The organism is Microbacterium istanbulense, from assembly GCF_037204145.1.
In the GTDB taxonomy this organism is placed as follows: domain Bacteria; phylum Actinomycetota; class Actinomycetes; order Actinomycetales; family Microbacteriaceae; genus Microbacterium; species Microbacterium istanbulense.
In genome coordinates this window covers 1-183799 of the sequence record NZ_JBBDGN010000007.1, presented here as the reverse complement: position 1 = coordinate 183799, position 183799 = coordinate 1, and the positions used below count along the sequence as shown (strand labels likewise).

The following is a 183799-nucleotide window of genomic DNA, read 5'->3' as shown; positions in this document are numbered from 1 at the left end:
TCAAACCCGCCGGCAAACAGCACATGGCGACCCTGCGAGCAAGCCCGCTCAAGCGGATCGGCTACGGGCGACGCTCGAGCGCGCCCGACGTGAACCACTGCACCAACGGTACGGCGAGCATGACGGTAGCCTCTGCCTCGGGTTGTGTATTCGGCGCCCAGTCTGGTTGCCCCGCGTGACGCCCCTGTCCCGCCCACAACGTCTGGACCATGCCGAGCACGACACTTGAAGTGGGATAGTCCGTGTTTTGCTTCTTGATGACCAGACCCCAGTTGCCCTGGTCCTGCATCATCGGGGACCTCGCGCCGTCGACGTGGATGCCTCAACAGCGACAGGTCGGCATGCCGCCTCAACGCTTCGGGCTCGCCAGCGGAGGTCTCACAGTCGCCGTGGTCGGGCGAATGATCGCCTCCGAGCGCATCACGGAGACGACCACGCGCGTCCGTCGGCACGTCGAAACCAACCGGGACCACCAAACCGCGCAGCTGCGCGCGGGGCGCGAACGCACAACCGAGTCGGTTCTGCACGCAGCGCGTGAGCGGCTGACGATGCTTAGTGCTCTGGCGTAGCGACGTCCGAAAGCCGATGGGACGGAACCCCGGAAGTAGCCTCAGACGGACTGGCCGTCCCCACCGCCGTGATTTCGAGGGTTGAGATCGGAGATCTCCTGCGCGATGGAAAGCAAAGCCACCACCTTCGCAGCTTCAATCCGCTGGTCGATAGTCAGATGCTCGACTTCATTGATGTATCCAGCGCTCTTTCCTTTAGCCGCGCCGATCGCATTCGTGAGCGTATCCCATGCGGTTGCGTAGTCATTCGTCATGCGAGCCACGCTATACACTCAGACCGTTCACCGCACTCGTTATCGCCGCTACGCGACGCTTTCGCGCTCTTCCTCGATGCGCAACAGATCAGCAGCGAGCATGTACGTCCAATTGACACAAGACTCGGCCTCCGCTCGACGAATCCCTGCATGAACGCCCTTGCTCGCCAGGTCGTCGAGGGATTTGAAGCGAGTAGCGAGGGCCGAGATATTTGAAGCCAAGAGGTCCGCGTGCGTCGATCTTCCTCTGCTTGAGCGGACGTACTCGACTAGACGGTTTCTGTACCGTTCATCATCCAGGACACGTGTAGCTCCCTCGCTATCGGTCACAGAGGTTGACGGTGGGAAGAGTGCATCTGCAAGAGCCTTGATCGCTCTACGACAGGAAGTAGCGGCGTGGCTGAGGGATTCGTCATCGTCTTGGGCCAGGCGATCTTGGGCTGACAGCAACGCTGAGTGCGCGTCAGGAGCACGGACCGCAAGGGTTGCCTCGACGAAAGCGCGTCCTTGGGCGATTACGTCAGGAACCGACTGACCTCGCACCAGCTCCGCTTCAACACGCACAAGATAGCCGAAAGCGGCTTGTCTGACCCTCTGGATGATCGCACCCTGTTGCATCAGAATCGGCGTGGTCGTAGCTCGCATCTTTGTGCGATCGATGGACGCCAAGCCCGTATCAATCGGCGTCATTCCCGGAGTGATAGGGGTGTCGTGCAGTTCTTGGGTAGCTCTGTTCAAGGATTCGAGCTCACCGATACTTTGGCCTGAAACCGAGTTTTTGCCATCCATTGTGCGTCGAGCGATCAGAGACTCAATAGCCGCAGACACCTGCTCTTGCGCACGATCGGTTCCAACGAGCGCGGCCAAGCGGGAGTGACATTCGCTAATCTCCGGCGATTTACCTGATTCCTTCCGTATGCCCTCAAGCTCAATGCGTAGCCACGATTCAGCCAGCGGATCGTCTCGGAGAACCGCCACCCGGAGCGCCGTCTGCACGAGCTCTGTAGCAGACATGTTCGGGTGGGTGACCAGAGCGCCGTTCAGGATTTCCCTCAACTGGTCCTCGATAAGCATCGCCATGGCTCGACTATAACCGCGCTCTTCGTTCTATAACCGCGCTGTCCGTTCGCCCGACCTCGCGTAGCCTCGGACGTTCATCGCGGACGCGTACATGGGAATCCCACATATGACGCACTCGACAGTTCGCACGCATGGAGACTCAACGAAAAACCCCCGCCTAGGCGGGGGTTTTTCACTGCTGGGGTACCTGGACTCGAACCAAGAACAACTGAACCAGAATCAGCCGTGTTGCCAATTACACCATACCCCAAGGGCGAAACCTGGGCCTCGCACCGAGAGTCAAGCCTACCCGAGGCCCGCGACGATTACCAATCCGACCGCGCGGGCTGCTCCCCCGGGCGCGTCGCGCCCAGGGGAAGCGCCAGGCTCAACGACGCAGGTCGGCGAGCGTGCGCAGACGGCGCAGCGACTCGTCCTTGCCGAGCAGCTCCATCGACTCGAACAGCGGCGGCGACACCCGACGCCCCGTCAGCGCGACGCGCGGAGGACCGTAGGCCACGCGCGGCTTGAGCTCCATCTCGTCGACGAGCTTCGCCGAGAGCGCCTGCTGAATGGCATCCGGCGTGAAGTCCTCTACCGGCTCCAGCGCCGCGACACACGCGTCGAGCACCTCGGCGGCGTTCGCGGGCAGGCCCTTCAGGGCATCCGCCTCGTACGACACCTCGTCCGCGAACAGGAACCCGAGCATGCCGGGCGCCTCGCCCAGCAGCTGCATCCGCTCCTGCACCAGCGGCGCCGCACGGAAGGCCAGCACCAGCTGCTCATGCGTCGGCTCCCCACCGAACACGTCGGCGGCCGCCAGGTAGGGCACAAGACGCTCGGCGAAGTCCTTCGCCTCCAGCATCCGGATGTGGTCACCGTTGATCGACTCGGCCTTCTTCTGGTCGAAACGGGCCGGGTTCGGGTTGACGTTGACGATGTCGAACGCGTCAGTGAACTCCTGCAGCGAGAACACGTCACGGTCGGGACCGATCGACCACCCCAGCAGCGCCAGGTAGTTGAGCAGGCCCTCATGGATGAACCCGCGCTCACGGTGCAAGAAGAGGTCGGCCTGCGGGTCACGCTTGGACAGCTTCTTGTTGCCGGTCTCGCCGAGCACGAGAGGCATGTGCGCGAAGCGCGGCACGAACGTCGTCACTCCGGCGTCGATCAGCGCGCCGTACAGCGCGAGCTGACGCGCCGTCGACGGCATGAGATCTTCGCCACGCAGCACATGGGTGATACCCATCAGCGCGTCGTCGACGGGGTTCACGAAGGTGTACAGCGGGATGCCGTTGGGGCGCACCACCACGAAGTCGGGGAACGAGCCCGCCGGGAACGTCACCTCACCTCGGATGAGGTCGATGTAGGTGAGATCCTCGTCGGGCACCCGCAGACGCAGCGCCGGCTGACGCCCCTCGGCGCGGAACGCCTCACGCTGCTCATCGGTGAGGTCGCGGTCGAAGTTGTCATAGCCGAGCTGCTTCGCGCGACCGTTCGCCTCATTGCGGGCGTCGATCTCCTCGGCCGTCGAGTAGCTCTCGTACAGCGCCCCGGTCGCGAGCAGCTTCTCGATCACGCCACGGTAGATGTCGTGGCGCTCCGACTGCCGGTACGGCGCGTGCGGGCCGCCGACCTCGACGCCCTCATCCCAGTCGATCTTCAGCCATGTCAGCGCGTCGACGAGCTGGCGGAAGCTTTCCTCACTGTCACGCGCGGCGTCGGTGTCCTCGATGCGGAACACCATCTTGCCGCCGGTGTGCCGGGCGTAAGCCCAGTTGAACAGCGCGGTACGCACCATGCCGACATGCGGCAGGCCGGTCGGCGACGGGCAGAAACGGACGCGCACATCAGAGCCGGAAGCGGTCGTGGTGCGGGGATCAGGAGTAGCCATAGCCCTCCGATTCTACCGGGGCAGCGACGGGCGGCTCAGGCCGCCGGCGACCCGAGCTACGCTCATCGCCGCGAGTCGATCGCGATGGCCGCGGTGTGCGTCAGCTCCACCCTTCCCGAGGATGCCCGCTCGCCCACAATCTCATCGAACGCCGCCCGGAACCGCCGCTGCTCGCCCACCTCGAGTCCGCGGTAGAAGGCCCCTGCGCCGGCCACTCCCCCGTCCACGGAGCGCCACAGCGCCTCGGATGTCGGTCTCCAGGTCCACATGAGCTCCGAGACCTCGGGATGCCATCCGGCATCCGTGAGCATGCGACCGAACCCGGCAGAGGTGCGTTCGAAGTCCTTGTCGGCGGCCACCCCCTTCGCCGGGCGAGGGGCGAGCCCGGCCCACGCCGTGACGTCTGCCCAGAATGCCGACGGCGAGTGCGCCCAGGTGGTCGCGATCACCGCATCCGCCGCGACTCGGCGCAGGGCGCGGGCGCCCTCGCGCGGGTCGTCCAGATGGTTGAGCACGAAGTTTGCCACCACCACGTCGAACGCGCCGTCGGCGAACGGAAGGTCAGGGAGTGCGGCGTCGATGACCGAGAGAGACGGATGCTGGCGCGCAGCCGCCGCGCGCATGCTCAGTTCCGGCTCCGCGGCCGTGACGCGCCAGCCGGCATCCGCCCACTGCACTGCGAGCGTGCCCTCCCCCGCACCGACATCGAGCAGCGTGCGACCATGGGCTGCGCCGGCAAGCTCTCGCAACCGCACCCCGGTGCCTGCGCACAGCGATGCATACGATGCGGCGTAGGCGTCACCGACTCCGCGCCAGCTCACGCCTCGGCCGGATCCTTGCGGGAGCCGATCACGCCCAGCGGCGACAGTGCGACGATCGCGACGACGACAATTAGCGCCGTCGCCCCGAGCCCGCCGTAACCGAAGCTCGTCAGCACGACGCCGGCGCCTGCAGCCCCGACCGCCGCCGTAAGACTCATCAGGGAGTCGCTGATGCCCTGACGCCGTGGCCGGGCCGCGACGGTCGACGCTTCGGTGAGCAGCGCAGCACCCGCGACCGTCGCCGCGCTCCAACCGAGTCCGAGCAGGATGAGAGCAACCATGACGCCGGCAGGGAACTCGCCCGCGAAGATCGCGACACCGAGCGAGGCGGCCAGCATCGCCTGCCCGAGCAGGACCACGCGGATCCGCCCCCAGCGGTCGGCGAGGATGCCGAACAGCGGAGACAAGCCGTACATACCGGCGACGTGCAGAGCGATCGTGACACCGACGAGCAACGTCACGTCCGTGCCGGTCGCGGCCTCGCCATGGGCGCCGTGCGCCATGTGCGACAGGTGCACCGGCGTCATCGCCATGACCGACGCCATCACCGCATGCGAACCCGAGACCGCGAAGATCGCGAAGCGCGCCGCACGCGGATGATCCTCCCGCCCACCCAGCGCCGCGGATGCCGCCGGCGAGGCGGCCGCGACGCGCAGGGCCGTCAACAGCGGGTCGGGTCGGAGCGCCACGAGGTACAAGATGAGAGCCGCGACCTGGGCCACCAGCGAGAACAGGTACGAGCCGGTCAGCGGTGGCATCCCGACGATCTTGCCGAGGGCCTCACCCGGGGTGAGCAGCAGCGGGCCGGCGACACCGCCGATCGTGGTCGACCACACGACGATCGACAGATCCCGACCGCGATGGGCGGGTTCGGCAAGGTCGGTCGCAGCGAATCGCGACTGCAGATTGCCCGCGTTGCCCATGCCGATGAACACGACTCCCACCAGCAGCAGCGGGAACGACCGCACGGCCGCCGCCGTGATGACCGTCGCGACCCCGATGAGGGCGAGCAGGTTGCCGAGCGTGAGGGAGAGTCGTCGTCCGCGCCGGGCCGCGATGCGCGACAGCGGGATTGCGAAGGCCGCCGCGCCGAGCGTCACCGAGGCGGTGGCCAGCCCCGACAGCGCGTCGTCGCCGGACAGGTCGGCCGCGAGCAGGGCACCGAGCGAGACGGTCGCTCCGAACGCGATGCCGCCGAGCACCTGCCCGGCCGAGAGGATCGCGACCGTGCGCCGCTGGATCGCCCGGAGCTGCTCCGGCGCGATCGTCGTCACGGCGCGACCAGGGCGTCCCGCACGGTGTTGCGGAGCGTGCCGATCCCGCTGATCTCGACCTCGACGGTGTCACCGGCGTCGAAGGTTCCCACCCCTGCCGGGGTGCCCGTCAGGATCACGTCGCCCGGCAGCAGCGTGAACACCGCGGAGGCGTAGGCGATGATGTCGGCGACGGAGTGGATCATGTCGGTGAGCGGGGCCTGCTGACGCACCTCACCGTTGACGCGGGTCTCGATCGTGGCGGATGCCGAATCGAACTCGGTCTCGATCACCGGGCCGAGCGGGCAGAACGTGTCGAAGCCCTTGGCGCGCGACCACTGGCCGTCCTTGCGCTGCAGGTCGCGAGCGGTCACGTCGTTGGCGATCGTGTAGCCGAAGACGTAGTCGAGGGCGTCGTCAGCGCGCACGTTCTTCGCGATCCGTCCGATCACGACGGCCAGCTCGCCTTCGTATTCGGTCTGATCCGACAGCGTCGGGCGCACGATGACGTCGCCGGGGCCGATCACGGCGGTGTTCGGCTTGAGGAACAGCAGGGGCTCCTCCGGCGCGACGCCGCCCATCTCGGCCGCGTGGTCGTGGTAGTTCTTGCCCACGCACACGACCTTCGAGCGCGGGATCACCGGGGCGAGCACGGCGGCATCCGCCAGGGGGATGCGCTCCCCCGACGGCTCGAAGCCTGCGAACATCGGGTCGCCGTCGAGGGCGACGAGGTCACCGTCATCGACGATGCCGTAGCGGATGCTGTCGTTGTGGCTGAACCGTGCGATCTTCACCATTCCACCCTAACCAGCATCCGCGTGCCACAGTCCTCTTGCTTCGCCCCCCCTTCCACCTCCCTCCACCTTCGCCCCCCCACCTTCGCCGAGACCCCGGCTTCGCGTCGAGACCCCGTGATGTGGACGCCCAAAGCACGGGGTGTGGACGAAAACACGGGGTGTCGGCGCGGGTGAAGTGCGGGATCAGCCGGGCGGGTGGATGCCGAACGCATCGAGGCGTCGGCCGAAGGTGTCGACGGATCGGATGTCGGCAGCGCCCCAGCGCGCGATCCGCCAGCCGGTCACGCCGCGAATGTCGTCTTCTCGCCACTTCTCCGCCATGAGCGCACGCTCCGCCGTCGGCGCGCTGCGAAGCTCCGCATCAAGGTACTTCTCTTCGCCGTCGAACTCACCAAAACACCGCGTACGTGGAAATCCGAAATCGAGGTAGTACTGCCCTCCCATAGAGCCCGTGACCGGCACTTGCAGCTCGACGTCCCGAAAGCCCAGCGTGCGCAGATGTACACGGCTCACACTCTCGCCGGGCAATTGTGCGCGCCCATCCGCGAACTCGATGACGTCTCGCGCCTGCCGCACGCCGCGCAGACCCGGCCGTGCCAGGTCGAACAGTTCCTCCCGCCAACGCCCGGCGAGATCCGCGTCCTGAACGTGCTCGCGCACCGCCACTGATCGCAACGCGAAGTCCGCCGCAGCCACCGCCGTCGGTAGCGGTGCGGTGCGAGCGAGGTCGAAGACGGTGCGCGTGAGCGACGTGCACCTGAGCCCGCCCAGCTCGACGATGTCCTGCTCGTGAACGGCCATGTCATGGCGCATGACACCACTGACCGTCCGGGTGTGGCATCGACCATCGACGAGTGTGTGCACGACGTCCGGGCGGATGCCCCACAGCGGCAATCCCCAGATCACCGCGGCAGAGACGTGCGAGAACGCCGGTCCTGACCCCGGCGACGCCGCCGCGACCGCCAGCACCTGCAGCAGATGACGCCCTTCGGGCCAGAGCTCGCTCCACTCGGCCGAGGTTACGTACGAGCCCCGGTGCACGCGGCGCAGCCTGCCCGTCGCGACGCTGTCGCGGAGCTCACGCTCACGCACACCCGCCATCGTGAGCTGCGTGCGGGATCGCAGCAGCGCTCGCCCCTGGGAGAGGTTGATTCGTCGCATCCCTCATGATGCCTACGCACACAGCTCGGATCCCGCCTCTCCACAGCCCGCTGCGCACTTTCCGCCTTGTGGAGAACGAACCCCCACCCGCCGAGACCCCTAGTACGCGTCGACACCCCGTCCTACGGACGCCCATAACACGGGGTGTCGACGATAAGACGGGGTGTCGGCGAAAGAGAGGCGGGACGCGAGCGGAACGCGCGCGTGCGGATCCGTCACGCGCGTGCGGACGCGTCAGGCGTCGAGGCGCACGAGCCAGCCGTGCTTGTCCTCGCGGCGGCCGTACTGGATGTCGGTGAGCTCTTCGCGGAGCGACAGCGCCAGCTCGCCCTGCGGCTGCTCGTCTTCGAACTCCTCCGACACGAGCGCGCCGATCGGGGTGACCACAGCGGCCGTCCCACACGCGAACACCTCGACGATGTCGCCGGATGCGACGCCCTGACGCCATTCGCCGAGCGTGATCGAGCCGCGCTCGACCGTCAGCCCACGATCCTCGGCGAGCTGCAGCAGCGAGTCGCGCGTGATGCCCTCGAGGATGCTGTCGGACTGCGGGGTGAGGATGCGGCCGTCCTTGAAGACGAACACGACGTTCATGCCGCCGAGCTCTTCGACGTTGCGGTCCTGGTCGAGGAACACGACCTGGTCGCAGCCCTTGGCGTACGCCTCGGACTGGGGCAGCAGGCTCGAGGCGTAGTTGCCGCCGGTCTTGGCAGCACCCGTGCCGCCCTTGCCCGCGCGCGAGTAGTTCTCGCTCAGCCAGATGCGCACCGGCTTCACGCCGCCCGAGAAGTAGGCGCCGGCGGGGCTCGCGATCACGTAGTACGCGACCTTCTTCGCCGGGCGCACGCCGAGGAACGCCTCCTTGGCGAACATGAACGGACGGAAGTACAGGCTCTGGTCCGCACCGGACGGCACCCATGCCTCGTCGACCGCGATCAGCTCCCGCAACGACTGGATGAAGTACTCGGTCGGCAGCTCAGGAAGCGCAAGACGTCGGGCGCTGTTGCGCAGACGCGCGGCGTTGCGGTCGGGCCGGAACGTGTGCACCGAACCGTCGGCGTGACGGTACGCCTTGATGCCCTCGAAGATCTCCTGGCCGTAGTGCAGCACAGCGGCGGCCGGGTCGAGCGGGATCGGGCCGTAGGGCTGCACGCGCGGACGGTGCCACCCGCCGTTCTCCGACCAGCAGATGTCGACCATGTGGTCGGTGAAGTTGGTGCCGAAGCCCGGGTTGGCGAGGATCTCCTCGCGCTGGGCAGCCGTCTTGGCCGCCAGGTTCTTGGTCACGGCGAAGGTGAGCGGTGCGGTGTCGGTCATGTCTTGTCCTCGATCTGTGCGGCGGCGATGCGCGCGGGTTCCAGGTTACGCCTGCAGTCGGGCGATGATGGCGTCACCGGTCTCGGCCGTGGTGCGGCTTCCGGTGCGCGCGGCGACGTCGGCCTCGACGGCCTGCTGCACGGCGACGGCCTCGTCACGCAGACCGAGGTGGTCGAGCAGCAATGCCACCGAGAGGATCGCCGCCGTGGGGTCAGCCTTCTGCTGGCCGGCGATGTCGGGCGCCGAGCCGTGCACGGGCTCGAACATCGACGGGAAGGCGCCGTCGGGGTTGATGTTCCCTGAGGCGGCAAGGCCGATGCCGCCCGTGACGGCGCCGGCAAGGTCGGTGAGGATGTCACCGAAGAGGTTGTCCGTCACGATCACGTCGAAGCGCGACGGGTCGGTGACGAGGAAGATCGTCGCGGCGTCGACGTGCAGGTAGTCGACGGTGACGTCAGGATGCTCGGCCGCGACGTCGTCGACGATGCGCTTCCAGATGCCGCCGGCGTGCACGAGCACGTTGGTCTTGTGTACGAGGGTGAGCTTCTTGCGGCGACGCTCGGCGAGGTCGAACGCGAAACGCACGACGCGCTCGACACCGAACGCGGTGTTCACGCTGGTCTCGTTCGCCACCTCGTGCGGCGTGCCGCGGCGGATGCTGCCGCCGTTGCCGACGTACGGGCCCTCGGTGCCCTCACGCACGACGACGAAATCGATCTCGCCCGGGTTCGCCAGCGGGCCGGGCGCGCCCGGGTACAGCTTTGACGGGCGCAGGTTCACGTAGTGGTCGAGCTCGAAACGGAGCTTGAGCAGCAGGCCGCGCTCGATGTTGGCATCCTTCAGCCGGGGGTCACCCGGGGTCCCGCCGACCGCGCCGAGCAGGATGGCGTCGTGAGCGCGAATGGCGTCGAGGTCGGCATCCGTCAGCGTGTCACCGGTCTCGAGGTAGCGTGCGGCGCCGAGCGCGAACCGCGTCTTCTCGAACGTGACATCGCTGTTCGCGGTGACCGCGTCGAGCACGCGCTCCGCTTCAGCGATGACCTCGGGACCGATGCCATCTCCGGGGATGACGGCCAGCTTCACGACACGCGACATGACTCTCCTCATACCTGCTGCAGCTCACAGCGCCACAGCATTCCCAGCGTATCCCTCGCGGCGGCGGGTGCCCTGCGTGTGACACCCGCCGGCCGGGTCAGGAGTGCTGAGCGGGGCGCAGGGTGACCGCGGCGATCGTGCCGGCCGCGACAACGAGGGCCGCACCGATCAGCGATGTCACGAAGACGCCGGAGCCGAAGGCGGATGCCGCGGCATCCCACAGCTCTGCACCGAGCTGAGCCGGCAACTCCTGCGCCGCCGTGTAGGCGCCGGCCAGAGTCTCGCGGGCGTGCGCGGCGGCATCCGCGGGTACGCCGCTGGGGATCACCAAGGCGCCACGGTAGAACGCGGTGATGATGCCACCGAGCACGGCTGTGCCCAGCACTGCCCCCAGCTCGTATGCCGTCTCCGACACCGCGCTCGCGGCACCGGCCTTCGCCGGCGGCGCACTGGAGAGAATGAGCTCGTTCGAGATCGTCTCGGCCGCACCGATGCCGATGCCCAGCACGACAAAGGCGATCACCAGCGGCGCCACGCCATGATCACTCGTCGAGAACGCGACGAGCAGGTAGCCGGCCAGCGAGAACAGCAACGAAGCAGGCACCACGATGTGCGGCGACACCCGGCGTGAGATCGGCACGACGGCGAGACCGGCGACGATCATCATCACCATGCCGGGAACCAGGGCCACCCCGGCGATCATCGGCGACAGGCCGAGCACGAGCTGCAGGTGCTGCGAGACGAAGTAGAGGAACCCCACCAGCGCCACGACGCTGAGCAGGTTCACCAGGATGGCGCCGGAGAAGGTGCCCCGGGCGAAGAGCTTCATGTCGAGCATGGGCGTCTCCGCGCGCAGCTGGCGGCGCACGAACAGCACGCCCATCGCAACGCCGACCGCGGCGAAGGCGGCTGCCTTCAGCGTTGGCCCGTCGACCGCCAGCGACTTGATCGCGTACACCACCGGGATCATCGCCGCCATCGACAGCAGGATGCTGATCGGGTCGATCCGGCCGGGATGCGGATCCCTGCTCTCGGGCACCAGCAGCGGTGCTCCGATGAGCAGGGGGATGAGCACAGGCACGGCGATGAGGAACACGGAGCCCCAGGCGAAATGCTCGAGCAGGAAGCCACCGACGATCGGGCCCAGAGCAGAGCCGGCGGAGAACGCCGAGGCCCAGACCGCGATCGCGAAGCGGCGCTGATCACGATTGGTGAAGATGGAGCGCAGCAGGGACAGCGTCGACGGCATGAGCATGGCGCCGAAGAAGCCGAGCAGCGCGCGGGCGGCGATGAGCAGCCCCGCGGTCGGGGCGAACGCGGCCAGGGCCGACACCGCGGCGAAGCCGGTGGCGCCGATCAGCAGCATCCGACGGCGGCCGAAGCGGTCGCCCAGCGTGCCCATGGTGACCAGGAGTCCGGCGAGCACGAGGGGGTACACGTCGATGATCCACAGCTGCTCGGCCCCGGTCGGCGCAAGCGCCACCGAGATCTCAGGCAGCGCGAAGCTGAGCACCGTGTTGTCGACCGAGACGAGCAGCACGGGCAGCATGAGCACCGCGAGCGCGGCCCAGCCGCGCGCGCCGACGCGCGCTCCATCCGTGTCGATCACGTCGATCGATGCCGTGGCGGGCATGGGAACCTCCGAATAACTAAACCGTCCAGATGGTATAGTAACACTATGCCTCGCCCACCACTGGCACGCGAACGCGTGCTCGATGCCTTCGAGACGATCCTCATCGACGACGGAGAACGCGCCGCGACCCTCGATGCCGTCGCTCGCCGCGCCGAGGTCTCCAAAGGCGGCCTGCTCTACCACTTCGGATCGAAGGAGGAGCTCGAGGCAGGAATGATCGACCGGCTGCTGCGACTGCACGCCGACGACCTGCAGGTGATGGCGACGGCTCCCGAAGGCCCCGTGGCGTACTACATCCGCACCTCAGTGATGGAAGACGACGGGCTCGATCGCGCCCTCATCGCCACGTCACGGCTTGCCCAGGGCGGCTCAGCGGCGGCCGCTGCCGCGCTGCGCACGGTACGTCGCGAATGGGAAGAGGCGATCCGGCCGCACGTGCGCGACGAGATGAGCCTGCACCTGGTAATGCTCGTCAGTGACGGGCTCTACTTCAACAACTCCCTCGGTGTGAACGGTGATGAACCGGTCACCCCAACAGGAGACGCGCTGGCCCAGTTGGTTGAACTGGTCCAGCGCGCCGTCCGCTGAGGAAGGGGTCAGACCTCGGTGATCTCGATCTGACGGAACAGGTCGGCGTCGATCGCGTCACTGACGTCTTCGAGCAGCTCATCCGAGACCGGCGAGTCGAGGGTGAGCACGCTGAGCGCCTGCGCCCCTGCAGCCTCACGGGCGATCTGCATGCCGGCGATGTTGATGCCCGCGTCGCCGAACTTCTGGCCGTACACAGCCACGATGCCGGGACGGTCGGTGTACAGCATCACGACGTGGTGCTTCTCGATCGGCAGCTCGATCGCGTGGTCGTTGATGGCGACCAGCTTCTCGATCTGCTTCGGACCGGTGAGGGTTCCCGACACGGCCAGCTGGGTGCCGTCGGAGAGCGCACCGCGGAGCGTGATGATGTTGCGGTATTCCTCGCTGACCTCGTCCTGGATGAGGCGCACGGCTACACCGCGCTGCTCGGCCAGCAGCGGCGCGTTCACGTACGACACCGTCTCGCTGACGATGTTGGTGAACACGCCCTTGAGGGCGGCGAGCTTGAGCACGCTCACGTCGTAGTCGTTGAGCTCACCGTGCACCTCGACATCGAGGCTGGTCAGCGGCGCCTGGGCGAGCGCGGCGAAGATCTGACCGAGCTTCTCGACCAGCGGGATGCCGGGGCGCACGTACGGGTCGATGACGCCACCGGCGACGTTCACGGCATCCGGCACGAGGTCGCCGCCCAGCGCGAGGCGCACGGAACGCGCGACCGAGACGCCGGCCTTCTCCTGCGCCTCTTCGGTGCTGGCACCGAGGTGCGGGGTGACGACGACGTTGGGCAGGCCCAGCAGGGCGGCTGCCGACCCGCCCTCGGCGGGCGGCTCGGAGGTGAAGACGTCGAGGCCGGCTCCGGCGATCTCGCCGGCGACCAGGGCCTCGTGGAGCGCCTCTTCATCGATGAGACCACCACGGGCGACGTTGACGACGAAGGCGGTCGGCTTCATGGCCGCGAACTGCTCGGCGCCGATCATTCCGGTCGTCTCGGGTGTCTTGGGCATGTGGATGGTGAGGAAGTCGGACTCGGCGACGAGTTCGTCCAGCGAGAGCAGGGTCACGCCGAGCTGCTGCGCGCGGGCCGAGGTGACGTAGGGGTCGTAGGCGACGACGCGCATGTCGAAGGCCGCGAGCCGCGCAGCGACGAGCGCGCCGATACGACCGAGGCCGACGATGCCGACGGTCTTCTCGAACAGCTCCGCGCCGGTGAACGAGCTGCGCTTCCAGGCACCCGACGACAGCGACGCGTGCGCGGCGGGGATGCGGCGGGCAAGGCTCAGGATGTGACCGACGGTGAGTTCCGCAGCCGAGACGATGTTGGAGGTCGGAGCGTTCACGACCATGACACCCGCCGCCGTCGCGGCCTTGATGTCGACGTTGTCGAGCCCGACACCCGCGCGGGCGACGACCTTCAGCTTCGGGGCGTACGCGAGGGCCTCGGCGTCGATCCGGGTCGCAGAGCGCACGAGCACGGCATCCGCATCAGCGAGGGCCGCGAACAGCGCCTCGCGGTCGGTGCCGTCGACGTCACGCACGTCGAAGTCGGGGCCCAGAGCCTCGATTGTGGCGGGTGAGAGTACTTCGGCGATGAGCACGACAGGCTTCGACACAGAGAGGGTTCCTTCGGGGGCGACACGACACGGTGGATGGGCCGATGCGCCGCACGCCGTCGGGGGCGCTATCGCTCTCACTTTACCGCAGGGGCTCTGACCGCCCCGCGCATGTGACGGTGTCCTACCCCGCGACCAGCGAATCCATGTTCAGCACGCTGTACCCGATCAGGCTCAGCCAGAACACCGCGATCACCCCGAGACCGGTCAACATGACCAGCGAGAGCTCGCCGGCGTGACGACGACGTCCCACGGCCAGGGCCAGCACGAAGACCAGCGCGGGGAACACCACGCCGAAGCCGAGGGTCGCCCAGCCCATACCGGTGAGCCCGTCCTTCGCCATGGCGATGAGGTGCGCCACGGCGTTCCACACCGCGTACGCGTAGAAGAGGCCGCTGAGGCCGATGACGAGCAGAGACAACCAGCGCGGGGCGCCCGTCGTCGGTGCGTTCTCGATACTGCTCTCGCTCATGCGCCCAACGCTCCCATCATCACGAACGGCCAGGGCACGAGCAGAACCGCTCCCGCCAGCAGGATGAGCAGCCGCATCCACGTCGCCCTGCCTCGCGTCAGCACCCAGGTGGTCAGGAACCACAGGGCCGGCGCGGCGACGGCGAGCACGAACCACGGCACATACATCGCGTCGGAGACGATCAGGCGCGCCAGATCCTGCATCCGCAGCCCCCCGATCACCCAGCCGATCGTGTACAGCAGGTAGATGCCGCCCAGCGCACCGAGACCGAGCAGCGCACCTGTGCTGAGCCCGGTGTCGTGCTCCCCCGAGTCACTGTCTGCAGACGCGTCCGTCGGTGCGGCGGGCGCGTCGGTGGATGCTGTGCGGGACGCGCCATCGGTGGGCACGCCGGTGCTGCCCTTGCCGACGGCCTTCCAGCCGCGTGGCAGCGTGTGCGGGTCGCGATGCTCGTCGCCGTCCCAGCTCAGGCCGTCTTCATCGGGATCAGATGTCACCCCTCCAGCGTAGCCAGCCCACGCGCCGAACACCCGTCCACTAGGCTCAGGGCAGCTACCCGCACAGAAGGAGACCACGGTGGTCGAAGGCAAGAAGAAGGTCGTCCGCTCGACGGAGGCCCCCGCGCAGGACAACGCATCGGGCGCCCCCGCATGGACGCCGACCCCCGAGGCCAAGAAGCAGGCCACCACGTTCCGGTGGATCGCCGTGGGGCTGTGGGCGCTCGCGATCGCTGGTGAGGCGTTCGTTATCTTCTGGCTGCTGAAGCAGGTGCCCTTCACGACGGGTCATCTGATCGGCCTCATCGGCGGTTTCGTCGTGATCGGCGCGCTCGCGATCGGCGGCGGGCAGCTCTGGAAGAAGGCCAACCGCCTCGACCCGGCCTCGAAGAACGACAAGTTCCGTTTCTGGGTGCAGAACCAGCTGGGTCTGATCATCGCGATCATTGCCTTCCTCCCGATGATCATCCTCGTCTTCACGAACAAGAACATGGACGGCAAGCAGAAGGCGATCGCCGGCTCCATCGGCATCGTGATCGCGCTCGTCGTCGGCTTCTTCAACATCGACTGGAACCCCGTCTCCGTCGAGCAGTACTCGGCCGAGAGCAACATCGTCAAGGAACTCACCGGCGCGGACGAGGTGTACTGGACGCCTGCCGGCAGCGTGTTCCACGTGTGCCAGGAGGTGCCCGACGTCAACCGCGAATCCGCCGCCAACGAGATCCGCGTGGGCACCGTCGCCGACGCGCATGCCGAGGGCAAGGACCGCCTGACCAAGAAGTGGGAGACCGAGGCGACGAAGTACTGCGGCTACACGCAGGAGCAGGTGGAAGCCGTCAAGGCCGCCCTGCCCGAGGACGTCGCCGAGATCGAGGGCGCCGAGGCCGAGTGACCCGGGCGCTCAGCCCTCGTCGGTGAGCCGCAGCTCGATCACCGGCACCAGCACGTCGGGGCGGCGGATCGGCAGGTGCACCGTCAGGGTGCCCTCCGCCTCCCCCGCCGGTGTCATGTTCGACGCGGCCTGATCCGGGTCGATCACCGAGGTGCGCAGCCAGGAGCCGTCATTGAGCAGCCGCACGAAACGCACACGCCCGGCCAGCCCTGGCAGATGCACCGCACCCATCGGCCAGCGGAACAGATGCAAGTACAGCCGATCACCGCGACGCGTGTACACCCCCTCCCGCGGCGGCGTCAGAGCGGCGTGACCTGCGCCGACGATCGCGTCACTGTGCAGCAGCATCCACTCGCCGATCTCCGCCAGAGTGTGCTCGTCAGGAGGTGCGATCGCGCCGCGCCCGTCTGGGCCGATGTTCAGCAGCATGTTGCCGTCCATCGACACCGAGTCGGCGAGCATCTCCACAAGCATCGCCGCCGACTTCTGGTCGGTGTTATCGCGGTGATAGCCCCAGGAGCCGTTCATCGTCTGGCACGCCTCCCACACCTGCCGCTCCCCCGCACGCGTGAGGGGCGCCGTGGGCTGGTACTGCTCCGGGGTGACGAAATCGGCGGGGATGCCCAGACGATCGTTGACCAGCATCTCGGGCTGAAGTTCGCGACAGAGGGCGAGCAGCCCCTCGGCGTCCCAGTCGTCCGGACCCTTACCTGACCACCCGTCCTGCCCCTCAGGGTAGGTGAAATCGAAAAACAGGTAGTCGATCGTTCCGTAGGTGGTCAGCAGCTCGCGCACCTGGCCGTGCAGATACGCCCGGTAGCGGGCCATGTCACGACCCTCGTTCAACGCCTGCGCATCGGCGTCGTCCCGTCGGGGATGGTTCCAGTCGACGGTGAAGTCGGCGTGATGCCAATCGAGCAGCGAGTAGTAGAAGCCGACCCGCAGGCCCTCAGCGCGCAGCGCGTCGACGTACTCGCGCACGAGGTCCCGCCCGCACGCGGCAACGGAGGTGAAGTCGGTGAGCGCGGAGTCGAACAGGCAGAAGCCGTCGTGATGTTTGGTCGTCAGCACGACGTAGCCCATGCCGGTGGCCTTGGCTCGCCGGGCAAGTGCCGCGGCATCGAACCGGTCGGGTTCGAAGTTGTCGAAGTACTGCCGGTAGTCGGCATCCGTCAGCTTCTCGTAGTTCTGCACCCACTCGTGACGGGCGGCCACGCCGTAGATGCCGAAGTGCACGAACATGCCGAACCGGGCGTCATCGAACCACTGCTGTCGCATATCCCTCATCCTGGCATAGACATCGGATGTCTTACCCGCAGGCGCGAACGACGAAGGGCGCCCCGCCGAAGCGGGACGCCCTCAGTGACAACCGTCGATCAGCGCGCGGCGCTGCCCTCGACGTAGTCCTCGTCGGTCTGCTTCCAGGCGAAGAGCGAACGCAGCTCCTTGCCGGTGGCCTCGATCGGGTGACCCTGCTCCTTCTCGCGCAGCTCGAGGAACTCGGTGGCGCCGTTGTCCTGGTCCTCGATGAAGCGGGTCGCGAAGGCGCCCGACTGGATGTCGGCGAGCACAGCCTGCATGCTCTCCTTCACGCGCGAGTCGATCACGCGGGGGCCCGAGACGTAGTCGCCGAACTCGGCGGTGTCGGAGATCGACCAGCGCTGCTTGGCGATGCCGCCCTCCCACATGAGGTCGACGATGAGCTTGAGCTCGTGCAGCACCTCGAAGTACGCGATCTGCGGCTGGTAGCCCGCCTCGACGAGCGTCTCGAAGCCGGCCTGCACCAGGTGGCTCATGCCACCGCAGAGCACGGCCTGCTCGCCGAACAGGTCGGTCTCGGTCTCTTCGGTGAAGGTGGTCTTGATGACGCCGGCGCGGGTGCCACCGATGGCCTTCGCGTACGAGAGAGCGAGGTCCCAGGCGTGGCCGGAAGCGTCACGCTCGACGGCGATGATGTCCGGGATGCCACGGCCGGCGACGAACTCGCGGCGCACGGTGTGGCCGGGAGCCTTCGGGGCGACGAGGATCACGTCGACACCCTCGGGGGCGTCGATGTAACCGAAGCGGATGTTGAAGCCGTGCGCGAAGGCGAGGGCCTTGCCCGCGGACAGGTTCGGGGCGATCGACTCGCTGTAGATGGTGCGCTGGTGCTGGTCGGGCGCGAGGATCATGATGACGTCGGCCCAGGTGGTGGCGTCGGCGACGTTCATCACCGGGAAGCCGGCCTCTTCGGCCTTCGCTGCCGACTTCGAGCCGTCCTTGAGGGCGATGGCGACCTCGACACCCGAGTCGCGCAGGTTCATGGCGTGGGCGTGGCCCTGCGAGCCGTAGCCGACGATGGCGACCTTCTTGCCCTGGATGATCGAGAGGTCGGCGTCTGCGTCGTGGAAGATCTCGGTGCTCACTGTGTTTCTCCTTGCTTGTGGTTTCGGTCGGGCCCCAGCCATGCTCGGGACCCACGTTCAGTTGTGGTGGGCGATCAGCCGCGCAGGACGCGCTCGGTGATGCTCTTGCCGCCGCGGCCGATGGCGAGCAGGCCCGACTGGGCGAGCTCCTTGATGCCGAACGGCTCCAGCGCGCGCAGGAGTGCGTCGACCTTGCCCTTGTCGCCGGTGACCTCGACCACCAGCGCGTCCGGGGCGTAGTCGACGACCGACGCGCGGAAGAGGTTGATCACCTCGAGCACGTTGGAGCGGGTGTTGTTGTCGGTGCGCACCTTGATGAGCATGTGCTCGCGCTGCACCGAGTTCGAGAACTCCAGCTCGACGATCTTGATCACGTTGATCAGCTTGTTCAGCTGCTTGGTGACCTGCTCGAGGGGCAGGTCCTCGACATCGACGACGACCGTGATGCGCGAGATGCCGGGCACCTCGGTCACGCCCACCGCGAGTGAGTCGATGTTGAAGCCGCGACGGGCGAAGAGCCCGGCGACACGGGTCAGCAGGCCGGGGGTGTTCTCCACCAGGAGACTCAGCACGTGTGTGGACATGTCTCAGTCCTCCTCGTCGAAGGCGGGCGCGTGGTCGCGCGCGTACTGGACATAGCTGTTGCTGACTCCCTGCGGCACCATCGGCCACACCATCGAGTCGGCGCTCACCACGAAGTCGATCACCACGGGGCGGTCGTTGGTCTCCAAGGCCAGCTTGATGGCGTCATCGATCTGGTCCTCGGTCTCGACGCGCAACGCGAGGCACCCGTAGGCCTCGGCGAGCTTGACGAAGTCCGGAACGCGAATCGTGCCGTGGCCGGTGTTCAGGTCGGTGTTCGAGTGCCGACCGTCATAGAACAGCGTCTGCCACTGGCGCACCATGCCCAGCGACGAGTTGTTGATGATCGCGACCTTGATCGGGATGTTGTTGATGACGCAGGTGGCGAGCTCCTGGTTGGTCATCTGGAAGCATCCATCGCCGTCGATCGCCCACACCACACGGTCGGGCTCAGCGACCTTGGCACCCATCGCGGCGGGAACGGAGTAGCCCATGGTGCCGGCACCGCCGGAGTTCAGCCACGAGTTGGGGCGCTCATACTTGATGAACTGCGCGGCCCACATCTGGTGCTGGCCGACGCCTGCGGCGTAGACCGCCTCGGGACCGGTGAGCTCGCCGATCCGCTGGATCACGTGCTGCGGGGCGAGCAGGCCGTCGCTGGTCGGGGCGTAGCCGAGCGGGAACTCCGCGCGGAGGCCGTCGAGGTACGACCACCATTCCTCGGTGTCGGGGCCGTCGGTGCCCGCGACGACGCCACGGTAGGCGGTGTCGAGGTCGACGAGGACGTCACGCACGTCGCCCACGATCGGCACGTCCGCGGTGCGGATCTTCGAGATCTCGGCCGGGTCGATGTCGACGTGCACGACCTTGGCGTTCGGCGCGAACAGTGCCGCCTTGCCGGTGACGCGGTCGTCGAAACGCGCGCCGAGCGAGACGAGCAGGTCGGCCTCCTGCAGCGCGAGGACGGCAGGAACCGTGCCGTGCATGCCGGGCATGCCCAGGTGCTGGGGGTGCGAGTCGGGGAACGCTCCTCGGGCCATCAGCGTGGTCACCACCGGGGCTCCGGTGGACTCGGCGAGAACCTTGAGTTCGGCCGAGGCGCGACCGCGGATAACACCGCCACCGACGTACAGCACGGGCTTCTTTGCTTCGGCGAGCAGCGTGGCCGCGGCCTGGATCTGCTTGCCGTGCGCCTTGGTCACCGGGCGGTAACCGGGCAGGTCGTAGCGGGGCGGCCAGATGAACGGAACGATGTCCTGCTGGGCATCCTTCGTGATGTCCACGAGCACCGGACCCGGGCGGCCCGTCGATGCGATCTCGAACGCCGCCGCGATCGCGCCGGGGATCTCCTCGGCATTCTTCACCAGGAAGGAGTGCTTGGTGACCGGCATGGTGATGCCGACGATGTCAGCCTCCTGGAAGGCGTCCGTTCCCATCAGCGTCGAGAACACCTGACCGGTGATCGCGACCAGCGGCACCGAGTCCATGTAGGCATCGGCGATCGCCGTGACGAGGTTGGTCGCGCCAGGTCCCGATGTCGCAATGCAGACGCCCACCTTGCCGGATGCCGAGGCGTAGCCCTCGGCGGCATGGCCGGCGCCCTGCTCGTGACGCACGAGGATGTGGCGCAGGTCGGACGCGTCCATCAGCGGGTCGTAGACCGGGAGGATCGCTCCCCCGGGCAGACCGAAGACATCGGTCACGCCGAGCTTCTCAAGCGAGCGGACGACGGCCTCGGCTCCCGAGATCTCGGGGGCCGCAGCAGGGCGCGCTGGTGGCCGGGGAACGGCCGGGGCGGAATCAGCAGTCATGTCATTCCTCGGTGATCGATCGACGTCGCAGAGACAGGCGACGCCATTCAGCCGGTGGTCGCGCCCTCCGCAGCGGAGCGCACGAGACGGGAGTATTTGGCAAGGACGCCACGGGTATAGCGCGGGGGAAGCGGCTCCCAGCCAGAACGGCGGGAGGCGAGCTCGGACTCGTCGACGAGTAGGTCAAGAGAGCGAGCCGCGATATCGACCCGTATCAGATCACCATCGCGCACGAAGGCGATGGGACCAGCGTCCACCGCTTCGGGTGCTATGTGGCCGATGCACAGGCCGGTTGTGCCCCCTGAGAATCGTCCGTCCGTCAAGAGTAGTACATCTTTTCCGAGCCCCGCGCCCTTGATGGCCGCAGTGATGGCGAGCATCTCGCGCATGCCGGGGCCGCCCTTGGGGCCCTCGTAGCGGATAACGATCACGTCGCCGGCGCTGATCTTGCCCTCGGCGAGGGCATCCATCGCGGCACGCTCGCGCTCGAACACCCGGGCAGGGCCCTCGAACACATCGGCGTCGAAGCCGGCCGACTTCACGACCGCGCCTTCCGGCGCCATCGAGCCGTGCAGGATCGTGATGCCGCCAGAGGCGTGGATCGGGTTGTCGAACGAGTGGATGACCTCACCGTCGATGGGGTCGGGGTTCAGCTCGCGGAGGTTCTCGGCGACGGTCTTACCGGTGACGGTGAGCGCATCGCCGTGGATCAGGCCCTCGTCGAGCATCGCCTTCATGATCACCGGGATGCCGCCGTGGCGGTCGACGTCGTTCATGACGTACTTGCCGAAGGGCTTCATATCGGCCACGTGCGGGGTGCGGCTGCCGATGCGGTTGAAGTCGTGCAGCGTGAGGTCGATCTCGGCCTCACGTGCGATGGCCAGCAGGTGCAGCACGACGTTGGTCGAGCCGCCGAGTGCCATCGCCAGGGCGATCGCGTTCTCGAACGACTCCTTCGTGAGGATGTCCTTGGTGGTGATGCCCTGACGCAGCAGGTTCACCACGGCCTCACCCGAACGGTGTGCGTAGTAGTCGCGGCGACGGTCGGCCGAGGGCGGGGCTGCCGAGCCCGGCAGGCTGAGACCGAGCGCCTCGGCGACGGATGCCATGGTGTTGGCCGTGTACATGCCGCCGCAGGCGCCCTCACCGGGCGCGAAGGCGCACTCGATGCGCTTGAGGTCCTCTTCGGTCATCAGGCCGGCACGGCAGGCTCCGACACCCTCGAAGGAGTCGATGATGGTGATGTCCTTCTCGGTGCCGTCCGAGAGCTTGACCCAGCCCGGCGCGATCGAGCCCGCGTACAGGAACACGCTGGAGAGGCCGAGACGGGCGCTGGCCATGAGCATGCCCGGGATGGACTTGTCGCACCCGGCGAGGAGCACGGTGCCATCGAGGCGCTCCGCCTGGATGACGGTCTCCACCGAGTCGGCGATGACCTCACGCGAGACGAGCGAGAAGTGCATGCCCTCGTGGCCCATCGAGATGCCGTCGGAGACGGAGATCGTGCCGAACTGCAGCGGGTAGCCGCCGCCGGAGTGCACGCCCTCCTTCGCACCCTGGGCAAGTCGGTCCAGGCTCAGGTTGCAGGGGGTGATCTCGTTCCAGCTCGACGCGATGCCGATCTGCGGCTTCTCCCAGTCGGCATCGCCCATGCCGACGGCGCGGAGCATGCCACGCGAGGTCGTCGCCTCGATGCCGTCGGTGACGACGCGGCTGCGGGGCTTGATGTCGAATTCGGGGCTCGCGCCGGGCGCGGCAGAGGAGGGTAGCTGCGAGGACATGACGGAAGTCTATTCCTGTGCGGAGGCGCGTTCGTCCGCCAAGACGCTCAGGAGCACCCCGATCTCTTGTGGGGTTCGCACACGCACGCTCGCCACGGTCTCACCCGGTCCGACGCGCACGCCGAGGTCACCGGGCCCCAGCGCGCTCAGGGCATCCTCGTCGGTCACGTCGTCGCCGGCGAAGAGGATGCCCGTGGCATCGAACCGTTCGCGCAGCACACCGATGGCGGTGTCCTTGCCTTCCACCCGGGAGGAGAACTCCAGGATGTGGTTGCCGCGGCGCCGCCGCCACTGCGGCATGCGTTCGGACATGAAGGCGTCGATCTCGTCGAACGCCGCCGCCTCGGCTTCCGGCGTCGCGCGGCGGCCGTGCACTCCCAATCCGAACGACTTGCGCTCCAGCTCGACGCCGTCATGGCGGTCGATGATCGGTTGCACGGCATCCCACAGCTCGGCACGCACGTCGTCGTCGTCCTCTGCAGCGAGGATGTCGACCTCCCCCTCGCCGGGAAACCAGTACTGCGCTCCGTGAGAGCCTGCGAGCGTGACGGCGGAGTCGTCCCCGTGTTCGGCAATCTCGCGCAGATCAGGCAGGCTTCGGCCCGAGACGTACGCCACGGCGGTGTTCGGCAGGGCGACCAGCCGCTCGACCGCATCCCGCACCTCCGGCAGCGCGCGAGCCGCCATCGGGTCGTCGACCAGCGGTGAGGCGGTGCCGTCGAAGTCGAGGGCAATCAGGAGACGCGGCGTCGTCACGATGTCGCTCCAGGCCACACCGGTTTCGGCGGGGCTCCAGTCGTGCGTCATCGGGTCGCCTCCCGCTCGAGACGGGCTTCCTCGAGCGCGCGGAGAAACGATGACGACCAGGCGGTGACATCGTTCTCGAGCACCTTCTTGCGCAGCGCGCGCATGCGACGGCCCTGCTCACGGGGCGGCATCTCGATGGCCGTGACGATCGCTTCTTTGAGGCCTTCGATGTCGTGCGGGTTGACACGCACCGCCTGCCGCAGTTCGTCGGCGGCGCCGGTGAACTCGCTCAGCACGAGCACTCCCCTGTTGTCGTCGCGCGTGGCGATGTACTCCTTGGCGACGAGGTTCATGCCATCGCGGAGCGCGGTGACGAGCATGACGTCCGCGGCGAGGTAGAGCGCCACCATCTCCTCGCGGGGGAAGCCCTGATGCAGGTAGCGGATCGCCGTGTGCCCCATGGTGTCGTGGTCACCGTTGATGCGTCCGATCGCGAGCTCGATCTCGTCGCGCAGCTGCACGTACGCATCCACCCGCTCGCGGCTGGGGCTGGCGACCTGGACGAACGTGACGTCTTCGACCGAGATCGTGCCCTGGTCGAGCAGCTCTCCGAAGGCCTTGATCCGGTGCCGGATGCCCTTGGTGTAGTCCAGGCGGTCCACGCCCAGCAGGATCTTCTTGGGGTTGCCGAGACTCTCCCTGATCTCGGCCGCGCGCGCCTGGATGTCGGGCCGCTGCGCCATCTCGAGGTACGGGGCCGTGTCGATCGAGATCGGGAAGCCCTTCACCAGCGGGGTACGTCCGTCCGGGAGCGCGACCGTGGATCCCTTCACGTCGTAGCGCAGGCGTCGCTTCACCGCCGCGAGGAAGTAGGCGGCATCCTGCGCGCGCTGGAAGCCGATCACGTCGGCGCCGAGCAGGCCGCGCAGCACCTGGTCACGCCAGGGCAGCTGCGCATACAGACCGTGCGCGGGGAACGGGATGTGGTGGAAGTAGCCGATCACGACGTCGGGGCGCAGCTCGCGCACCATCTCCGGCACCAGCTGCAGCTGATAGTCGTGCACCCAGACCGTGCCACCGGGGGCGACGGCCGCGGCGGCCGCCTCGGCGAAACGGCGGTTCACCGTGACGTACGCTTCCCACCACTCTCGGTGATACTGCGGCGGGGCGATCACATCGTGGTAGAGCGGCCAGATGGTGTCGTTCGAGAAGCCTTCGTAGTACTCGGCGACCTCCTGTGCGCTGAGCGCGACGGGGATGAGGCGGATGCCGACGGCCTCGAACGGCTCGATCTCGAGGTCTGGCTGTCCGGCCCAACCGACCCAGGCACCGTCAACGGAGCGCATGACCGGCTCGAGGGCGGCGACGAGCCCACCCGGCGAGGTGCGCCAGATCTCCTCTCCGTCTCCGGTGACCAGGCGGTCGACCGGAAGACGATTGGCGACCACGACGAACTCTGCGGCTTCCATGGAGACCCCCTCTGCTCTTGGGGTTCCAGGCTACCGAGCCGCGCTCACCACCGGGGCGTCGGGGTCAGGAAACGGTTCGCGATGCCCGCGGCGAAGACGAGCAGCGCGGCGGCCAGCGGCATCCACAGCGCAGCGTTCGTGCCGACGCCCTCGGCGATCTCACCCGTCACGGCCGACGCAAGCGCCTGGCCGACGACGATGCCGGACCCGAGCATGGTCATGACGGTGGCCGAACGGCCGAGCGGGCTGCGCGCGGCACCGAAGCTGTAGAGGGTCACCAGCGTCGGCCCGACGCCGACGCCCAGCACCGCCAGCGCGAGGATCATCATCCCCTCGCTGCGGGTAAACACCACGAGGATGGCACCGAGGACGAGGATCGAGCTGAACGCGATCCATCGGGCGCGTAGCGAGAACCGCGGCGGCAGCCACGCCACACCCAGGGCGAGCAACGCCGAGCCGATGCCCATCACGCCGTAGAGCAGCCCCGCCGCCTCGGCGTCACCGCGATCGGCCATGAACGAGGTCAACGAGGTCAGGGTGGCACCGAAGAACAGGCCGACGCCGAAGATGCCCAGCACGACGACGAGCAGCGCCGGACGGAACAGTTCCGAGACCTTCGACGGGGCAGAGCCGTCGGCGTGGCGGGCGGCCGACACATGGCGTCCGGTGGGGTGCAGTGCGAAGGCGCCGACGAAGACGAGGATCAGCCCTGAGGCCAGCGCCAGCGGGGCCCACGGGGCGATGAGCGAGGCGAGGATGCCCACCAGGAACGGACCGAGGACGAACACCATCTCATCGGCGGCCGACTCATACGACATGGTCGCCGAGGTGGTCTTCGGGCGGCGCTCCGCCGGCATCCGATCATCGATGAGCGTCACCAGACGCGAACGCGACATCGGCGCGACCTGCGGTGCCGTCGCGCCGACCGCGAAGGCGCTGAGCAGCAGCAGGGACTCCCCCGCGTCGCTGTAGACGACGAAGACGAACAGTGCGAGCAGTGCGGCGTTGAGCACCGCGAGCCCGGTCAACACAGGACGCTGGCCGAACCGATCGGCCGCTGCACCCAGCAGCGGGCCGATGATCGCGGTGCCGAGTCCGACCGCGGCGGAGGTGAGCCCGCCCAGCGACAGCGAACCGCGGGCCGACACGACGACGGTGAGCACACCGACGACCATCATGGCGAAGGGAAGTCGCGCGATGAACGCGATCACGAAGTACGGAAGCCCGGCCAGGGAGAGGAGGCTCGGCGAAGCAGGAGAAGTGCTGGTCTGTGTCATGGCTCTCGCGCGCCCCAGGGACGCGGGGTCTGGTGCCGCCGCTGTCCGTCAGGGTGCCGACGGCCGGTAGATACACAGTGGAATCTGCTCTCAGTGTACCGGAGGGGCTACCGTGGAGTCATGCGTTACCTGTTCGGCACTGGACTCATCGGCGCGGTCATGGGCGGCGTCTCGCTGCTGCGGGGCTCACGCGAGACCCCGGTCACCTGGCGTGCGGTGCTCGCCTGGGTGAGCTGGGGCATCACCCTCGCCCTCGCGATCGGAGCGGCCGTCGACCTGCGGCGCGCCGAGAAGGGCATCGACGTCGACGTCGACTCTCCCGTCGCCGCCAAGCAGATCAAGCAGGCCAAGCGCGACGCCAAGCGCGAGGCCAAAGAGGAGAAGCGGGCTTCCCGCTGACATTCCGGCGAGAAGCCCGCTGCACCTGGGCGCGGGGATGATCCTCAGCGCGTGAGGATGAGCGCCTCACCCTGACCGCCGCCACCGCACAGCCCAACCGCGGCCGTGCCGCCACCGCGGCGCGCAAGCTCGTGCGCGAGGTGCACGACCAGTCGGGTGCCGCTCGCACCGATCGGATGCCCGATGGCGATGCCGCCGCCGTGCACGTTCACGATCTCGGGGTCAAGGCCCAGCTCCTGCTCAGAGCGAGCGACGACGGCACCGAACGCCTCGTTGATCTCGACGAGGTCGAGATCGGCCGCCGTGATGCCCTGCTTCTCCAGCGCACGCTCGATCGCCCGCGCCGGCTGAGCCTGCAGGGAGTTGTCGGGGCCGGCGGTCTGGCCGCTCGCTCCGATCACGGCGAGCACGGGCCAGCCCTGAGCCTCCGCGTTCTCCCGCGTGGTGACCACCACTGCAGAGGCGCCGTCAGAGATCTGCGAGGAGTTGCCCGCGGTGATCGAACCGCCCTCAGCGAACGCGGGACGCAGCCGCGCGAGGGTCTCCACGGTGGTGTCAGGGCGTACGCCCTCATCGGCGGTGACCAGAATCGGGTCGCCCTTGCGCTGCGGCACCTCGACGGTGACGATCTCGTCGGCGAACACGCCCGCCTCCTGAGCGGCGGCGGCGCGCTGGTGGGAGCGGGCGGCGACGGCATCCTGCAACTCGCGGGTCATCTCGTACCGCTCGTTGTGCCGCTCGGTCGAGGCACCCATGCTCTCTTTGTCATAGGCGTCGGTGAGGCCATCGAAGGCCATGTGGTCGAGCACCTCGACGCTGCCGTAGGTCCAGCCGTCGCGCGAGCCCATCAGCAGGTGCGGAGCGCGGGTCATCGACTCCATTCCGCCGGCGACGACCGTGGTGGCATCCCCGGTGCGGATCATGCGAGCGGCGTCGATGATGGCGGTGAGTCCCGACAAGCAGACCTTGTTGACCGAGCTGGCCGGCACGTCCCAGCCGATGCCGGCGCCGATCGCGGCCTGGCGCGCGGCATTCTGCCCGGATCCGGCCGCGAGCACCTGGCCCATGATGACCGCGTCGACGGCGCTCGGGTCGATCCCACCCTGCTCGAGGGCGCCACGGATCGCGAAGGCACCCAGCTGCGGCGCGGTGAACGAGGCCAACTGCCCCTTCAGCCGCCCCTGCGCGGTGCGGGCTGCGGCGACGATGACGATGTCACTCATGCGGTCTCCTTGAGGTCATCGCTCACGATGAGCGGGGGTTCGGTGGCGTCGATGACAGTCTGCACGCTCACCCCGGGAGCGGTTTCGACGAGCACCAGTCCGTCGTCGGTGACGTCGATCACGGCGAGGTCGGTGATGATGCGGTCGACCACGCCGCGGCCGGTGAGCGGCAACGAGCAGGCATCCACGATCTTCGCGGAGCCGTCCTTGGCGACGTGCTCCATGAGCACGATCACGCGCCCGGCGCCGTGCACGAGGTCCATGGCGCCGCCGGGCCCCTTCACCATCTTTCCGGGGATCATCCAGTTGGCCAGATCCCCTGCGGCGGAGACCTGCATGGCGCCGAGGATGGCCGCGTCGATCTTGCCGCCACGGATCATGCCGAAGCTCATGGCCGAGTCGAAGTAGGCGGCACCCGGCAGCACGGTGACGGTCTCTTTGCCGGCGTTGATGAGGTCGGGGTCGACGTGCTCATCGTGCGGGTAGGGCCCGACACCCAGGATGCCGTTCTCCGACTGGAGCACCACGGTCACGCCGTCGGGCACATGGTTGGGCACGAGCGTGGGCAGCCCGATGCCGAGGTTCACGTAGGAGCCGTCGGCGAGCTCCCGGGCCGCGCGGGCGGCCATCTCGTCGCGAGTGAGCGCCATGTCAGGCTCCTTCCGTGGCGCGGACGGTGCGCCGCTCGATGCGCTTCTCGATGTCGGGGCCGACCTCGATGATCCGGTGCACGTAGACGCCGGGCAGATGCACGTGGTCGGGGTCGATCTCGCCGGGTTCGACGAGCTTCTCGACCTGCGCGATGCAGACGCGGCCGGCCATCGCGGCCAGCGGGTTGAAGTTGCGGGCGGCCTTGTTGAACACGAGGTTGCCGTGCCGGTCGCCGAGTGCGGCGTGCACGAGCGCGAAGTCGGTGGTGATGGCCTCTTCGAGCACGAACTCGCGCTCGTCGCCGTGCACCGCAAACGTGCGCACATCCTTGGCGGGGGATGCCACCGCGATCGTGCCGTCGGCGTTGTAACGGCGTGGCAGGCCGCCTTCGGCCACCTGGGTGCCGACGCCGGTCTGGGTGAAGAAGGCCGCGATGCCGGCGCCGCCGGCGCGGAGCTTCTCGGCGAGGGTGCCCTGCGGGGTGAGTTCGAGTTCGAGGTCGCCCTCGAGGAACTGCCGTTCGAACTCCTTGTTCTCACCGACGTACGACGAGGTCATCTTGCGGATGCGCTGCGATCCGAGCAGGATGCCGAGCCCCCAGTCGTCGACGCCGCAGTTGTTGCTGACGACGCTGAGGTCGCGCGTGCCCTGTGCGTGCAGGGCCTCGATCAGCGACATCGGGTTTCCGGACAGTCCGAATCCGCCGACGGCGAGCGAGGCGCCATCCGGGATGTCGGCGACGGCGTCAGCCGCCGAGGACCATTGCTTGTCGATCACTCGTCACTCCTTCGTGCGGGGGTATTCCAGCATCCGCCTCTGCCGTCGCCGGCGCCAACCCTTCGCTTGCGATGTGGTCGCGCCGCCCGATAGCGTCCACATTATGGAATCGCAGTCGGCGAGGAAGACCAGCGTCCCCGGCGCGCAGGCGGTGGCGAGGGCGGCGACACTGCTGCGGCTGGTCACCGCGGCAGCGGACGGGGCGAGTCTGCAGTCCCTCGCGCGACAGGCGGATCTCAGCCGTTCGACCGCGCATCGGCTGCTCACGGCGCTGCGCGCCGAGGGGCTGGTCGATCAAGAGGAGGGAACGGCGCTGTGGATGCCAGGGCCGGAGCTTTATCTCATGGGAACCGTGGCCGCCGCGCGCTACGACGTGACGGAGCTCGCACGTGACATCGTGCGCTCGCTCGCCGTGAAGACCGAGGAGAGTGCGTTCCTGTCGGTGCGGCGGGCGGACGAGACGGTCTGCCTGCTGCGTGAAGAGGGGTCGTTCCCGATCCGGTCGTTCGTGCTGAGCGAAGGCGTGCGCTTTCCGCTGGGTGTGGCCAGTGCCGGCCTCGCGATCCTGGCATTCTTGCCCGACCACGATGTGGATGCCTATCTCGAGCGGCATCCGGAACTCGCCGAAAGCTGGGGGCGCGCGCATGGCGAGCGACCGCTACGCACCCGGCTGGCGGAGACGAAGGCGCGCGGCTACGCCGTGAACCCCGGGCTCATCGTCGAGGGGTCGTGGGGCATGGGCGCTGCGGTGTTCGACCGCGACGGGCGGGCGGAGTGGGCGCTGAGCCTGACGGGCGTGGAGTTCCGGTTCGGTCCAGAGAGACTCCCCCACCTCGGCCGCATCCTGCTGGCTCACGCCCACCAGCTCTCGTCCCGTCTCGCCAGCGCCCGCCGCTAGCGTCCGGCCGTCTCTCTTCGCCGTCTCTTCCGCCCCCTCCGCCATCCATGTCCCACTTTTCGCTGAGCATGTCCCACTTTTCGCAGAGCATGTCCCAAAATCTGCTGTCATAGCGCCCGTTTAACAGCAGAAATTGGGACATGGTCTGAGATGGCGGGAGGAGGGTGGACGCCCGGAACGGTGGATGCCGGTGGGGCGGATGCCGGGAGGCGGATGCCGGTGGGGCGGATGCCGGGTGGGGCGGATGCCGGTGGGGCGAGCTCAGGCGGAAGCCAGCTCGATCGCGCTCTCGATCACGGGCGCGAGCGCCTCAGCACCCCGCGCGCTCATCACCACCGTGTAGTGGTTGAGGTCATCGAGCGCAACGTGCTGCACCTGCGGGAACCTCGTGAGCAGCGCAGCGAGGTGCGCGGGCGGGTACAGGCCCGGCGTCTCGTTCTGCAGCCCGCGCGGAACGGTGACGAACGTGGTCGGCACGCGCAGCCGCGCCAGCGCCTCCGTGAGTGTGGATCCGAGATTCAGATCCACGGTGTCATCGACCGTCGTCTGATAACTCGTCGCCGGCCGGTAGGCATCGCCGTCGGCGACCAGGTCGTATGCGATGTACGCCTCGAGCTGCTCGCTCCAATCCCGCGCGAACGCCGGATGGCCGCGCCAGAAGCCCTCGGTGTACTCCTCGACGCTCGACCAGCGGCGCGAGAGCCGTTCCGCGGTCGGACCGAGGATCAGCTGCACCAGCTCGTCGGCATCGACACCCGCCGGCACATCCAGCGGCAACCCGCCGTCGATGAGCACCAGACGCGAGACCCGTGACGGATGCCGGTCGGCGAGCACCGCGGCGACGAAGGCACCCATGGAATGACCGACGACCGGAACGCGGTCGACCCCGAGCGCGTCGAGCACCGCGACGACATCATCGGCGTGCGCCGCCATGCCCGCAGGGCCCTGCACGTCGCGACTGCCGCCCCGGCCGCGCAAGTCGGGCGCGATCACCCGGACGCCGGGCAGGCGCTCCACGACGAAGGGCCATGCCAGATGCGACGACGTGACGCCATGGATGGCCAAGACGGTCGCTGTGGGCCCCTCCGTCGGCTCCCACACGCCCACGTGGAGCTCTCCCCCGGAGACGGGCACCTGCACGGTGCGGTACGTGTGCGACATCAGCGCGCGCTCCATCCACCGTCCATCGTGTACGAGGCGCCGGTGACCATCCCCGCATGAGGCGACGCCAGCCAGCCGGCCAGCGAGGCCACCTCGGCGGGCTCGACCAGTCGCTTGATCGCGCTCTCGGTGAGCATGACGGTCTCGACGACCTCGGACTCCGGGATGCCGTGCACCCGCGCCTGATCGGCGATCTGCTTCTCCACGAGCGGCGTGAGCACGTAGCCGGGGTTGATGCAGTTGCTGGTGACGCCGTAGGGCCCGCCCTCGAGCGCAGTCACCTTCGACAGCCCCTCCAGGCCGTGCTTGGCGGCCACGTACGCCGACTTGAACGGGCTCGCACGCAGACCATGCACGCTGGAGATGTTGATGATGCGCCCCCACTCGCGCTCGTACATGCCGGGCAGCAGTGCCCGAATGAGCAGGAACGGCGCCTCGAGCATGATGCGCTGGATGAGCCGGAAAGCCTCGGGGTCGTAGTCGACAATCGGGCTCACCCGCTGAATGCCGGCGTTGTTGACCAGGATGTCGGCCTGCAGGGTGACGCTCTCGAGTGCGGCGGTGTCTGACAGGTCGACGGTCCACGCCTCGCCGCCGACCCGCTCCGCCGCGGCCTCCGCTGCCGCGGCATCCACATCGGCGATCACCACGTGGGCACCGCGCGCGGCGAACTCCTCGGCGCAGGCGAGACCGATCCCACTCGCTCCCCCGGTGACGATCGCGCGGCGACCCTCCAGATCCTGCTCGACCATCTTCAGTCCTCCTTGCCTGCCGGGCGCAGTGCCCTGGCGATGAATGCGCTCATGCCGTCGAGAACGGCGGGGTCGATGTGCTGTGGCGGGCGGCCCGCGGCATCCCGCTCCCAGAGCAGGTACCGCATGCCGATCAGCTCGCCCGCGCCCATAAGGGCCCAGGCCGCGATTTCGACGTCGAGGTCGTCGGCGATCTCACCCTGCTGTTGGGCGGCGGCGAGGCCGGCACGGTAGCCGTCGACGATGCGCTCGTAATGCAGCCGCAGCGTCGCCGGCGAGACGAACTCCGCCTCCCGCACCACGCGGTACAGCGCGGGATGCGCGGCGGTGAACTCGAAGAACCCCTCGAAGCCGAGTCGCTCCGCCTCGATGCGGTCACGTGCACCCGCCATCGCCTCCGACATGGAGTGCCGCACGCGGCTGTTGAGGTCGATCACCAGGGCTTCGAAGATGGCCTGCTTGCTGTCGAAGTACAGGTAGAAGGTGCCCAGGGCAACGTGCGCCCGCTCGGTGATCTTCACGATGGACGCGTCGTGATAGCCGAGTTCAGCGAACACGTCCTCGGCGGCTTCGAGCAGGCGGCGCCTGGTGGCCTCGCCACGTTTGGTCAACGGGCGACCGGTCACCGTCGACAGCGAGACGGGCGCGGAATCAGCGGGCGTCGTCACGGTGGACCTCCTTGAGTGGATCGGGCTCGCTCACGAGCCGGGCGGCGATCTGACGCAGTCTGCCGCGTGCCACCTTCTCGATGGTCGACCGCGGCAGGTCATCGACGAAGACGACACGCACAGGCAATTTGAAAGTCGCGAGACGTTCGCCCGCGAAGGCGAGCAGTTCGTCCGCCGAGAGCATCCCCACACGCACCACGAACGCGACCCCGCGCTCTCCCCACACCGGGTCGGGTGCACCCACGACAGCACACGCCGTGACGAGCGGATGCGCCCCAAGCGCGGCCTCCACCTCGGCAGGAGCGATGTTCTCACCACCCGAGACGTAGATCTCTTTTATGCGGTCGATGACGCGGTGGATGCCCGCCGCATCGCGGTGCACGAGATCGCCGGTACGGAGCCAGCCGTCGTGCATCGTGCGCGCGGTCGCGGCCTCATCGTCGAGGTATCCGGCGAACACGCTCGGCCCGCGCACCCACAGCTCGCCCGTGGCGACGCCCTCCAGCGGCAGCAGCGACACGGGATCCGCCAGCCGCACCTCCACGCCGGGGTAGGGCACCCCGACCGCGCCCGGATGCTTCGCCACGGCGGCCGCGGGAAGGTGCAGCACGTTGGGGCCCGCCTCGGTGAGTCCGTACCCCTGGGTCAGCGCATGGCCGCGGTCGGCCCACGCCATGGCGAGATCAGTGGGGATGGTCGCCCCGCCGACGACGGCGCGGCGCAGCGAGGCGAGCTCGGCGTCCGACCAGGCCGGATGATCCAGCAGCATCCGATACTGGGTCGGCACGCCCATCATGGTGGTGACACGGCGTTCGGCGAGCAGGTGCAGCACCCGTCCGGGGTCGAAGGAGCGCTCCAACACCACCGTCGCACCGTGCCACCAGGCCAGTAACGGCTGCACGTTCCAGGCGGCGACGTGATACTGCGGCAGGATCGAGAGCACCACGTCGTCTGCGGTGATGGGCATCGCCTGCCCCAGGGCGAGGTTGTTCCAGAAGCAGTTCGCGTGCGTGAGCATGACGCCCTTGGGCGCCGCCTCACTGCCGGAGGTGTAGATGATCAGCAGCGGGTCGTCATCGTGCGGGGCGCGGCTCGGTGAGGCCGTGCGTGCCGCGGGCACCACCGCCTCGATCCCCGATGCACCCAGCAGTGCCCGCGGCGCATCCACGCCAGCGGCATCCACGGCGGCCCGGGCCAGCGCGTCATGCTCATCTTCGACGAGCAGCAGGGCCGGGTCGGTGCGGGCGATCAGCGACCCCAGCTCGACAGGGGTCAAGCGCCACGACAGCGGCACGAAGGCGATGCCGCTCAGAGCACAGGCGAAGAAGGCCACGACGTGGGCGGTCGAGTTCCCCGAGACCGTGGCGACACGATCCCCCGCCCCGTACCCGGCTGCGGCGAGCGCGTCGGCGAGATCAGCCGCCCTGGCGTACAAGGTGCGGTAGTCGGTGCGCACACCACGGTCGTCGATGGCGATCCGCTCACCGTCAGTGACGGCACGGTCGGCGAGCCACCGCCCGACGGTGTGCGGGCCGGCCGCGGCATCCGTCATCGCACACCCGCTGTCGCGGCGGGCTCGAGCTCGTCCAGCGCGACGTTCTCGCTCCCCCGCTCGCCACGGCGGCGACGACGCCAGGCATCGACGGTGCCGGCGATCCCCCCGGGCAGGAACATCACGACGAGGATGAACAGCACCCCGAGCAGGAACAGCGGCTCCGAGAGCGGCACGCGCAGCACGTCGGGCAGCTGCTGGATGCCGTCGGCGCGGGCCAGCACGGTGAGGCGCTGGTCGAGAATCGTGTAGAGCACGCCCCCAACGATGGCACCCCACCGGAACCCGACGCCACCGAGCACCACCATCACCAGCACCGTGATCGTCAGATCGGCCCCCACGGCGGTCGGTTGCGTGCCGGATTGCAGCAGCAGGTAGCCGATGCCGGCAAGTGCGGCGCACAGAGCCGCGATGACGAAGACGATGAGTTTGGCGCGCGCGGGCTGCAGCCCCAGCACCCGCACCCGCAGGTCGTTCTCGCGGGTGGCGGCTGCCAGGTGGCCCAGCTGTGAGCGGTCGACCCACAGCACTACCAGGTACACGATGACGACGATCGCGAGGGTCAGCCAGTAGAGGTTGCGGGTGTTGACGACGCCGACGAGCCAGTCGGGCACGTGCGCGGTGTTCAGGCTCAGACCCTCTTCACCGCCGGTGACCTTCTGGTTGCGTCGCACGAGCACGGATCCAGCCTGCGCGAAGGCGAGGGTCACCATCGCGAAGGGAATCCCGTTGACCCGCATGGCTACGGCACCGGTGACCAGAGCGATCACCATGCCGCCCAGCAGGGCGACGAAGATGCCGGGCACCAGCGGCATGTCGAGTGCGTCGAGCAGGATGCCAAGGCCATAGGCCCCGGCGCCGAAGTACAGTGCGTGACCGAACGACAGCATGCCGGCGGTGCCGAGCAGCAGGTTGTACGACAGGGCGAGCGCGGCGAACACCATGCACAGTGAGAGCAGAGCGAGCGAGCCCGGCGTGTAGGTGGCGCCGGGAAGGATGCCGGGAATCTGCACGTTCAGCAGGGGCAGCACTGCCATCACGATGACGAGCACGCCACCGATCGCGAAGGGCAGCCAGGTGCGGCCAGGACGGGTCATGCCTTCCTCCCCATGAGTCCGGTCGGGCGTACCAGCAGCACGACGGCGAGCAGCACGACCACGATGAAGTCGCCCGTGCCGCCGAGGTACGTGTTGGCGACCTGCTGCAGCACGGCGACGAGCACGGAGGCGATCGCGGCGCCGGTGATGGATCCGAGACCGCCGACGACGGTGACGATGAACGCGAAGATCAGCAGTGTCGAACCGAGATGGGCCGAGACGTAGGTCATCGCATGCATGGCGAGCACCCCGCCGATGCCGGCGGCCGCACCCCCGATCGCGAACACGAGCGTGAACGAGCGTCGCACGTCGATGCCGAGCGCCGTGACCATGGCCCGGTTCTCGACACCGGCGCGGATGATCGTGCCGTAGCGAGTCTTCTTGAGGAAGAGCACAAGGGCCGCCAGGACGAGGCCCGCCGCGATGATCAGCACCCAGTACTTGTTCGGGATGCTGGCGCCGAGCACGCTCGTGGTCTGCCCGAGCCACGAGGGCCCGGCGACCGTGACGGGGTCGGTGCCCCAGATTCCTTCGAACAGTGCGATGGCCGCGAACGAGAGCCCGACCGTGACGAGCACCTGTTCGATGTGGCGTTCGTAGAGGGGCCTGATCAGCACCAACTCCGTCGCCGCGGCAAAGGCAGCGCCGACGAGCGCACCGACGAGGATCGACAGCAGGAATCCGCCCCAGGTGTCCGCGCCGAGCGCCTGCGCGACGCCCCAGCCGACGAAGGCGCTGAGGGTGAGGAACGCCCCGTGCGCGAAATTCAGCACGTGCATGAGGCCGTAGATGAGGCTGAGGCCGCTCGCGACGAGGAAGTAGAGGGCGCCGAGTCCGACACCGATGACGAGGGTGAGGACGAGGGTGCTCATGCGTGGGCCTCCGCGCTGACGCCGAGGTAGCGCCGGGTGAGATCGGGGTCGTCGAGCAGTTCGGCGGCGGACCCGGTGTGCACGACGCGCCCCGAGGCGATCACCACCACCGTGTCGGCGAGTCGGCGCACCACCTCGAGGTTCTGCTCGACGAGCAGCATCGGCACCGTCCGGGCTGCCTCGGCGAGGGCATCCGCCACCTCGGTGACGATCTTCGGGGCGAGCCCCTTCGTGGGCTCGTCGACGAGCAGCAGACGGTTGTCGTTGAGCAGGGCGCGCGCGACCGACACCATCTGCTGCTGACCTCCCGAGAGCGTGCCTGCACGCTGCTCGCGGCGGGCGACGAGATCGGGGAAGAGCGCGTCGACGAACTCCCAGCGCGGCGTCCGCTGGCGGGCGGCGAGCGCCAGATTCTCGGCCACGGTGAGCCCCGCGAAGACCTCGCGGTCTTCGGGTACGTAGCCCACACCGCGCTGCACGATGCGGTGCGTGGGCAGCGCGTCGATCCGCTCGCCGTCCAGGCGCACCTCGCCGTGCCGGGTGATGAGACCGAGGATGCCGCGCAGCGTCGACGTCTTCCCGGCACCGTTGCGCCCCAGCACCGCAGTGATTCCCGTGGCTGCGACGTCGAACGAGACCTCCTCGACGACCTGCTGACCGGCGATCGAGGCCCGCAGGCCCCGCACCTCGAGGATGGGCCCGCTCATGCGGCTGACCCCAGGTAGGCGCTCTGCACGGTGGGGTTCTCCATGATCCGCTGCGGGGTGTCCAGGGCGATGATCGTGCCGAAGTACATCACCGCGACGAGGTCGACAAGGCCCATGGGCACTTCGATGTGGTGTTCCACCATGAGCACGGTGCAGCCGGTGTCGCGCTGAAGTGCGCGAATGTTCTCGACCAGCCCCGCGACATCGCCCGAGGCGACACCGGCCATGGGCTCGTCCAACAGCACGAGGCGCGACCGTGTGGCCAGCAGCACGGCAATCTCAAGCTTGCGCTTATCGCCGTGACTGATGTCGCCGGCGTAGGCGTCGCGGCGATGGACGAGCCCGACGGTGTCGAGCAGTTCGAGGGCGCGCTCGGTGGCGGCATCTGTGCGCCGCGGGAATCGCAGCAGCGAGTAGCTGCCGCCTTCCGCGGCCTGCGCGGCCAGGCGCACGTTCTCGAGCACGCTGAGCCGTGGGAACAGGCTCGACGTCTGGAATGTCCTCCCCAACCCCGCCCCGGCACGCTGGGCGATGCTGGCGCCGGTGATGTCGACGTCATCGAGCAGGATCCGCCCTGCGGTGGGCCGGACGACGCCGGACACCGCGTTGAACAGGGTGGTCTTGCCTGCGCCGTTCGGGCCGATCACGCCGACGAGAGATCCCGGCTCGACGGCGAGATCGACATCCTTCAGGATGGTCGCGCCGCCGATCTCCAGGCCGAGGCCTTCCACGCGCAGCGAGGCGCCGGCGGGCGGGGTCGAGGAGTTCATGAATGCACTGTCCTCCGGCTCAGGGTGCGACGTCGGCGCCGGGCACCGTCGTGACGAGTTCGGGGACGAAGGTGCCGTCGGCGGCGACGAGCTTGACCTGGTACATGTCCTGGATCAGCGCGTGGTCGTCGGCACGGACGGTGGTGGTGCCCTTGGGACCCTCGAACTCGAAGCCTTCGAGCGCGGCGATCATCGCGTCGACGTCACCCTTGCCCTCCTTCACCGCCTGCACGAGCATGATCGCCGCGTTGAAGCCGTCGGGGCTGAACAGGTCGGGCGTGGCTCCCTCGGCGTCGAGCGCCTCGACCATGGCGGTGTTGACGTCGTTGTCGGGGGCGCCGGCGAAGTAGTGGTTGAGGAAGTTGATCTTCTCGGATGCCTCACCGTAGGCCCCGAACGTCGCCTCGTCACCGAGACCGGTGACCACGGGCACCTCATCGAGCACGCCCTGCTGGCTCATGGCCTGCCACATCGCTCCGGAGGTCGCGCCGGCCCATGCGACGAACACGAGGTCGGGGCTGGCCGAGACCACTTGCTGCGCGAACGGGGTGAACTCCGTGACGTCTTCGGCGACGAGGATCGGCTCAACCGTGGCGCCCTGCGCGCCGAGGATCGCCTCGACGGCGGCGACGTTGCCCTGCCCGAACGCGTTGTTCTGCGCGAAGACGACGATCTTCTTGCCGTCGAGGTCGTCGAGGAAGCTTCCCGCGGTGGCCACATCCTGCGCCGACTGGCGGCCGGAGCGGAAGGTGTACTCGTTGATGCCGGTGATGGCATCGGCGGCGGCGGGCCCGGAGATGAAGAGCACCTTGTTCTGGGCGGCCTGTTCGGCCACGGCGAGCGCGACACCGGACGACGCGCTGCCGAGCAGGATGTTCACACCGTCACCCATGAGCTCCTTGGCCGCTGTCACCGCCGTGTCGGGGTCGCCGGCGTCGTCGCGGTATTCGATGACGATCTTCGTGCCGTCGACCTCACCCGTGCCGTCCGTGGCGTAGTCCAGGCCTGCCTTGAAGGCCTGCAGGTACTGCTCGCCGTAGCCGGCGAGCGGACCGGTCTCGCTGGTGATGACACCCGCGCGGATCTCGGCCGGGCCGTCCCCGCTCTCACCTCCACCCGTCTCTGCGGCCTGTGGCGCGCACGCGGCCATGACGAGGGCGGCGGTGGCGAGCACCGACCCGAGGAGCAACTTCTTCGTAACCCGCATACGGATGCCTTTCAGCGTTGGAAGGACACAAACCTGAAAGCTGATTCAGGTAGTAGCAGGCTAGGCATCGGAGAGGCGTTTCGTCAAGCGCGCCTCATTACATACCAGCAGGTATATACTTCTTGGCATGGAAAGAGCTGAGGTCGTCGCCTCCCTGATCCTCTCGGCGCACGCGCTCGCGCGCATCGCGGCGCAGGATGCCGGAAACGAGGCACCATCCGCGCAGTGGCGCGTGTTGAGCATCCTCGAGAACTCCGCTCCCGTGCGCATCGGCGACCTCGCCCGCGCCGCACGGACGACACAGCCCGGCACGACCCGCCTGGTCGGCGAGCTCGAACGCACGGGACTGGTGGTGCGGGCATCCGACCCGCAGGACTCGCGCGCGACCCTCGTCACGATCACGGCACAGGGCCGGCAGGCGCTGGAGGACTGGCGCGTCGAGTTGCGCACCACTCTCGCGCCGCGTTTCGCGGACGTGAGCGACGACGACTGGCTCGCCCTGGAGCGCGCGGCAGACCTGCTGCGCACCCACAGCACGGAACGACCGACGACAGGAGATAGCGAATGAGCGGCACGCCGCAGGGATCAGTCTGGAAACAGCCGGCGCAGGTGTGGGCGGTTGCCTTCGCGTGTGTCGTCGCCTTCATGGGCATCGGCCTCGTCGATCCGATCCTCCCCGCGATCGCCGACTCGCTGCAGGCGACCCCGGTCGAGACGGAGCTGCTGTTCACGAGCTATCTGCTGGTGACGGGACTCGCGATGCTCGTCACGAGCTGGATCTCCAGCCGGATCGGCGCGAAGGCAACGCTGCTCGTGGGTCTCGCCCTGATCGTCGTCTTCGCCCTGCTCTGCGCCCTCAGCGGCAGCGTGGATGCGGTTATCGGCTTCCGCGCCGGCTGGGGCCTGGGCAACGCCCTGTTCATCTCGACGGCGCTGGCGACCATCGTCGGCGCCGCCTCCGGCGGCAGCGGCGCGGCGATCGTGCTCTACGAGGCCGCGCTGGGCCTGGGCATCGCGATCGGACCGCTGCTGGGCGGCCTGCTCGGTGAGATGTCGTGGCGTGCCCCGTTCTTCGGCGTCGTCGCATTGATGGCCATCGCCTTCATCGCCGTGTCTGCCCTGCTGCGCGGCCCGTTCGAGAAGCGCGAGCCGGTGCCCTTCTCCGCCCCGTTCCGAGCGCTCGGCCGGCCCGCCCTGGCGATCCTCGCGGTGACCGCCCTGTTCTACAACATCGGCTTCTTCGTGCTGCTCGCGTTCTCGCCGTTCCCGCTGGGCTTTGGCGCGATGGGGATCGGCCTGACGTTCTTCGGATGGGGCGTCGCGCTGGCGATCACCAGCGTGTGGGTAGCGCCTGCGCTGATGCGACGGATGCCGCGCACGGCGATCATCCTCGTCACCCTGCCCCTGCTCGCCGTCGACCTCATCGCCGCTGGCCTGCTCGTCAGCGACCCCGCGTCGCTGGTGATCTGCATCATCATCGGCGGCCTGCTGCTCGGTGTGATGAACACCGTGCTCACCGAGGCCGTCATGGAGGCGACCGACCTGCCGCGCTCGGTGGCTTCGTCGTCGTACTCCGCGGTGCGCTTCCTGGGTGGTGCTGTGGCTCCGCCCGCCGCCGCCGGCCTCGCTCACGCGTTCGGCGACACCGTCCCGTACCTGTTCGCGGCGGCATCCGTGCTTCTCGCGACGCTGACGGTGCTGCTGGGCCGCAAGGTGCTCTCGCACATCGACGACCCGAGCGAGGGCGCGGCGGAAGACGCCGAGGCTATCCTCGTCGGTGACGCCGCCTGATCAGCATCCGACACTGAGGACGTGAGGAGCCGCTCCGATGACTGCCCCCGAATCGCTGCCCGCTCGTAGCCGCATCGTGCACGACCACCTCGTCGCCGCCGGCGTGGAGACGCAGGTGGTGGTGTTGCCGGACTCGGCGCGCACGGCGGTCGAGGCGGCGGCAGCGGTCGGCTGCGACGTCGGCGCCATCGCGAACAGCCTCGTGCTCACCGCCGATGACGCCCCGGTACTCGTGATGACCAGCGGCGCCCACCGAGTCGATTTCGCCGTCCTGGCGGAATCCCTCGGCGCGGCGGCCGTGGCCATGGCTCCGGCCGCGCTCGTGCGCGAGGTGACCGGGCAGGCGATCGGCGGCGTGGCGCCGGTGGGGCATCCCGCTCCCCTGCCCACCTATCTGGATCAGGATCTCCAGAACTACGAACAGATCTGGGCGGCCGCGGGCACTCCGCATTCGGTGATGCCGCTCACCTTCGCGCAACTCGAGAAACTGACGGCGGGCGCGATCGTGCGGGTCGCCTAGCGGCGTCACTCCACCATGAGGTCGTCGATCTCGAGGTCGTCGTCGAGCAGGCAGTAGATCGTCAGATCCGGATACTCCTCGGGGGCGACGTAGAGCAGAGTCATCCCTCCGTCGCCGAACACGACAACGCCGTCGAGGCTGATGTCGTCTCGGAGAGCCGCGAGTGGCGCCTCGAGCTCGGCGTCGTCCTCATCTTCGAAGGCGGCCTCGGTGAGCTCCTCTGCCACTTCGTGCTCGCGTGCGTCGAGCACCTCCGTGGTCAGGCGCGCGAGCGCGTGCTGCACAGTCGCCTGCATGACATCCATGTCGGGCATGTCCTCGGGCTCGACGTCGTCGAGGTCATCCTCGTCACCGTCGTCGTCCTCGTCGAAGTCGCTGTCGTCGTCGACCGCGTATTCGACGGTCACCCGGCGACCGCCCGGCAGTTCGACCGTCGCGGTCAGCGCGCCGTCCTCGTCGGTGTCGATGTCATCGAGCTCGATCATGGTGCCTCCTCGCTTGACGCCATGATCCCACCGCGCATCGGCGGAGGGAAGGGGTGCGCGTCGACCGCCCTGCTGAGCCTGACCGTGTTGGCGGGATGCCAGTCGATGACGGCCTCCGCGAGCCCCTCCGATGACACAGCCGCCGAGCCAGCACCCCCCCACTGTCGGGGCCGCCTGGCTGGAGGGAGGCGAGGCGCTCGCCATTGTCGTCGAGGGCAGCTCCAGTTGCGTGCCCACACTCGGTGACGTGAGCTTCGCGGGTGACACCCTGACCGTCGTGGCCGAGGTCGACGACTCCGGACCATGCACGGCTGATCTGGCGCCGCATGCCACCTACATTCCCGTGCCGGAGGGGGTCTCGACGATGGCCGATCTCACGGTCACGGTGACCGGCGATGTGCAGGGATCGACCACACTGCCGGGGCAGCCGTTCCCCGCCGATGCGGCCGGTCACACACCGGGTACCCCAAGCGCCGGCTGGGTAAGCGGGATGCCAGGGATGCTCGTCTTGGAGAGCTATGGTGACCCCACCGCTCCGCCGGTGTTCGAGAGCGCACAGGTGAGCGGCTCGAAGGTCGAGATCACCGTCTCGGCACCGACCGGCCCGACGTCGAAGACGCTGCTGCCCACGCTGACCCTCGTGCCCGTCGACGGATCAGTCAGCAGCGATGCCGCGGAGTTCCACGTCTCCGGCGCGAACGTCGCGACAGCCGCTGGCCCGATCGCGGGCCGCCCCGCCTGAGGCCTGACGACAGACGCGAAAAAGCCCCGCAGACTGGCGAGAGTCTGCGGGGCTGATCCGTGCACCCCCAGGGACTTGAACCCTGAACCCACTGATTAAGAGTCAGTTGCTCTGCCGATTGAGCTAGAGGTGCGTTTCGGAACCTTGCGGCGCCGAGGAATTACATTACCAGCGCGGTGGGGTCGCACCAAATCCAGCTACTCCCGGGCGCGTCCACTCGGATGCTGCACAGCGCCCGCCGGTATTCTGAACCTGTGACCGTCTCCCCCGCAGCCGCCTCGCTCGCCGATGACCTCGCCCTGGCCCTGCGCCTGGCCGACGCCGCCGACGCCCAGTCGCTGCCGCGTTTCGACGCCGCCGACCTGCAGATCTCGACCAAGGCCGACCGCTCGCACGTTACCGATGCCGACCTGGCGACCGAGCGTGCGATCCGCGAGATCCTCGCCACCGAACGTCCCGAGGACGGCCTGTTCGGCGAGGAGTACGGCGTCGAGGGCGACACGCACCGCCAGTGGATCATCGACCCGATCGACGGCACCGCGAACTTCCTGCGCGGTGTTCCGCTGTGGGGCACGATGATCGCGCTGGCGATCGACGGCGTCCCCCGCCTGGGGGTCGTGAGCATGCCCGCCCTCGGACGCCGCTGGTGGGCCGCAGACGGCCTCGGCGCCTGGACCGGCGACCCGGCCGCGCCGACCGGCATCCACGTCTCCACCGTCGACTCCCTCGATGACGCCAGCGTGAGCTTTCAGAGCATCGCGCAGTGGGCGGACGCGGGAAAGACCGAGGCGCTGCTCGCCCTCGCGGCACGCGTCTGGCGCGACCGCGCCTACGGCGACGTGTACAGCTACATGCTGCTCGCCGAGGGCCGCATCGACATGGTCGCCGAGTTCGACGTCAAGGAGTACGACATCGCCGCCGCCGTCGCGATCGTGCGCGAGGCCGGCGGTCGGATGACCGCCTTCGACGGCGCTGAGACGATCTCCGATCTGTCGACACTTGCCACCAACGGCATCCTGCACGACGACTTCATCGCCCTGCTCGGCGATGCCGACCGCACGTGAGCTCCGCTCCCCACCGTCTGGACGCCATGAACCCCCGCATCCCCCTCGCCCTCGGAGTGCTGGTGCTCGCCGCCGGGCTTGCTGCCTGCTCTGCCCCCGCGGCCGATGCCGGCCCCACGCCCGCGCCGACGGGCGACTCCGAGGTCACGCCCGTGGAGACGACGGCCCCCGAACCCAGTACGACGCCCGAGGCGCCCGAAGAGCTCTCCTGCGCGACGCTGATCAGCCAGGCGACGGCCGAGGCGCTCACGGCCGAGGGCTGGACGACGCAGGAGAAGGAGTTCTGGATCGCCGACATCCAGCTCACCGACGGCCTGCTGTGCATGTGGGCGGACTTCTCCACGGCATCCGACCACGGCCAAACGTACGGCTTCTCGCCGATCGACGAGGCAACCTCGGAGAAGGCCCAGGACCGCCTGGAGAGCGAGGGCTGGATCCGCAGCAGCGATGCCGACAGCGTCTACTACACCGAAGACCCGCAGTACGCGATCGCGAAGGACGACGACGGCTACGGCCTCACCTACCAGTTCGGCGACGGATGGGTGAAGTTCGCCGACACCAAGCAGGGTCTGCTGCTCATCAACGGAGGCTGAGCCGCGACCGCTCCGCCGGCGCCGGCGCCACCGAAAGGACGCCGCCGGAGGGAGGTCACTCCCCCTTCGTGCCCCAGTTGTTGCTGCGGCGCGTGGCCGAACCGGCCTGGCGCATCACGTACGCCAGCGCGAGGCTGATGGCGAGGATGCCGGCCGAGAACACGACGCCCTGGGCGGTCGGCAGCTCCCACGAGATGCCGAGGAGGACGATCCCGCCGACGAACAGGATGATGAACACGATGAAATCGACCACGTCGAACCCTCCCAGGCTGTGAATTGCCTCTCCAGCTTAGCGCTGTGCGCGCCAGCCGCTGTGCCGCAGGTATAACGGGAAGTGCCGTAGGTTTGACGGGATGAGCACCACCGAGGCGAAGGGCGCGCGACGCGGCAGGCCCGGGCATGACCGCGAGCACGTGCTGCGCACTGCTGTCGCGCTGTTCAACGAGCAGGGCTACGAGGCGACGTCGGTCGCGGATCTCGCCCAGCGCTTGGGCGTGACGAAGTCCGCGCTGTACCACCACATCGACTCGAAAGAGCAGATCCTCGAGGGCGCGCTGGATGAGGCGCTCGGTGGCCTGGAGGCGGCGTTGGATGCGGCACTGGAGCGCCCGACGGCATCCGAACGCCTGACCGACGTGATCCGCGGCGCCGTGCAGGTGCTCACGGCCAAGCAGCCTCAGGTCACGCTGCTGCTGCGCCTGCGCGGGAACAGCCCGATCGAGACGGCGGCGCTCGAGCGTCGTCGCGCGTTCGACCACCGCGTCACCGAACTCGTCCGTCAGGCGCAGGCGGAAGGGCTTGTGCGCGATGACCTGGATGCCGGCACCGCGACCCGCCTGGTGTTCGGCATGATCAACTCGCTCGTCGAGTGGTACCGCCCCGGCGGCCGCATCGATCCCGACCTGCTGGCCGAGGAAGTGCTCGCCGTAGCCCTCGACGGATTGCAGACCCGATGATCAGAGGCGCCCGGCCGGTCGCTCTCCTCGCGACGGTCCTTCTCGTGCTCACCGGGTGCAGCGCGCACCTGTCCATTGATGCGCCGGAGTCTGAGGGCACCATCACCGTGGAGGCCACCTGCAAACGGCTGTTCGGACCCGACATCGAAGGCCCCATCGCCGACACCATCGACATCATCGCGCGCGCCGATCAGAGCGCAGACCTCTCGGGCATCGAGGTCGGTGAGGTGTCGGCTGCGATCACCTCGCTGACGTCGATCGCCACGATGGCGCACCCCGACCTGAAGGCCGATGTCGAGGCGTTGCTCCCGCCGCTGGAGGAGTTCGAGGCGGCGCTCCGCGACGGTGCCACGACGACCGTCGACACCGGCGAGCTGCAGGAGGCGTCGCTCCGCCTGATCGACACGTGCGAGCCGCATCTCTGACCGGCGCGACCGACGACAAAGCCCCCTGAGCCCGGACTTTGTCACGGAACCAGGGGGCCTCGTCTTGCGACAGCGACCTGTGGAGCTGGGGGGAATCGAACCCCCGTCCAACGCTGAGTCTCCACGCCTTCTCCGGGCGCAGTCTGTGGAGGCGTTCTACTCGGCTCCGACATTTGTCACAGACAACTAAGTCGACAAGCCCAGCCTGGGAAGAGTCCCGTGTGACGTCCAGACGCCGGCACACAGCAAGATTCCTAGATGACGCCAGGATCCGTATCGGAATCACATACGGTCTGACGGACTATCGGGCTCGCTTAGGCAGCGAGGGCGAAGTCGTTGCGCTTGGATTCGGCAACTATTGTTTTGCAGAGAGCGTTTACGAGATAACTCTGCATCCTCGGCCCGCTTCTCGTGGATTCACAGGCGCTGTCGAAACCGATCAGCCCCGTGGGTCCTTCTCGCGAAGGAGCCGCTGTCGCACTGTGGAATTATCAATCCGGATGCCGAAGCATCCAGCGTTACAGGTTACAACGGATGCCGACCCCGCGCCATTCCCGCCCACGCGGCTGACTGCCACCGGCATGTCGTAGAGTCAGCGCCATGAGCGATGTCATCATCACCGTCCGAGGCGAGCACGAGCTGCGCGTCGCCCCCGAACGCGCCACCGTGCACCTCTCCGTCTCTCAGGAGGGACCCGACCGTCAGGCCGTCGTCGACCGGTCCCTCACCCTTGCCGCCCCCGTGCGCGAGGGCGTGGTCGCGCGCGAGCAGACCGGCGCTGTCACCGCATGGACGAGCCAGCGGTTGGGCATCCATGCTGATCGTCCGTGGAACAACGAGGGCAAGCGACTCGCCCCCGTCTACCGGGCATCCGTGGACTTCACCGCCACCTTTGCCGACCTGTCCGAGATGTCGGTGTGGACCACCGAGATCTCCGGGTGGGATGGCGTGACCATCACGCACGTCGACTGGCACCTCACCCCCGAGACCGAAGCCGAGGTGGAACGCGAGGTGGCGACGCAGGCCGTCGGTGTCGCTGTCACGCGTGCTCGCGCCTACGCGCAGGCACTGGGCCTGGAGAACGTCACCGCGCTCGAGATCGCCGATCGCGGCCTGATCTCCGAGGCGGCGGCGCCGGCGATGATGCAGGCGAAGGCCATGCGGGGCGCGGCCTTCGACATGGCATCCGCCCCGCCCATGGAGTTCCAGGGTGAGGAGATCAGTGTCGCAGCGACGGTCGAGGCACGGTTCGCTGCAAACTGAGCGGACCCGACCCGACCCGCCTCAGACGCCGAAGGGGGCGAGCTCGGCAGCCAGTCGCTCCGACACGTGGGCGTGGATGGCGGTGCCGCCCTCTTCATGCGTCGACGAGATGAGCACACCGCTGTCGTGCACGGCCGAGACCAGGTCGCCCCGGTCGTAGGGCACGAGCGCCCGCACCTCGACCGCCGGCATCGGCAGCCCCGCCTCGACGGCGGCGCGCAGCTCCTCGATGCCCTCGCCGGTGCGCGACGATACGAAGTAAGCGCCGGGCGCGAGTCCCTGCAGCACCAGTCGCTCATCAGGCGAGACGAGGTCGGCCTTGTTGAAGACGACGATCTCGGGGATGCTCCGCGCCCCCACATCGCCCATCACATCGCGGACGGTCTGCAGCTGCGCCGAGGGGTCGGGGTGCGACCCGTCCACCACGTGCACGATGAGATCGGCGTCGGCGACCTCCTCCAGCGTCGAGCGGAAGGCTTCCACCAGCTGATGCGGCAGATTGCGCACGAAACCGACCGTGTCGGCAAGGGTGAACACGCGACCGTCAGCGGTCTCCGTGCGGCGCACCGTGGCATCCAGCGTCGCGAACAGCGCGTTCTCGACGAGCACCCCGGCGCTGGTGAGCGCGTTCAACAGGCTCGACTTGCCGGCGTTGGTGTACCCGGCGATCGCGACAGACGGAATCGTGTTGCGCTTGCGCTCGGCGCGCTTCGCGTCACGGGCGGGCGCGAAGTCGCGGATCTGCCGGCGCAGCTGCGCCATGCGCGTGCGGATGCGCCGACGGTCGAGCTCGATCTTCGTCTCACCGGGGCCACGTGAGCCCATACCGGCGCCGCCGGCGCCGACCTGTCCACCGGCCTGACGGCTCATCGAGTCACCCCACCCGCGCAGACGCGGGAGCAGGTACTCGAGCTGCGCGAGCTCGACCTGCGCCTTGCCCTCGCGGCTCTTGGCGTGCTGGCTGAAGATGTCGAGGATGACGGTGGTGCGGTCGATGACCTTGACCTTGACCACGTCTTCCAGTGCGCGCCGCTGGCTGGCCGCAAGTTCGGTGTCCGCGATCACGGTGTCAGCGCCGACGGCCGCGACGATGTCACGCAGCTCCTGTGCCTTACCGCGCCCGAGATAGGTGGCGGGGTCGGGGTGCGGTCGACGCTGCAGCAGACCATCGAGCACGACGGCACCGGCGGTCTCGGCAAGGGCAGCCAGTTCGCGGAGCGAGTTCTCGGCATCCTCCTGAGCGCCCTGCGGGTAGACGCCGACGAGCACGACGTTCTCGAGCCGCAGCTGGCGGTACTCGACCTCGGTGACGTCTTCGAGCTCGGTCGACAGGCCGACCACGCGCCGCAGCGCATGCCGATCCTCCAGATCCCACTGCGCGCCATCGGCATCGGTGTGCGCAGCCGTCGCAGCATCCTGCAGCGCCTGTGCGCTGCCGAACACCCGCGGTTCCACGCGCGGCTCAGCGTTCGCGAGCACACGGTCGAGGGCGTCCTGGGCGCTGTCGTTGTCGGTGGGTTTCGTCATCAAATCCTTAACTGTCTGCCTGATTGGTTCGGCGCCTTAACTCTAGCCCGGCTCTCCGGTACGCTCCCGGTATGGGGTCAGACCACTACTTCAGTGCGGCCCCGGCAAGTGCGGAGAACCTGCGGACCATTCGCGTCACCCTGGCAGGTAGAGATCTGGAACTCACCACCGCGGGTGGTGTGTTCAGTCCCGACCGCCTGGATGCCGGAACCGCCGTGCTGTTCGCGAACATGCCTCCGCTCCCTCCGAGCGGCGATTTTCTCGACCTCGGATGCGGATGGGGACCCATCTCTCTCACGATGGCGCTGTCCGCGCCACACGCGACGATCTGGGCCGTGGACGTCAACGAGCGAGCCCTTGACCTGACGCGGCGCAACGCTCAGTCCCTGGGCCTCACCAATGTGAACGCCGTACGCCCCGAGGATGTTCCCGACGAGGTCGTGTTCCGCACGATCCGCTCGAACCCGCCCATCCGCGTCGGCAAGGATGTGCTGCACGACATGCTGGAGAAGTGGATCCCTCGCCTCGATGAGCGCAGCGACGCCTGGATGGTCGTGCAGCGCAACCTCGGCTCCGATTCGCTGCAGCGCTGGATGGCGGCGACCTTCACTCCGGGCTTCAGCGTCCACCGCGCCGCGACAGGCAAGGGCTACCGCGTGCTCAAGGTGCGCAAGCACGGAAACCCGCCGACCGCACCGATCTCGATCGCGTAGCGACGAGCTGCTGCGTCAGACGAGATCGATCTCGCCGCGGTAGACGAGCTGTGCGGGGCCGGACAGGGCGACATGCTCGCCGTCCTCCGCCGGGAACATCCGCACGCCGAGCGTGCCACCCGGCACATCGACGCGCCACTGGCTGGGCGCGCGATCTCCTGCCCAGTAGCGGACGGCGAGGGCGGATGCGGCAACGCCGGTGCCGCAGCTGAGGGTCTCGCCCACGCCACGCTCGTGCACGCGCATCCGCACGTGCCCGATACCGTCGCGCACGAGCGGTTCACCGGGAACGACGAACTCGACGTTCGCGCCGCCGGCCGGGGCAGGATCAAGGATCGGTGTCGGACCGAGGTCGAGTTCTGCGAGCTCTTCTTCCGAGGCCAGCGCCACGACCACGTGCGGGTTGCCGACGTCGATGCCGAGGCCGGGGCGTGCGACGTCAAGCCCGGCGGCGCGTGCCAGCGGTTCTCCCCCGGCGAGCCTCCACTGGCCGAGATCGACTTGGTAGCCCGTTTCGGAGCGCATGACATCGCGCACACCGGCGCGGGTGCCGATGGGCAGCGTGGAACCGGGCTCGAGGTCGGCCAGCCCTGAGCGCACGAGGTAGTGCGCGAACACGCGGATGCCGTTGCCGCACATCTCGGCCACGGACCCGTCGGCGTTGCGGTAGTCCATGAACCACTCGGCATCGGGTTCTTCGGCCAGCGCGGCCGCGCCCTCAGGGAGCGCCGCGGAACGCACGACGCGCAGCACGCCATCGGCCCCGATGCCGAAGTTGCGGTCGCACAGGGCGGCCACCTGCTCCGAGCGCAGATCGAGTTCACCGTCCGGGTCTTCGATGATGACGAAGTCGTTGCCCGTGCCGTGCCCCTTGGTGAATGCGACCATGTGCATCAGTCTATTCAGCGCGGAGCACCCGGTAGCGCCCGCAGAGGAAGGCGCGATTGCGGGCGACCTCGATCAGTTCGAGATCGAGAACGCGGGGCAGCACCGGCGAGCCGGCGCCGAGCGTCACCGGGGCGTACTGCAGCCACACCTCGTCGAGCAGGCCCGCATCGGCGAACTGACCGGCCAGGTCTCCCCCGCCGACGATCCACAGGTCTCTGCCCGCCGCGGCCTCCACCATCTGCGCGTGCACCTCGCGCACGCCGGCCTGAGTGAGGCGCACATCGCCCGTCGCGGGAAGAGCCAGGTCACGGTGGGTGAACACCCATGTGGGCTGCGTGTATCCCCACGCGCCGTTCTCGTGACGCATGACCCACTCGTAGGTGGACGAGCCCATCGCCAGCGCCCCGATGCGTTCGATGAAGGCGGGATAGGCCATCGCCCCCCTCTCGTCGAAGTCCTGCCGCAGCAGCCAGTCCAGCGAATGCTCGGGCGTCGCGATGAAGCCATCCAGGCTCGTGGCGGTGAAGTAGTGCGTGGCCATAAATCCATGGTGGCGCGGACCACCGACACACGCGAGTGCTCAGTTGATCAGCGAAGCGGCGTCGGTCGCCCCCGAGTCGACCCATTCCAACTCCGGGTAGCGCTTGAACCACGACACCTGCCGGCGTGCGTAGCGACGGGTGAGCGCCTGGGTCTCGGCGATCGCTTCCGCCTCCGTCAGCTCGCCGCTCAGCTGACGCAGCGCCTGGGCATAGCCGATCGCGCGGGCAGCGGTCGTGCCGCGCTCGATCCCCGCCTCTCGCAGGCCCGCCACCTCGGCGAGCATGCCATCGGCCCACATGCGCTCGACTCGACGGTCGAGGCGCTCGACGAGCACGTCGCGAGGCGCCTGCAGTCCGACGATGCGGGTGGCCCCGTGCCACAGTTCGGGCTTCTCCGGCAGCGCGGCACCATGGGTGGCACTCCCCTGTTCCAACACCTCGAGCGCGCGCACGATCCGGCGGCCGTTCTTGGGATCGATCCGTTCCGCCGTCGCCGGGTCAGCAGCGCGCAGTCGCTCGAACAGCGCGCCGGCGCCGTGTTCGTCGAGTTCCGCCTCCAGGCGCGCGCGCGCCGCGGCATCCCTGGGCGGGAAGCGGAAGTCGAAGATGACACTCGAGACATACAGCCCCGACCCGCCGACGAGGATCGCGTCGCCACCGCGACCGTGAATGTCCGCCACCGCGCGGCGCGCAAGCGGCTGATACCACGCGACCGCCGCTTCGTCGGTGACCTCGCGCACATCGAAGAGATGATGCGGGATGCCGCGACGCTCGCGCACCGGCAGCTTCGCGGTGCCGATATCCATTCCGCGGTACAGCTGCATGGCGTCGGCGTTGACGATCTCCGCCGGATTTCCCTGCGCGCGCAGCGCCTCGGCGAGGTCGAGCGCGAGGTCGCTCTTGCCGGTGCCGGTCGCACCGACCACCGCCCACAGCCGCGGGCTCGTGGGCGGCGTGCTGTCAGACACCGACGCGCAGCGTGGGCAGGCCCAGCGAGACCGCGCGGGGCGCACCGGGCTCACCGGCCGGCGCAGGAACCGCGCACGACTCGGCCTGGGCACGATCCCAGGCGTCGCCACCACGCGTGCGGCGAATGCGCAGCGGTGCCCCGGTGGGGTCGTCGGCCAACAGGTGGAACGGTGCGCCGTGGGTGATCGTGACCGTCACGACATCACCGGGGCGCGGCAGCTCCGAACCGGGCGTGACCTCGAAGTGCACCAGACGGTTGTCCTCCGCACGACCGGTGAGGCGGTGCGTCTCGGCATCCTTCTTGCCCTCGCCGACGGAGACGAGCACCTCGACCTCGCGGCCGACCTGCTTCTGGTTCTCTTCCAGCGAGATGCGCTCCTGCAGGGCGATCAGGCGGTTGTAGCGCTCCTGCACGACCTCCTTGGGCACCTGGTCTTCCATGGTGGCGGCCGGCGTGCCCTCACGGATGGAGTACTGGAAAGTGAAGGCGCCCGAGAACCGCGACGCCTCGACGACCCGCATGGTCTCTTCGAAGTCCTCGTCGGTCTCGCCGGGAAAGCCCACGATGATGTCGGTGGTGATCGCCGCGTGCGGAATGCGCTCACGAACGCGGTCGAGGATGCCGAGGAACTTCGAGCTGCGGTACGAGCGGCGCATTGCCTTGAGGATGCGGTCGCTGCCCGACTGCAACGGCATGTGCAGCTGCGGCATGACGGCCGGCGTCTCCGCCATCGCGTCGATCACGTCGTCGGTGAAAGCGGCCGGGTGCGGACTCGTGAAGCGAATGCGTTCGATGCCCTCGATCTCGCCGGCGGCGCGCAGCAGCTTGCTGAACGCCTGTCGGTCGCCGAACTCCACACCGTAGGAGTTGACGTTCTGCCCGAGCAGCGTCACCTCGATCGCGCCGTCGTCGGCGAGCAGGCGGATCTCGCCCAGGATGTCACCGGGGCGGCGGTCCTTCTCCTTGCCGCGCAGGCTCGGCACGATGCAGAACGTGCACGTGTTGTTGCAGCCGACCGAGATCGACACCCAGCCGCTGTGCGCGGAGTCGCGCTTGGTGGGCAGCGTCGACGGGAAAGTCTCCAGCGCTTCGAGAATCTCGAGCTCGGCCTCGCCGTTGTGTCGGGCCCGCTCGAGCATGCCGGGCAGGGAACCCATGTTGTGCGTGCCGAAGACGACGTCGACCCACGGCGCCTTGTCCAACACGGCATCCTTGTCCATCTGCGCCAGGCACCCGCCGACGGCGATCTGCATGCCCTCGTGCTTGTCCTTGCGGGACTTCAGGTGGCCGAGCGTGCCGTACAGCTTGCCTGCGGCGTTGTCGCGCACCGCGCAGGTGTTGATGATCACGACGTCAGCGTCCTCGCCGTCCGCTGCCTTGACATAGCCCGCGCTCTCCAGCGAGCCGGACAGGCGCTCGGAGTCGTGCACGTTCATCTGGCAGCCGAAGGTGCGCACCTCGTAGGAACGGTGGCGTCCGTCGGCTTCGACGGCAGCGGCGGAGGGCGCAATGACGGTCGGTTCGGAGGAAACAGAAGACATGATCTGCCCATTCTACGGTCGAGGGGCCTGGTGGGTTCCCCCGCCAAGCCCCTCGACCGCTGCTGTCACCGCACGTCGCACGCCCCGTCAGTCGTGGACGAGGGCCTTGCTCGTTGCGCGCAGCCGGGGTGCAGTCCCGAACCAGGCCGTCAGGCTCATGACGAGAGCGACGGAGGCCGCCACCCAATTGAGCATGGCATAGGGGCTTGTGGAGATCAGCGCCATGATCATCACGACCGCGGCGAGCACGGCACCGAGCAGATATCCCCAGCGGATGCCGAAGGCGAACAGCACACCGACGACGATCCACACGCCCGAGAGAATCAAAGAGGGGATGGCATCTGCCGTGAATCCGCCCGCAGCGCCGAGCCCGAGAGCGCCGACATAGATAAGGACGGCAGCGGCAATCAGGCGCAGAGTCAGGGCAACTGCACGGGGGCGGCTGCTGCGCAGCCAGATGGCCAGGAAGACGCCGCCCCACAGGGCGAACACGACGGCCGGGTCGACCGTGAGCGAGCTGATGACGGCATAGAATACATCGTTCGCGCTCCAGACGAGGCTCCGGTAGAGCAAGCCGACCGTGAAGACGCCCGCCAGGATCATTCGGAGCAGATTGCGGCGTGCGAGCGGCACGAACAGCAGCGCCGCGATAGCCAGCACGGGAACGAGCGTGAGAACGAGCACCCCGAGGCCGTTGTACGCGCCGAGCATGCTCTCCTCCATCGGGAGGCCGGTGTCGGGATCGACTCCGGGCATGGTGTCGCGCGCTGCCTCGACCACGCCGATGACCATAGCCAGAATCGCGACGAGCAATGTGATGAGGTCGTACCACCATGACAGACGCGATGCGGTCGGGACGAGGCCGGCCTGCTTCAGATAGTCGGCGGCCACCGTGTGCGGATCGCCGAGGCCGGCGAGGACGGCATCGAGCGGACGCCCGGCTTCGAGCGCATCCTCGATGTGGGCGCGCAGGTCATCGAGCACGGCAGCCCGCGCTGTCGATGGCGCCCCCGCGAGCTCGAGGCTCACGGCGGTGAGGTAGTGCTCCACCGAGGTGGTGCTCATGTCGATCATTTTCCACGCTCCTTCATGAGTTCGTCGACCTCCGGGCCAATCTCCCACCAGACGCTGGCGAACATCTCCAGCTGTGCGCGACCGAGGTCGGTGATCGCGTAATAGCGGCGAGGACGGCCGCCGTCCGGCGCCTCCCAGCGGGTGTCGACACTGCCGGCGTCGCGCATGCGCGCCAGCAGCGGATACAGACTGCCCTCGCTCGCTGTCAGGTGCTTCTTGCCGAGCTGGTCCGCGAGCTCGAGCCCGTACATGTCCTGCCCGTCGAGAACCGCGAGAACGCAGAACTCCAGCACCCCTTTGCGGATGTTGGTGGCGATGCGCTCAGCTGCGTCGTTCATGGTGTCACCGTAACCTTGCTATACAAGCCTTGTCAAGCAAGACTTGCACCACAAGAGAACTAAGGTCAGACGACCACCGTCAACGACGGATGAGATCGACAGCGACCCGCAGGTTCGGTCAGGCGCTCGCGCACTGAAGCGCGGCGCTACCGCGCGTCATCGCGGCGCTACCGCGTGCACGCCGGGAATCGACGCCCTCACTCGGATTCGACGAAGCGCACACCGCTCGTGGCGCCGCCGCTTGCCGCTTCCCGCAGCGCGGTCCGCGCCGCCTGGGATGCCACCGAACCCCCGTAGCCGCGGCGGGCGAGCTGGCCCATGAGTCGTCGCAGCGCCGTGTCGGGATCGAGGCGCGTCATGCTGCGCGCCTTCGTGCGGGCGAACTCCAGGGCACGCTCCGCGTCGTCGTCGGGTAGTGACGCCAGTGCCTCATCGATGACCTCTCGCGGGAGGCCACGCTGAGACAGTGCTCGGGAGAGCGCAACCCTCCCCTGGCCTTTGCGCTCGACACCCGCGGTCACCAGCGCATCGGCCAACGTGCGGTCATCGAGGTAGCCACGGTGCAGGAACTCGTCGATCACATCATCGATGTCACTCGACGGCAGATCGTGCCCCCGCAGCAGCTGACGTGCTTCAGAGACCGACAGCGGGCGCGCGCGCAGCTTGCGCACCAGCGCTTCCGACGCCCGCTCCCGGACAGCCTGAGGGTCAGGGACGAGATCGGACGCGTCATCATCCGCCACCTCGGCCGCGGGGCGCACCGCCCGCAGCATCGGTCTCGTCTGCGCGAAAGCCGGATGCCGTGGGCTCGGCGACGAATCCACACCGCGGTCGCCGGGCATGGGCTCTTCTCCCGCAGCCACCGGAGAGGGCTCCCCCGGCGCGCGGGACGGACGCGCCCCGAACAGCGGAGTCACGGGGGCGAGGCGATCGTCCTCGCCCCCGTCGCTTCCGATCATGATCAGGCCGGACGGCGCGCGGTCAGCTCATCGACCGGCGCTTCGTCGGTCGCCTTGACGCCGATGCCCAGCTTCTGCTTGATCTGAGTCTCAATGGCCAGAGCGACGTCGGGGTTCTTGATGAGGAAGTTGCGGGCATTCTCCTTGCCCTGCCCGAGCTGGTCACCGTCGTAGGTGTACCAGGAGCCCGACTTCTTCACGATGCCGTGGTCGACACCGAAGTCGATCAGGCTGCCCTCACGCGAGATACCGACACCGTAGAGAATGTCGAACTCGGCCTGCTTGAAGGGCGGGGCCATCTTGTTCTTCACGACCTTGACACGGGTGCGGTTACCCACGGCCTCCGTGCCGTCCTTGAGGGTTTCGATACGGCGGATGTCGAGACGCACCGACGCGTAGAACTTCAGGGCCTTACCACCGGCAGTGGTCTCGGGCGATCCGAAGAAGACACCGATCTTCTCGCGCAGCTGGTTGATGAAGATGGCCGTGGTCTTGGTCTGGTTCAGGCCACCGGTGAGCTTTCGCAGGGCCTGCGACATGAGTCGAGCCTGCAGACCGACGTGCGAGTCACCCATCTCACCCTCGATCTCGGCGCGCGGCACAAGGGCCGCGACGGAGTCGATGACGACGAGGTCGATCGCGCCCGAACGGATCAGCATGTCGGCGATCTCGAGCGCCTGCTCACCGGTGTCGGGCTGCGAGACGAGGAGCTGGTCGATGTCGACGCCGAGCTTCTTCGCGTACTCAGGGTCGAGGGCGTGCTCTGCATCGATGAAGGCGGCGATGCCGCCGGCGCGCTGCACGTTCGCGATGGCGTGCAGAGTCAGGGTCGTCTTACCCGACGACTCCGGGCCGTAGATCTCGATGATGCGGCCACGCGGGAGGCCGCCGACGCCGAGGGCGACGTCGAGAGCGATCGAGCCGGTGGGGATGATCTCGACCGGCGCGCGCTCATCGCTGCCCAGTCGCATGACCGAGCCCTTTCCGAACTGGCGGTCGATCTGGGAGAGGGCGGATTCCAGGGCCTTCTCGCGGTCTGCGGGTGAGGGCATGACGTGCTCCTTCGTGTCTCGATGCTGCCGCCTGTAGGCTGTCGCGGCCCTCCCTGATGGGCGGACTCTCCGACAAGGCGTATGGCTCGGTGCCATGTCTTCACCGTAGGAGGGGCCACCGACATCAGGCCGGTGGGGCCCCTTCTTGTGGAAAGAAATCGCCTCGAAACCATCTGTGCAGAACGATACCCGCATTTCGAACAGACGTTCGACGACACGCCGTCGGCATCGCAGAGGGAGTCAGTGCTTGCGTGGCTCCAACCGGCCGACGCCGTAGCGGCGCTCGGCGGGCACGTCGGTCTCCGCGCACAGCGCAAGCCAGATCTCCCGAGGCGGGATTCCCGCATCGAGCGCCTCGAGCGCGGTGCGCCCGAAATCGCCGAGCACCAGGTCGTGGGTCAGTGCAGCAGCGCGCGATCCGAACTCATCGTCGACCGCGCGAAGGAACTCGCTTCGTCGCATCCGCGATGCGGCTCAGTGCAGCGAGAGCTCGGGCTCGACCGAGGCCACCAGCTCGTCCGGAACGACGTCCGGGAAACCGTGCAGACCTTCGAGCACCGAGATACGGTCGCCGACCTCGCGCATGATCGTCGAGATGGGAACGTCCAGAGCTTCGGCTACCGAGGCGAGGATCTCACTCGACGCCTCCTTCTGGCCGCGCTCAACCTCGCTGAGATATCCGAGAGCGACGGATGCCTTGCTGGCCACCTGGCGAAGGGTGCGGCCCTTCTGCAGACGGAAGTCCCTCAGCACATCGCCGATCTCCTGTCGTACAAGGATCATCGGAACCTCCTCTCCATGGTGCCTCTCGGGGTGTTCCCCGAGGGGATCGCCAGTCTAACGCGACTGGATGACACTGAATCTACTGTTTCTCGCTGTGGTTTGGTTGTGAGCACGTGACTTCTGGTGGGCACATCTGAGTCAACCCGACTCAAGGCCGACCTATTCCGCGACCAGCCGCAAAGTCGCGACCAGCGCCGCCTCGACCGACTGCCGACGGATCCCCGCCCGGTCTCCATCGAACACGAACGAGAAGCTCGTGCGCGCGGACGGCGTGACCACCCCGACGTGCACCGTACCGACGGGTTGGCCGTCCGGCGAGTCCGGCCCTGCGACACCCGTGGTCGAGACACCGACGTCGGCGGCGCGCCCCTCCACTGCGACGGCCCGCCGTACACCGTCTGCCATCTGCTCGGCGACGAGCGGATGCACGGGACCGTGCGCGGCCAGCAGCGCGGCATCCACACCCAGCAGGGAATGCTTGACGGGCGTGGCGTAGGCGACCACCGCTCCGAGCAGAGTCGCGGATGCCCCCGGCACCGCGACCAGCGCACTGCTGAGCGCGCCGCCCGTGAGCGACTCCGCGATGCCCAGCGTCCACCCCTTCTGCTGCAGTGCTGCCAGCAGAGCGGCCGCGTCGCTCATCAGGCTGCCTTGGCTCCGCGCACCTGGGCGACGACATAGTCGATGCCGCTCGCCACCGTGAGGATGAGCGCGGCCCACATGAGCACGACACCGACGGCGAGCCAAGCCGGTTCGCCGATGAATTGGTGCAACGGCAGCAGCCACCACGACAGCGCGACGCCCTGCACGACCGTCTTGAGCTTGCCCATCCACGCAGCGGCGACGATGTGCTGCTTGGCGACCATGAACCGGTGCGCCGTGATGCCCCACTCACGTATGAGGATGACGATCACGATCCACCACGGCCACTCGCCGAGAATGGCGAGGCCCACGAAGCCGGCCCCGGTGAGGAGCTTGTCGGCGATCGGATCCCACAGCTTGCCGAAATCGCTGACGATGTCGTACTTGCGGGCCAGATATCCGTCGACCCAGTCGGTCGAGATGGCGACGACGAAAAGGATGCCGGCGATCCACCGGACAGTGAGATCGTCGAGTCCGTACGTGCCGCCGAGGAGCAGCAGCACGAAGAAGATGAGCGCGAGCGGGATACGGGCAACCGTGATCGCGTTCGGCAACTGCCGCGGAATGGCCATCAGTCTCTTCCTGTCAATCCCCAGGCATCCTCGTCGCCCTCATCCTCGACCACGGGCAGGTCGCGGTACTGGGCTTCGATCGGATCCTCTTCATAGGCGTGGGCGGCGGGAGCCGCCGCCGGGGCTGGCGGAGCCGCCGGGGCCGCAGGCCCGTCATCCCCGCGCAGGCGGGCGAGCACACCGGGGAGCTGTTCGGCGGTGACGAGCACGTCGCGCGCCTTGGACCCCTCAGAGGGGCCGACGATCTCGCGGGACTCCAGCAGGTCCATCAGGCGGCCGGCCTTGGCGAAGCCGACGCGCAGCTTGCGTTGCAGCATCGAGGTGGAGCCGAACTGGGTGCCCACGACGAGCTCGGCTGCCGCGAGCAGCACCTCGAGGTCGTCGCCGATGTCTTCGTCGACTTCCTTCTTCTTCGTCTCGATGGCCTCCTGCACGTCAGGCCGGTACTCGGGCCGCGCCTGCTGAGTGACATGTTTGACGACGGCGTCGATCTCGCTTTCCTCGACCCACGCGCCCTGCAAACGGAACGGCTTGGAGGAGCCCATCGGCGAGAACAGGGCGTCGCCCTGTCCGATGAGCTTGTCGGCGCCGGGGGCGTCGAGGATGACCCGGCTGTCGGTGACGCTGGTCACCGCGAACGCCAGACGCGAGGGCACGTTGGCCTTGATCAGACCTGTGACGACGTCGACGCTGGGCCGCTGGGTGGCGAGCACGAGGTGGATGCCGGAGGCGCGGGCGAGCTGGGTGATCCGAACGATCGAGTCTTCGACATCGCGCGGGGCGACCATCATGAGGTCGGCGAGCTCGTCGACGACGACCAGCAGGTAGGGATACGGCTTAAGCACCCGCTCGCTGCCGATCGGGACCTCGACCTCACCGGCGCGAACGGCACGGTTGAAGTCATCGATGTGGCGGAAACCGAACGACGCCAGGTCGTCGTACCGCATGTCCATCTCTTTCACGACCCATTGCAGCGCCTCGGCGGCCTTCTTGGGGTTCGTGATGATCGGCGTGATCAGGTGCGGCACACCGGCGTAGCTAGTGAGCTCGACCCGCTTGGGGTCGATCAGGACCATGCGCACGTCGGCCGGACGGGCACGCATGAGGAGGCTCGTGATCATGGAGTTCACGAAGCTCGATTTACCCGAACCGGTCGAACCGGCCACGAGCAGGTGGGGCATCTTGGCGAGGTTCGCGGTGACGAAGTTGCCGCCGACGTCCTTGCCGACGCCGATCGTCAGCGGGTGGGTGCTCTTGTGTGCAGCCGGCGAACGCAGCACATCGCCGAGTGACACCGTCTCGCGGTCGGTGTTGGGGATCTCGATGCCGATCGCGCTCTTGCCCGGAATGGGCGAGAGGATGCGCACGTCGTTGGAGGCCACCGCATAGGCGAAGTTGTTGCTCAGCTGCAGGATCTTCTCGACCTTGACGCCGTGCCCGACCTCGACCTCGTACTGCGTGACGGTCGGACCGCGCGAGAAGCCGGTGACCTTGGCGTCCACCTTGAACTGCGTGAGCACGTTGGTGATCTGCTGCACGATGCGGTCGTTCGCCTCAGAACGTGCGACCGAGGGCGGGCCGGCGCTGAGCACCGCGGGCGAGGGCAGCACGTACGGGGCGGCGGGAGGCTGCGGGCCCCGCTCCCCCGGTCCGGCCGTGCCGAATCCGTCAAGGCCGGGAAGCTCGCCGGTCGATCCCGAGTCGTCGAGAAGCCCTGTGGCGCCCGGCTCATCGGTCAGGCCGGCGATCGCGCTGACGTCGGTGAGGACCTCGGTCGCCGCGTCGTAGGTGTCGTCATACGGCGCGTCATCGACCGTCACGGCCTGGTCATAGGCCGTGGGAGCGGTGTCGGCGCCCTCGAGGAGCTTGGTCAACGCCTGTGAGTCGACGGTGTCATCGGGGTCTTCTTCACGGCCCGTCTTGTTACGACGCCACCAGGGCAGCGCATCCGGGTCGTCGACCTTGTCGGCCTCAGCGATCTCGGGCGTCTTCTTCGACGAGTCGTCGCGCTCCGGGCGCTCGGCGCCGAACATCCACGCGTACAGGTCGCCCAGGCGCGAACCGATGCGGTTCGGCGGGGTCTTGGTGAGGATGAGGATGCTGAGAGCGGCGAGCAGTCCGAGCACCAGATAGGCCACCACCGGCGTCAGGTACGCGAGAGGCTCCCCCACCATCCATCCGAACAGGCCGCCGGCCGCGCTCAGCGCCGGCATGCCCTCCTGCGGCTGAGGGCGCACGAGCTCGCCGAGCTTGTTGACGGTGCCCGAGGCGACGTGACAGATGCCAGCCAGGGACAGGACGAACAGGCCAAAACCGATGCCGATGCGACCGTTGTCGTGCACCGAGGACGGATGCCGGAACAGCCAGCCGGCGAGGAACAGAAGCAGGACCGGCAGGATGAAGGCGGTGCGCCCGACCATGCCGCCCCAGGAATAGGCACTGATGGTCTGCGCCACCTCATTGCCGATGAAGAACCATTCGACGACAGCGCCGACGCATGCGAGCAGCACCAGCAGGAAGGGCAGACCGTCTCGGCGCTGATCCTTCTCGAGGTTCTCGGGACCGAAAGCGCGGAACATGCCACCGACACCGTGCGCGAGGCCGAGCCACATGCGCACGAGCACGGGAGCCTTCTCGTCTTCGTCGATGTACTTCTTCGGCGCCGGGGCCGCCTTCGAGGAGGCCCTGGATGTCGTCTGCCGCTTCGGGCGCGACGGCGCGCTCTCGACGGCGCGCTCGGTCTTCGCGGTACTCCTGGCCATGGTCCTACGGTACGCGCGGGCACCGACAGAGCGCCGTAATGACGCGGCTTTCTGGGCGATCAGCCTGTGATCGCCGGCCCTTCGACGGGGCTCAGGGACCCAGGAGGTACAGGCTCGGGGACCCGGGCCCTTCGACGGGGCTCAGGGACCCAGACGGTACAGCTCAGGGACCCAGGAGGTACAGGCTCAGGGAACCGGGGGGCTCTTAGGCCTCGATGACGAGCGGCACGATCATCGGGCGACGACGCAGCTTCTGATTGACCCAGCGGCCGATCGTGCGGCGGACGACCTGCGAGAGCGCGTGACTTCCGTGCACGCCGTTGCCCGCCGCCTCCTTGAGCGCGGCGACGATCTTCGGGGCGACGTCGTCGAAGACGCTGTCGTCCTCCGCAACACCCCTGGCGTGGATCTCCGGCCCGGAGATGATGTTGCCCGTGGCGGAGTCGACGACCACGATCACCGACACGAAGCCCTCTTCGCCCAGGATGCGGCGATCCTTCAGATCGGCATCCGTGATCTCACCGACCGTGGAGCCGTCGACGTAGACGAACCCGAGGTCGAGCTGTCCGACGACCCGGGCGACGTGGTCCTTCAGGTCGATCACGGTGCCGTTCGAGGCGATGATCGTGTTCTCGACCGGGATCCCGGTGTCCTGTGCGAGCTTCGCGTTCGCGATGAGGTGGCGGTACTCGCCGTGTACGGGGAGCACGTTCTTGGGCTTGAGGATGTTGTAGCAGTAGAGCAGTTCGCCCGCCGCGGCGTGGCCCGAGACATGCACGCGCGCGTTCGCCTTGTGCACGACGTTGGCGCCGAGCTTGGTCAGCCCGTCGATCACGCGGTACACGGCGTTCTCGTTGCCGGGGATCAGGCTCGAGGCCAGGATCACCGTGTCTCCGGGCCCTGGCTCGATGGCGTGGTCGAGGTTCACCATGCGGCTGAGCACGGCCATCGGCTCGCCCTGCGACCCGGTGGACATGTAGACGATCTTGTCGTCCGGCAGGTCGCGTGCCTTCTTGTAGTCGATGAGCACCCCGTCGGGCACCTTGAGGTATCCGAGTTCCTCGGCGATGGTCATGTTGCGCACCATGGAACGTCCGAGGAAGGCGACGCGGCGCCCGTGCGCGGCCGCGGCGTCGATGACCTGCTGCACGCGGTGCACATGACTGGAGAAGCTGGCGACGATCACCCGGCGCGGTGCCTTGGCGATCACCTGATCGAGCACCGGACCGATCGAACGCTCCAGCGGGGTGAAGCCGGGCACGTCTGCGTTGGTGGAGTCGACGAGGAAGAGGTCGACGCCTTCCTCGCCCAGACGCGAGAACGCACGCAGGTCCGTCAGACGACCGTCCAGCGGCAGCTGGTCCATCTTGAAGTCGCCGGTGGCCAGCACGAGCCCGGCCGGCGTGCGGATCGCGACGGCCAAGGCGTCAGGGATCGAGTGGTTGACCGCGACGAACTCCAGATCGAAGGGGCCCACCTTCTCGGTGTCGCCCTCCTTCACGGTGAGCGTGAAGGGACGGATGCGGTGCTCCTTAAGCTTGGCCTCGACGAGCGCGAGCGTGAGCGCGGAGCCGATCAGCGGGATGTCGCCCTTCAGGCGCAGCAGGTAGGGCACGGCACCGATGTGGTCCTCGTGACCGTGGGTGAGCACGATGCCGACGATGTCGTCGAGTCGGCTCTTGATCGGCTCGAAGTCGGGCAGGATGAGGTCGACGCCCGGCTGGTGCTCTTCGGGGAAGAGCACACCGCAGTCGACGATGAGGATCTTGCCGTCGTACTCGAAGGTGGTCATGTTGCGACCGACCTCACCGAGCCCGCCGAGCGGGATGATGCGCAGAGTTCCGGGGGCGAGCGGTTCAGGGTCGGCGATGGGGGTGGACATTGATGTCTCCTCAGTCGGACACCTGCTGTGCCCGTTCGTGTCTGTCAGCGCGGAGCGCTCATCGTGTGGTGCCGTGCACCTTCGGCAGGGCTCCACCCGCCGCTGCGTTGCGATCGGGGCGGAAGTCAGAGAAGTCGGCACCGGGCACGCCCTGCACGAGGGCGAGTTCGTCCTCGATGATCGCTGCCTCCCACTCCTCCGGCCCCACCAGGGGCAGGCGGACGCGGGGGCTGCCGATGCGGCCGAGGCCGTGCAGGATGTACTTGGCTGCGACAGTGCCCGGCACGTGGGTCATGGTCGCGCGCACCAGCGGCTCGAGGCGCATGTGCTCGGCGGTGGCCGTCTTCAGGTCGCCTCGGTTGACCGCGTCGACGATCGTCCGGTACGGCGCCGAGGTGATGTTGGCGGTGACGCTGATCAGGCCGGTGGCGCCGATCGACAGGTGCGGGAGCACGTTCGCGTCGTCGCCGGAGAAGTAGTGCAGATCGGTCTGGTTGAGCACGCGGCTGACCTCGGAGAAGTCGCCCTTGGCATCCTTCACGGCGAGGATGTTGGGATGCTTGGCCAGGCGCAGGATGGTCTCGTACTTGATCGGCACACCGGTGCGTCCCGGAATGTCGTAGAGGATGACCGGCAGGTCGGTCGCATCGGCGACGAGGCGGAAGTGCGTGAGGATGCCGGCCTGCGTTGGCTTGTTGTAGTAGGGCGTCACGATCATGATGCCGTCTGCGCCGGCCTTCTCGCTGGCCTTGTACAGCTCGATCGCGTGCGCGGTCTCGTTGGAGCCGCCGCCGGTGATGATCTTGGCCCGGCCGGCCGAGACGTCCTTGCCGACCTCGACCAGGCGCAGCTTCTCGGCATCCGTCAGCGTCGAGGTCTCTCCGGTCGTGCCGGTCACGACGATGCCGTCGGCCCCGTCGGCGATGACGCGATCCATGTGCTTCTCGACCGCGGGCCAATCCACTTCACCGTCGGCCGTCATCGGAGTGACGAGCGCGACGAGGACCTGTCCGAAGGGGTTGCCCGAGTGCGTCATGCTCTCAGCGTATCGTCCGCGGCACCGCCGGTGCGACGGCGTGGCGCTCAGACGCGTCCGCGACGGGCGACGCCAGCGGTGAGTGAGGGCGGCAGCACTCGGCTCAGCGCGACGATCGCCTTGTACCGCCACGACGGCACCGAGACCGCCTTGCCGAGCGCCGCGTCTCGCAGCGCCTCGCCCACCACGTCGGCGGCATCCAGCCACATCCAGTCCGGAACGCCCTCCTCACCGGGGGCGAGTCCCATGCGCTCGTGGAAGCTCGTGTGCGTGAAGCCGGGACAGAGTGCGGTGACGCTGATGCGATCGGGCGCGTACTCGACGTTGGCCCAGCGGCTGAACCCGATCACCCACGATTTGCACGCCGAATAGGTCGACCGGGAGATGAACCCGGCGACGGAGGCGACGTTGATGATTCGGCCGCCGCGACCGCGCATCGCGCGGATCGCCGCGTGCATGAGGCGCATCGTCGCCTCGACATGCACGCGCAGGTGGCGCACCTCATCGTCGACGTCATTGTCCGCGAAGCTCAGCGGCAGGCCGAAGCCGGCGTTGTTGACCAGCAAGTCGATGGGGTTCGCCACGTCAGCGAAGCGCGCCGCGACGCGATCCACGTCGCCCGCGACGGACAGGTCAGCCGCAAGGACCTCGACCGCGACGCCGTACCGCTCACGCAGCTCAGTGGCGAACGCCTCCAGTGCGGGTTCGGTGCGTGCGACCAGCACGAGGTCGGCTCGCCGTCGGGCCAGCTGCCTGGCGAATTCGGCGCCGAGTCCTGCGGTCGCGCCGGTGATCAGTGCGGTGGGCATCAGCGCTCGTATCTCTTGAAGCGGTAGCGGACGCCGGTGCGCGAGGTCTCCCACGCCGTCTCGTCGACAAGACGCCAGCCGTCGAGGGGCGGAGCGAACGCATCGCCCTGCACGTCGAGGTCAAGTTCGGTGACTTCGAGGCGATCGGCATCCGGGATCAACTGGCGGAAGATCTCCGCACCGCCGATCACCCACGCCGTCTCGAGCCCGCGCATCGCGCTGTGCACGTCGGCCGCGCGGCGGGCGCCGTCCGCCGTCCAGTCCTGCTGGTGGGTGATGACGATGTTCTCGCGGCCGGGCAACGGCCGGAACCGCTCCGGCAACGAGTCCCAGGTCTTGCGGCCCATCACCACGGCGGAGTTCATGGTCACCTCTTTGAAGTGCGCGAGATCCTCGGGCACATGCCAGGGCAGTCCGCCCTTGGCCCCGATGACACCACCGCGCGCCTCGGCCCAGATGAGGCCCACCCAGGTCATACCGCCACCGCCGCGCGGATGGCCGGGTGATGCTGATAGTCCTCGACGATGAAGTCGTCGTAGCGGTAGTCGAAGATCGAGTCCGGCGTGCGCGCCAAGCGCAGCGTGGGGTACGGATAGGGATCACGGCTGAGCTGTTCGCGCACCTGCTCGATGTGGTTGTCGTAGATGTGGCAGTCACCACCGGTCCACACGAAGTCGCCGGGCTCAAGACCGGTCTGCTGGGCGATCATCATCGTCAGCAGCGCGTAGGAGGCGATATTGAACGGCACGCCGAGGAAAAGGTCGGCGCTGCGCTGGTACAGCTGGCACGACAACTTGCCGTCCGCGACGTAGAACTGGAACATGGCGTGGCACGGCGCGAGCGCCATGTCAGGGATGTCTGCCGGGTTCCATGCGGAGACGATGAGGCGCCGCGAGTCGGGGGTGTCGCGAATCTGCTGGATCACCTGTGCGAGCTGGTCGATGCTGCCACCGTCGGGTGTCGGCCAGCTGCGCCACTGAACGCCGTAGACCGGGCCGAGGTCACCATCGGCATCGGCCCACTCATCCCAGATCGTGACGCCGTTCTCCTGCAGCCACGCCACGTTCGATTCACCGCGGAGGAACCACAGCAGCTCGTAGGCAATCGACTTGAAGTGCACACGCTTCGTGGTGATCAGCGGGAACCCCTGGCACAGGTCAAAGCGGATCTGACGGCCGAAGACGCTGGTCGTTCCGGTGCCGGTGCGGTCATCCTTGTGCGTACCGTGTGCGAGCACGTCGCGGAGCAGATCTTCGTAGGGCGTGGGGACGGCGGCGCTCATGCATGCCACGATACCTGCCGCGTGTGCGGTCACGGGCGGTCATTCGGCGTCATATCAGCCCCGGGTGCTCCGCGCGCGCGTACCCTCTAAGAATGCCACTGTCCACCGCCCTGATCGCCGTCGGCGTGCTGCTCGCCGTCGCTATCGGTGCAGGCATCCTGTGGCGTGTCCTCGACGGCCGCCGCCGCGGCGGCAAGGGCCGGCGGATCGCGCTCGCAGACCTGGGTGTCTCGGCGTTCGCCCCGGCTGCGACCCTCGTGCTGTTCAGCACCGAGACCTGCGCGCGGTGCCCCCAGGTGCGCCGGATGCTGAGGCAGGTCGCCGATGCGGCCGACGGCGTTCAGCAGGTCGACGTCGACCTCACGCACCGGGTCGATCTGGCCTCGAGGCACGGCATCCTGCAGACGCCGACGACCTTCATCGTCGGCCCCGATGGTGCCGTGCTCGCTCGCTTCGCTGGCGTGCCGCGCCGCGCCGACATCGAAGACGCACTTCCCTCCACCACACCCGTCTTGGAGTCCCGATGACCCCTCCCGCAGCCATCGACCCGCGCGGCCCTCGCTTCGCCGCCTGGATCACCTCGGCCTTGCTGCTGCTCGCCACGCTGCTCGGTCTCACAACCGCTGGTGTCGATCACACCGTCGCCACTTTCGGCTGGCCGGCGAATCCGGGGGCCGCTTTCCTGCTCCGACAGGTCACCGAGCCGGCGTTCGTGCTCGCGCTCGCGATCGCGGGGCTGTTCCTCTGGGGCATCCTGTCGCCGCGGACTCACCCGTGGGCGGTGCTGTTCCGCCGTGTCGTCCGTCCTCGCCTCGCGCCCCCGACCGAGCTCGAAGACCCGCGCCCGCCGCGCTTCGCGCAGGGCGTGGGCCTGCTGGTCGTGGGAGTCGGACTGCTGCTGCACCTCATCGGCGTTCCCTACGCCCTGCCGATCGCGACGGCGGCGGCGTTCCTCGCCGCGTTCCTCAACGCCGCCTTCGGTCTGTGCCTCGGGTGCCAGCTGTACCTGCTGCTGCAGCGCGCGGGCCTCGTCGGGCGCGAGGGCCCGGCGCTGTGAGCGCGGTTCCGTCTGTGACACCGCCTGGATAGGCTTGCGACACGGGCGGGAATCAGCGCCCCCGACTTCTTGGAGGAACCATGTCCGTCACGAGCGAAGCCAACACCACCTGGACCGGTTCCCTGATGGAGGGCTCCGGCACGGTCGCATTCTCGACCTCGCACCTGGGCACCTTCCCCATCGACTGGAAGGCGCGCAGCGAGGGCTCAGATACGACCACGACCCCGGAAGAGCTCATCGCGGCCGCGCACGCCTCGTGCTTCAGCATGGCGCTCTCGCACGCGCTGAGCGAGAACGGCACTCCACCCGAGCGCGTCAACACGAGCGCCTCGGTCACTTTCAAGCCCGGCACCGGCATCACCGGCAGCCACCTCAACGTCAACGCTGTCGTGCCGGGTATCACGCCCGAGCGCTTCGCGGAGATCGCGCAGGGCGCGAAGGTCGGATGCCCCGTGTCGCAGGCCCTGGCCGGCATCGAGATCACGCTCGAGGCCTCGCTGGCCTGAGCGCCGGTCCGGCTGCGGACCGCTCACGCTGTGCGCAGCCGGGCCGTCAGCCCGCGCGGGACAGGCGAATCGACTCGCGGATGCTCGCCCTGGCGTCCTTACGGCGCCCCGCGGCATCCTGCACCACTCCGAGCCGGTACCGTGCACGCCAGTCACCCGGTGCCGCGTCGGCCTCTGCGGTGTACTGGGTGATCATCGGCTCAATATCTGCCTCGAGCAGCCGGCCGCTCGGCGTCAACTGCTCCGGCGCGTCTGGCATGCCGCCCTCTGCATCGAGGGTTCGCCCCAGCCGGGAGGCGGCAAGACCGAACTGCACCTCGCGGATGAGCGCCCACGCGCCGATCAGCGGCAGCACGAGCAGCGCCACGCCCATGGCGATCCCCACAGGTTCCCCGGTGCGCAGCATCAGTAGCGCTCCCCAACCGGCGACCGCGAGATACAGCACCAGGGCCGCAGCCATCACGACCACACCGATGCGTGAGCTCATCGGCGTGCTCCGAGGCCGAGGTCGATGATGTTCTCCAGGCCCACGGTGATGCCGCGCGCGCCGGCGGCGAACGGCACAGCCAGCCGAATGCCCGGTGCGTAAGCGAGCGCGGGTTCGACGGTGTCATGCACGAACGTGAGCGATTCACCCGGCCCGGACAGAATGACCTCCTGCTTGGCGACCACGCCGGGCCGCCGCAGGGAATGCACCGGCACGGCAGCGACCTGCTGGCCTCGCGCGCGCTGATCCACGTGCGGGGCCAACACCGGTCCCACGGACTCACGCGCTGCGGCGATGAGCTCGGCTGTGCGCACCGCCGTGCCGCTGGGCGAGTCGATCTTGGTCTCGCGGTGCGCCTCGATGATCTCGGCGGACGGGAAGAAGGGGGCCGCGGCGGCAGCCAGCGCCGAGCCCAGCACGGAGCCGAGCGAGAAATTCGGGATGAAGACCGCGCCGGTGCCGGCGGCATCGACCAGGGGCCGGATGGCTGCGATCCGCTGCTGCGACCAGCCGGACGTGCCCACGAGCACGTTGATGCCCTGTTCGGTCGCGGCGCGGACGACCTCGATACTCACGGCCGGCACAGACGCATCGATGACAAGATCGGCGCCGCGCAGTTCGCTGAGGTCGCTGGATGAGGTCAGCACCCGCACGACGTCGTAGCCGTCGAGGGAGTCGATGACGGAGCGGATGATCGTGCCGAGCTTGCCGGTGCCGCCGACGAGGGCAACCTGTGTGGTCATGTATCCAGTCTAGGTTCGGCTCGCCGGCCACTCGGGCACTGAGTCAGCGACGCACTCAGACCGGGATGATGTCGGGAAGACCGGTGCGCAGCTCCATCGGCAAGTGGCCGAGATCGTTGTGCGCGAGCAGCGTCCAGGGCCGCCCCTGGCGCTGCATGATGACGGTGAGGCCACAGTGCGCCTGGTTGAGGGTCATCCAGCGCCACTCCGGCGCCCCCAGCACCTCACGCACGAACCAGGCGATGACGAAGTTGTGGGTGATGAGCACGTCGTGCACATCACCGGTCTTACGCATGAGGAACTCCCCCACCGCGTCTTCCATCTGCGCCCGACCCGCCTCGATCTCGGCCTCTGTGACAGATCCGAAGAACGGCTCGTAGGCGGCAGGGGTGTCGTCGGTCGGCCCTGTCGGCACGCAGTCGAACAGGAGTGCGGAGGGCTCGGGCACCACAGAAGGAAGCCGGGCCGCGACGGCTTTGGCCGTCTCGGTGGCCCGCAGCAAGGGCGAATGCCAGACACCGTCCAGTGGAAGGCCGGAGAGCCGGTCGGCGATGAGCTCGGCCTGGCGCTGCCCCCTCGGCGACAGGGGTCCGTCGTCGACGCCGTGCTCGGCGTCCTGATGTTCACCGTGTCTGACCAGATATATGTAGTGCGTCACAACCCTGCTCGCTTCGTCGCTGTCCCGAGGGACACCATCAGCCTACCCGGGTAGAAAGCGAGGCGTCAGTCGCTGGCGCGGGCGAGGTCGGTCAGCTGGGTCCGCGAGAGAGAGATCCCCGCCGCCTGCATGAGCTCATCGACGTGCGCGATCGCGAAGGCGTTCACGATCGGCGCGACCACCGTGCGCTGCGCGAGCAGCCAGGCCACGGAGACGGCGGCGATCGGCGCGTCGAGCTCGGCGGCGACCGTGTCGAGGGCCTTCAGGATCTTGATCCCGCGTCGGTTCACGAGTGCCCGTAGCTGCTCGCCCCGCACACCGGCGGACGCCTGCTTGTTACGGTAGAGACCCGAGAGGAAGCCGTGCTCGAGCGCATGCGACGGAGTCAACGCGAGGTTCTGCGCCCCGGCGACCAGCCGCAGGTCTCCCTCGTACTGCTGACGTCGGACGAGGTTGTACGGCTCGTCGAGAACCTCGATCCGCGGGTAGCCGGCGGAGGCGAGGATACGGGCTTCGACGAGCTGCTCGGGCGCGAGCCCGAAGGCACCCACCGTGGCGATCTTGCCGCTCTCGCGCAGCCAGTCGACCGTGGCGAGGGTGTCTTCGAGATTCGTCGCCTGGTCGAGGGTGGCGTCGAGGTACATGATGTCGATCTGCTCGACACCCAGTCGCGTGAGCGATCCTTCCACCGCGCGCACGAGGTTCACCGCCCCCAGGCCAGGGTGATCGGCGTGCGTTCCGATGCGCACGCTGAGCAGCATCCGATCCCGCAAGCCCCTGCTGCGCAACCACTGGCCGATGATGTGTTCGCTACGCCCACCCGAGTAACCGTCGGCGGTGTGGATCGCGTTGCCGCCGAACTCCGCATACCGGTCGAGAATGTCGTGGCTGGACTCGAGATCGACATTCCAGCCGAACTCGGCGGCGCCGAGCATCAGGGGAAAGGCGCTGTGCACGGTCTCCCCGATGGGCACTCTCAGGTTCGCGCCGACCCCCGGACCGACTACGGGGATCGGTGCGGACGGGTGTACATCGATCACGGGCTGCGCGCGGGAGACGTCGGTGCCGGTGCTAACCCCGAAGAACCGCAATCTCACCACCCCCGCGTCTGTGGGTCCCGTCCCACGGTCCGCTGCACCCCCCGGTGCGTACTTAGAGAGTAAGCGACAGCACCGGGTACTCCGGGCCGTGCGACGCCCCGCAGAGCGTGTCAGCTATAACGTTTTGGTCACACCAGACGCAGAAGACCCGGAGCCGCGCATTTCGCGCGACCCCGGGTCTTCTGAGGTGGAACCGGATGCCAGAGATCTCGCATCCGGAGCAGGATCAGGCCTCGGCAGGAGCCTCGGTCGTCTCGCCCTCGGCAGGAGCGTCGTCGAGCACGGGCTCGAGCGACAGCTTGCCGCGGTCGTCGATCTTCGTGATGCGCACGAGGATCTTCTGACCGACCGAGAGCACGTCCTCGACGTTCTCGACACGCTTGCCACCGGCGAGCTTGCGCACCTCGGTGACGTGCAGCAGGCCGTCCTTGCCGGGCAGCAGCGAGATGAAGGCGCCGAAGGTGGCGATCTTCACGACGGTGCCGAGGAACTGCTCGCCGACCTCCGGGTTGGTGGGGTTGGCGATCGCGTTCACCTGGGCACGGGCCGCCTCGGCCGAGGGACCGTCGACAGCGCCGATGTAGACGGTGCCGTCCTCCTCGATGGAGATCTGGGCGCCGGTCTCGTCCTGGATGGCGTTGATCGTCTTGCCCTTCGGGCCGATCAGCTCACCGATCTTGTCGACCGGGATCTGCACGCTGATGACGCGCGGCGCGGTGGGCGCCATCTCGTCAGGAGCGTCGATCGCGGCGTTCAGCACGTTGAGGATCGTGAGACGCGCATCCTTGGCCTGGGTCAGCGCGCCGGCGAGCACCTCGGAGGGGATGCCGTCGAGCTTGGTGTCCAGCTGGATCGCGGTGACGAAGTCGCTGGTACCGGCGACCTTGAAGTCCATGTCACCGAGGGCGTCCTCAGCGCCGAGGATGTCGGTCAGCGCCGCGTAGCGGGTCTGACCGTCGACCTCGTCCGAGACCAGGCCCATGGCGATGCCGGCGACGGGTGCGCGCAGCGGCACACCAGCGTTCAGCAGCGACAGGGTCGAGGCGCAGACGGAACCCATCGACGTCGAGCCGTTCGAGCTCAGCGCCTCAGAGACCTGACGGATCGCGTAGGGGAACTCCTCGCGGCTGGGCAGCACCGGCACGAGCGCGCGCTCGGCGAGGAAGCCGTGCCCGATCTCGCGACGCTTCGGCGACCCGACACGACCGGTCTCACCGGTCGAGTAGGGCGGGAAGTTGTAGTGGTGCATGTAGCGCTTGCTCGTGGTGGGCGACAGCGAGTCGATCTGCTGCTCCATCTTGAGCATGTTCAGCGTGGTCACGCCCAGGATCTGGGTCTCACCGCGCTGGAACACGGCCGAGCCGTGCACGCGCGGGATGACCTGAACCTCCGCGTCCAGCGGACGGATGTCTGCCAGGCCACGGCCGTCGATGCGGACGTTCTCGGTGAGGATGCGGCCGCGAACGATCTTCTTGGTGACCGACTTGTACGCGGCGGCGAACTCGAGCGGTGCACCGGCCGGCAGCTCACCGGCCTCGACGGCCTCGATCAGCTCGGCGCGGACGCGGTCCTTGATCGCGTCGTCGGCGTTCTGACGCTCGACCTTGTCGGCGATCTGGTAGACATCGCTGAGCTCCGCGAAGGCGCGCTCGGAGACGAAGTTGTAGACCTCGTCGCTGTACGCGGGGAAGACCGGGTAAACACCCGGCTCCTTGGCGGCGGTCGCGGCAAGCTCGGCCTGGGCCTTCACCAGCTGCGCGATGAACGGCTTCGAGGCCTCGAGGCCCTGGGCCACGACCTCTTCGCTCGGCTTGGTGGCGCCGGCCTTGATGAGGTTCCAGCTGCCCTCGGTCGCCTCGGCCTCGACCATCATGATCGCGACGTCTTCGGTGCCGTCAGCCTTGGTCACGACGCGACCGGCGACGATGAGGTCGAACACGGCCTCGCCGACCTGCTCGGCGTTCGGGAACGCGACCCACTGGTCGGCGTGCTCGCCGTGGCCAGGAATGAAGGCCAGGCGCACACCGGCGACGGGGCCGGAGAAGGGCAGACCCGAGATCTGGGTCGATGCCGATGCAGCGTTGATCGCCAGCGCGTCGTAGTACTCGCCCGGGGCGATCGACAGCACGGTGATGACGATCTGCACCTCGTTGCGCAGGCCGTCGACGAACGACGGGCGCAGCGGGCGGTCGATCAGACGGCAGACCAGGATCGCCTCGGTCGAGGGGCGACCCTCACGACGGAAGAACGAACCGGGGATCTTGCCGGCAGCGTAGGAACGCTCCTCGACGTCAACGGTCAGCGGGAAGAAGTCGAAGCCCTCACGCGGGTGCTTGCCCGCGCTCGTGGCCGACAGCAGCATGGTCTCCTCGTCGAGGTACGCCGCGACGGCGCCCTGCGCCTGCTGGGCGAGACGACCGGTCTCGAAGCGAATGGTGCGGGTGCCGAAGCGACCGTTGTCAAGAACGGCCTCGGTGGCAGTGATTTCAGGACCTTCCAAGAGGTCTCTCCTTCTTTGTTTAGGCTCGCGATTCCGTGTGAACCACGAGCATGCAAACGGAGCACATGCGTGCGGATATGGGCGCGCGGGCATTCCCGCGAGAACGCGCCTGCGCTGGCCACCAGTGGAATGCCACCCGACGCTCGCCGCCGAGGAACCCACCACAGGGGACCAGCTCTCCGCCGATCGCTCCATGAGTCGATATGAAATTGGACAGGATGCCGAAGGGCAACCCGAACCAGCTTATCAGCAGGCCTTTCACCCTGACGGGTGCGCCAGACTGTCGGCATGGCGACGTTCGCGGGCTACGACGACGATTTCCTCGGCACGACCGTGCCGCTGCCGGTGCCGCTCTCCCCCGCGCACGCGACCCGACTGGACTACCCGCACTTCTCGGTGCTCCTCATGCATGAGCGGCGTCTGGCCGGATCCACGGCGGTCAACATCGACGGTGCGGCGCTCGTCGAGGTTCCCCGCTCGGGAGAATGGCATCTGGATCCACGGGTTCCCGCCGCGCTGCAGGCGGGCGCAGAGGTGTACCGCCGCAACGATCTCGACCGCGGTCACCTCGTGCGCCGCCGCGATCCGGGGTGGGGCACGGATGCCGTGGCCGCGACCGAGGCGACCTTCGCCTACCCGAATGCCGCCCCGCAGGTCGCGGACTTCAACCAGTCACCGCAGCTCTGGCTCGGACTGGAGGATCACGTGCTGACCTATGCCGACGCGCACGACCACCGCGTGAGCGTGTTCACGGCCCCGGTGCTCGGCGCCGATGACCCGCCCTACCGAGGCATCCGCATCCCGCGGCGGTTCTGGAAGGTCGCGGCCTGGGTCGACGCACCTGGCGCCCTGCGCAGCGCAGCCTTTCTGCTCGATCAGTCGGATCTGCTCGATGGATCCTCCCTGCTCACGGCAGACCGCGCTCGTGTGTCGATCGCCCCGCTGCCCCCATTCCTGACCTTCCAGGTGCCGGCCGCGGATGTCGCCGCCCTCACAGGTCTGGATCTCGGGCCGCTCGTGCGCGCCGACGTGTTGTCGGTGCCGGCAGCGCGTCGACCGCGCTGGGTTGCGCTTGACACACCGGACGACATCACGCTGGTGTGACCGTGGGCACGCCGGGCTAGGCTGGCGCGCATGAGCGAAGACAAGGCGAACTCCTCCGAGGAGATGAAGCGCAAGTTCAAAGAGGCGCTCGACAAGAAGAACGCGCAGCGACACGGAGGCGAGGCGCACCTCGACGGAGATTCCGCCGTGCACGCCACGGCCGCGCCGCAGATGAAGCGGGAGTTCCGTCGCAAGAGCGGCTGATCCACCGGTGAGGGGCGGGCGCCAGCCTGCCCCCCCCTTAACCGGGAGGTTGCTGCGACAGCCAGTCCTCGAAGGTGATGCGGCCCAGCTCCGCCGAGGTGTCGGGGAGCGCGGAACCGTCGCGTAGCGCGGCGCCGTACGACCCGGGCAGCAGGACACGCGGCATCCATACCCGCGCACCGATGTGCTGCGCCCACGCGCGCATCATGGCCCCGAGTTCCTCCTCGCGCGGACCGGCGAAGTCGGTCGCCCGCCCGCTCGGCCCCCGCTCGACAAGGTCGACCACCCGGGAGGCGAGTTCGCTGATCGCCACCGGCTGCACCGGTGCCGTGATGACCGGATGCACAGGGCCCATGGCGAAGCCCTGGAACATCTGCCGCGCGAAGTCGTGAAACTGCGTGGCTCGTTGGATCGTCCAGGGCACGCCGCCTGCTTCCACCGCCAACTCCTGCGCGACCTTTCCCGCGTAGTAGCCGTAGGGGGCGCGGTCGATGCCGACGATCGAGATCACCAGGTGATGCCCGACGCCGGCTCGACGCTCGGCTTCGAGCAGTCGCTCCGAGGTCTGCTCGAAGAAGGCGACCGCCTTCGCCTCGCTCTGGGACGGGAGGCTCAACGCGTCGATGACCGCGTCGCTGCCACGCACGGCGTTCTCGAGGCCGCGTCCGTCACGCACGTCGACCCCGGTCGCGCGCGACAGCGAACGCACGCCGTGGCCCCGCGCCGCAGCCACGCGTACGATCTCGGCCCCCAGTGTTCCGGTCGCCCCAGCGACGGAGATGTCCATGTGCTCACGTTAACGCCACGATGGCCGCGGCGGATAGTACCGGCGCGGCCATCGTCTGCGTGGGTCACTCCCCCGCGAGCCCTCCGAGCAGGTGCCCGAAGGAACGCCCCTTGCCGAGGTAGGTGTCGGGGTCGAACGGATCAGCATCTCCCGCCGACTCGCGTCGTGCGATCGCGTCCGCGAGCTCGCGTGCTCCGCGCTCCACGCGCGCGCTGAGCGGCGCCACGTCGTCGGCGTTCGAACCCCAGTCGCTCGAGGCCGCGAAGACCCCGGTCGAGACCGGTTCGGCGTGCAGATACGTGAACAGCGGACGGATCGCGTAGTCGATCGCCAACGAGTGACGCGCGGTCCCGGCGTTGGCGCCGATCAGCACCGGCTTGCCGGTGAGCGCGTCCGGGGCGAGCACATCGATGAACGACTTGAACAGCCCGGCGTAGCTCGTCGAGAAAATCGGCGTGACCGCGATGATCCCGTCTGCCGAGACCACCCGGTTGATGGCCTCCTCGAGCGCGGCGGGGGCGAACCCGGTGAGCAGGTTGTTGGTGATGTCATGCGCGAGGTCACGCAGTTCGATCACGTCAGCCTTCACCTCGATGTCGCGCTCGCGCAGCGACTTCGCGGTCTCGGCGAGCAGCCGGTCCGCCAGCATCCGCGTGGATGACGGATTGGACAACCCTGCTGAGATCACGGCGATGCGACGCTCGCTCATGTCAGGCCCCCTTCCGGGTCGCAGCGGCACCGAACGACGAGCCGGCGAGCGCCGGGCCGTCCTGGTAGGGCGAGCCGGCGGTGAGGTTGTCGCCGCGGTTGGCGCCCGGGCGCGCTTCGCGCGCGGGGCCGTCACCGTAGATCGCCTTGACGCGGGCTGCGTGGGTGGGTGCATCCGGCACGGTCTCGGGGCGCCCGGCCGCCAGCTCCTTGCGCAGCACCGGCACGACCTCGCCACCGAGCAGGTCGAGCTGCTCGAGCACGGTCTTCAGCGGCAGACCCGCGTGGTCGATGAGGAACAGCTGGCGCTGGTAGTCGCCGAAGGTGTCACGCATCGCGGCATAGCGGTCGATGACCTGCTGCGGCGAACCGACCGTCAGCGGGGTCATCTCGGTGAAGTCCTCCATGCTCGGTCCGTGGCCGTAGACGGGGGCGTTGTCGAAGTAGGGACGGAAGTCGTTCTTCGCGTCCTGCGAGTTGGTGCGCATGAATACCTGGCCGCCGAGTCCGACGATCGCCTGCTCGGGGGTGCCGTGGCCGTAGTGCGCGAAGCGCTGGCGGTACAGCTCGATGAGGCGCTGGTAGTGCTCCTTGGGCCAGAAGATGTTGTTGGCGAAGAAGCCGTCACCGTAGTACGCGGCCTGCTCGGCGATCTCCGGCGTGCGGATGGAACCGTGCCAGACGAACGGCGCGACGCCGTCGAGGGGGCGCGGCGTCGAGGTGAAGCCCTGCAGCGGGGTCCGGAACTTGCCGTCCCAGTCGACGACGTCATCCGTCCACAGCTTGCGCAGCAGCGCGTAGTTCTCGATCGCCAGCGGCAGGCCCTGGCGGATGTCCTGACCGAACCACGGGTAGACGGGGCCGGTGTTGCCGCGGCCGAGCATGAGGTCCATGCGGCCGTCGGAGACGTGCTGCAGCATCGCGTACTCCTCCGCGATGCGCACGGGGTCGTTCGTGGTGATCAGAGTCGTCGACGTCGAGACGATCAGACGCTCGGTCTGTGCGGCGACATGGGCGAGGAAGGTCGTCGGGCTGGACGACCAGAACGGCGGGTTGTGGTGCTCACCGATGGCGAAGACGTCGAGTCCCACCTCTTCGGCGTGCTTGGCGATCGTCGCGGTCGCCTTGATGCGCTCGCGCTCGCTCGGGGTGTGGCCGGTCGTGGGGTCCTGCGTGATGTCGCTGACGGACATGATGCCGAACTGCATAGCGCTGTGCTCGTTCACTTTTCTCTCCAGTCGGGATGCCGGAGGCATCCGCTCTATTCAAATGAATGTATCTCGTACAACGCAGGGCGCACAAACTTATTCCCGCCCGCATGCGCCAGGTAGCCTCGGGGGATGAGCAGCGCGCAGGAGCCGGCACCCCCGACCACGACGGGCTCGATTCCGCGCGCCCGCCGGCGCGTGCCGTTCTGGGACAATGCCCGCTTCGCGTGCATCGTGCTGGTCGTGCTCGGCCACGGCATCCAGCGACTCATATACGACTCCGATATCTCCTACGCGTTCTACCTGTCGTTCTATGCCTTCCACATGCCCGCGTTCGCGATCATCTCGGGCTACTTCTCGAAGGCTTCTCCCCCCACCAAGAAGCAGATGGTGCGGGTGCTGACCGACATCCTGCTGCCGTATCTCATCTTCGAACTTCTCTGGTCGGTGACCAAGTGGCTGGTGGAAGGGCAGGGCAGTCCCAACATCACGCAACCGTCGTGGACCCTGTGGTTCCTGCTCGCCCTCGGCATCTTCCGTCTCGTGCTCCCGTACCTCGCGCTGTTGCGCTGGCCGCTGTTGTGGGCGATGGCGATCTCGGTCGGCGTCGGCTACATCGCCAACGTGGACAGCACCTTCTCGCTCTCGCGGACACTGGGTCTGTTGTTCTTCTTCACCCTCGGCTGGTGGCTGCGCGAGCACGACATCGTGCGGCGATTCCAGCTGATCGACTACCGCCCCTGGTGGCTGCGCGTGACAGCTCTCGCCGTGCTGGCCTTCTGGGCCTTCGCCTGCTGGTTCTGGCTGGATGTGTGGAAGACCATCGATCTGCGCCACTGGTTCTTCTACGAGGACTCCTACGCCGATCTCGGCGGTGAGCAGTGGTGGGCAGGCGGATTCCGCATTGTGCTGATGGGGCTCGCGCTCCTCCTCAGCGCCGCATTCTTCGTGCTGCTGCCGCGCCGCAACACCTGGTGGACGCACCTGGGGCAGTACACGATGTACGTGTACCTGCTGCACTCGTTCGTGCTCTACCCGTTCCGCGAGTCGGGCGTGCTGCGCAGCCTCGACCCGACCTGGCTCTGGCTGCCGGTGATCACCGTGGTCTCGGTGGCGATCGCCTTCCTGCTCTCGAGCAAGCCGGTGCGCACCGTCTTCCGCCCCCTGGTCGAGCCGCGACCGGCGTGGCTGTTCCGCGAGCCGGAGCTGATCACCGCCGAGGGCCACCGCAACGACCCGACCGGTTCGCGCCGCAGCTGAGGTCGCGTCAGGCGAACAACGGGGCGCCGACGTACGAACCCTCAGCAGCGCCCGGCGGCACCGCCCACAGCCCCGAACCGACGTGGCGGATGTACTCGTTCAGCAGGTCGGTCGACAAGGTGCGTTGCAGCGCGATGAACTGCTCCGGCGAGCGCTGGTAGGACAGGAAGAACAGACCGGCGTCGAGCCGGCCCAGCGTGTTGTTGCCGTCGACGTAGTTGAAACCGCGACGCAGGATACGCACCCCGTCGTTCTGCGCGGCATGGGCCAGACGCACGTGGCTGGCGGTGTCGATCGCCGCCGACGAGAAGTCCGGCGCCGTTGCCTCCTCCCCTCCCGAGAGGGGGGCGCCCTGACCCTTGTCGCGGCCGATGATGCGCTCCTGCTCACCCAACTGCACCCGATCCCAGGTCTCGATGAGCATCGCGATCTTGCGGGCGACAAGATACGAGCCGCCCGCCATCCAGTCGGCACCGTCGCCGGAGGCGACCCAGACATGCGTGGCAAGCCCCGCGGTGTCGTCGGCGAGGATGTTCGCCGTGCCGTCCTTGAAGCCGAAGAGGTTGCGCGGCGTCTGCTGCTGGGCCGTGGTGCGTGAGGTCTTGCCGAAGCCGAGCTGCGACCAACGCAGCTTGGCGCGCCCGAAGGCGATGCGGCTGAGGTTGCGGATCGCGTGCACGGCGACCTGCGGGTCGTCCGCGCACACCTGAATGCACAGGTCTCCCCCGGAGGATGCGGGGTCGAGGTCGTCACCGAGGAACGGCGGCAGCTTCTGCAGCAGCGGGGGACGTCGATCCCGGATGCCGTAGCGGTCGCCGTCTTCGTTCTCGAAGAGGGTCGGACCGAAACCGATCGTGACGGTCAGGTGCGATGCCGGCAGCCCGAGCGCCTCACCGGTGTCATCCGGCGGCTGCTCGGCGGGGCCGCCAACCGCGCCGGTGGCGCTGACCTCCAGACCCTGCGTCATCCGCGCGGATGCGTAGGTCCAGTCCTGGAGCAGTTCGATCAGGTCATCGCGATCACTGCGCGGCATCATGTCGAACGCGGCGAAGTGCAGGTGCTCCTGCACGGGCGTGGTGATGCCCGCCTGGTGCGCCCCGAAGAAGGCGTAGGGTGTGCCGGCGTCGTGTTCGCCGACCCGCGCGGCGCCGAGGGCGTAGCCGCCGACGCCCCCGAGGGCGAGACCGGCCACCCCGCCACCGATAGCGAGCCCGAGCAGGCCGCGGCGGCTCAGGCGCGCGCGACCTGCGGCCTCGTCGGGCGAGACCTCCGCGCCATCGGCGGTCGGGGTGATGTCGTCGGTCATCTCAGGAGAGCACCGTGGTCGTGAGCTGCGAGAGCGGCTCAGCGAGGGCGTTGATGAGATCACTCAGCTCGCGACGCTGCTCGTCGGACAGGTCGGTGAACGGCACGAAGCCATCAGACAGCGAGCCGTGCTGAGCGAGAGCCTCCTCGAGCGCGGCGTACCCCGCGTCGATCTGCTCGACGAGGGCAGCCCCGTCGTCGCCCTTGGCCGCAGCAAGGTCGCGCACGAGCGAGAACGCCATCTTCGACCCTTCGACGTTGGCGGCGAAGTCGTAGAGGTCGGTGTGCGACCACCAGTCCTCCTCGCCGGTGATCTTGCCGGTGGCGACCTCGTCGAGCAGGGCGATGGCGCCGTTCGAGATCCCGGCGATCCCCTGGTCGTCGAGCGCGGCCTGGAAGTCGTCGGAGTGCACGTAGTCGTACAGCTCCTGCACGTCGGCGATGAGCAGGTCGCCGAACTCGGCCCGCTCCTCGGTGGTCGACGGTGCCCAGTCCTGCCAGGCCGGCGTCTCGCCGTCGGCGTTGAGGGCGTCCTTCGCCGGCACCCACAGATCCTTCTCGATGCGGTGGAAGCCTGTCCAGTCCAGGCCTTCGGCGACGGCATCCACCTCTCGGTAGTCAATGCGCGGATCCAGGTCACCCAGCGCCTCGGCCACGGGCTCGATGCGCTCGTAGAACGCCCGCGTCTGCGGGAACATCTCGCGGGCGGTCTCGTCATCGCCCGCGACATACGCCGCGACGAAGGCCTCGACCGACGGCACGAGCTGGCCGACCTGGTCCTTCACGAACGCCCCGTACAGGCTGACGGCCTCGGCCTTCTGCTCGGAATCCGCCCCGGCCACCTCGACCCGGTCACCGCTCACGGTGAAGCCGGCGCGACCGACGCCGTCACCGAGCATGCCCGGCTTGCAGACCGTGAAATAGTCGCCCGGCTGGGCCGTGACGGTGAGGGTACGGGATGCCCCGGGGGCGATGTTCTCGACCTCGCCGACGATGCGCAGGCCGTCGTCGGCGAGCAGGTAGAACTCGGTGACCTGCTCCCCCTCGTTCTGCACGTCGAAGGTGAGGGTGCCACTCTGTGCGTTCGTCGACGACACCGTGCACGCGTCGGCCGTCGAGGAGACGGTGAAGGATGCCTCGGCGAGATCGGCCTTGGCGACGCAGCCCGAGAGGAGGAGCGCGGCGGCTCCGGTCGCGGCGAGTGCGCCGACGGCGCGGGAAGCGGTGATCATGCTGCTCCTGTGGTGGATCGGGAGGGGGTCGGTGCGGCCGTGCGGGCGGCGTTCGGGGTGTCGGAAGTGTCGGACGTGTCGGACGTGTCGACGGCAGTCGCAGCGGGCGCGGCCGCGCGAGGGGCGGGGCGACGACGCAACCCGCGCAGGAAGAACCCGCCGACGATGACGACGTACAGCACCCAGGCGATCACCTGCAGCCACGTCATCTGCGGCATGAATCCGATCGTCGCTTGCAGGATGACCGCCAGCGGGCCTCCGGGCGCGATGGCCTCGCGGAGGTCGAACGCCCAGCCGAAGGGGAAGCCGGCGAGCCCCGTGAGCACGGCTCCGGTCGCGTCGACCGGAGCATGGGTGGTGAAGGGGCCTGGGAGCGCTGCCGCTTCCTGCAGGTCCATCACGGCGTAGGCGAGCACACCGGCCGCGACGATCACGAGGAATCCGCCGGTCCACGCGAAGAAGCGTCGCAGGTCGAGGCGCACGGCGCCACGGGCGAGCAGCCAACCGATGACGACGGCGATCACGAGTCCCAGCAGGGCTCCGAGCAGCGCTGCGGGGACCTCGCCGAAGGACTGCACCATCGACCAGAGCAACAGCGTGGTCTCGACGCCTTCCCGGGCGACCGAGACGAAACCGACGAACACGAGCGCCCACAGCCCACCGGTCGCGAGCGCGCGATCGATGCCGCCTTCGAGGCTGGCCTTCATCGTGCGACCGGCCTTCTGCATCCAGAAGATCATCCAGGTGACCATCGCGACGGCCAACAGCGACAGGCCGCCGCCCAGCAGCTCCTGCGCCTGCGTGGTGAGCGTGTACGCACCGAAGGTGAGGATCGCACCGACCCCCAGGGCGAGCAGGACCGCGAGAGCGATACCCGCCCACAGCCGCGGGAGCACATCCGAGCGTCCCAGGCGGCGGAGGTAGGCGATGAGGATGCCGACGACGAGCGCGGCCTCGAGACCTTCACGCAGGCCGATGAGAAGGGTGGCGAACACGGGGCGGGGCTCCACTCGGGAAGTGAGGTAAGGAGTGCCTTACCTCACTCACTGTACCTCAGGCAGAGCCCTCTCCCCTGTTGCCGGGGTCATCGTGACGGATCATCAGCGCGAGATAGCCGACGAGGACGGCAACGAGCGCCAGCTCGGCCGCAATGTAGCCATAGTGCAGCCACGATTCGCCGGGGTCACCCCCGGCGATGATCACGTCACTGCGTGCGGCGAGCGCCGGGCGGATGACCAGGGACTGCACGGCTGCGACAGCGCCGGCGGCGCCGATCAGCATCCATCCGCCCCGCGAGAGACGCGGGCGGAACGCGCCGAGCACCACCAGCACCACCCACAGCAACCAGCCGGCGAGCGACAGCGCCGTGAACACCAGGCGGCCGATTCCGAGGCCCAGGGGGATCGTGATGCCGGGAGCCAGGAACTTGAGCGGCGTCTCGATGAACGACAGCCCGACGATCAGTCCGATCCACAGGGCAGGCACGACCAGACGCAGAGCAGGGACGAGACGAGGCATGGCACCACGGTACGCAGACCGTCGTCGCCCTGACGCCGGTAACGGTGTGCAATATTCGCCCTGCTCCCCCGCGAGCCGATCTAGCGTCAAGACATGGCAGACCTGAACCTTCCGATCCTCGACCTCTCCCAGCTCGACCAGGGCCCCGCAGCGGCCGAGGACTTCCGCGCACGACTGCGCGAAGCCACCCACGAGGTGGGCTTCTTCTATCTGACCGGCACCGGTGTCTCACCCGAGCTCGAAGCACGGCTGCACCAGGCAGCCCTCGACTTCTTCGCGCTGCCGGAGGCCGAGAAGCTCGCGATCGAGAACGTCAACAGCCCGCACTTCCGCGGTTACACCCGCATCGGCGGGGAGCGCACCCAGGGCAAGGTCGACTGGCGAGAGCAGATCGACATCGGCCCCGAGCGCACGCCAGTGGCTGACGGCCCCGCGTTCAACCGACTGATCGGGCCGAACCTGTGGCCGGCCGCGCAGCCAGAGCTGCGCGAGGTCGTCGCCGAGTGGCATGCCACCCTGTCGGACGTGTCACGGCGACTGCTGCGCGCCTGGGCGGAGGCGCTGGGCGCATCGCCGACGTACTTCGACGACCACTTCGGCGAGCCCTCGACGCTGATCAAGATCGTCCGCTACCCGGGCACGCACGAGCCCGAGCCACAGCAGGGCGTCGGCGCGCACAAGGACTCGGGGGTTCTCACGCTGCTGTGGGTCGCTCCCGGCAAGGGCGGACTACAGGTGGAACGAGACGGCGAGTGGGTGGATGCACCGCCGGTGCCCGGTGCGTTCGTGGTGAACATCGGCGAGCTGCTCGAGTACGCCACGGGCGGCTACCTGCGCGCGACCAACCACCGTGTCGTCTCACCGAAGGCCCCCGACGAGCGCATCTCGATCCCGTTCTTCTTCAATCCGGCACTGGACAAGCGGCTGCCGCTGATCGACCTTCCCGCCGAACTCGCGGCACGATCTCGTGGCGTGAGCGACGATCCGTCGAACCCGATCCACGCCCTCTATGGCGAGAACGCGCTGAAGTCGCGCCTGCGCGCGCATCCTGACGTCGCCGCGATTCATCACGCCGATCTGGTGGGTGCGCCGGCCTGACCGTCCTCCCCAGACATGACGAAGGCCGCCCCACACCTGGGGCGGCCTTCTCAAGAATGTTCTGCGCGATTGAACGCAGGGGCGCAATGCCTTATCGGCGAAGCCCGAGACGCTCGATCAGCGAACGGTAGCGCTCGATGTCGATGTCCTGGAGGTAGCCGAGCAGACGACGGCGCTGACCGACGAGCAGGAACAGGCCACGACGCGAGTGGTGGTCGTGCTTGTGCTCCTTGAGGTGCTCGGTGAGGTCCTTGATGCGCTGCGTCAGCATTGCGACCTGCACCTCGGGGGATCCGGTGTCACCGGGGTGCGTCGCGTACTCTTCGATGATCGCCTTCTTGACGTCTGCTTCCAGTGCCATAGATTCGATCCCCTCTCTGCTTGTTGCGCGGTGCCCGACGCTGAATGCGTGAGCTCTCTTTATCCGCGGCCGATCGAACGGCAACCGCAATAGTCTACCAGTCGCGAGGGCGAGCGATGACCGCGGCCAGGATAGCCTCGCAGAGTGCAGTTCCCCCGCGGTCTCCTCATCGATCTCACCCCGCTGAAGGCCTCCCCCGCCTTCGCCCGGATGTGGATAGGTTCCACCCTGGCCGGGGTGGGCAGTCAGCTGACGGTGGTGACCGTCATGCTGCACGTGTACACCTTGACCGCCAGCAGCCTGGCCGTGTCGATGATCGCCGTCGCCGGGCTGGTGCCGATGGTGCTCGCCGGGCTCTACGGAGGGATGCTCGCGGACGCGTTCGACCGGCGGCGCGTGGCGCTGATCGCCGCGACCGTCACCTTCCTCGCGACGCTTCTGCTGGCAACCCTGACCTGGCTCGGAGTCGAGACGATCTGGTGGCTCTACGGCTTGAGCATGATCATCGCAGCCGCGGGCTCCGTGGGCATGGCCACCCGCACGGCGATCGTGCCGCGGCTCATCGACCGGGACTTGCTGGCCGCGGCATCCGCCCTCAACGGGGTGGCGTTCGGTGTCACCGTCATGGTCGGGCCCGCGGTCGCCGGACTCCTGGTCGCCTTCACGGGATACGGCTGGACGTACACGATCGACGTGGTGCTCACGCTCGCCCTGTTCCTGGGGCTCTGGACCCTGCCCGCCCTGCATCCGGAGGGCGCCACCGTGCGCCCAGGACTCGCGTCGCTCGTCGACGGCTGGCACTTCCTGAAGCGGGCAGGAAACATCCGCATGCAGTACCTGCTGGATGTCATCGCGATGACCTTCGGGCAGCCGCTCGCGCTGTTTCCCGCCATCGGCACCGTGCTGCTCGGCGGCGGAGCGATCACCACCGGCATCCTCACCGCTGCCGTCGCGGTCGGCACGTTCTGCTCGAGCCTGTTCTCGGGGCGCGTGGTGCACTACCGCTGGCATGGTCGGGGGATCGCCAGGGCCGTGCAGGTGTACGGCGCCGCGATCGCGGTCTTCGGGGTCGTGCTGCTCATCGCCACGCTCTGGCCATCCGACGAGACAGGCGCCCCCGCCGTGCCGCTCATCATCGCCGCGTGCATCGCCCTGGCTGCATCCGGCGCCGCCGACAACGTCAGCGCCATCTACCGCAACACGATGATGCAGGCTGCCGTGCCGGATGCCATGCGCGGGCGACTGCAGGGCGTCTTCATCATCGTGGTCGCCGGCGGACCGCGCATCGGCGCGCTCTACGCGGGCGGGCTCGCGACGCTGACCGCGCTGTGGTTCCCACCGCTGCTCGGCGGCCTGGTGATCATCGGACTGGTCGCCGTGCTCGTGCGGGCGCACCCCCGCTTCCGCGCCTATGACGCAACGAACCCCGAGCCCTGACGGGCCCGGGGTCCAGAGGATGCGGTGATCAGTCCTGCTGCAGCGAACCCTGCAGGTCGAGGTTGATGGTCACGTCCTTGCCGACGAGCACACCACCGGTCTCGAGGGCGGCGTTCCACGTGAGGCCGAAGTCCTCACGGTTGATGGTCGTGGTCGCCGAGGCGCCGGCCTTGTAGTTGCCGTACGGGTCGGTGCCGAAGCCGCCGAAGTCGAACTCGAAGCTCACGGGCTTGGTGATGCCACGGATCGTGAGGTCGCCATCGACGAAGAAGTCACCCTTCTCGACGCGGGTGCCCGTGGAGACGAACTCCATCGTGGGGAAGTTCTCGGTGTCGAAGAAGTCAGCCGAGCGGAGGTGGCCGTCGCGGCCCTCGTCCTTGGTGTCGATCGAGGTGACGTCGACGCTGGCCTCGACCTTGGCCTCGAGCGGGTTCTCCGGGGCGATCAGGGTGGCGCTCTTCACGCCGAAGGTGCCGCGCACCTTGGAGATCATCATGTGGCGCACGCTGAAGGTGACCTCGCTGTGTGCGGGGTCAAGCACCCAGGTGCCGGGACGGTAGCCGGGGATCTCGGTCATTGCTGTCTCTCCTCGAGTCAAAAGTCTGGCCGCGATGTGTGCGACACCTCTGACAACATACATGCGCTTGAATGCATTCCGGATTCGGCGGACTTTTTTCGAGAATCTTCCCCGACACGTCGAAGACCCCCTCCCGCGCTGTGCGGAAGGGGGTCTTCAGAACGCTCAGGTCAGCCGACGGCGACCAGGTCGATGATGAAGATGAGGGTCTTGCCAGAGAGGAAGTGCCCACCCCCGGCCGGACCGTAGGCGAGGTGCGGCGGGATGACCAGCTCACGGCGTCCGCCGACCTTCATGCCCGGGATGCCGTCCTGCCACCCCTGGATGAGCCCGCGCAGCGGGAACTCGATGGTCTCACCACGACCCCACGACGAGTCGAACTCCTCGCCGGAGTCGAACTCGACGCCGGCGTAGTGGACGGTGACGGTGTCGCCGGGCTTCGCCTCGGCGCCGTCGCCCACGATGATGTCGCGGATGACGAGCTCCGTGGGGGCGGGGCCGGTCGGCGCGTCGAACTCAGGCTTTGTGCGATCAGTCATGACTCCATCCAACCCGAGCGCGCGGGGCGCGGTCAACGCGTCCTCTCCGCTGACCGCGAACGGCACGACCCGCCACGCTCATCCGCGATCGGCGACGTCGCGCGAGAGACGCTGCGACACCCACACCGGGATGAACGAGGCGAGGATGACGACGGTGGCGACCACGTTAACGACGTTCGCCTCGTTCGGGCGCGCCATCTGGTTCATGATCCACAGCGGCAGAGTGTCGACACCAGGCGGCGCGGTGAAGATCGTCACGTAGACCTCGTCGAAGCTCAACGCGAACGCGAGGATCGCGCCGGCGACGAGCGCGCTCCGGAACTGCGGGAAGGTGACGAGGCGGAAGGTCTGCCAGGGCGTGGCACCGAGATCCTTCGAGGCCTCTTCGATGCTGGGGTTCATCCGGCGCAGGCGCGCCAGCACATTGTTGAACACCATGACGATGCAGAAGGTGCCGTGCGCGATGATCATGCCGTAGAAGCCGACCTGGATGCCGATGGGCTCAAGGATCTGGTTGTAGGTGTTGTTCAGCGCGACACCGGTGACGATGCCGGGCAACGCGATCGGCAACACCACCAGCAGGTTCACCGTGCGCTGGCCGAAGAAGCGGAACCGCTGCAACGCGAAGGCCACCAGCGTGCCGAGGATGACAGCGATCACCGTCGCGCCAGCGGCGACGAGGATCGAGTTCAGCAGCGCCGCACGGACGGGCTCACTCGTGAACGCCTTGCCCCACCATTCCAGTGAGAACTCGGCGACCGGCCAGCTGACGATCCGCGCGGCGTTGAAGGAGTTGAGCACGACGAGCGCGAGCGGGATGTACATGAAGGCGAGGATGACGGCGACGAGGATGCCGAGGATCACCTTGGAGGTACGGGAGAGACGCAGCATGGCCCGTCACATCCTTTCCAGTGCGCCGGTGCGCTGCACGCTCACCAGGTAGATGACGACGAACGCGATCGGCACGACCGAGAAGGCCGCGGCCAACGGCGGGTTGAGGTTGATGTTCGAGGCGATCACGCTGCCGATCATCTGCGTGTCACCGCCGACGAACTTGGCGACGAGGTAGTCACCCAGGCTCAGCGAGAAGGTGAAGACAGAACCGGCGATGATGGCGGGCTTGATCAGCGGCAGCACGACCGTGCGGATGGTGCGCCAGGATCCGGCCCCGAGGTCGGCGGAGGCATCGAAGAGGTTCGGCGGCAGCTGGCGGATCGCGGTGTAGACCGGAACGGCCATGTACGGCAGCCAGAGGTAGGTCAGGGTGAGCACGACCGTCGCGACGGTGAAGCCGGGCCCCTTGATACCGAAGGGCGCGAGCGCCCAGTTGAAGAAGCCTTCCTCGGTGAAGGTGATGCGCATCGCCAGCACCTTGACCAGGTAGCCGGCCCACAGGGGCAGCGTGATCGAGACGGCAAGCAGGGCACGCAGCCAGGGCGAGGCGACTTTGGCCATGAAGATGCCCAGGGGCACCGAGATGAGGACGGCGAGCGCGGTAACCGCCAAGGCGATGCCGAGTGTGCGCAGTGCCGTCGTGGCATAGGCGGGGTTAATGAGGAGCTGTTCGAAGTTGCGCAGCGTGAAGCCGGGCTTGACCTTCGAGGTGAATGGGTCGGTCACCCAGAACGCGGTGATCAGCAGCATCACCAGCGAGAAGATGTAGATCCCGACGAGCCACGTCATCGGCAGGGCCAGCAGGCCAGCGATCTGCAGTCGGCGCTTCATGTCGATCCTGTCGTCGTTGAAAGGAGGGGGCGGGGCGGGAGATCACTCCCCCGCCCCGGGGTACGGCGGCTCAGCCCTTGACGGTGAGCCAGGCGTCGGTCCACTGCTGGAAGTTCGTGCAGGTGACATCCGTACGGCCGTCGATGCACTGCTCAATGGGGGTGGTCCAGAACCACACCTTCTTGAAGTACTCCTCGTTGGTCGCGTTGTAGTACTCGCAGTGCGCCTTGGCCTCGTCGCTGGTGTCGCAGAATGCGGCGTTGGCAGGGGCCATGCCGAAGTTCATCGCGATCGCGCCGTTGACCTCGGGCGAGGAGGCGTAGTCCATCCACGCGTAGGCGCAGTTGGGGTTCTTGGCCTCGGCGGCCAGCATCCAGGCATCCGACCATCCCGTCGAGCCTTCTTCGGGCAGCACGCTCTTGAACTTCTCGTCACCGGTGAGCTTGCGCAGCACCTCCCACGACGTGCCGGCGACCGTCGTGCCACCGGCGAAGGAGGTGATCTGGGCGGCGGGGTCGGACCAGTACTCCGAGACGATCTCGTTCTGCTGCTTGAGCAGATCGATCGCCGCGTCGAGCTGCTTCTCATCGAGCGCATACGGGTTGGTAATGCCCAGGTCGGGCTCGTGCGCCATCAGGTAGACGGCGGCATCGGCGATGTAGATCGGCGCGTCGTAGGCGGTGATCTTGCCGGCGTACGGGCTGTCCGCCTCCCAAGCGATGTCCCAGCTGGTGGGCTCTTCGGTCACGACCTCGCTGTCGTACTGCAGGATGTTCGCGCCGCGGCCGATCGGGATGCCGTAGGACTTGCCGTTGATCGTGTCGTAGATCTGCCCCTTCATGCCCTCGACGATGTCGTCGCCGAAGTTGGGGATGAGCTCGAGGTTCAGCGGCTGCACGTCACCACCGGCGATGAGGCGGAGGCTGGCATCGCCCGACGCCGAGACGAGGTCGTAGTCGCCGGTGCGCATGAGCTGCACCATCTCGTCGCTGGTGCCGGCGACACGGCGGTTCACGGTGCAGCCGGTGAGCTTCGTGAACTCGTCGCTCCACGCGGGCTCGACAAAGCCCGACCAGGCGATGATGTTCACCTCTCCCTCGTTCTCGCCGAGCTCTTCGAGCATGGGGATGTCGGGCACATCGATCTGCAGTTGGCCGTCGCCCTCAGCGGTGGCGTCTTCTGATGTTCCGGAACAGGCCGAGAGGCCGAGGACGGCGACAGCCGCCATCGCCGTGACGGCGAGGATCTTCTTACGCATGGGATCGCTCCTTTGTGATCTGTGCTGCTGGTGTGATGCGGATGGGTGGTTCAGGGAAGGCGGGCAGCCTCGGACGGCGCCCACGCCACGCGCACGCGATCGCCACGGGCGAAGGCGCCGGCTGAGGCCGCGTGGTGGGAGTTGGGCTGCTCAGCGAGGACGTCGAGGCCGGCATCGGTCGCCACGAGGTAGCGCGTGGTGGGTCCGGTGTAGACGAGTTCGCTCACCGTTCCGGCGAGCGCGACATCCCCGTCGGTCACTGGCGCATCCGCCGGCTGCATCCGTACCCGCTCAGGGCGGATGCTCATGGTGCGACGATCGCCGGTGAGCTCCTCGGCGAGCGACCCCTCGACGAGGTTGGACAGGCCCAGGAAACGCGCCACGAACTCGGTCTGCGGGTTCTCATAGACCTCACGGGCCGCACCGACCTGCTCGATGCGACCGTTGTTGAAGACGGCGACCCGGTCACTGAGAGTGAGCGCCTCCTCCTGGTCGTGCGTGACGAAGATGAAGGTGATGCCCACCTCGCGCTGGATCTGCTTGAGCTCGATCTGCATGTGCTCGCGCAGCTGTTTGTCGAGCGCTCCGAGTGGCTCGTCGAGCAGCAGCACCTGCGGACGGAGGATGAGTGCGCGGGCGAGCGCGATGCGCTGGCGCTGACCGCCGGAGAGCTGATGCGGCAGGCGATCGGCGACGTGCTCGAGGCGCACGCGGCGCAGAGACTCCTCGACGGCGGCGACCCGCTCCGCCTTGCTGGTGCCCTTCACCGTGAGCCCGTAACCGACGTTCTCGGCGATGGTCATGTGCGGGAACAGCGCGTAGTCCTGGAAGACGGTGTTCACCTGGCGCGCATGTGGTGGCGTGCGAGTGACATCGACGCCCGAGAGCCGAACCACTCCGGCGGTGGCCTCTTCGAAGCCCGCGATGACGCGAAGCACGGTGGTCTTTCCCGAGCCTGATGGCCCGAGCATCGACACGAACTCCCCCGGGGCGACGTCGAGGTCGAGATCGCGCACAGCGGTGAACTCCCCGAAGGACTTCGTCAGCCCTTGCAGGGAGACGCTGCCGGGGGCGGCAGCAGACTCCATGGCGGGTGCGGCGGGTGCGGCAGCAGGCATCGGGTGCTCCTCTGGATCATCGTCGAACGAGGGAAGGTTTGCTAAACATATAAAACCAGATGACATATTTCAAGCGCGGCGCACGAAGATTCGCCGAGGGAGTGGAAGAATCACGGAATGGACCCGCTGACGACCCAGAGCGCGCCTCGGCCGCATCTGTCCGACGCGCGCCCCAGCCAGCCGCATCGCCTCGAAGGCGCCCTGTTCCAGCCGATCGGCGACGAGGGGCGAGCAGAGCTCGTCGAGCGCAGGCTCGTGGATGCCATCCATCGCGGACATCTGCGTGCCGGTGAGCGTCTCCCCTCCGAGTCCGACCTGGCGCGCAGTTTCGGCGTCGCTCCTGTCACCGTGCGCGAGGCACTGCTGGCCTTGCGCGGACGGGGCCTGATCGTCACCCGCCGTGGCCGCAACGGCGGCAGCTTCGTCATCGACGACGCCGACCCTCTCGCCTATGCGCTGGCCGCAGTACGCGCCACCTCCCGTCTCGCATTGCGTGATCTGGGCGCCCATTACTCGGCGATCACCGCTGCGGCCCTGCGCATGGCGGCGCGCAGAGCAGACCAGAGCGAAACGCAGATCGTGCGCAGACGCTTGGAACGTCTCGAGACGCTCGAACCCGAGCTTCAGCGCCGCCTGCTGGACGACGCCCTCGTCGAGCTTGTCGCCCTCAGCCAGTCCGCGCGCCTCACCCGCGAGCAGATGAAGCTTCAGGCGGAGTTCTCACCGTATCTGCGTCTGGTGGCGCCCGGCGCTGACGGGCAGACCGCCCAGTGTGCGCACCTGCGCGCGATCATCGATGCCGTCGACGCGGCCGACGCGGATGCGGCGGCAACCCTGACCGAGCAGATGGTCACCCAGGTCATCGACGAGCTGATCGCCCTGCAGGCCTCTGCAGCTAGCTCACCCTAGACACCCGCTTTACCCGACACCCCCATCGACGTGCACTGGAGGACGCGATGAGCACCACAACCACCGCCCCGGCGAGCGCTGCGCGCATCGTCACCGACTACTTCGGCTCACCCATCCGCACGCTGCTGGAGTGGGTGGGTCCCTTCGCGGCGCAGGTCGCCGAGGTGCAGCAGACCGGTGCCCTCACCCGCGCCCGGCTCGACGCCCTGGTCGAGCCGCACGCGCTGCGCACGCTCGACCTGCCGGACGCGCCCGTCTACGGTGCAGGCTTCATCGCGGCGATCGATCTGCTCGCTGACGCGCACAGTCACCTCGCCTGGTGGCAGGGGGATGATCGCCGTCAGCTCGTGCTGGCCTCGCAGTCGGTGAACAAGGAGCACATCGACTACAGCGAACTCGAGTGGTATCGCGTGCCGATGAGCACCGGCATCCCGCATGTCGCGGGGCCGTACGTCGACTACCTGTGCAGCGACGAGTACACGATCACCGTTGCGGTTCCTGCCACGGTCGACGGCACGAGGATCGGTGTGGCAGGCCTGGATCTGCTGGTGTCGGAGGTCGAGCGAGAGCTCACCCCTCGTTTTGCCGAGCTCGGCCAGCAGGTCACGCTCGTCAACGGGGTGGGGCGCGTCGTCGTCTCGACCGACCCGCGCACGGCCACGGGTGATTCAGTGCGCGGGGGTCGCCTCGCCGCTCTCCCCCGTATCGCCTGCGACGGCGTTGCGCTGGATGTCATCGTCGAGGATCTCTGATCTGAACCCTTGACACTCGTCGGGTGCGGGTGCACCCTATTGGTGTACCAACTCAACGCCCGGGAGTCATGCAGGCATCGCCGCAGCACCGGGCGTTGAGTCTGTCCAGGGCCAGCGCCCGGCGCCCGCTGCCTCAGTAGGCCAGGAGGGCCGCGCGCGTCGCTCGGGTGCGTACCAACAGCACCTGCTCGTCGGATGCCGCGTGCGGGTCTCCGCCGCTGACGGCACGCTGCCGCACGGCGGCCAGATCGGTCGCGTCTTTGATGAACGACTTCATCAGCGCGCTGCGATCGCCGCGAAGCCCCGCCGCCCACCGCATCCCCACCTTGCGTCCGGCAGGGGTGGCGAGCATGGTGACCTCTTCAGGGGTGAACCAGCCTGCGGTCGCGTACTCCCCCAGACGCTGCTGCGTCAGGCGCGCTTCTTCGCGGCGCAACGCGACGATGGCGAAGATGAATCCGACGAACAGGGGAATCTGGGCGGTGATGTACAGCACGAAGAAGTCGCCGATCATCGATGAGCCGTTCCAGAACGCATGCAACGCGATGGCACCAAGGACACCGAGCACACCCGCGCCGAACGCTCCCCCGGCCCCGGCCCCGCGGCGGGCCGCCAGGCCGATGGCGAAGCCGGTCAGCGCCGTGAACATGGCGTGGGCGAACGGCGACATCAGGCCACGCAGCACGAACGTGAACGTGAGCTGTTCCGCCCCGCCCTCGATCAGGCTGATGGCGAAGTACTGAATGTTCTCGGTGAATGCGAATCCCGCCCCGACCAGCGCGCCGTAGACGACGCCGTCGACCGGCCCGTCGAAGGCGCGGCGCGCCATGACGAAGATGAGGAAGACACCGAGCCCCTTGGTGACCTCCTCGACCACCGGGGCCTGAATGACCGCGCTGAAGAACTCAGACCGCATGCCCACGGCAAGGGTGAGCGCGAGGTCGACCAGCAGCGTCAGCCCGATTGCCGCGATACCGCCCCAGGCGATCGCGAAGACGACCAGGCTCTTCGGCTCGGGTTCCCACCTGTCGATGAGGCGTACTCCGAGCAGCACGATCGTGAGCGGAACGAGCGCGAGAACCATGCCCACGACGGATGCCGCGGCGCCCAGCGCATAGCCGAAGTACGCCGCCAGCAGGAGGAGCACGAACCCGAGCACGCCGAACAGCCAGATGCTCGCGCTGCGTCCCTTGCGCACCGGCACCGGCAACGCGGGGATCGCCGGCGCAGGGGCTGGTGCGGCGGGCGCCGGGGGCGCGTAGGCCTCCGGCTTCGCGAGCGCCGAAGGGAACCGAGTGGGCGCGTACACCGGCTGCGGCGGCTGGCCATAGGCATGCTGCTGACCGGGCGGCGGCGAGTACTGCGGCTGCCCTCCTCCAAGACTCATACCGAAAGCCTAGAGGTCGGCATCCCCCACCCCCACCATCGCGCCCGGTAGCGTAGAAGCATGCAGTTCGCTCATCTGCGTGCTCCCGAGTCCCACGACATCCACCTCGCCGTCATCGACGGTGAGGACGCGATCCTCGTCTCCGACCTCGTCGAAGCCGCCCCCCACACGTTGCAGGACCTCATCGCCGCCGGAGACGGCGCGCTCGCCGAGATCCGGGATGCCGTCGCATCCGGCCGCGGTACGCGGCATCCGGTCGGCGACTTCGGCTTCGCGTCGGCCGTTCTCGCTCCCCCCGCCGTGCTCGCCGTGGGGCTGAACTACGCCGCCCACTCCTCCGAGCTGGGGCTGAAGACCGACAGCGCTCCCACCGTATTCACGCTCTGGCCGAATTCGCTCACGGGGCACGGCGAGACGACCTCCTGGCCACGCACACTCAGCGAGTCGGTCGATTATGAGGCGGAGCTCGGCGTGCTGATCGGTCGCCCCGCGAAGGACGTCGCCGAGGCCGATGCTCTGGATGTCGTCTGGGGTTACACGGTCGTCAATGACATCACGGCACGAGATATCCAGTTCGCCGAGGCCCAGTGGTCGCGCTGCAAGTCGTTCGACGGCTTCACCCCGACGGGACCGGTCGTCGTGACGGCAGACGAGATCGCCGATCCGCAGGACCTGCACATCTGGACCGTCGTCGACGGCCACACCGTGCAGGACGCCTCGACCGGGCAGATGGTGCGTTCGGTGGCCAAGCTCATCGCGCACCTGTCGACCTCGATCACCCTGCAGCCCGGCACCCTGATCTCGACCGGCAGCCCGGGAGGCGCGGGGTACTCACGTGACCCGCAGATCTTCCTGCGCGACCGCTCCACGGTCACGGTGGGCATCGACGGCATCGGCGCCCTCACCACGCACTGCCGCATCCTCGACTGACCCACAGTCGACCGCGCGCACAGAACGGCGGCCCCGGTGGATCTCCACCGGGGCCGCCGTCAATGTGCGAGAGCTCAGCTCTCGAGGTCTTCCGCGGCGATCACGGGGATCGCGGCGGTCACGGTCTCCAAGCCCGAGAGGCGAGCCGGCGAGATCTGCTTCATGACCTCATCGCGCGTCATCAGCCCTGCCTCGACGACAAGGTCGGCGACGTTGCGGTTGGTCAGCAGCGCCGTCTTGGCAAGCGCCGCGGATGCCGCGTAGCCGATGAACGGGGTCAGCGCGGTGACAACACCCACCGATGCTCCGACCATCGCTCCCAGGCGGTCGCGGTTCGCCGTGATGCCGTCGACGCAGTTCACCCGAAGGGTCCACATCGCCTGACGCATCCAGGTGATCGACTGGAAGATCGAGTGGGCGATCACCGGCTCGAAGGCGTTCAGCTGCAGCTGGCCGCCCTCGACCGCCATCGTCACCGTCACGTCCGCGCCGGCGACGGCGAACGCCACCTGGTTGACGACCTCGGGGATGACAGGGTTCACCTTGCCGGGCATGATGCTGGAGCCGGCCTGCTTGGCGGGCAGGTTGATCTCGCCGAGACCGGCCTGCGGGCCGGAGGAGAGCAGACGCAGGTCGTTGCAGATCTTCGAGAGCTTGATGGCGTTGCGCTTGAGCGACGCAGAGAACGACATGAACGCGCCGGTGTCGCTGGTGGACTCGACCAGGTCGCTCGCGGTCTCCAGCGGCAGGCCGGTGATCTCGCGCAGGTGCTTGATCACGGTCGGCGCATAGTTGGGGTTGGCGGTGATGCCGGTGCCGATCGCGGTGGCGCCCATGTTGACCTCGAACATGAGCGACGCGTTCTCGGTGAGGCGGCTGTGGTCCTCACCGAGGGTGGTCGCGAAGCCGTGGAACTCCTGGCCGAGCGTCATCGGCACGGCATCCTGCAGCTGCGTGCGGCCGACCTTGAGCACGTCGTGGAACTCGTGGGACTTGTTCAGGAACGCACGACGCAGCAGGTCGAGCTCATCGAGCAGGGCGCGCAGGTTCAGCGACAGCCCGATCTTCACCGCGGTGGGGTAGACATCGTTGGTCGACTGGCTGCGGTTGGTGTGGTCGATCGGCGACAGGAACGCGTAGTCGCCCTTCTCACGGCCGGCCAGCTCGAGGGCGATGTTGGTGATCACCTCGTTGGCGTTCATGTTGGTCGACGTGCCGGCGCCGCCCTGAATGACGCCGACGGTGAACTGGTCGTGGAACTCTCCGTCGATCACGCGCTGTGCGGCACGGTCGATGAGGTCGGCCTTCTCGGGGTCGAGCACACCGATGTCGCGGTTCGCGCGAGCGCTGGCCTGCTTGACCATCGCCAGAGCGATCACGAGATCGGGATACACCGAGATCGGGCGCTTGGTGATCGGGAAGTTCGCCTCGGCACGGGCGGTGTGGATCCCCCAATACGCGTCGGCAGGAATCTCCATGCTGCCAAGCGAATCGGTCTCAGTGCGGGTCAGGGCAGGCGCATCGGCGGCCATGTCACATCCTTGTGGGTGGTGGCGGGTGGGGAGTTGGGGGATGCCACCAGTCTACGCGGTGTCGCGCGGAGGCTTTCGCGAGAACACCTCGAGGCGCTGTTCTGGTGTCAGTGCCGCCATCCGCTCCAGCCACTCCGCAGAGAAGAAGGTGCCCGTGGGCGCATCGACGACAGGCACGACGGTGTGGGTGATCGTGTCGGGGTACACGTGCACCAGTTGGAACGCCTGCGCGGCATCCATCCCGTTCACATCCTCGGCGGGGCGGGCGACGTTCATCGCGTAGCAGGTCGACGAGGCCACACTCACCGGGACGCCGGCGAACGTGCCGGTCGATGAATAGTGCAGATGCCCGGCGAGGATGCCGCGCACGTCGGTGCCGCGGATGATCTCGGCCAGCTCGTCCTGATGCTGCAGCTCGAGGATGTCGAACAAGGGCACGTGCGTCGGCAGCGGCGGGTGATGCATCGCGAGCAGCGTGCCGTGCGGTGCCGGCGTGGCGAGCTGTTCGGCCAGCCATGCCAGCTGCCCCTCGTCGAGGTCACCGTGATGCCAGCCGGGCACACTCGTATCGAGGGCGATCACCCGCAGGCCGTCCAGATCCCACACGCCCGTCACCGGCTCTTCGGTGGCCGCCTCGCCCAACAGCTCCGCCCGCAGCTGCGGGCGCTCGTCATGGTTGCCGGCAACCCAGATCACGGGGCATCCGAGTTCTTCCGCAACGGGTTCGACCGCGGCCTTGAGCCGGCGGTAGGCATCGGTCTCACCGAGGTCGGTGAGATCGCCGGTCAGCACGATCGCGGAGGGGCGCGGATGCACCTGCCGCACCGCGTCGAGGGTGCGGCCGAGGTTCGCATCGCCGTCGGCACCGCCGGGGTGGCGTGCGCCGCCGGCGAGCAGATGCGGGTCGCTGAGGTGGATCACCGTGTGCGTGGCCGGCTGATGCCGACCGAACGGAGGCAGATCGATCATCACCCCAGACTACGGATGCCCCCGGCGTCGCGCCGGGAGCATCCCGCGATCAGTGTCCGACGACGATGATGAGGATGCCCGCGATCACCGCGGCCGCGCACAGCGCGAAGCATCCGATCGCGCCCGCGTAGGCGAGCTGCTTCTGCCCCTCCGTGAGCGGATTCTTCCGCGCCGCCTTGGCGGCCTGCTTCTCGGCCTTGCGCAGATCCTTCTCGGTGACCACCGTGATCGCGTCGGTGAACTCGGCCGGGCTCACGACGGGCACACGCCCACTGCGCACGAGCAGCCGCAGGCCGACAGCGTAGAAGAAGACGATCGAGACAGCGCCGATGAACGACGCGACGAAGACGAGCAGGAAGGCGGTCCAGTCGATCGAGACGGTCATCGCTCATCCTCCTTCTTCGCGGAACGGGCTTCGGCCTTCGCCTTCGCCTTGGCCTTGGCCTGCGCGGCGCGCTCCTGGCGTCGGGTCGGCGGCGGGCTGTCGGGCAGGTCGATGGCGCGCCCGGACTCGGCGACGTCACTCATCGCGTTGGCATGGGTGACTTCGTCGCGCTTGGAGTAGAGGAACAGGCCCAGGATGATCACGAGCGCGAACACCGCGCCGATGATGACACCCAGGTTGCCGAGCCAGACCACCAGCAGGGCCGCCAGGGCGCCGACAGCGCCGGCGGCGGGCAGCGTGAGCAGCCAACCGATGCCGATGCGGCCGGCCGTGCGCCAGCGCACCGTGGAGCCGCGGCGGCCGAGGCCGGAGCCGATCACCGAACCGGAGGCGACCTGCGTGGTCGAGAGGGCGAAGCCGAAGGCGCTGGAGGCGAGGATCGTCGCGGCGGTCGAACTCTCCGCCGAGAAGCCCTGCGCCGGCTTGACGTCGGTGAGTCCCTTGCCGAGGGTGCGGATGATGCGCCACCCGCCGAGGTAGGTGCCCAGCGCGATGGTGAACGCACAGGCGATGATGACCCACAGCTGGGGCTCGTGGTGGGCGGCGGACTGCCAGCCGACCGTGATGAGGGCGAGGGTGATGACACCCATGGTCTTCTGCGCGTCGTTGGTGCCGTGTGCGAGCGCGACCAGCGACGAGGTGAAGATCTGGCCCCAGCGGAATCCGGAGCGCCCGTCGGGCTTGTTGTCATAGCGACGCGTGACCGCGTAGGCGATCTTTGTGGCCGAGAAGGCGATGATGCCCGCTGTGAGCGGTGCGATGAAGGCCGGCAGGATGACCTTCGAGATGACGATGCCGAAGTCGATGCCGCTCACGCCGACGCCGACGAGGGTCGCGCCGATGAGGCCGCCGAACAGGGCATGCGAGGAGCTCGAGGGCAGTCCCAGCAGCCAGGTGAGCATGTTCCAGGTGATCGCGCCGATGAGCCCGGCGAAGATCAATGACGGCATGAGCGAGTGATTGATCTCGTCTTCACGGATCATGCCGCCCGAGATGGTCTTGGCGACCTCGGTCGACAGGAAGGCGCCGACGAGGTTCAGCAACGCCGCCAGGAGCACCGCGGTCTTGGGCTTGAGAGCACCGGTCGCGATGGGCGTGGCCATCGCGTTGGCGGTGTCGTGGAACCCGTTGGTGAAGTCGAAGAAGAGTGCCAGCAGGATCACCAGCACGACGATGAGGGCTGCGGTTTCCACCGTTCGCTTTCGTTCGGATGACAAGGAAAGGTGCCGACGCGATCGGCGTGACGAACGAAAAGTTCACCGTGGGTTTGATATCCGTTTACGGGCCCGCTAAATCCTCCCATCCTGCCCCGCCGTGGTCAACTCGCCCTCGGGTAGCGTGGAACGGTGACCGACTCCCGACCCACGCCGCCCGTTGCGGCGCGCCGCGCCCACGTCCGCACGCACCACGGTGACCGCTTCGAAGACCCGTATGAGTGGCTGCGCGCCAAGGATGATCCGGAGGTCATCGCGCACCTCGAGGCCGAGAACGCGTACACCGATGAGCGCACGGCGCACCTGGCGCCGCTGCGCGAGACGCTTTTCCACGAGGTCAAGGGACGCGTACTCGAGACCGACCTGTCGGTGCCGACGCGCGAGGGCGACTGGTGGTACTACGGCCGCACCGAAGAAGGTGCGCAGTACGGCATCCAGTGCCGCACCGCCGCAAGCCCCGGCGACTGGACGCCTCCGGTGCTCGAGCCGGGTGTGCCTGTGCCGGGTGAGGTCGTGCTGCTCGACGGCAATGTCGAGGCCGAAGGTCACGAGTTCTTCTCGCTCGGTGCGTTCGATGTCTCGGACGACGGACGGACGCTGCTGTGGTCGACCGACTTCGATGGCTCCGAGGTGTACACGGTGCACGTGCGCGACATCGACAGCGGAGAACTGCGGGCCGACGAGCTGGTGGGCACCGCGCAGGCCTTCTTCACCCCCGACGGCGAGTCCGTTCTCTACACGACCCGCGATGAGGCCTGGCGCCCCGACACCCTCTGGCTGCATCGCCTCGGCACCGCACAGGCCGACGATGTGCAGCTGTTCCACGAGCCCGACGAGCGTTTCTGGCTCGGCGCGGGCATCACCCGCAGCCGCCGGTATCTGGTGGTCGGGGTCGGGTCGAAGATCACCAGCGAGGAGGTGCTGTTCGATCTGCACGACCTCACGGCGCCGGGGACCGTCGTCTGGCCGCGCCGGGATGGCGTCGAGTACTCGGTCGATCATGCCGTCGTCGCCGGCGAAGATCGTCTGCTGATCCTGCACAACGATGACGCTCTCGACTTCGAGCTGGTGTCGGTCGCGGCATCCGATCCTCAGGGCGAACGCCGGATGATCCTCCCCCACACTCCCGGCCGCCGCCTGCTCGAGGTGGATGCGTTCCGCGATTTCGCCACGGTGGAGTACCGGCTGGAGGGGCTGGAGCGGGTGGGTCTGCTCGACTACGCGACGGATGCCGTCGATGAGATCACCTTCGACGAGCCGTTGTACTCGGCAGGTGTGGGTGGCAACCCGGAGTGGCACGCGCCGTTCCTCCGTCTCGGATACGGCTCGTTCGTCACCCCCGGCACGGTGTTCGATCTCGACCTCGCGAGCAAGGAGCTCGTGCTGCGCAAGCAGCAGCCCGTGCTCGGCGGTTACGACCCGACCGACTATGGTCAGCGCCGTGCGTGGGCGACCGCGCCCGACGGCGTGCAGGTGCCGATCTCACTGGTGTGGAAGCGCTCGTTCGGCGAGCCAGGCGACACGGTGCGGCCGGTGCACCTTTACGGCTACGGCTCGTACGAGGCATCCATGGATCCCGGCTTCTCGCCGATGCGTCTGTCGATGCTCGACCGTGGCGTGATCTTCGCGATCGCCCACGTGCGCGGCGGCGGCGAGATGGGTCGGCACTGGTACGACGACGGAAAGATGCTCACCAAGCGGAACACCTTCACCGACTTCGTCGCCGTCGCCGAGCATCTGATCGAGACGGGTGTCACGGAGCCTGCCCAGCTCGTCGCCGAGGGCGGCAGCGCCGGTGGCCTGCTGATGGGTGCGGTGGCGAACCTCGCGCCGGAGAAGTTCGCCGGCATCCTCGCCGTCGTCCCCTTCGTCGACGCCCTCACCTCGATCCTCGACCCTTCGTTGCCGCTCACGGTCGTGGAATGGGATGAGTGGGGCAACCCCCTCGAGGATGCGGAGGTGTACGCCTACATGAAGTCGTACACGCCGTACGAGAACGTGCGCGACGATGTGGCCTATCCCCGCATCCTCGCCATGACCTCGCTGAACGACACGCGTGTGCTGTACGTGGAGCCCGCGAAGTGGGTCGCGCGACTGCGCGAGGCGGGCGCGGAGGATGTGCTGCTCAAGTGCGAGATGACCGCCGGTCACGGTGGCGTGAGCGGCCGCTACAACGCCTGGCGCGAGCGCGCGTTCGAGCTCGCCTGGATGCTCGACGTCCTGGGCCTCGCCGACGCCTGACGCATCGCCCGGCTCCGGCCCCCCTCCCCGCATGTCCCACTTTCTGCTGTACGTGTCCCACTTTTCGTAAAGCCTGTCCCACTTTCTGCTGTCATGACGGCCGTTTGACAGCAGAAAGTGGGACACGCTCCGTTTGTGCGGAGGAGCGGGAACAGGATACTGCGCTTCGTTATCACCAACGGGGCGAGAACGTGAGTTCCCCACACTGGCCGGGGTCTCCGGCCCGCTGGGTGCAGCGGGCGTCAAGACTGGGCGGATGCGACGCCACCTGGAACTCCCCCGCGGACTCGGACCGTACTTCAGCGTCGACCATGCCGCCGCGCTCGGCGTCTCGGATGCCCGGCTGCGCAGCAGCGACCTGCGGTCGCCCTTTCACGGGGTGCGGGCACCGGCATCCCTTGTCAGCCCCAGCGAACTGCGCGCGCGATGCCAGGAATATGCCCCGCGGCTGCGGGACGGACAGTTCTTCAGCCATGAGACCGCGCTGGCGCTGCTGAACGTGCCGCTGCCGGAGTGGCCTTACCAGCCGGGAGTACATGTGTCCGCGCACCGTCCCGCTCGCGAACCCCGCACGCGCGGGGCGGTCGGACACCGGTTGCAGTTGCGTGAGGCCGCGTGGGAGGTGACAGAGGATGGACTGCCTGTCGAGCATCCGGTGCGCGCGTGGCGTCAGGCCGGACAGACCTGGTCGCACGAAGATCTCGTCGCGGCGGCGGAGCACATGATCCATCCCCGCACCGGGCTCGCCGAGTTCGCCGATCTTGTTGCCGAGGTGCGAACGATGGGTGATCTGCGCGGCGGCGTCCTTCGTTCGGCGTTGAACTCCGTGCGCGGCGGCGTGGAATCGCCACGGGAGACGCGCCTTCGGCTGATTCTCGTTCGCGCCGGTCTGCCGGAGCCGACGCCCGGGTGGACGCTCACCGACAGCAGGGATCGATTCGTCGCCCGGCTGGATCTGGCCTATCGGAGATGGCGCATCGCGCCCGAGTACGACGGACGCCAACATGCGGAGAGCGCCGCGCAGTTCGAACGTGACGCCGACCGCTGGAATGCAATCCGCGAGGAGGGCTGGACGCTCGTGCGGGTGTTGAACCATCACCTCGAGGGAAATGGAACCCGCGCCGTAGCGATGGTGCGCCGGGCTCTCATCGACGCCGGATGGCGGCCGGGTCTGCCGGGCTGACCCACTCTGCACGGAAGCATCCGGCGCCCCGGCTCCTGAGCGAGCGTAGCGAGACGAAGGATCGGCACCCGGCATCCCGGTTCCTGAGCGAGCGCAGCGAGACGAAGGGCCGGCATCCGGCACGACCATGTCCCAAAAACTGCTGTCAAACCGCCCGGATAACCGCAGTTTCTGGGACATGCCCTGCAGAAAGTGGGACACGCACAGCGGAAAGTGGGACATGCGCCCCGGGGATAGCGCCCAACTCAGCCGAAGAGGGCTGCCGCCTCCTCGTAGCGGTAGAGGGGCACCGTGTTCAGTTCGCCCAGGGCGTCAGAGAACGGCACGCGCACGATGTCGGTGCCGCGCAGGGCCACCATGTGCCCCCAGGCCTCAGAGACGAGGGCGTCGGCGGCGTGCAGACCCAGGCGCGTGGCGAGCACCCGGTCGAATGCCGAGGGCGAACCGCCGCGCTGGATGTGGCCGAGGATCGTGGCCCGCGTCTCGACGCCGGTGATGCGCTCGATCTCCGGGGCGAGCAGGTCGCCGATGCCGCCGAGGCGAGGGCGGTTGAAGGCGTCGAGCCCCTTGTCGCTGTAGGCCTCTTCCATGCCCTTGAGCTTGAAACCCTCCGAGACGACCACGAGCGGCGCGCGGCCACGGTCGTGAGCGCTGGTCACCAGCGCGGCAATCTCGGTGATCGACAGCGGCACCTCGGGGATGCAGATCACGTGTGCGCCGGACGCGATGCCGGAGTGCAATGCGATCCAGCCGACGTGCCGCCCCATCACCTCGGCGACCATGCAGCGCTGGTGCGAATCGCCGGTGGTGCGCAGACGGTCCATCGCGTCGGTCGCGATGTTCACAGCGGTGTCGAAACCGAATGAGTAGTCGGTCGCGCGCAGGTCGTTGTCGATGGTCTTGGGCACGCCGACGACCTTGATGCCGTCCTTCGACAGACGGTCGGCCGCGGCAAGCGTGCCCTCGCCACCGATCGCGACGATGCCGTCGATGCGGTGGCCGTACAGGGTCTTGGCGATGTTCTCGGCGCCACCCCGGTCACCCTCATACGGGTTGGTGCGGCTGGTGCCGAGGATCGTGCCGCCGACCTTCGAGAGACCCTTGACCTCATGCCGGGTCAACGGGAAGAAGTCACCCTCGACCACGCCACGCCAGCCGTCACGGATGCCGACGAACTCGATGTCGTAGGCACTGGTGCCCTTGAGGACGATGGCGCGGATGACTGCGTTGAGGCCGGGGCAGTCGCCACCGCTCGTGAGAATGCCGATCTTCATGCTTGTGCCTTCAGACGTTCGGAGGGAGGGGGGACGCGGCGACGGTGCCTGACTTCGACCATAGTGCCGCGACCACACCAGACGCTATTCGGTGACACTCGAAAACGCCGATTCCTACACGCGAATGTGCGTGAGGTGCAGAATTTTCACCCTCTGACGCCGATCGGCCAGCATATCGGCTTCAAGAACCGAACTTCTTAAGAGCCTGCTGCACCCGTCAGCGCCTCGCGCAGCAGGTGCATGAGCGCGGCCTCCTGCACCGACTCGGTGCTGCCGTCCTCCATGGCCTCGCCATCCAGGGCGCGCCCGGCGAGCCCCTGCTTGCGGTCGATGAGCTCAGCGATCTTCGTGTCGATTGTGTGGGCGGCGATGATGCGCCACGCGGTGACCGGCTCGTCCTGGCCGATGCGGTGCACACGGTCGATGGCCTGGGTCTGCTCGGCGGCGGTCCAGCTGAGCTCCGCGAGCACGACGTTCGAGGCGGCCTGCAGGTTGACCCCGACCCCGGCAGCGGTCAGCGAGCACACCGCGATCCCAACCTCGGGGTCCGTGTTGAACGCGTCGATGGCCTGCTGGCGGGCAGGTGTGGACTGGTCACCGCGGATCGATACCGCCTTGATACCGGATGCCGCGAAATGCGCCTCCGCCTGGTCCATGACATCGATGTGCTTGGCGAAGAAGACCACCTTGTCGACCGAACGCTGCAGCTGTGCCGCATAGTCAGCGGCGAGCTGCGCCTTGGCCTGACCGATGCGGCGCACCATGGTGAAGACGTTGTCTCCCCCGGTGCCGGCAGCCTTCGACTCCTCCAGCTCGTTGTGGGCGACCAGACGCACGATGTCTTCGTCGATCTCCCCCGCGGGCACGCGGCTGGTTCCCGCGGCACCCGTGCGGGCCTCGACGATGCGGCGGTACTTCGCCGCCATCCGCTCACCCAGCTCACGCTCGGCCTGACGGATGCTGCGCCCGAACTCGTCGTCGAGCTGCACCGGCAGATCGGCCACGAGCTTGTCGGGCAGGTCGGCGGCGACATCCTTCTTCTTGCGCCGCACGATGCCCATCGAGATCACGGCGTCGCGCGCCTCGGGGTAGAAACCCTTGTCGGCCGGGGTGAGGCCGGTGGCGTCGAGCTTGTCCATCAGCTGCAGGCCCGGCTTCTCGCCGTTGGTCCAGCCGAGGAACCGCCAGATCGCGTCGAAATCCTCGACGTCGTTGATCAGCGGCGTGCCGGTGAGGGCCATCATCAGCGGGTTCGACGTGCGCTCCCGGATGCGGGAGGCCAGCGCCAGCACGTTCTGCGAGCGCTGCGACGAGAGGTTCTTGATGAAGTGCGCCTCGTCGACGACCATTCCCTTCAGCCCGATCGAGCTGAGCCACGACAGATGGCGGTCGAGGATCTCGTAGTTGACGATGAAGACGTCGGCGAAGGCGTCGATGTCGGCACCGTCACCCTGGATCACCGTCGCGCGACGCTGCGGCGTCCAGCGCTGCACCTCACGCGCCCAGTTCATCTTCACGACGTTGGGCACGACGGCCAGCAGCGGGTAGGCGTCGGCGACGGATGCCGCGATTGCCGACTGCGCGGTCTTGCCCAGGCCCGGCTCATCGGCGAGCAGGAAGCTGCGGTGTCCGGCGCGCACGGCCTCGACGAACCGCGCCTGGTGCGCCATGACCTCGAGCCCCTTGGGCGAGATGTGGTCGTACTCGGGGGTCGGCGGCAGCTCCATGGTCGCCGCTCCCCCGCCGGCGCCGGTCTCGAACGACTTGTACAGGGGGCCCATGAGCTCCCAGCCATCCAGCCGACGGCGCGGCTGGGTGGTCGCGCGCGGGGTGAGGTCAGGCGCGAGGAACGGATTGGCCAGCTGGCGGGACTCGACCGACGGTGGCACCACCTGACGCTCAGCAAGCGCTGCCGGAACGACGGTGGTCTGCACCGGGGCGATGTCGGTGATCACGAGTTCTTCAGGCGCGAGCTCGGCGCCGGACTCGAGCAGCCAGTCCCGGCGCATCCGCTTCGCGACCGGGCTCGTGGCCTGATCTGCCTCGAGCAGCTGGATCAGCGACGTGTCACGTGCGGCGGTCTTCGCCAGGATCGTGGCGACACCGTCCAGGCGCTTGAGCAGCTCGGCGCGGGCGGCGTCGGTCAGTTCGGCATCAGTCTTCACTCGCGCGCGCTCCTCGCGCACAAGGAAAGCGATCACCTGGAACTTCACCCGGTTGGTGGGACCGAGCTTGCCGCGCTGCGCCTTCGCCTCGATCTCGCGCACCTTGCGCGCGAGGATCGGGATCAGCGGCGCTTCTTCGTCGCGACGGGACGTCTTCTTTCGCCGCGGGGCGGCGGTTGCCGTGGTCGGCATGCTCCTCCTGAGCGTGAGGGTCACTCGCCCGGCACGGGCGAGTCGGGCCCCTCCGTGAGCGGCAGCAGCCGGAACATCACGGGTGATGGGGCGTGAAGGCGCACATCACGACACGTGACGCCGCGCTCCACCCCGCGATTCTACGGCATCAGCGCGCTTCTGGCGCCAGACGTGTCCGAGCCGCAGTCACATCGGCGGCAATCTGCGCGATCAACGTCTCCATCCCGTCGAAGGCGACCATGCCTCGCAGGTGCTCGGTGAACTCGACGGTGACCTGATGGCCGTACAGGTCGAGATCGGTGGCGTCGATCACGTGTGCCTCGACCTGGCGGCGCTGGACGTCGTCGAAGGTGGGGTTGGTGCCGACGGAGATGGCGGCCGGATGCCGTACGCCGGTGGTGTGGTCGGTGAGCCACCCGGCGTAGACGCCGTCGGCCGGCACGAGGGAATCGACCAGCTCGGACAGGTTCGCCGTGGGGAAACCGAGCTCACGTCCGCGCTTGAGCCCGTGCACGACCTCTCCGGTGACATCAACCGGGCGCCCGAGCAGACGGGCAGCGCCGGCGACGTCGCCCGTGGCGAGCAGTTCACGAATCCAGGTCGACGACACTCGGCGATCAGTGCCAGCGGGGTAGACGTCATCGAGCACATCCACCGTGAAGCCGTAGCGCGGGCCGAGCTCGCGCAGCAGGTCGAGGGTGCCGGCGCCGCCACGACCGAAGCGGAAGTCACGCCCGACGAGCACGGTGACCACGTGCAGCGCATCGACCAGGATCGTCGAGACGAACTCCTCGGCCTCCAGCGCTGCGAGCTGCGCGTCGAAGGTCAGCAGCAGCGTCGCGTCGATGTCGAGCTCGCCGAGCAGCGCGAGCTTGCGCTGCACCGCCACGACGTTGTCCGGGCAGAGTTCCGGGCGCAGGACCTCGAGTGGATTGCGGTCGAACGTCACCGCGACGCTCTTGGCGCCTGCGGCGTCAGCATCCTCCTGCATCCGCGCGATGATGGCGCGATGGCCGATGTGCACGCCATCGAACTTGCCGATCGCGACGACGGTGGGGCCGAAATCGTCGGGGATGTCTCCCGGGTCATGGAAGACGATCATGCGGTCACCTCGTTCGGGCGGTGCGTGCGCAGCCACCAGATGCCGAACAGTGGCAGCACGAGCGGGATGAACAGGTATCCCATACCGAAGTACGACCAGACACTGTCGTGGCCGAACAGCTGCGGCACGGTCAAGCTCAGGATGCCGACCACGATCACACCGGTCAGCTCGAACACGATCGCCACCCAGGCGACCGTGTACCAGCCGGGTCGACGGGCGAAGACCAGAGCGAGGGTCGCGAGGATGTAGACGACGGCGGCGATCGCGGAGAGCGTGTACGCCAGGGGTGCTTCGTCGAAGCGGCGGACGATCTGTACGAAGCTGCGGCCGGTGGCGGCGAGTGCCATGACGGCGTAGACGATCACGAGCACGCGGCCGATGCCGGTCATCCGGGCGCGGGAGACTGTGTGGGACATTGCGTTTCCATCCTAGGCGCGGCGACTGCGGCCGGTCTCGCTCAGGCGACCTGCACTGTCCAGATCATCTGCATCCGCCAGAGCATGACTCCCAGTGACAGCCCGACGACGCCGAGGATCACGGTGCTCCACCGGCTGCGCTCCAGCAGCGCCCACAGCACACCGCCGATGGGCAGCAGGACGGCTGCGATGAGGTACACCCAGTACTCGAGCAGATCACCCGTCGGCGGGTTGCCCGCCAGCGGGGCCACGATCGCAATGACGACCTGGATCAGCAACAGCAGCTCCACCAGCGCGAGACTGCCGACGGTGAGGTCGCTCGGGCGGCGTCCGGCGAAACCGGCGATCAGGCAGAAGAGCCCCGCCGCGCAGGTAACGACGATCTGCAGGGTGGTGTACCACTCGATCACTGCTGAACCTCCGGCATGTTCATGGCGCTCTTGATGTCGGCTCCGCGGCGCTCGAGGATGCCGACGAGCTCCCCGGCCGGGTCCACGGCTGCCACTTCGGATGCTGTCAGCCGCTCGGCCTGACCGTGCAGGCGTTTGCCGTGGCGCAGGTCACGTGCTTCGTCGGCCGTCACCTCCAGGATCGGCATGACGCGTCGGGCAGCGTCCGCCGGGGTGAGCAGGGTGGCGTCCGCCAGGGTGTCGAGGCTCGCGGCATCCGTCACCTCGAACCCACCCACGCGCGTGCGACGGAGGGCGGTCAGATGCCCGCCCACGCCCAGTGCCTCGCCGAGATCACGGGCCAACGCGCGGATGTAGGTGCCCGATGAACAGTCGACGATGACGTCGAGGTCGCGCACGCCGTCGCCCGCCCTGTCAGCCACGACGTCGAAACGTGACACCACGACCTCCCGCGCGGCGAGGACGACATCCTCCCCCGCGCGTACCCGGTCGTACGCGCGCCGGCCGTCGACCTTGATCGCAGAGACCGAACTCGGCACCTGCGAGATCGCACCGGTGAGCGCGCGGATGCCAGCGGCGATAGCCTCATCCGTCACGGCTGACCATGCGGCCTCATCCGCGCGGGCGATGATCTCGCCCTCGGCGTCGTCGGTCGTGGTGCGCTCGCCCAGACGGATCGTCGCGGTGTAGGTCTTGTCGGCACCGACGATGTAGGTCAGCAGGCGCGTCGCCCCCTCGATGCCGATCACCAGGAGGCCGGTGGCCATGGGGTCGAGGGTTCCCGCGTGCCCGACCTTGCGCGTGCCGAATGCGCGGCGGGTGCGCGCGACGACATCGTGACTGGTCAGGCCGCCGGGTTTGTCTACGAGAAGGATGCCGGGCGGTACCACCTGCTCAGCCTACGCGGCACAGCCGCACAGCGCTGACCTAGGCTGGTGACGATGCCGTCTGCCCCCGCCACCGATCTCACCACCACTCTGACAAGGTGGTACGACGCCCACGCGCGCGACCTCCCCTGGCGGCGCCCAGAGTTCCATGAACAGTACGGCGCCTGGGGCACGCTTGTCAGCGAGTTCATGCTGCAGCAGACGCCGGTGGCGCGCGTGATACCGCATCTGGACGCCTGGCTGACACGCTGGCCCTCCGCGCCGAGCGCCGCCATCGCGAGCCCGGCCGACGTGGTGAACCAATGGGCGAATCTCGGCTACCCCCGTCGCGCTCTCTGGTTGCACCGGGCCGCGATCGAGGTCACCGAACGCCACGGTGGAACAGTGCCGCGCGATGTGGACGCACTGCTGGCGCTCTCCGGCATCGGCGACTACACGGCAAGGGCCGTCGCCGTGTTCCACTACGGTGACCGGCATCCGGTCGTCGACACGAACACGCGGCGCGTCATCGCCCGCGCCGTCGACGGACGCTCGCAGCCGGGCCCGCCCGCCAAGCGCGACCTCGACCGGATGACCGCGCTGCTGCCGGACGATGAGCACCGGGCCGCGGTCTTCAATGCCGCCATGATGGAGCTCGGAGCGACCGTCTGCACCGCTCGCGCCCCGCGGTGCGAAGCCTGTCCGATCGCCGACCGCTGCGCCTGGCTTGCTGCCGGCCGGCCCGACACGGGTGACGACCGCCGCAGGCAGGCGAAGTATGAGGGGTCCGATCGTCAGGTGCGCGGGATCGTCCTGCGAGCACTGCGCGAGGCCCCAGAGCATCGGATGCTCGCCGATGCGGTCGCCGCCGACTGGGTCGATCGAGGCCAGCGCGACCGCGCGATCGACTCGCTCATGAGCGACGGTCTCATCGAGGCCGACGGTGAGGCACTGCTGCTGCCTCGCTGACCAGCCCGACGACGCGCTCAGCCCTGCGGCGGCTGCGCCCAGCGCGGGTCATCCGCGCGCGGGGTGACGGGGCGCGTGAACAAGCCCCAGATGAGCAGCACGAGTCCGATCGCACCCGCCGCTCCCCCCACCGATCCGAGGATCTGTCCCACGCGCCCCGGGTCGGTCGAGGCGGGCGCGAGAACGAAGATGAGGATGAACGCCCCCGCGCCCACCACCAGGCCCAACACCCCCAGCAAGATCCGTCGCAGTCGCTTGTTGTCCGGTCGTACAGCCATGCGCACGACCCTATCAGCGCGACGAAACCCCCGATGATCTGGTCATCGAGGGTTTCGCGAGAGACGGAGCAGAGCGCGCTCAGTCGGTCTCGTCGTCGTGTCGGTACGGGTCCGCGTCGCCGGCGTGGCTCGCGGATGAGGCGAGCTTCGCGACCTCGGCGTCTCGCTCACGGGCCTCACGCAGCAGGTCGGCGATGTGGCCGGCCGTCTCCGGGAGGGCATCCGGGATGAACTCGAGGGTGGGCACCAGACGCACGTTGAGCTGGCTGCCGACCTCCTTGCGAAGCAGCCCCGTCGCCGATGCCAGAGCGGCGGCGCTGGCCGTGCGCTCCTCATCAGTGCCGAGCACCGTGTAGAACACGGATGCGTGCTGCAGGTCGCCCGAGACGCGCACGTCAGTGATGGTCACGAATCCGAGCCGCGGATCACGCAGGCCCTTCTCGAGTCGTTCGGCGAGAATCACGCGGATGCGGTCCGCGAGACGTGCCTGTCGTTCTCCAGCCATCTTCTTCTCCTATCGAGATCGCGACGGGCGAGGATGCCTCTCGCATCCCCGCCCGCCATGTCGATCGTGATCAGCCGCGCGGCTTCTCGACGAGCTCGGTGGTCTCGATCTCGTCGCCGACCTGGATGTCGTTGTACTTGCCGAGGCCAATACCAGCCTCGAAGTCCGTACGAACCTCGGTGACATCATCCTTGAAGCGACGCAGCGACTCGATGGCCAGGCCATCGGCGATGACGACGCCGTCGCGGATGACGCGCGCCTTGGCGTTGCGCGTGATCGTACCGGAGCGGACGATGACACCGGCGATGTTGCCGAACTTCGAGGAGCGGAACACCTCGCGGATCTCGGCGACACCCGACTGGACCTCTTCGAACTCCGGCTTGAGCATGCCCTTGAGGGAGTTCTCGATCTCGTCGATCGCGTTGTAGATGACCGAGTAGAAGCGCACGTCCACGCCTTCGCGCGACGCGGCCTCACGCGCCTTGGTGTCAGGACGGACGTTGAAGCCGACGATGATCGCGTCATCGATGGTCGCCAGGTTCACGTCGCTCTCGGTGATCGCACCCACACCGCGGTGGATGATGCGCAGCTGCACCGAGTCGTCGACCTCGATCTTGAGCAGCGACTCCTCGAGCGCCTCGACGGCACCGGAGACGTCACCCTTGATGATGAGGTTGAGCGTCTCGACCTTGCCCTCTTCGAGTGCACGGGTGAAGTCCTCAAGCGAGATGCGCTTGCGGGCCTTGGCCAGCTGGGCGTTGCGCTCGACGGCCTCACGCTTCTCGGCGATCTGGCGAGCCATGCGATCCTCGTCGGTGACGATGAACACGTCACCGGCGCGGGGCACCGAGTTCAGACCCTGCACCTGCACGGGGCGCGACGGGGCGGCAGCCTCGACGGCGTCACCGTTCTCGTCGAGCATCGCGCGGACGCGGCCGTAGGCGGTGCCGGCGACGATCGAGTCACCGACGCGCAGCGTTCCGGACTGGATCAGCACAGTGGCAACCGAACCGCGGCCCTTGTCGAGCTTGGCCTCGATCGCGACACCACGGGCTGCCTTGTTCGGGTTGGCCGTGAGGTCAAGACCGGCGTCGGCCGTGAGCAGCACGGCGTCCAGCAGATCCTGGATGCCGGTGCCGGCACGCGCGGAGACGTCGACGAACATGACGTCGCCGCCGTACTCCTCGGCGACCAGGCCGTACTCGGTGAGCTGCTGGCGCACCTTGGCCGGGTTGGCCTCGGGCTTGTCGACCTTGTTCACCGCGACCACGATCGGCACGTTCGCCGCCTGGGCGTGGTTGAGTGCCTCCACCGTCTGCGGCATGATGCCGTCGTCGGCGGCGACCACGAGGATCGCGAGGTCGGTCACCTGCGCACCACGGGCACGCATGGCGGTGAACGCCTCGTGACCGGGGGTGTCGATGAAGGTGATCGCGCGCTCGATGCCCTCGTGCTCGGTCCAGACCTGGTACGCACCGATGTGCTGGGTGATGCCACCGGCTTCACCCTCGATGACGTTGGTCTGACGGATCGCGTCGAGAAGGCGCGTCTTACCGTGGTCGACGTGACCCATGACGGTGACGACCGGCGGACGGATCTCGAGGTCGTCCTCGCTCTCGTTCTCGAGCTCTTCCTCGAGGTTCAGACCGAAGCCCTCGAGGAGCTCCTTGTCCTCGTCCTCAGGCGAAACCATCTGGATCTTGTAACCGAGCTCCTCGCCCAGCACCTCGAAGGTCGCCTCGTCCAGCGACTCGGTGGCCGTGGCCATCTCGCCGAGGTTGAAGAGGATCGTCACCAGGGTGCCCGGCTGCACGGTGTAGCCGGTCAGCGTCTCGATCTTGTCGGCGAAGTCCGCGATGGACGCGCCGCGACGCATGCGGATGATCTCCCCGTTGCCGCGGGTGACGTTGACGCCACCGACGACCGGGGCATCCCGCATTTCGAACTCTTGACGCTTCGCCCGACGCGACTTGCGCTGCTTGCTCTTGCCGCCGCCCTTACCGAAGGCACCAGCGGTACCACCACCGGGGCCACGGCCACGGCCACCGCCGCCACCAGGACGACCGGCGAAGCCGCCACCGGGACGCTGGAAGCCAGCACCGCCGGCACCGGGACCGCCAGCACCGGGACGGCCGGGGCCGCCGGTGCGCTGCTGGAACGGTGCACCGGGACGGCCGCCCTGACCGCCGCGTGCGCCACCGGGGGCACCGGGGCGTCCGGGGCGCGGAGCGCCGATGCGGGGCGAACCGGGACGCGGAGCCTGCGGACGCGGGATGTTGCCCGGCGTCGGGCGCTGGCCCATGCCCTGCGCGCTCGCGAAGGGGTTGTTGCCAGGACGCGGGCCGGCGGGACGCTGCCCCATGCCCTGCGCACTGGAGAAGGGGTTGTTGCCCGGGCGGGGTGCGCCCGGCTTGGGCGCGGCGTTACCACCGGGCTTGGGCGCGGCGGATCCACCGGGCTTGGGGCCGGCCGGCTTCGCGGGGCCGGGGGCCGGAGCGGCGGGCTTCTCCGCAGCGGGGGCGGGTGCCTCTGCTGCCGGGGTCGCCGGCGCGGCCGGTGCCGGAGCAGGAGCCGCGGGCTTGGCGGGTCCGGGCTTCGGTCCGGGGGTGGGCGCGCCGGACTTCGGCGCAGCCTGGGTCTTGGGTGCGGCGGGCTTTGCCTCGGCCTTGGCGGCCGGCTTGCCTGCCGGGTCGGCCTCGATCGCCGCACGCAGCTTGCGTGCCACCGGCGGTTCGATGGTCGAGGACGGGCTCTTCACGAACTCGCCGAGCTCCTTGAGCTTCGCGAGCGCGAACTTGCTGTCGACGCCGAGTTCAGCGGCGATCTCATGCACACGTGGTTTGGCAGCCACAATTCTCCTGTCTGGGTCGGTCCGCCCAGGCAGGGCAGACCACTAGTCGCGGACGGGTCTCATTTCGAGCCGTTCACTTTGTTTCCATAGCCGTTCAGCCGTTTCTCGATGGTCTGCATGTTCTCCGCCGCGGAGAGATCCAGGGCGGTGGACACACGGAGTGCTCGTGCGAATGCCTTGCGCCGGAGGGCGTTCTGCAGGCATTCGGGCGTCGGATGCAACCATGCGCCTCTTCCCGGCAACACGGCTTTCTCGTCGAAGACGAGTTCACCGTTGTTGACGACCACTCTGATCAGAGCGGAGCGAGAGGCACGAGCGCGGCAACCGACACACGTGCGTACAGGATCCATCTTACACCTCGCGGCTGCGACTCGATCGCACCGAGCCGGTCACTCCATGACGCTGTCGGGCTGGATATCGATCTTCGCGCCGGTCAGTTTGGCGGCCAGACGTGCATTCTGGCCCTCCTTGCCGATGGCGAGCGAGAGCTGGTAGTCGGGCACGAGGGCACGCACAGCCTTGGTGCCGGCGTCGAGCACGAATGCCGAAGTCACCTTCGCGGGCGAGAGGGCGTTGGCGACGAAGGTGGCGAGGTCGGCGTTGTAGTCGACGATGTCGACCTTCTCGCCGGCGAGCTCCTCAGTGACGGCGCGCACGCGGCGGCCCATCTCACCGATGCAGGCGCCCTTGGCGTTGACCGAGGGGTCGTTGGCCTTGACCGCGATCTTGGTGCGATGGCCGGCCTCGCGTGCCAGCGAGACGATCTCGACGAGGCCGCCGGCGATCTCGGGCACTTCGAGGGCGAAGAGCTTGCGCACGAGGCCGGGGTGCGTGCGCGAGACAGTGATGGCAGGGCCCTTCGCGCCCTTGGCGACACTGGTCACGTAGACGCGCAGGCGGGATCCGTGCGTGTATTCCTCACCCGGAACCTGCTCCTCGGGCGGGAGGATGGCCTCGACGCTGCCGAGGTCGACGTGGATCATGCGGGGGTTGGGTCCCTGCTGGATGACACCGGCGACGATGTCGCCCTCCTTGCCGCGGAACTCTCCCAGCACGGCGTCGTCGGCGATGTCACGCAGTCGCTGGCTGATGACCTGCTTCGCAGCGAAGGCCGCGATGCGGCCGAAGTCCTCGGGGGTGGTCTCCTCTTCGCCGATGATCGCGCCGTCATCGTCGCGCACCGGCTGCAGCACGGCGACGTGGCCGTTCTTCCGGTCGAGTTCGACGCGGACGCCCTCGGGGATGGCGCCGTCTTCCGAGACGTGCTTGCCGTAGGCGGTGAGGATGGCCTGTTCGATGATCGAGACGAGTTCATCGAAGGGAATCGCCTTCTCCTTCTCGATTCCGCGCAGCAGTCCGAGTTCGATGTCCATGAAGGCCTCCCTATTCAGCTCTCCCCACGGCAGATCGCACCGCGAGCATCCGTACAGGATACCGGATGCCCGCGGAGACGGGTGTCGTCGGGGCGCTGCCGCGGGTTCAGCCGCGGTAGACCTGCACGACTGACGGGCGCGGCGCGGTGGCCACATCACCGGGCGCCGTGGAGCCGTAGTCGGGGAACAGCGAGCGCGGGGCGGCGAACGTGCCGTCCTCACCGGGATGCTGCACGGCGACGAACACCAGACCTTCGGTGTCATGGATCACCGGCCCGCAGGTCTCAGCATCGCGCGGCACGGACAGGAACTGCTGCACGTGGCCGCGCTCGTCGCCGGTGAGCGGAACCTTGAACAGTCCGTCGCCGTATCCGATCGTGCTGGGTGCCCCGTCGGTGGAGATCCAGAGGTCACCGGCCGAGTCGAACGCGACGTTGTCGGGGCACGAGATCGGCGAGACGAGCTCCTTCGGGAATCCGGCGAAGTACGCGTTCTCGAACGTCGCGGGGTCGCCGCACAGCAGCAGCACGCTCCAGCCGAAGGTGGTGCCGCTGTGTCCGGCGGTCTCGGTGAGCTCGAGCACGTGGCCGTAACGGTTGCCGGTGACCGGGTTGGCCTCGTCGACGACGGTTCGACGAGAGTTGTTCGTCAGCGCGACGTAGATCTTGCCCGTGACAGGGTTCGGCTCGACATCCTCGGGGCGGTCCATCTTGGTGGCGCCGACGGCGTCCGCGGCCAGGCGGGTGTAAACGAGCACCTCCTCGGTGGTGAATCCGGCGACCGCGCTCTTGCCGCCACGCGTGAGCGGAATCCACTCTCCGGTGCCGTCGAAGGCGCCGTCCGAGGGCAGAGCGCCCGTGCCGGTGATCTCGGATGCCGGCGAGTCGCCGCTGAACTTCGCGACGAACAGGTCACCCTCGCTCAGCAGCGTGAGGTTCTTCTTGCGCGATCCGGACATCCGGTTCTTCGAGACGAACTTGTAGAGGTAGTCACCTCGCTCGTCGTCGCCCATGTAGGCCACGACACGTCCGTCCGACGCAACGTGGATGTTCGCGCCCTCGTGCTTGAAACGCCCCATGGCCGTGTGCTTGCGGGGTGTCGACGAGGCGTTCTGCGGGTCGATCTCGACGATGTACCCGAACCGGTTGGGTTCGTTGACGTAGTCGGGATTGTGGGCGTCGAAGCGGGGGTCGTACTTCTCCCACCCGGTCGAGGTGGAGGTGGTGCTGGACGCGCTGTAGCGCTTCTGCTGCGGCGTGTCGGCAGCCCAGGCGAAGTAGCCGTTGAAGTTCTCCTCGCCGGAGAGGATCGTGCCCCACGGCGTCGTACCGCCGGCACAGTTGCCGAGCGTGCCGTGCACCCAGCGGCCTTCGGGGTCGGCCGAGGTCTTGAGCAGGTCGGAGCCAGCCGCAGGTCCGGTGAGCTCGAATCGCGTCTCGACCGTGATGCGCCGGTTGCGCCCGCCGTCGACCACGTAGCTCCACGGCTCCCCCACCTTGCGGCGGCGGATGTCGACGACCGACATCCCCTGCGCAGCCTTGTAGACATCGCCGCGGCGACGCAGCTCTGAGGCATCCTGCGTGGGCGGGAACATGAGCTGAGGGTTGACGTACTCATGATTGTTGACGAGTACGCCGGTCTTGCCGCTGGGGTCGGCGACGATGTCGAGGTAGTCGCAGTTGTAGCCGAACTGCTCGGCCTGCGCCTCCGGCGTCTGGCCCGCGAGGTCGAAGGCCGGCGTGCGCGAGAACAGCGGATCGCCCCAGCGGATGATCGGCTTCCAGGCGTATCCGTCGGGAACCGTCATCGCGTCCACCTCGGCGGGAACGGGGGCGATCGGGCGGAAGGCCAGGCCGGCACGACCCGGCCGGCCCGAAGGGATGCCAGCGCCACCGATACCTGCCGCGCCCGGGGCAGAGACAGGTGCGCCGCGTCCGACGCCCACGGCGACCGCGACGGCGGCCGCCGCGCCCAGGCCGAACAGGGCCCGGCGCGAGAAGACGGCCGAGGCGATGGAGCGGAAGTCCTCGTTCGCCGAGGTGTTGCATTCCGCCCCCAGGCACGCGTTCGCGCATTCGAGCTCACAGGTGACCGCGGAGCGCTTGCCACGCACATGGTCTGCCATCGGAAGCGGGCGTCGGGTGTTTACGGCCGGGGTCATCTGGTCCTCCTCGTCGGATGCTGCACGCAACGCTTCCCGCACCGGGTGGCCAGTGCGTGAACGACGGGAGAACGCCGGAGGTTCAGCGGGCGGACGGCAGGTGATTGACCGCCTGGATGAGCTTGTACAGATCACCGACCGCGTGCTGACGCAGGTGCAGCGCGATGCGCGGGGCGTCGACATCGTCACCATCCGAGCGTTCCTCGGGCAGGGCGTCGATGCGCTCGATGCGTCCCTCGGCACACATGTCGCCGAACTGCCGATTGAGCTCACGCATATCGGCATCCGTCGGCTCGTGTCGCAGTCTGAGCACCAGCAGGTCGCCGACCCACCGCAGCGACCGGTAGTTGTGCCAGAAGCCGGTGATCTCGGCGACAGCCGCGTCGACCGAGTCGGTCACCAGCACGCGATCGAAGTCGTCGGGCGAGACGACACCGGTGGGAACGAGGTACTCCTCGACGAAGCGTCGCAGCCCGCCCCAGAATCCGGAGCCGGTGTCGAGCAGCACGATCGGCACCGGCTCGGCCTTGCCTGTCTGCTGCAGGGTGAGCAGCTCGAACATCTCATCCAGCGTGCCGAAACCACCCGGCATGCAGATGAAACCGTGCGACTCCTTCATCAGCATGAGCTTGCGCGTGAAGAAGTACTTCATCGAGACGACCTGATCCTCGTCGGCGACGATGGCATTGGCCTTCTCCTCGAAGGGCAAGCGGATCGAGACGCCGAGAGACATGCGCGGCCCCGCCCCCTCGGCCGCCGCCTGCATGATGCCGGGGCCGGCCCCTGTGACCACCATCCATCCGTCGGCCGCCAGCGCGTGCGCGACGTCACGGGCCTGCAGGTAGACGGGGTCGTCGCGGTGCGTGCGGGCGGATCCGAAGATCGTGACCTTGGGTACGTCATGGAACGGACGGAACAGCCGAAAGGCATCGTGCATCTCGCTGAGGGCGGCCGAGGCGATCTTCAGGTCGAGACGGTCGGCGCGTTCTTCGCCGAGCTCCAAGGCCGAACGCACCATCCTGGCGATCAGGGCACGGTTGCGGGTGATGCCCGACTCGCTCAGCAGCTGTTGGATGCGGTCGGTGGTGGCGTCGGACTCGTGCGCGTCTTCCATGCCTTCAGACTGTCACAGACCCTCCCAGCCACGGCAGAGCCGGGCGGGAGGGTCTGTGACCAGATGATGAACGTCAGCGCTGGGCGATGAGCTGGGCGATCGCGTCGCCCGCGGCGAGCGTCTCGCGCTCCCCCGTCGCACGGTTCCACAGTTCGACCTGGCCCTCGGCCGAGCCTCGGCCCGCCACGAGCACGCGCGGCACGCCCACCAGTTCGGCGTCGCCGAACTTCACACCGGGCGAGACCTTGGGGCGGTCGTCATAGAGCACGTCGAAGCCGGCGGCCTCGAGCTCGGCCGAGAGCTGCTCGGCGAGGTCGAAGGCAGCCTGGTCGCGGCCTGCGGCCACCACGTGCACGTCGAAGGGTGCGACCGGGGCCGGCCAGATGAGACCGCGATCGTCGTTGTTCAGTTCGGCGATGATCGCGAGGATGCGGGTGACGCCGATGCCGTACGAGCCCATGGTGACTGTGACGAGCTTGCCATTCTCGTCGAGCACCTTCAGCCCCAGAGCCTCGGCGTACTTGCGTCCGAGCTGGAAGACGTGGCCGATCTCCATGCCACGGGCGAGTTCGACAGGGCCGGACCCATCGGGGGCCGGGTCGCCTTCCCGCACGCTCGCGATCTCGACGAAGCCGTCGGCGACGAAGTCGCGCCCCGCCACGACCGAGTGAGCGTGCTTTTCGTCGATGTTCGCGCCGGTGATCCAGGACGAGCCCTCACCGACGCGCGGGTCGACGAGGTAGCGGATGCCGGTCGCGGACTCCTCACCGAGCACGGCGCCGGTGGGCGACCACGGACCGATGTAGCCCCGCACGAGCAACGGATTCTTCTCGAAGTCGTCGGCGGTGGCCGTCTCGACCTCGGCTGGTGCGAACGCGACCTCCGCGCGCTTCTCGTCGACCTCGCGATCACCGGGGATGCCGACGATGACGAGCTCACGGGTGCCGTCGAGGTGCTTCAGCGCGAGCACGACGTTCTTCAGCGTGTCGGCGGCCGTGTATTCACCATCCAGCACGGCATTGGCGTGCGCCACGAGCGTGTCGATGGTGGGTGTATCCGGCGAGTCGAAGATGACCGGCGCGGCATCCGCGTCGAAAGGTACCGCGTCGGCGACGGCGGTCGTGAAGGCCTCGACGTTCGCGGCGTATCCGCCCGCGCTGCGCACGAAGGTGTCCTCACCGACCGGGGTCGGGTGCAGGAACTCCTCGCTGCGCGAGCCGCCCATCGCGCCGGCATCCGCCTGCACGATCGCGTACTCGAGGCCGAGCCGCTGGAAGATCCGCTCGTAGGCGTCACGCTGCGCCTGGTAGCTGGCCTCGAGACCGGCATCCGTGGCGTCGAAGGAGTAGGCGTCCTTCATCGTGAACTCGCGTCCGCGCAGCAGGCCGGCCCGCGGGCGCGCCTCGTCGCGGTACTTGTCCTGGATCTGGTAGATCGTCAGCGGCAGGTCCTTGTAGGAGGAGTAGAGGTCCTTGACGAGTGCGGTGAACGCCTCCTCGTGCGTGGGAGCGAGGAGGTAGTCGCCGCCCTTGCGGTCCTGCAGACGGAACAGCAGGTCGCCGTACTCGTCCCAGCGACCGGTCGCCTCGTATGCCTCCCGCGGCATGAGCGCCGGGAAGTGCACTTCCTGCGCACCGGCGGCCGCCATCTCCTCGCGGATGACGTTCTCGATCTTGGCCTTCACGCGCAGCCCAAGAGGCAGCCAGGCGAAGATGCCGGCCGCGAGTGGGCGGATGTATCCGGCGCGGATCAGCAGTTTGTGGCTCGCGACCTCGGCGCCTGCCGGGTCGTCGCGGAGCGTGCGGAGGAAGAAGTTGGAGAGACGAGTGACCACGGGGTCAGTCTACTGACCACCACCGCGGTCACCCGTCCACTCTCTCGCGGGCGCGCGTCAGTTGAGCGCGCGGGTGCCCTCAGGGATGACGCCGCCGGCGTAGAGGTCGGAGGCGAGATCCTGCAGGCGGGTCAATGTCACCCGCTGCGGCACCGGGCCGTAAGAGATGCGCGCGACACCGAGCTCCTGATATTCGGTCGAGGTGAGCGCGCCGGGCAGGCCGATCACGCTGACCTTGCCGCGCCCGATGCCGTCGACGAGGGTGCGGGTGGCGTCGGCATCGAGGATGCCGGGGACGAACACGCAGGTGGCGCCAGCGTCGAGATAGGCACGGCCGCGTTCGATCGCGTCGGCGAGCTTGTCGGCGAGCGGCTTGTCTCCCCCGCGCACGATGGCGTCCGTGCGGGCGTTGAGGGCGAAGTCGACGCCTTCGGCCTGACCTGCGCGCACGATGGCCTCGACCTGAGCGACCGAGTCGGCGAGGGGCTTCAGGCGGTCTTCGATGTTCGCGCCGACCACGCCGACGCCGATCGCCAGACGCGTCGTCTCGCCGGCGTCGCCGTAGCCGTCGTCGAGGTCGGCCGAGACCGGCAGGTCGACGGCGGCGGCGATACGCCCGACCATGTCGAGCATGATCTCGCGCGGGATCTGTCCGTCGGGGTATCCGAAGGTCGCGGCGATCGAATGCCCGGCAGTCGCGATGGCGGTGGTCTCGGGCAGAGCCGCGACGGCGGTGGCCGAGACGACGTCCCAGATGTTGACGACCCGGAGGATCTCCGGCGCCTCGTAGAGTCCGACCAGGGTGCGTGCCTTTTCTGCGTTCGTCATGGTTCCACGCTAACCCGGCTCACCGACACTGTCGTGGCTCGCGCCTAGGGTGGGGGCATGCCTCAGCGTCGATCGCATGTCGCCCCGTCCGCCACGCAGAGCGAGCTCGCCGCCGCCCTCGCCGCTCTCCGCGCGGACATCGAGGCGCCCACGGAGTTCTCGCCCGCGACGCTCAGCGAGGCGGAGGCGGCTGTGGCACCTGTGCCTGAACTCGATCTGCGCGAGGTGCCGTTCGTGACGCTCGACCCGGAAGGATCCCGCGATCTCGACCAGGCGCTGTACCTGGCGCGCAACGGTGCCGGTTTCGAGGTGCGCTACGCGATCGCCGACGTGCCGTCATTCGTGAAGCCGGGCGGAGCGGTGGACACCGAGGCGCGCGAGCGCGGGCAGACGCTTTACCTCGCGGACGGGAACATTCCGCTGCATCCGCGGGTGCTGTCCGAGGATCGCGCGTCGCTGCTGCCCGACGTCGATCGGCCGGCGCTGGTGTGGACCTTCGCGCTGGATGCCGCAGGCGCGGTGACGGCGTTCCGTCTGGAGCGGGCGTTGGTCCGCTCCAGGGCTCAGCTGGATTACGCCACAGCACAGGCGGCGATCGATCGCGGCGAGGAGGGGGCACTCTCACTGCTGCCGGTGATCGGAGGGTTGCGCATCGAGCAGGAGCGGTTGCGCGGGGGTGCCAGCCTGAATCTGCCCGATGAGGAGGTCGTGCAGCGCGAGGATGGCAGCTACGACATCGAGCGGCGGCATCCGTTGCCTGTCGAAGACTGGAACGCACAGCTGTCGTTGATGACCGGTATGGCCGCCGCCGAGCTGATGCTCGGTGCGAAGGTCGGTGTGCTCCGCACCATGCCACAGCCGGATGAGAAGGCGTTCGCCGCTTTCCGGCGTCAGACGGAGGCGCTGGGCAGGCCGTGGACGATAGGACGCTACGGCGACTACCTGCGCGGTCTGGATCGTGATGATCCGATGACGCTCCCTGTGCTCGAGGCGGCGTCCGCCCTGTTCCGTGGTGCGGGGTACGCGGTGTTTGACGGTGAGGTTCCTGCGGAGACGGAGCAGGCAGCGATCGCCGTTCCATACGCGCACGCGACCGCTCCCCTGCGCCGCCTGGTCGACCGGTGGGCACTGGTGATCTGCCTGGCGATCTCGCGGGGCGAGGAGGTGCCCCGGTGGGCACGTGAGTCGCTGCCTGAACTGCCCGGGCTGATGCAGGCATCCGCGCAGCGGGCCTCGGCACTGGATGCCGCAACGATCAACCGCGTGGAGGCAGCGCTGCTGGTGCCGCGGGTCGGCTCACAGGTGGAGGCCACCGTGATCGAGCTGCGCGACGACCGCGCCGTGGTGCAGCTCGCCGACCCCGCGGTGACGGCGACGGCGCCGGTGCCGCCGGAGTCCGCGCCGGGTGATGTCGTGCGGCTGACCGTCGTAGGGGCGACGATCGCGACGGGCGAGGTGGAGTTCTCCGTTCCTGCGTGACGTGGTCAATCGCTGGTTACGGTTGTCTGGTGAACTTTCTGACCTTCGCTGAGCAGTTCATCGAAGCGCAGTTTCCGAGGGCGGCGATCGCCGTGCTGGCCGGGAGCACCGCGCGCCGGGAGAGAACCGCCACCAGCGATATCGATCTGCTGCTGATCGGCGAGGACCTGTTCGAACAGGAAAGGTCACGGACGGCAATGGCGACGACGCGTGCGTACGCCGGCGAGGTCTTCGAGATCTTCGCGTACACGCCCGCGGGCTTCGCGGAATGGGCGGAACGGGATCTGGCGAGACACCGACCGGTGATCGTGCGGATGCTGATCGACGGCATCCCGATCCGTGACGACGGTAGCCTCGCGACGTTGCGGGCACGGTGGCGCACCTCGCTCGATCTGGGCCCGCGCATCGACGACGCCGAGCTCGCGTTCCGCCGATACGTCATCACCGACCTGCTGGATGACCTGCAGGACTCGACATCGCCGATCGAGATACGCGTGCTCGAGGGGCTCCTGTATGAGCGGATCGCCGAACTGATCCTGCTCAGCGGCGGCGAGTGGATCGGCTCAGGCAAGTGGCTGCCGCGGCGGCTCGCGGCTTTCGACGCCACCCGCGCAGCGGCGCTGAGCGCGCCGTTGTTGGCAGGAGACCACGCCGGATTCGCCGAGCGCGTGGCTGCCGAACTCGATGCATGCGGCGGACGGATGCAGGACGGCATGGTGCGATAGTCATTCGTCCTTATCTTCGAATGTCGGAGGTTAATGACAGTGTCGAGGTATGGACTACTTCAGCGACATCACCTCGAGGATCGCGTCACTGCGCGCCCTCGTCGGTGACGTCGCGTGTGCGTCCGAACTGCCACACAGCGTCGAGGCGCTCGACGACGCGTCGACAGTCGAACTGATGAGCCTCAGCGGCGAACTGGCCGCTTTTGCTGACCAGTTGTGCGCAGTCGGCGCGGCGGTGATCGCACGGCGATCGGAGCGCAGCGCTGGAGTGACCGGCGTTGCGCAATCGCGCGGGCACCGCAATGCCGTGTCTTTCGTGCAGGAACTCACCGGAACGACCCGAGCCGAGGCCGCAAAGCACGTGCGCGTCGGTGAGTCACTTCTCGAGCATGAGGCGACCGCCGCCGCGCCGCAGGCAGAATCCGACGAACCGCCTGGCTCCCAGCAGACGACAACTGACCCGTCCCGACCTCCCTGGCACGCCTGCCTGTCACGCGCCGTGTTCACCGGAGCGCTCACGTCTGCCCAGCACGACGCGATCCGGCGCGGACTCGGCACGCCACCCGAGCGCGACGACAATGCGGATGCCACCGCCGCCGCACACGCCGCATGGGCCCTCGCCGCCGAACAGCTCATCTCCGAAGCGGCGGCGCGCACGGTCGAAGAACTCATCCGCACGGCACGCACAGTGCGCGATCAGCTGGATCCAGAGGGAGCGCACGCCCGTTTCGAAGCACGTCACCTCGGGCGGTCATTCCGGACCTACACCGACGCAGACGGCATCTACCACGGCCATTTCACCTTCGAAGACGAGGGTTTCGCCTGGGTGCGCGCGATCGTCGACGCCGCACTTCGACCGCGACGCGGCGGCCCCCGTTTCGTCGACGCCGACGAACGCGCGGGTGCGGACGAGCTGACCGCTGATCCGCGGAGCAACGACCAGCTGGCATATGACCTGCTGCTCGACGTGTTGCGGGCCGGGGCCCTCGCCGACGCCACCGATGTGTTCGGCACACGTCAGGCCGGGATCCGCATCGTCCACGTCGCGCCACGCACCGGCGAGGCGGCGCCGCCCGTGCCGATACTCGAAGATGACGGATCGTCAATGCCCAGTTGGCTTGTCGCGACCCACTCCTGCGACGCGGGACGCGTGCCGGTGACGGTGGATGCGAGCGGGCGACCACTGGATGTAGGCCGGGAGCAGCGGCTTTTCACGCCGCGCCAGCGGGTCGCGCTGGCGGTCCGCGACGGCGGCTGCGTCTGGCGCGGCTGCGATCGCCCTGCGTCGTACTGCGAGGCACACCACATCGACGAATGGGTCGCGGACCATGGTCGCACCGACATCGACCGCGGTGTGCTGCTCTGCCGCTACCACCACATGACCCTGCACAACGGCGGATGGCGCATCACCACGGCAGACGGCGATGCGGAGGAGTTCCTGCTTCATCCGCCGGGTGGCCGAGATCCCGTGCCGCTGCCGCAACGGCTCGCACGTCGTTATCTCTGGGGCGTCGAGCCGCCACCGAAACGCTTCCGCACGGTGGCGTAAGGCACGAAGGCCGAAACGCTTCCGCACGGTGGCGTAAGGCACGAACGCCGAGACGCTTCCGGCCGGTGGCGTAAGGCGCGGACGCCACCGCGGGGGTCAGGCCGAAGGCACCGCGTGCGCGTCAGGCCGCAGACACCGCGTGGGCGGCGTCAGGCCGCGGGCACCGCAGTGGTCGTCATCACGAGCAGCTGCGGGTCGGACAGATCCAGCGACACCGAGACCGACGAGAACTCCCCCAGCGACGCCACATGCGTCCCGCCGCAGAGGATCGACGCGGTGCCTTCCGGCAGGTCGCACTCCCAGCGACGACGATCGACGATCGACGGCCCCTCGACCATGACACGACTCGCCGCGCCGTCCGCGACCCACTGCGCCAGCGTCGCATTGACCGCCGCTTCCCGCTCCGACAGTGATGCCGCGAACCCCTCGGTGTCGAAGCCGGCCTTACGCAGGCTCTTGCCCAGTCGGTACTCGTCGACGCTGCCATTCGCATGAATCCGACTCGTCTGGTTCGCGCGACCCTCGAAATCCGGGTTGCCCAGCGCATCCGTGCCGGGATCCTTCCGCCACAGATCCGCCACCGCCAGATCCAGCGCCAGGGACGCCAGATGGCAGGCCGTGTGGCCACGGCTGAGGCCAGCGCGACGATCCGTATCCACCTCAAGCGTCGCCAGGGCGCCCACAGCCACCTCCTCCCCCGGCTCTGATGCCAGCCGATGGCCGACCAGCCACGTCCACCCCTCGGCCCCACGCTTCACCGGAATCTCCGCGCCGACGGCGAACACGCCCTCATCGCTGACGGCGGCCATGACTGCTTCGGCGACGTCGAGCGTGACCCCACCCACCCGGATCGTGCCGGCGTCGCCCGGCTGGTCGGGCCAGGTGTGGTCGACCGGATGGAACGGCGTGGCATCGACCACCACGACCGACGTGTCGGCGTCGACGATCAGCACCTCCCCGTGACCGGTCAACGCACCATCGGGGAAGGACACCAGGGTGGGCAGCACGGACAACCTCCGCAGAGAGAACGAACCGACGTGTGGAACGGCCGATGCTCAGTGGCTCGGCGGAATCGTGAAGCTGGCGAGCTTGCCGTCGCGCACGACGAAGATGCCGTCGGACTCGCCGTTGAAGACGCGGCTGCTCCAGCCGAAACGGATGCGCGTCGTGTCGCCCGACGTCTCCGCAGACAGCACCGTCATCCTTGCGCCGGCGCCGATCGCGTCACTGCCAGCCCAGGCCCGCACCCCGGCAGGGCCAGCCTTGACGTTGCCCCAGTCGCTGACGAAACCGTCGGGCGTGAACGCCGCGACGAACGCCTCCGTGTCAGCGGCATTGATCGCATCGACCATCGCCTGGACGGGAGTGGGCAGGGAAACATCAGACATGTCGGCTCCTTGATCGGATCGTGACGAGCGGATGACGGGGGCGAACCCGCCACAACTGCTCAGGCCGTGACGACCTGCGCCGTGCCGAGCGGAGCGTCGGGCCCCATCTCGTCGGCGATGCGGTTCGCCTCTTCGATGAGCGTGGCGACGATGTCCGCCTCGGGCACCGTCTTGATCACCTCGCCCTTGACGAAGATCTGTCCCTTGCCGTTGCCGGAGGCGACGCCCAGGTCGGCCTCGCGCGCCTCACCGGGACCGTTCACGACACAGCCCATCACCGCTACGCGCAGCGGCACGGTCATGTCCTTGAGTCCTTCGGTGACGTTCTCGGCGAGCGTGTAGACGTCGACCTGTGCGCGACCGCATGACGGGCACGAGACGATCTCCAGCTTGCGCTCACGCAGGTTCAGCGACTGCAGGATCTGGTGCCCCACCTTCACCTCTTCGGCCGGCGGAGCCGACAGCGAAACGCGGATCGTGTCGCCGATACCTTCGCCGAGCAGGATGCCGAACGCCGTCGCGCTCTTGATGGTGCCCTGGAACGCGGGCCCTGCCTCGGTCACGCCGAGGTGGAGCGGCCAGTCGCCCCGCTCGGCCAGCTGGCGGTACGCCTTGACCATCACGACCGGGTCGTTGTGCTTGACCGAGATCTTGAAGTCATGGAAATCATGCTCCTCGAACAGCGACGCCTCCCAGACCGCGCTCTCCACGAGCGCCTCCGGGGTGGCCTTGCCGTACTTCTCGAGCAGACGACGATCCAGCGATCCCGCGTTGACGCCGATCCGCAGCGACACGCCGGCGGCCTGTGCGGCCTTGGCGATCGCGCCCACCTGGTCGTCGAACTTGCGGATGTTGCCGGGGTTGACCCGCACCGCGGCACAGCCCGCGTCGATCGCCTGGAAGACGTACTTGGGCTGGAAGTGGATGTCGGCGATCACCGGGATCTGGCTCTTCGCCGCGATGATGTGCAGCACGTCGGCGTCATCCTGCGACGGCACGGCGACGCGCACGATCTCACAGCCGGATGCCGTCAACTCGGCGATCTGCTGGAGAGTGCCGTTGATGTCGGTGGTCTTGGTGGTCGTCATCGACTGGACGCTCACGGGGGCGTCACCACCGACGAGCACCTTGCCCACCTTGATCTGACGGGACTTGCGACGCGGGGCGAGGACTTCGGGGATCTTCGGCATCCCAAGATTCACTGCTGGCACACGCACAGCCTACTTCGCGGGAATGCACGACGGCTGGATGCGGCACCGTCCCGCGCCGTCATGCCGCCGTTCGCCCCCGCGCACTGTGGTAGTTTCAGCCCATGCTCGTGAACCGCACCTGGTGGCCCGCCTTCTAGGCGGTGCGTTCGCGATTACACAGAACCAGACCGCCCCCAGGGCGGTCTTTCTGTTTGGCCGCCCTGATGCCCCTGCACAGGAGAACCGATGTCCCAGCTGGCCGACCTGACCGCCGACCCGTCAGCATCCTTCGTGTTGATCGCCCGCGACGGCGCCGACACCGTCGAGCTCCTGACCGGCGAGGTCATCGACGTCGACCTGCTCGCCGACATCCCGCTCGGCACCGGTGCGGATGCCCGCGAGATCTTCGCCCTCGTCCCCTATCGCCAAGTGCGCGAGCGGGGCTTCGAGGCGCGTGAGGACGACACACCGCTGCGGTGCCTGCTCGTCGACGAGCACCACCACCTGCCGGCATCCGCCCTCATCGCCGAACTGCCGAACACGCCCATCCCCCTGCGCGACGGCGGCTTCGACGTCTCCGACGACGCGTACGCCGCGATCGTCGAACGCGTCATCGCCGATGAAATCGGTCAGGGCGAAGGCGCCAACTTCGTCATCCGCCGCGACTACACCGCCGGGTACGACGCCGACGACCGCACGGCAGCACTCACCTGGTTCCGCGCACTGCTGGAGCACGAGCGCGGTGCGTACTGGACGTTCGCGGTGATCACCCCCGGCCACATCGCCGTCGGCGCCAGCCCCGAGGCGCATGTCGTCGCCCGGGACGGCGTCGTCACCATGAACCCGATCTCTGGGACGTTCCGCCACCCCGCCGGCGGCGCCACGAAAGAGACGCTGACTGAGTTCCTCTCCTCCACCAAGGAAACCGAGGAGCTGTTCATGGTGGTCGACGAAGAGCTCAAGATGATGTCGGCGGTCTGCTCGGACGGCGGCCGGATCACCGGCCCGCATCTGAAGGAGATGTCGCGCCTGACGCACACCGAGTACATGCTGCGCGGCAGCAGCCGGCTCGATCCGCGCGACATCCTGCGCGAGACCATGTTCGCCCCCACCGTCACCGGCTCACCCATGCAGAACGCGTGCGCCGTGATCCGCCGACACGAACGCGTCCCGCGCGGCTACTACTCGGGCGTCGCTGCGCTGTTCACGCCGAATGACCAGGGCGGTCACGACCTCGACGCCCCCATCCTCATCCGCACCGTGTACCTCGACGGCGGCCGGCTGCGTGTGCCCGTGGGCGCGACGCTGGTGCGGCACTCCGACCCGCAGGGCGAGGTCAGCGAGACACATGGCAAAGCTGCCGGTGTGCTCGGGGCGATCGGCGCGATCGAGCGCGACCATGCCGCCGAGGCGGTCGATGACGATGCTCCGGCGCCTCGTCGAGCCCTAGCCGACGACGCCGACGTCGCCGCCCTGCTCGCCTCCCGCAACGAACGGCTGGCCGAGTTCTGGATGAACCCGCAGGGCGAGGACCGTTCCGGACCGTTCGCGGGTCGCACGGCCCTCGTGGTGGATGCCGAAGACCGCTTCACCACCATGCTCGGCCACCAGCTCGGCCATCTCGGGCTGCAGGTCACGATCGCGCCGTGGGAACAGGTGCAGGATGCCGACATCGACGCGGCAGACCTCGTCGTCGCCGGTCCCGGCCCCGGCGACCCGCGCGATGATGCGTCGCCGCGCATCGCCCGCATGCGGGAGGTCGTCGCGCGCCGGCGCGACGCCGACGCTCCCCTGCTCGCCGTGTGCCTGAGCCATCAGATCCTCGCCGACAGCCTGGGCATCGAGCTCGCGCCCCTGGATGCCCCGCACCAGGGCGTGCAGAAGACCGTGCCTGTCTTCGAGGAGGACGCCTCCGTCGGGTTCTACAACACGTTCACCGCGCGCGTCGCCCCGGGAACGACGACCGTCGGACCGGCAGAGGTCTCGGCCGACCCGGACACCGGCGACGTGTACGCCCTCCGCGGCGAGCGCTTCGCGAGCGTGCAGGGGCACCTGGAGTCGATCCTGTCGCGCGACGGCATCCGCACGCTCGAGCGCCTGGCCGGCCACGCACTGTCCTGACGACACGCTCTCGCACGGCCGCGCCCCGAGGGCTCAGCCGAACAGCGAGACGGGATCGAAGAGGTCCGCGATGAGCAGCAGCGCGCCCATCGCAATGAGCACCACCGCGACCACCACCGTCAACGGCACGAGCCGGGTGGCATCGACCGGGGCGGGCGCGGGCTTGCCGCGCAGTCTGGCCCAGGCGCGGCGGACGCCGTCCCACAGCGCCACGACGATGTGTCCGCCGTCCAGCGGCAGCAGCGGGATCATGTTGAACACGAACAGCGCGATGTTGAGCGCGCCGAGCAGGTTCAACAGCACCACCATGCGGTTGAGCACAGGGGCATCCGTCGCGGCAACCTCGCCGGCAAGACGCCCGACCCCGACGACGCTGAGCGGGCCGTTGGGATCGCGCTCCGCATCGGTGAACAGGGCCACCCCGACATCCCACAGACGCACGGGCAGTGTGACGATCATCGAGGCGACCGCACCCGCCTGCTGGAAGGCCATCTCCGTGCCGGTGCCGATCGGCTGCTGCACAAAGGCGACCTGCGCGCCGAAACCGGCGTAGCCGACCTCCTGCGTGATCGGCTCACCGTCCTCATCGAACTGAGGGGCTCCCGCGGCATCGACCACTTGCCGTTCGGCGGCGACGGGTGTGAGCTGCAGCGTCTGCTGCTCCCCGTCTCGGTCGACGACCACCGAGAGCGTCTCATCCGGTGAGTCGCGGATGATGGCCGAGGCGTCCGCGAACGTCTCGATAGGCACCCCATCGATGCTCACCAGCACGTCGCCGGGCAGGATGCCGGCCTCGGCGGCGGGCGCCGCGGGGTCATCTGCCGTGCACTCCGTCTGCGTGGAGCCGGCAGGCAACACGCACTCGCTCACCGAAGCGATCGTCGTGGTGCCCTGCGAGAGTCCGATCCCGGACGCGAGGATCGTGAAGATGAGGATGCCGAGCAGCAGGTTCATCACCGGGCCACCAAGCATGACGATCACGCGCTTCCACACCGGGAGCCGGTAGAACGAGCGCGCCTCCTCACCGTCGGCGATCGTCTCGTCATTGGCCGATCGGGCGTCCTGCACGAGGGTGCGGAACACCCCCTTGGCCGCTCCGGTCTCCTTCGAGGGCGGGTACATGCCGGACATCGAGATGAAGCCGCCCAGCGGCAGCGCCTTGAACCCGTACTCGGTCTCGCCGAACCGCCTCGACCACAGGCGCGGCCCGAAACCGATCATGTACTGACCGACACGCACGCCGAACAGTTTCGCCGGCACCAGGTGCCCGATCTCGTGCAGGCCGATCGACAGGCCGAGTCCCACGAGCATGATCAGTATGCCGAGGACGTAGAGCAGGGTTTCCACCCGTCAACGCTACTGGGCAGGCCTTGTGAATCGCCCGCGTGTTGGGCCCTGGGCCTGCCGTCGCGTACACGGCCAGCGTGAGAACATGGTTGAGCCATGACGACAGATCATCTTCCTCCCGTGCTGCGCCCCGCCGACCCACCCCGTCGCGCGCTGGCCGAGCTCGCCGCCCGTTTCGCCACCGAAGTCCGCGGGGACACCGCCGACGTGCAGCTGAGTGGCATCACCCTCGCCACCGCCGACCTTCGCGCCGGTGAGGCCTTCGTCGCGATCCAGGGTGTGAACCGCCACGGTGCGGAATTCGCCCAGTCGGCGGCCGAGAAGGGTGCCGTGGCGGTGATCACCGACGCTGCGGGCGCCGAGATCGCGGCATCCGCCGGGCTGCCGATCATCGTCGTCGCCAACCCCCGCGCCGTGCTCGGCGACCTGAGCGCCTGGGTCTACGGCACCGGAGCGGGCGACCCGCTGCCGCTGCTGTTCGGCACAACGGGCACCAACGGAAAGACCAGCGTCTCGCACCTGCTGGAGGGCATCCTCGACCAGCTCGGTGTGGTCACCGGCCTGTCGTCGACGGCCGAACGCCACATCGCCGGCCAGGTGATCGTGTCACGTCTGACCACGCCCGAGGCATCCGAGATGCACGCCCTCCTCGCCCTCATGCGCGAGCGTCACGTCGAGGCCGTGGCCGTGGAGGTCAGCGCCCAGGCGCTCTCCCGCCACCGCGTCGACGGCATCGTCTTCGACGTCGCCGGTTTCACCAACCTGTCGCACGATCACCTCGATGACTACGCCGACATGGAGGAGTACTTCGAGGCGAAGCTGCCGCTGTTCCGCCCCGACCGCGCCCGTCGCGGCGTGGTGAACCTCGACTCCCCCTCCGGCGCTCGCGTGGTCGCTGCCGCCGAGATCCCCGTAGTCACGGTCGGCACCCCGGCGATCGCCGCCGATCCGGATGCTGCGGCTGCCGCCGACTGGATCGTCACGATCGACGAGGAACGCCCGGCGGGAACGGTGTTCACGCTCAGCGGGCCGGCCGGCACGCTCACCACCCTGGTCCCGGTGATCGGTCCGCACATGGCCGCGAACGCGGGTCTGGCGATCGTGATGATGCTCGAGGGCGGCTACTCGTGGGAGCGCATCACCTCGGTGCTCGAGCGCGACGGCCAGATCCACGCGTACCTTCCCGGGCGCACCGAGTTCATCTCGGGTGAGCGGGGCCCCGCGGTCTACGTCGACTTCGGCCACTCCCCCGACGCGTTCGAGAAGACGCTCGCCGCCGTGCGACGGGTCACGCCCGGCCGCGTGCTCATGCTGTTCGGCGCCGATGGCGACCGCGACGCGACCAAGCGCTACGACATGGCGCGCACCGCCGTCGAGGGCAGCGACGTGCTGGTGGTCACCGACCACCACCCCCGATTCGAGGACCCGGCGTCGATCCGCGCCACGCTGGTGGCCGCCGCGCGTGAGGTGCGGCCGGATGCCGACATCCACGAGTACTCCCCGCCGGAGGCGGCGATCGTCGCCGCGGTGGGACTCGTCGGCGACGGCGACGCGATCCTGTGGGCAGGGCCCGGACACCAGGACTACCGCGACATCCGCGGCGTCCGCACGCCCTACTCGGCTCGCGAACTCGCCCGTCGCGCACTGCGCGCCGCCGGCTGGCCGGTACCGGACTCCCGCTGGCCGGTGCCGTACCCCGACGAGGACTGACCCCGCCGGATCAGGCGCAGGGCCGGATCAGGCCGACGCGGCGATCCGCTCGTCGGCGGTCCTGCGAGCCCACTGCTCGGCCTCGGCGAGCGATTCCACGGTCAGCTGCTCCGGCGGCTCGTGCGCGTCGATCACGGCCTGAATCGTGTCGACGATGCCCAGGAACGGCAGCCGTCCCTCATGGAAGGCGTCGACGGCCTGCTCGTTGGCGGCGTTGTACACGGCGGGGAATGTCGACCCGGCGCGCCCGACAGCCTTGGCCAACGTCACGGCGGGGAACGCCTCATCGTCGAGCGGTTCGAACGTCCAGCTCGACGCCGTGCGCCAGTCCAGCGGACGGCCCACGCCACCCACCCGGTTCGGCCAGTCCAGGCCGAGCGAGATGGGCAGGCGCATGTCCGGCGGTGAGGCCTGCGCGATCGTCGACCCGTCGACGAACTCCACCATCGAGTGCACGATCGACTGCGGGTGCACGACCACCTCGATGTCGTCGTACGTGACACCGAACAGCAGATGCGCTTCGATCACTTCGAGCCCCTTGTTCACGAGCGTCGCGGAGTTCGTCGTCACCACGCGACCCATGTCCCACGTCGGATGCGCGAGCGCCTGAGCCGGGGTCACATCGGCGAGCTCTGCCCTGGTGCGGCCGCGGAAGGGTCCGCCGGATGCGGTCACGACGAGGCGTCGGACCTCACCGGGGCCGCCCGAGCGGAGCGCCTGGGCGATCGCGGAGTGCTCGGAGTCGACCGGAACGATCTGGTCGGGTGCGGCGGCCGCGAGCACGAGTTCACCGCCGACGATCAGCGACTCCTTGTTGGCGAGCGCCAGCGTTCGCCCGGCATCGAGCGCGGCCAGGGTCGAACCGAGTCCGATCGAGCCGGTGATGGCATTGAGCACGACGTCAGCCTCGACGTCGCGCACCAGCTGTTCCGCCTCGGCGGCACCGAGGGCGGTGTCCTCGACATGGAACTCGGCGGCCTGCTCGGCGAGCATCTCCGCGTTGCTGCCTGCGGCCAGCCCCACGAGCTCGAATCGGCGCGGGTTGGCCTTGATGACCTCCAGCGCCTGGGTGCCGATGGAGCCGGTGGAGCCGAGAACGATGATGCGACGCATGCCGCCAGCCTATGCGCTGGCGGCAGCGCTCATCACTGCTCGGCCGGAGTGGTGCCGAGGATATCGACCACGAAGACGAGCGTCTCCTCGGCCAGCTCGTGGCCCTCGCTCGCACCGTACCCGTCGGCCGGAGGGATCTCGATGAGCACCTGCGACCCGACGGTCTGGCCCTCCAGACCCTTCTTGAAGCCGGTAACGACACCGGTGGTGGGGAACTGAGCCGGGAACGCGGCGTTCGTCCACGTCGCGTCGAACTCTTCGCCGTTGCTCCACTTCACGCCGCGGTACTGCACGGTGACCAGGTCGCCCTCGGCGACGACGGGACCGTCGCCCTTCTTGAGCGTCTCGACGACGGTCTCGGCCGGCGCGTCCCCCTCGGGGATGGTGATCGTGGGTGCCCCGGACTCGTCGAGCGTGACCGTCGCCACGCCGTCAACCGCCTGCTGCTCCTCGCCCGTGGCGACCGTGGGCAGTTCCTCGAGAGTCTGCACGTACAGCACGACGTCGTTCGCCCCTTCGCCGAGCGTGGAGCCCGGCAGGGTGAGGACGATCTCCGAGCCGATCGGCTCGCACTCCGTCGCCACCAGGAAGATCGACGACTGGGTGAAGTCGCTCAGCTGCGGCTGCTGGTTGGGGTTGAGCAGAACGGGGAGCACGCCGTCGGCACCGCGCTCCGAGGTGCCCATGACCTCGCCCGTGGTGGCGTCGACCAGCTGATAACGCACCGAGATGAGGTCGCCGGGGACGACGTCCTCGCCGTCGCCCTCCACGACCACCGTGCGCTCGACGTCGGCGAACTCCGTGCCCTCGGGAACGGTGATCTTCGCATCCAGTCCGCTGCCGTCAACCGTGACCGCGTCCGAGCCGGCGCCGGCCTGCTTGTCGAGCACGCACGTGGAGTCGGCGGTAGGGGTCGGGGTCTGCTCCGGGGTGGCCTCACCCGAGCAGGCGGTGAGCAGCACGCCGGCGACGGCGACGGTGGAAAGGAGGGCGATGGGACGCAGACGCACGGAGACACCTCGGGTTCGTGGACACAGACGCGTCCATCCTGGCGCATCCGGCTTTGTCCGGGCTGAATGAATCGCCTCTGATGCCTGGGTCGCCTCATGCCGAGCGCGGCATGGACGCGGCGATATTCTTTTCTGATGACTTCTGAGCAGTCGACGCCGTCCGCTCCCGAGGCTCCCGAAACCGCCTCTCCCCGCCGCGCCGGCATCCGCTACGCCCTCGGTCGCGCCGTCGCGACCCCGTTGGCTCGCATGGTGTACCGTCCGCACATCGAAGGACGCGAAAACGTTCCGCGCTCGGGTGCGGTGATCTTCGCGAGCAACCACCTGTCGTTCATCGACTCGATGGCGATCCCGGTCGCAGCTCCCCGCCCTGTGCACTTCCTGGCGAAGTCGAGCTACTTCGAGGGCACGGGACTCTCCGGTGCCGCCTCACGCGTGTTCTTCACCTCCGTCGGCGCGATCCCCGTGCAGCGTGGAGGCGGCCAGGCGGCGCTGGACGCGTTGGATCTGCAGCGCCAGCTGCTCGAGGAGGGGCTCGCCGTCGCCCTGTACCCGGAGGGCACACGCTCCACCGACGGTCGGCTGTACAAGGGCCGCACCGGCGTCGCATTCCTCGCGCTGCAGACCGGAGCCCCCGTGGTGCCGGTGGGCCTGATCGGCACGGACCGCGTGATGCCGGTCGGCGCGAAGATGCCGTCGGTCAAGGAGCGCGTCACTGTGCGCTTCGGAGCCGCCCTGGACCTCAGCGCGCACGGCCCGGCGAGCAGCGGGCGGGCGCGGCGCCAGGCAACCGACGAGATCATGGCCGCCATTCACGCGCTCTCCGGTCAAGAGCTCGCCGGCGTGTACAACGAACCGCCGGCGGCGGGGCCGATCGAGAAGATCAAGCAGGTGTTGCCGCACGAGCGGCGCTGAGCCTCAACCGACCGTGACGGTGGCCTCGTGGAGCACGGGGAAGTTCACCGAGTTCGCGATGAAGCACCACTCGTGCGCCTGGTGATGGGCCTGCTGCGCCGCCTCGATCATCGAGGCGTCGGCGACGGTGACCTGAGGGTGCAGGGTCACCTCGGCGAAGGATCCGCTCCCGCGGCCGTCCTCACGCATGATGCCGGTGGCCTCGTCGCGGTAGGAGGTGACGACGACGCCTGCGGTGACACATGCGTGCAGGTAGGACAGCAGGTGACATTCGGAGAGCGCCGCGACGAGCAGGTCCTCCGGGTTCCAGCGTTCCGGGTCGCCGCGGAACGGCTTGTCGGACGAGGCCGCGAGCGCGGGCTTGCCGTCGACCTCGATCGTCACGTCGCGCCGATAGTCGCGATAGCCACTGGTGCCGGTGCCGAGATTGCCCGTCCAGGTCGAGGTGAGTGCGTAGTGGTGCTCTCCGAGCGGGCGCCCCTGGGTCATGGATCCAGTGTGGCACGCCGCCCTTCGGGGGCGCGCCCGGTCGTCACCGAGGCCGACGATAGGCTGGTGGGGTGCTGGAGACTCTCACTGTTGCGGATGCTGTTGAACTCGCGGTCGTGGAGCGGAGCGGCTTCGTCGAATCCCGCCATGCGGGTGCCGCCGTCGTCCTCTCGCCCGACGGCGAGGTGGTCGCGACCTACGGCAACGCCGATGCGGTGATCCTCTCCCGCTCGAGCATGAAGCCGCTGCAGGCCGTCGCCTGCGTCACCGCGGGTGCGGCACTCGAGGGTGAGCAGCTGGCGCTGGGCACCGCGAGCCACTCCGGCACCGACCGTCACGCCGAGGTGGTGCGCGAGATGCTCGCCGCCGGGGGCCTGACCGAAGACGACCTCGCCTGCCCTCCCGCATGGCCCGGTGACACCCGTACGCGCCATGAGCTGATCCGCGACCACGCCGATAAGGCACGCATCCGCATGAACTGCTCCGGCAAGCATGCGCTCATGCTGCGCGCCTGTGTCGCCACCGGCTGGCCGACCGAGGGGTATCTCGACCTGTCCCACCCGCTGCAGGTGCACATCCGCGAGGTGGTCGAGCGTCTGACGGGCGAGAAGGTCGCCATGACGGCCATCGACGGATGCGGCGCGCCCGTGCATGCCATCACGCTGACAGGGCTCGCCCGTGCCATCCACCGCATCGGCACGGCGTCTGACCGGTCTCCGTTTGCTCTGCACCGGGTCGCAGGCGCTCTCGTGCGCGCAGTGCGGGAGAACCCCTGGACGATCGCCGGCCCCGGCGAGCCGGACACGATCGCGATCGAGCGACTGGGAGTGTTCGCCAAGCACGGCGCCGAGGGGATCATGGTCATGACCGCACCGAACGGCGCCACAGTCGCCCTGAAGACACTTGACGGCAACGGTCGTGCGGCCACCCTGGTCGCGGCTACGCTGCTCGCGCGCGCCGGTGCGCTGACGGATGCCGAGGTCGCCGATCTCGCCGGTGCCCTGGACCTCACGGTGCTCGGTGGCGGTGAGCCCGTGGGCGCGATCCGCGTGTCCCCCACCCTCTGACCGGTCACCGGTTCGCCCGTCACCGGCCCCTCACCAGCCGATGTCCTGGTCGGCGATGAGTACGCGCCGAGGCGGAGCACCCTGCGCGGTTACCCAGCCACGTCCGGCATGCTGGTGGGCGTAGGGCGGCAGATCACGCACGCCGGCGAGCTGACGCAGTTCGCCGGCGCACTCGGCGGCGACGACCATTTCGCCGGAGGTGCGCACGAGCTGCGTGAGCGTCCACTGGGATCGCCACTGCTCAGGGTCGGCCACGATGATACGCGGTCCGGCGGCATCCGCCGCCTGCTCGATCTCGACCACCCTGTGCTCAGGATGGGTGGAACGCAACCGTTCGACCGTGTCGATGACGGCGGGCGTGATGACACCAGAGGTCTCGGCGCGCGGTCTCCACACCGGCGGTGCCGAGGCCCGGCGGACGCTGCCGGGCTCGTCCGTCCAACAGAACTGCATCTCCATGCCGTCGAACTGGGCTCGTCCTGCCGGCCGGTCGCGCTCGTAGTCAGAGCTCTCGCCGCCGGCGGCCAGGTGCTCGATTCGGCTCGGCATCCGCAACAACGCCCGATGCGGGAGGGCGTCGATCAAGCGTCCGAGCGAGCCCGCCGCGCGGGACAGGGTGATCACGGCCCCGCCCTCGGAGCGGGCGATCGCCTCCCATCGTGACGTGAACACCTGCGCGTACTCCGGTGGGAATCCGGTGAGCAACAGGTCGAGATCATCGCACAGGACGAGCCCGTGGCGACCCCTGGACAGTTCGGTGACGGCATCCCACGCTCCCTCCAGGTCGGCGGGCACCACCACGGCACCGGGATCCTGCGACGCGAGGAGGCGGATCACCGCGCTCTTGCCCGCGGCCGGACCCCCGAGCACCGCGAGCCCGCGCGCGGGTGCCAACCTCACCGGTTGCTGCCGCTGGTGCGCCGGGTCATCGCCCAAGCCCAGAGTGAGCCCCGGCGCCGCGCCGGGAATCTCGTGCAGCAGAAGCATCCTCGGCAGCGGGGGCAGCCACGGACTCGGCGGGGCCGCCACGTGCGCGCTGCGCTCGGCGATCGATCGCAGGTCGGTCTCTGCGGTCAGCGCGACACGCACCGGCAGCGCCTCCGTGTCCCCGGGGCGCCGCATGAAGGCGAGGCCTCTGCTCTCCGGCCCACCGGCAAGCTCGGAGGCCGCATCCGAGCCGATCACCAAGCGACTGTCGGCCGGGTCGGACACACGCAGGCTGATCCGCAGCGGACAGTTGGCCGCCAACGCGTCTCTGATCACACCACTGGCCCGCTGGGTGCCCAGCACGAGGTGCATTCCGAGCGCCCGGCCCCGTGCTGCGACATCAGTGAACACCGAGCCGAGGTCGGGGTGCTCCTGCAGCAGAGCCGCGAACTCGTCGACGACGATCACCAGCCGGCCGAGCTCTGCGCAATCGCGCACGTCACGGACGCCGGCTGCTGCGAGGGCGGCCTCTCTCCGACGCAGTTCCGCGGTGAGGCTGGTCACGCCGCGGCGGGCTCCGTCAGCATCGAGGTCGGTGGCGACGGCGAGCACGTGCGGTAGGGAGCGCAACGGATCGAAGGCGGTGCCGCCCTTGAAGTCGACGAGCACGAAGCCGACCTCGGCGGGCGTGCGGGCGGCTGCCATCGCCGTCACCCAGGTGGTGAGCAGCTCGCTCTTGCCCGTGCCCGTCATGCCGGTCACGATCGCGTGCGGGCCGTCCTCAACGAGATCGAGCAGCACGTCGCCCCTCTCACCTCTGCCCACCATGGCGGGCAGGCCCCCTGCCCGGGGTGCGGGAGAAAGCGCGGCCAGGGCCACGGCGTCGGGAACGAACGACTCCCCTGCGCTCCGCTGCCCGCAGTCGGATGCGATCAACGCCGTCTGCCGCAGGGAGAGAGCCTCCACGGTGGCCTCGGTGACCCCGTCAGGTGTGCGCACGCGAGCCCGGACACCGTCCGCGGCATCGATCACGGTGGTGACGCCGTCCGGAGGCTCGGCACCGGGAGCGCACAGGCAGATCTTCGCGTCGGCCCGCTCGTCGCACGCCGCGCCGGACACGACGCCGAGCTGAAACCCCGCCCGGCGTCTTGCGACGTGCGGGAATCCCGCGACGCCCACGGTCTCCAGCTCGCCGCCGAGGCTGAGCTGGGTCGGCCCGAACCGCAGGCACAGCTGGGCGATCAGTGCCCGCGCGATCGCAGCAGGCACGGGTCCCTCACCGCGCACGCACACGCCGCCACCCAGCGGCACCGCGATCGGGGCGTCCGGCAGTGTGGCGGTGCGGTCGCGGAACGCCCGGGCCCGCTCGTCGTCACCCCCGCTCGCCCGGATGCGGCTGGGACGATCCCCCCGCGCGACCACGATGCTCGTCGTCCGATCGACGCTGTCATGGCCGCGCAGGGGTGGCTCAGCGAGACACGCGGCCACGTCGGGATGGCGCCGCCAGAGTGCGGCATGCTCTTCGTCGTGCAAGCGCCGCCGCTCGGCCTCTGCCCGTTCCCAGGCATCGTCGGCATCCGTCACGCGGCGGCGCTGCTCTCGGCGTCGCGAACGCATTCCGTCGAAGAAGGACGCGACGAGCATGAGAGGTCCGAGCGCCGCGAAGCACAGCGTGAACAGCGACCCGGTGATCAGCCAGAGCACGATGCCGGCGATCACGGGAACGACGGCCGCGAGCACCGGCAGACCGGGACGTTGCGGTGGCACAGGTGTGGCAGGCAGAACGATCGTCGTAGCATCCATTCCCCCATCCAAGGGCAGGGGGTGACGCAGATGCGGGCTGTCCACAGCCCGGGAGGACTATTCGGCGGTGTCGCCGTCTGTGGAGGATGATTCGCCGGCCTCGGCGACCGTCGGCAGCGCACGCGTGTCGGCGTCGTCGACGGCATCCACGCGCACGACGATCAACGTCACGTTGTCGCGTCCACCGTTCTCGAGCGCAGCCTCCATCATGGCGTCGACCGCGGCTGCCGGGTCGTTGTTCTCCCGCAGGAAGTGCAGGATGCCGTAGTCGGTGAGCTCCTTGGTCAGACCGTCGGAACAGATGACCAGCCGATCACCGCCCTGCAGATCGACGGCGACGTAGTCCGGTGGGATGAGCTCGCTCGCGCCGACGGCGCGGGTGATCACATTACTGTACGGGTGGCCGTCGGCTTCTTCGGGGCTGATCTTGCCCGAGGCGATGAGCTCCTGCACGACCGAGTGGTCGACGGTGACCTGCACGAGGCGGTCGTCACGCGCGAGATACACCCGCGAGTCGCCGATGTTCAGCACGACCCAGCGGACGGTGCCATCCTCATTGTCGATGAAGGCGCCGGTCAGCGTGGTGCCGGTCCCCTCATCGGTGGTCTCGGGGTGGTCGTGGATGTCGGCGACGGCCTGCCCCAACGCCTCCTCGATCGCCGTGGTGCTGACCGCGCCCGTGTCGACGACGGCCCGCAAGCGATCGACCGTGCTCTGGCTGGCGATCTCGCCGCCGGCATGTCCGCCCATCCCGTCGGCGACGACGAACAGCGGAAAGCTGGCCAGGAACGCGTCCTGATTGTTCTCTCGGCGGCGGCCACGATCCGTGGCACCGGCCCAGGCGAGCCCCAGCTCATCGCTCACGCGGTGCGTCTGCGTCGTCGTCTCAGGCACGGCTGCTCTCCGATAGAGGGGCGGCGGTCATCGCTGCCGCGGGATACCAAGCAATCGTAGTGGAAACCGCCGTCACATCTGCGCCGCGGGGTCGTCCACGAGGGGGAACAGCGCATCGATCGCGGCGAGATCCTCGCTGCTCGGCGCCCAGGCATCCGCAGCCGCGGCGTTCGCCTCGACCTGCTCGGGTGTCGTTGCGCCGGCGATCACACTCGACACTCCCGGCTGCGCGAGCAACCACCCGAATGTCGCCTCCAGCATGCTGATGCCCCGGGCATCGCAGAACTCCTGGTACGCCTCGAGGGCATCCCAGGGCGCATCTTGCCCAGATGTGCTGCCGCGTCTGCATGATGCGGCTGCCTGCCGGTCCGCCGTCGCGGGTGAACTTGCCCGTGAGCAGACCGTTCTTCAAGGGGAAGAAGGGGAAGAAGCCCAGCTGGTAGCGCTCCACGGCCGGCAGCACCTCACGCTCGGTCGCACGGGCGAGCAGCGAATAGTGGTTCTGCGCCGAGACGAAGCGCCCCGTCGACCGGGCGCGGGCGGTGAACTCCGCCTCGGCGATCTGCCAGCCGTCGAAGTTCGAGTGACCGTAGTAGCGGATCTTGCCCTCGTCGACGAGTTCGTCGAGCGCATCGATCGTTTCGGCGATCGGGGTCTGAGGATCCGGCAGATGCAGCTGGTACAGGTCGATCCAGTCGGTCTGCAGGCGGCGCAGCGACTGCTCGACGGCGTACCGGACGTAGCGGCGCGACCCTCGGCCACCGGGAAAGTCGTACCCCATGTCGCGCTCATGCCCGAACTTGGTCGCCAGCACCACCCGGTCGCGGCGGCCCGCGAGTGCCTCACCCATGAGCGTCTCGCTCAGGCCGGGCTCTGCACCGTACATGTCGGCCGTGTCGAAGAAAAACACCCCGCTCGCCAGAGCGGCGTCGATCACCGCCCGAGTGCCGGCTGGCGTTGCGGTGACGGTTCCCGCTCGACCGAAATTGTTGCATCCGAGACCGGTGGCGGAGACGACGAGCCCAGACGCGCCGACACGGCGCTGCGAGGTGACCATACCTCCACCGTATCCAACACGGGGCGTGCCCCGGCACGACGAAGGGCCCCCGACCGAGATCGGGGACCCTTCGTGCGGTGTCAGGCCGGAGGCTGGTTGGGGTCAGCCGGCGGTGCGGGCGGTGCCGCGGGAGGTGCCGGCGGAGCCGCGGGAGGTGCGGTCGGCGGCGCCGGAGGCGTCGGCGGCGTGGCCGGAGGCGTCGGCGGCGTGGCCGGAGGCGTGCTCGTCGCGGGCGGCACCGGAGCACCAGGCTGCGGCGGAGCGTAACCGGGCTGCGGCGGAGCGTAACCCTGCGGAGGCGCGGCGTAGCCCTGCGGGGCACCGTAGCCGGGCTGCGGCGGGGCCGGGAGCGTCGTGGTCTGCGCGGGGATGCCTTCCCAGACCGTGCGGTCGGCGAGGAAGCTGTTTCCCGCCCAGGAGGCCGGCGCGATGTTCGAGTTCCAGCGGGACTTGTCGAAGGCGACGATACCCAGCCAGACGAGCGACAGGAAGATGTAGAGGACGACCCAGACGGACTCCTTCTGCAGCTTCAGACCGATCCGCCATGCGGCCAGGACGCTCAGCACGGCGAGTGCCACCGAGAAGAGGGCGCCGATGCCGATCCACGACAACAGGATCGCGCCGCCGAGGCCGTAGAGCACCAGCCACGGGCTCAGGTCACCGAGCTTGAAGAACACCATCGTGTTGTACACGGGCACCCAGGCCCGCCACTTGCCCTGCACGCCGGCCTTTTCGAAGACCTTCATCATGAACAGCGAGCCGATCACGTACCCGGCGATACCGATCAGGAAGATGAGGAAGAAGTAGACGGCGAAGAAGGCCGCGTACCCGGACCCGTCGTCGTAACTCATGGAGAACCCACATTCGTTGGAAAGAGGAACGACTCTCGCCCCCCAGCGCGGCACAAAGCCTCGCATGCGCCATCGTAGCGGTGGCGCTCAGGCGACTTCAATCGCACGACCGGGGAGAAATCCCCATGTCAGCGACTATCCCTCGCCGATGAGCTCCAGCACCGAGGGATCGTCGGTCGGCCGCAACGGCACGCCGCGCTCGCCCGCCCACCGGAGCAGCCCGTCGATCGTGCGCACACGGGGCCGCTCGGCAGCGAGGGTGCGCACGAGAGCACCCTTGGCCTTCTTGTTGAAGTGGTTCAGTGCGCGTCCGGCATCCGTCACCACGCGCACGTATGCGGAAGACACCGACGTGGGCACGGGTCCCAGCGCCACATAGGCCTCGCTGCGCAGGTCGAGGATGCACGACTCTCCGCTCAGCGCCGCACTGGTCACCGACGCCCAATGGCGCCGCAGCGGCGGCACCCCGGGCAGGGCCGTCCCCGCCGCGAGACGGTAGCTGGGGATGCGATCAAGTGCACCGACCGGACCGAACGGTGCGGAGTGGATCAACACGTGCGCGCCCAGCCAGCGCCGCGCAGCCGCATCCAGCGTCGCCGCATCCAGCGCGTCGTAGAGCACACCCGTGTAGCGATCCACCGCGGCCATGGTCGGCGCTGTGCGCAACTGCCGGTTCACCTCGACGTCTCCGAGTTGCCTCGCGCTGAGGCCCAACACACGCGCAGCGGCATCCGGATCGTCCGAGAGCGCGACGAGCGCCTCCACGACCTGCGCGCGCGCGGAGCCGAGGGCGGGGAGAGCGAGCGAGTCCAGATCGAGCACCGCGGCCGAGCCGCCCTGACGCTTGGTCTCGGAGGGAGGAAGCAGAATCTTCATGGTCACATCCAGTGGTCGTGGGCACGAAGAAGCGCAAGGCTCCACCGGATGCCCGGGGAGCCTTGCGCTTGTTCAGGTCGTGCAGATCAGGCGATGAGCGCGGCCTGGCCGGCCACGATCGTCACGGTGTCGCCCTCCATGGAGAGGAAGCCGTCCTGAGCGTTCGCCAGCACCTTGCCGCCATCGACACCGGTGATGCGCACCTCGCCCTGGGCGAGGATCGCGAGCACCGGCTCGTGACCGGCCATGATGCCGATCTCGCCTTCGACGGTCTTCGCGACGACGAGGCTCGCCTGGCCGCTCCAGATCTCCGCCTCCGCGGAGACGAGGCTGACGTTGAGCGCCATGATCAGGCGTTCTCCTTCTGGATCTGCGCCCACTTCTCCTCGACGTCGGAGATGCCACCGACGTTGAAGAAGGCCTGCTCGGCCACGTGGTCGAAGTCACCGCGGGCGATCGCGTCGAACGACTCGATGGTCTCCTTGAGGGGAACCGTGGAGCCCTCGACACCCGTGAACTTCTTAGCCATGTAGGTGTTCTGCGAGAGGAACTGCTGGATGCGGCGCGCGCGGGCGACGACGATCTTGTCCTCTTCGGAGAGCTCGTCGACACCGAGGATCGCGATGATCTCCTGGAGCTCCTTGTTCTTCTGCAGGATCTGCTTGACCGTGGTGGCGACGCGGTAGTGGTCCTCGCCCAGGTAGCGGGGGTCCATGATGCGCGACGTCGAGGTCAGCGGGTCGATGGCCGGGTACAGACCCTTCGACGCGATCTCACGCGACAGCTCGGTGGTGGCGTCGAGGTGGGCGAAGGTGGTCGCCGGAGCCGGGTCGGTGTAGTCATCGGCCGGCACGTAGATCGCCTGCAGCGAGGTGATCGAGTGACCGCGCGTCGAGGTGATGCGCTCCTGCAGGAGGCCCATCTCGTCGGCGAGGTTCGGCTGGTAACCCACGGCGGAGGGCATGCGGCCCAGCAGCGTGGAGACCTCGGAGCCGGCCTGCGTGAAGCGGAAGATGTTGTCGATGAAGAGCAGCACGTCCTGCTTCTGCACGTCACGGAAGTACTCCGCCATCGTCAGGGCCGACAGGGCGACGCGCAGACGCGTTCCCGGCGGCTCGTCCATCTGGCCGAACACAAGGGCGGTCTTGTCGAAGACGCCGGCCTCTTCCATCTCGTGGATGAGGTCGTTACCCTCACGGGTGCGCTCACCGACACCGGCGAACACCGACACACCACCGTGGTCCTGCGCGACGCGCTGGATCATCTCCTGGATGAGGACGGTCTTGCCGACACCGGCACCACCGAACAGACCGATCTTTCCACCCTGCACGTAGGGGGTGAGGAGGTCGATCGACTTGATGCCGGTCTCGAACAGCTGGGTCTTGGACTCGAGCTGGTCGAAGTTCGGCGCCTTGCGGTGGATCGGCCAACGCTCGGTGACCTCGATCTGCTCGCCGGGCTCGGCGTTGAGGACCTCGCCGATCACGTTGAAGACCTTGCCCTTGGTGACGTCACCGACGGGCACCGAGATGGGAGCGCCGGTGTCACGCACCTCCTGGCCGCGGACGATGCCGTCCGTGGGCTTGAGGGCGATGGCGCGAACGAGGTCGTCGCCGAGGTGCTGTGCGACCTCGAGGGTGATCTCGGTCGACTCGGAGCCGATCGTGATCGTGGTCTTCAGGGCGTTGTAGATGTCGGGGATCGAGTCGTGCGGGAACTCGATGTCGACAACCGGACCGTTGACGCGTGCGACGCGCCCGACGACCGCGGTCGCCTGAGTCTCAGCCGTAGCGGTGGGGGTCATTTCTTCGTCTCTCTCTTCGAGGCTTACTTGCTCGACGCCAGAGCGTCGGCGCCGCCGACGATCTCGGCGATCTGCTGCGTGATCTCCGCCTGACGCGCGTTGTTGCGCAGACGGGTGTAGTCCGTGATGAGCTTGTCGGCGTTGTCGCTGGCCGACTTCATCGCCTTCTGGGTCGCGGCCTGCTTGGCGGCCGACGACTGCAGAAGCGCGTTGAAGACGCGGCTCTGGATGTACACCGGCAGGATCGCGTCCAGAACGGTCTCGGCATCCGGCTCGAACTCGTACAGCGGGTAGACCTGGCTGCCCGCGTCGGTCTCGTCGGACTCCGCGATCTCCAGCGGGAGCAGGCGCAGGGTCTCCGGCGACTGCGTCATCATGCTGACGAAGCGGTTGTACACGAGGTGGATCTCGTCCACGCCGTTCTGCTCCCCACCGCGCGAGAAGGCGTCCAGCAGCGACTGGGCGATCTCTTCGGCGGTGTGGAACGACGGGGTGTCGGTGTCACCGGTCCACTCCGCTGCCGCCGCGATGCGACGGAACTGGAAGTAGCCCACGGCCTTGCGACCGATCAGGTAGAACACCGGTTCCTTGCCCTGCGCACGCAGCAGCTCGGCCAACTCGAGACCCTCACGGAGGATCTGCGAGTTGAACGCACCCGCCAGGCCGCGGTCGGACGAGAAGATCACAACCGCAGAGCGGCGGATCGTCTCAGGCTCACGCGTGAGCGGGTGGTCGACGTTCGAGTGCGTGGCGACGGCGGCGACGGCGCGCGTCACGGCCCGCGCGAAGGGGGTGGACGCCTTGACGCGTGCCATCGCCTTCTGAATGCGCGAAGCCGCGATGAGTTCCATCGCCTTCGTGATCTTCTTGGTCGTCTGAGCAGAAGAGATCTTCTGCTTGTAGACCCGGAGTTGAGCGCCCATGATTCAGTGTGCCCCGGCGATCAGCCGCGGCGGCCCTTGACGATCTTCTCCTGGTTCACGTCGTCGGCGTCCGCGGCCTCGTGCTCCTCGTGACCGGGAGCGGCGATGCCGTGACCCTTGCCGGCCTGGAACTCCAGGACGAAAGCGTCCGTCTGCTTCTCGAGCTCTGCGACCGTGTCGTCGTCGAGCACGTTGGTCTCACGCAGGGTGGTGAGCACGTTCGTGTTGCGACGCAGGTGGTCGAGCAGCTCGCGCTCGAAGCGCAGCACGTCGTCCACCTCGATGGTGTCGAGCTTGCCGTTGGTGCCGGCCCAGATCGAGACGACCTGCTCCTCCACCGGGTACGGCGAGTACTGCGGCTGCTTGAGCAGCTCGGTCAGACGTGCACCACGGGCCAGCTGACGACGCGACGCGGCGTCGAGGTCGGATGCGAACATCGCGAAGGCCTCCAGCGAACGGTACTGCGCCAGTTCCAGCTTCAACGTACCGGAGACCTTCTTGATGGACTTGACCTGCGCGTCACCGCCGACTCGCGAGACCGAGATACCCACGTCGACCGCCGGACGCTGGTTGGCGTTGAAGAGGTCGGACTGCAGGAAGATCTGGCCGTCGGTGATCGAGATCACGTTGGTCGGGATGTACGCCGAGACGTCGTTGGCCTTGGTCTCGATGATCGGCAGACCGGTCATCGAGCCGGCACCGAGCTCGTCGGACAGCTTGGCGCAACGCTCGAGCAGACGCGAGTGCAGGTAGAAGACGTCACCGGGGTATGCCTCGCGGCCCGGCGGGCGGCGCAGCAGCAGCGACACGGCACGGTAGGCCTCGGCCTGCTTCGAGAGGTCATCGAAGATGATCAGCACGTGCTTGCCGCCGTACATCCAGTGCTGGCCGATGGCCGAGCCGGTGTAGGGGGCGAGGTACTTGAAGCCGGCGGGGTCGGATGCGGGAGCAGCGACGATGGTCGTGTACTCCATCGCGCCGGCGTCCTCGAGCGCGCCCTTGACGGAAGCGATCGTGGAGCCCTTCTGACCGATGGCGACGTAGATGCAGCGAACCTGCTTGTTGACGTCGCCCGAGTCCCAGTTGGCCTTCTGGTTGATGATCGTGTCGATCGCGATCGCCGTCTTGCCGGTCTGGCGGTCACCGATGATCAGCTGGCGCTGACCGCGGCCGACGGGGATCATGGCGTCGATCGCCTTGATGCCGGTCTGCAGCGGCTCGTGCACGCTCTTACGCTGCATGACGCCGGGCGCCTGCAGTTCGAGCTCGCGGACGCCGTCGATCGGGGTGACCTCGCCGAGGCCGTCGATCGGGTTGCCGAGCGGGTCGACCACGCGGCCGAGGTAGCCGTCGCCGACCGGAACCGAGAGGACCTCGCCGGTACGGGTGACTTCCTGGCCGGCCTCGATGCCGGTGAAGTCGCCGAGGACGACGACGCCGATCTCGTGCTCGTCGAGGTTCAGGGCCAGGCCCTTGGTGCCGTCGGCGAAGGTGACGAGCTCGTTCGCCATGACGCCGGGCAGGCCCTCGACGTGTGCGATGCCGTCGGCTGCGTCGATGACCGTGCCGACCTCGGTCGCCGCTGCCCCGGAGGGCTCGTATGCGGAGGCGAAGTCCTTCAGCGCGTCACGGATGACGTCGGGGCTGATCGATAGTTCTGCCATTGTCTTCCCTTTGTATATGAGAGTCCGCGCGGTTCCCCGCGCCAAGTCGTTGTCAGCTCGCGAGCTTCTGGCGAAGGTCTGCGAGGCGGGCGGAGATGCTGCCGTCGATCACGTCGTCTGCGATCTGCACACGCAGACCACCCACGACGGTCGGGTCGATGACGGTGTTCAGAGACACCTCACCGCCGTATCGACGGGAGAGCGCGTCACGCAGACGGATCTGCTGTGCTGCGCTGAGCGGGCTCGCGGAGTGCACCGTGGCGACGGTACGACCGCCCTGAGCCGTGACGAGCTTGATCGCCCGGTTCAGCAGCTGGCGGACGCGACGCTCACGGGGCTGACGCACCAGCGAGGAGGCGATGAGCACGGTGGCCGGCGCGGCGCCCGAACCGAGCACCTTCTCGACCAGCGCGCCCTTGGCGTCGGCATCGCCCAGTCGGCTGCCGAGCGCGAGCTCGAGCTCCGGGTTGGCGGCCACCACGCGGGAGAACGAGAACAGTTCGCCCGCGACGTCGTCGCTCGGCGATGCGATCGCGGCGGCTCGGATGGCGAGCTCCTCGATGCCGTCGACGAGCTCGGACGGGTTCGACCAGCGCTCGCCCACGACCGCAGTCAGCACCGTCTTCACGGGTGCCGACGCACCGCCGAAGACGGCGTTGACGAGTGCGACGCGAGCCGCGGCGGGCGCTGCAGGGTCGGCCAGCGCGCCGCTCAGCTGCCCGGACTCCCCCGCGGCACGCGCGGCGGCGAACAGCTCCGCCGCGCCTTCGAGGGTGATGCCCGACGCGGCGTTCAGCGCGTCGGTCGACGCCGCGAGTGCCTGAGTGGTCGCGCTGCCCATTACTGCGCCGCCTTCTCGGATGCTTCGAGGTCAGCGAGGAAACGGTCGACGACGGCCGTGGCGCGTGCGTCGTCCGTCAGGGTCTCACCGACGACGCCGCCGGCGAGGTCGATCGCCAGCGTGCCGACCTCGCTGCGCAGCGACACAAGAGCGGCCTGGCGCTCTGCCTCGATCTGCGTGTGCGCGGTGGCGGTCAGGCGTGCAGCCTCGGCGGATGCCGTGTCCTTCGCCTCGGCGACGATCTTCTTGCCGTCCTCACGGGCGGCCTCGCGGATCTCACCGGCCTCGGTGCGAGCCTCGGCGAGCTGACGGGTGTACTCCTCGAGCGCGGCCTCGGCCTGCTTCTGAGCCTCGTCTGCCTTGGCGATGTTGCCCTCGATCGCAGCGGAACGCTCATCGAGCATCGCCGTGAAGCGCGGAAGGGCGACCTTCCACACCACCAGCAGGATCGCGACGAACCACACACCCGACCAGATGATGTCGTACCACGCGGGGATCAGCGGGTTGTTGACAACCTCTTCCTCGGCCGCGAGGTTCGTGACAAGAGCGTTCAGCATCCTGTCTCCTTCAGAAGTCGGTGGGGATTACGGGAAGGGGATGAATCCGACGGCGATGCCGACGAACGCAAGCGCCTCGGTGAAGGCGATACCGATCCACATGAGGACCTGCAGGCGACCAGCCAGCTCGGGCTGACGGGCGACACCCTCGATCGTCTTGCCGACGACGATGCCCACGCCGATGGCCGGGCCGATGGCGGCGAGGCCGTAGCCGACCGCTGCGAGGTGACCGTTGATTTCAGCGAGAACCGTAGTTGCGTCCACGGGTTTTTTCCTTTCGTTGGGTGGGTGGCCGGAGCCGACCCGCTCAGTGTCTGGTGGGGCTTAGTGCTCTTCTGCGACCGCGAGCTGGATGTAGACCGCGGTGAGGACGGTGAAGACGTATGCCTGCAGGACGGCGACCAGGATCTCGAAGAGAGTGAAGGCGCCACCGAAGGCAAGGGTTCCGACACCGAGTGCGGCCCAGCCGCCACCTGCGGTGAAGAAGAAGAACTGGGTGGCTGCGAAGCAGAGCACCAGGAGCATGTGGCCGACGACCATGTTCATCAGGAGTCGGAGCATCAGGGTGACCGGGCGCAGAACGAAGGTCGAGACGAGCTCGATGACCGCGACGATCGGAAGGGCGAAGCCCGGGACGCCCTGCGGCAGCAGCGCGTTCTTGAAGAAGCGGAAGCCGTGGCGGCGGATGCCGGCGTAGATGAACGTCACGTAGCTGACGATCGCGAGCAGCAGCGGGACGGCCGCGATGCTCGTACCGGCGATGTTCAGGAACGGGATGATGCCCGTGATGTTCATGAACAGCACCATGAAGAAGATGGTGGTGAGGATCGGCAGGAAGCGGTCGCCGTCCTTGCGTCCGAGCAGGTCGTGCGCGATGCCGCCGCGGACGAAGCCGAGGCCCATCTCGACGACGCTCTGGAAGCGCCCGGGGACGACGCGCATGCGACGCGTGCCGATCCAGAGGATGAGGATGACCGCGATCACCGAGAGGAACTGCACCAGGTGGATCCGGTGGACCGGAACCACCCCGAGGAAATCAAACAGGATCTCCGGGAAGAACTCGTCGATCGAAGGGCCGTGGAACTCGCCGTCAGTGGCCAGTCGTGGGGTCAGGGTCGCAGCAAGATTAAACAGCGCGGGCTCCAGCTTCGGGGCACCGGTCAGAACCGGGGCGACGATGGTCGGTGTGCGTAACGGCGCAAGCGCTCGCAGAACGAGCGGCGGGCACGTCTCTACCCTATCAGAATCGGGCGGTGACCAAATCAGTCACGAGCATCTGCGGCATCCGTCCCCGGTGCTCGATCCTCGGGCACCTCGGTGGGCAGCGAGATGTCGCTCACGTTCGGCAGCCGCATCTGCGTGAGCACGATCACGTCGACGATCAACGACATCGCGACGCCTGCGACGATCGACAGGAAGAACACCATCGGCACGATCCACGGCTGTCCCGCGAGGACGATCATCACCACGACGAAGATGCCGAGCTTGAGCAGCCAGCCGCCCAGCACGATCGCGAAGAACAGCTGCACGTAGAGCGGGTCGCCGAACCACCGGTTCGCGAACAGGATGCTGCCGCCGGTGATGCTGAGGAAGATCACCGCAAGAAGCACCCCGAGCAGGCCGCTCCACAGGCCATTGGCGCCGGCGACGAACAGTCCGATCCCTCCGGCGAGGACGGCGAGCACCGCAGCGCTCACGGATGACCAGATCAGCGTCTTGCGCAGGATCGGGGTACTGGAGACGGGGCTCGGGCTCATCGGGGCTCCAAAGTCGGGGTTGAGGTCGTGGGGTCCGCCTCCGGGGCGAGGCGGCGAGACGGGGTGAGAGTGACGGCAAGGCACGCCGCGATGCCGATGACGCCGAATCCGACGCCGACCAGGTAGCCACCCGGCCAGTCCTCTCGGGTCGCGATGTACATCAGCAGCACGCTGAGCGAGATGATCGCGGTCCACGCGTAGAAGATCAGCACGGCGTCGCGGTCACGGTGGCCGAGATCGAGCATCCGGTGGTGCAGGTGCTTGCGGTCGGGCGAGAAGGGCGACTTGCCGGCACGCATGCGCCGGAACACAGCCATGCCGAAGTCGAGCAGTGGCAACATGACGATGACCAGCGGCAGCAGGATCGGGATGAACGCGGCGAGCAGCTGCGAGCGCCCGAACTGCTCGGGATCGAAGACGTTCGCCGGCATCGAGCCGGTCAGCGCGATCGCCGATGTCGCCATGAGCAGTCCGAGCACCAGCGCGCCGGAATCACCCATGAACAGCTTCGCCGGGCTCCAGTTCAGCGGCAGGAATCCGACGCAGGCGCCGAGCAGCACCGCGGCGAGGAACGTGGCGAGGTTGAAGTAGCTGGATGCGCCTGAGTCGCGGGTGAGCATGTAGGCGTAGATGAAGAAGATGCCGTTGGCGATGAGGCAGACACCGGCGACGAGACCGTCAAGCCCGTCGATGAAGTTCACCGCGTTCATCACGACGACGATGGCGAACATGGTGATCGCGATGCTCACCCAACTGGAGACGAGGATCATGTCGCCGAACGGCAGCGCGAGGATCTGCAGTCCTCCCCCGACGGTGATGATGCCGGCTGCGAGGAACTGCGCGGCGAGCTTGATCATCCAGTCCAGATCCCAGAGATCGTCGATCACACCGATCACTGCGATCAGCGCCGCCGCCGCCAGCACCGACCACAGCGTCTGCGGCGGCACCCACATGCGGTCGAAGAAGGGATTCGCGGCCGAGACGACGATCGCGGTGGCGATGCCGATGAACATCGCCACTCCGCCGAGCCGCGGCGTCGGAGTCTTGTGCACATCCCGTTCACGGATGCCGGGGTACAGCTTGAACTTCAGGCTGAGCCGCCAGACCACCCACGTCAGCGCGAAGGTGACTGCCGCCGTGAGGATGATCGTGAACAGGTACTGCTTCACTCGGTGCCGTCCGGCCCCTCGCCAGCTGCTGCGGTCATCGCGTCGGCGACGGGCTCGGGCTGCGTCTCGGGTTCGAGCAGCTCACCCAGCACCTCGGCGAGCTGATCGCGCGAGATGGCACCCTCACGGAGAATGCGCACGCTGGGGATCGGTGAGCCGTCCGCGAGGGACGTCGCGTCGATGATCGTCGAAGGCACGCCGTTGTCGGTGTAGCCGTTCTCGAGGTACACCGACACGCTGGCCCCCAGCATGGCCTCGGCCTCGGCGGCGTTGAGCGCTGCCGCAGAACCGGTGAGGTTCGCGCTGGACACCGCCAGTGGGCCCGTCTCGGAGAGCAGTTCAAGAGCGATGCGGTTGTCAGGCATCCGCACGGCGACGGTGCCCTTCGTCTCGCCGAGGTCCCACGCCAGCGAGGGCTGGGCGGGCAGCACGATCGTCAGCCCGCCGGGCCAGAAGCGCGCCACCAGGTCGTGGACGGCCTGCGGCACCTGCTCGGCGAGGGCTGCGAGGGTCTCGGGCCCGGCGACCAGCACGGGCGGCGGCATGTCACGACCGCGCCCCTTCGCATCCAGCAGCTTCTGCACGGCGGCGGGCGCGAACGCGTCGGCGGCGAGGCCGTACACGGTGTCGGTGGGCATCACGACGAGCTCGCCGCGGGCGATCGCCTGACGGGCGTGGCGCATGCCGGGGAGGATCTGAGCCTCGTCGCGGCAATCGAAGACGGAGGACATGGCGCTTTCCATTCTACGGGGGACGACCTTGGGGAACGCAGTGGACTCAGGGGCGCAGCGCGGTGGTGGCCCGGTCGCGCCGCGTGAGGTCCTGATGCGTGGCGGCGGAACGCCAGCCGTCGCGCTCCAGGATGCCGCGAATCTCGGCACCCTGCAGTTCACCGTGCTCGAGCACGAGCAGGCCGCCGGGGTGCAACAGCTCGCGAGCCCTGGTGGAGATCACCCGCACGACGTCGAGGCCATCCGCTCCCCCATACAGCGCCTGTGCCGGGTCGTGCAGGCGCACCTCCGGGTCGCGCGGGATCGCGTCATCAGGCACGTAGGGCGGGTTCGAGATGACGACGGCGGCCCTGCCGCGCAGCTCGTCGAACGCCGACGCCAGATCCCCCAGCACAAGGGTGAGGTTCTCGGCGGATGCCGTGTTGCGGGCCGCCCACGCATGCGCCTCGGGCGAGCGCTCCACCGCGAAGACCTGCGCATGGGGCACCTCGGTGGCCATCGCCATGGCGATCGCCCCGCTGCCCGTGCCGAGGTCGACGGCCACCGGGGCGCCTTCGGCCGAGGCGATCAGGGCGTCGATGGCGAACTGCACCACGGTCTCGGTCTCCGGGCGCGGAACGAACACCCCCGGCCCCACGGCGAGCTCGAGATGGCGGAAGGCGGCGACACCGGTGAGATGCTGCAGCGGCTCCCGCGCGGCGCGGCGCTGCGCGAGCACCTGCAGACGTGCGGCGTCGGCATCGTCGACGGCATCCCCGCGGACGACTGCCGCCTGAACCTCGCCGCGCGTGCGGCCGAGCACGTGGCCGGCAAGCATCTCGGCGTCGACGAGCGGGTCGGGCACACCCGCGTCCGCGAGCTGCGTGGCGACGGCGCGCAGCAGCGCGGCAATGGTGTGGGGCATGGCTCAAGATTACGGCGACGCCGTCACACTCCGTGCACCCTGAGGCGTGCCAAGTAGGCTGATGCCCGCAGCTTCCGCCCAGCGAAAGGCCCGCCATGCCCGGCATCCACTCCGACATCACCAGCGCGTTCGGCAACACCCCGCTCGTGCGCCTCAACCGCGTCACCGAGGGGCTCGGCGCGACCGTGCTCGCCAAGCTCGAGTACTACAACCCCGCCTCCAGCGTGAAGGACCGCATCGGCATCGCCATGATCGATGCAGCCGAGGCCTCCGGCCAGCTGCAGCCGGGTGGAACCATCGTCGAGTCCACGAGCGGCAACACCGGCATCGCCCTGGCCATGGTCGGCGCGGCGCGCGGCTACCGGGTGATCCTGACCATGCCGGCATCGATGTCGAAGGAGCGGCGTGTGCTGCTGAAGGCCTTCGGTGCCGAGATCGTGCTCACCGACCCGACCAAGGGCATGAAGGGCGCGATCGAGGAGGTCGAGCGCATTGTCGCCGAGACCCCCGGCGCCGTCTGGGTGCGCCAGTTCGAGAACGAGGCCAACCCGAAGATCCACCGTGAGACCACCGCGCAGGAGATTCTGCGCGACACCGATGGCGGAGTCGACATCTTCGTCGCCGGCGTCGGAACCGGCGGCACCATCACCGGCACCGGTCAGGCGCTGAAGGCCGTCAAGCCCGAGGTGCAGGTCGTCGCCGTCGAGCCGAAGGACTCCCCCGTGCTCACCGAGGGTCGCCCCGGCCCGCACAAGATCCAGGGCATCGGCCCGAACTTCGTTCCCGCCATTCTCGACCGCGACGTGATCGACGAGGTCGTCACGGTCGACTTCGACGACGCGATCCGGGTCGCCCGCGAACTCGCCGCGAAGGAGGGACTGCTCGTTGGTATGTCCTCCGGCGCCGCGGTGTGGGCCGCACTGCAGGTGGCGGCCCGCCCGGAGAACGCCGGCAAGACGATCGTCGTGGTTGTGCCGGACACCGGGGAGCGCTACATCTCCACGGCCCTGTTCGAGGATCTGCGCGAAGGCTGATGGGCGTCGTCGCCCGTCTTCGTGAAGACGTCGCTGCTGCGCGCCGGGGGGATCCCGCGGCGCGCAGCAGTGTCGAGATCGCCCTGCTCTACCCCGGTCTGCACGCCATTTGGGCACACCGGGTGTGGCACGCGCTGTGGAACCGTCGCTTGCGCTTCGTCGCCAGGGCGGGCTCACAGGTGACGCGGTGGCTCACCGGCATCGAGATCCATCCCGGTGCGGTCATCGGGCGGCGCTTCTTCATCGATCACGGCATGGGTGTCGTGATCGGTGAGACCGCCGAGGTCGGTGATGACGTGATGCTGTACCACGGCGTCACCCTGGGCGGCCGCACGCGGGACGGCGGCAAGCGCCACCCCACCCTCGAAGACGGCGTGGCTGTCGGCGCCGGCGCGAAGATCCTCGGCCCGATCACGATCGGGGCACACAGCGCGGTGGGCGCCAATGCGGTCGTCACCAAGGATGCCCCGGCCGACAGCGTGCTCGTCGGGGTTCCGGCGAAGGCGCGACCCCGCCAGGTCGGCGAAGACACCCGGGCCCTGCTGACCGCCCCGGACTACTCGATCTGAGCCGGGCCGGTCACGGCCGGCGTTCGTCCTTGCGGTCGGTCAGCTGTCGCTTGAGGAACAGCATCGGCAGCAGCACGGTGCCCAGTGCCGAGACCAGCCAGACGATGACCGAGCCGAGCAGCCACCCGCTCGCCCCGCGGATGCTCAGACCGCCGATCGGCAGCAGCACGACGATGATCAGCGAGATCAGCGTCGAGAAGATCCCGATGCCGCCCATCAGCACGGGCGCATAGCGGTCTGCCATCTTCGCGACCCACGGGCTGAGCACGCTCTGCAGCACGGCGAAGATCACCACGCACAGCACGAAGCCCCACCACTGCGACCAGTCGATGCGGAAGTCCTCGAGCAGCAGATCGGCGACGATCAGGCCGAGCGCGGCGGAGACGACGAAGATCAGCGTGCGGAAGACGAGTGTGATCACGCGCCGAGCCTACCGCTTCGGGCGACTCAGGTGTCCTGACCCACCGCGGCGAGGCGCTCGGCCTCATCCGCCTCGATGCACGAGGCGATCACGGGCGCGAGAGCACCGTCCATCACCTGGTCGAGGTTGTACGCCTTGTATCCGGTGCGGTGATCCGCGATGCGGTTCTCCGGGAAGTTGTAGGTGCGGATGCGCTCGGAACGGTCCATGCCGCGGATCTGCGAGCGGCGCGCGTCAGATGCCGCAGCGTCCAGTTCTTCCTGCTGTTTGGCCAGCAGGCGGGCACGCAGCACGCGCATGCCGGCCTCGCGATTCTGCAACTGCGACTTCTCGTTCTGCATCGAGACGACGATGCCCGTGGGCAGGTGGGTGATGCGCACGGCCGAGTCGGTCGTGTTCACCGACTGCCCTCCGGGCCCCGACGAGCGGAACACGTCGATCTTCAGATCGTTCTGATTGATCTCGATCTCATCGGGCTCGTCCACTTCGGGAAACACCAGCACGCCGGTGGTCGAGGTGTGGATGCGGCCCTGGGATTCGGTGGCAGGCACACGCTGCACCCGGTGCACTCCGCCCTCGTACTTCAGGTGCGCCCAGACACCCTGCGAGGGGTCGGACGAGGCGCCCTTGATCGCGACCTGGACGTCTTTGTAGCCGCCGAGATCGGATTCGTTGCGCTCAAGCAGCTCGGTCTTCCAGCCCTGGGATGCGGCGTACTGCACGTACATGCGCAGCAGATCTGCGGCGAACAGCGCGGATTCCGCGCCGCCCTCCCCCGCTTTGATCTCCATGATCACGTCGCGGGCGTCGTCGGGGTCGCGCGGGATGAGCAGACGGCGCAGCTTCTCCTGTGCCTCGGCGAGTCCCGCTTCGAGCGCAGGGACCTCGGCCGCGAACGCATCATCCTCACGGGCGAGCTCGCGGGCGGCATCCAGGTCGTCCACGGCGGCGACCCAAGCCTCGTGCGCTGCGACGATACGGCTCAGCTCGGCGTAGCGACGGTTGACCCGCTTTGCCCGCACGGCATCGGCGTGCACCGCCGGGTCGGAGAGTTCCTCCTGTACCCGGCGGTGTTCGTCGATGAGCGCCTGAACCGACTCGAACACGACTCAGCGGATGTTGTTCTCGTGCCCGTGGCTGGAGCCGGTGCCCGAGCCGCCGGCCGACTTCTGCATGCTCTGCATCTGCACGTTCTGCATCTGCAGCAGGAACTCGACGTTCGAGCCGGTCTCCTTGAGCTTGCCGAGCACGACCTCCAGGGCCTGCTGCGGGTCGAGGCCGGCCAAGGCGCGACGCAGCTTCCAGGTGATCTTGACCTCGTCGGGCGAGAGCAGCATCTCCTCGCGACGGGTGCTCGACGCGTTGACGTCGACCGCCGGGAAGATGCGCTTGTCGGCCAGCTGACGCGACAGGCGCAGTTCGCTGTTGCCGGTGCCCTTGAACTCCTCGAAGATGACCTCGTCCATCTTGGATCCGGTCTCCACCAGTGCGGTGGCGAGGATGGTCAGCGAACCGCCGTTCTCAATGTTGCGCGCAGCGCCGAAGAAGCGCTTGGGCGGGTAGAGCGCTGAGGCGTCGACACCACCGGTGAGCACACGGCCAGAGGCGGGAGCCGAGATGTTGTACGCGCGGCCGAGGCGGGTGATCGAGTCGAGCAGCACGACGACGTCGCGGCCCAGCTCGACCAGGCGCTTGGCACGCTCGATGGCGAGCTCGGCGACCGTGGTGTGGTCTTCCGCGGGGCGGTCGAAGGTCGAGGCGATGACCTCGCCCTTGACCGAGCGCTCCATGTCGGTGACCTCTTCGGGGCGCTCGTCGACGAGCACGACCATGAGGTGCACCTCGGGGTTGTTCTGCGCGATCGCGTTCGCGATCTGCTGCAGGACGATGGTCTTGCCAGCCTTGGGCGGCGCGACGATCAGGCCACGCTGGCCCTTGCCGATCGGGGCGACGAGGTCAATGATGCGCTGGGTGAGCTTCTCGGGCGCGGTCTCCAGGCGCAGACGCTCCTGCGGGTACAGCGGGGTGAGCTTGCCGAACTCGACGCGATTGCCGGCATCCTCCGGCGAGAGCCCGTTGATCGAGTCGACCTTCACCAGGGCGTTGTACTTCTGGCGCCCCTGCTGCTCGCCCTCGCGGGGCTGCTTGATGGCACCGACGATCGCGTCGCCCTTGCGCAGGTTGTACTTCTTGACCTGACCGAGCGAGACGTAGACGTCGCTGGTGCCGGCGAGGTAACCGGTGGTGCGGACGAAGGCGTAGTTGTCGAGCACGTCGAGGATGCCGGCGATCGGGATGAGCACGTCATCCTCACCGATCTCGGTCTCGAACTCATCAGCGGTGGCGTTGCCTCCGCGGCGCTTGTTGCGCTGGCGGGTGCGGCCTCCGGACTGCTCGTCGTCCGAGGAGGACTGCTCATTCTGGCCGCCCTGACCCGCGTTCTGACCGCGACCGCGGTTGCGGCTCCGGCTCCGGCTCCGGCTACGGCCGGAGCCCTCGCCATCGGAGTCGCTGTCGGCGGCGCCGTCGTTCTGCTCGCCGCCCTCGCTCTTGGCAGCGGGCTTGTCGTTCTTTGCCGCCGGCTTGTCAGCCGGGGTGGTCGCGTCGTCGCCTGCCGTGGCGGCGCCCTCAGCGGCCTCGGCGTCCTGCGCCTTGGTGCGGCGGCCACGCGTGGGGCGCTTCGGGGCGGCGTCGCCCTCGCCCTCGGCGGCGGGCGCCTCGTCAGCGGCCTGCGCGCGCGGGGCGCGCTTGCGGGCCGGCTTCTCGGCGGGCGCCTCGTCGGATGCGGCGGGTGCTGCCTCTGCGGCGGTGTCTGCTTGCGTCTCGGCGTCGGCCTTCTTGGCACGGCTGCGGCGCGGCGCCTTGGCCTTGGGGGCCTCCTCGCCTGCGGGCGCGGAGGCGGCGGGTGCGGCGGCAGCCTCGGCGGTCGCCGTGGCGCTGCTCGCGCGGCGCGGAGCGCGCTTGCGGGCCGGCGCCTCGACGGGGGCCTCAGCGGCCGGAGTCTGGTCGTTCTGGGTCTCGGAGAAGTTCTCCACGAGTACTCCCTCATATGTCGTGGGACAGAGCAATCCGACACGCACAGCAGAATGCTGCGCGCATCACACGTGCAGACGAGAAAACGTCAGCCAGCCAGGGGTACTGCGATCCTGGGGAGCACGTGCGGATCTCGCAGAATGCGATGGGGCAAGATTCACGAGGTTACGTGGAGCCCTCCGCTCGTGCTCTCACTGTACCACCCCGTACGTCGACGGCGAGCATGTGCCCGACCCACGGGGTGTCGGTGACCCCATCGGCCAGATCGACCGCCGCCTGGCGTCCTCCGGGGCCGTCGGCGAGCACGAGCACGCTGGGGCCGGCGCCCGAGACGACGGCTGCGAACCCGGCCCGGCGCAGCGCCTGTACCAGGCGCAGGGTCTCGGGCATCGCCGCACCACGGTAGTCCTGATGCAGACGGTCGTCGGTGGCATCCAGCAGCAGTTCGGGGCTCTGCATGAGCGCGGCGACCAGCAGAGCCGACCGGGACACGTTGAACACCGCGTCCTCGCGAGGAACCTGGTGGGGCTGCAGCGACCGGGCCAGCGACGTCGACATCGTGAAACCGGGCACCAGCACGAGCGGGGCGACGCCGCGGTGCACGAGCAGCTTCTTGTGCTGCGGGCCGCTCTCGCCCGTCCACGCGATCGTCAGGCCGCCGAACAGCGCCGGGGCCACGTTGTCCGGGTGCCCCTCGAGTTCGGTCGCCAGGCGCAGCAGGGCCGCATCGTCGATCTCAACCTCCCCCGCGAGCAGACCCTTCGCCGCGAGCACACCGGCCGTGACCGCCGCTCCCGACGAACCGAGGCCGCGACCGTGGGGCACACCGTTGCGCGCGCTGATGCGCAGGCCGGGCAGCGCCCGCCCGACGTCGGTGAAGACGTGCGCGATCGAGCGGACGACGAGGTTCGAGGCATCCGTGGGGATCTCCTCGGCGCCGGAGCCCTCGACATCGATCTCAAGACGGTCGTCGGCGAACGACGACACCGTGAGCGTGTCGTAGATGCTCAGCGCAAGGCCCAGCGTGTCGAAACCGGGGCCGAGGTTCGCGCTCGTGGCCGGCACCGTCACCTCGACGGTACGCAGCGCGCCGGGCACGGGGGCCTCGTCGGCCGCCACCACAGCCATGTCGCCGGGAGAGAGGCTGACCGTCACTGTCACTCCCCCTCGACGCGCAGGACCGAGACGACCTTCTCGACCACGTCGCTGGCATCGAGGCGCGCGACCGTGTCGCTGAGGGCGCTGTCCGTGGCGGTGTGGGTGCCGATCATCAGACGCGCAGTCCCCTCCTGATCGGGGTCGACGGTCTGCACGACCGTGGCGACCGAGACACCCCCTTCGCTGAGAATGCCGGCGATCGCGGCGAGCACGCCTGGCTCGTCATCGACCTCGAGAGTGATCTGGTAGCGCGTGGTGACGTGCCCGATCGGGACGATCGGCAGGTTGGCCCTGGTGGATTCGCCCTGGCCCACGCCGCCGGCGATGTGGCGGCGAGCGGCGGAGACGACGTCGCCGAGCACGGCAGAAGCGGTCTGCACGCCGCCGGCACCGGCGCCGTAGAACATCAGCGAACCGGCGGCCTCCGCCTCGACGAACACCGCGTTGTTCGCACCGTGCACCGACGCGAGCGGGTGGCTGCGGGGCACGAGGGCCGGGTACACGCGCACCGAGATCGACTCGGCGGCGTCGTCGATCAGACGCTCGCAGACCGCGAGCAGCTTGATCACGAAGCCGGCGTCGCGCGCCTCTTCGATCATGGCAGCGGTGATCGTGGTGATGCCTTCGCGGTGCACCGCCTCGAGCGGCACCGCCGTGTGGAAGGCGAGGCTCGCGAGGATCGCGGCCTTCTGAGCGGCGTCGTAGCCCTCGACATCGGCCGTGGGGTCGGCCTCGGCGTAACCGAGGCGCTGTGCGTCGGCGAGCACGTCGGCGAAGTCGGCACCCTCGGAGTCCATCCGGTCGAGGATGTAGTTGGTCGTGCCGTTGACGATGCCCATGATGCGCACCACGCGGTCGCCGGCGAGCGAGTCGCGCAGCGGGCGGATGATCGGGATGGCACCGGCGGCGGCGGCCTCGTAGTAGACGGATGCGCCGACCCGGTCGGCCGACTCGAAGACCTCGGGGCCGTGCGTGGCGAGCAGCGCCTTGTTCGCCGTGACGACGTCTGCGCCGGATCCGAGGGCGAGCAGGATGTGGGAGCGGGCGGGCTCGATGCCGCCCATGAGCTCGATGACGATGTCGGCGCCGGTGATGAGGCTCTCGGCGTCGGTGGTGTACAGCTCGCGGGGCAGGTCGACCTCACGCGGAGCATCCACGTCGCGCACGGCGATGCCGGCGAGCTCGAGCGCGGCACCCGCGCGGTCGGCAAGCTCGTCGCCATGCTTGAGCAACAGGGATGCCACCTGGGATCCCACGGCTCCGGCGCCGAGCAGCGCCACGCGAAGTCGTCGGTAATCGGTCATCTTGCTCCTTCAGGGTGGTGGCCGACATCGAGGCCGGTGTCTCGGGCCAACAGGTCACGCAGGGTCTCGCCACGAACGATCACCCGGGAGGTGCCGTCGAGAACGGCGACAACCGGCGGGCGAGGCACATGGTTGTAGTTGCTCGACAGCGGCGCGCAGTAGGCGCCGGTCACCGGTACCGCGAGCAGGTCGCCAGGGGTGACATCGGCGGGCAGATACTCGTAGTCGACGACGATGTCACCGGATTCGCAGTGGCGACCGACGACGCGGGCGAGCACGGGTTCGTCGCTCCCTGCCCGCGAGGCCAGACGTGCCGAGTACTGGGCGCCGTACAGCGCTGGTCGCGCGTTGTCGCTCATGCCGCCGTCGACGCTGACATAGCGGCGCACCGCGTCTTCGAGGACGACGTCCTTCGTCGTGCCGACCTCGTAGAGGGTGACACCGGCGGGGCCGACGATGTACCTACCGGGCTCGAACGCCAGCTCCGGCAGGTCAAGGCCACGAGCGGCGCACCCTTGGGCGACCGCCTGCACGATGCCCTCGGCCAGCTGGTCGATCGGGGTGGGGTCATCCACCCGGGTGTAGGCGATGCCGAATCCGCCGCCGAGGTTGAGCAGGGGCACATGGCCGCCTGCCAGCAGCTCCTCGTGCAGGTCGAGGACGCGCGCGGCTGACTCGCGGAAACCATCGACGCCGAAGATCTGCGATCCGATGTGGCAGTGCAGTCCGAGGAAACGCAGTCCAGGGATCTCACGGATCCGTGCCACGAGCGGTGCGGCATCGCTGAGCGGCACACCGAACTTCTGATCCTCGTGGGCGGTCGCGAGGAAGTCATGGGTCTCGGCGTGCACGCCACTGTTGACCCGCAGCAGCACCTGCTGGACAGCATCGGTGGCTGCGGTGATCGCCGCGAGCCGTTCGATCTCGATCTCGCTGTCGATGATGATGCTGCCGACGCCCACCTCGACGGCACGCTCGAGCTCGGCGACCGACTTGTTGTTGCCATGGAACCCGATCAGCGCCGGATCGGCCCCCGCCGCAAGCGCGACTTCGAGTTCCCCGCCGGTGCAGACGTCGACCCGCAGGCCCTCCTGCAGCACCCAGCGCACGATGGCGCTGTTCATGAACGCCTTGCCCGCGTAGTAGACGCGGGCGGTCGTTCCGGCACGCTCCGCCGCCTGTTGGAAGGCGGATCGAACGGCGGCCGCACGGTGGCGCACCTCGTTCTCGTCGATCACCTGGAGCGGCGTGCCGTACGCGGCCACGAGATCGGCTGCGGGGATGCCGCCGAGCACGAGCGCACCGTCAGCAGCGCGGTGCGCGGCGGCCGGCCACACACCGTCGACCAGGTCGTTGACGTCGTCGGGGAGCACCAGCCACTCGGGCACGGATGCGGAGACAGGGGAATGCACAGAGCACCAATCGTGGGACAGAACCTCGGGCTGTGGTGCACGGCGAGGTTGCCCACGATTCTAAGGCACCGCCGTCGCGCCTCCTGTCCTGGTGACGGCATCGCCGCGGTCGGTGACGGAGGTTACGGTAAGGGCATGGAAGATGCATCCCGACGCACGGCCGACGGCGCACCCGGTCGTCTGGCGACGAAGGCCAAAGCGCTGCTGCAGGTGGCTCTGCGGCGCCGGATCGTGCGCGCGCTGCTACTGTTCCATGACCGCAACGGGTCGATCCTCGCCGACGCGATCACCTACCGCGCCCTGTTCAGCGTTTTCGCGGGAGTGCTGCTCGGGTTCTCGGTCGCGGCGCTGTGGCTCTCGGGCAACGAGACGGCCTGGAACGCGATCATCTCGGCCGTCGACGCCGCCCTCCCCGGGCTGATCGCTCAGGACGGCAAAGACGGCATCATCGATCCGAACTCGATCCATGCCCCCGCCGGCCTGTCGATCGCGGGCATCATCTCGTTGGGCGGTCTCATCTGGTCGGCGCTGGGCGCGATCCGCTCCCTTCGCATCGCGATGCGGACGATGGCCGGAACGCTCGATGACGAGGTCGCCAGCTGGCGGGTCATCCTGCGCAATCTCTCCTTGGCCCTGATGATCGGAGTCGCCTTCCTGGGCTCTGCGGCCCTGACGTTCGCGGGGCGCTCGCTCGTGCGGGGCTTCGCCGGGTTGATCGGGCTGCCGGAGGATTCCCGCGGCGTCTATTGGGCAGTTCGGGTGGTGTCGCTGCTGGTGGTGTTCGCGTTGAACCTCGTGCTCATCGCCGCCGCTTTCCGCGTGCTCTCCGGCGTCCGCGCGCCCGCGCGATCGCTCTGGGGTGGGGCGGCGATCGGCGCGGCCGCGCTGCTCGTGCTGCAGGAACTGTCCGGCCTCTTCGTGCGCGGCGCGACGGCGAACCCGCTGCTCGCGTCGTTCGCGTCGTTGCTGGCGCTGTTGATCTGGCTGAACCTCTCAGCACAGGTGGTGCTGGTGACGAGCGCCATCATCGTCACGGATGCCCAGGAGCGCACCGACGGCGGCGCGGAGCGTTCGGCACGCACCGTCGCCGAACTGCGGCTTCGGCGGGCGCGGCAGGACTCGTACGCGAGTGCGAGGGCGCTGCGCAACGCCCAGCAAGCCGTCGCCGAGGAGCGTCACACGCCCTCAGGCCACTGAGCTCAGGAGCAGGTGCCGTTCTTCAGCAGCTTTTCGTCGGTGGCGATGCGGCCGTCGACGTCGACATCGATCACGGCCTCGTTCCCGTCGATGCGCAGCCCGGTCAGGGTGAGCCCGGCGGGCAGCTGATCGGCGATGCAGATGCGGTGCGGTCCGGAGAGGTCCGCGCTGGTGTCTTCCAACCAGCCGGTCACCTCGCCGAGATCGATCGAGCCGTCACCGACGGACACCGAGACGACGGAGAAGAGCAGATCGCCGTCCTCCACGCCGGGGGTGAGCGTGAGACCGATCGGGATCTGCAGCGTGAGCACCTCGACGTCGGCGGAGAGGACGACATCGGGCTCTTGCAGGGTGACGTCGTCGATCGGCAACTCGGACGCGGAGAGCAGTTCGGTGAGCTGCTCCTGGTCGATGCGGATCGTGCCGGCAGCCGCGTCGAGGTCTCCCCCGCGCACGGGCACACCTGTCGCCGTGGCGTCGACAGAGCCGGTGACGCCGCCGAGCGTGACGCTCGGCGAGCTCAGGTGCAGCTCGTCGAGGCGCCCGGCGATGAGCTGGGGCACGACGATGCCGGCGACCTCGACCTGCAGCTCCTGATCCGCCGGGAGGTCGAGTTGCTCGATGACCGTCGTCCGGACGATCCCTGGCACGACCGCACGCGCGATGAGCTCGGCGACCACAGCCAGTACCGCCAGCACCACGAGCAGCACGAGCACGACCGCGGGCCACTTCCGTCGGCGGCGCGGTCCGGTACCGGTGGCAGCCGGAGGGGCGAGTTCTGGCAACGGTGCGGTCGGCTGCGTGTCGCTCATCTCACATCCGCTCCGGAGCACTCACCCCGAGCAGGGCGAGGCCGTTGCGCAGCACCTGGCCGGTCGCGTCATTGAGCCACAGGCGCGTGCGGTGCACGGTCTGGATGGGATCGTCGCCCTGCGGGATCACGCGGCAGTTGTCGTACCAGCGGTGGTAGAGGCCGGCGAGCTCTTCGAGATAACGGGCGATGCGATGCGGCTCGCGCACCTCGGCCGCGAACGCGACCAGGCGTGGGAACTCCTGCAGCGCGCCGAGCAGCGCCGACTCGGTCTCATGGGTGAGCAGCTCGGGGGCGAACTCCGAGCGATCCACGCCCGAGTCTGCCGCGTTGCGGGCCACATTGTGCGTGCGCGCGTGGGCGTACTGCACGTAGAAGACGGGGTTGTCGTTCGTGCGCTTCTGCAGCAGTTCGGGGTCGAGCGCGAGCGGCGAATCAGCCGGGTAGCGTTCGAGCGAGTAGCGCAGCGCATCGGTGCCGAGCCACTCACGCAGGTCGTCCATCTCGATGATGTTGCCGGCGCGCTTCGACAGACGCGCGCCGCCGACCGAGACGAGCTGGCCGATGAGCACCTCGATGTCCTTGTCGGGATCGTCCCCCGCAGCTCCGGCCAGCGCCTTCAGACGGTGCACGTACCCGTGGTGGTCGGCGCCGAGCAGGTAGATCTTGTGCTCGAACCCGCGGTCGCCCTTGTTCAGGTAGTACGCGGCGTCGGCGGCGAAATACGTGTACTCGCCGTTGGAGCGGCGGATGACGCGGTCCTTGTCGTCGCCGAAGTCGGTGGTGCTGACCCAGACGGCGTCGTCCTCGTCGAAGACGTGGCCCTGCTCGCGCAGGCGGTCGACCGCACGGTCGACCAGGCTCGGTCCGCCGTCCGCACCCGCGGCGTGCAGGATGCGCTCCGAGAACCACACGTCGAAGTCGACGTTGAACTGCGACAACGACTGCTGCTGCTCGGCGAGCTGGTACTCGTAGCCGAGTTCACGTGCGACGAGCTGCTGCTCCGCGTCATCCAGATCCAGGAAGTCGGGACGGGCGGCCTTCACCCGCTCGGCGATGTCGGTGATGTAGGCACCGCTGTAGCCGCCTTCGGGGGCAGGCTCGCCGTGGGCGGCCGCGACGATGGATGCCGCGAAGCGCTCCATCTGGGCACCTGCGTCGTTGATGTAGAATTCACGGGCGACGCGGGCGCCGGAAGCGGTGAGCAGTCGGGCGATCGCGTCGCCGAGGGCCGCCCAGCGGGTGTGCCCGATGTGCAGCGGCCCGGTGGGATTCGCGCTGACAAACTCGATGTTGATCGAGCGCCCGGCCTGCGAGTTGTTCGTGCCGTATTCGGAGCCGGCCTCGACGATGGTCTTCGCCAGCGCACCTGCGGCCGCGGCATCCAAGCGGATGTTGATGAATCCGGGGCCGGCAACCTCGGCGCTGGCGATGCCGTCGACCTCGGCGAGTCCGTCGGCGATCTGCTGGGCGAGCTCGCGCGGGTTCGTGCCGAACTGCTTGGCCAGGCGCATGGCGATGTTCGAAGCCCAGTCGCCGTGATCGCGGTTGCGCGGGCGATCCAGCACGATGTCGGATGCGGTGAGGGTGAACTCCTCGTCGGGTCGTCGCTCGGCCGCGATCGGGGTGAGGACGGCGAGGACGGCGGCGGAGAGGGATTCAGGGCTCATAGGTCACCCAGTCTACGGCTCGTGCCTGCCCCGCTCCGGCGCTGTCTCAGCGGTGTGCGGCGAGCGTGGTCGCGAGGGTCTGCAAGGCCGCGGTCGTCGGAGCCACCCCCGCTGCGCGGAGCGCGAGCAACCCCGCCCCGACGGCGCCATCCGAGACGAGCCGCACGTCGAGTGCAGCTGCGCGATCGCCCAGGCGCGCGTCGAACGCCTCACGCACGGGGCCGGGTCGGGCCAGCACACTGCCTCCCACGACTACCGTCGCCGGAGTCGTGTAGACCGCAGAGAGCGTGTCGGCCAGGTGCTCCCCCGCCGCACGCAGGATGCCGGTGGCGACGGGGTCGTCGTCGTCCGAGAACGCGAGGATCGCGAACGAGGCGAGCTCGATCGGCGCGCGGTCGTACAGTGCGGAGACCACGAGGGCCAGCGTCTGGGAGCGGCCCTCCGTGCGCGTGTCGTCCGGCTGCAGACCCAGCGCCTCGATCAGTGCGGGGGTGAGCGAGGTGGCCGGTCCCGTGCCGTCGAGATCCTCGACGACCGCGCGCGCCACGCGCTGGCCGATCCAGAAGCCGCTGCCGCGGTCACCCAGCAGCCAGCCCAATCCATCGCCCGTGCCATCGATGTCCCCGTCGGCGACGCGAATGACACAGGCACCGGTGCCGGAGACGAGCGCGTAGCCGAAGGGCTCGGCGGAACCGCTGTAGTACGCCGCAAGCAGGTCGGATTCGAAGGTCAGACGTCCACGGAAACCGGCCTGCTCCAGCCGGTCGGTAAGCCAGGTCTCATCGTTCCTGGCGCGCTTGCCCGCCATGGACGCCGTGATCACTGCGACGTCCGGTAATGATTTTCCTGAGCCACGGAGAGATTTTTCGATCGCGTCCATCACACCGTCTGCGGCGCGCTCCGGTCCGGCCGAGGTCGGGTTGCCTCGACCACCGATTCCATAGCCGAGACAGTGGGCTCCACTGTCGACGAGAACCGCGCGAGTCGAGGTGCCACCGGCGTCGAGGCCGATGACGGTGAGGTCGTGATCCATTCGTGATTCGTCCCTGTTGACGTTTGCGCCGGATGAGAATAGTTTTCATCCAAGCGGAAACGCACGAGAACACGTTTCAGGAGGCAATGGTGCCACGGGGCATGGAAGTCGGCAACGGGCCGACGATCGCGAACCGCATCGCGGCTCGCCGGCGGTCGATGCCGGCTGCGATGTCGCGCATCGCCGATGTCGTGCTCGAGCATCCTTCGGCCCCGGTCGAGTTGACGATCACCGAGCTCGCCGAGAGGGCCGGCACCTCCCCCGCGACCGTGACACGTTTCTGCCGCGCGATCGGTTTCGACGGCTACACGCAGTTCCGCGTGGGCGTGGCGAGCGAAGTGGGTCGCGGCGGAGCCGATGAGACGTGGCGCGCCGATATCGGCTCGGAGTTCGCCCCCGATGACACCCCGGACAAGGTGCTGCGCACCCTCGTCTCGCTGCACGTGCGCAGCCTCGAGACCACCGCGGCGTGGGTCGACCTCGAAGATGTCAGCCGCGCCGCGCACGCGATCGCCACCAGCCGGCATGTCGACATCTACGGTGTCGGCGGCAGCGCTGTGATCGCCACCGAGCTGCAGCGGCGCCTGCACCGCATCGGCTTGAGCGCGCACGCGTGGTCCGACACGCACGACGGCATCGCCTCAGCGGTGCTGCAGAACGGGGACTCGGTCGCGATCGGTATCTCCAGCACCGGTCAGACCGAGCAGACCGTAGAGATGCTCGCGCAGGCGGGAGCCGTCGGCGCGTTCACCGTCGCGATCACGCACGCCGCGGACTCGTGGATGGCGGATGTCGCCGACGTCGCGATCGCCACCCCCACGCCGGCGTCCTACCTGCGTCCCGACGACATGTCGGTCAAGCACTCGCAGCTGCTGGTGGTGGACCTGTTCTACCTGCTCGTGGCCCAGCAGATGTTCGATGAGGCGGCCACCCGCCTGGCCGCCACGGCCATGGCGGTCTCAGGCTATCGCCGGGATCGTCAGACCACCGCACCGACCAAGCCCGCCCAGGAGGCCTGAGAATGTCCGCAACCCCCACTGATCTGCTCCGCGAGGCCACCTCACGGCTCGACCGCCTGGCTGCCGAGGCCGAGGCAGGCGCGCTGGACCCGGCGATTGCGCTGATGGTCGGCGCGCTGGATGCGGGCGGCGTGATCCATGCCTTCGGAACGGGGCACTCGGAGGCGTTCTCGATGGAGATCGCGGGCCGCGCGGGCGGGCTCATCCCGACCAACAGGTTCACCCTGCGCGACATCGTGCTCTACGGCGACCGCGGCACCGATGTGCTCAGCGGTGTGCTCGAGCGCGAGCCGTGGGTCGTCGACGAGCTGATGGCCACGGTTCCGGTCGGCGAGGGCGATGTGTTCCTCATCGCCTCGAACTCGGGCGTGAACGGCTCGATCGTCGGCACCGCGCTGTGGGCCAAGGAGCACGGACACCCCGTGATCGCCGTGACCAGCCTGGAGCACACGGCACGTGTGGAGCCCAAGCACCCATCCGGCAAGCGACTGAGCGAGGTCGCCGATGTCGTCATCGACAACCTCGCGCCCTACGGCGACGCGACCCTTGAGGTGGCCGACGGCATCGGTGCCGGCGCCATCTCCTCGATGACCGCCGCGTTCATCGCGCAGCTGCTCACGCTCGGCGTGGCCCGCACGATCGCGGCGCGCGGTGAGACCCCACCGATGTACATCTCCGCCAACATTCCCGGCGGCGATGAGCACAACTCCGTCCTTGAAGACCGCTACCGCGGCCGCATCCGACGGGGAGCGTGACCGGCTCGCCGGCTCGCCCACGAAAACCGAAGAAAAAACCCGATCGCCCACTACGGAAGATCACATACGGAAGGTAAGAACACGATGGAAATCAACGAGGCATCCATCAGTCGCCGCAACCTGTTGCGCGGCGCCGCTGCCGCAGCAGTGCTGCTGCCGTTCGGCATGACGCTGGCTTCCTGCGCAGCCCCCGGTGGCGGAACCAGCAACTCCGGCCCTGCCGGTGAGGTCACCGACACCAACCCGTTCGGCGTCGCCGCCGACTCGAAGGTCGACGCGGTCATCTTCAACGGCGGCTACGGTGTCGACTACGTCGAGAACGCTGCGAAGCTCATGGAGAAGACGCAGGACGGCGTGACCGTCAAGGTCTCCCCCTCCACCAAGATCGCGCAGGAGCTGCAGCCCCGCTTCGTCGGTGGCAACCCGCCGGACCTCATCGACAACTCGGGTGCCAACCAGATCGGTTGGAACACCATCCTCGACCAGCTCGAGGACCTCTCCGACGTGCTCGCGGCGAACAACCTCGAGGGCGAGAAGATCAGCGACACGCTCTTCGGCGGCGTCGAGGCGTCGGGCACGTACGGCGACAAGTTCGCCGCGCTGAACTACGTCATGACGGTCTACGGTCTGTGGTACTCGTCGAGCCTGTTCGAGGAGAACGGCTGGGACGTCCCCACCAGCTGGGAAGACCTGAAGGACCTCGGCGCCAAGGCGAAGGCGAAGGACAAGTACCTCTTCGTCTTCGGCAAGGAGGCCGCGACCTACTACCAGACGTTCGTGCTGGACTCGGCGATCATCCAGGGCGGCGACGACGTGCGCCTCCCGATCGAGAACCTGGCCGAGGACGCCTGGTCGAACCCGATCATCCAGGACATCCTGAACATCTTCCACGAGCTCATCCAGGCCGGTTACGTCAAGCCGGGTGGTTCGGGCACGCAGTTCACCGAGGCACAGGCACAGTGGTCGAACGACCAGGAGTCGCTGCTGTACCCGTCGGGCTCGTGGATCGAGAACGAGATGAAGTCGCAGACCGCCGAGGGCTTCGCCATGAAGGGCATCGCCGAGCTGCCGCTCAACGGGAACCAGACGACCCCCAAGGGCACGCTGCGCGCCGAGGCCGGCGAGCCGTTCATCGTCCCCTCGAAGGCGAAGAACCCCGCCGGCGGCAAGGAGCTGCTGCGCGTCATGCTCTCCAAGGAGTCCGCGACCGCGTTCGCCAAGGAGAAGCTCGCACCGACGATCGTCAAGGGCACCGTTCCCGCCGACGGCTTCGGCTCGACCGCGCTCGTCTCCCAGTCGGAGATGCTCGAGGCCGCCGGCTCGAACGTGTTCACGATCAAGTCCACCAGCCTCTACGGCATGAACTCCGACCAGCTGCCGATCTGGAACTCGTTCCTCGACGGCAAGATGGACGTGGCCACGCTCACCAAGCAGCTCCAGGCGATCGTCGACAAGATCCGCAACGACGACTCGATCACGAAGATCGAGATCAAATGAGCGCCGCGGGTACGGACGCGGTACTCGATACCGTGGCCGTATCCGCCGCACGTGCGGGGCGTCGCAAGACGCCCCGCACCCCGCGGCGGAAGCTGACGTTCGACTTCGTGTCGTTCGTGGCCGTGTTCCTGGGGCTGCCGCTTGTGATCTTCCTGGTGTTCGTCATCTCGCCGTTCATCCAGGCGGTCTACTACTCGATGACGAACTGGACGGGCTTCTCGCCCAACATGTCGTTCATCGGGTTGCAGAACTTCGTCAAGTTGTTCCAGGACACGACTTTCCTGCAGGCGATGGGCAACAACATCCTGCTCGCCATCCTCGTGCCGTTGATCACGCTCTCGATCGCACTCGTGTTCGCCAGCATGATCACCGTGGGTGGTCCCAGCAGCGGTCAGGTGCGAGGGCTCAAGGGCTCCACGTTCTACCGTGTGGTGTCGTTCTTCCCGTACGTCATTCCCGCGATCGTGATCGGCATCCTCTGGGGCCAGATCTACACCCCCAGCGGTCTGCTCAACGGCCTGCTCGGCCTGGTCGGCATCGACACGAACGAGTTCGCCTGGCTCGGTGACGAGCGCACCGCCATGGGCGCCTCGATCTTCGTCATCGTGTGGGGCATGGTCGGGTTCTATATGGTGCTGTTCATCGCCGCCATCAAGGGCATCCCGGCCGAGACCTTCGAGGCCGCCCGCATCGACGGCGCAGGTCGTGCACGCATGATCTTCTCGATCACGCTGCCGCTGATCCGCGACAACGTGCAGACGGCGTACATCTATCTCGGCATCCTGGCGTTGGATGCGTTCGTCTACATGGCCGCGCTGAACGCCACCGGCGGCCCCGGCAACAGCACCCTGGTGATGAGCCAGTACCTGTTCCGCACCGCCTTCGAGAAGGGCCAGTTCGGCCTCGCCAGCGCGATGGGTGTCGTGCTCGCGGTGATCACGCTGCTGTTCGCCGCCCTGGTATTCCTCGTGAACCGCCTCACCGGCGGCAAGGATGATGGAGGCCGCTCATGAGCGACAAGACCTCGGCCATGGTCACCATCGACCCGAAGAAGGCCCGCAAGGACAACGCGGTGCTGCGCAAGAAGAAGATGACCACCGGTGACAAGGTCGTGGGCGGCGTCTCGCACGTTGTGCTCGGCATCTGGTCGATCATCGTCATCCTGCCGATGCTGTGGACGCTGTTCACCTCGTTCAAGACGACCCGTGAGATCTTCGCGTCGCCGTTCTCGCTCCCGGAGGAATGGAACCTCGACAACTACGTCAACGCGTGGTCGAAGTACAACTTCGGGCAGATGTTCCTGAACACGATCATCGTGGTGAGCGTGTCGCTCGTGCTGGTGATGCTGCTCGGTGCCATGTGCGCGTATGTGCTGGCACGGTTCAACCTGCCGGGCAGCCGGGCCATCTACTACCTGATGCTCGCCGGACTCACCTTCCCGGTGTTCCTCGCCATCGTGCCTCTGTTCTTCATCCTGCAGAGCATGGGGCTGCTGAACACCCTCCCGGGTCTGATCCTCACGTACGTGGCGTTCGCCCTGCCGTTCACGGTGTTCTTCCTGTTCTCGTTCTTCAAGTCCTTGCCGTACGAGATCCAGGAGGCCGCGTACATCGACGGTGCGAGCGAGTGGCGCACCTTCTTCCAGGTGATGCTGCCGATGGCCAAGCCTGGCCTGGCGGCCGTCGCGATCCTCAACTTCCTCGGCCTGTGGAACCAGTTCCTGCTGCCGGTGGCGTTGAACACGGATCAGGCACAGTACGTGCTCTCGCAGGGTATGGCGGCGTTCGCGTCGGCAGCCGGTTACGAAGTCGACTTCGGCGCGCTGTTCGCCGCGGTGATCATCACGATCGCCCCGGTGCTGGTCGTCTACGTCTTCTTCCAGCGTCAGTTGCAGGGCTCGGTGACGCAGGGCACCAGCAAGTGACCACGATCCCCCACGAGACGCCCCTCCCCGCTCCGGCGGCGGAGGGGCGTCTTGTCTCTGGCGCGTCGGAAATTCACAATCCGCACCCCGTCGCCTACTCTCGTTGCATGACCTCGCGACGTCGACGCCCCCGGCTGCGCAGCGTGCTGCTGGGTGTCGCCGCGATCGCGGTCGTCGGCGGTGTCGTGGTCGGCGCCTGGCGCCCGTGGATGCCCGTCGTCGAGACCGCCCCGATCGCCGCCGCCGGTGACGCGGTGGTGCCTGCGGCCCTGATCCTTCCCGAGCATCCCCGCGTCTTGGTCTTCGGCGACTCGTGGACCTACGGCTCGGCGGCCTCCGTGCCCACGCTCGGCTATGCCTACGTGCTCGCCGACCTCATCGACGGCGAAACCGTCGTGCGCGGGGTGCGCGGGAGCGGCTACCTCAAGCCCGGTCTGGACGGCCCGGCCTTCGGGGAGCGCATCTCGGCGCTGGATGCCTCCATCGACCCGGATCTGGTGATCATCCAGGGGTCGATCAACGACCGGCGGGAACCGGCGGCCGGCTACGCGGATGCCGTCAACGCGGCCTGGGACGACCTCACCGCCCTCTACCCGGAGGTGCCGATCGTCGTGCTCGGGCCCGCTCCGCACGAGCTGCCCGTCGCCGCTGCAACCGCGCGCATCGACCGCGACCTGCAGGCACTCGCCGGCGCCCGTGGCTGGTGGTACATCTCGCCCGTGCAGGAGGACTGGATCACCGAGGCGAACTATCTGCAGCTGATCGATGTGGAGGTCGGTCGAAAGCACCCCTCCACCGAGGGACACCGGTACCTGGCCGAGCACGTCGCCGCGGCTCTGCAGGCCATGCAGGGGGCCGGCGTCACCGAGGCCGGCGAGACCGAGCTGGAACCCGCGCGCTGAACGCAGATACGAGAAAGGCCGCCCGATGGGCGGCCTTGTCGTTCGTGCCCCCGACAGGAATCGAACCTGCGACCTTCGGTACCGGAAACCGGCGCTCTATCCGCTGAGCTACGGAGGCGAACCGTACGAGCCTATCATTCAGGTGGCCCGCCCCCGTGCACCGGCACCCCTCGTGATCAGGGCTGCGGGGCATCCGTCTGGCGCTCGGCGACGACTTCCTGACGGATGCCGCTGATCGCGGTCACGAACACGCAGACCGCGATGATCGCCTCGGCCCAGAAGAACGCGAGGTAGTCGATCAGCGATCCGATCGGAGGGGCTCCTGGCGCCGCATTGCGGAACGCCGCGATCGCGAACAGCGAGGCCGCCATCCACCCCAGGGCCGGCCAGACGAGGCCGCGGCGGCGCGTGAAGAGGAACCACGCGGCGGCGGCGACCGAGATCGCCAGCGCCCACATGGCCACGATCATGAAGAGCGCGAACGTCAAGACGCCGGCCGAGCGACCGAGCTGGAGTTCCACGACCCCGGCGCCCGCTTCGGTGTAGGCGTCGGCAGTGGCTGCGAACAGCGCATCCCGATGTGAGAAGGTGACGTTCACCGGCACGGAGCTGCCACCCATCCGCGCCGTGAACTCCAGTGTCGTGGTGTAGCGGTCGAAGGGATAGGCGGTGATGCCGCCGCTGGCCAGCGCGACCGGCACGTCGACGGTGCCGATGCGCTCCCGCGCGGGGAAGAACGGATCGGTCCTCATGGCGGCCGAGGTGAGGATCTCGAGGTCCTCGACGGGCGAGAGCCCGCCCTCGCTGGTGAGTGTGCCGCGCGGGGTCACCTGCAGTCGGAGTATGAGCTCTCCGGCTGCCGCATCCACCCGCACGACGGTGGCCGTGATGTCGACCCGGTCGGCGGGCGCCTCCGGTGCGGTCTGCAGGCGCTGTGCGCCCCCAGCCGTGCCGCTGAGTTGCGACCAGACCGCGACCGCGGCGATCAGCGACACCACGAGAGCGGCGACGATCGCGGCCTTCGCCCAGGTGGGCCAGGGCGCGCGGGACGCGACGGCGGATGCGGGCTCGACAGGCTCGGTGTCGTCGGTCACTCGTGTGCTCAGCTCTCGTCAGGTTCGCCGGGGAGGTCGTGCGTGGCGCAGTGGATGCCGCCACCACCCGAGGCGATCGTGTCGATTGCGAGCGGCACGATCTCGCGGTCAGGATACTGCTCCGCGAGGATGTCTTGCGCACGCCGGTCGGCCTTGCGGTCGCCGAACTGCGGCAGGAAGACCGCGTCGTTGGCGATGTAGAAGTTCACATAGGAGGCGAGGAAATCGTCGCCCGTACCGCGGATGAGCGAGAAGTCCGGCTGCGGCAGCTCGATCACCTCGAAGGCCTCTCCGCGAGCATCCGTCGCCTCGCTGAGCACCTGACGGGCGTTCTCGCTCGACTGGGCCCACACGTCATCCGGCGCTCCGGGGCCGGGGACATCCAGCAACACCACACCCGGTGCGGTGAACCGCACGAGGGAGTCGATGTGCGCGTCGGTGATGTCTTCTCCGTAGACGCCGTCGAACCAGACCACCTTCTTCATGCCGAGCAGATCGATCAGGCGCGCCTCGACCTCGTCGCGCGACAGGCCAGGGTTGCGGTTGTCGTTGACCATCGAGCTCTCGGTCACGAACAGCGTTCCGAGCCCATCGGTCTCGAGCGAGCCTCCCTCCCCCACGAGGTTCGCCTTCCGGCGAGGAATCTCAAGCTCGCGCAGCACGGCGGCGCCGACGCCCGCGTCGTTGTCGTGCTGCTGCTTGTCGCCCCAGCCGTTGAAGTTGAAGTCGACGCCCTCGAGACCCTCGGCTGTCTCGACGAACACCGGCACCGTGTCGCGCGCCCACAGGTCATCGACGGCGATCGAGAGGATCTCGACGTTCTTGCCGAGGGCGTACTCGGCGTCCGCCTCTTCGCCGGGTGAGACCAGCATCACCACAGGTTCGAACTGCGCGATGGCGCGCGCGACTCTGGCGATGTCCTCTCGGACGTACGGCGTGTCCTCACCCCAGATGCGGGCGGTCGGCCACGACATGACGGTGAGTTCGTGGTTGTACCACTCCGCCCCCAGACGACGCCCCACCCGCTCCTCCTCGGCCTCACTCCCCGCCGGCGCACCCTGCCCCGCGGACTCACCGAAGGCGCACCCGGTCAGGCTGAGACTCAACAGGCCCACACCCGCTCCGGCGAGCATGGTGCGGCGAGAGATCAAGAATCGGTTCACGAACCAATTCTTGCCCAGTTCGCACCGAACACCTCGTTCGCGACGACGCCGATCAGGAATCGAGCTTGCGCAGCGCGTCTTCTGCCGCCACCCAGGCGAGCATCGCGCACTTCACGCGCGCCACGTATTTCGACACCCCGCCGAGGGCCGCGGCATCGCCCAAGAGCTCGGGGTCGGGTTCGATCTTGCCCCGAGAGCGCATCGCCTCCCGGAACACAGCGATCCGCCGCTCGACCTCCGACAACGGCATCCCCTCCACGAGCTCGGCGAAAAGCGACGCCGACGCCTGCGAGATGGCGCAGCCGTGCCCTTCCCACGTGACCGCCTCGAGCGTGCCGTCGGCGGCGCGGTGCACCTGCAGCGTGATCTCGTCGCCGCAGGTGGGGTTCACCTGATGCGACTGAGCCGCGACCTCACCGCGCAGGCCGTAGCCGTGCGGGGAGCGCGAGTGGTCGAGGATGAGCTCCTGATAGAGACCCTGCAGATCTGACGAGGTCATCATGCCCTCCGGAAGAAGTCGATGGTGCGGGCGACGCCGTCGATCACGGCATCCACCTCATCACGCGTCGTGTACAGATAGGTGCTGGCCCTGGTCGAGGCCGTCACGCCCAGGCGACGATGCAGCGGCTGTGCGCAGTGATGCCCCACCCGCACGGCGATACCGGCGTCGTCGAGGAACTGTCCGACATCGTGGGCATGGATGCCGGCGACATCGACGCTGGCGAGCCCCACCCGAGGCAGGTCGATGCCGCCACCCAGCACACGCACGCCGTCGATCGCGCCCAGCCCCGCCACCAGACGCGCGCCGAGCTCGGCCTCGTGCGCGGCGATCCGCGGCATCCCGACGTTCTCGAGGTACCGCACCGCCTCCGCCAGCGCGACGGCCTGCGAGACCCGCTGCGTGCCGGCCTCGAAACGCTGCGGCGGCGGCAGATACTCCGCCCCGGTGGTCGTGACCGTCGTGATCATGGATCCCCCGGTGAGGAACGGCGGCATGATCTCGAGCAGGTCGCGACGGCCGTACAGGGCACCGATGCCGGTGGGCCCGAGCATCTTGTGGCCGGAGAGCACCGCGAAGTCGACGTCCAGCGCCTTCACGTCCAGCGGCAGGTGCGGCGCCGACTGGCAGGCATCCAGCAGCACCAGGGCACCGGCCGCGCGGGCCAGCGCGATCACCTCGGCGACCGGGTTGATGACGCCGAGAACATTGGAGACGTGGGTGACGGCGACCAGCCGCGTACGCGGACCGATGAGCTCGGCGGCCGCATCCAGCCGCAGCGCACCGTCGTCGTCGAGTGGGATCACCCGCAGCGTCGCGCCGGTGCGGGCGGCGAGTTCCTGCCACGGCACGAGGTTGGCGTGATGCTCCATCTCCGTGGTGACGATCTCGTCACCGGGGCCGATCCGCAGTCCGGCAGCGGCCTCTCCCCCACGCCCCATCGACGCATTCGAGATGGCGTAGGCGACGAGATTGACGGCCTCGGTGGCATTGGAAGTCCAGACGACCTCGTCTTCCTCGGCGCCGATGAAACCGGCGAGCGCCGCGCGGGCGTCTTCGAACAGCACCGTGGCCTCAGCGGCCAGGGTGTGCGCGCCACGGTGCACGGCGGCGTTCAGCGTGGACGCGAACGCACGCTCGGCATCGAGCACCGCAAGCGGCCGTTGCGAGGTCGCGCCCGAATCGAGGTAGACCAGCGGATGCCCGTGCACCTGCTGCTGCAGGATCGGGAAGTCCTGACGGATCCCCTGGATCTCCGCCTCCGTGAGGGGCAGGTCGGCCGAAGTGTGCATCCTTCAAGCTTCTCACCTGTGGGGCCCTCTCGGCGCCGCGCCGCCGATCTGCTCGCCCGGGTCGCTTGCCGTCGGTGCCGCCGCGGCTCCAGGATGAGCGCGTGGAGAAGACGGATTTCAAGATGACGATCGACGCGTATCACGCGGAGGTCGGCGAGTTCCGGGTGCTCGAGGTTCCTCCCCTGCAGTACCTGATGATCGACGGTGCGGGCGACCCCAATGCGGCCCCCGAGTTCACCGCCGCCGTCGAAGCGCTGTACCCACTGGCGTACACGCTGAAGTTCGCGAGCCGCACGACACGTGACCGCGACTACGTCGTGATGCCGCTGGAGGGGCTGTGGTGGGCGGACGACCCGGCGATGTTCACCAGCGCCCGCGACAAGTCCCAGTGGAGCTGGACGCTGATGATCATGCAGCCCGACTGGATCGACGCCGAGATGTTCGCCGACGCCGTGGCAGCAGTAGCCGCAAAGAAGGCGCCGTCCCGCCTGGACGAGGTGCGCCTCGAGACCCTCGCGGAGGGCCTGTGTGTGCAGACCCTCCACCGCGGTGCCTTCGACGACGAAGCCGCTGTGCTCGCGCGGCTGCACGACGAGATCATCCCGGCGGGCGGACACCGCATGACCGGGCGCCACCACGAGATCTATTTCAGCGATCCCCGTAAGGGCGCGCCCGAGAAGCGGCGCACGATCCTGCGACAGCCCGTCGTCGCCTCCGCGTCCCCACACGCCCCCGGCGCTAGCGTGTGAGCATGCCTCGCTCGCCCCGCCGCCGCTTGTTCGCCGTGTCGGGCCTTGCCGCCGCCAGCGTCGCCCTGAGCGGCTGTCTGTACGCGCAGATCCCCGCAGCCACAGCGACATCGCCCGGCATGACCATCGTGCCGACCGGCGACTGGCAAGAGCTTCCCGCGTGCGGCGTGCCCGGCACCATCCCGTGGGTGCTGGTCGATGATTTTCCCGTCGCAGAACTCACCGGTGCACAGCTGAGCGCCGACTGCGGTGACATCTGGACCGGCGACGCCGACGGTGACGCCTTCGCCGGCATCATGGTGGATCCCGCAACACAGGAACAGATCGACGCGCTCGGCGCTGCGCTTGCGGCATCCGGGTACGAGCTGCTGGTCGACGACTTCGACCCGGCAGCCCCATCAGGCGAGGCGTACTGGGGCGCACGCGACTACTACCTGGACGGCGAGTACGACGGCGACTTCACCCGAGCCGCACTCGAGATCTATCCCTCGCCCGAGACGGATGGCGCATGGACCGTCTACTTCGACTTCGAGGCGCCGTCGACGCGCGCCCTCGCCGAGTAGCCGCGGTTCAGACGAGGAAGACCGGCAGCATGCCGGGGTTGTGCGCATGCACGAGCACCGCGAACACCACGGCATCGAACAGCAGATGCACCGTGACGACGTACGCCAGCGAGTGGGTGCGCAAGAAGATGAAGCCCTGCAGCAGCGCGAACGGGATCGTCAGCAGCGGCCCCCATTCGCGGTAGCCGAGCTCCCACAGAAACGAGACGAACACGATCGCCTGCAGCAGGTTCGCGACTGTCGCGGGGAAATGCCGACGCAGCAGGGCGAAGACCGTGCAGATGAAGAACAGCTCATCCCAGATGCCCACCGCTCCGACGCCCACGAACAGACGCGCGATGAGGTCGGGGGTGTCGACCACCGGCCAGTTCTGGTACACCCCGCTGGTGATGAAGTAGAACGGCAGGATCAGCCAGCCGAGCACGAGCACGGCGATCAGCCAGGTCCACTGCCACCTGCTCCAGCGTCGCCCCGTACGCCACGGAAAACGGATCGCCCGGTCACCGAACACGAATCGCGAGACGAGATACGGCACCAGCACGGCGCCGCCGAGTGCCAGGGTGAACCGCAGCATCGCGAGGTTGTCGAGTTCGGCGGCGAGCGGGATGGCGTGCACGATGAGCAGGCCGAGCGCGATGAGAGACAGGTCGCGGGTGAGTGACGGTGCGGATGCCCGTATCGCGCGGCGTTCGAGCAGAGCCGCCGCCAGGATGCCGGCGATGAGCAGACCCCAGCCGAGCAGGTTCCACCCGAAGACGAAGAATGCCGGCGCCGCCAGACAGACCAGCACGGCGGGGCCGAGCCGCTGCCAGGCGGCGAGTGTCATGAGCGCGCGACCCGGCGGTACGTGAGGTCGCGGATGTCGCGGCCCTTCGCGATGCCCTTGCGCTCGAAGGCGGTCATCACTCGCCCCTCGAACCGCTCGGCCCACTCCCCCTCGAACGCACGCTCGAACTCGGGCGCCTCGTCAAGCACCTCGCGCATCTGCAGCGCGTAGTCCTCCCAGTCGGTGGCCAGGCGCAGCAGCCCGCCGTCGGCGAGTGCGCTCGCCGCCGTCTGGGGGAATCCCGTCCGCACCAGACGGCGCTTGGTGTGGCGCTTCTTGTGCCAGGGGTCGGGGAAGAAGATCCACACCTCGGCCGCGGCGCCCGCGGGCAGGAACGGCGAGAGCACCTCGGGTGCGTTGGCCTCAGCCAGACGCAGGTTACGAGCGCCCGCCTTGTCGGCGTCGAGCATCGTGCGGGCAAGACCGGCGCGGAACACCTCGACTGCGAGGAAGTCATCCTCGGGGCGAGCGGATGCTGCCGACACGATCGCGTGCCCCTGACCTGAGCCGATCTCGACGATCAGCGGAGCAGTCCGGCCGTACGTCGCCGCCGGGTCAAGACGGGCATCCGTGTGCACCGAGGTCGACGCGATCGCCCGTGGCACCTCAAGCAGATAGAACGGGGCGAGTTCGTCGAACGCCCGCTCCTGAGCCTCTGACATGCGGCCGCTGCGGCGCACGAACGAGACCGGCTCGTCGCGGAAAGTACGGGGTTCTGGCATCCCTCCAGGGTACCGCCGTGGGCGGTGCGCCCTTCGACAGGCTCAGGGACCCATCCGAGGCGGCTCAGGGACCCTTCGACAGGCTCAGGGACCCAACGGAGGCGGCTCAGGCCCACTTCGACAGACTCAGGGAGCCAGGGGCGGTTCAGTGACGAAGTCGATGAGTTCTTCGACCCGACCGAGCAGCGAAGGCTCGAGGTCACGGTACGTGGTCACGCGGGAGAGGATGCGCTTCCACGCGTGTGCGATGTCGGCCTGCGTCTCGGACGGCCAGCCGAACGCGCGGCAGATCCCGACCTTCCACTCGATGCCCCGCGGGATCTCCGGCCAGGCGCGGATCCCCAGCGCCGCCGGGGTCACGCACTGCCACACGTCGACATACGGATGCCCCACGATCTTCAGATGCGCGCCGTGCGGGCCGCGCAGAATCTGCTCGGCGATGCGGGATTCCTTCGAACCGGGGACGAGGTGGTCGACGAGCACACCGTAGCGGCGGGTGCGGCTCGGCGGCGCCTGCCGCAGCAGGTCATCGAGAAGGTCGATGCCCTGCAGGTACTCGACCACGACGCCTTCGACGCGCAGATCGGCTCCCCAGACCTTCTCGACCAGCTCGGCATCGTGCCTGCCCTCGACGAGGATCCGGCTGGGCAGGGCGGTGCGGGCGCGATCGTCGGCCACCGCGAAAGAACCGGATGCCGTACGCGCGCGTCCCGCCGGCTTCGCGACAGCCGGAACCAGGCGCACCGGCTTGCCGTCGATCATGAACCCGCCGCCCAAGGGGAAACTGCGCCGCCGACCTTTCCAGTCCTCGAGTTCGACCATCCCGGCTTCCACCCGCGTGATCGCACCGCAGTAGCCGTCCTGCGCGACCTCGACGACGAGATCCTTCGCAGCGGGCACCTCGGTCGCCGTGGCGAAGCCTTTCTCACGCCATCCGGCGGCGAGCACATCCGCACCGTATCTGTCGTCCATGCCTTCCAGGGTATGCGCCTCCGCTACGGGCGAACGGCGATCGGGCCCTGCGTGCTGTCGCGTGTCGGCCCGTGTGCATAGACTCGTGACATGGGGGCACCACGACCGGTCGCACAGACCAGGATGACCACTTGGCGACTGGCGTTGATCGCGTTGTTGCTCGCCGTGATCGGCAGTGCCGTCTCGGCCACCGCTGCCTCGGCCACCGCCCCTCCGCCGTTGGAAGACGGCTTTGTCACTGACGCCGTCGGCGCACTGTCGTCCAGCGAAGAGCAGGCTGTCGAAGCTCGGCTGACCGAGCTGGCCGCGCAGTCCAGCGCCGACCTCTTCGTCGTGCTCGTCGACGGCTTCACCGATCCGGCTGATGCCGCCGCCTGGGCTGACCAGACGGCCGAGCAGAACGGTCTCGGCCCCGAGCAGTACCTGCTGGCGATCGCGGTCGACGAGCGCAACTACTACATCTCCGCCGGCATCGGCGGCCCCCTCAGTGACGCCAAGCTCGACGACGTCGAGCAGAAGATGCAGCCGCTACTCAGCGCGGACGACTGGGACGGCGCGATCATCCTCGCCGCCGACGAGATCCAGGGCGACGGAGGCGCCGGCATGCTGCGCATCGTGTTGCTGCTGGCCGGCCTCGCCGTCGTGGCGCTCATCATCTGGGCGATCGTGCGCCTGGTGCGCAAGCGCCGGCGCGAGGCGGAGATCCGCCGCCGTGGGGCGATGCCGGAGACGCCCGACCCGAACGATCCGTTCTCGACGATGACCGACGAGCAGGTCGCGACGGCCGCGGGGTCGGCACTCGTGCAGGCCGACGATGCGATCACCTCGAGCCGGGAAGAGCTCGGATTCGCGGTCGCGCAGTACGGCGAGGCCGCCACGGCCGAGTTCACGCAGGCAGTCGACGCCGCGAAGGTGAAGATGTCCGAGGCGTTCGATCTCAAGCAGAAGCTCGACGACGCCGTCGAAGACACGGTCTTCGACCGCCGCGCCTGGAATCTGCGCATCATCGCCCTGTGCGACGAGATCGACGACACCCTCGATGCGCAGACGGCCGCCTTCGACGCCCTGCGCAAGCTGGAGGAGAACGCCGGGCCAGAACTGGAGCGTGTGACTCGGGAGCGGGCCGCAGTGCAGCACGTACTGGAGGGGGCGGATGCCGCGCTGGCATCCCTCACCGCAGTCTACGACGCCGCCGCGCTCACGCCCGTCGCCGACAACCCCGCGCAGGCCCGCGAACGCGCCGCGCTGGCCGACCGCTCGTTGGCGGCCGCCGGTACCGCCCTCGCGGCCGGACGCACCGCCGAGGCCGCCTTCGCGATCCGCACCGCCGAGCAGTCGACCGCCCAGTCGGCGCAGCTCGTGCGGGCGATCACGGATCTCGGCGGTGAGCTGCAACAGCTCGAGGGCCAGGCACGCGAACTGATCACCGAGTTGCAAGGTGATCTGGTCGCCGCGGCGCAGTTGCCCGACCAGACGGGCAGCATCGCGCAGGCTGTCGCGACGACCAGTGCGCAGCTGCAGGCCGCGCAGACAGCATTGAACGGCCCCGCGCGCAGTCCGCAGCGCACGCTGGAGGCGCTGACCACCGCAGACGCGCAGATCGATGCGGCCATTGCACAGGGCAACGAGACGATCCAGCGCGCGCAGCGCGCACGCCAGGTGCTCGACCAGACGCTCGCCCAGGCGCACTCGGAGATCCGCGCCGCGCGCGAGTTCATCGACACCCGACGCGGCACCGTGGGAGACACGGCCCGCACCCGCCTGTCGCAGGCCGAGGCGGCGATCGCACACGCCACATCGTTGCGCGATCAGAATGCCGCGACCGCGCTGAGTGAAGCGCAGAACGCTCTCACGCTGGCGCAGCACGCGTTTGCGGCAGCACAGTCCGACGTGCGCGCATACAACCCGGGCGGCTGGGGCGGAGACCCCTACGGCGGCTCACGCGACTCCGGCCTCGCCGGCGACATTCTGGGCGGCATCATCGGTGGCCTCCTCTCCGGCGGCGGATCGTCCGGCGGTGGGTGGCGCACTGGCGGAGGGGGAGGCTTCAGCACCTCCGGTTTCGGCGGCAGCAGCCGCTCCTCGCGCAGCTCGTCCTTCGGCCGATCCGGCGGCGGCCGCAGCGGTCGCTCAGGAGGTGGCCGCTTCTGAACTTCCTCGAACCGCACACCGACCTCGACCATCCTTCAGAAAGGAACCACCCATGACCAAGCAGTCCATCTTCGGGCGCATCTCCACTCTCGTCCGCGCGAACATCAACTCGCTCATCGACTCGGCAGAAGACCCGCAGAAGATGCTCGACCAGCTCGTGCGCGACTTCACGAACAACATCGCCGACGCCGAGTCGGCGATCGCCGAGACGATCGGCAACCTGCGTCTGCTCGAGCGCGACCACCAGGAAGACCTGCAGGCCGCGAGCGACTGGGGCAACAAGGCTCTTGCCGCCAGCCGCAAGGCCGACGAACTGCGCGGCACCGGCAACTCCGCCGACGCCGACAAGTTCGACAGCCTGGCCAAGATCGCCCTGCAGCGCCAGATCGGTGCCGAGCGCGAGGCCAGCGCGGCCGAGCCGCAGATCGCCGCCCAGACCGAGATCGTCGACAAGCTCAAGAGCGGCCTCAATGGCATGAAGGAGAAGCTCGAGCAGCTCAAGACCAAGCGCAGCGAGCTGCTCGCCCGCGCCAAGGTCGCCGAGGCCCAGACCAAGGTGCAGGACGCGGTCTCGTCGATCAACGTGCTCGACCCCACCAGCGAGCTCGGCCGCTTCGAGGACAAGATCCGCCGCCAGGAGGCCCTTGCGGCCGGCAAGGCCGAGATCGCCGCATCGTCGCTGGATGCACAGTTCGAGAGCCTGGAAGACCTCGGCGAGCTGACCGAGGTCGAGGCTCGCCTCGCCGAGCTGAAGTCCGGCGGCAAGCCCCAGTCCGCCATCACGGCAGAGTGACCATCGGGTGGGTGCGGGGGCCCCCCCCCGCCCCCCCCCCCCCCCCCCCCCCC

181 protein-coding genes, 3 tRNA genes, 1 other RNA gene and 1 pseudogene are annotated in these 183799 nt (G+C 68.3%); 49 read left to right on the top strand and 137 right to left on the bottom strand.

Going from position 1 to position 183799, the window contains the following annotated elements; translation table 11 throughout:
- Positions 1-610: 610 nt before the first annotated feature.
- The 11 genes from WDU93_RS09320 to WDU93_RS09270 all read right to left on the bottom strand — a co-directional run bounded on the left by WDU93_RS09320 (position 611) and on the right by WDU93_RS09270 (position 11853).
- The gene (locus tag WDU93_RS09320; protein WP_337319835.1) at positions 611-823 is read right to left on the bottom strand and encodes a hypothetical protein; all 213 of its coding nucleotides are present in this window, start codon (positions 821-823) and stop codon (positions 611-613) included.
- A 48-nt stretch (positions 824-871) separates the two neighbouring features.
- Positions 872-1903, bottom strand: a complete 1032-nt coding sequence (locus WDU93_RS09315) for a hypothetical protein (RefSeq protein ID WP_337319834.1) — start codon at positions 1901-1903, stop codon at positions 872-874.
- Between the two features lie 178 nt (positions 1904-2081).
- Positions 2082-2153, bottom strand: a tRNA-Gln gene (locus WDU93_RS09310).
- Positions 2154-2270: 117 nt separating this feature from the next.
- Entirely contained in the window at positions 2271-3776 is a 1506-nt protein-coding gene (gltX, locus tag WDU93_RS09305) for a glutamate--tRNA ligase (RefSeq protein WP_337319832.1), read from the bottom strand.
- 62 nt (positions 3777-3838) lie between these two features.
- Positions 3839-4597, bottom strand: coding sequence for a class I SAM-dependent methyltransferase (locus tag WDU93_RS09300; protein ID WP_337319830.1), 759 nt, complete (start codon positions 4595-4597; stop codon positions 3839-3841).
- Positions 4594-5871, bottom strand: coding sequence for an MFS transporter (locus tag WDU93_RS09295; RefSeq protein WP_337319828.1), 1278 nt, complete (start codon positions 5869-5871; stop codon positions 4594-4596). Before WDU93_RS09295 ends, WDU93_RS09300 begins: the two co-directional genes overlap by 4 nt.
- Positions 5868-6644 (bottom strand): fumarylacetoacetate hydrolase family protein, encoded by a 777-nt coding sequence (locus WDU93_RS09290; RefSeq protein ID WP_337319826.1) that lies wholly within the window; start codon positions 6642-6644, stop codon positions 5868-5870. Before WDU93_RS09290 ends, WDU93_RS09295 begins: the two co-directional genes overlap by 4 nt.
- Positions 6645-6830: 186 nt before the next feature.
- The gene (locus WDU93_RS09285; RefSeq protein WP_337319824.1) at positions 6831-7808 is read right to left on the bottom strand and encodes a hypothetical protein; all 978 of its coding nucleotides are present in this window, start codon (positions 7806-7808) and stop codon (positions 6831-6833) included.
- A gap of 234 nt (positions 7809-8042) precedes the next feature.
- Positions 8043-9125, bottom strand: a complete 1083-nt coding sequence (locus WDU93_RS09280; protein ID WP_337319822.1) for a branched-chain amino acid aminotransferase — start codon at positions 9123-9125, stop codon at positions 8043-8045.
- Positions 9126-9170: 45 nt separating this feature from the next.
- Entirely contained in the window at positions 9171-10220 is a 1050-nt protein-coding gene (locus WDU93_RS09275; RefSeq protein WP_337319820.1) for a 3-isopropylmalate dehydrogenase, read from the bottom strand.
- Positions 10221-10317: 97 nt separating this feature from the next.
- Positions 10318-11853, bottom strand: a complete 1536-nt coding sequence (locus WDU93_RS09270) for an MFS transporter (protein ID WP_337319818.1) — start codon at positions 11851-11853, stop codon at positions 10318-10320.
- A gap of 45 nt (positions 11854-11898) precedes the next feature.
- Between WDU93_RS09270 and WDU93_RS09265 the strand changes: the two genes are divergently transcribed.
- A complete protein-coding gene (locus WDU93_RS09265; protein WP_337319816.1) occupies positions 11899-12441 on the top strand; it encodes a TetR/AcrR family transcriptional regulator in 543 nt (180 codons plus the stop codon).
- Between the two features lie 8 nt (positions 12442-12449).
- Here the strand turns inward: WDU93_RS09265 and serA are convergent, their stop codons facing one another.
- From serA to WDU93_RS09250, 3 genes are all read right to left on the bottom strand, one after another.
- A complete protein-coding gene (gene serA, locus WDU93_RS09260) occupies positions 12450-14054 on the bottom strand; it encodes a phosphoglycerate dehydrogenase (protein ID WP_337319814.1) in 1605 nt (534 codons plus the stop codon).
- Positions 14055-14178: 124 nt separating this feature from the next.
- Positions 14179-14526, bottom strand: a complete 348-nt coding sequence (locus WDU93_RS09255; protein ID WP_337319812.1) for a hypothetical protein — start codon at positions 14524-14526, stop codon at positions 14179-14181.
- Entirely contained in the window at positions 14523-15023 is a 501-nt protein-coding gene (locus tag WDU93_RS09250) for a hypothetical protein (RefSeq protein WP_337319810.1), read from the bottom strand. The genes WDU93_RS09255 and WDU93_RS09250 overlap by 4 nt, the downstream gene beginning before the upstream one ends.
- Positions 15024-15102: 79 nt before the next feature.
- Here WDU93_RS09250 and WDU93_RS09245 point away from each other — a divergent pair, with 79 nt between their 5' ends.
- Positions 15103-15915, top strand: a complete 813-nt coding sequence (locus WDU93_RS09245; protein WP_337319808.1) for a hypothetical protein — start codon at positions 15103-15105, stop codon at positions 15913-15915.
- 9 nt (positions 15916-15924) lie between these two features.
- Here WDU93_RS09245 and WDU93_RS09240 read toward each other — a convergent pair whose 3' ends face one another.
- The 8 genes from WDU93_RS09240 to WDU93_RS09205 form a co-directional block, all read right to left on the bottom strand.
- Entirely contained in the window at positions 15925-17202 is a 1278-nt protein-coding gene (locus WDU93_RS09240) for an alpha-L-fucosidase (RefSeq protein WP_420064055.1), read from the bottom strand.
- Between the two features lie 89 nt (positions 17203-17291).
- Entirely contained in the window at positions 17292-18362 is a 1071-nt protein-coding gene (gene ilvC / locus WDU93_RS09235; protein ID WP_337319804.1) for a ketol-acid reductoisomerase, read from the bottom strand.
- Positions 18363-18394: 32 nt separating this feature from the next.
- Entirely contained in the window at positions 18395-18904 is a 510-nt protein-coding gene (gene ilvN, locus WDU93_RS09230) for an acetolactate synthase small subunit (protein ID WP_337319802.1), read from the bottom strand.
- A 3-nt stretch (positions 18905-18907) separates the two neighbouring features.
- Positions 18908-20713, bottom strand: coding sequence for an acetolactate synthase large subunit (locus tag WDU93_RS09225; protein ID WP_337319800.1), 1806 nt, complete (start codon positions 20711-20713; stop codon positions 18908-18910).
- 47 nt (positions 20714-20760) lie between these two features.
- Entirely contained in the window at positions 20761-22494 is a 1734-nt protein-coding gene (ilvD, locus tag WDU93_RS09220; RefSeq protein ID WP_337319798.1) for a dihydroxy-acid dehydratase, read from the bottom strand.
- A 9-nt stretch (positions 22495-22503) separates the two neighbouring features.
- Positions 22504-23301: a trehalose-phosphatase gene (gene otsB, locus WDU93_RS09215; protein ID WP_337319796.1), complete on the bottom strand. Its 798-nt coding sequence runs from the start codon at positions 23299-23301 to the stop codon at positions 22504-22506.
- Positions 23298-24710 (bottom strand): alpha,alpha-trehalose-phosphate synthase (UDP-forming), encoded by a 1413-nt coding sequence (locus WDU93_RS09210; protein WP_337319794.1) that lies wholly within the window; start codon positions 24708-24710, stop codon positions 23298-23300. Before WDU93_RS09210 ends, otsB begins: the two co-directional genes overlap by 4 nt.
- 44 nt (positions 24711-24754) lie before the next feature.
- Positions 24755-25987: an MFS transporter gene (locus WDU93_RS09205; RefSeq protein ID WP_337319793.1), complete on the bottom strand. Its 1233-nt coding sequence runs from the start codon at positions 25985-25987 to the stop codon at positions 24755-24757.
- 120 nt (positions 25988-26107) lie between these two features.
- On the opposite strand from WDU93_RS09205, the gene WDU93_RS09200 reads away from it, so the two are divergent.
- Complete coding sequence (locus WDU93_RS09200) at positions 26108-26386, top strand: hypothetical protein (protein WP_337319791.1); 279 nt, start codon at positions 26108-26110, stop codon at positions 26384-26386.
- 44 nt (positions 26387-26430) lie between these two features.
- Here WDU93_RS09200 and WDU93_RS09195 read toward each other — a convergent pair whose 3' ends face one another.
- The 3 genes from WDU93_RS09195 to WDU93_RS09185 are packed head-to-tail and all read right to left on the bottom strand — an operon-like array spanning position 26431 to position 29037.
- Positions 26431-27609, bottom strand: a complete 1179-nt coding sequence (locus WDU93_RS09195) for an acetyl-CoA C-acetyltransferase (protein ID WP_337319789.1) — start codon at positions 27607-27609, stop codon at positions 26431-26433.
- Positions 27606-28259 (bottom strand): CoA transferase subunit B, encoded by a 654-nt coding sequence (locus WDU93_RS09190; protein WP_337319788.1) that lies wholly within the window; start codon positions 28257-28259, stop codon positions 27606-27608. The genes WDU93_RS09195 and WDU93_RS09190 overlap by 4 nt, the downstream gene beginning before the upstream one ends.
- Before the next feature lies 1 nt (position 28260).
- Positions 28261-29037: a CoA transferase subunit A gene (locus WDU93_RS09185; protein WP_337319787.1), complete on the bottom strand. Its 777-nt coding sequence runs from the start codon at positions 29035-29037 to the stop codon at positions 28261-28263.
- A 103-nt stretch (positions 29038-29140) separates the two neighbouring features.
- Between WDU93_RS09185 and WDU93_RS09180 the strand changes: the two genes are divergently transcribed.
- On the top strand, positions 29141-29935 hold the full coding sequence (locus tag WDU93_RS09180; protein WP_337319785.1) for an IclR family transcriptional regulator: 795 nt from the start codon (positions 29141-29143) through the stop codon (positions 29933-29935).
- A gap of 261 nt (positions 29936-30196) precedes the next feature.
- Here the strand turns inward: WDU93_RS09180 and WDU93_RS09175 are convergent, their stop codons facing one another.
- The 9 genes from WDU93_RS09175 to WDU93_RS09135 are packed head-to-tail and all read right to left on the bottom strand — an operon-like array spanning position 30197 to position 38721.
- Entirely contained in the window at positions 30197-31096 is a 900-nt protein-coding gene (locus WDU93_RS09175; RefSeq protein ID WP_337319783.1) for an alpha/beta fold hydrolase, read from the bottom strand.
- Positions 31096-31848 (bottom strand): 3-hydroxybutyrate dehydrogenase, encoded by a 753-nt coding sequence (locus tag WDU93_RS09170; protein ID WP_337319782.1) that lies wholly within the window; start codon positions 31846-31848, stop codon positions 31096-31098. The genes WDU93_RS09175 and WDU93_RS09170 overlap by 1 nt, the downstream gene beginning before the upstream one ends.
- Before the next feature lie 2 nt (positions 31849-31850).
- Complete coding sequence (locus tag WDU93_RS09165) at positions 31851-32516, bottom strand: TetR/AcrR family transcriptional regulator (RefSeq protein WP_337319780.1); 666 nt, start codon at positions 32514-32516, stop codon at positions 31851-31853.
- Complete coding sequence (locus tag WDU93_RS09160) at positions 32500-34068, bottom strand: class I adenylate-forming enzyme family protein (RefSeq protein ID WP_337319778.1); 1569 nt, start codon at positions 34066-34068, stop codon at positions 32500-32502. Before WDU93_RS09160 ends, WDU93_RS09165 begins: the two co-directional genes overlap by 17 nt.
- Positions 34065-35165, bottom strand: coding sequence for a branched-chain amino acid ABC transporter permease (locus tag WDU93_RS09155; RefSeq protein WP_337319776.1), 1101 nt, complete (start codon positions 35163-35165; stop codon positions 34065-34067). The genes WDU93_RS09160 and WDU93_RS09155 overlap by 4 nt, the downstream gene beginning before the upstream one ends.
- Positions 35162-36037, bottom strand: a complete 876-nt coding sequence (locus tag WDU93_RS09150; protein ID WP_337319774.1) for a branched-chain amino acid ABC transporter permease — start codon at positions 36035-36037, stop codon at positions 35162-35164. The genes WDU93_RS09155 and WDU93_RS09150 overlap by 4 nt, the downstream gene beginning before the upstream one ends.
- On the bottom strand, positions 36034-36744 hold the full coding sequence (locus WDU93_RS09145; protein WP_337319772.1) for an ABC transporter ATP-binding protein: 711 nt from the start codon (positions 36742-36744) through the stop codon (positions 36034-36036). Before WDU93_RS09145 ends, WDU93_RS09150 begins: the two co-directional genes overlap by 4 nt.
- Positions 36741-37514: an ABC transporter ATP-binding protein gene (locus WDU93_RS09140; protein WP_337319770.1), complete on the bottom strand. Its 774-nt coding sequence runs from the start codon at positions 37512-37514 to the stop codon at positions 36741-36743. The genes WDU93_RS09145 and WDU93_RS09140 overlap by 4 nt, the downstream gene beginning before the upstream one ends.
- A 19-nt stretch (positions 37515-37533) precedes the next feature.
- Complete coding sequence (locus WDU93_RS09135; protein ID WP_337319768.1) at positions 37534-38721, bottom strand: substrate-binding domain-containing protein; 1188 nt, start codon at positions 38719-38721, stop codon at positions 37534-37536.
- Positions 38722-38848: 127 nt separating this feature from the next.
- Between WDU93_RS09135 and WDU93_RS09130 the strand changes: the two genes are divergently transcribed.
- The 3 genes from WDU93_RS09130 to WDU93_RS09120 are packed head-to-tail and all read left to right on the top strand — an operon-like array spanning position 38849 to position 41032.
- Positions 38849-39289: a MarR family winged helix-turn-helix transcriptional regulator gene (locus WDU93_RS09130; protein ID WP_337319766.1), complete on the top strand. Its 441-nt coding sequence runs from the start codon at positions 38849-38851 to the stop codon at positions 39287-39289.
- The gene (locus WDU93_RS09125; protein ID WP_337319764.1) at positions 39286-40512 is read left to right on the top strand and encodes an MFS transporter; all 1227 of its coding nucleotides are present in this window, start codon (positions 39286-39288) and stop codon (positions 40510-40512) included. The genes WDU93_RS09130 and WDU93_RS09125 overlap by 4 nt, the downstream gene beginning before the upstream one ends.
- Positions 40513-40549: 37 nt before the next feature.
- Complete coding sequence (locus WDU93_RS09120) at positions 40550-41032, top strand: YbaK/EbsC family protein (protein WP_337319763.1); 483 nt, start codon at positions 40550-40552, stop codon at positions 41030-41032.
- A gap of 5 nt (positions 41033-41037) precedes the next feature.
- On the opposite strand, the gene WDU93_RS09115 is transcribed toward WDU93_RS09120, so the two are convergent.
- Positions 41038-41517: a hypothetical protein gene (locus WDU93_RS09115; RefSeq protein ID WP_337319761.1), complete on the bottom strand. Its 480-nt coding sequence runs from the start codon at positions 41515-41517 to the stop codon at positions 41038-41040.
- A gap of 247 nt (positions 41518-41764) precedes the next feature.
- Here WDU93_RS09115 and WDU93_RS09110 point away from each other — a divergent pair, with 247 nt between their 5' ends.
- Positions 41765-42259 carry a hypothetical protein gene (locus WDU93_RS09110; RefSeq protein ID WP_337319759.1) on the top strand — a complete coding sequence of 165 codons (495 nt, stop codon included), beginning with the start codon at positions 41765-41767 and terminating at the stop codon, positions 42257-42259.
- Positions 42260-42319: 60 nt separating this feature from the next.
- Here WDU93_RS09110 and WDU93_RS09105 read toward each other — a convergent pair.
- Positions 42320-42392, bottom strand: a tRNA-Lys gene (locus WDU93_RS09105).
- An 88-nt stretch (positions 42393-42480) separates the two neighbouring features.
- Between WDU93_RS09105 and WDU93_RS09100 the strand changes: the two genes are divergently transcribed.
- Complete coding sequence (locus WDU93_RS09100; RefSeq protein WP_420064054.1) at positions 42481-43323, top strand: inositol monophosphatase family protein; 843 nt, start codon at positions 42481-42483, stop codon at positions 43321-43323.
- On the top strand, positions 43320-43916 hold the full coding sequence (locus tag WDU93_RS09095) for a hypothetical protein (protein ID WP_337319754.1): 597 nt from the start codon (positions 43320-43322) through the stop codon (positions 43914-43916). The genes WDU93_RS09100 and WDU93_RS09095 overlap by 4 nt, the downstream gene beginning before the upstream one ends.
- A gap of 55 nt (positions 43917-43971) precedes the next feature.
- On the opposite strand, the gene WDU93_RS09090 is transcribed toward WDU93_RS09095, so the two are convergent.
- The gene (locus WDU93_RS09090; protein WP_337319752.1) at positions 43972-44169 is read right to left on the bottom strand and encodes a hypothetical protein; all 198 of its coding nucleotides are present in this window, start codon (positions 44167-44169) and stop codon (positions 43972-43974) included.
- 100 nt (positions 44170-44269) lie between these two features.
- Between WDU93_RS09090 and WDU93_RS09085 the strand changes: the two genes are divergently transcribed.
- Together WDU93_RS09085 and WDU93_RS09080 are read left to right on the top strand one after the other, a co-directional pair.
- On the top strand, positions 44270-44872 hold the full coding sequence (locus WDU93_RS09085) for a TetR/AcrR family transcriptional regulator (protein ID WP_337319750.1): 603 nt from the start codon (positions 44270-44272) through the stop codon (positions 44870-44872).
- Complete coding sequence (locus WDU93_RS09080) at positions 44869-45297, top strand: hypothetical protein (RefSeq protein ID WP_337319748.1); 429 nt, start codon at positions 44869-44871, stop codon at positions 45295-45297. Before WDU93_RS09085 ends, WDU93_RS09080 begins: the two co-directional genes overlap by 4 nt.
- Before the next feature lie 77 nt (positions 45298-45374).
- On the opposite strand, the gene ssrA is transcribed toward WDU93_RS09080, so the two are convergent.
- Positions 45375-45744, bottom strand: a transfer-messenger RNA (tmRNA) gene (gene ssrA, locus WDU93_RS09075).
- Between the two features lie 153 nt (positions 45745-45897).
- Here ssrA and WDU93_RS09070 point away from each other — a divergent pair.
- On the top strand, positions 45898-46560 hold the full coding sequence (locus WDU93_RS09070) for an SIMPL domain-containing protein (RefSeq protein WP_337319746.1): 663 nt from the start codon (positions 45898-45900) through the stop codon (positions 46558-46560).
- Positions 46561-46581: 21 nt separating this feature from the next.
- Here WDU93_RS09070 and hflX read toward each other — a convergent pair whose 3' ends face one another.
- Positions 46582-48087, bottom strand: coding sequence for a GTPase HflX (gene hflX / locus WDU93_RS09065; protein WP_337319744.1), 1506 nt, complete (start codon positions 48085-48087; stop codon positions 46582-46584).
- A gap of 71 nt (positions 48088-48158) precedes the next feature.
- Between hflX and WDU93_RS09060 the strand changes: the two genes are divergently transcribed.
- Complete coding sequence (locus WDU93_RS09060; RefSeq protein WP_337319742.1) at positions 48159-48800, top strand: class I SAM-dependent methyltransferase; 642 nt, start codon at positions 48159-48161, stop codon at positions 48798-48800.
- 15 nt (positions 48801-48815) lie between these two features.
- On the opposite strand, the gene dapF is transcribed toward WDU93_RS09060, so the two are convergent.
- The 18 genes from dapF to WDU93_RS08970 form a co-directional block, all read right to left on the bottom strand.
- The gene (gene dapF, locus WDU93_RS09055) at positions 48816-49694 is read right to left on the bottom strand and encodes a diaminopimelate epimerase (RefSeq protein ID WP_337319740.1); all 879 of its coding nucleotides are present in this window, start codon (positions 49692-49694) and stop codon (positions 48816-48818) included.
- A 4-nt stretch (positions 49695-49698) separates the two neighbouring features.
- A complete protein-coding gene (locus tag WDU93_RS09050) occupies positions 49699-50229 on the bottom strand; it encodes a dihydrofolate reductase family protein (protein ID WP_337319738.1) in 531 nt (176 codons plus the stop codon).
- Between the two features lie 39 nt (positions 50230-50268).
- Entirely contained in the window at positions 50269-51198 is a 930-nt protein-coding gene (miaA, locus tag WDU93_RS09045; protein ID WP_337319736.1) for a tRNA (adenosine(37)-N6)-dimethylallyltransferase MiaA, read from the bottom strand.
- Positions 51191-52741 (bottom strand): tRNA (N6-isopentenyl adenosine(37)-C2)-methylthiotransferase MiaB, encoded by a 1551-nt coding sequence (miaB, locus tag WDU93_RS09040; protein WP_337319735.1) that lies wholly within the window; start codon positions 52739-52741, stop codon positions 51191-51193. The genes miaA and miaB overlap by 8 nt, the downstream gene beginning before the upstream one ends.
- Before the next feature lie 87 nt (positions 52742-52828).
- Entirely contained in the window at positions 52829-53806 is a 978-nt protein-coding gene (locus WDU93_RS09035; protein WP_337319733.1) for an HAAS signaling domain-containing protein, read from the bottom strand.
- Positions 53807-53811: 5 nt separating this feature from the next.
- Positions 53812-54153: a PadR family transcriptional regulator gene (locus tag WDU93_RS09030; protein ID WP_337319731.1), complete on the bottom strand. Its 342-nt coding sequence runs from the start codon at positions 54151-54153 to the stop codon at positions 53812-53814.
- Positions 54154-54350: 197 nt separating this feature from the next.
- The gene (locus tag WDU93_RS09025) at positions 54351-54995 is read right to left on the bottom strand and encodes a regulatory protein RecX (RefSeq protein WP_337319729.1); all 645 of its coding nucleotides are present in this window, start codon (positions 54993-54995) and stop codon (positions 54351-54353) included.
- Between the two features lie 119 nt (positions 54996-55114).
- Entirely contained in the window at positions 55115-56164 is a 1050-nt protein-coding gene (recA, locus tag WDU93_RS09020) for a recombinase RecA (protein WP_337319727.1), read from the bottom strand.
- Positions 56165-56404: 240 nt separating this feature from the next.
- On the bottom strand, positions 56405-56626 hold the full coding sequence (locus WDU93_RS09015; protein WP_337319725.1) for a DUF3046 domain-containing protein: 222 nt from the start codon (positions 56624-56626) through the stop codon (positions 56405-56407).
- Positions 56627-56638: 12 nt separating this feature from the next.
- Complete coding sequence (locus WDU93_RS09010; protein WP_337319724.1) at positions 56639-56947, bottom strand: helix-turn-helix domain-containing protein; 309 nt, start codon at positions 56945-56947, stop codon at positions 56639-56641.
- 159 nt (positions 56948-57106) lie between these two features.
- Positions 57107-57589, bottom strand: a complete 483-nt coding sequence (locus WDU93_RS09005; protein ID WP_337319722.1) for a CinA family protein — start codon at positions 57587-57589, stop codon at positions 57107-57109.
- Positions 57589-58161, bottom strand: a complete 573-nt coding sequence (pgsA, locus tag WDU93_RS09000; RefSeq protein ID WP_337319720.1) for a CDP-diacylglycerol--glycerol-3-phosphate 3-phosphatidyltransferase — start codon at positions 58159-58161, stop codon at positions 57589-57591. The genes WDU93_RS09005 and pgsA overlap by 1 nt, the downstream gene beginning before the upstream one ends.
- Positions 58161-60923: an FtsK/SpoIIIE family DNA translocase gene (locus WDU93_RS08995; RefSeq protein ID WP_337319718.1), complete on the bottom strand. Its 2763-nt coding sequence runs from the start codon at positions 60921-60923 to the stop codon at positions 58161-58163. Before WDU93_RS08995 ends, pgsA begins: the two co-directional genes overlap by 1 nt.
- Positions 60924-61128: 205 nt before the next feature.
- Complete coding sequence (locus WDU93_RS08990) at positions 61129-62805, bottom strand: ribonuclease J (RefSeq protein ID WP_337319716.1); 1677 nt, start codon at positions 62803-62805, stop codon at positions 61129-61131.
- Between the two features lie 58 nt (positions 62806-62863).
- Positions 62864-63841: a 4-hydroxy-tetrahydrodipicolinate synthase gene (gene dapA / locus WDU93_RS08985; RefSeq protein ID WP_337319714.1), complete on the bottom strand. Its 978-nt coding sequence runs from the start codon at positions 63839-63841 to the stop codon at positions 62864-62866.
- A 47-nt stretch (positions 63842-63888) separates the two neighbouring features.
- Positions 63889-64650: an SDR family NAD(P)-dependent oxidoreductase gene (locus WDU93_RS08980; RefSeq protein ID WP_337319712.1), complete on the bottom strand. Its 762-nt coding sequence runs from the start codon at positions 64648-64650 to the stop codon at positions 63889-63891.
- Complete coding sequence (locus tag WDU93_RS08975; protein WP_337319710.1) at positions 64650-65126, bottom strand: dihydrofolate reductase; 477 nt, start codon at positions 65124-65126, stop codon at positions 64650-64652. The genes WDU93_RS08980 and WDU93_RS08975 overlap by 1 nt, the downstream gene beginning before the upstream one ends.
- Complete coding sequence (locus tag WDU93_RS08970; protein ID WP_337319708.1) at positions 65123-65932, bottom strand: thymidylate synthase; 810 nt, start codon at positions 65930-65932, stop codon at positions 65123-65125. Before WDU93_RS08970 ends, WDU93_RS08975 begins: the two co-directional genes overlap by 4 nt.
- 92 nt (positions 65933-66024) lie before the next feature.
- On the opposite strand from WDU93_RS08970, the gene WDU93_RS08965 reads away from it, so the two are divergent.
- The 3 genes from WDU93_RS08965 (at position 66025) to WDU93_RS08955 (ending at position 67495) form a co-directional block, all read left to right on the top strand.
- On the top strand, positions 66025-66459 hold the full coding sequence (locus WDU93_RS08965; RefSeq protein WP_337319706.1) for a TlpA family protein disulfide reductase: 435 nt from the start codon (positions 66025-66027) through the stop codon (positions 66457-66459).
- Positions 66456-66989, top strand: coding sequence for a DUF4395 domain-containing protein (locus WDU93_RS08960; RefSeq protein ID WP_337319704.1), 534 nt, complete (start codon positions 66456-66458; stop codon positions 66987-66989). Before WDU93_RS08965 ends, WDU93_RS08960 begins: the two co-directional genes overlap by 4 nt.
- A gap of 80 nt (positions 66990-67069) precedes the next feature.
- Positions 67070-67495, top strand: coding sequence for an OsmC family peroxiredoxin (locus tag WDU93_RS08955; protein ID WP_337319702.1), 426 nt, complete (start codon positions 67070-67072; stop codon positions 67493-67495).
- 46 nt (positions 67496-67541) lie between these two features.
- Here the strand turns inward: WDU93_RS08955 and WDU93_RS08950 are convergent, their stop codons facing one another.
- The 5 genes from WDU93_RS08950 to WDU93_RS08930 form a co-directional block, all read right to left on the bottom strand.
- A complete protein-coding gene (locus WDU93_RS08950) occupies positions 67542-67982 on the bottom strand; it encodes a hypothetical protein (protein ID WP_337319700.1) in 441 nt (146 codons plus the stop codon).
- On the bottom strand, positions 67979-68725 hold the full coding sequence (dapB, locus tag WDU93_RS08945; protein WP_337319698.1) for a 4-hydroxy-tetrahydrodipicolinate reductase: 747 nt from the start codon (positions 68723-68725) through the stop codon (positions 67979-67981). The genes WDU93_RS08950 and dapB overlap by 4 nt, the downstream gene beginning before the upstream one ends.
- Before the next feature lie 55 nt (positions 68726-68780).
- Positions 68781-69383, bottom strand: coding sequence for a histidine phosphatase family protein (locus WDU93_RS08940; protein WP_337319697.1), 603 nt, complete (start codon positions 69381-69383; stop codon positions 68781-68783).
- A gap of 65 nt (positions 69384-69448) precedes the next feature.
- Positions 69449-70474 (bottom strand): aldo/keto reductase, encoded by a 1026-nt coding sequence (locus tag WDU93_RS08935; RefSeq protein WP_420064057.1) that lies wholly within the window; start codon positions 70472-70474, stop codon positions 69449-69451.
- Between the two features lie 235 nt (positions 70475-70709).
- Positions 70710-72983 (bottom strand): polyribonucleotide nucleotidyltransferase, encoded by a 2274-nt coding sequence (locus WDU93_RS08930; protein WP_337319693.1) that lies wholly within the window; start codon positions 72981-72983, stop codon positions 70710-70712.
- A gap of 288 nt (positions 72984-73271) precedes the next feature.
- Here WDU93_RS08930 and WDU93_RS08925 point away from each other — a divergent pair, with 288 nt between their 5' ends.
- Both WDU93_RS08925 and WDU93_RS08920 read left to right on the top strand, forming a co-directional pair.
- Complete coding sequence (locus WDU93_RS08925) at positions 73272-74087, top strand: DNA/RNA non-specific endonuclease (protein ID WP_337319691.1); 816 nt, start codon at positions 73272-73274, stop codon at positions 74085-74087.
- A gap of 30 nt (positions 74088-74117) precedes the next feature.
- On the top strand, positions 74118-74291 hold the full coding sequence (locus WDU93_RS08920) for a DUF5302 domain-containing protein (RefSeq protein ID WP_337319689.1): 174 nt from the start codon (positions 74118-74120) through the stop codon (positions 74289-74291).
- Between the two features lie 37 nt (positions 74292-74328).
- On the opposite strand, the gene WDU93_RS08915 is transcribed toward WDU93_RS08920, so the two are convergent.
- The 3 genes from WDU93_RS08915 to WDU93_RS08905 form a co-directional block, all read right to left on the bottom strand.
- Positions 74329-75078 (bottom strand): SDR family oxidoreductase, encoded by a 750-nt coding sequence (locus WDU93_RS08915; protein WP_337319687.1) that lies wholly within the window; start codon positions 75076-75078, stop codon positions 74329-74331.
- A gap of 64 nt (positions 75079-75142) precedes the next feature.
- Positions 75143-75787: an FMN reductase gene (locus tag WDU93_RS08910; protein WP_337319685.1), complete on the bottom strand. Its 645-nt coding sequence runs from the start codon at positions 75785-75787 to the stop codon at positions 75143-75145.
- 1 nt (position 75788) lies between these two features.
- A complete protein-coding gene (locus WDU93_RS08905; protein ID WP_337319849.1) occupies positions 75789-76994 on the bottom strand; it encodes an LLM class flavin-dependent oxidoreductase in 1206 nt (401 codons plus the stop codon).
- 132 nt (positions 76995-77126) lie between these two features.
- On the opposite strand from WDU93_RS08905, the gene WDU93_RS08900 reads away from it, so the two are divergent.
- Positions 77127-78254 carry an acyltransferase family protein gene (locus tag WDU93_RS08900; protein ID WP_337319684.1) on the top strand — a complete coding sequence of 376 codons (1128 nt, stop codon included), beginning with the start codon at positions 77127-77129 and terminating at the stop codon, positions 78252-78254.
- 7 nt (positions 78255-78261) lie between these two features.
- Here the strand turns inward: WDU93_RS08900 and efeB are convergent, their stop codons facing one another.
- Genes efeB through WDU93_RS08880 form a run of 4 tightly spaced genes read right to left on the bottom strand, consistent with a single transcriptional unit; the run spans position 78262 to position 82309 of the window.
- Positions 78262-79560, bottom strand: a complete 1299-nt coding sequence (gene efeB, locus WDU93_RS08895) for an iron uptake transporter deferrochelatase/peroxidase subunit (RefSeq protein ID WP_337319682.1) — start codon at positions 79558-79560, stop codon at positions 78262-78264.
- 1 nt (position 79561) lies between these two features.
- Positions 79562-80791: an iron uptake system protein EfeO gene (efeO, locus tag WDU93_RS08890; protein ID WP_337319680.1), complete on the bottom strand. Its 1230-nt coding sequence runs from the start codon at positions 80789-80791 to the stop codon at positions 79562-79564.
- Positions 80788-81786 carry an iron uptake transporter permease EfeU gene (gene efeU / locus WDU93_RS08885; protein WP_337319677.1) on the bottom strand — a complete coding sequence of 333 codons (999 nt, stop codon included), beginning with the start codon at positions 81784-81786 and terminating at the stop codon, positions 80788-80790. Before efeU ends, efeO begins: the two co-directional genes overlap by 4 nt.
- Before the next feature lie 58 nt (positions 81787-81844).
- On the bottom strand, positions 81845-82309 hold the full coding sequence (locus WDU93_RS08880; protein WP_337319675.1) for a hypothetical protein: 465 nt from the start codon (positions 82307-82309) through the stop codon (positions 81845-81847).
- 93 nt (positions 82310-82402) lie between these two features.
- On the opposite strand from WDU93_RS08880, the gene WDU93_RS08875 reads away from it, so the two are divergent.
- Positions 82403-83407: an isopenicillin N synthase family dioxygenase gene (locus WDU93_RS08875; RefSeq protein WP_337319673.1), complete on the top strand. Its 1005-nt coding sequence runs from the start codon at positions 82403-82405 to the stop codon at positions 83405-83407.
- 91 nt (positions 83408-83498) lie between these two features.
- Here the strand turns inward: WDU93_RS08875 and rpsO are convergent, their stop codons facing one another.
- Positions 83499-83768: a 30S ribosomal protein S15 gene (rpsO, locus tag WDU93_RS08870; RefSeq protein WP_055993247.1), complete on the bottom strand. Its 270-nt coding sequence runs from the start codon at positions 83766-83768 to the stop codon at positions 83499-83501.
- Positions 83769-83912: 144 nt separating this feature from the next.
- Between rpsO and WDU93_RS08865 the strand changes: the two genes are divergently transcribed.
- Positions 83913-85205 carry an MFS transporter gene (locus tag WDU93_RS08865; RefSeq protein WP_337319666.1) on the top strand — a complete coding sequence of 431 codons (1293 nt, stop codon included), beginning with the start codon at positions 83913-83915 and terminating at the stop codon, positions 85203-85205.
- A gap of 28 nt (positions 85206-85233) precedes the next feature.
- Here the strand turns inward: WDU93_RS08865 and WDU93_RS08860 are convergent, their stop codons facing one another.
- From WDU93_RS08860 to WDU93_RS08835, 6 genes are all read right to left on the bottom strand, one after another.
- Complete coding sequence (locus WDU93_RS08860) at positions 85234-85782, bottom strand: YceI family protein (RefSeq protein WP_337319664.1); 549 nt, start codon at positions 85780-85782, stop codon at positions 85234-85236.
- A 170-nt stretch (positions 85783-85952) separates the two neighbouring features.
- Positions 85953-86321 carry an FKBP-type peptidyl-prolyl cis-trans isomerase gene (locus tag WDU93_RS08855; protein WP_337319661.1) on the bottom strand — a complete coding sequence of 123 codons (369 nt, stop codon included), beginning with the start codon at positions 86319-86321 and terminating at the stop codon, positions 85953-85955.
- A gap of 78 nt (positions 86322-86399) precedes the next feature.
- Positions 86400-87212 carry an ABC transporter permease gene (locus WDU93_RS08850; protein ID WP_337319660.1) on the bottom strand — a complete coding sequence of 271 codons (813 nt, stop codon included), beginning with the start codon at positions 87210-87212 and terminating at the stop codon, positions 86400-86402.
- A 6-nt stretch (positions 87213-87218) separates the two neighbouring features.
- Positions 87219-88046 (bottom strand): ABC transporter permease, encoded by an 828-nt coding sequence (locus WDU93_RS08845; protein WP_337319658.1) that lies wholly within the window; start codon positions 88044-88046, stop codon positions 87219-87221.
- A gap of 70 nt (positions 88047-88116) precedes the next feature.
- Positions 88117-89304, bottom strand: a complete 1188-nt coding sequence (locus tag WDU93_RS08840; RefSeq protein ID WP_337319656.1) for an extracellular solute-binding protein — start codon at positions 89302-89304, stop codon at positions 88117-88119.
- A gap of 50 nt (positions 89305-89354) precedes the next feature.
- A complete protein-coding gene (locus WDU93_RS08835; protein ID WP_337319654.1) occupies positions 89355-90422 on the bottom strand; it encodes an ABC transporter ATP-binding protein in 1068 nt (355 codons plus the stop codon).
- Positions 90423-90539: 117 nt separating this feature from the next.
- Here WDU93_RS08835 and WDU93_RS08830 point away from each other — a divergent pair, with 117 nt between their 5' ends.
- Positions 90540-91331: a winged helix-turn-helix domain-containing protein gene (locus tag WDU93_RS08830; protein ID WP_337319652.1), complete on the top strand. Its 792-nt coding sequence runs from the start codon at positions 90540-90542 to the stop codon at positions 91329-91331.
- Between the two features lie 47 nt (positions 91332-91378).
- Positions 91379-92083: a cache domain-containing protein gene (locus WDU93_RS08825; RefSeq protein ID WP_337319650.1), complete on the top strand. Its 705-nt coding sequence runs from the start codon at positions 91379-91381 to the stop codon at positions 92081-92083.
- 133 nt (positions 92084-92216) lie between these two features.
- Here WDU93_RS08825 and WDU93_RS08820 read toward each other — a convergent pair whose 3' ends face one another.
- Positions 92217-93470, bottom strand: coding sequence for a PrsW family intramembrane metalloprotease (locus WDU93_RS08820; protein ID WP_337319648.1), 1254 nt, complete (start codon positions 93468-93470; stop codon positions 92217-92219).
- 60 nt (positions 93471-93530) lie between these two features.
- Between WDU93_RS08820 and WDU93_RS08815 the strand changes: the two genes are divergently transcribed.
- Positions 93531-94400 (top strand): fumarylacetoacetate hydrolase family protein, encoded by an 870-nt coding sequence (locus WDU93_RS08815; protein ID WP_337319646.1) that lies wholly within the window; start codon positions 93531-93533, stop codon positions 94398-94400.
- 74 nt (positions 94401-94474) lie between these two features.
- Here the strand turns inward: WDU93_RS08815 and WDU93_RS08810 are convergent, their stop codons facing one another.
- Genes WDU93_RS08810 through WDU93_RS08795 form a run of 4 tightly spaced genes read right to left on the bottom strand, consistent with a single transcriptional unit; the run spans position 94475 to position 98539 of the window.
- Positions 94475-95932 carry an aspartate ammonia-lyase gene (locus WDU93_RS08810; protein ID WP_337319644.1) on the bottom strand — a complete coding sequence of 486 codons (1458 nt, stop codon included), beginning with the start codon at positions 95930-95932 and terminating at the stop codon, positions 94475-94477.
- Positions 95933-95983: 51 nt separating this feature from the next.
- The gene (locus WDU93_RS08805) at positions 95984-96901 is read right to left on the bottom strand and encodes a phosphodiesterase (RefSeq protein WP_337319642.1); all 918 of its coding nucleotides are present in this window, start codon (positions 96899-96901) and stop codon (positions 95984-95986) included.
- 49 nt (positions 96902-96950) lie between these two features.
- Positions 96951-97286 carry a peptidase gene (locus WDU93_RS08800; RefSeq protein WP_337319640.1) on the bottom strand — a complete coding sequence of 112 codons (336 nt, stop codon included), beginning with the start codon at positions 97284-97286 and terminating at the stop codon, positions 96951-96953.
- Entirely contained in the window at positions 97283-98539 is a 1257-nt protein-coding gene (locus WDU93_RS08795; RefSeq protein ID WP_337319638.1) for an inorganic phosphate transporter, read from the bottom strand. The genes WDU93_RS08800 and WDU93_RS08795 overlap by 4 nt, the downstream gene beginning before the upstream one ends.
- 153 nt (positions 98540-98692) lie before the next feature.
- Here WDU93_RS08795 and WDU93_RS08790 point away from each other — a divergent pair, with 153 nt between their 5' ends.
- Entirely contained in the window at positions 98693-100801 is a 2109-nt protein-coding gene (locus WDU93_RS08790; protein ID WP_337319636.1) for a S9 family peptidase, read from the top strand.
- Positions 100802-101057: 256 nt separating this feature from the next.
- Positions 101058-101984: an endonuclease domain-containing protein gene (locus tag WDU93_RS08785; RefSeq protein WP_337319634.1), complete on the top strand. Its 927-nt coding sequence runs from the start codon at positions 101058-101060 to the stop codon at positions 101982-101984.
- Positions 101985-102229: 245 nt separating this feature from the next.
- Here the strand turns inward: WDU93_RS08785 and WDU93_RS08780 are convergent, their stop codons facing one another.
- From WDU93_RS08780 to truB, 6 genes are all read right to left on the bottom strand, one after another.
- A complete protein-coding gene (locus WDU93_RS08780; protein ID WP_337319632.1) occupies positions 102230-103258 on the bottom strand; it encodes a 6-phosphofructokinase in 1029 nt (342 codons plus the stop codon).
- 197 nt (positions 103259-103455) lie between these two features.
- Complete coding sequence (locus WDU93_RS08775) at positions 103456-105615, bottom strand: DEAD/DEAH box helicase (RefSeq protein ID WP_337319630.1); 2160 nt, start codon at positions 105613-105615, stop codon at positions 103456-103458.
- Between the two features lie 148 nt (positions 105616-105763).
- Positions 105764-106717: a bifunctional riboflavin kinase/FAD synthetase gene (locus WDU93_RS08770; protein ID WP_337319627.1), complete on the bottom strand. Its 954-nt coding sequence runs from the start codon at positions 106715-106717 to the stop codon at positions 105764-105766.
- On the bottom strand, positions 106714-107106 hold the full coding sequence (locus tag WDU93_RS08765; RefSeq protein WP_337319847.1) for a hypothetical protein: 393 nt from the start codon (positions 107104-107106) through the stop codon (positions 106714-106716). Before WDU93_RS08765 ends, WDU93_RS08770 begins: the two co-directional genes overlap by 4 nt.
- 68 nt (positions 107107-107174) lie before the next feature.
- On the bottom strand, positions 107175-107543 hold the full coding sequence (locus WDU93_RS08760; RefSeq protein ID WP_337319625.1) for a hypothetical protein: 369 nt from the start codon (positions 107541-107543) through the stop codon (positions 107175-107177).
- Positions 107540-108391: a tRNA pseudouridine(55) synthase TruB gene (gene truB, locus WDU93_RS08755; RefSeq protein ID WP_337319845.1), complete on the bottom strand. Its 852-nt coding sequence runs from the start codon at positions 108389-108391 to the stop codon at positions 107540-107542. The genes WDU93_RS08760 and truB overlap by 4 nt, the downstream gene beginning before the upstream one ends.
- Here truB and WDU93_RS08750 point away from each other — a divergent pair.
- Both WDU93_RS08750 and WDU93_RS08745 read left to right on the top strand, forming a co-directional pair.
- On the top strand, positions 108329-108469 hold the full coding sequence (locus WDU93_RS08750) for a hypothetical protein (protein WP_337319851.1): 141 nt from the start codon (positions 108329-108331) through the stop codon (positions 108467-108469). The two genes, truB and WDU93_RS08750, sit on opposite strands and share 63 nt — an antisense overlap.
- A gap of 15 nt (positions 108470-108484) precedes the next feature.
- Positions 108485-109378: an HhH-GPD family protein gene (locus WDU93_RS08745; protein WP_337319623.1), complete on the top strand. Its 894-nt coding sequence runs from the start codon at positions 108485-108487 to the stop codon at positions 109376-109378.
- A 17-nt stretch (positions 109379-109395) separates the two neighbouring features.
- Here WDU93_RS08745 and WDU93_RS08740 read toward each other — a convergent pair whose 3' ends face one another.
- From WDU93_RS08740 to WDU93_RS08700, 9 genes are all read right to left on the bottom strand, one after another.
- Positions 109396-109656: a hypothetical protein gene (locus tag WDU93_RS08740; RefSeq protein WP_337319621.1), complete on the bottom strand. Its 261-nt coding sequence runs from the start codon at positions 109654-109656 to the stop codon at positions 109396-109398.
- A gap of 79 nt (positions 109657-109735) precedes the next feature.
- Positions 109736-110161: a 30S ribosome-binding factor RbfA gene (rbfA, locus tag WDU93_RS08735; RefSeq protein WP_337319619.1), complete on the bottom strand. Its 426-nt coding sequence runs from the start codon at positions 110159-110161 to the stop codon at positions 109736-109738.
- A 70-nt stretch (positions 110162-110231) separates the two neighbouring features.
- Positions 110232-113012, bottom strand: coding sequence for a translation initiation factor IF-2 (gene infB, locus WDU93_RS08730; RefSeq protein WP_337319617.1), 2781 nt, complete (start codon positions 113010-113012; stop codon positions 110232-110234).
- A gap of 59 nt (positions 113013-113071) precedes the next feature.
- Positions 113072-113362, bottom strand: coding sequence for a YlxR family protein (locus tag WDU93_RS08725; protein WP_337319615.1), 291 nt, complete (start codon positions 113360-113362; stop codon positions 113072-113074).
- A 39-nt stretch (positions 113363-113401) separates the two neighbouring features.
- Positions 113402-114385, bottom strand: coding sequence for a transcription termination factor NusA (gene nusA, locus WDU93_RS08720; protein WP_337319613.1), 984 nt, complete (start codon positions 114383-114385; stop codon positions 113402-113404).
- Between the two features lie 106 nt (positions 114386-114491).
- Positions 114492-116546 (bottom strand): PhoX family protein, encoded by a 2055-nt coding sequence (locus WDU93_RS08715; protein ID WP_337319611.1) that lies wholly within the window; start codon positions 116544-116546, stop codon positions 114492-114494.
- 82 nt (positions 116547-116628) lie between these two features.
- Positions 116629-117660 (bottom strand): LOG family protein, encoded by a 1032-nt coding sequence (locus WDU93_RS08710; protein ID WP_337319609.1) that lies wholly within the window; start codon positions 117658-117660, stop codon positions 116629-116631.
- A gap of 73 nt (positions 117661-117733) precedes the next feature.
- Positions 117734-119494, bottom strand: a complete 1761-nt coding sequence (locus WDU93_RS08705) for a proline--tRNA ligase (RefSeq protein WP_337319607.1) — start codon at positions 119492-119494, stop codon at positions 117734-117736.
- A 57-nt stretch (positions 119495-119551) separates the two neighbouring features.
- A complete protein-coding gene (locus WDU93_RS08700; RefSeq protein WP_337319605.1) occupies positions 119552-120322 on the bottom strand; it encodes an isocitrate lyase/PEP mutase family protein in 771 nt (256 codons plus the stop codon).
- A 57-nt stretch (positions 120323-120379) separates the two neighbouring features.
- Between WDU93_RS08700 and WDU93_RS08695 the strand changes: the two genes are divergently transcribed.
- The 3 genes from WDU93_RS08695 to WDU93_RS08685 are packed head-to-tail and all read left to right on the top strand — an operon-like array spanning position 120380 to position 124075.
- Positions 120380-121801 carry an RNB domain-containing ribonuclease gene (locus WDU93_RS08695; RefSeq protein ID WP_337319603.1) on the top strand — a complete coding sequence of 474 codons (1422 nt, stop codon included), beginning with the start codon at positions 120380-120382 and terminating at the stop codon, positions 121799-121801.
- A gap of 29 nt (positions 121802-121830) precedes the next feature.
- The gene (locus tag WDU93_RS08690; protein ID WP_337319602.1) at positions 121831-122526 is read left to right on the top strand and encodes a nucleotidyltransferase domain-containing protein; all 696 of its coding nucleotides are present in this window, start codon (positions 121831-121833) and stop codon (positions 122524-122526) included.
- Positions 122527-122575: 49 nt separating this feature from the next.
- Positions 122576-124075: an HNH endonuclease signature motif containing protein gene (locus WDU93_RS08685; RefSeq protein WP_337319600.1), complete on the top strand. Its 1500-nt coding sequence runs from the start codon at positions 122576-122578 to the stop codon at positions 124073-124075.
- A gap of 149 nt (positions 124076-124224) precedes the next feature.
- Here WDU93_RS08685 and WDU93_RS08680 read toward each other — a convergent pair whose 3' ends face one another.
- Genes WDU93_RS08680 through ispG form a run of 3 tightly spaced genes read right to left on the bottom strand, consistent with a single transcriptional unit; the run spans position 124225 to position 126653 of the window.
- A complete protein-coding gene (locus tag WDU93_RS08680; RefSeq protein WP_337319598.1) occupies positions 124225-125082 on the bottom strand; it encodes a hypothetical protein in 858 nt (285 codons plus the stop codon).
- A gap of 48 nt (positions 125083-125130) precedes the next feature.
- Positions 125131-125463 (bottom strand): nuclear transport factor 2 family protein, encoded by a 333-nt coding sequence (locus WDU93_RS08675; RefSeq protein WP_337319596.1) that lies wholly within the window; start codon positions 125461-125463, stop codon positions 125131-125133.
- Between the two features lie 59 nt (positions 125464-125522).
- The gene (gene ispG, locus WDU93_RS08670) at positions 125523-126653 is read right to left on the bottom strand and encodes a flavodoxin-dependent (E)-4-hydroxy-3-methylbut-2-enyl-diphosphate synthase (protein ID WP_337319843.1); all 1131 of its coding nucleotides are present in this window, start codon (positions 126651-126653) and stop codon (positions 125523-125525) included.
- Positions 126654-126899: 246 nt separating this feature from the next.
- On the opposite strand from ispG, the gene WDU93_RS08665 reads away from it, so the two are divergent.
- Positions 126900-128774 (top strand): chorismate-binding protein, encoded by a 1875-nt coding sequence (locus WDU93_RS08665; protein WP_337319594.1) that lies wholly within the window; start codon positions 126900-126902, stop codon positions 128772-128774.
- Positions 128775-128807: 33 nt separating this feature from the next.
- On the opposite strand, the gene WDU93_RS08660 is transcribed toward WDU93_RS08665, so the two are convergent.
- On the bottom strand, positions 128808-130121 hold the full coding sequence (locus WDU93_RS08660; protein WP_337319592.1) for a M50 family metallopeptidase: 1314 nt from the start codon (positions 130119-130121) through the stop codon (positions 128808-128810).
- A 96-nt stretch (positions 130122-130217) separates the two neighbouring features.
- Here WDU93_RS08660 and WDU93_RS08655 point away from each other — a divergent pair, with 96 nt between their 5' ends.
- Positions 130218-131831, top strand: coding sequence for a Mur ligase family protein (locus WDU93_RS08655; protein ID WP_337319590.1), 1614 nt, complete (start codon positions 130218-130220; stop codon positions 131829-131831).
- A gap of 27 nt (positions 131832-131858) precedes the next feature.
- Here the strand turns inward: WDU93_RS08655 and dxr are convergent, their stop codons facing one another.
- Positions 131859-132944, bottom strand: coding sequence for a 1-deoxy-D-xylulose-5-phosphate reductoisomerase (gene dxr, locus WDU93_RS08650; RefSeq protein WP_337319588.1), 1086 nt, complete (start codon positions 132942-132944; stop codon positions 131859-131861).
- 32 nt (positions 132945-132976) lie between these two features.
- Complete coding sequence (locus tag WDU93_RS08645) at positions 132977-133954, bottom strand: FKBP-type peptidyl-prolyl cis-trans isomerase (protein WP_337319586.1); 978 nt, start codon at positions 133952-133954, stop codon at positions 132977-132979.
- A 135-nt stretch (positions 133955-134089) separates the two neighbouring features.
- On the opposite strand from WDU93_RS08645, the gene WDU93_RS08640 reads away from it, so the two are divergent.
- On the top strand, positions 134090-134869 hold the full coding sequence (locus WDU93_RS08640) for a lysophospholipid acyltransferase family protein (protein ID WP_337319584.1): 780 nt from the start codon (positions 134090-134092) through the stop codon (positions 134867-134869).
- Between the two features lie 3 nt (positions 134870-134872).
- Here WDU93_RS08640 and WDU93_RS08635 read toward each other — a convergent pair whose 3' ends face one another.
- Positions 134873-135358 (bottom strand): OsmC family protein, encoded by a 486-nt coding sequence (locus tag WDU93_RS08635; protein WP_337319582.1) that lies wholly within the window; start codon positions 135356-135358, stop codon positions 134873-134875.
- A 71-nt stretch (positions 135359-135429) separates the two neighbouring features.
- Here WDU93_RS08635 and WDU93_RS08630 point away from each other — a divergent pair, with 71 nt between their 5' ends.
- On the top strand, positions 135430-136425 hold the full coding sequence (locus WDU93_RS08630) for an asparaginase (RefSeq protein WP_337319579.1): 996 nt from the start codon (positions 135430-135432) through the stop codon (positions 136423-136425).
- Between the two features lie 30 nt (positions 136426-136455).
- Here the strand turns inward: WDU93_RS08630 and WDU93_RS08625 are convergent, their stop codons facing one another.
- The 17 genes and pseudogenes from WDU93_RS08625 to prmC all read right to left on the bottom strand — a co-directional run bounded on the left by WDU93_RS08625 (position 136456) and on the right by prmC (position 153183).
- Positions 136456-139155 (bottom strand): FtsK/SpoIIIE domain-containing protein, encoded by a 2700-nt coding sequence (locus tag WDU93_RS08625; RefSeq protein WP_337319577.1) that lies wholly within the window; start codon positions 139153-139155, stop codon positions 136456-136458.
- A gap of 57 nt (positions 139156-139212) precedes the next feature.
- Positions 139213-140049, bottom strand: coding sequence for a PP2C family protein-serine/threonine phosphatase (locus tag WDU93_RS08620; RefSeq protein ID WP_337319575.1), 837 nt, complete (start codon positions 140047-140049; stop codon positions 139213-139215).
- Between the two features lie 72 nt (positions 140050-140121).
- Positions 140122-141106 (bottom strand): annotated as a pseudogene (locus tag WDU93_RS08615) (aldo/keto reductase).
- 80 nt (positions 141107-141186) lie between these two features.
- On the bottom strand, positions 141187-141957 hold the full coding sequence (locus WDU93_RS08610; protein WP_337319573.1) for a large exoprotein: 771 nt from the start codon (positions 141955-141957) through the stop codon (positions 141187-141189).
- Positions 141958-142092: 135 nt separating this feature from the next.
- Positions 142093-142833: a YaaA family protein gene (locus WDU93_RS08605; RefSeq protein WP_337319571.1), complete on the bottom strand. Its 741-nt coding sequence runs from the start codon at positions 142831-142833 to the stop codon at positions 142093-142095.
- Positions 142834-142919: 86 nt separating this feature from the next.
- Complete coding sequence (locus tag WDU93_RS08600; RefSeq protein ID WP_337319569.1) at positions 142920-143180, bottom strand: F0F1 ATP synthase subunit epsilon; 261 nt, start codon at positions 143178-143180, stop codon at positions 142920-142922.
- Positions 143181-143182: 2 nt separating this feature from the next.
- Positions 143183-144637 (bottom strand): F0F1 ATP synthase subunit beta, encoded by a 1455-nt coding sequence (gene atpD / locus WDU93_RS08595; protein ID WP_337319567.1) that lies wholly within the window; start codon positions 144635-144637, stop codon positions 143183-143185.
- A 23-nt stretch (positions 144638-144660) separates the two neighbouring features.
- Positions 144661-145560 (bottom strand): F0F1 ATP synthase subunit gamma, encoded by a 900-nt coding sequence (locus WDU93_RS08590; RefSeq protein ID WP_337319565.1) that lies wholly within the window; start codon positions 145558-145560, stop codon positions 144661-144663.
- A 20-nt stretch (positions 145561-145580) separates the two neighbouring features.
- On the bottom strand, positions 145581-147224 hold the full coding sequence (gene atpA, locus WDU93_RS08585; RefSeq protein WP_337319563.1) for a F0F1 ATP synthase subunit alpha: 1644 nt from the start codon (positions 147222-147224) through the stop codon (positions 145581-145583).
- A gap of 52 nt (positions 147225-147276) precedes the next feature.
- Positions 147277-148065, bottom strand: a complete 789-nt coding sequence (locus WDU93_RS08580) for a F0F1 ATP synthase subunit delta (protein ID WP_337319560.1) — start codon at positions 148063-148065, stop codon at positions 147277-147279.
- Positions 148065-148622 (bottom strand): F0F1 ATP synthase subunit B, encoded by a 558-nt coding sequence (locus tag WDU93_RS08575; RefSeq protein WP_337319558.1) that lies wholly within the window; start codon positions 148620-148622, stop codon positions 148065-148067. The genes WDU93_RS08580 and WDU93_RS08575 overlap by 1 nt, the downstream gene beginning before the upstream one ends.
- Before the next feature lie 27 nt (positions 148623-148649).
- Positions 148650-148886 carry an ATP synthase F0 subunit C gene (gene atpE, locus WDU93_RS08570; protein WP_025103147.1) on the bottom strand — a complete coding sequence of 79 codons (237 nt, stop codon included), beginning with the start codon at positions 148884-148886 and terminating at the stop codon, positions 148650-148652.
- Positions 148887-148946: 60 nt separating this feature from the next.
- Entirely contained in the window at positions 148947-149735 is a 789-nt protein-coding gene (atpB, locus tag WDU93_RS08565; protein ID WP_420064056.1) for a F0F1 ATP synthase subunit A, read from the bottom strand.
- A gap of 149 nt (positions 149736-149884) precedes the next feature.
- Positions 149885-150379 carry a Cg1360 family ATP-synthase-associated protein gene (locus tag WDU93_RS08560; protein ID WP_337319547.1) on the bottom strand — a complete coding sequence of 165 codons (495 nt, stop codon included), beginning with the start codon at positions 150377-150379 and terminating at the stop codon, positions 149885-149887.
- Entirely contained in the window at positions 150376-151548 is a 1173-nt protein-coding gene (locus WDU93_RS08555; RefSeq protein ID WP_337319545.1) for an MraY family glycosyltransferase, read from the bottom strand. The genes WDU93_RS08560 and WDU93_RS08555 overlap by 4 nt, the downstream gene beginning before the upstream one ends.
- The gene (locus WDU93_RS08550; RefSeq protein ID WP_337319543.1) at positions 151545-152279 is read right to left on the bottom strand and encodes an L-threonylcarbamoyladenylate synthase; all 735 of its coding nucleotides are present in this window, start codon (positions 152277-152279) and stop codon (positions 151545-151547) included. Before WDU93_RS08550 ends, WDU93_RS08555 begins: the two co-directional genes overlap by 4 nt.
- 46 nt (positions 152280-152325) lie before the next feature.
- On the bottom strand, positions 152326-153183 hold the full coding sequence (gene prmC, locus WDU93_RS08545; protein WP_337319541.1) for a peptide chain release factor N(5)-glutamine methyltransferase: 858 nt from the start codon (positions 153181-153183) through the stop codon (positions 152326-152328).
- 95 nt (positions 153184-153278) lie between these two features.
- Between prmC and cysK the strand changes: the two genes are divergently transcribed.
- A complete protein-coding gene (gene cysK, locus WDU93_RS08540; protein ID WP_337319539.1) occupies positions 153279-154217 on the top strand; it encodes a cysteine synthase A in 939 nt (312 codons plus the stop codon).
- On the top strand, positions 154217-154786 hold the full coding sequence (epsC, locus tag WDU93_RS08535; RefSeq protein ID WP_337319537.1) for a serine O-acetyltransferase EpsC: 570 nt from the start codon (positions 154217-154219) through the stop codon (positions 154784-154786). The genes cysK and epsC overlap by 1 nt, the downstream gene beginning before the upstream one ends.
- A 10-nt stretch (positions 154787-154796) precedes the next feature.
- Here epsC and WDU93_RS08530 read toward each other — a convergent pair whose 3' ends face one another.
- From WDU93_RS08530 to lysA, 6 genes are all read right to left on the bottom strand, one after another.
- Positions 154797-155207: a hypothetical protein gene (locus WDU93_RS08530; protein ID WP_337319536.1), complete on the bottom strand. Its 411-nt coding sequence runs from the start codon at positions 155205-155207 to the stop codon at positions 154797-154799.
- Positions 155208-155233: 26 nt separating this feature from the next.
- The gene (gene prfA, locus WDU93_RS08525; protein WP_337319534.1) at positions 155234-156313 is read right to left on the bottom strand and encodes a peptide chain release factor 1; all 1080 of its coding nucleotides are present in this window, start codon (positions 156311-156313) and stop codon (positions 155234-155236) included.
- Positions 156314-156316: 3 nt separating this feature from the next.
- Positions 156317-158242, bottom strand: a complete 1926-nt coding sequence (gene rho, locus WDU93_RS08520; protein WP_337319532.1) for a transcription termination factor Rho — start codon at positions 158240-158242, stop codon at positions 156317-156319.
- A 163-nt stretch (positions 158243-158405) separates the two neighbouring features.
- Positions 158406-159368, bottom strand: coding sequence for a homoserine kinase (thrB, locus tag WDU93_RS08515; RefSeq protein ID WP_337319839.1), 963 nt, complete (start codon positions 159366-159368; stop codon positions 158406-158408).
- Between the two features lie 29 nt (positions 159369-159397).
- On the bottom strand, positions 159398-160702 hold the full coding sequence (locus WDU93_RS08510) for a homoserine dehydrogenase (RefSeq protein ID WP_337319530.1): 1305 nt from the start codon (positions 160700-160702) through the stop codon (positions 159398-159400).
- Positions 160699-162114 carry a diaminopimelate decarboxylase gene (gene lysA, locus WDU93_RS08505; RefSeq protein WP_337319528.1) on the bottom strand — a complete coding sequence of 472 codons (1416 nt, stop codon included), beginning with the start codon at positions 162112-162114 and terminating at the stop codon, positions 160699-160701. Before lysA ends, WDU93_RS08510 begins: the two co-directional genes overlap by 4 nt.
- A 135-nt stretch (positions 162115-162249) precedes the next feature.
- Here lysA and WDU93_RS08500 point away from each other — a divergent pair, with 135 nt between their 5' ends.
- Positions 162250-163311 (top strand): YihY/virulence factor BrkB family protein, encoded by a 1062-nt coding sequence (locus WDU93_RS08500; RefSeq protein WP_337319527.1) that lies wholly within the window; start codon positions 162250-162252, stop codon positions 163309-163311.
- A 2-nt stretch (positions 163312-163313) separates the two neighbouring features.
- Here WDU93_RS08500 and WDU93_RS08495 read toward each other — a convergent pair whose 3' ends face one another.
- Genes WDU93_RS08495 through WDU93_RS08485 form a run of 3 tightly spaced genes read right to left on the bottom strand, consistent with a single transcriptional unit; the run spans position 163314 to position 166825 of the window.
- Positions 163314-164123 (bottom strand): LmeA family phospholipid-binding protein, encoded by an 810-nt coding sequence (locus WDU93_RS08495; RefSeq protein ID WP_337319525.1) that lies wholly within the window; start codon positions 164121-164123, stop codon positions 163314-163316.
- A 1-nt stretch (position 164124) separates the two neighbouring features.
- Complete coding sequence (gene argS, locus WDU93_RS08490; protein WP_337319523.1) at positions 164125-165792, bottom strand: arginine--tRNA ligase; 1668 nt, start codon at positions 165790-165792, stop codon at positions 164125-164127.
- A 46-nt stretch (positions 165793-165838) separates the two neighbouring features.
- A complete protein-coding gene (locus WDU93_RS08485; protein WP_337319521.1) occupies positions 165839-166825 on the bottom strand; it encodes an N-acetylglucosamine kinase in 987 nt (328 codons plus the stop codon).
- Positions 166826-166926: 101 nt separating this feature from the next.
- Between WDU93_RS08485 and WDU93_RS08480 the strand changes: the two genes are divergently transcribed.
- The 6 genes from WDU93_RS08480 to WDU93_RS08455 all read left to right on the top strand — a co-directional run bounded on the left by WDU93_RS08480 (position 166927) and on the right by WDU93_RS08455 (position 172922).
- Complete coding sequence (locus tag WDU93_RS08480; RefSeq protein ID WP_337319519.1) at positions 166927-167844, top strand: MurR/RpiR family transcriptional regulator; 918 nt, start codon at positions 166927-166929, stop codon at positions 167842-167844.
- 2 nt (positions 167845-167846) lie between these two features.
- A complete protein-coding gene (locus WDU93_RS08475; RefSeq protein ID WP_337319517.1) occupies positions 167847-168599 on the top strand; it encodes an SIS domain-containing protein in 753 nt (250 codons plus the stop codon).
- Between the two features lie 84 nt (positions 168600-168683).
- Entirely contained in the window at positions 168684-170096 is a 1413-nt protein-coding gene (ngcE, locus tag WDU93_RS08470) for an N-acetylglucosamine/diacetylchitobiose ABC transporter substrate-binding protein (RefSeq protein WP_337319515.1), read from the top strand.
- Positions 170093-171109: a carbohydrate ABC transporter permease gene (locus tag WDU93_RS08465; RefSeq protein WP_337319513.1), complete on the top strand. Its 1017-nt coding sequence runs from the start codon at positions 170093-170095 to the stop codon at positions 171107-171109. Before ngcE ends, WDU93_RS08465 begins: the two co-directional genes overlap by 4 nt.
- Positions 171110-171186: 77 nt before the next feature.
- Entirely contained in the window at positions 171187-172020 is an 834-nt protein-coding gene (locus WDU93_RS08460; RefSeq protein WP_337319837.1) for a carbohydrate ABC transporter permease, read from the top strand.
- A gap of 107 nt (positions 172021-172127) precedes the next feature.
- Positions 172128-172922 carry an SGNH/GDSL hydrolase family protein gene (locus WDU93_RS08455; RefSeq protein WP_337319511.1) on the top strand — a complete coding sequence of 265 codons (795 nt, stop codon included), beginning with the start codon at positions 172128-172130 and terminating at the stop codon, positions 172920-172922.
- 45 nt (positions 172923-172967) lie between these two features.
- Here WDU93_RS08455 and WDU93_RS08450 read toward each other — a convergent pair.
- From WDU93_RS08450 to WDU93_RS08430, 5 genes are all read right to left on the bottom strand, one after another.
- A tRNA-Arg gene (locus WDU93_RS08450) sits at positions 172968-173040 on the bottom strand.
- 58 nt (positions 173041-173098) lie between these two features.
- Entirely contained in the window at positions 173099-174016 is a 918-nt protein-coding gene (locus tag WDU93_RS08445) for a DUF4436 family protein (protein WP_337319509.1), read from the bottom strand.
- A gap of 8 nt (positions 174017-174024) precedes the next feature.
- Entirely contained in the window at positions 174025-175179 is a 1155-nt protein-coding gene (locus tag WDU93_RS08440; protein WP_337319507.1) for an agmatine deiminase family protein, read from the bottom strand.
- 52 nt (positions 175180-175231) lie between these two features.
- On the bottom strand, positions 175232-175678 hold the full coding sequence (sufU, locus tag WDU93_RS08435; RefSeq protein ID WP_337319505.1) for a Fe-S cluster assembly sulfur transfer protein SufU: 447 nt from the start codon (positions 175676-175678) through the stop codon (positions 175232-175234).
- Positions 175678-176970, bottom strand: coding sequence for an aminotransferase class V-fold PLP-dependent enzyme (locus WDU93_RS08430; protein ID WP_337319503.1), 1293 nt, complete (start codon positions 176968-176970; stop codon positions 175678-175680). Before WDU93_RS08430 ends, sufU begins: the two co-directional genes overlap by 1 nt.
- Before the next feature lie 101 nt (positions 176971-177071).
- Between WDU93_RS08430 and WDU93_RS08425 the strand changes: the two genes are divergently transcribed.
- Both WDU93_RS08425 and WDU93_RS08420 read left to right on the top strand, forming a co-directional pair.
- Entirely contained in the window at positions 177072-177719 is a 648-nt protein-coding gene (locus WDU93_RS08425; protein WP_337319501.1) for a GyrI-like domain-containing protein, read from the top strand.
- Between the two features lie 2 nt (positions 177720-177721).
- Positions 177722-178282 carry a hypothetical protein gene (locus WDU93_RS08420; protein WP_337319499.1) on the top strand — a complete coding sequence of 187 codons (561 nt, stop codon included), beginning with the start codon at positions 177722-177724 and terminating at the stop codon, positions 178280-178282.
- A 7-nt stretch (positions 178283-178289) separates the two neighbouring features.
- Here WDU93_RS08420 and WDU93_RS08415 read toward each other — a convergent pair whose 3' ends face one another.
- The 3 genes from WDU93_RS08415 to WDU93_RS08405 all read right to left on the bottom strand — a co-directional run bounded on the left by WDU93_RS08415 (position 178290) and on the right by WDU93_RS08405 (position 180802).
- A complete protein-coding gene (locus tag WDU93_RS08415) occupies positions 178290-179108 on the bottom strand; it encodes a CPBP family intramembrane glutamic endopeptidase (protein WP_337319498.1) in 819 nt (272 codons plus the stop codon).
- Entirely contained in the window at positions 179105-179830 is a 726-nt protein-coding gene (trmB, locus tag WDU93_RS08410; RefSeq protein ID WP_337319495.1) for a tRNA (guanosine(46)-N7)-methyltransferase TrmB, read from the bottom strand. Before trmB ends, WDU93_RS08415 begins: the two co-directional genes overlap by 4 nt.
- Before the next feature lie 126 nt (positions 179831-179956).
- On the bottom strand, positions 179957-180802 hold the full coding sequence (locus WDU93_RS08405; RefSeq protein WP_337319493.1) for a DUF3097 domain-containing protein: 846 nt from the start codon (positions 180800-180802) through the stop codon (positions 179957-179959).
- 90 nt (positions 180803-180892) lie between these two features.
- Between WDU93_RS08405 and WDU93_RS08400 the strand changes: the two genes are divergently transcribed.
- Entirely contained in the window at positions 180893-182953 is a 2061-nt protein-coding gene (locus WDU93_RS08400) for a TPM domain-containing protein (protein ID WP_337319492.1), read from the top strand.
- A gap of 52 nt (positions 182954-183005) precedes the next feature.
- Positions 183006-183746 (top strand): PspA/IM30 family protein, encoded by a 741-nt coding sequence (locus WDU93_RS08395; protein WP_337319490.1) that lies wholly within the window; start codon positions 183006-183008, stop codon positions 183744-183746.
- Positions 183747-183799: the final 53 nt, after the last annotated feature.

Coding starts and splice junctions, on each gene's coding strand:
- WDU93_RS09320 (WP_337319835.1), bottom strand. CDS start 823: ATGACGAATGACTACGCAACCGCATGGGATACGCTCACGAATGCGATC.
- WDU93_RS09315 (WP_337319834.1), bottom strand. CDS start 1,903: ATGGCGATGCTTATCGAGGACCAGTTGAGGGAAATCCTGAACGGCGCT.
- gltX (WP_337319832.1), bottom strand. CDS start 3,776: ATGGCTACTCCTGATCCCCGCACCACGACCGCTTCCGGCTCTGATGTG.
- WDU93_RS09285 (WP_337319824.1), bottom strand. CDS start 7,808: ATGCGACGAATCAACCTCTCCCAGGGGCGAGCGCTGCTGCGATCCCGC.
- WDU93_RS09280 (WP_337319822.1), bottom strand. CDS start 9,125: ATGACCGACACCGCACCGCTCACCTTCGCCGTGACCAAGAACCTGGCG.
- WDU93_RS09275 (WP_337319820.1), bottom strand. CDS start 10,220: ATGTCGCGTGTCGTGAAGCTGGCCGTCATCCCCGGAGATGGCATCGGT.
- WDU93_RS09270 (WP_337319818.1), bottom strand. CDS start 11,853: ATGCCCGCCACGGCATCGATCGACGTGATCGACACGGATGGAGCGCGC.
- WDU93_RS09265 (WP_337319816.1), top strand. CDS start 11,899: ATGCCTCGCCCACCACTGGCACGCGAACGCGTGCTCGATGCCTTCGAG.
- WDU93_RS09255 (WP_337319812.1), bottom strand. CDS start 14,526: ATGAGCGAGAGCAGTATCGAGAACGCACCGACGACGGGCGCCCCGCGC.
- WDU93_RS09240 (WP_420064055.1), bottom strand. CDS start 17,202: ATGAGGGATATGCGACAGCAGTGGTTCGATGACGCCCGGTTCGGCATG.
- ilvC (WP_337319804.1), bottom strand. CDS start 18,362: ATGGCTGGGGCCCGACCGAAACCACAAGCAAGGAGAAACACAGTGAGC.
- ilvN (WP_337319802.1), bottom strand. CDS start 18,904: ATGTCCACACACGTGCTGAGTCTCCTGGTGGAGAACACCCCCGGCCTG.
- WDU93_RS09225 (WP_337319800.1), bottom strand. CDS start 20,713: ATGACTGCTGATTCCGCCCCGGCCGTTCCCCGGCCACCAGCGCGCCCT.
- ilvD (WP_337319798.1), bottom strand. CDS start 22,494: ATGTCCTCGCAGCTACCCTCCTCTGCCGCGCCCGGCGCGAGCCCCGAA.
- otsB (WP_337319796.1), bottom strand. CDS start 23,301: ATGACGCACGACTGGAGCCCCGCCGAAACCGGTGTGGCCTGGAGCGAC.
- WDU93_RS09210 (WP_337319794.1), bottom strand. CDS start 24,710: ATGGAAGCCGCAGAGTTCGTCGTGGTCGCCAATCGTCTTCCGGTCGAC.
- WDU93_RS09205 (WP_337319793.1), bottom strand. CDS start 25,987: ATGACACAGACCAGCACTTCTCCTGCTTCGCCGAGCCTCCTCTCCCTG.
- WDU93_RS09200 (WP_337319791.1), top strand. CDS start 26,108: ATGCGTTACCTGTTCGGCACTGGACTCATCGGCGCGGTCATGGGCGGC.
- WDU93_RS09195 (WP_337319789.1), bottom strand. CDS start 27,609: ATGAGTGACATCGTCATCGTCGCCGCAGCCCGCACCGCGCAGGGGCGG.
- WDU93_RS09190 (WP_337319788.1), bottom strand. CDS start 28,259: ATGGCGCTCACTCGCGACGAGATGGCCGCCCGCGCGGCCCGGGAGCTC.
- WDU93_RS09180 (WP_337319785.1), top strand. CDS start 29,141: ATGGAATCGCAGTCGGCGAGGAAGACCAGCGTCCCCGGCGCGCAGGCG.
- WDU93_RS09175 (WP_337319783.1), bottom strand. CDS start 31,096: ATGTCGCACACGTACCGCACCGTGCAGGTGCCCGTCTCCGGGGGAGAG.
- WDU93_RS09170 (WP_337319782.1), bottom strand. CDS start 31,848: ATGGTCGAGCAGGATCTGGAGGGTCGCCGCGCGATCGTCACCGGGGGA.
- WDU93_RS09160 (WP_337319778.1), bottom strand. CDS start 34,068: ATGACGGATGCCGCGGCCGGCCCGCACACCGTCGGGCGGTGGCTCGCC.
- WDU93_RS09155 (WP_337319776.1), bottom strand. CDS start 35,165: ATGACCCGTCCTGGCCGCACCTGGCTGCCCTTCGCGATCGGTGGCGTG.
- WDU93_RS09150 (WP_337319774.1), bottom strand. CDS start 36,037: ATGAGCACCCTCGTCCTCACCCTCGTCATCGGTGTCGGACTCGGCGCC.
- WDU93_RS09145 (WP_337319772.1), bottom strand. CDS start 36,744: ATGAGCGGGCCCATCCTCGAGGTGCGGGGCCTGCGGGCCTCGATCGCC.
- WDU93_RS09140 (WP_337319770.1), bottom strand. CDS start 37,514: ATGAACTCCTCGACCCCGCCCGCCGGCGCCTCGCTGCGCGTGGAAGGC.
- WDU93_RS09135 (WP_337319768.1), bottom strand. CDS start 38,721: ATGCGGGTTACGAAGAAGTTGCTCCTCGGGTCGGTGCTCGCCACCGCC.
- WDU93_RS09130 (WP_337319766.1), top strand. CDS start 38,849: ATGGAAAGAGCTGAGGTCGTCGCCTCCCTGATCCTCTCGGCGCACGCG.
- WDU93_RS09125 (WP_337319764.1), top strand. CDS start 39,286: ATGAGCGGCACGCCGCAGGGATCAGTCTGGAAACAGCCGGCGCAGGTG.
- WDU93_RS09120 (WP_337319763.1), top strand. CDS start 40,550: ATGACTGCCCCCGAATCGCTGCCCGCTCGTAGCCGCATCGTGCACGAC.
- WDU93_RS09115 (WP_337319761.1), bottom strand. CDS start 41,517: ATGATCGAGCTCGATGACATCGACACCGACGAGGACGGCGCGCTGACC.
- WDU93_RS09100 (WP_420064054.1), top strand. CDS start 42,481: ATGCTGCACAGCGCCCGCCGGTATTCTGAACCTGTGACCGTCTCCCCC.
- WDU93_RS09085 (WP_337319750.1), top strand. CDS start 44,270: ATGAGCACCACCGAGGCGAAGGGCGCGCGACGCGGCAGGCCCGGGCAT.
- WDU93_RS09080 (WP_337319748.1), top strand. CDS start 44,869: ATGATCAGAGGCGCCCGGCCGGTCGCTCTCCTCGCGACGGTCCTTCTC.
- WDU93_RS09070 (WP_337319746.1), top strand. CDS start 45,898: ATGAGCGATGTCATCATCACCGTCCGAGGCGAGCACGAGCTGCGCGTC.
- hflX (WP_337319744.1), bottom strand. CDS start 48,087: ATGACGAAACCCACCGACAACGACAGCGCCCAGGACGCCCTCGACCGT.
- WDU93_RS09060 (WP_337319742.1), top strand. CDS start 48,159: ATGGGGTCAGACCACTACTTCAGTGCGGCCCCGGCAAGTGCGGAGAAC.
- dapF (WP_337319740.1), bottom strand. CDS start 49,694: ATGCACATGGTCGCATTCACCAAGGGGCACGGCACGGGCAACGACTTC.
- WDU93_RS09050 (WP_337319738.1), bottom strand. CDS start 50,229: ATGGCCACGCACTACTTCACCGCCACGAGCCTGGATGGCTTCATCGCG.
- miaB (WP_337319735.1), bottom strand. CDS start 52,741: ATGTCTTCTGTTTCCTCCGAACCGACCGTCATTGCGCCCTCCGCCGCT.
- WDU93_RS09035 (WP_337319733.1), bottom strand. CDS start 53,806: ATGAGCACCACCTCGGTGGAGCACTACCTCACCGCCGTGAGCCTCGAG.
- WDU93_RS09030 (WP_337319731.1), bottom strand. CDS start 54,153: ATGAACGACGCAGCTGAGCGCATCGCCACCAACATCCGCAAAGGGGTG.
- WDU93_RS09025 (WP_337319729.1), bottom strand. CDS start 54,995: ATGCCCGGCGACCGCGGTGTGGATTCGTCGCCGAGCCCACGGCATCCG.
- recA (WP_337319727.1), bottom strand. CDS start 56,164: ATGCCCTCACCCGCAGACCGCGAGAAGGCCCTGGAATCCGCCCTCTCC.
- WDU93_RS09015 (WP_337319725.1), bottom strand. CDS start 56,626: ATGCGACGAAGCGAGTTCCTTCGCGCGGTCGACGATGAGTTCGGATCG.
- WDU93_RS09010 (WP_337319724.1), bottom strand. CDS start 56,947: ATGATCCTTGTACGACAGGAGATCGGCGATGTGCTGAGGGACTTCCGT.
- WDU93_RS09005 (WP_337319722.1), bottom strand. CDS start 57,589: ATGAGCGACGCGGCCGCTCTGCTGGCAGCACTGCAGCAGAAGGGGTGG.
- pgsA (WP_337319720.1), bottom strand. CDS start 58,161: ATGGCCATTCCGCGGCAGTTGCCGAACGCGATCACGGTTGCCCGTATC.
- WDU93_RS08995 (WP_337319718.1), bottom strand. CDS start 60,923: ATGGCCAGGAGTACCGCGAAGACCGAGCGCGCCGTCGAGAGCGCGCCG.
- WDU93_RS08990 (WP_337319716.1), bottom strand. CDS start 62,805: ATGTCCACCCCCATCGCCGACCCTGAACCGCTCGCCCCCGGAACTCTG.
- dapA (WP_337319714.1), bottom strand. CDS start 63,841: ATGACGCACTCGGGCAACCCCTTCGGACAGGTCCTCGTCGCGCTCGTC.
- WDU93_RS08980 (WP_337319712.1), bottom strand. CDS start 64,650: ATGCCCACCGCACTGATCACCGGCGCGACCGCAGGACTCGGCGCCGAA.
- WDU93_RS08975 (WP_337319710.1), bottom strand. CDS start 65,126: ATGACCTGGGTGGGCCTCATCTGGGCCGAGGCGCGCGGTGGTGTCATC.
- WDU93_RS08970 (WP_337319708.1), bottom strand. CDS start 65,932: ATGAGCGCCGCCGTCCCCACGCCCTACGAAGATCTGCTCCGCGACGTG.
- WDU93_RS08965 (WP_337319706.1), top strand. CDS start 66,025: ATGCCACTGTCCACCGCCCTGATCGCCGTCGGCGTGCTGCTCGCCGTC.
- WDU93_RS08960 (WP_337319704.1), top strand. CDS start 66,456: ATGACCCCTCCCGCAGCCATCGACCCGCGCGGCCCTCGCTTCGCCGCC.
- WDU93_RS08955 (WP_337319702.1), top strand. CDS start 67,070: ATGTCCGTCACGAGCGAAGCCAACACCACCTGGACCGGTTCCCTGATG.
- WDU93_RS08950 (WP_337319700.1), bottom strand. CDS start 67,982: ATGAGCTCACGCATCGGTGTGGTCGTGATGGCTGCGGCCCTGGTGCTG.
- dapB (WP_337319698.1), bottom strand. CDS start 68,725: ATGACCACACAGGTTGCCCTCGTCGGCGGCACCGGCAAGCTCGGCACG.
- WDU93_RS08925 (WP_337319691.1), top strand. CDS start 73,272: ATGGCGACGTTCGCGGGCTACGACGACGATTTCCTCGGCACGACCGTG.
- WDU93_RS08920 (WP_337319689.1), top strand. CDS start 74,118: ATGAGCGAAGACAAGGCGAACTCCTCCGAGGAGATGAAGCGCAAGTTC.
- WDU93_RS08915 (WP_337319687.1), bottom strand. CDS start 75,078: ATGGACATCTCCGTCGCTGGGGCGACCGGAACACTGGGGGCCGAGATC.
- WDU93_RS08910 (WP_337319685.1), bottom strand. CDS start 75,787: ATGAGCGAGCGTCGCATCGCCGTGATCTCAGCAGGGTTGTCCAATCCG.
- WDU93_RS08905 (WP_337319849.1), bottom strand. CDS start 76,994: ATGCAGTTCGGCATCATGTCCGTCAGCGACATCACGCAGGACCCCACG.
- WDU93_RS08900 (WP_337319684.1), top strand. CDS start 77,127: ATGAGCAGCGCGCAGGAGCCGGCACCCCCGACCACGACGGGCTCGATT.
- efeB (WP_337319682.1), bottom strand. CDS start 79,560: ATGACCGACGACATCACCCCGACCGCCGATGGCGCGGAGGTCTCGCCC.
- efeO (WP_337319680.1), bottom strand. CDS start 80,791: ATGATCACCGCTTCCCGCGCCGTCGGCGCACTCGCCGCGACCGGAGCC.
- WDU93_RS08880 (WP_337319675.1), bottom strand. CDS start 82,309: ATGCCTCGTCTCGTCCCTGCTCTGCGTCTGGTCGTGCCTGCCCTGTGG.
- WDU93_RS08875 (WP_337319673.1), top strand. CDS start 82,403: ATGGCAGACCTGAACCTTCCGATCCTCGACCTCTCCCAGCTCGACCAG.
- rpsO (WP_055993247.1), bottom strand. CDS start 83,768: ATGGCACTGGAAGCAGACGTCAAGAAGGCGATCATCGAAGAGTACGCG.
- WDU93_RS08860 (WP_337319664.1), bottom strand. CDS start 85,782: ATGACCGAGATCCCCGGCTACCGTCCCGGCACCTGGGTGCTTGACCCC.
- WDU93_RS08855 (WP_337319661.1), bottom strand. CDS start 86,321: ATGACTGATCGCACAAAGCCTGAGTTCGACGCGCCGACCGGCCCCGCC.
- WDU93_RS08850 (WP_337319660.1), bottom strand. CDS start 87,212: ATGCTGCGTCTCTCCCGTACCTCCAAGGTGATCCTCGGCATCCTCGTC.
- WDU93_RS08845 (WP_337319658.1), bottom strand. CDS start 88,046: ATGAAGCGCCGACTGCAGATCGCTGGCCTGCTGGCCCTGCCGATGACG.
- WDU93_RS08840 (WP_337319656.1), bottom strand. CDS start 89,304: ATGCGTAAGAAGATCCTCGCCGTCACGGCGATGGCGGCTGTCGCCGTC.
- WDU93_RS08835 (WP_337319654.1), bottom strand. CDS start 90,422: ATGCCTGCTGCCGCACCCGCCGCACCCGCCATGGAGTCTGCTGCCGCC.
- WDU93_RS08830 (WP_337319652.1), top strand. CDS start 90,540: ATGGACCCGCTGACGACCCAGAGCGCGCCTCGGCCGCATCTGTCCGAC.
- WDU93_RS08825 (WP_337319650.1), top strand. CDS start 91,379: ATGAGCACCACAACCACCGCCCCGGCGAGCGCTGCGCGCATCGTCACC.
- WDU93_RS08820 (WP_337319648.1), bottom strand. CDS start 93,470: ATGAGTCTTGGAGGAGGGCAGCCGCAGTACTCGCCGCCGCCCGGTCAG.
- WDU93_RS08815 (WP_337319646.1), top strand. CDS start 93,531: ATGCAGTTCGCTCATCTGCGTGCTCCCGAGTCCCACGACATCCACCTC.
- WDU93_RS08810 (WP_337319644.1), bottom strand. CDS start 95,932: ATGGCCGCCGATGCGCCTGCCCTGACCCGCACTGAGACCGATTCGCTT.
- WDU93_RS08805 (WP_337319642.1), bottom strand. CDS start 96,901: ATGATCGATCTGCCTCCGTTCGGTCGGCATCAGCCGGCCACGCACACG.
- WDU93_RS08800 (WP_337319640.1), bottom strand. CDS start 97,286: ATGACCGTCTCGATCGACTGGACCGCCTTCCTGCTCGTCTTCGTCGCG.
- WDU93_RS08785 (WP_337319634.1), top strand. CDS start 101,058: ATGCGACGCCACCTGGAACTCCCCCGCGGACTCGGACCGTACTTCAGC.
- WDU93_RS08780 (WP_337319632.1), bottom strand. CDS start 103,258: ATGAAGATCGGCATTCTCACGAGCGGTGGCGACTGCCCCGGCCTCAAC.
- WDU93_RS08775 (WP_337319630.1), bottom strand. CDS start 105,615: ATGCCGACCACGGCAACCGCCGCCCCGCGGCGAAAGAAGACGTCCCGT.
- WDU93_RS08770 (WP_337319627.1), bottom strand. CDS start 106,717: ATGATCGTCTTCCATGACCCGGGAGACATCCCCGACGATTTCGGCCCC.
- WDU93_RS08765 (WP_337319847.1), bottom strand. CDS start 107,106: ATGACCGGCATCGGCCGCGTGCTCGTGATCGTCTACGCCGTCATGGCA.
- WDU93_RS08745 (WP_337319623.1), top strand. CDS start 108,485: ATGCCGTCTGCCCCCGCCACCGATCTCACCACCACTCTGACAAGGTGG.
- WDU93_RS08740 (WP_337319621.1), bottom strand. CDS start 109,656: ATGGCTGTACGACCGGACAACAAGCGACTGCGACGGATCTTGCTGGGG.
- rbfA (WP_337319619.1), bottom strand. CDS start 110,161: ATGGCTGGAGAACGACAGGCACGTCTCGCGGACCGCATCCGCGTGATT.
- WDU93_RS08725 (WP_337319615.1), bottom strand. CDS start 113,362: ATGGATCCTGTACGCACGTGTGTCGGTTGCCGCGCTCGTGCCTCTCGC.
- nusA (WP_337319613.1), bottom strand. CDS start 114,385: ATGGACATCGAACTCGGACTGCTGCGCGGAATCGAGAAGGAGAAGGCG.
- WDU93_RS08715 (WP_337319611.1), bottom strand. CDS start 116,546: ATGACCCCGGCCGTAAACACCCGACGCCCGCTTCCGATGGCAGACCAT.
- WDU93_RS08710 (WP_337319609.1), bottom strand. CDS start 117,660: ATGGAAGACGCGCACGAGTCCGACGCCACCACCGACCGCATCCAACAG.
- WDU93_RS08700 (WP_337319605.1), bottom strand. CDS start 120,322: ATGACGAACGCAGAAAAGGCACGCACCCTGGTCGGACTCTACGAGGCG.
- WDU93_RS08695 (WP_337319603.1), top strand. CDS start 120,380: ATGCCTCAGCGTCGATCGCATGTCGCCCCGTCCGCCACGCAGAGCGAG.
- WDU93_RS08685 (WP_337319600.1), top strand. CDS start 122,576: ATGGACTACTTCAGCGACATCACCTCGAGGATCGCGTCACTGCGCGCC.
- WDU93_RS08675 (WP_337319596.1), bottom strand. CDS start 125,463: ATGTCTGATGTTTCCCTGCCCACTCCCGTCCAGGCGATGGTCGATGCG.
- ispG (WP_337319843.1), bottom strand. CDS start 126,653: ATGCCGAAGATCCCCGAAGTCCTCGCCCCGCGTCGCAAGTCCCGTCAG.
- WDU93_RS08665 (WP_337319594.1), top strand. CDS start 126,900: ATGTCCCAGCTGGCCGACCTGACCGCCGACCCGTCAGCATCCTTCGTG.
- WDU93_RS08655 (WP_337319590.1), top strand. CDS start 130,218: ATGACGACAGATCATCTTCCTCCCGTGCTGCGCCCCGCCGACCCACCC.
- dxr (WP_337319588.1), bottom strand. CDS start 132,944: ATGCGTCGCATCATCGTTCTCGGCTCCACCGGCTCCATCGGCACCCAG.
- WDU93_RS08640 (WP_337319584.1), top strand. CDS start 134,090: ATGACTTCTGAGCAGTCGACGCCGTCCGCTCCCGAGGCTCCCGAAACC.
- WDU93_RS08635 (WP_337319582.1), bottom strand. CDS start 135,358: ATGACCCAGGGGCGCCCGCTCGGAGAGCACCACTACGCACTCACCTCG.
- WDU93_RS08625 (WP_337319577.1), bottom strand. CDS start 139,155: ATGGATGCTACGACGATCGTTCTGCCTGCCACACCTGTGCCACCGCAA.
- WDU93_RS08610 (WP_337319573.1), bottom strand. CDS start 141,957: ATGAGTTACGACGACGGGTCCGGGTACGCGGCCTTCTTCGCCGTCTAC.
- WDU93_RS08605 (WP_337319571.1), bottom strand. CDS start 142,833: ATGAAGATTCTGCTTCCTCCCTCCGAGACCAAGCGTCAGGGCGGCTCG.
- WDU93_RS08600 (WP_337319569.1), bottom strand. CDS start 143,180: ATGGCGCTCAACGTCAGCCTCGTCTCCGCGGAGGCGGAGATCTGGAGC.
- atpD (WP_337319567.1), bottom strand. CDS start 144,637: ATGACCCCCACCGCTACGGCTGAGACTCAGGCGACCGCGGTCGTCGGG.
- WDU93_RS08590 (WP_337319565.1), bottom strand. CDS start 145,560: ATGGGCGCTCAACTCCGGGTCTACAAGCAGAAGATCTCTTCTGCTCAG.
- atpA (WP_337319563.1), bottom strand. CDS start 147,224: ATGGCAGAACTATCGATCAGCCCCGACGTCATCCGTGACGCGCTGAAG.
- WDU93_RS08580 (WP_337319560.1), bottom strand. CDS start 148,065: ATGGGCAGCGCGACCACTCAGGCACTCGCGGCGTCGACCGACGCGCTG.
- WDU93_RS08575 (WP_337319558.1), bottom strand. CDS start 148,622: ATGCTGAACGCTCTTGTCACGAACCTCGCGGCCGAGGAAGAGGTTGTC.
- WDU93_RS08560 (WP_337319547.1), bottom strand. CDS start 150,379: ATGAGCCCGAGCCCCGTCTCCAGTACCCCGATCCTGCGCAAGACGCTG.
- WDU93_RS08550 (WP_337319543.1), bottom strand. CDS start 152,279: ATGTCCTCCGTCTTCGATTGCCGCGACGAGGCTCAGATCCTCCCCGGC.
- prmC (WP_337319541.1), bottom strand. CDS start 153,183: ATGCCCCACACCATTGCCGCGCTGCTGCGCGCCGTCGCCACGCAGCTC.
- cysK (WP_337319539.1), top strand. CDS start 153,279: ATGCCCGGCATCCACTCCGACATCACCAGCGCGTTCGGCAACACCCCG.
- epsC (WP_337319537.1), top strand. CDS start 154,217: ATGGGCGTCGTCGCCCGTCTTCGTGAAGACGTCGCTGCTGCGCGCCGG.
- thrB (WP_337319839.1), bottom strand. CDS start 159,368: ATGGCTGTGGTGGCGGCCGACGAGGCCCCCGTGCCCGGCGCGCTGCGT.
- WDU93_RS08510 (WP_337319530.1), bottom strand. CDS start 160,702: ATGACCGATTACCGACGACTTCGCGTGGCGCTGCTCGGCGCCGGAGCC.
- WDU93_RS08500 (WP_337319527.1), top strand. CDS start 162,250: ATGGAAGATGCATCCCGACGCACGGCCGACGGCGCACCCGGTCGTCTG.
- WDU93_RS08495 (WP_337319525.1), bottom strand. CDS start 164,123: ATGAGCGACACGCAGCCGACCGCACCGTTGCCAGAACTCGCCCCTCCG.
- argS (WP_337319523.1), bottom strand. CDS start 165,792: ATGAGCCCTGAATCCCTCTCCGCCGCCGTCCTCGCCGTCCTCACCCCG.
- WDU93_RS08485 (WP_337319521.1), bottom strand. CDS start 166,825: ATGGATCACGACCTCACCGTCATCGGCCTCGACGCCGGTGGCACCTCG.
- WDU93_RS08480 (WP_337319519.1), top strand. CDS start 166,927: ATGGAAGTCGGCAACGGGCCGACGATCGCGAACCGCATCGCGGCTCGC.
- WDU93_RS08475 (WP_337319517.1), top strand. CDS start 167,847: ATGTCCGCAACCCCCACTGATCTGCTCCGCGAGGCCACCTCACGGCTC.
- ngcE (WP_337319515.1), top strand. CDS start 168,684: ATGGAAATCAACGAGGCATCCATCAGTCGCCGCAACCTGTTGCGCGGC.
- WDU93_RS08465 (WP_337319513.1), top strand. CDS start 170,093: ATGAGCGCCGCGGGTACGGACGCGGTACTCGATACCGTGGCCGTATCC.
- WDU93_RS08460 (WP_337319837.1), top strand. CDS start 171,187: ATGACCACCGGTGACAAGGTCGTGGGCGGCGTCTCGCACGTTGTGCTC.
- WDU93_RS08455 (WP_337319511.1), top strand. CDS start 172,128: ATGACCTCGCGACGTCGACGCCCCCGGCTGCGCAGCGTGCTGCTGGGT.
- sufU (WP_337319505.1), bottom strand. CDS start 175,678: ATGACCTCGTCAGATCTGCAGGGTCTCTATCAGGAGCTCATCCTCGAC.
- WDU93_RS08430 (WP_337319503.1), bottom strand. CDS start 176,970: ATGCACACTTCGGCCGACCTGCCCCTCACGGAGGCGGAGATCCAGGGG.
- WDU93_RS08420 (WP_337319499.1), top strand. CDS start 177,722: ATGCCTCGCTCGCCCCGCCGCCGCTTGTTCGCCGTGTCGGGCCTTGCC.
- WDU93_RS08415 (WP_337319498.1), bottom strand. CDS start 179,108: ATGACACTCGCCGCCTGGCAGCGGCTCGGCCCCGCCGTGCTGGTCTGT.
- trmB (WP_337319495.1), bottom strand. CDS start 179,830: ATGCCAGAACCCCGTACTTTCCGCGACGAGCCGGTCTCGTTCGTGCGC.
- WDU93_RS08405 (WP_337319493.1), bottom strand. CDS start 180,802: ATGGACGACAGATACGGTGCGGATGTGCTCGCCGCCGGATGGCGTGAG.
- WDU93_RS08400 (WP_337319492.1), top strand. CDS start 180,893: ATGGGGGCACCACGACCGGTCGCACAGACCAGGATGACCACTTGGCGA.
- WDU93_RS08395 (WP_337319490.1), top strand. CDS start 183,006: ATGACCAAGCAGTCCATCTTCGGGCGCATCTCCACTCTCGTCCGCGCG.